At 67.1% G+C, this 229847-nt stretch carries 194 protein-coding genes, 12 tRNA genes, 1 other RNA gene and 3 pseudogenes (2 of these 210 running past the window's edge); 107 read left to right on the top strand and 103 right to left on the bottom strand.

What is annotated here, in order from left to right:
• From ABOD76_RS12950 to ABOD76_RS12930, 5 genes are all read left to right on the top strand, one after another.
• Positions 1-562, top strand: partial view of a fimbrial assembly protein gene (locus ABOD76_RS12950; RefSeq protein ID WP_350242378.1) — the 3' portion only. Its footprint begins 125 nt before the window's first position; the window shows 562 of its 687 coding nt (coding positions 126-687); its start codon lies beyond the left edge, outside the window; it ends in the stop codon at positions 560-562.
• On the top strand, positions 563-1207 hold the full coding sequence (locus tag ABOD76_RS12945) for a type 4a pilus biogenesis protein PilO (protein WP_350242377.1): 645 nt from the start codon (positions 563-565) through the stop codon (positions 1205-1207).
• A complete protein-coding gene (locus ABOD76_RS12940) occupies positions 1204-2448 on the top strand; it encodes a hypothetical protein (RefSeq protein ID WP_350242376.1) in 1245 nt (414 codons plus the stop codon). The genes ABOD76_RS12945 and ABOD76_RS12940 overlap by 4 nt, the downstream gene beginning before the upstream one ends.
• A gap of 3 nt (positions 2449-2451) precedes the next feature.
• On the top strand, positions 2452-4428 hold the full coding sequence (locus ABOD76_RS12935; protein ID WP_350242375.1) for a type II secretion system protein GspD: 1977 nt from the start codon (positions 2452-2454) through the stop codon (positions 4426-4428).
• Positions 4429-4539: 111 nt separating this feature from the next.
• Complete coding sequence (locus ABOD76_RS12930) at positions 4540-5811, top strand: S41 family peptidase (protein WP_350242374.1); 1272 nt, start codon at positions 4540-4542, stop codon at positions 5809-5811.
• A 223-nt stretch (positions 5812-6034) separates the two neighbouring features.
• On the opposite strand, the gene ABOD76_RS12925 is transcribed toward ABOD76_RS12930, so the two are convergent.
• The 3 genes from ABOD76_RS12925 to ABOD76_RS12915 all read right to left on the bottom strand — a co-directional run bounded on the left by ABOD76_RS12925 (position 6035) and on the right by ABOD76_RS12915 (position 9225).
• Complete coding sequence (locus ABOD76_RS12925; RefSeq protein WP_350242373.1) at positions 6035-7633, bottom strand: HRDC domain-containing protein; 1599 nt, start codon at positions 7631-7633, stop codon at positions 6035-6037.
• Positions 7634-7701: 68 nt separating this feature from the next.
• Positions 7702-8544, bottom strand: a complete 843-nt coding sequence (locus ABOD76_RS12920; RefSeq protein ID WP_350242372.1) for an isoprenyl transferase — start codon at positions 8542-8544, stop codon at positions 7702-7704.
• A gap of 90 nt (positions 8545-8634) precedes the next feature.
• Entirely contained in the window at positions 8635-9225 is a 591-nt protein-coding gene (locus tag ABOD76_RS12915) for a hypothetical protein (RefSeq protein ID WP_350242371.1), read from the bottom strand.
• A gap of 214 nt (positions 9226-9439) precedes the next feature.
• Here ABOD76_RS12915 and hemB point away from each other — a divergent pair, with 214 nt between their 5' ends.
• Both hemB and ABOD76_RS12905 read left to right on the top strand, forming a co-directional pair.
• Positions 9440-10426, top strand: coding sequence for a porphobilinogen synthase (gene hemB / locus ABOD76_RS12910; RefSeq protein WP_350242370.1), 987 nt, complete (start codon positions 9440-9442; stop codon positions 10424-10426).
• Between the two features lie 90 nt (positions 10427-10516).
• Positions 10517-10801, top strand: coding sequence for a helix-turn-helix transcriptional regulator (locus ABOD76_RS12905; RefSeq protein ID WP_350242369.1), 285 nt, complete (start codon positions 10517-10519; stop codon positions 10799-10801).
• 63 nt (positions 10802-10864) lie between these two features.
• On the opposite strand, the gene ABOD76_RS12900 is transcribed toward ABOD76_RS12905, so the two are convergent.
• Positions 10865-11920, bottom strand: a complete 1056-nt coding sequence (locus ABOD76_RS12900; protein ID WP_350242368.1) for a M42 family metallopeptidase — start codon at positions 11918-11920, stop codon at positions 10865-10867.
• Positions 11914-12885, bottom strand: coding sequence for an aldo/keto reductase (locus ABOD76_RS12895; RefSeq protein ID WP_350242367.1), 972 nt, complete (start codon positions 12883-12885; stop codon positions 11914-11916). The genes ABOD76_RS12900 and ABOD76_RS12895 overlap by 7 nt, the downstream gene beginning before the upstream one ends.
• A 631-nt stretch (positions 12886-13516) precedes the next feature.
• Here ABOD76_RS12895 and ABOD76_RS12890 point away from each other — a divergent pair.
• Positions 13517-15376 (top strand): NPCBM/NEW2 domain-containing protein, encoded by a 1860-nt coding sequence (locus ABOD76_RS12890; protein WP_350242366.1) that lies wholly within the window; start codon positions 13517-13519, stop codon positions 15374-15376.
• Positions 15377-15447: 71 nt separating this feature from the next.
• Here the strand turns inward: ABOD76_RS12890 and ABOD76_RS12885 are convergent, their stop codons facing one another.
• Positions 15448-17340, bottom strand: a complete 1893-nt coding sequence (locus ABOD76_RS12885) for a phosphodiester glycosidase family protein (RefSeq protein ID WP_350242365.1) — start codon at positions 17338-17340, stop codon at positions 15448-15450.
• Between the two features lie 240 nt (positions 17341-17580).
• Between ABOD76_RS12885 and ABOD76_RS12880 the strand changes: the two genes are divergently transcribed.
• From ABOD76_RS12880 to ABOD76_RS12870, 3 genes are all read left to right on the top strand, one after another.
• Positions 17581-18066: a roadblock/LC7 domain-containing protein gene (locus ABOD76_RS12880; protein ID WP_350242364.1), complete on the top strand. Its 486-nt coding sequence runs from the start codon at positions 17581-17583 to the stop codon at positions 18064-18066.
• A 13-nt stretch (positions 18067-18079) separates the two neighbouring features.
• Entirely contained in the window at positions 18080-18670 is a 591-nt protein-coding gene (locus ABOD76_RS12875; protein ID WP_350242363.1) for a GTP-binding protein, read from the top strand.
• 64 nt (positions 18671-18734) lie between these two features.
• A complete protein-coding gene (locus ABOD76_RS12870; RefSeq protein WP_350242362.1) occupies positions 18735-19112 on the top strand; it encodes an ACT domain-containing protein in 378 nt (125 codons plus the stop codon).
• 71 nt (positions 19113-19183) lie between these two features.
• On the opposite strand, the gene ABOD76_RS12865 is transcribed toward ABOD76_RS12870, so the two are convergent.
• The 4 genes from ABOD76_RS12865 to ABOD76_RS12850 are packed head-to-tail and all read right to left on the bottom strand — an operon-like array spanning position 19184 to position 23238.
• Entirely contained in the window at positions 19184-19894 is a 711-nt protein-coding gene (locus tag ABOD76_RS12865) for a GNAT family N-acetyltransferase (protein ID WP_350242361.1), read from the bottom strand.
• Positions 19895-19952: 58 nt separating this feature from the next.
• Positions 19953-20528 carry a response regulator gene (locus tag ABOD76_RS12860; RefSeq protein ID WP_433961778.1) on the bottom strand — a complete coding sequence of 192 codons (576 nt, stop codon included), beginning with the start codon at positions 20526-20528 and terminating at the stop codon, positions 19953-19955.
• A 59-nt stretch (positions 20529-20587) separates the two neighbouring features.
• A complete protein-coding gene (locus ABOD76_RS12855; protein WP_350242359.1) occupies positions 20588-21496 on the bottom strand; it encodes a hypothetical protein in 909 nt (302 codons plus the stop codon).
• On the bottom strand, positions 21493-23238 hold the full coding sequence (locus tag ABOD76_RS12850) for a sensor histidine kinase (protein ID WP_350242358.1): 1746 nt from the start codon (positions 23236-23238) through the stop codon (positions 21493-21495). Before ABOD76_RS12850 ends, ABOD76_RS12855 begins: the two co-directional genes overlap by 4 nt.
• Positions 23239-23322: 84 nt before the next feature.
• Between ABOD76_RS12850 and ABOD76_RS12845 the strand changes: the two genes are divergently transcribed.
• Positions 23323-24174, top strand: a complete 852-nt coding sequence (locus tag ABOD76_RS12845; protein WP_350242357.1) for a M55 family metallopeptidase — start codon at positions 23323-23325, stop codon at positions 24172-24174.
• Positions 24175-24226: 52 nt separating this feature from the next.
• On the opposite strand, the gene ABOD76_RS12840 is transcribed toward ABOD76_RS12845, so the two are convergent.
• The 3 genes from ABOD76_RS12840 to ABOD76_RS12830 all read right to left on the bottom strand — a co-directional run bounded on the left by ABOD76_RS12840 (position 24227) and on the right by ABOD76_RS12830 (position 26577).
• Entirely contained in the window at positions 24227-24631 is a 405-nt protein-coding gene (locus ABOD76_RS12840) for a hypothetical protein (protein ID WP_350242356.1), read from the bottom strand.
• A gap of 258 nt (positions 24632-24889) precedes the next feature.
• On the bottom strand, positions 24890-26116 hold the full coding sequence (locus ABOD76_RS12835) for a cytochrome P450 (protein WP_350242355.1): 1227 nt from the start codon (positions 26114-26116) through the stop codon (positions 24890-24892).
• Positions 26113-26577, bottom strand: a complete 465-nt coding sequence (locus tag ABOD76_RS12830) for a MarR family winged helix-turn-helix transcriptional regulator (protein ID WP_350242354.1) — start codon at positions 26575-26577, stop codon at positions 26113-26115. The genes ABOD76_RS12835 and ABOD76_RS12830 overlap by 4 nt, the downstream gene beginning before the upstream one ends.
• Before the next feature lie 75 nt (positions 26578-26652).
• Between ABOD76_RS12830 and pdxY the strand changes: the two genes are divergently transcribed.
• From pdxY to mltG, 3 genes are read left to right on the top strand one after another with little or no spacing between them, the layout of a single operon-like run.
• Positions 26653-27537, top strand: a complete 885-nt coding sequence (pdxY, locus tag ABOD76_RS12825) for a pyridoxal kinase PdxY (RefSeq protein ID WP_350242353.1) — start codon at positions 26653-26655, stop codon at positions 27535-27537.
• Positions 27538-27582: 45 nt separating this feature from the next.
• On the top strand, positions 27583-28548 hold the full coding sequence (locus ABOD76_RS12820; RefSeq protein WP_350242352.1) for a carbohydrate kinase family protein: 966 nt from the start codon (positions 27583-27585) through the stop codon (positions 28546-28548).
• Positions 28545-29570, top strand: coding sequence for an endolytic transglycosylase MltG (mltG, locus tag ABOD76_RS12815; protein ID WP_350242351.1), 1026 nt, complete (start codon positions 28545-28547; stop codon positions 29568-29570). Before ABOD76_RS12820 ends, mltG begins: the two co-directional genes overlap by 4 nt.
• On the opposite strand, the gene ABOD76_RS12810 is transcribed toward mltG, so the two are convergent.
• On the bottom strand, positions 29561-29881 hold the full coding sequence (locus tag ABOD76_RS12810; RefSeq protein WP_350242350.1) for a hypothetical protein: 321 nt from the start codon (positions 29879-29881) through the stop codon (positions 29561-29563). The genes mltG and ABOD76_RS12810 overlap by 10 nt on opposite strands.
• Before the next feature lie 116 nt (positions 29882-29997).
• On the opposite strand from ABOD76_RS12810, the gene ABOD76_RS12805 reads away from it, so the two are divergent.
• Positions 29998-30552, top strand: coding sequence for a YIP1 family protein (locus tag ABOD76_RS12805; protein WP_350242349.1), 555 nt, complete (start codon positions 29998-30000; stop codon positions 30550-30552).
• A 66-nt stretch (positions 30553-30618) separates the two neighbouring features.
• Here ABOD76_RS12805 and rny read toward each other — a convergent pair whose 3' ends face one another.
• Both rny and ddrC read right to left on the bottom strand, forming a co-directional pair.
• A complete protein-coding gene (gene rny / locus ABOD76_RS12800) occupies positions 30619-32274 on the bottom strand; it encodes a ribonuclease Y (protein WP_350242348.1) in 1656 nt (551 codons plus the stop codon).
• Between the two features lie 198 nt (positions 32275-32472).
• Positions 32473-33177, bottom strand: coding sequence for a DNA damage response protein DdrC (ddrC, locus tag ABOD76_RS12795; RefSeq protein WP_350242347.1), 705 nt, complete (start codon positions 33175-33177; stop codon positions 32473-32475).
• 110 nt (positions 33178-33287) lie between these two features.
• On the opposite strand from ddrC, the gene ABOD76_RS12790 reads away from it, so the two are divergent.
• A tRNA-Arg gene (locus ABOD76_RS12790) sits at positions 33288-33364 on the top strand.
• Positions 33365-33449: 85 nt separating this feature from the next.
• On the opposite strand, the gene ABOD76_RS12785 is transcribed toward ABOD76_RS12790, so the two are convergent.
• Positions 33450-33523, bottom strand: a tRNA-Gln gene (locus ABOD76_RS12785).
• A gap of 195 nt (positions 33524-33718) precedes the next feature.
• Between ABOD76_RS12785 and ABOD76_RS12780 the strand changes: the two are divergent.
• Positions 33719-35480 (top strand): annotated as a pseudogene (locus ABOD76_RS12780) (30S ribosomal protein S1).
• A gap of 403 nt (positions 35481-35883) precedes the next feature.
• Here the strand turns inward: ABOD76_RS12780 and ubiE are convergent.
• From ubiE to ABOD76_RS12765, 3 genes are all read right to left on the bottom strand, one after another.
• A complete protein-coding gene (gene ubiE, locus ABOD76_RS12775) occupies positions 35884-36600 on the bottom strand; it encodes a bifunctional demethylmenaquinone methyltransferase/2-methoxy-6-polyprenyl-1,4-benzoquinol methylase UbiE (RefSeq protein WP_350242346.1) in 717 nt (238 codons plus the stop codon).
• Between the two features lie 64 nt (positions 36601-36664).
• Entirely contained in the window at positions 36665-37345 is a 681-nt protein-coding gene (locus ABOD76_RS12770) for a hypothetical protein (RefSeq protein ID WP_350242345.1), read from the bottom strand.
• Between the two features lie 47 nt (positions 37346-37392).
• Positions 37393-38412, bottom strand: a complete 1020-nt coding sequence (locus ABOD76_RS12765) for a D-alanine--D-alanine ligase family protein (protein WP_350242344.1) — start codon at positions 38410-38412, stop codon at positions 37393-37395.
• Between the two features lie 275 nt (positions 38413-38687).
• On the opposite strand from ABOD76_RS12765, the gene ABOD76_RS12760 reads away from it, so the two are divergent.
• The 9 genes from ABOD76_RS12760 (at position 38688) to ABOD76_RS12720 (ending at position 48987) form a co-directional block, all read left to right on the top strand.
• Positions 38688-40415 carry an ABC transporter substrate-binding protein gene (locus tag ABOD76_RS12760; protein ID WP_350242343.1) on the top strand — a complete coding sequence of 576 codons (1728 nt, stop codon included), beginning with the start codon at positions 38688-38690 and terminating at the stop codon, positions 40413-40415.
• 149 nt (positions 40416-40564) lie between these two features.
• Positions 40565-41593, top strand: coding sequence for an ABC transporter permease (locus tag ABOD76_RS12755; protein ID WP_350242342.1), 1029 nt, complete (start codon positions 40565-40567; stop codon positions 41591-41593).
• Positions 41593-42588: an ABC transporter permease gene (locus ABOD76_RS12750; protein ID WP_350242341.1), complete on the top strand. Its 996-nt coding sequence runs from the start codon at positions 41593-41595 to the stop codon at positions 42586-42588. Before ABOD76_RS12755 ends, ABOD76_RS12750 begins: the two co-directional genes overlap by 1 nt.
• A gap of 102 nt (positions 42589-42690) precedes the next feature.
• Entirely contained in the window at positions 42691-43839 is a 1149-nt protein-coding gene (gene aroC / locus ABOD76_RS12745; protein ID WP_350242340.1) for a chorismate synthase, read from the top strand.
• A 115-nt stretch (positions 43840-43954) separates the two neighbouring features.
• Positions 43955-44539 (top strand): shikimate kinase, encoded by a 585-nt coding sequence (locus tag ABOD76_RS12740; protein WP_350242339.1) that lies wholly within the window; start codon positions 43955-43957, stop codon positions 44537-44539.
• Complete coding sequence (gene aroB / locus ABOD76_RS12735; protein WP_350242338.1) at positions 44526-45584, top strand: 3-dehydroquinate synthase; 1059 nt, start codon at positions 44526-44528, stop codon at positions 45582-45584. Before ABOD76_RS12740 ends, aroB begins: the two co-directional genes overlap by 14 nt.
• A gap of 8 nt (positions 45585-45592) precedes the next feature.
• Complete coding sequence (gene aroQ / locus ABOD76_RS12730) at positions 45593-46018, top strand: type II 3-dehydroquinate dehydratase (protein WP_350242337.1); 426 nt, start codon at positions 45593-45595, stop codon at positions 46016-46018.
• 114 nt (positions 46019-46132) lie between these two features.
• Positions 46133-47173: a hypothetical protein gene (locus tag ABOD76_RS12725; RefSeq protein WP_350242336.1), complete on the top strand. Its 1041-nt coding sequence runs from the start codon at positions 46133-46135 to the stop codon at positions 47171-47173.
• Positions 47174-47409: 236 nt separating this feature from the next.
• Positions 47410-48987: a GGDEF domain-containing protein gene (locus ABOD76_RS12720; protein WP_350242335.1), complete on the top strand. Its 1578-nt coding sequence runs from the start codon at positions 47410-47412 to the stop codon at positions 48985-48987.
• Positions 48988-48991: 4 nt separating this feature from the next.
• Here the strand turns inward: ABOD76_RS12720 and ABOD76_RS12715 are convergent, their stop codons facing one another.
• Complete coding sequence (locus tag ABOD76_RS12715; protein WP_350242334.1) at positions 48992-49714, bottom strand: hypothetical protein; 723 nt, start codon at positions 49712-49714, stop codon at positions 48992-48994.
• A gap of 124 nt (positions 49715-49838) precedes the next feature.
• Positions 49839-50756 carry a class II fructose-1,6-bisphosphate aldolase gene (fba, locus tag ABOD76_RS12710; protein ID WP_350242333.1) on the bottom strand — a complete coding sequence of 306 codons (918 nt, stop codon included), beginning with the start codon at positions 50754-50756 and terminating at the stop codon, positions 49839-49841.
• An 88-nt stretch (positions 50757-50844) separates the two neighbouring features.
• Between fba and ABOD76_RS12705 the strand changes: the two genes are divergently transcribed.
• A complete protein-coding gene (locus tag ABOD76_RS12705; protein WP_350242332.1) occupies positions 50845-52059 on the top strand; it encodes a PLP-dependent aminotransferase family protein in 1215 nt (404 codons plus the stop codon).
• A 22-nt stretch (positions 52060-52081) separates the two neighbouring features.
• Here the strand turns inward: ABOD76_RS12705 and ABOD76_RS12700 are convergent, their stop codons facing one another.
• Together ABOD76_RS12700 and gatB are read right to left on the bottom strand one after the other, a co-directional pair.
• Positions 52082-52726, bottom strand: coding sequence for a hypothetical protein (locus ABOD76_RS12700; protein WP_350242331.1), 645 nt, complete (start codon positions 52724-52726; stop codon positions 52082-52084).
• The gene (gene gatB, locus ABOD76_RS12695) at positions 52723-54165 is read right to left on the bottom strand and encodes an Asp-tRNA(Asn)/Glu-tRNA(Gln) amidotransferase subunit GatB (protein WP_350242330.1); all 1443 of its coding nucleotides are present in this window, start codon (positions 54163-54165) and stop codon (positions 52723-52725) included. The genes ABOD76_RS12700 and gatB overlap by 4 nt, the downstream gene beginning before the upstream one ends.
• Before the next feature lie 95 nt (positions 54166-54260).
• On the opposite strand from gatB, the gene ABOD76_RS12690 reads away from it, so the two are divergent.
• Positions 54261-54821, top strand: a complete 561-nt coding sequence (locus tag ABOD76_RS12690) for a 3'-5' exonuclease (protein ID WP_350242329.1) — start codon at positions 54261-54263, stop codon at positions 54819-54821.
• Positions 54822-54828: 7 nt separating this feature from the next.
• On the opposite strand, the gene ABOD76_RS12685 is transcribed toward ABOD76_RS12690, so the two are convergent.
• Together ABOD76_RS12685 and ABOD76_RS12680 are read right to left on the bottom strand one after the other, a co-directional pair.
• Positions 54829-56058, bottom strand: coding sequence for an MFS transporter (locus ABOD76_RS12685; RefSeq protein ID WP_350245225.1), 1230 nt, complete (start codon positions 56056-56058; stop codon positions 54829-54831).
• Positions 56059-56402: 344 nt separating this feature from the next.
• Positions 56403-56479, bottom strand: a tRNA-Met gene (locus ABOD76_RS12680).
• Positions 56480-56699: 220 nt separating this feature from the next.
• On the opposite strand from ABOD76_RS12680, the gene obgE reads away from it, so the two are divergent.
• From obgE to ABOD76_RS12655, 5 genes are all read left to right on the top strand, one after another.
• On the top strand, positions 56700-58010 hold the full coding sequence (gene obgE / locus ABOD76_RS12675; protein ID WP_350245266.1) for a GTPase ObgE: 1311 nt from the start codon (positions 56700-56702) through the stop codon (positions 58008-58010).
• 211 nt (positions 58011-58221) lie between these two features.
• The gene (yqeK, locus tag ABOD76_RS12670; RefSeq protein WP_350245265.1) at positions 58222-58722 is read left to right on the top strand and encodes a bis(5'-nucleosyl)-tetraphosphatase (symmetrical) YqeK; all 501 of its coding nucleotides are present in this window, start codon (positions 58222-58224) and stop codon (positions 58720-58722) included.
• Positions 58719-60113 carry an LCP family protein gene (locus ABOD76_RS12665; RefSeq protein ID WP_350245223.1) on the top strand — a complete coding sequence of 465 codons (1395 nt, stop codon included), beginning with the start codon at positions 58719-58721 and terminating at the stop codon, positions 60111-60113. The genes yqeK and ABOD76_RS12665 overlap by 4 nt, the downstream gene beginning before the upstream one ends.
• A gap of 109 nt (positions 60114-60222) precedes the next feature.
• The gene (gene rsfS, locus ABOD76_RS12660; RefSeq protein ID WP_350245222.1) at positions 60223-60591 is read left to right on the top strand and encodes a ribosome silencing factor; all 369 of its coding nucleotides are present in this window, start codon (positions 60223-60225) and stop codon (positions 60589-60591) included.
• A gap of 88 nt (positions 60592-60679) precedes the next feature.
• A complete protein-coding gene (locus ABOD76_RS12655; RefSeq protein WP_350245221.1) occupies positions 60680-62722 on the top strand; it encodes a prolyl oligopeptidase family serine peptidase in 2043 nt (680 codons plus the stop codon).
• Positions 62723-62794: 72 nt separating this feature from the next.
• On the opposite strand, the gene lon is transcribed toward ABOD76_RS12655, so the two are convergent.
• From lon to ffs, 4 genes are all read right to left on the bottom strand, one after another.
• Positions 62795-65215: an endopeptidase La gene (lon, locus tag ABOD76_RS12650; RefSeq protein ID WP_350245219.1), complete on the bottom strand. Its 2421-nt coding sequence runs from the start codon at positions 65213-65215 to the stop codon at positions 62795-62797.
• Positions 65216-65392: 177 nt separating this feature from the next.
• Positions 65393-66619: an ATP-dependent Clp protease ATP-binding subunit ClpX gene (gene clpX / locus ABOD76_RS12645; protein ID WP_350245217.1), complete on the bottom strand. Its 1227-nt coding sequence runs from the start codon at positions 66617-66619 to the stop codon at positions 65393-65395.
• 11 nt (positions 66620-66630) lie between these two features.
• Positions 66631-67236 (bottom strand): ATP-dependent Clp protease proteolytic subunit, encoded by a 606-nt coding sequence (gene clpP / locus ABOD76_RS12640; protein WP_350245216.1) that lies wholly within the window; start codon positions 67234-67236, stop codon positions 66631-66633.
• Between the two features lie 102 nt (positions 67237-67338).
• Positions 67339-67437: signal recognition particle sRNA small type (ffs, locus tag ABOD76_RS12635), an RNA gene on the bottom strand.
• A 292-nt stretch (positions 67438-67729) separates the two neighbouring features.
• Between ffs and ABOD76_RS12630 the strand changes: the two genes are divergently transcribed.
• The 4 genes from ABOD76_RS12630 to ABOD76_RS12615 all read left to right on the top strand — a co-directional run bounded on the left by ABOD76_RS12630 (position 67730) and on the right by ABOD76_RS12615 (position 70550).
• A complete protein-coding gene (locus tag ABOD76_RS12630) occupies positions 67730-68119 on the top strand; it encodes a type II secretion system protein (protein ID WP_350245214.1) in 390 nt (129 codons plus the stop codon).
• 70 nt (positions 68120-68189) lie between these two features.
• On the top strand, positions 68190-69539 hold the full coding sequence (locus ABOD76_RS12625) for an O-antigen ligase family protein (RefSeq protein WP_350245212.1): 1350 nt from the start codon (positions 68190-68192) through the stop codon (positions 69537-69539).
• 11 nt (positions 69540-69550) lie between these two features.
• A complete protein-coding gene (locus ABOD76_RS12620) occupies positions 69551-69946 on the top strand; it encodes a prepilin-type N-terminal cleavage/methylation domain-containing protein (RefSeq protein WP_350245211.1) in 396 nt (131 codons plus the stop codon).
• A gap of 28 nt (positions 69947-69974) precedes the next feature.
• Entirely contained in the window at positions 69975-70550 is a 576-nt protein-coding gene (locus ABOD76_RS12615) for a DUF1802 family protein (protein ID WP_350245210.1), read from the top strand.
• Between the two features lie 89 nt (positions 70551-70639).
• On the opposite strand, the gene ABOD76_RS12610 is transcribed toward ABOD76_RS12615, so the two are convergent.
• Together ABOD76_RS12610 and uvsE are read right to left on the bottom strand one after the other, a co-directional pair.
• Positions 70640-71197, bottom strand: a complete 558-nt coding sequence (locus tag ABOD76_RS12610; RefSeq protein WP_350245209.1) for a 3'-5' exonuclease — start codon at positions 71195-71197, stop codon at positions 70640-70642.
• A 3-nt stretch (positions 71198-71200) separates the two neighbouring features.
• On the bottom strand, positions 71201-72118 hold the full coding sequence (uvsE, locus tag ABOD76_RS12605) for a UV DNA damage repair endonuclease UvsE (RefSeq protein WP_350245207.1): 918 nt from the start codon (positions 72116-72118) through the stop codon (positions 71201-71203).
• A 146-nt stretch (positions 72119-72264) separates the two neighbouring features.
• Here uvsE and ABOD76_RS12600 point away from each other — a divergent pair, with 146 nt between their 5' ends.
• On the top strand, positions 72265-72453 hold the full coding sequence (locus ABOD76_RS12600; protein WP_350245263.1) for an urease subunit gamma: 189 nt from the start codon (positions 72265-72267) through the stop codon (positions 72451-72453).
• 171 nt (positions 72454-72624) lie between these two features.
• On the opposite strand, the gene ABOD76_RS12595 is transcribed toward ABOD76_RS12600, so the two are convergent.
• From ABOD76_RS12595 to ABOD76_RS12555, 9 genes are all read right to left on the bottom strand, one after another.
• Positions 72625-73683 (bottom strand): 3-deoxy-7-phosphoheptulonate synthase, encoded by a 1059-nt coding sequence (locus ABOD76_RS12595; RefSeq protein WP_350245206.1) that lies wholly within the window; start codon positions 73681-73683, stop codon positions 72625-72627.
• A gap of 278 nt (positions 73684-73961) precedes the next feature.
• Positions 73962-74666, bottom strand: a complete 705-nt coding sequence (locus ABOD76_RS12590) for a TVP38/TMEM64 family protein (protein WP_350245204.1) — start codon at positions 74664-74666, stop codon at positions 73962-73964.
• 36 nt (positions 74667-74702) lie between these two features.
• Positions 74703-75551: a VOC family protein gene (locus ABOD76_RS12585; protein ID WP_350245203.1), complete on the bottom strand. Its 849-nt coding sequence runs from the start codon at positions 75549-75551 to the stop codon at positions 74703-74705.
• Between the two features lie 102 nt (positions 75552-75653).
• A complete protein-coding gene (locus tag ABOD76_RS12580; RefSeq protein ID WP_350245202.1) occupies positions 75654-79040 on the bottom strand; it encodes an efflux RND transporter permease subunit in 3387 nt (1128 codons plus the stop codon).
• A complete protein-coding gene (locus ABOD76_RS12575) occupies positions 79037-80530 on the bottom strand; it encodes an efflux RND transporter periplasmic adaptor subunit (RefSeq protein ID WP_350245201.1) in 1494 nt (497 codons plus the stop codon). Before ABOD76_RS12575 ends, ABOD76_RS12580 begins: the two co-directional genes overlap by 4 nt.
• A gap of 208 nt (positions 80531-80738) precedes the next feature.
• On the bottom strand, positions 80739-82754 hold the full coding sequence (gene uvrB, locus ABOD76_RS12570) for an excinuclease ABC subunit UvrB (protein ID WP_350245200.1): 2016 nt from the start codon (positions 82752-82754) through the stop codon (positions 80739-80741).
• 76 nt (positions 82755-82830) lie between these two features.
• On the bottom strand, positions 82831-84087 hold the full coding sequence (locus tag ABOD76_RS12565) for a M16 family metallopeptidase (protein WP_350245199.1): 1257 nt from the start codon (positions 84085-84087) through the stop codon (positions 82831-82833).
• The gene (locus tag ABOD76_RS12560) at positions 84084-85349 is read right to left on the bottom strand and encodes a M16 family metallopeptidase (protein WP_350245197.1); all 1266 of its coding nucleotides are present in this window, start codon (positions 85347-85349) and stop codon (positions 84084-84086) included. Before ABOD76_RS12560 ends, ABOD76_RS12565 begins: the two co-directional genes overlap by 4 nt.
• 70 nt (positions 85350-85419) lie before the next feature.
• Complete coding sequence (locus ABOD76_RS12555; RefSeq protein WP_350245195.1) at positions 85420-87171, bottom strand: N-acetylmuramoyl-L-alanine amidase family protein; 1752 nt, start codon at positions 87169-87171, stop codon at positions 85420-85422.
• Between the two features lie 94 nt (positions 87172-87265).
• Here ABOD76_RS12555 and ABOD76_RS12550 point away from each other — a divergent pair, with 94 nt between their 5' ends.
• From ABOD76_RS12550 to dprA, 3 genes are read left to right on the top strand one after another with little or no spacing between them, the layout of a single operon-like run.
• Complete coding sequence (locus tag ABOD76_RS12550; protein ID WP_350245194.1) at positions 87266-87856, top strand: NUDIX hydrolase; 591 nt, start codon at positions 87266-87268, stop codon at positions 87854-87856.
• Positions 87853-88473 (top strand): IMPACT family protein, encoded by a 621-nt coding sequence (locus ABOD76_RS12545; protein ID WP_350245193.1) that lies wholly within the window; start codon positions 87853-87855, stop codon positions 88471-88473. The genes ABOD76_RS12550 and ABOD76_RS12545 overlap by 4 nt, the downstream gene beginning before the upstream one ends.
• 52 nt (positions 88474-88525) lie before the next feature.
• Positions 88526-89599 carry a DNA-processing protein DprA gene (gene dprA / locus ABOD76_RS12540; RefSeq protein WP_350245192.1) on the top strand — a complete coding sequence of 358 codons (1074 nt, stop codon included), beginning with the start codon at positions 88526-88528 and terminating at the stop codon, positions 89597-89599.
• 4 nt (positions 89600-89603) lie between these two features.
• Here the strand turns inward: dprA and ABOD76_RS12535 are convergent, their stop codons facing one another.
• Positions 89604-89897, bottom strand: a complete 294-nt coding sequence (locus tag ABOD76_RS12535; RefSeq protein ID WP_350245191.1) for a hypothetical protein — start codon at positions 89895-89897, stop codon at positions 89604-89606.
• 104 nt (positions 89898-90001) lie between these two features.
• Here ABOD76_RS12535 and ABOD76_RS12530 point away from each other — a divergent pair, with 104 nt between their 5' ends.
• Positions 90002-90460 (top strand): hypothetical protein, encoded by a 459-nt coding sequence (locus ABOD76_RS12530; RefSeq protein ID WP_350245190.1) that lies wholly within the window; start codon positions 90002-90004, stop codon positions 90458-90460.
• A gap of 51 nt (positions 90461-90511) precedes the next feature.
• On the opposite strand, the gene ABOD76_RS12525 is transcribed toward ABOD76_RS12530, so the two are convergent.
• From ABOD76_RS12525 to aceE, 4 genes are all read right to left on the bottom strand, one after another.
• On the bottom strand, positions 90512-91096 hold the full coding sequence (locus ABOD76_RS12525) for a response regulator transcription factor (RefSeq protein WP_350245189.1): 585 nt from the start codon (positions 91094-91096) through the stop codon (positions 90512-90514).
• Positions 91093-92169, bottom strand: coding sequence for a sensor histidine kinase (locus tag ABOD76_RS12520; RefSeq protein WP_350245188.1), 1077 nt, complete (start codon positions 92167-92169; stop codon positions 91093-91095). The genes ABOD76_RS12525 and ABOD76_RS12520 overlap by 4 nt, the downstream gene beginning before the upstream one ends.
• Positions 92170-92360: 191 nt before the next feature.
• A complete protein-coding gene (aceF, locus tag ABOD76_RS12515; RefSeq protein WP_350245187.1) occupies positions 92361-94187 on the bottom strand; it encodes a dihydrolipoyllysine-residue acetyltransferase in 1827 nt (608 codons plus the stop codon).
• Positions 94188-94309: 122 nt separating this feature from the next.
• On the bottom strand, positions 94310-97033 hold the full coding sequence (aceE, locus tag ABOD76_RS12510; RefSeq protein WP_350245186.1) for a pyruvate dehydrogenase (acetyl-transferring), homodimeric type: 2724 nt from the start codon (positions 97031-97033) through the stop codon (positions 94310-94312).
• Positions 97034-97267: 234 nt separating this feature from the next.
• Here aceE and ABOD76_RS12505 point away from each other — a divergent pair, with 234 nt between their 5' ends.
• Entirely contained in the window at positions 97268-98158 is an 891-nt protein-coding gene (locus ABOD76_RS12505; RefSeq protein ID WP_350245261.1) for a LysR family transcriptional regulator, read from the top strand.
• 85 nt (positions 98159-98243) lie between these two features.
• On the opposite strand, the gene ABOD76_RS12500 is transcribed toward ABOD76_RS12505, so the two are convergent.
• The 5 genes from ABOD76_RS12500 to ABOD76_RS12480 all read right to left on the bottom strand — a co-directional run bounded on the left by ABOD76_RS12500 (position 98244) and on the right by ABOD76_RS12480 (position 103933).
• Positions 98244-98328, bottom strand: a tRNA-Leu gene (locus ABOD76_RS12500).
• 119 nt (positions 98329-98447) lie between these two features.
• Positions 98448-100943 carry a S8 family peptidase gene (locus tag ABOD76_RS12495; protein ID WP_350245185.1) on the bottom strand — a complete coding sequence of 832 codons (2496 nt, stop codon included), beginning with the start codon at positions 100941-100943 and terminating at the stop codon, positions 98448-98450.
• A 101-nt stretch (positions 100944-101044) separates the two neighbouring features.
• Complete coding sequence (locus tag ABOD76_RS12490; RefSeq protein ID WP_350245184.1) at positions 101045-102229, bottom strand: L-dopachrome tautomerase-related protein; 1185 nt, start codon at positions 102227-102229, stop codon at positions 101045-101047.
• Positions 102230-102335: 106 nt separating this feature from the next.
• Complete coding sequence (locus ABOD76_RS12485; protein ID WP_350245183.1) at positions 102336-103109, bottom strand: APH(3') family aminoglycoside O-phosphotransferase; 774 nt, start codon at positions 103107-103109, stop codon at positions 102336-102338.
• A gap of 2 nt (positions 103110-103111) precedes the next feature.
• The gene (locus ABOD76_RS12480; RefSeq protein ID WP_350245182.1) at positions 103112-103933 is read right to left on the bottom strand and encodes a tetratricopeptide repeat protein; all 822 of its coding nucleotides are present in this window, start codon (positions 103931-103933) and stop codon (positions 103112-103114) included.
• 130 nt (positions 103934-104063) lie between these two features.
• On the opposite strand from ABOD76_RS12480, the gene rsmA reads away from it, so the two are divergent.
• From rsmA to ABOD76_RS12465, 3 genes are all read left to right on the top strand, one after another.
• Positions 104064-104906, top strand: a complete 843-nt coding sequence (gene rsmA / locus ABOD76_RS12475; protein WP_350245181.1) for a 16S rRNA (adenine(1518)-N(6)/adenine(1519)-N(6))-dimethyltransferase RsmA — start codon at positions 104064-104066, stop codon at positions 104904-104906.
• Between the two features lie 79 nt (positions 104907-104985).
• Positions 104986-105909: a carbohydrate kinase family protein gene (locus ABOD76_RS12470; RefSeq protein ID WP_350245180.1), complete on the top strand. Its 924-nt coding sequence runs from the start codon at positions 104986-104988 to the stop codon at positions 105907-105909.
• A gap of 130 nt (positions 105910-106039) precedes the next feature.
• Complete coding sequence (locus ABOD76_RS12465) at positions 106040-106738, top strand: 50S ribosomal protein L25/general stress protein Ctc (protein ID WP_350245179.1); 699 nt, start codon at positions 106040-106042, stop codon at positions 106736-106738.
• Positions 106739-106785: 47 nt separating this feature from the next.
• Here the strand turns inward: ABOD76_RS12465 and prmC are convergent, their stop codons facing one another.
• Together prmC and ABOD76_RS12455 are read right to left on the bottom strand one after the other, a co-directional pair.
• Positions 106786-107616: a peptide chain release factor N(5)-glutamine methyltransferase gene (prmC, locus tag ABOD76_RS12460; protein ID WP_350245177.1), complete on the bottom strand. Its 831-nt coding sequence runs from the start codon at positions 107614-107616 to the stop codon at positions 106786-106788.
• 8 nt (positions 107617-107624) lie between these two features.
• Positions 107625-108218, bottom strand: coding sequence for a protein jag (locus ABOD76_RS12455; RefSeq protein ID WP_350245175.1), 594 nt, complete (start codon positions 108216-108218; stop codon positions 107625-107627).
• Between the two features lie 89 nt (positions 108219-108307).
• On the opposite strand from ABOD76_RS12455, the gene ABOD76_RS12450 reads away from it, so the two are divergent.
• From ABOD76_RS12450 to pnp, 3 genes are read left to right on the top strand one after another with little or no spacing between them, the layout of a single operon-like run.
• The gene (locus ABOD76_RS12450; protein ID WP_350245174.1) at positions 108308-109036 is read left to right on the top strand and encodes a hypothetical protein; all 729 of its coding nucleotides are present in this window, start codon (positions 108308-108310) and stop codon (positions 109034-109036) included.
• 11 nt (positions 109037-109047) lie between these two features.
• Positions 109048-109524 (top strand): NUDIX hydrolase, encoded by a 477-nt coding sequence (locus tag ABOD76_RS12445; RefSeq protein WP_350245173.1) that lies wholly within the window; start codon positions 109048-109050, stop codon positions 109522-109524.
• 48 nt (positions 109525-109572) lie between these two features.
• The gene (gene pnp / locus ABOD76_RS12440; RefSeq protein WP_350245172.1) at positions 109573-111732 is read left to right on the top strand and encodes a polyribonucleotide nucleotidyltransferase; all 2160 of its coding nucleotides are present in this window, start codon (positions 109573-109575) and stop codon (positions 111730-111732) included.
• A gap of 192 nt (positions 111733-111924) precedes the next feature.
• On the opposite strand, the gene ABOD76_RS12435 is transcribed toward pnp, so the two are convergent.
• Positions 111925-112491 carry a DUF2231 domain-containing protein gene (locus tag ABOD76_RS12435; protein WP_350245171.1) on the bottom strand — a complete coding sequence of 189 codons (567 nt, stop codon included), beginning with the start codon at positions 112489-112491 and terminating at the stop codon, positions 111925-111927.
• A 120-nt stretch (positions 112492-112611) separates the two neighbouring features.
• Between ABOD76_RS12435 and ABOD76_RS12430 the strand changes: the two genes are divergently transcribed.
• The gene (locus tag ABOD76_RS12430) at positions 112612-112926 is read left to right on the top strand and encodes a hypothetical protein (protein ID WP_350245170.1); all 315 of its coding nucleotides are present in this window, start codon (positions 112612-112614) and stop codon (positions 112924-112926) included.
• A gap of 7 nt (positions 112927-112933) precedes the next feature.
• Here ABOD76_RS12430 and ABOD76_RS12425 read toward each other — a convergent pair whose 3' ends face one another.
• The 4 genes from ABOD76_RS12425 to ABOD76_RS12410 all read right to left on the bottom strand — a co-directional run bounded on the left by ABOD76_RS12425 (position 112934) and on the right by ABOD76_RS12410 (position 116101).
• Complete coding sequence (locus tag ABOD76_RS12425; protein ID WP_350245169.1) at positions 112934-113710, bottom strand: ABC transporter ATP-binding protein; 777 nt, start codon at positions 113708-113710, stop codon at positions 112934-112936.
• Complete coding sequence (locus ABOD76_RS12420) at positions 113707-114744, bottom strand: FecCD family ABC transporter permease (protein WP_350245168.1); 1038 nt, start codon at positions 114742-114744, stop codon at positions 113707-113709. The genes ABOD76_RS12425 and ABOD76_RS12420 overlap by 4 nt, the downstream gene beginning before the upstream one ends.
• A gap of 2 nt (positions 114745-114746) precedes the next feature.
• Positions 114747-115613: an ABC transporter substrate-binding protein gene (locus ABOD76_RS12415; RefSeq protein WP_350245167.1), complete on the bottom strand. Its 867-nt coding sequence runs from the start codon at positions 115611-115613 to the stop codon at positions 114747-114749.
• Positions 115614-115861: 248 nt separating this feature from the next.
• The gene (locus ABOD76_RS12410; RefSeq protein WP_350245166.1) at positions 115862-116101 is read right to left on the bottom strand and encodes a helix-turn-helix domain-containing protein; all 240 of its coding nucleotides are present in this window, start codon (positions 116099-116101) and stop codon (positions 115862-115864) included.
• Between the two features lie 93 nt (positions 116102-116194).
• Here ABOD76_RS12410 and pyrE point away from each other — a divergent pair, with 93 nt between their 5' ends.
• Positions 116195-116770 carry an orotate phosphoribosyltransferase gene (gene pyrE, locus ABOD76_RS12405; protein ID WP_350245164.1) on the top strand — a complete coding sequence of 192 codons (576 nt, stop codon included), beginning with the start codon at positions 116195-116197 and terminating at the stop codon, positions 116768-116770.
• A 33-nt stretch (positions 116771-116803) separates the two neighbouring features.
• On the opposite strand, the pseudogene aceB reads toward pyrE, so the two are convergent.
• A pseudogene (gene aceB / locus ABOD76_RS12400) lies at positions 116804-118367 on the bottom strand (malate synthase A).
• Between the two features lie 104 nt (positions 118368-118471).
• Between aceB and ABOD76_RS12395 the strand changes: the two are divergent.
• From ABOD76_RS12395 to allE, 3 genes are read left to right on the top strand one after another with little or no spacing between them, the layout of a single operon-like run.
• Positions 118472-119842: a malate synthase A gene (locus ABOD76_RS12395; RefSeq protein ID WP_350245163.1), complete on the top strand. Its 1371-nt coding sequence runs from the start codon at positions 118472-118474 to the stop codon at positions 119840-119842.
• 10 nt (positions 119843-119852) lie between these two features.
• On the top strand, positions 119853-121094 hold the full coding sequence (locus tag ABOD76_RS12390) for an allantoate amidohydrolase (RefSeq protein WP_350245162.1): 1242 nt from the start codon (positions 119853-119855) through the stop codon (positions 121092-121094).
• Positions 121091-121840, top strand: coding sequence for a (S)-ureidoglycine aminohydrolase (gene allE, locus ABOD76_RS12385; protein ID WP_350245161.1), 750 nt, complete (start codon positions 121091-121093; stop codon positions 121838-121840). Before ABOD76_RS12390 ends, allE begins: the two co-directional genes overlap by 4 nt.
• Before the next feature lie 319 nt (positions 121841-122159).
• On the opposite strand, the gene ABOD76_RS12380 is transcribed toward allE, so the two are convergent.
• Both ABOD76_RS12380 and ABOD76_RS12375 read right to left on the bottom strand, forming a co-directional pair.
• Positions 122160-123233, bottom strand: coding sequence for a M20/M25/M40 family metallo-hydrolase (locus ABOD76_RS12380; protein ID WP_350245160.1), 1074 nt, complete (start codon positions 123231-123233; stop codon positions 122160-122162).
• A gap of 106 nt (positions 123234-123339) precedes the next feature.
• A complete protein-coding gene (locus tag ABOD76_RS12375; protein ID WP_350245159.1) occupies positions 123340-123756 on the bottom strand; it encodes a hypothetical protein in 417 nt (138 codons plus the stop codon).
• 172 nt (positions 123757-123928) lie between these two features.
• Here ABOD76_RS12375 and ABOD76_RS12370 point away from each other — a divergent pair, with 172 nt between their 5' ends.
• From ABOD76_RS12370 to ABOD76_RS12350, 5 genes are read left to right on the top strand one after another with little or no spacing between them, the layout of a single operon-like run.
• Entirely contained in the window at positions 123929-125332 is a 1404-nt protein-coding gene (locus ABOD76_RS12370; protein ID WP_350245158.1) for a DR2241 family protein, read from the top strand.
• Between the two features lie 32 nt (positions 125333-125364).
• Positions 125365-125886 carry a 5-(carboxyamino)imidazole ribonucleotide mutase gene (gene purE / locus ABOD76_RS12365; RefSeq protein ID WP_350245157.1) on the top strand — a complete coding sequence of 174 codons (522 nt, stop codon included), beginning with the start codon at positions 125365-125367 and terminating at the stop codon, positions 125884-125886.
• Positions 125883-126995, top strand: a complete 1113-nt coding sequence (gene purK, locus ABOD76_RS12360; protein WP_350245156.1) for a 5-(carboxyamino)imidazole ribonucleotide synthase — start codon at positions 125883-125885, stop codon at positions 126993-126995. The genes purE and purK overlap by 4 nt, the downstream gene beginning before the upstream one ends.
• A 49-nt stretch (positions 126996-127044) precedes the next feature.
• Complete coding sequence (locus ABOD76_RS12355; RefSeq protein WP_350245155.1) at positions 127045-127815, top strand: peptidylprolyl isomerase; 771 nt, start codon at positions 127045-127047, stop codon at positions 127813-127815.
• Positions 127816-127866: 51 nt separating this feature from the next.
• Positions 127867-128439 carry a peptidylprolyl isomerase gene (locus tag ABOD76_RS12350; protein ID WP_350245154.1) on the top strand — a complete coding sequence of 191 codons (573 nt, stop codon included), beginning with the start codon at positions 127867-127869 and terminating at the stop codon, positions 128437-128439.
• Between the two features lie 72 nt (positions 128440-128511).
• Here ABOD76_RS12350 and ABOD76_RS12345 read toward each other — a convergent pair whose 3' ends face one another.
• The 3 genes from ABOD76_RS12345 to ABOD76_RS12335 all read right to left on the bottom strand — a co-directional run bounded on the left by ABOD76_RS12345 (position 128512) and on the right by ABOD76_RS12335 (position 130794).
• Positions 128512-129498, bottom strand: a complete 987-nt coding sequence (locus tag ABOD76_RS12345; protein WP_350245153.1) for a malate dehydrogenase — start codon at positions 129496-129498, stop codon at positions 128512-128514.
• A gap of 72 nt (positions 129499-129570) precedes the next feature.
• Positions 129571-130563 (bottom strand): alpha/beta hydrolase family protein, encoded by a 993-nt coding sequence (locus tag ABOD76_RS12340; protein ID WP_350245152.1) that lies wholly within the window; start codon positions 130561-130563, stop codon positions 129571-129573.
• Between the two features lie 146 nt (positions 130564-130709).
• Positions 130710-130794 (bottom strand) — tRNA-Leu (locus tag ABOD76_RS12335).
• A 173-nt stretch (positions 130795-130967) separates the two neighbouring features.
• Here ABOD76_RS12335 and rpsO point away from each other — a divergent pair.
• The 5 genes from rpsO (at position 130968) to ABOD76_RS12310 (ending at position 133000) form a co-directional block, all read left to right on the top strand.
• On the top strand, positions 130968-131252 hold the full coding sequence (rpsO, locus tag ABOD76_RS12330; protein ID WP_350245151.1) for a 30S ribosomal protein S15: 285 nt from the start codon (positions 130968-130970) through the stop codon (positions 131250-131252).
• 73 nt (positions 131253-131325) lie between these two features.
• Complete coding sequence (locus ABOD76_RS12325; RefSeq protein ID WP_350245150.1) at positions 131326-132612, top strand: nitrilase-related carbon-nitrogen hydrolase; 1287 nt, start codon at positions 131326-131328, stop codon at positions 132610-132612.
• A gap of 99 nt (positions 132613-132711) precedes the next feature.
• Positions 132712-132799, top strand: a tRNA-Ser gene (locus tag ABOD76_RS12320).
• 19 nt (positions 132800-132818) lie between these two features.
• Positions 132819-132907, top strand: a tRNA-Ser gene (locus ABOD76_RS12315).
• 16 nt (positions 132908-132923) lie between these two features.
• Positions 132924-133000, top strand: a tRNA-Arg gene (locus ABOD76_RS12310).
• A 1475-nt stretch (positions 133001-134475) separates the two neighbouring features.
• On the opposite strand, the gene ABOD76_RS12305 is transcribed toward ABOD76_RS12310, so the two are convergent.
• The 3 genes from ABOD76_RS12305 to ABOD76_RS12295 all read right to left on the bottom strand — a co-directional run bounded on the left by ABOD76_RS12305 (position 134476) and on the right by ABOD76_RS12295 (position 137479).
• Positions 134476-135660, bottom strand: coding sequence for a tyrosine-type recombinase/integrase (locus ABOD76_RS12305; protein ID WP_350245149.1), 1185 nt, complete (start codon positions 135658-135660; stop codon positions 134476-134478).
• A 463-nt stretch (positions 135661-136123) separates the two neighbouring features.
• A complete protein-coding gene (locus tag ABOD76_RS12300; protein ID WP_350245148.1) occupies positions 136124-136966 on the bottom strand; it encodes a hypothetical protein in 843 nt (280 codons plus the stop codon).
• 174 nt (positions 136967-137140) lie between these two features.
• Positions 137141-137479 (bottom strand): hypothetical protein, encoded by a 339-nt coding sequence (locus ABOD76_RS12295; RefSeq protein WP_350245259.1) that lies wholly within the window; start codon positions 137477-137479, stop codon positions 137141-137143.
• 311 nt (positions 137480-137790) lie between these two features.
• On the opposite strand from ABOD76_RS12295, the gene ABOD76_RS12290 reads away from it, so the two are divergent.
• Positions 137791-139341, top strand: coding sequence for an EVE domain-containing protein (locus ABOD76_RS12290; RefSeq protein WP_350245147.1), 1551 nt, complete (start codon positions 137791-137793; stop codon positions 139339-139341).
• A gap of 541 nt (positions 139342-139882) precedes the next feature.
• On the opposite strand, the gene ABOD76_RS12285 is transcribed toward ABOD76_RS12290, so the two are convergent.
• From ABOD76_RS12285 to ABOD76_RS12260, 6 genes are all read right to left on the bottom strand, one after another.
• The gene (locus ABOD76_RS12285) at positions 139883-140590 is read right to left on the bottom strand and encodes an HD domain-containing protein (protein ID WP_350245146.1); all 708 of its coding nucleotides are present in this window, start codon (positions 140588-140590) and stop codon (positions 139883-139885) included.
• An 882-nt stretch (positions 140591-141472) separates the two neighbouring features.
• Positions 141473-142033: a tRNA(His) guanylyltransferase Thg1 family protein gene (locus ABOD76_RS12280; RefSeq protein WP_350245145.1), complete on the bottom strand. Its 561-nt coding sequence runs from the start codon at positions 142031-142033 to the stop codon at positions 141473-141475.
• Entirely contained in the window at positions 142014-142463 is a 450-nt protein-coding gene (locus tag ABOD76_RS12275; RefSeq protein ID WP_350245257.1) for an AAA family ATPase, read from the bottom strand. The genes ABOD76_RS12280 and ABOD76_RS12275 overlap by 20 nt, the downstream gene beginning before the upstream one ends.
• Before the next feature lie 112 nt (positions 142464-142575).
• Positions 142576-144792 (bottom strand): DEAD/DEAH box helicase, encoded by a 2217-nt coding sequence (locus ABOD76_RS12270; protein WP_350245144.1) that lies wholly within the window; start codon positions 144790-144792, stop codon positions 142576-142578.
• Between the two features lie 65 nt (positions 144793-144857).
• Positions 144858-145829, bottom strand: a complete 972-nt coding sequence (locus tag ABOD76_RS12265) for a PD-(D/E)XK nuclease family protein (protein WP_350245143.1) — start codon at positions 145827-145829, stop codon at positions 144858-144860.
• A complete protein-coding gene (locus ABOD76_RS12260) occupies positions 145826-148090 on the bottom strand; it encodes an ATP-dependent helicase (RefSeq protein WP_350245142.1) in 2265 nt (754 codons plus the stop codon). Before ABOD76_RS12260 ends, ABOD76_RS12265 begins: the two co-directional genes overlap by 4 nt.
• Before the next feature lie 215 nt (positions 148091-148305).
• Here ABOD76_RS12260 and ABOD76_RS12255 point away from each other — a divergent pair, with 215 nt between their 5' ends.
• The gene (locus ABOD76_RS12255) at positions 148306-150339 is read left to right on the top strand and encodes a DUF6884 domain-containing protein (protein ID WP_350245141.1); all 2034 of its coding nucleotides are present in this window, start codon (positions 148306-148308) and stop codon (positions 150337-150339) included.
• Here the strand turns inward: ABOD76_RS12255 and ABOD76_RS12250 are convergent.
• Genes ABOD76_RS12250 through ABOD76_RS12230 form a run of 5 tightly spaced genes read right to left on the bottom strand, consistent with a single transcriptional unit; the run spans position 150307 to position 156721 of the window.
• Entirely contained in the window at positions 150307-152421 is a 2115-nt protein-coding gene (locus ABOD76_RS12250) for a hypothetical protein (protein ID WP_350245140.1), read from the bottom strand. The two genes, ABOD76_RS12255 and ABOD76_RS12250, sit on opposite strands and share 33 nt — an antisense overlap.
• Position 152422: 1 nt before the next feature.
• Complete coding sequence (locus ABOD76_RS12245) at positions 152423-154204, bottom strand: ATP-binding protein (protein ID WP_350245139.1); 1782 nt, start codon at positions 154202-154204, stop codon at positions 152423-152425.
• On the bottom strand, positions 154197-154949 hold the full coding sequence (locus tag ABOD76_RS12240) for a hypothetical protein (RefSeq protein WP_350245138.1): 753 nt from the start codon (positions 154947-154949) through the stop codon (positions 154197-154199). Before ABOD76_RS12240 ends, ABOD76_RS12245 begins: the two co-directional genes overlap by 8 nt.
• Positions 154950-154961: 12 nt before the next feature.
• On the bottom strand, positions 154962-156185 hold the full coding sequence (locus ABOD76_RS12235) for a hypothetical protein (protein ID WP_350245137.1): 1224 nt from the start codon (positions 156183-156185) through the stop codon (positions 154962-154964).
• Positions 156185-156721 carry a helix-turn-helix domain-containing protein gene (locus tag ABOD76_RS12230; protein WP_350245136.1) on the bottom strand — a complete coding sequence of 179 codons (537 nt, stop codon included), beginning with the start codon at positions 156719-156721 and terminating at the stop codon, positions 156185-156187. The genes ABOD76_RS12235 and ABOD76_RS12230 overlap by 1 nt, the downstream gene beginning before the upstream one ends.
• An 80-nt stretch (positions 156722-156801) precedes the next feature.
• Between ABOD76_RS12230 and ABOD76_RS12225 the strand changes: the two genes are divergently transcribed.
• The 3 genes from ABOD76_RS12225 (at position 156802) to ABOD76_RS12215 (ending at position 161138) form a co-directional block, all read left to right on the top strand.
• Positions 156802-159111, top strand: a complete 2310-nt coding sequence (locus ABOD76_RS12225) for a DEAD/DEAH box helicase (RefSeq protein WP_350245134.1) — start codon at positions 156802-156804, stop codon at positions 159109-159111.
• Positions 159108-160001: a tRNA-guanine transglycosylase gene (locus ABOD76_RS12220; protein WP_350245132.1), complete on the top strand. Its 894-nt coding sequence runs from the start codon at positions 159108-159110 to the stop codon at positions 159999-160001. Before ABOD76_RS12225 ends, ABOD76_RS12220 begins: the two co-directional genes overlap by 4 nt.
• Positions 160002-160499: 498 nt before the next feature.
• On the top strand, positions 160500-161138 hold the full coding sequence (locus ABOD76_RS12215) for a queuosine precursor transporter (RefSeq protein WP_350245131.1): 639 nt from the start codon (positions 160500-160502) through the stop codon (positions 161136-161138).
• 282 nt (positions 161139-161420) lie between these two features.
• Here ABOD76_RS12215 and ABOD76_RS12210 read toward each other — a convergent pair whose 3' ends face one another.
• Complete coding sequence (locus ABOD76_RS12210) at positions 161421-165971, bottom strand: sacsin N-terminal ATP-binding-like domain-containing protein (RefSeq protein WP_350245130.1); 4551 nt, start codon at positions 165969-165971, stop codon at positions 161421-161423.
• Positions 165972-166052: 81 nt separating this feature from the next.
• Between ABOD76_RS12210 and ABOD76_RS12205 the strand changes: the two genes are divergently transcribed.
• A complete protein-coding gene (locus tag ABOD76_RS12205) occupies positions 166053-166895 on the top strand; it encodes a site-specific integrase (protein ID WP_350245129.1) in 843 nt (280 codons plus the stop codon).
• A 91-nt stretch (positions 166896-166986) separates the two neighbouring features.
• Here the strand turns inward: ABOD76_RS12205 and ABOD76_RS12200 are convergent, their stop codons facing one another.
• On the bottom strand, positions 166987-167667 hold the full coding sequence (locus ABOD76_RS12200) for a uracil-DNA glycosylase (RefSeq protein WP_350245128.1): 681 nt from the start codon (positions 167665-167667) through the stop codon (positions 166987-166989).
• Between the two features lie 180 nt (positions 167668-167847).
• Here ABOD76_RS12200 and ABOD76_RS12195 point away from each other — a divergent pair, with 180 nt between their 5' ends.
• The 13 genes and pseudogenes from ABOD76_RS12195 (at position 167848) to ABOD76_RS12135 (ending at position 186536) form a co-directional block, all read left to right on the top strand.
• Positions 167848-169143 (top strand): DUF945 family protein, encoded by a 1296-nt coding sequence (locus tag ABOD76_RS12195; RefSeq protein WP_350245126.1) that lies wholly within the window; start codon positions 167848-167850, stop codon positions 169141-169143.
• A gap of 354 nt (positions 169144-169497) precedes the next feature.
• Positions 169498-170754, top strand: coding sequence for a hypothetical protein (locus ABOD76_RS12190; RefSeq protein ID WP_350245124.1), 1257 nt, complete (start codon positions 169498-169500; stop codon positions 170752-170754).
• The gene (locus ABOD76_RS12185; RefSeq protein ID WP_350245122.1) at positions 170755-171087 is read left to right on the top strand and encodes a hypothetical protein; all 333 of its coding nucleotides are present in this window, start codon (positions 170755-170757) and stop codon (positions 171085-171087) included. It abuts the gene before it with no gap.
• Between the two features lies 1 nt (position 171088).
• Positions 171089-174301 (top strand): tubulin-like doman-containing protein, encoded by a 3213-nt coding sequence (locus tag ABOD76_RS12180; RefSeq protein ID WP_350245121.1) that lies wholly within the window; start codon positions 171089-171091, stop codon positions 174299-174301.
• A gap of 3 nt (positions 174302-174304) precedes the next feature.
• Positions 174305-175540 carry a hypothetical protein gene (locus ABOD76_RS12175; protein WP_350245119.1) on the top strand — a complete coding sequence of 412 codons (1236 nt, stop codon included), beginning with the start codon at positions 174305-174307 and terminating at the stop codon, positions 175538-175540.
• A gap of 11 nt (positions 175541-175551) precedes the next feature.
• Positions 175552-176157, top strand: coding sequence for an OmpA/MotB family protein (locus tag ABOD76_RS12170; RefSeq protein ID WP_350245117.1), 606 nt, complete (start codon positions 175552-175554; stop codon positions 176155-176157).
• 1 nt (position 176158) lies between these two features.
• Positions 176159-178717, top strand: coding sequence for a hypothetical protein (locus tag ABOD76_RS12165; protein ID WP_350245115.1), 2559 nt, complete (start codon positions 176159-176161; stop codon positions 178715-178717).
• Complete coding sequence (locus ABOD76_RS12160) at positions 178710-181307, top strand: right-handed parallel beta-helix repeat-containing protein (protein ID WP_350245113.1); 2598 nt, start codon at positions 178710-178712, stop codon at positions 181305-181307. Before ABOD76_RS12165 ends, ABOD76_RS12160 begins: the two co-directional genes overlap by 8 nt.
• A 101-nt stretch (positions 181308-181408) precedes the next feature.
• Positions 181409-181831 (top strand): DUF6896 domain-containing protein, encoded by a 423-nt coding sequence (locus tag ABOD76_RS12155; RefSeq protein WP_350245111.1) that lies wholly within the window; start codon positions 181409-181411, stop codon positions 181829-181831.
• Positions 181832-182105: 274 nt separating this feature from the next.
• Positions 182106-182960 (top strand): TIGR02452 family protein, encoded by an 855-nt coding sequence (locus ABOD76_RS12150; RefSeq protein WP_350245110.1) that lies wholly within the window; start codon positions 182106-182108, stop codon positions 182958-182960.
• A 51-nt stretch (positions 182961-183011) separates the two neighbouring features.
• Positions 183012-183870: pseudogene (locus ABOD76_RS12145) on the top strand (IS5 family transposase).
• A 35-nt stretch (positions 183871-183905) separates the two neighbouring features.
• Positions 183906-184106: a hypothetical protein gene (locus ABOD76_RS12140; RefSeq protein WP_350245109.1), complete on the top strand. Its 201-nt coding sequence runs from the start codon at positions 183906-183908 to the stop codon at positions 184104-184106.
• A gap of 1839 nt (positions 184107-185945) precedes the next feature.
• A complete protein-coding gene (locus ABOD76_RS12135; RefSeq protein ID WP_350245108.1) occupies positions 185946-186536 on the top strand; it encodes a hypothetical protein in 591 nt (196 codons plus the stop codon).
• A 579-nt stretch (positions 186537-187115) separates the two neighbouring features.
• Here the strand turns inward: ABOD76_RS12135 and ABOD76_RS12130 are convergent.
• Both ABOD76_RS12130 and ABOD76_RS12125 read right to left on the bottom strand, forming a co-directional pair.
• A complete protein-coding gene (locus ABOD76_RS12130) occupies positions 187116-188036 on the bottom strand; it encodes a hypothetical protein (protein WP_350245107.1) in 921 nt (306 codons plus the stop codon).
• A gap of 106 nt (positions 188037-188142) precedes the next feature.
• Positions 188143-188358 (bottom strand): hypothetical protein, encoded by a 216-nt coding sequence (locus ABOD76_RS12125; protein ID WP_350245106.1) that lies wholly within the window; start codon positions 188356-188358, stop codon positions 188143-188145.
• Between the two features lie 260 nt (positions 188359-188618).
• Here ABOD76_RS12125 and ABOD76_RS12120 point away from each other — a divergent pair, with 260 nt between their 5' ends.
• Complete coding sequence (locus tag ABOD76_RS12120; protein WP_350245105.1) at positions 188619-189584, top strand: PH domain-containing protein; 966 nt, start codon at positions 188619-188621, stop codon at positions 189582-189584.
• A 191-nt stretch (positions 189585-189775) separates the two neighbouring features.
• Here ABOD76_RS12120 and ABOD76_RS12115 read toward each other — a convergent pair whose 3' ends face one another.
• From ABOD76_RS12115 to ABOD76_RS12100, 4 genes are all read right to left on the bottom strand, one after another.
• Positions 189776-190015 carry a hypothetical protein gene (locus ABOD76_RS12115; protein ID WP_350245104.1) on the bottom strand — a complete coding sequence of 80 codons (240 nt, stop codon included), beginning with the start codon at positions 190013-190015 and terminating at the stop codon, positions 189776-189778.
• Between the two features lie 123 nt (positions 190016-190138).
• Entirely contained in the window at positions 190139-190939 is an 801-nt protein-coding gene (locus ABOD76_RS12110) for a hypothetical protein (RefSeq protein ID WP_350245103.1), read from the bottom strand.
• A 221-nt stretch (positions 190940-191160) separates the two neighbouring features.
• Entirely contained in the window at positions 191161-191544 is a 384-nt protein-coding gene (locus tag ABOD76_RS12105) for a hypothetical protein (RefSeq protein WP_350245102.1), read from the bottom strand.
• 259 nt (positions 191545-191803) lie between these two features.
• The gene (locus ABOD76_RS12100) at positions 191804-192049 is read right to left on the bottom strand and encodes a hypothetical protein (RefSeq protein WP_350245101.1); all 246 of its coding nucleotides are present in this window, start codon (positions 192047-192049) and stop codon (positions 191804-191806) included.
• A gap of 1063 nt (positions 192050-193112) precedes the next feature.
• Between ABOD76_RS12100 and dinB the strand changes: the two genes are divergently transcribed.
• From dinB to ABOD76_RS12070, 6 genes are all read left to right on the top strand, one after another.
• Positions 193113-194171, top strand: a complete 1059-nt coding sequence (gene dinB / locus ABOD76_RS12095) for a DNA polymerase IV (RefSeq protein WP_350245100.1) — start codon at positions 193113-193115, stop codon at positions 194169-194171.
• Between the two features lie 135 nt (positions 194172-194306).
• Positions 194307-194810 (top strand): DUF7662 domain-containing protein, encoded by a 504-nt coding sequence (locus ABOD76_RS12090; protein ID WP_350245099.1) that lies wholly within the window; start codon positions 194307-194309, stop codon positions 194808-194810.
• A gap of 178 nt (positions 194811-194988) precedes the next feature.
• Positions 194989-195663 carry a vWA domain-containing protein gene (locus tag ABOD76_RS12085; protein WP_350245098.1) on the top strand — a complete coding sequence of 225 codons (675 nt, stop codon included), beginning with the start codon at positions 194989-194991 and terminating at the stop codon, positions 195661-195663.
• Positions 195660-196547, top strand: coding sequence for a PP2C family serine/threonine-protein phosphatase (locus tag ABOD76_RS12080; protein ID WP_350245097.1), 888 nt, complete (start codon positions 195660-195662; stop codon positions 196545-196547). Before ABOD76_RS12085 ends, ABOD76_RS12080 begins: the two co-directional genes overlap by 4 nt.
• Positions 196544-198580, top strand: coding sequence for a helix-hairpin-helix domain-containing protein (locus ABOD76_RS12075; RefSeq protein ID WP_350245096.1), 2037 nt, complete (start codon positions 196544-196546; stop codon positions 198578-198580). Before ABOD76_RS12080 ends, ABOD76_RS12075 begins: the two co-directional genes overlap by 4 nt.
• The gene (locus ABOD76_RS12070) at positions 198577-199089 is read left to right on the top strand and encodes a hypothetical protein (RefSeq protein WP_350245095.1); all 513 of its coding nucleotides are present in this window, start codon (positions 198577-198579) and stop codon (positions 199087-199089) included. The genes ABOD76_RS12075 and ABOD76_RS12070 overlap by 4 nt, the downstream gene beginning before the upstream one ends.
• Positions 199090-199303: 214 nt before the next feature.
• On the opposite strand, the gene ABOD76_RS12065 is transcribed toward ABOD76_RS12070, so the two are convergent.
• Positions 199304-199768 (bottom strand): hypothetical protein, encoded by a 465-nt coding sequence (locus ABOD76_RS12065; RefSeq protein WP_350245094.1) that lies wholly within the window; start codon positions 199766-199768, stop codon positions 199304-199306.
• A 338-nt stretch (positions 199769-200106) separates the two neighbouring features.
• Between ABOD76_RS12065 and ABOD76_RS12060 the strand changes: the two genes are divergently transcribed.
• The 5 genes from ABOD76_RS12060 to rsr all read left to right on the top strand — a co-directional run bounded on the left by ABOD76_RS12060 (position 200107) and on the right by rsr (position 202508).
• Positions 200107-200181 (top strand) — tRNA-His (locus tag ABOD76_RS12060).
• Positions 200182-200333: 152 nt separating this feature from the next.
• A tRNA-Gln gene (locus tag ABOD76_RS12055) sits at positions 200334-200409 on the top strand.
• 93 nt (positions 200410-200502) lie between these two features.
• Positions 200503-200576, top strand: a tRNA-Gly gene (locus tag ABOD76_RS12050).
• 74 nt (positions 200577-200650) lie between these two features.
• A tRNA-Asn gene (locus ABOD76_RS12045) sits at positions 200651-200771 on the top strand.
• Between the two features lie 90 nt (positions 200772-200861).
• On the top strand, positions 200862-202508 hold the full coding sequence (gene rsr, locus ABOD76_RS12040) for an RNA-binding protein Rsr (protein WP_350245093.1): 1647 nt from the start codon (positions 200862-200864) through the stop codon (positions 202506-202508).
• 71 nt (positions 202509-202579) lie between these two features.
• Here the strand turns inward: rsr and ABOD76_RS12035 are convergent, their stop codons facing one another.
• Positions 202580-203086: a hypothetical protein gene (locus ABOD76_RS12035; protein ID WP_350245092.1), complete on the bottom strand. Its 507-nt coding sequence runs from the start codon at positions 203084-203086 to the stop codon at positions 202580-202582.
• Positions 203087-203393: 307 nt separating this feature from the next.
• Here ABOD76_RS12035 and ABOD76_RS12030 point away from each other — a divergent pair, with 307 nt between their 5' ends.
• The 5 genes from ABOD76_RS12030 (at position 203394) to ilvD (ending at position 210535) form a co-directional block, all read left to right on the top strand.
• Positions 203394-204017, top strand: coding sequence for a MarR family transcriptional regulator (locus tag ABOD76_RS12030; RefSeq protein WP_350245091.1), 624 nt, complete (start codon positions 203394-203396; stop codon positions 204015-204017).
• Positions 204018-204224: 207 nt separating this feature from the next.
• Positions 204225-206483, top strand: coding sequence for an ATP-binding protein (locus ABOD76_RS12025; protein ID WP_350245090.1), 2259 nt, complete (start codon positions 204225-204227; stop codon positions 206481-206483).
• A gap of 46 nt (positions 206484-206529) precedes the next feature.
• Complete coding sequence (locus tag ABOD76_RS12020) at positions 206530-207735, top strand: hypothetical protein (RefSeq protein WP_350245089.1); 1206 nt, start codon at positions 206530-206532, stop codon at positions 207733-207735.
• A gap of 43 nt (positions 207736-207778) precedes the next feature.
• Positions 207779-208624: a 1,4-dihydroxy-6-naphthoate synthase gene (locus ABOD76_RS12015; RefSeq protein WP_350245088.1), complete on the top strand. Its 846-nt coding sequence runs from the start codon at positions 207779-207781 to the stop codon at positions 208622-208624.
• An 81-nt stretch (positions 208625-208705) separates the two neighbouring features.
• On the top strand, positions 208706-210535 hold the full coding sequence (gene ilvD / locus ABOD76_RS12010; RefSeq protein ID WP_350245087.1) for a dihydroxy-acid dehydratase: 1830 nt from the start codon (positions 208706-208708) through the stop codon (positions 210533-210535).
• 8 nt (positions 210536-210543) lie between these two features.
• On the opposite strand, the gene ABOD76_RS12005 is transcribed toward ilvD, so the two are convergent.
• The gene (locus ABOD76_RS12005) at positions 210544-211569 is read right to left on the bottom strand and encodes an SDR family oxidoreductase (RefSeq protein WP_350245086.1); all 1026 of its coding nucleotides are present in this window, start codon (positions 211567-211569) and stop codon (positions 210544-210546) included.
• 276 nt (positions 211570-211845) lie between these two features.
• On the opposite strand from ABOD76_RS12005, the gene ABOD76_RS12000 reads away from it, so the two are divergent.
• The gene (locus ABOD76_RS12000) at positions 211846-211989 is read left to right on the top strand and encodes a hypothetical protein (protein WP_350245085.1); all 144 of its coding nucleotides are present in this window, start codon (positions 211846-211848) and stop codon (positions 211987-211989) included.
• 126 nt (positions 211990-212115) lie between these two features.
• The gene (locus ABOD76_RS11995) at positions 212116-212397 is read left to right on the top strand and encodes a hypothetical protein (protein WP_350245084.1); all 282 of its coding nucleotides are present in this window, start codon (positions 212116-212118) and stop codon (positions 212395-212397) included.
• A 472-nt stretch (positions 212398-212869) separates the two neighbouring features.
• Here ABOD76_RS11995 and ABOD76_RS11990 read toward each other — a convergent pair whose 3' ends face one another.
• The 7 genes from ABOD76_RS11990 to ABOD76_RS11960 form a co-directional block, all read right to left on the bottom strand.
• Positions 212870-213352, bottom strand: a complete 483-nt coding sequence (locus ABOD76_RS11990; RefSeq protein WP_350245083.1) for a GreA/GreB family elongation factor — start codon at positions 213350-213352, stop codon at positions 212870-212872.
• A gap of 37 nt (positions 213353-213389) precedes the next feature.
• Positions 213390-214559 (bottom strand): zinc-dependent alcohol dehydrogenase, encoded by a 1170-nt coding sequence (locus ABOD76_RS11985; RefSeq protein ID WP_350245082.1) that lies wholly within the window; start codon positions 214557-214559, stop codon positions 213390-213392.
• Between the two features lie 301 nt (positions 214560-214860).
• Positions 214861-215082 (bottom strand): hypothetical protein, encoded by a 222-nt coding sequence (locus ABOD76_RS11980; protein WP_350245081.1) that lies wholly within the window; start codon positions 215080-215082, stop codon positions 214861-214863.
• A gap of 101 nt (positions 215083-215183) precedes the next feature.
• Positions 215184-216866, bottom strand: coding sequence for an FAD-dependent oxidoreductase (locus ABOD76_RS11975; protein WP_350245080.1), 1683 nt, complete (start codon positions 216864-216866; stop codon positions 215184-215186).
• Between the two features lie 41 nt (positions 216867-216907).
• On the bottom strand, positions 216908-218284 hold the full coding sequence (locus ABOD76_RS11970; RefSeq protein WP_350245079.1) for a sensor histidine kinase: 1377 nt from the start codon (positions 218282-218284) through the stop codon (positions 216908-216910).
• A complete protein-coding gene (locus tag ABOD76_RS11965; protein ID WP_350245078.1) occupies positions 218281-218547 on the bottom strand; it encodes a UBP-type zinc finger domain-containing protein in 267 nt (88 codons plus the stop codon). Before ABOD76_RS11965 ends, ABOD76_RS11970 begins: the two co-directional genes overlap by 4 nt.
• An 814-nt stretch (positions 218548-219361) precedes the next feature.
• Positions 219362-220051, bottom strand: a complete 690-nt coding sequence (locus tag ABOD76_RS11960) for an MBL fold metallo-hydrolase (RefSeq protein ID WP_350245077.1) — start codon at positions 220049-220051, stop codon at positions 219362-219364.
• Between the two features lie 90 nt (positions 220052-220141).
• Between ABOD76_RS11960 and ABOD76_RS11955 the strand changes: the two genes are divergently transcribed.
• A complete protein-coding gene (locus tag ABOD76_RS11955; protein ID WP_350245076.1) occupies positions 220142-220717 on the top strand; it encodes a TetR/AcrR family transcriptional regulator in 576 nt (191 codons plus the stop codon).
• A 75-nt stretch (positions 220718-220792) separates the two neighbouring features.
• Here ABOD76_RS11955 and ABOD76_RS11950 read toward each other — a convergent pair whose 3' ends face one another.
• On the bottom strand, positions 220793-222373 hold the full coding sequence (locus tag ABOD76_RS11950) for a malectin (protein ID WP_350245075.1): 1581 nt from the start codon (positions 222371-222373) through the stop codon (positions 220793-220795).
• 84 nt (positions 222374-222457) lie between these two features.
• Complete coding sequence (locus tag ABOD76_RS11945; RefSeq protein ID WP_350245074.1) at positions 222458-223162, bottom strand: DUF899 domain-containing protein; 705 nt, start codon at positions 223160-223162, stop codon at positions 222458-222460.
• A gap of 93 nt (positions 223163-223255) precedes the next feature.
• Here ABOD76_RS11945 and ABOD76_RS11940 point away from each other — a divergent pair, with 93 nt between their 5' ends.
• Together ABOD76_RS11940 and ABOD76_RS11935 are read left to right on the top strand one after the other, a co-directional pair.
• The gene (locus ABOD76_RS11940; RefSeq protein ID WP_350245073.1) at positions 223256-223489 is read left to right on the top strand and encodes a hypothetical protein; all 234 of its coding nucleotides are present in this window, start codon (positions 223256-223258) and stop codon (positions 223487-223489) included.
• A 267-nt stretch (positions 223490-223756) separates the two neighbouring features.
• Positions 223757-224449 carry a TetR/AcrR family transcriptional regulator gene (locus ABOD76_RS11935; RefSeq protein ID WP_350245072.1) on the top strand — a complete coding sequence of 231 codons (693 nt, stop codon included), beginning with the start codon at positions 223757-223759 and terminating at the stop codon, positions 224447-224449.
• Positions 224450-224466: 17 nt separating this feature from the next.
• On the opposite strand, the gene ABOD76_RS11930 is transcribed toward ABOD76_RS11935, so the two are convergent.
• The 4 genes from ABOD76_RS11930 to ABOD76_RS11915 all read right to left on the bottom strand — a co-directional run bounded on the left by ABOD76_RS11930 (position 224467) and on the right by ABOD76_RS11915 (position 228943).
• Positions 224467-224952 (bottom strand): GreA/GreB family elongation factor, encoded by a 486-nt coding sequence (locus ABOD76_RS11930; protein WP_350245071.1) that lies wholly within the window; start codon positions 224950-224952, stop codon positions 224467-224469.
• A gap of 61 nt (positions 224953-225013) precedes the next feature.
• Positions 225014-226729 carry a sensor histidine kinase gene (locus ABOD76_RS11925; RefSeq protein WP_350245070.1) on the bottom strand — a complete coding sequence of 572 codons (1716 nt, stop codon included), beginning with the start codon at positions 226727-226729 and terminating at the stop codon, positions 225014-225016.
• A complete protein-coding gene (locus ABOD76_RS11920) occupies positions 226698-227732 on the bottom strand; it encodes a GAF domain-containing protein (protein WP_350245068.1) in 1035 nt (344 codons plus the stop codon). The genes ABOD76_RS11925 and ABOD76_RS11920 overlap by 32 nt, the downstream gene beginning before the upstream one ends.
• Before the next feature lie 113 nt (positions 227733-227845).
• A complete protein-coding gene (locus ABOD76_RS11915) occupies positions 227846-228943 on the bottom strand; it encodes a Gfo/Idh/MocA family protein (protein WP_350245067.1) in 1098 nt (365 codons plus the stop codon).
• Positions 228944-229145: 202 nt separating this feature from the next.
• Between ABOD76_RS11915 and ABOD76_RS11910 the strand changes: the two genes are divergently transcribed.
• Positions 229146-229451, top strand: a complete 306-nt coding sequence (locus tag ABOD76_RS11910) for a LamG-like jellyroll fold domain-containing protein (RefSeq protein ID WP_350245065.1) — start codon at positions 229146-229148, stop codon at positions 229449-229451.
• Between the two features lie 76 nt (positions 229452-229527).
• Here ABOD76_RS11910 and ABOD76_RS11905 read toward each other — a convergent pair whose 3' ends face one another.
• Positions 229528-229847, bottom strand: partial view of an ATP-binding protein gene (locus tag ABOD76_RS11905; RefSeq protein ID WP_350245064.1) — the final stretch only. It continues 2578 nt past the right edge of the window; 320 of the gene's 2898 nt are visible here — the last part of the coding sequence; the start codon falls outside the window, past its right edge — the gene reads right to left on this strand; it ends in the stop codon at positions 229528-229530.

Below are 229847 nucleotides of genomic sequence, written 5' to 3'. Positions count from 1 at the left end.
CGGGACCATTCAGGGCAACGTGCAGCGTGAGCTGGACGCCACCAACGGCCAGCTCACGGCCCTGCAGCCGGCCAAGCGCGAATACGACGACCTGAACCGCCAGAAAACCGAACTGCAGCAGGTCACGGCAGTGGCCGATACCCTTCAGGCCAGCAAGACCTACTGGTCAAGCGACCTTGCCCGCATGATCAACGCGCTGCCCAGCACCAAGGGCGTGGCGCTCACCACCCTGACCATGCGCACGGTGGACAGCAACACCCAGACCAACCATCAGCAGCAGGGCCTCTACGACGGCAAGATGGTCAGCAAGGAGTTCGACCTGACCGGGCAGGCCAGCAGCACCCAGACGCTGGTGGAGTTCCTGAACGCCTTCGAGAACAATCCGAACTTCGGCGTGAACTTCCGCAGCGCCCAGCGTGGGGAGGCCGGAGCCAGCAGCACCGGCACCGAGCCGTACACCTTCAACGCCACGGTCGGCCTGGTCAGTCAGGCGGCCACCCCCAGCACCCCCAGCACGCCGGTTCAGTCCAGCACCGGTGCCGGAACCGGAGGGCAGAACTAGATGTCGAAGCTCAACGCCCGGAACACCTTCCTGCTCGTGCTGGCAGCGTGTGTGCTCATCGCGCTGGCGTGGTGGTCCCTGTACTTCCAGACCCGTCAGCAGCAGATCGCCGATCTGCACAGCCAGCTGGACTCGGCCAACCAGACGCTGGCCCTGTACCAGCAGGCCAGCGCCGGCCTGCCGGCCCTGCGGACCGAGGTGGCCGGCCTGCAAGTCAAGCGCGACGTGTTCCTGCAGGCGCTGCCGCCCCGCGCCAGCATCGGCACGGTGGTGTCGGCCATCCGCCAGAACGTGGCCTCCACCGGCGATGACCTGCAGAGCGTGGTGATCGGGAATGCAAGCCCCGACAGCAGCCTGCCGGCCGGCGTGCAGCCGATCACGCTCAACCTGCAGGTGAGTGGCCGCTTCCAGCCGACCTTCCAGCTGATCCGCGCCATGGAGACCATGGGCCGGTTCTCAAACCTCAGCTCGCTGAACCTCACCATGCCCACTGCCGACAGCCTGGATCCGAAGCTGACCAGCTCGATGGGCGTCACCATCTACACCTACGACGCGGCCAAGGCGCCGGCGACGGGCAGCGGCGCGGCCGGCCTGCCCCAGGCCCCCGCCGCACCCGCGACTGAGACCCCAGGAGGCATCCGGTGACGGCCGACAAGCCCTCGATTGATACGGCGGTGGATCCCGACGCCCCGCGTTTCCAGCTGTCGCGCCCGCTGGTGCTGACCCTGGTGGGTGTGGGCATCGTGGGGGCCGTGGCCGGCTGGTACGTGTGGGACACCAACCGCACCAACGCCGCCCTGACGGTGCCGCCGGCCCAGATCACGCCCAGCGCCCCGGCTGCTGTAACACCTGCGGCCGTGCCCTCCACGCCCGCCGTGGCCGGCACCACGCCCACCTCCACTCCCGAAGGCGTGCAGGACATTCCGTTCCTGACGCCCCAGGCCAGCCCCGGCATCACTGCCTCGGTCCCTGAGGAGCCGGACGGCATCAACCCGGCCGACCCGCTGGCTGCTGTGCCTAACAGCAACCCCTTCAGCCCATTGAGCGTCACGGCGCCGCCCAGCAGCGTGGCGACCACGCCGGCCGGCACCTCCAGCAGCGCGCCGGTGTCCAGTGGCGCCGTAACCAGCCTGCCGCAGACGCAGGCTCCGGCGCTCAGCAGCGGCGGCGTGATTCCGCTGCCGAGCGTGCCGGTGGCCGGCACCGGCAGCACAGGTACAGGCACCGGCAGCAGTGGCGGCGTGGTGCTCAGCGGCGGCAGCAAGACTGCGGCGCCCACCACCAGCGCCCCGGTGCTGTCACAGGGCGGCGTGGTGCCTCTGCCGAGCGTCCCGCTGGGCGGCAGCACCGCCACGGTGCCGGGCACCGCCGCCGTGCCGAGCGGCGCCGTTGTGCCCAGCACGGCTCCCGCCACCGCCCTGCCCGGCACGACTACGGCCGCAGCGGTCACCCCACCGCCGGTTCCGGCCGTGAAGCCGCCGACGCCGGGCATCGTGACCCCGCCAGTCAGCAGCCTGGGGCTCAGCACGCCCAGCCGCGCCACCCCGGCAGACACCACCCCAAGCACCCCGGCCACCGGCGAGGCCCTGCCGCTGCCCGACGCGGCGGTGCCCGGTCTCATTACCCAGCTGGGCAGCGCCAACACGCCGTCCACCCCGGCCCTCAGCCCGCTGGACCAGCTGGTCCAGAGCCGTGACCTCAGCTTCAACGCGGTGGTGCTGGGCCCGATCAATACGGCCATCTTCAAGACCTCCACCGGCTTTGTGGTGGTGCCCACCGGCCAGACCCTGCCGAACAGCTCGGTTCAGCTCAAAGACGTGACCGCCACCAGCGCCACCCTCAGCCTGGGCACCGACACCAAAACTCTCGAACTCGACAAAAGGTGAGCCATGAAGAACCGTACCCTGACCCTCGTGTTGACCGCCGCGCTCGGCCTGGCAAGCGCACAGACCTCCGGCTCCACTCCGGCGGCCAGCACGCCTGATACCCGGTTGGCTGCCGCGAATGTCAGCCTTGAGATCGGGACGTACAGCGGCCCGCTGTCCTCGATGCTGGCCGCGGTGGCCAAGGCCGCCGGCTACGACGTGATCTTTGACACCAACGTGGACGCGCTGGCCGGCGCCCAGGGCACCACCCCGAGCACCCCCGACGCCGGTGCCCGGCCGGTGGTCTATAACTTCCGCAACACGCCCTTCAATCAGGTGTGGCCACTGCTGATGGACGTATACGGCCTGAACTACCAGGTCACCACCCTGGGCCAGACCCGGGTGATCCGGGTGGGCACCCAGCCGGTGCAGCAGATCATCGCGCTCCCCCCCACGCTGGACTCCACCCTGGTGGCCAACCAGGTGAAGCGCGCCTTTGGTTCGGTGGTCCGCACCACCCAGACCACCGGCAGCAACGCCGCCCAGAACGGCGCCAGCACCACGGCCCAGAACACCGTGACCTCCGCCGAGGACGTGGTGCTGGACTCCCCCACCCTCAAGATCGTGCCGCTGACCTCACCCAACGGCCTGATCGTACGCGGCACCAGCAAAGAGGTGCTGCAGGTTGAGGCGCTGACCCAGACGATCATCAAGTCCCAGCCGGCCGCGCTGGCGCCGGTGGTCCCGAGTGCGCCGGCCCCGGTGGTGCAGCAGGTGTACACGGTCAAGGGGCAGCAGGCTGACGCCGTGTCGGTGCTGGCCGCCCAGTTCCCCACCCTGCGGGTGACGCCGGTGGGCCAGACCGGCCAGCTGATCCTCAACGGCACCCAGGCGCAGCTGACGGCCGCCCTGGGCCTGCTGGGCCAGGTGGACCGGGCGCCCGGCGCCGCCCCGACGACCGTGCAGCGGATCTTCCAGCTGGTCAATGCGCAGGCCGACGACGTGAAGAGCGTGCTGGAAGGCACCCTGCAGCGCGACCTGACCAGCACCGGCCTGGTGGGCAACGCTACGCCGGTGGTGCAGGCGGACGGCACCACGGTGATCCAGACGCCCAGCAGCGCCACTCCCAGCACGCCCGCCAGCAGCGCGAGCACCGCCGGGACCGCCTCTGCGGCGACCATCATCGCCGACAAGCGCACCAACACCCTGATCGTGCGCGGCAGCCAGCAGCAGGTGACGCAGATCGCGGAGATCATTCCGACGCTGGATGTGAAGGTGCCGCAGATCAACGTGCAGGTGCGCATCCAGGAGATCGGAGAGACCGCCTCGCGCTCGCTGGGCGTGGACTGGAAGGCCGGCTTCGGCAACTTCGTGGTGAGCCTGGCATCCGGCAAGCTCAGCGCCGTGTTCGACCCGACCCAGAGCCTGATGGGCTTCAACCTGGGCGCCACCCTGAACGCCCTGGAGGACCAGAGCCTGACCAAGCGCGTCTATGACGGCTCGGTGACGATGCAGAGCGGCCAGCGCTCGCTGGGCAGCAGCGGCGGCACCGAGAACGCCTCCAGCAGCGCGGCGGCGCACATCCAGTCGGGCGGACGGCTGGAGCTGAATATTCCCTCCAGCGCCGCCAACGTGCCGGCCATCAGCAAGCAGATCGACTACGGCGTGACGCTGGATTTCTTCAGCCCGCAGGTGGCGCCGGACGGCACCATCACGCTGCGGGTGCGCGGGGTGGTGAACAACCTCAACAGCGCCATCACGCCCAGCGAGGTGCCGAACATCCTGCAGTTCACCAACAGCGAGGCGCAGACCACCATCACCTTCAAGCCGGGCGAGACGGTGCTGCTGAGCGGACTGCTGGGCACCAACACCACCAGCACCAGCAGCGGTCTGCCGTTCCTGTCGAGCCTGCCGGTGGTGGGGCCGCTGTTTGGCCAGAAGAGCACCCGCACCGAGCGCACCCAGCTGCTGGTGGTCATCACCGGCGACGTGCTGAAGTAAGCGCGGGCGCTGCACAGCGGGCCGGTCCTGAGGCGGGGACCGGCCCGCTTTCTGTTCGCCACTGTGACCACATTCCCCCTCACCCGGCGGGCGCAGAATAGGTGGTACCTCATGCCTCGCCCACTGTTGACCCTGGCTGCGCTGGCGGCCCTGTCCGTTTCCACCACCCTGGCCTCGCCTGCCCAGGACCTGTTCAATCAGGTCAATACCCTGATTCAGGAGCAGTACGGTGGCCTGAGTCCGGTGGACCGCCCTGCCCTGACCCGTGAGTACCAGACCCGGTTGGACGCGGTGTGCCGCGCCACCGCACAGACCTGCAGCCGTGAGACCGCCTACCCGGTGCTGGAAGCCGAGGTCAACGCGCTGAATGACGAACACAGCAACTTCGAGCGGCCCGATGCGTTTCAGGACTTCGTGGCCAGTGCCACCGGGGGCAGCCGCCTGCAGTTCGGGGTGCGGCTGGCGAACCTGAACGGCGAGAACCGCGTGGTGCTGGACGTGGTGCCGGGCAGCACCGCCGACGAGGCCGGATTGCGGCGCGGCGACGTGTTCCAGAGCATCAACGGCCAGCCGTACACCTACGCCGGGCTCCGGGAGGCGCGAGAGAAGGGCCAGCCCACCACGCTGAGCGTGCAGCGCGGCACCCAGACGCTGAGCGTGACGCTGACCGCCCGCGAGACCAGCACCCGTGAACTGCCGACCCTCAGCATGCAGGGGACGGTGGCCGTCATCCGGATTCCGTCGTTCCTGGCAGGCGGCGGTGTGGCCAACCGGGTGCACGAACTGGTAGCGCAGGCGCAGACCAACCGGGCCAGCGGCATCGTGGTGGACCTGCGCGGCGATCCGGGCGGCGACCTCAGTGAGTGCGACGGCGCTGCCAGCGCGTTCGTGCCGACCTTCACCCGGCTCAGCCGCAGCCCAGACGGCGACGCCCGGACGGTGGTCAGCCGCGGCAGCCGGCTGGAGGACGGACGCATCCGCAGCAGCGTCAACCGTCCGTCCTTCTGGAGCGGCCCGCTCAGCGTGATTGTGGACCAGTCCAGTGCCTCGTGCAGCGAGTTCTTCGCCTATGAGATCCAGTACGCCGGGCGCGGCAAGATCGTGGGCGAACCGACCGCCGGCGTCGGCAACACCGCCACCCAGGTGTTCCAGCTGGACGACGCGGCGCTGCAACTCACGGTGCTGAACTACGCCAAGCCGGACGGCACCCCGTACCCGGAGCGCGTGACGCCCGACATCCCTGGCAAGGACGACATCCTGAAGCTCACCCAGGGCGAAGATGTGCTGCTGCAGGCGGGCATCGAGGCGCTCAGCACGCAGATGCAGCCGGCTGCACTGCCGACGGACCGCTCAGACCAGAACAGGCCGCACCAGGAAAACTGAGCGGGAAGGGCACCACGCCATGGGACGGAGAAGACTCCGTCCCATGCGTGCTTTTGTGGATTGACGCTGAAGGAAGCAGTGAGTGCCCCGCCAGGGCCGAGCTTCAAGCGGTGGAGCTCAGCCTGGTACACGCGCTTCCTGGCATTCCTGGCAGCGGCATTCAGCGCAGTCTGAGTGTGGATACACCTGTCGTCGCCCGCTTCGAGCTACGCTCGCGCTCAGTTCAGCCGCGCACCACTTCCAGCAGTTTTTCGCCGTAGCGCCGCAGCCGCTCCGGTCCCATGCCCTTCACGGCCTTCAGGTCGGCCTCGGTATACGGCACCTGACGCGCAATCTCGGCCAGGGTGGCGTTGGAGGCGATGATGAAGCGGCTGACCGCCTGCCGCTTGGCCTCGGCATTGCGCCACTCGCGCAGCCGGGCGAAGATGGCCTGCTGCTGCTCGGTGAGGTCGGCGGTGGGGTCGGCGCTGCCTTCCGGCGGCAGGTCCGGGGGCGGCATCGGCTCCGGGTCCGGGGCCACATCCGGGGTCGGCGGGCCGGTCAGCTCGGGCGTTGCGGCGCCGCCCTGCTCCTCCGGCCACTGATCGGCCGGCTGACTGTCAGAGATGACGATCTCCGGCTGCACGACCGGGGTCGGCGCGTCTGGCCGGACCACCCGGCCCCGGCGCCCGCGCCGGCCAGCCGGCTCCGGCGTGGGGGCTGCAGTGCTGGCCGCTGGCGCCGGCGCCGGCTCAGCGGCTGGGGCCACCACCGGCAGCGGACTGAAGACGAACTCACGGTCCGAGTAGTCCTGGCCGCTGGTCGGTGCGGAGGTGGGCGTGGCCTCTACCCGCTCCGCGGCAGCCGGGGCCACGACCGGCTCGGCCTCCGCCATGGGCGGCGTCTCCCGCTGAGGCAGCGGCGTGGGCTGCGGGTCAGGCCGCCGCTCCTCACGGGCTTCGCGTACCGGAGCTGGGGCCGCAGCGCTAGCGCTTTCCCTTTCCGGCTGCGGCCGGGCACGTTCCTGGGATGGTGCGGCGGGGGCTGGGGCCTCATCCGGCAGCGGCGCCATGCCGCCCAGATCGCCCAGCACCGCCCAGGCATCGTCCACCGACTCGATGCCCACCGTCACCAGCGTTCCGGCCGACACCACCCGCGCCGCCGAGAGGTTGCCGCCCAGCCGCGTGACCGTGCTGGCCGAAACGTGCTCCAGCAGCATGACACCGCCCGACACCGGCAGCGCCGCCCGGCCGAAGCGTTCCAGGATGCGCTCGCCGTTGCGCGAGCGGCGGTTCATCCGCAGCGCCAGAGTGGACAGGTCGCGCAGCGCCAGCGCCACCGCCAGGTCGGCGGGCGGGGCCGCCACCCGGCGCGGCACCGGCCCCAGGCCCAGCAGCACGCTCAGGCTCACGTCCCCAAAGCCGGTGAGTGTCACGGCGTCGCGGTACACCACCGCCTCGGCGCCCTGGTCCAGCCAGTGACCGCCCGGCGCCAGAGTGGCGTCCACGATCACCGGCAGGTCGGCGCGGCGGGCCCGGTTCAGGACGCGTTCATCCGGTTCCAGCAGCCACGCGGCACGCGCGCCGTGCCACTGGCCCTCGCTGCTGCTCAGCGCCAGGCCGAACTGGGCATACAGGTCGCGCGGCAGCGGCAGGCGCGGGTCGGTGCGGATCAGGCCGGGGCCGGTCAGGGCCGAGAGCTGGGCGGCCAGCGCTTCCTCGGAATCGAGCAGCATGGCCCAGCTGGCCCCTTCCAGGGCGCACAGCAGTTCCTCCAGACGGGCGTGCGGCTCTCCGGCCTGGGCGTGGGCCTGGGCGAGCCTGGTTTCGAGCGGGTTGGTCATGCGCTCTATCATGACAGCTGGATGCCGCCACGTGGATGGTGTGCCGGGGGCCGGGGCCGCCCTGTCTGTTACTTGCCGAAGCGGCGCTTGCGTCCCTGGTAGTCGCGCAGCGCCCGCAGGAAGTCCACCCACCGGAAGCCCGGCCAGTACACGTCACAGAAGTAGAACTCGGAATACACGCTCTGCCACAGCATGAAGCCGCTCATGCGGATCTCGCCGCTGGTGCGGATGATGAAGTCCACCTCCGGCAGCCCGGCGGTATAGGTGCGGGCGCTGATGTCGTCCGGCCCCAGCCCTTCGGCAGCCTGCTCCAGCGTGGCGCCCTGCTCCGCCTGATGCTGCAGGTACACCTTGACGGCGTCCACGATCTCCTCGCGCCCGCCGTAGCCCACCGCAATATTCAGCTGCATGCCCTGGTAGCTGGCGGTGGCCTGCTCCAGCTCCTTCAGCGCGTCCAGCACGTGGTCGGGGAAGCCGCCGTGCTGCCCGATGGCCCGCACCCGCACCCGGTTGCCGTGGATGCGCGGATCGCGCGCCAGGTTGCGCGCCTCACGGTCGAACAGCTTCATCAGGTGCGCCACCTCGGCCGGATCCCGCTTGACGTTGTCGGTGGACAGCACCCAGATGGTGACAGCCGGAATGCCCAGTTCCAGGCACCACTGCAGCACCTCGTGCGCCTTGTCAATGCCGAACTCGTAGCCGATCTCGCGCTGCACTCCCGCCGCCTTTGCAAAGCGCCGGTTGCCGTCCAGAATCAGCCCCAGGTGCTGCGGCAGCTTGCCCCCGGTCCGCACCTTGCGCCGCAACCGACGTTCATACCACCAGTACACCGGCTTGGCCACCAGATTGCGCAGCTGGTAGACCCCACGGGCCAGCTGGACCGGAGCGGAGGAAGGTCGAGGAGCAGCCATCGGGAGGTAGTGTAGCGCTTCAGAGGAACAGAAACGGGGCAACCTGTCCGCCGGAGGACGCCGGGCCGCCCGCTCCCTCTCCCCGGTGGCTCAGGCGCCCTTGCGCCAGCGGCCCTTGCTGCGGTGGCCCACCCGGTTGCCCGGCAGGGCGGTGCGCGCCTGCACCTGCTGGTCGTCCCAGCGCAGCATCACGGCCAGCCGCGCCCGGCTGATGATGTGGTGCGGGTGCTTGGGAATGAAGGCCGTCACCACGTCCAGGAAGCCCCGGCGCTGCGGTCCCTCCTCGTGCAGCTGCACCACCACATGCAGCGGCAGCCGGATGCCGCCCGACTCGAAGTAGCCGCACACCAGCCAGCGGCGCTCCTCCGGGTATACGGCCTTGACCCGCCCGGCCACCATCACTCCCACAATGTCGTGTTCCAGAAAGCCCTCCGCGCGGGCGTGACCCACCGCGTGCGGGCAGATGTGATACTGGCCGTCATACACCAGCTCGCGCAGCCGGGCATGCGCTCGGTGCAGCTGGAAATCGCTGGTCTCGATGCCCTCCAGCTCGGCCTCCCGCTGCGGCTTAACCGGACGCATCGGCAGCGGCGCGGGTGGCGGCGGGGGACTGCGGCGCGCCTCCTTCTCGGCACGGGCCAGCTGGGCACGGAGGTGGAGCAGCTCAGTGTGGTCACGCATAGCAGCCTCCCGGAACAAACCTCAACACCACAAAATGAAAACGCCCCCGTCAGAACACGCCATTCGTGTCTGGTGGGGGATGTCACGTCGTACCCAGTTCAGGGCATACACACAGTTTAGCAGCCGCTGGAGCCGCAAAGGTGTGCCGGGTTCCGGACCGTTTCTTTCACCCGGCCTTCCATTTGTCCTGGCCCGGCTGCTCTAGGCTACAGGCATGTTGACCGAGCGTCCCCGCCGTTCCCGCCGCACTGACGCGCTGCGCGCCCTGACGCGCGAGGTGCGCCTGTCCCCAGAGCAGTTCATTCACCCGATGTTCGTCCACGAGGGCGAAGGCGAGCAGCCGATCACCACCATGCCGGGCGTGTCGCGCCATGACCTGCCGGGCGCGGTGGCGCAGGCGCGCTTGGCCCAGTCGCTGGGCATCCGGAGCGTGATTCTGTTCGGGATTCCGGACCACAAAGACCCGGACGGCAGCCAGGCCTACGCTGAGCACGGCATCATCCAGCGCGCGGCGCGGGCCATCAAGGACGCCTGCCCGCAGCTGACCGTGATCGCCGACACCTGCCTGTGCGAGTACACCGACCACGGCCACTGCGGCCCGCTGTGCCAGACCGGCACAGGCGAGTGGACGGTGGACAACGACGCCGCGCTGACGCTGCTGGCCCAGACGGCCGTGTCGCAGGCCCGCGCGGGTGCGGACGTGATCGCGCCCAGCGCCGCCATGGACGGCATGGTGGAGGCCATCCGCACCGCACTGGACGACGCTGGCTTCAGCCACGTGCCGGTGATGAGCTACGCCGTGAAGTACGCCAGCGGCTACTACGGCCCCTTCCGTGAGGCGGCCGGCAGCACTCCCAGCCAGGGCGACCGGGCCAGCTACCAGATGGACCCGGCCGGCGGCTACCGGGAGGCGCTGCGTGAGGCGCGGCTGGACGTGGAGCAGGGTGCCGACTACCTGATGGTGAAGCCGGGCCTGCCCTACCTGGACGTGTTGCGGGTGGTGCGTGACAGTTTTGACCTGCCGCTGATCGCCTACAACGTGTCGGGCGAGTACGCGATGGTCAAGGCGGCGGTCCAGGCGGGCATGCTGGACGAGCGCCGCACCGTGCTGGAAACGCTGGTGGCCTTCCGGCGGGCCGGAGCGGACGCCATCATCACCTATCACGCGCTGGACGCCGCCCGCTGGCTGCGGGGGGAGTAAGGGCGAATACCCCCATCAACCGTGATGTTTTTCTCACTTTCTTCTCCACCTGAAAGAATCGAGAGAGAGGCCAGTCTTTAAGCTCTGTTCATGACCATGCATCACACTCCTACACCGCCACTGGCTGGTCTGATCGAAGCCCGGATGCGTCAGCTGAACTGCGCCACCGCCGAGGAATTTGCCCAGGAGGCGGACGTGAGCCGCTACGCCGTCGAGGCGCTGCTGCGCGGCCACGACGCGATGGGGATCGAGTACACGCCCAGCCTGCATGCGCTGGTCAACCTGTCGCACGCGCTGCGGACGCCTGCCCACGAACTGCTGTACATGCTGTGCCCGGACGCGCTGAGCGCCACCGTCTGGACCGCTGACGCCTGAATTGATCGGCAACCCAAGAGGGCACCGGAATTCCTCCGGTGCCCTCCGCCATTTCGGGGGCCGTCAGGCTCCCGGTTGCAGGTAGGCCAGCAGCAGCGCCAGCGTCGCGTCCAGGTCGCGCACGTGCACCGATTCCACCACACTGTGGATATAGCGGGTCGGCAGGCTGAGCGTCAGCGTGGGCACACCCTCGCGGCTGCGCTGGATGGCCGCGCCGTCGGTGCCGCCCTGCGACAGCACCTCCAGCTGATAGCGGATGCCCCGCTGCTCGGCCAGGTCCACGAACTGGTCCACCAGCCAGCCGGTGCTGATCATGGTGCTGTCGAAGACCTTGATGCCCACGCCCTCGCCCATCTTCGTCACGGCCTCGTCCGGACCGACACCGGGGGTATCCACCGCCAACGTCACGTCCAGGCCGATGCCTATGGTGGGCTGCACGGTATAGGCCGCCGTGACCGCCCCGCGCAGCCCCACCTCCTCCTGGGTGCTGAACACCGCGTACAGGTCGTGCTGCGGGCGGCCCTGCAGGTTGTGCAGCAGTTCCAGCAGCAGGTACACGCAGGCGCGGTCGTCCATCGCCTTGCCGACCATCAGGCTGCCCATCCGGCGGGCGGTCTGGTCCAGCGTCACCATGTCGCCCACCCGCACGCGCCGCCGCACCTCTTCCGCCTCCAGGCCGAAGTCGATGAAGAATTCGCGCAGCTCCGGCACCTTCTTGCGGTCCTCAGGGGTCGCGATGTGCACCGGGCGGCCCCCCGGCGTCAGGATGCCCGGCAGCGGTCCGCTGCGGGTGTGCACCGTGACGTTGCGGGCGAACAGGTTACGGGGATCGAAGCCGCCCAGCGGCTGCACCCGGCCATAGCCTTGATCGTCGAGGTAGCGCACCAGGAACCCGATCTCGTCCATGTGGGCGCTGATCATCACCCGCTCGCGCGGCTCCTCGCCCTGGCCAGCCCGGAACGCGAGCACGTTGCCCATCGGGTCCACGCGCACCTCGTCCACCAGCCCGTCCAGCTGCGAGAGCACGAAGTCGCGCACCGCGTCCTCGCGGCCCGGCACCCCGTTCAGGTCCGAGAGCTGCTGCAACAGGTCCAGCCTGAGTTCCGGTCCGTTCACCATGCGTATGCCTCCGGCGCCTGACCACCGGGGCCAGGCCAGATTTCGTCCAGTTTCTTGAGGGTGCTTTCGTCCAGCCGCAGCTCCACGGCCCGCAGCGCGCCGTCCAGCTGCTCGGCGGTGCGCGGTCCGATGATCGGGGCGGTCACCACCTCCTGATGCAGCAGCCAGGCGAGCGCCACATCGGCCGGCTCGGCGCCCAGGTCACGGCAGAGCTGCTCGTACTGTTCCAGCTGTGGCCGGTGCTGCTCGATGGCTTTCTGCACGCCCTCGCTGGCGCGGCGGCCACTCTCGGCCTTCTGCAGCGCGCCGCCCAGCAGCCCGCCGCCCAGCGGACTCCAGGGAATCAGGCCCAAGCCGAAGGCGCGGCAGGCGGGAATCACCTCCAGCTCGATCATGCGGGCGTTCAGGTGGTACAGACTCTGCTCCGACACCAGCCCCATGAAGTGCCGCTGGGCCGCCAGCGTGTTCGCCTGGGCGATGTTCCAGCCGGCGAAGTTGCTGCTGCCCACATACAGCACCTTGCCTTCCCGGACCAGCTGTTCCATCGCCTGCCAGATCTCCTCCCAGGGGGTGCGGCGGTCAATGTGATGCATCTGGTACAGGTCAATGTGGTCGGTCTTGAGCCGGCGCAGGCTGTCCTCACAGGCCTTGCGGATGTGGTACGCCGACAGCCGCTGGTCGTTCGGCCCCTCCCCCATCCGGCCGTAGACCTTGGTGGCCAGCACAATCTGGTCGCGCTTGCCGGGGTTCTGCTCCAGCCAGCGCCCGATGATCTGCTCGGTCACGCCTTCGCCCAGCTTCTGCCCGTACACGTTGGCGGTGTCGAAGAAGTTGATGCCCAGATCCAGCGCCCGGTCCATGATCTGCTGGCTGTCCTGCTCGCTGGTCTGCGGCCCGAAATTCATGGTGCCCAGACACAGCGGGCTGACCTGCAGGCCGGTGCGTCCCAACTGACGGTACTCCATAGCTTGATTCCTCCCTGTTGAACCTGTTGACCTTAAAACCCCTGACCCGGCGGGAATGGTAAGACGCCTGACGTTGGCCATCGCCGTTTCTTAACCGACCCCTTTACTTTTTTGCTAGGAGACAGAGCTCGTTCTCAGATGGCCGATCAGAGTGCATCGCAGCCTGCAACTCTTTATTTACCTTAATGAAGATTAGGGTCCGACTATAAAGCCTGAAATGAGATCACAACTCGGATGCGAGAGATTTTCACATGTCCTTAAGACCTGTTCTCACCTGCTTCAGATTTCAGTCAGATTCCTCCACTTCATGTGGAAGTAATTCATAGACCTCACTTGAGTAAAGGACTTTTCACATTGCAAATGGTGTAGGTTTAAGGCTTCCCCGGAAAATCTTAAATAATGCCCACATAATTTCCTAACTTCCTTTAGTTAAGTTCATCTTGCTTGCCGAGTTCACCGGCCCCGTCGAAAGAGACTTGGCAGCCCTGTTCCACCGCTGTGGCCTGAGGCCCAGCTGCCCGTTCCCAACCCCACTTCACATGTCTTGTCAGAAGCCTGACGGCGAGACTCCCCGCCCACCCCGGGCAGGACCAGCCAGCAGACCCACGCCAAGCGCGTGCAGGAGATTTCAATGACTCTGAACCCTACCCCCAATAAGCACACGGCGCCCCGTCCTTCCGTTCTCGGTCTGGTGACCCTGCTCACCCTGACCCTCGCAGCCTGTGGGCAGCGCGGCACGCCGGACGCCCCCACCGCCGACACGGCTGAGACGGAAGCGGCCATCACCGCTGCAGCGCCCGCCGCCTTTCCTGAGGACGGACAGGGGGAGGAGTGGACCGACACGCCGGACCCGGACACCGAGGGCGGCGACCTGACCATCGACACCCTCTCGATCGACAAGGGCAACAACACCCTGAGCAATGAGCGCTGGACCACCGCCAGCAACGGCTGGGGCCCGATCGAAAAGAACCGCAGTGTGGGCGGCAACAAGAGCGGCGACGGCAAGTCGCTGAAACTGAACGGCAGGACCTACACCAGCGGCTTCGGCACGCATGCCAACTCCTCGATGACCTTCAACATCGGCGGGAAGTGCGCGACCTTCACGTCGGACATCGGCCTGGACGACGAAGTGGGCAGCCTGGGCAGCGTGGTGTTCCAGGTCTGGGCGGACGGCACCAAGCTCTATGACAGCGGCCGCATGACCGGCAGCAGTGCGACCAAGGCCGTGAACGTCAATGTGGCCGGGAAAAAGTCCCTGAAGCTGGTGGTGACCAATGCCGGCGACAGCAACAACTTTGACCACGCCGACTGGGCGAACGCCATGCTGCACACCTGCACCACCTCCGGCACCTCCACACCCCCGGTGACGCCGCAGGGCTTCGGTGGTCCGATCACCATCACGAAGGGCGGAACGTACAGCGGCAACTGGGAGAGCAAGAATCCGAACGTCCCAGTCATCACGATCAAGACCAGTGAGCCCGTCACGATCCAGAACAGCACGCTGCGTGGCCGCGGTACGCTGGTGGCCGGCTTCTACAACCGCGTGACCCTACGCAACAACAAGGGCTACGTGCTCAACCCCAACGTGTACGGCAAGAACCTGGGGCGGTTTGCCAACCTGGAGCAGGCGTACAACATCACCATCGAGAACAACTACTTCGAGCACGGCACCGGCATCTACCTGCGCAGCTTCTACGGCAGCGCCAGCAAGGGTGAAGGCATCCGCATCCGCAACAACAAGATGCGTGACATTGACGGGCGCCAGAGCAACGGCAACAACGGGTATAACGGCAAACGGAACATCAGCCAGGCGGTGCTGTTCAACAGCATCCAGCGGGTGGCCAACGTGGACATCAGCTGGAACGAGATCATCAACACGCCCGGCAACAGCTACACCGAAGAGAACATCAACCTGTACATGAGCAGCGGCACCGCCAGCAGCCCGATGCGGGTGCATGACAACTACATCCAGGGCGCCTACAACGACAATCCGGCGTACAACGCGACCTACCCGGGCGGCGGGATTCTGCTGGGCGACGGGCAGGCGAGCGACCCGAGCCTGATGGGCCACGCCCGGGTGTACAACAACCAGATTGTCGGCACTTCCAACCACGGCCTGGGCATCGCGGGTGGGGTGGACAACCAGATCTACAACAACCGGGTGATCAGCAGCGGTCGCCTCCCGGATGGCCGCCCGATCGCGGCGCAGAACGTGGGCCTGTATGTGTGGGACCCGTACAAGCTGGGCCAGAAGCGTCCGGCGATGTTCGCGAACAACGTGATGCGGGACAACTTCGTGATGTGGACCAAGGTCAAGAGCAATGGCAGCACCACGACCAACCCCTGGTGGGTGCCGAACTGCGGCCTGAACAACACCGTCTGCAGCGGCAACGTGAATGGCGGCACCGCCACCCTCGACACCGAGAAGCAGGAGTACCAGCGCTGGCTCAATAAGCTCGCTTCCTCTGGCGTCAAGGTCGGCCCTCAGTAAGCCCCGACACTCAGCGCGGGCCAGCGGACATCCGCTGGCCCGCGCTTGTACGCTGCCCAGACCCGCAGCGCCTAGCGGCTGTCGGTGCTTTCCGCCCGCGCCGAGGTGCCTGCCTTCGGCACGAACACCAGGGCGTTGGGCACGGTCCGGCTCCAGACAGTGTTGAGGTAGCCGCCGGCATGCAGGTAGCCGCCCGTCACGAAAACGGTGGCGCTGCTGCCACTGTCGAGCCGCATGGCGCTGCTCACGCCGGCCCCGGCCAGCGCGCGGGCAAAAGCGTCCGGGGAGCCGTTGTCCAGGTAGGCGATGCCCGGCCGCCCGCCCATCTGAATGAACGCCACCTGACGGGTGGCCCGCCAGATGCTGCCGGAGGTGTCAAACCCTTCACGCGCCGCATCCAGCACCACCCGCCCGCCCGACACCAGCAGCGGCCCGGCTGCCAGCGCCTCGCGCACGTCGTCCCAGCCGCTGGCCTGCCAGTTGAGGGCCGCGTTCAGCGGGCTCCCCGGCAGCAGGTTCAGCTGCGGATAGCGCCCCGGATCGAAGGTCACGGCGAACTCGCCGGTGACCGGCACCACGCGTCCACTCTGCACTCGGCTGACCACGCCGCCGCTCAGGATCAGGGTGCTCAGGCCATCGGCACCGACCGCGGTGCGTCCGTCACCCACGAACGCTGTGACCCACAGCGGGTTGGCCCGGGCCCCCACGCTGTTGACCGTCAGGGCCAGGCCCGGCGCGCTGAGCAGGTAGCGCGGGCGAGGATAGCCGAGCCGCGCGGCTCCCTGCACGTCAAAGCCCACCGTGGCGCGCTTCTCCAGGCTGGGGCTCACCATCAGGCCGCCCAGCGCCACCAGATCCACCGGCAGGCTGCTGGCCGGATCGAAGTAGCCGCCGTTCACGCCCGCCACGCCGCCCACCGAGCGCACCAGATCGGCCACCCCGCTGGTGCGGCCCAGCGGCGCCGTCACCACCTTCGGCTGATAACGGTCGTCGAAGGTCAGCAGGGTCAGGCCGCCCTGCCGGCGCAGCGTCACGCCGACCGGCAGGGCGTCCTGCTGCACCGGCGGCGGCACCTGCGGGTTGAGGTTGGTGGTGGTGTCGATCACGATGCGGTAGGGGTCCGACAGCGTGAAGATCTCGCTCACGCCGCCGCCGGTGTCCAGCCGCACCGACCCGCCCTGCGCCCCCAGCGTGACGCCCAGGCTGTCGCCACTCGCCAGCGTCTGGGTCTGCGGGCTGACCGACACGCCCGGCAGCGTCAGGGTCAGGCCGCTGCGGTCACGCGTCACGGTGTAGGGGACCTGGGCGGTGAAGTCCAGCACCACCCGCTGCACCTCGATGTTGCGGTCGAGGCTACGGCTGCTGCGCACCGAACTCAGGCTGGCCAGCGGGGTGAATCCCGGCTGTGACGGCGGCGCGGCCACCGGCACCGAGGGAGTCACCGGCACTGAGGGGGTGACCGGAACCGGCACAACCACCGCTGGCGCTGGAATGACCGGCGCGGGCACCGAGGGCACCGAAGGAGTGGACACGGCGGGTGGAGGCGTGGAGGGCACCGTGGCCACCGGCGGCGTGCCGGCAAAGTCCAGCACGTCCGGGGTATCGGCCAGGGTGGGCAGGCCCAGCGCCCGCAGCACCTCCAGGCCCACGTGGACGCTGCTGTTGTAGACCTCCGGCGCCGGCAGTGGCCCGCTGAGTGTCAGGCCCTGGGCGCTCCAGCCGGTTGCCTGCACGTACGTCAGGCTCCGGTCGCCGTAGCTGAGCCGCAGGTCCAGCGGACTGCTGCTCACCTGCACGTTCAGACGCGACAGGAACCACAGCGGCAGCCCTTCGGCCGCGTGCTGCAGCGGCTTGGTCTCGATGCGCGGGCTGGTCACGACGCCGCCGATCGCCACGGGCCGGGCCTGGGCCAGCCCCAGCGCGGCGCTCAGCAGGAGGGCCAGACGCAGCACAGGCCGCTTCACGGCTGTCTCCTGTTCTGAAGGCACAGCGACGGACGACACAGCGGCACACCACAGCGGGGAGAACAGATCACGGGGGCAAGTGTAGCGGCGGCCTGCCAGACGCGTATGAGCGGACCGGTCAGAAACCGGACATTTGGACTGCCTCCCCCAGTTGGGGTCCTAAAAATGGCAACGCTAAAGGCGCGGGCGTGAAGTATCCGTCACGTGATGCACAGGGGGGGCACATATAATGAAGGTGTCATGATCGAACCCTCTCTAGCCCTTTACGGCGAAACCTTTGAACGCGTCGAGCAGCATCTGGAAGAGCTGCTCGAGGCGACGGGCGTCCGCTACTGCCTGCTGGTCGACCGCAAAGGCTTTGTGCTGTCGCACAAGGAAGCGCTCTGGGCCCCCCGCCCCCCCGCCCTCGACAGCATCGCCACCCTGGTGGCCGGCAACGCCGCCGCCACCGGCGCGCTCGCCAACATGCTCGGTGAAAGCACCTTCAGCGAACAGATTCATCAGGGTGAAAAGGGTGTGCTGTACGTGGAGTCGGTGGGCGAGAACGCGCTGCTGACGCTGATCTTCGATCAGAGCGTACCGCTGGGCCGCGTCAAGGTCTACACCCGCAAGACCATCGCCACGATTGCCGACCTGATCCGGATTCTCCAGGACGCCCCGGCAGTCAACTTCGACCAGGACTTCACGCAGAGCGCCAACGCCCTGCTCGATGACCTGCTGGGCTGAGGGAGGCCAACTCGTGAGCACCATCAACTTTGCCGCCCGCGAAATCAACTGCAAGATCGTGTACTACGGCCCGGGCATGTCCGGCAAGACCACCAACCTCAAGCACGTGTTCGGCAAGATTCCCGGCCACCTGCGCGGCGAGATGGTGTCCCTGGCGACCGAGGACGAGCGCACCCTCTTCTTCGACTTCCTGCCGCTGGACCTGGGCTCGGTGCAGGGCTTCAAGACGCGCTTTCACCTGTACACCGTGCCGGGCCAGGTGTTCTACAACGCCAGCCGCAAGCTGATCCTGCGCGGCGTGGACGGCATCGTGTTCGTGGCCGACAGCGCCCCCAACCGGCTGCGCGCCAACGCCGAGAGCATGCGCAACCTGCGCGAGAACCTGGTGGAGCACGGCCTGGACGTGCGCCAGATTCCGATGATCCTGCAGGTGAACAAGCGCGATCTGCCGGACGCCCTGCCGCTCGCCATGATCCGTGCCGTGGTGGATCCCAAAAATGAGCTGATGATTATCGAAGCCGCCGCCCACGAGGGCCGGGGCGTGTTCGAGACGCTCAAGAGCGTCAGCAAGCTGGTGCTGGAGCGCCTCTCGCAGCCCACCTGAGCGCTGCCGTTCCGGCGGGGACCCTGTGGCTGCGGCTCCAGGGTCCCCGCTCTACACTTTCAGCATGCTCACCCTGTCTGTCCTGAATGACGACTACAGCGTCTGCCAGCTGCCGCCGGACGCGCCCCTCCCCCACTGGGCCACCGCCGGCGACCTGTTCGCCGTGGTCCGCACGCCGCAGGAGTGGTCGGCGGTGTGCCGCTCGGCCCAGGTGCCGCCGGACGTGCGTCAGGACGCCGGCTGGGCGGCCCTGGTGCTGCACGGCCCCTTCGAGTTCACCCTGACCGGCATCCTGGCCAGCGTGCTGAACCCGCTGGCAGAGGCGGGCGTCGGCATCTTCGCGCTCAGCACCTTCGACACCGATTACGTGCTGATCAAGCGGGTAAACCTGGCCCGGACGGTGAGCGCGCTGCGGACCGCAGGCCATACGGTGCAGGAGTAAGGGTGAACGGTGCCCCGGCGCGGTCTGGAAGACCCGGCCGGGGCACCGCGTGGAGCCACCCTCATGGCACGTCATGCTTCCCGCTCCAGACTCCAGCGCTCACCCACCAGCTGAAAGCCGGCCCGCAGGATGTTGCGCTCGCTGGCGCTGCCCGGGGCGGTCAGCACGGCGGCGCTGCGGGCGCCCGCAGCGCGGGCGGCATGCAGCCGGGTCACCAGCAGGGCGGTCTGTGCGCCCCGCCCCCGGGCTTCCGGCCGGGTGGCCGCGCTGTAGAGCAACCCCACCCCACCCAGCACCGACAGGGCGCCCGCCGCCACCGGCTGGCCGTCCAGCTCACAGACGTACAGCTGGGTGTGGGCCCGCAGCGCGGTGCGCTGCATGATCGGCTCGCTGCCGGGGCCAAACCCGGCGATGACCGTGGCCAGGAACGCCTGCGGTGAGGCGAGGCGGACCGGCTGCGCCCGCAAGGGCGGCAGCGAGGTCAGCGGATGGTGGTAGACGTTCAGCGACCGGACCTGTCGGTAGCCGCGCGCCCCCAGCGCCTGCAGCACGTCCGGATGGGCATGCGAGTACACCACCAGCCGCGCCGGCTGCCCCCGTTCCGCATAGAAACGTTCCAGGACCGGAAGCTGGGCCAGGGCGTCGTGCCCGGTCCCGAACCCGATGGCCACGTTCACCGGCAACCCCTCACCGGCATACACCGCCCGCAACGGCGCCAGGTGCAGCGTTTCCCCGCCGTACAGCGTCATGTGTTCGGTCTCGGCCCGCTCGATCTGCAGCATGGCGCAGGATAGGCCGGATCCGCCCCGAACCGCCTCGGGCAGATGGCCTACCCCAACCCTACTCCAGCCGCGCCACGCCGTGCTTGAGGGCGTACAGGGCCGCCTGGGTCCGGCTGTCCACGCCCAGCTTGGACAGCAGCCGGCTGACATGCGTCTTGACCGTCACCTCGCTGATCTCCAGCTGCCGGGCGATGTCGCGGTTGCTGTGTCCCTGGGCGATCAACTGCAGGGTCAGCACCTCGCGCGGGGTGAGGTGCTCGCGCATGTCCGGTGACCGGAACTCCCGGACCAGGCGCCGGGCCGCTTCCGGATGCAGGCGCACCTCGCCGCGCGCCGCCGCGTGGATGGCCTCGCACAGCGTCTCGCTGCTGGCGTCCTTCAGCAGGTAGGAGATGGCTCCGGCCTCAATGGCGCCGTTGACCCGGTGTTCCTCCAGGGCGCTGGTGAGGGCCAGCACCTCGGTCTCGGGCACCGCCGAGCGGATGCGGCGGGTGGCGGCAATCCCGTCCAGCACCGGCATCATCAGGTCCATGATCACCACGTCCGGGCGCAGCAGCTGCGCCTGTTCCCAGGCCTCCTGCCCGTTGGCCGCCTCCCCCACCACCTCCAGGCCCGGGTCGAGGCTCAGGTACATGCGCAGGCCCTGCCGCACCACCGCGTGGTCATCGGCCAGCAGCACCCGGACGGGCGCGCTCACCGGACCACCTCCAGCTGCACCTCGTGCGTGTCGCCCTCCACCCGCAGGTCCAGGCGCGGCGTTCCGGTCAGCTGCGGGGTCTGGAACACCAACACATGACCGTCCTGCTGTACGCTCACCAGCACCATCCCGGCGGGCGGTTGCCTCCGCAGGGCTCTGGAAGCCTCGCTCAGCGGGCCCTCCGGGTACACGCGAGTAAGCCGGAGTGGCGTGGCAGGCGGCACGCGCAGCTGAAGCGGGGTACTGTCCAGCACCACCGTCCCGCTGATCCGGCTGGTCCCAGCGGGCACGGTCAGCTGAAGGTCGCTGCCATACCTGCGGGCCAGCTGGACGCGGGTCGTGCCGCTGGCCGGCAGGGTCAGCCGCACGTCTCCCCGCCGGCCGGTCAGCCGCAGCTGCCGGACGGTCAGCGCCGAGAGGTCCAGGGTCAGGCGGTGACGGCCCTCGCTCAGGTTCAGGTCCAGCGGCACCGTCGCCGGGAGGGTCAGTGCCAGGGCCGGCTGTTTCCAGGGGTCATCGTGGCTGAATGACATGATCGACATGATGGGCGGGTCCGGCTGGTGCGTATGGCTCAGCTCAGCGGTCAGCGTACCGTTTCGCCGGGCAGTCCGAACCGTCAGCCGGTCGGCCTGACTGCCCAGCAGGTGAGCGCTCAGCGCCGACCCGCTGCCGGCCGCGACCGTCAGCGGCGCGTCGGTGACCGCGTTCACGGTCAGCGCGGGGGCGCCCGCGAGCGGCACGGTCCGGACCACGTCCTGCGGCTGCAGGTGCGGGACCTGGGTCGGGGTCAGGGCAAGCCGGCTGCCCAGCAGCGCCAACCACATCAGGACGACGCTGCCCAGCAGGCGCACAACGATCTGGCCGGGACTCGGCTGCGGACGGGTAAAACGGAAGCTGCTGGTCATGCGGTCACTCCTTGATCGTGGTGGGGGCGGGCAGGAATCCGGGCGATGATGCGGGTGCCGAGTCCCGGCGCGCTCTCGATGTTCAACGTCCCGCCGGCCTCGCGGGCCCGCTCCGCCATACTGCGCAGCCCCAGCCGGCCACTCGCCGGCTGCTGCGGATCAAAGCCCTGGCCGTCGTCCTGCACGGTCAGCTCCCAGCCGTCGGCCTGCGGCTGCAGCGAGATGGTCAGCGAGGACATCTCCCCCGCGTGCTTCACGGCATTGTGGGTGGCTTCCTGGGCAATGCGATACAGCACGCCCTTGTCGGCCAGCGTCAGGTCCGGCTCACCCGACACCTGCGCCCGGGCGTTCCGCTGATAGCGCACCTGCAGCATCTCGGCCAGCCGGGTGAGCGCCACGGCCAGGCCCCCCTCATCCAGGGCGTCGGGGCGCAGGGCGAACAGCAGCGCGCGCATCTCGGCGGTGGCGGCGTCGGCCAGCTGCACCGTGTAGTCCAGGCTGGCGGCCGCCTGCTGCGGCTGACCCTCCAGCTGAGCGCGCGCGGTCCGGGCGCCCAGGGCGATGCCGAACAGCGCCTGCGCCACCGAGTCGTGCAGTTCCCGGGCTACCCGCGCCCGTTCCTGCTCGCCGCCCTGCACCTCGGCCCGCCGCAGCAGCGCCTCCGTGTCGAGGGCGCTGGCCGACTGGTCGGCCAGCGCGGCCCACAGCTCCAGTTCGCGGGTGCTGGGCACCTGTTGAGGGGTGTAGAGCACCTGGAGCGCGGCCGCCCCGGACGCCACCCGCAGCGGCACCCGCAGGCTGGCCAGCGTGCCGCCTTCCGGATCGCGGGCCAGGGTGGCGCTGCCGGGGGTGCCCGGCACCTGCGCCCGGCTCAGGAGGTCCGCCGCCACGAACCCGGACTCGGCCAGACGAGCACCGTCCTGGGTCAGCACGGCGCCGCTGGCCCGCGTGGCGCCCAGGCCCTGGGCCAGCAGCGCCATCAGGGTGGCCTTCAGGTCGCCGCCGTAGGCGACGGCCCGCGCCCCCTGGCTGAGCGCCTGCACCTCGCGCCGCGCCTGCGCCTCACCCAGATCGGTGAGCAGCAGCACCGACAGAAAAGCCCAGCCCCGCGCCAGCAGGTTCAGCAGCGCGACGCCCAGCACCAGCGCCGCCAGCCCGAACAGCACCAGACACAGCACCGACGGGGTGCTGAGCAGGTACGCGTGCTGCCCGATCACAACCGGTGTGGTCCGCGCCTCGGAGGAGGCCGGCTGCAGGAACCACAGCACCGGCAGCAGCACCACCGTCACCAGGCCACTCAGCAGCAGGGCCAGCATGGTGCTGCTCAGCACCGTGAACGGCCCCTTCAGCACGAAGTACAGCAGTTCCTTGTAGGTGCCCGGGTCGCTGAGCGTCTGGCCCACCCAGGGCCACAGGCCGCTCGGGCGCACCACCGGCCGGGCCCGCTCCAGGCGGACGCCCAGCAGCGCGGTGCCCAGCGCGCGCTCCACGTCGGCCAGCGGGCGGAGCAGCCAGACCACCCCCAGCAGGATGAACAGGCCCACGCCTATGATCAGCAGCCCCAGGCCCGCCGAGGCGCCGCCCAGCAGCAGTGCCCCGTAGATCGGGACCAGCAGCATGGCCAGCAGGTGGTAGGTGAGCTGGCGGTAGGTCTGCGGGTCCCGCAGTTCGCCGAAGTAGCCGCCGGGCGCGGGACGGAGGGGGGGGTCGGGCCGCAGCGGCGGGTCCATGGTGGTCATCATGCCTCAGACGGTAGCGGCGGACCCGGCACCGGGTCGTCCTCCGAAAGTCGCAGCCGGTGAGGCAAAGCTGTGTAGGCTGGGCCCATGAAAGTCGTGATCAGTGTGGACATGGAGGGCGTGTGCGGGGTCAGCTCGTGGGTGCAGGTCAGCCCACCCGAATTTGGCGGACTGGTCAGCGGCAGCGAGTACGAGCGGGCGCGGCGCCGCATGACCCTGGAAGCCAACGCCGCCGCGCTGGGCGCCTTCGAGGGTGGCGCCACCGACGTGCTGATCGCCGATTCGCACGACACCATGCGCAACCTGATTCCGGAGGACCTCACCCCCCAGGTGCGCTTCATCAGCGGCAATGACCGCCCCCTGAGCATGGTGCAGGGCGTGCAGGAGGAAGGGGTGGCGGCGCTGCTGCTGGTGGGCTACCACGCCCGCGCTGGCACCCCGGGCGCGCCGCTGGCCCACACCTGGAACGGCTTCATCCGCGACGTGCGCGTGAACGGGGTCAGCACCGGCGAGGCCGGACTGAACGCGCTGCTGGCCGGCCATTACGGAGTGCCGGTGGTATTCGTCAGCGGCGACGACGTGGCGGTGGCGCAGGTGCAGGCCGAACTGGGCGACGAGGTGGTGGGCGTGGCGGTCAAGCAGGGGCTGAGCATGTTCAGCGCGGTGCACCTGCACCCGGTCCGCGCCCAGGAACTGATCCGGGAGGGCAGCCGCGCCGCGATGGGGCTGGTGGGCCACGTCCAGCCGTACCGCACTCCGTTCCCGGCCACGGTGCAGCTGGACTTTGACCATCAGGCGCGCGCCGACCAGTGCGAGCGGGTGCCGGGCGTCACGCGGGTGAGCCCGGTGGGCGTGACGTACACCGCCGACAACGCGTTCCTGCTGTTCCAGACGTTCCGGATGCTGGCGAAAGTGGCCGAGGTCCGGCTCAACGGCTGAAGCGGACGGGCCACCCGGAAGCGTCCAGGTGGCCCGTCCGCTCGGCTCCGCTTCAGTCGGTGTAGGCCACGCCCACCACCGGCAGCTGGAAGGTGGTCAGGGCGGTGGTGCCGGAGCGGAGCGTCAGGGTCGCCATGCTGTTGACCGGCAGGGCCGTGTTGGCACGCTCGGTGTCCACCGTGAGCAGCAGCGAGCCGTTCATCACGCTGGTGCCGGTCAGCGTGACCGTTACGCCGTCCGGCAGCCCACTGGCCTGCAGGTTCAGGTTGGACGGCACCACGCCGCCGATGGCGCTGAGCGGCACCCAGATGGTCTGCCAGCTGGCCTCGGTGTACAGCTGCTGGTAGCCGCTGACGCCGTCGCTGCCGGCCGAGACGGCCACCTGGGTCTGGGTGCTGGCGAAGGCGCTGCCGGTCAGGATCAGGGCACTCAGGGCGGTCAGGATGTACTTGTTCATGGGGTCTCCTTGTGAGGCGCGCTGGCCTCGGGTGGTCTCAGGATGCGCTGGACCGGAAAAAGTGGCGTCCGTCTTTAGGTGGAGCTGGAGGGCGGTTCCTCGTGCCTTCAGCGTGCCGCTGCCCTGTTCAGGCTCGCCGCACGGTCGGCCCACGGTCCGCGAAGGAGCGTTCCAGGTTCTGTGAAGACGCCTGTGGCCGCGCCGGGAGCCCAGAACAAAGGCGGCGCCAATGGCGCCGCCTCTCCGCTGCCTGCGGGTTCAGGCCAGCCGCAGCCGGAAGTCGCGCAGCTCGTAGCCCTTGACCGTCTCGTTGCGGCTCACCTGGGGGGGCCGCACCAGCTGCACGTCCAGCATCAGCAGGCGCCGCAGGAACACGTCGCTCTCCCGGATCGCCAGATACGCGCCGGGGCAGCGGTGATGCCCATCTCCGAAGCTCATCACCGGCGGCTGCACCCCCCTGGGCAGCGGGCGCCCCGGGCAGATCTCCAGGGCCGTGTCACCCAGCTCCTGAGGGTCAGTATTGGCCGCCGTCACGTCCAGCTCGATCACGCTGCCCTGCGGAATCGGCACCCCGGCCACCGTCAGGTCGGTGACGGCGCGGCGGTACAGCTGCGCCACCACCGGCTCCAGCCGCAGCAGTTCGTGCAGGATGCGGTGCCGCTCCGCTTCCGGCGCGTGCAGGTACTCGTGCTTCAGTTCCGGGTTGTCCAGGAAGTGCCAGGCGGCCACCTGAATGAACTCGCGGGTGGTGACCATCCCGGCGGTGCCGTAGGTCAGGCACTCGGTCAGGATCTCCAGGTCGCTGTACTGCCGCTGAATCAGGTGGCTGATCAGGTCGTCGCGCGGGCGTCCGGCCGCCACCTCCCGCCGGCGCACCCGGATGGCCGGGGTCACGTCCAGCAGATAGAAGGCCAGCATCTGCCGCTGGCTGGCCAGCTGTCGCAGCGGGCTTTGCGGCTGTGCGGCGCCGGGGGCGCTGTCCATGCCGTTGGAGACAAAGCCCGTCACGCGCCGGGCCAGACCGGGCAGCAGGCTGTCGGTCAGGCCCACCACCCGGGCCGCCACCTCCACGGCCATCTGCAGGCTCAGGTCGTCCAGCCGCGCCTCGCCGCGCGCTGCAAAGTCCGCGATCAGCCGGTCGGCCAGCTGGCCCATCATCTGCTGGTAGCCGGCCACCGCCACCGGGGTGAAGTAGCGGGCGGTCTGGCGGCGCATCTCGTGGTGCTGCTCCCCCTCCATGTACAGCACCGGCATGTGGTGCAGCGCCTGAACCTGCCGCACCTGCTCGGCTCCCAGTCCAGCCTGCTGCACCGCCTCGCTGCGCAGCACCTGACGGGTGGCGTCCAGGCCGTGAATGCGGTAGTAGCCCTGGCTGCCGATCGTGACGGCCGCGTCCGGGCGTGGCGCGTCCGGCTGCACGGTCTTGCTGCCGGTGGAGGCGTGAAACGGGCAGCCAGGAGCGGCCGCGTCTGGAGTCTGGGTCATGGGTGTATCTCCTGGGGGGTGGGAAGCGGATGCTGGGCCACGCGGGCCAGCTGTTCGAGCTGCAACGTCAGCGGGGTCAGGCCGCCCTCCACCGAGGAGAGCGGCACCTCGCACACCTCCTCGACCGTCTGCAGCGCCTGCTGCCACAGCGCGCGCCCGGCCGCCGTCACGCCGAGCTGCTGCCGGCGACCGTCGGCGCGGTCGGTGGCCCGCTCCACGGCGTCCAGCCGGCTGAGGGCATCCAGCGTGCGGGTCACCACGTAGCGCGGCAGGCCCATCTGCAGGGCCAGCTCGCCGGGCGAGCGCACGCCGGACTGCAGGTAACTCAGGGCGATGAAGGCGCGCAGGTCCAGGCCGTGCTCCTGCGACAGCTGCAGTTCGGCGCGTGCGGCCAGCGCCTGCCAGACGTTCCAGTAGGCGGTCAGAAAACGCAGGGAAGGACTGTTCAGATCGGGCGGCACCGGTCCATGATGCCGGATCGGCATGAGGAATCATTGCGAAATGCAACAATCGGGCGGGGGGCTATCATGGGGGGCATGAGCACCGCGCTTCCCCTCAATATCCTGTCCATCCAGTCGTGGGTCAGCTATGGCCACGCCGGGAACGCCGCCGCCGTCTTTCCGCTGCAGCGGCTGGGCTTCGAGGTCTGGGCCATCCAGACGGTGCAGTTCTCGAACCACACCGGCTACGGGGCCTGGACCGGGCAGGTATTTCCGCCCGAGACGGTGGCCGAGCTGGTCAGCGGCATCGAGGCGCGCGGGGTGCTGGGCAGCTGCGCGGCCGTGCTGAGCGGCTACATGGGCAGTGAGGGCACGGTGGCGGCGGTGGTGAGTGCGGCGGCGCGGGTGCGGGCCGCCAACCCGCAGGCGCTGTACTGCTGCGACCCGGTGATGGGCGACGTGGGCCGCGGCATCTTCGTTCGCCCGGAACTGCCGGAGCTGATCCGGGCACAGGCGGTGCCGCAGGCGGACGTGCTGACCCCCAACCAGTTCGAGCTGGAGCTGCTGACCGGGCAGACGGTGCGCACGCTGGCCGACGCGCTGGACGCCGCCAGCATCCTGCGCGCCCGGATGCACAGCGGCGGCCCCCGGCTGGTGCTGGTCACCAGCCTGGTGCGCGAGGACGCCCCTCAGGGCACCATCGAGACGCTGGCCGTGAGTGATGACGGCGCGTGGCTGTGCCGCACCCCGCTGCTGCCGCTGGACCCGCCGCGCAACGGCACCGGCGACGCCATCGCCGCGCTGTTCTTCGGACATTATCTGCAGCGCCGGGACGTGGCGCAGGCGCTCAGCCTGTCCATGAGCGCGCTGTACGCCCTGCTGGAGCGCACCCACCACGCCGGCACCCGTGAGATCCAGCTGATTGCCGCCCAGGACGAGTACCGCGAGCCGAGCCACCTCTTTCCAGCTGAGCGGGTGTAAGCAGCCCCTCCCCACACCCGCCCCGGTCTGGTACGCTCACCTGACATGCGTGACCCTGCCCGTGACCCGCGCCCCCTCGTCTCGCTGGGCGACCTGGCCTGGGACGTGCTGGCCAAACCCGACACCCTGCTGCTGGCGGGCGGAGACACCACTGGCCGCCTGGAACTGTCGGGCGGCGGCAGCGCCGCCAATCTGGCGGTCTGGGCGCAGCGATGCGGCCTGAGCAGCCACTTCGTGGGCAAGATCGGCCGCGACCACTTCGGGGAACTGGCGGTGGCCGAGCTGCAGGACGAGGGCGTGCAGCCGCAGGTGCTGTGGTCCGGGGAGCACCGCACCGGGGTGGTGCTGGCGCTGATTGACCAGCGCGGCCAGCGGGCCATGCTGAGCGGCCAGGGCGCCGACTGGGAGCTGCTGCCCGAGGAGCTGCCGGTCTCTCTGCTGCAGTCGGCGCGGCACCTGCACCTGACCGCCTGGAGTCTGTTCCGCGACCCGCCGCGCGGTGCCGCCCTGGAGGCCGCCCGGCTGGCCCATCAGTCGGGCGCCACCCTGTCGCTGGACCCGGGCAGCTTCCAGATGATCCAGCAGGTGGGCCGCGAGGCGTTCCTGGCGGTGCTGGACCACATCCCCTTTGACGTCATCTTTCCCAACGCCGATGAGGCGGTGGCGATGAGCGGCCAGGCCGACCACCAGCGGGCGATGGACTGGTTCCGCGAGCGCTACCCGGCCGCACTGGTGGTGCTCAAAATGGACGAACAGGGCGCGCTGATCGACGGCCCCCAGACCATCCGCACGCACATTCCGGCCACCCGCGACACCCTGATGGACGCGACCGGCGCGGGCGACGCGTTCGGCGGGGCGTTCCTGGCCCACTACCTGCGCTCCCATGACCCGCTGGGGGCCGCCGAGTGCGCCACTCAGGTGGGCGGCTGGGTGATCTCGCGCTTCGGGGCGCGGCCCCCGGCCGACGCAGACCTGCAGGCCCGGCTGCAGCCGTATCTGGTGCAGGGATGACCACCCTGCGGCGGCGTCCCCGTATCTGGCTGCGCGTGCTGCTCACGCTGCTGCTGCTGATCGTGGCGGTGGTGGCCGGGGTGGGCTGGTACGGCTATCAGCTGACCCGGCCCGCCGCCGGCAGCCACGCGTACACCCTGGAAGTGAAGCCGGGCGACACCCTGCCGGCCGTGGCCCGCCACCTGCAGGACCAGCAGGTGGTGCAGTCCGCGGACGCGCTGCGGGCCATCATGCGCGTGCGCGGCACCGCCGGGCAGCTGCGTGAGGGCCTCTATACCCTGCCGGCCCGGCTGGACGCCTTCCAGGTGGCCGAGCGACTGGCCCAGCCGCCGCGCCCCCGGGTGGTGAGCGTGACCATCCCCGAGGGCAAGCGGCTCAAGGACCTGCCAGCCATCTTCAAGGCGGCGCGCCTGGGCGACCCCTCCACCCTGCCGCGCGCGCTACAGGACGCCCAGCGGAGCCGCTACGCGCGCGGCAACCTGGAGGGCTTCCTGTTCCCCGCCACCTACCCCTTCCGTCCGGAAGCCACCAACGCCGAGATCGTCCAGGCGCTGGTGGACCGGATGCAGCAGGAGTTCACGCCGGAGCGCGTGGCCGCCGCCCGCAAGCTGGGCCTGGACGTGCGCGGCTGGGTCACGCTGGCCAGCATGGTGCAGGCCGAGGCCGCCAACAGCGCCGAGATGCCGCTGATCGCGGGCATTTTTCTGAACCGGCTTCAGGACGGCATCGCGCTCGGCAGCGATCCCACCGTCGCCTACGGGCTGGGCAAGGAACTCAACGAGCTGGACCGCTCGGCCGGCGACTTCACCAAGGACACGCCCTACAGCACCTACACCCGCCAGGGCCTGCCCGCCGGCCCGATCAACAACCCCGGCGAGGCGGCGCTGCTGAGCGTGCTGAAGCCCACCCGCCTGCTGGCCAGCGGCAAGCCGGCGCTGTACTTCGTGCACGGCACCGACGGCCAGATTCATGCCAACGCCACCTACGCCGCCCACCTGCGCGACGTGGCCCGCTACCGCTGAGGCTCCGGCTCGTCAATCCGGGTCAGCCCCTCCACCCGCCCGGCCAGGTCCGGCTGGTCCAGACCGCGCAGCGCCCGCGCGGCCCGGGTCACGCCCGCCTCGTCAATGCGGCCCTCATTCCAGCCGGCGATCAGCATGGCGCAGCCCTGCAGCGCCTCACTCACCTGCTCCTTGTGGAACATGGCCGCCAGGTTGCCGGGCCGGACCGGTTGGCTCTGCTGCACCTCCTGCTGCACGCCCATCACCACCTGCATGAAGATCTGATCGTATTTCTGGCGGTCTTCCGGGGAAATCTGCTTGCCATTGGTCATGCCGGCAGTGTAGTTCAGGGCCGGCGCAACTCTGCGGGCAACCGGCACGTATTACGCACCGGGCATCACCATTCCGGTCACGGGGAGTTCCCGGCCCACAAGGAGCACAAGCAGCCATGACCCGTTCACAGACCGCCGCCAGTTTCCAGAACATGTTCAGCCAGAGCGCCGCCGTGCTGTCCAGACCCAGCGTCGCCACCTTCGAGCGCTTTGAGCGGGCCGGAACCACCCGCGACGCGTTCATGTACGTGGCGCTCGCCGCCCTGGTCTCGGCCGTCATCGCCGGCTTCTTCGGGATCTTCCACAGCGGCGTGAACCCGCTCAACCAGTTCGTGGTGCGGCTGATCGGCACGCTGATCGGCTTCGGCGCCTTCACCGGGCTGGTGTACGTGATCGGTCGCAACCTCTTCAAGGGCACCGGCACCTACCCGGAGGTGGCCTATACCTTCGCCCTGTTCTATGTGCCGATTGCCATCGCGGCCACCGTGATCGGCATCATCCCGATTCTCGGCTGGCTGGTGTCGTTCGTGCTGGGCCTGATCAACGTCTACTTCGGCTATCTGGCGGTGCAGAGCAGCATGAACATCCGCGATCAGGCGGGCGCCATCGTGACGCTGGTGCTGTCCGGGGTGGGTCTGGTCATCGTGAACGCGCTGGTGTACAGCCTGTAAGCGCGGGGCGGAACACAGCGCGGGCCGATGGAGAGTCTCCATCGGCCCGCCTTCTGCCGTGCTCCGCTACTTGGCGATCTCGACCGCCCGGCTCTCGCGCACCACCGTCACCTGCACCTGACCGGGGTACTCCATGTCCTGCTCCACCCGGCTGGCAATCTCGCGGGCCAGCAGGGTCGCCTGGGCGTCGCTGACCTTCTCCGGCTGCACCAGCACCCGCACCTCGCGGCCCGCCTGGACCGCGTAGGCCTGCTGCACGCCGGGAAAGCTGACCGCGATGTGCTCCAGCGCCTCCAGCCGCTTGATGTAGCTTTCCAGCTCCTCGCGCCGCGCGCCGGGCCGGGCCGCCGAGATGGCGTCGGCGGCGGCCACCAGCACGCTGTAGAGCGTCTCGCCGTTCTCCGGGTCGTGGTGGTGGGCAATGGCGTCCACCACCTCGGGGCTCTCCCCGAAGCGCCGCGCCAGACTCACGCCAATGTCCACGTGGGTGCCTTCAATCTCACGGTCGATGCTCTTGCCCACGTCGTGCATCAGGCCCGCACGGCGCGCCACCGACACGTCCAGCCCCAGCTCCGCGGCCATGATGCCGGTCAGGTGCGCCACCTGCACGCTGTGCTTCAGCACGTTCTGCCCGTAGCTGGTGCGGAAGTACATGCGGCCCAGCAGTTGCACCAGCCCCGGCTTGATGCCCACCACGCCCGCCTCGATGGCTGCCTCCTCGCCCTGGTTATGAATGAAGGCCTTCATGTCATCCTGGGCGCGGTGCACCATCTCCTCGATGCGGCTCGGATGGATGCGGCCGTCCTGCACCAGCGCTTCCAGCACGTGCCGGGCCACCTCGCGCCGCACCGGGTTGAAGCTGCTCAGGATCACCGCTTCCGGGGTGTCGTCAATGATCAGGTCCACGCCGGTCAGCGCCTCGAAGGCCCGGATGTTGCGGCCCTCGCGCCCGATGATGCGCCCCTTCATGCCGTCGCTGGGAATCGGCACCACCGAGACGGACAGCGCCGCCGAGGTCTCGGAGGCGCTGCGCTGGATGGCCTGGGCGATGATGTGGCGGGCCTGCCGCTTGGCGTCCGCCGTGGCGCGTTCCTGCATCGCCTTGACCCGGATGGCCTTCTCCTCTTCCAGCTCCGCGTCCAGCCGGCCCAGGATCTGCTCGCGCGCCTGTTCCTGGCTGAGCCCGGCCACCTCGTACAGCTTGAGCTCCACCGCACGGGTCCGCTCCTGCAGGCCCGCCTCCTGATCAGTCAGGCGCTTGTGTTCGCGCTCCAGCCGTTCTTCCAGCGTGTCGAGCTTCTCGCCGCGGGCATCCAGCTGCTCGGCCCGGCGGTTGAGCCGCTCGATCTCGCGCTTGAGTTCGTCGCGCTCACGCTTGGTGTCCTGGCGATCGGCCTGGAGTCCCTCGCGCTCGCGCTGGGCGTCGGCAATGGCCGCGTCGCGCTGCAGCATCGCCGCGTCGCGCTGGGCTGCCGCCTGCGCCTGCCTGTGTTCTGCCTCCTGATGCACCCTGCTGGCGTCTTCACGGAGCCGCGCCGCCTCGGCCCGGACCTGCTGGGCCTGCGTCTCCGCCTCTGTCCGGATCCGCTCGGCCTCAGCCCGCGCTTCCCGTTGCAGCTGGTCGTCGAGCACGGCGCGTTGGCCCCGTCCCCGTCCCCAGCCGTACCACATGCCGCCTGTCAGACCGATCAGAAGCGCCAGAATGACATAGAGATAAGTCATGTCGCTCCTTTGTCATGATGGCGTGCTTCCACCCGCCGCACAGTCCGGGAAGCACGCCGTGTAGATGGATGTTTCGAGTGTGAACACTCCCTGACAGTGTATACGCAAGCACGTGCGGGAACGTGCCGGAAGGTGGGAAGGCACAGGCGAAGGGCCGACCCGCATGGCGGGTCGGCCCTGGAAGACAGCGGTGGCGCTTCAGCCGGCCTGAGGCGCACTGCCGGCCACGCTGCCGCCCCAGGTCTGGCGCTCCCGCTCAGCCAGGTCGCGGTGCAGAGCCAGGATCGGCTCGTTGCCCTGGACGCCCCGCTCCTCGATGGCGCGCGCGGTGGCGCTCTCCAGGTAGCTGAGGCGCAGCAGCTCATCGGTCCGCAGGCCGTCGCGGGTGGCGCGCACGCCACGCTCCTGCCGCAGCGAGGCGCTGTTCATGCCCAGCACGCTGCGGTTGCTGATGCTGCCCAGCTGACCGTAGATGGGGCCGCTGCCGCCGTGACGGGCCACCGTGCTCATCAGGGTCTTGCGGGCTTCCTGGTTCTCCAGGCGGGCATGCAGCCAGCGCCGCGCCTCCGGCTCGGGGTTGCGCTCGGCGATCTCGGCGCTCAGGCGTACGTCGCCGCTGAGCATGCGGACCAGCCAGCCCTGCGCCTGACGCTGCCAGCGCCGGGCCTGGGTGGTCTGGGTATTGAAGGCGAGCCTCACCACTTCCGGCAGGCTGAGGGTCGGTTCCGGGCCGAACCCAAAGTCGCGCTTCGGGCTGGTGAAGTCATGGAGCTGAGCGTACGGTTCCCACGCCTCCGGGCGGGTCAGACCGAGCATCTCGAACACGGCGTCAGCCTGCACCAGACCGCCCTGAGCGGGCAGCGAGCGGGGGCCGACCTGGATCATCTGGGCAAGCAGTTTCATAGAAGTATTGTACCACAATTATGTTTATAACGAAACAGCTGGGCAGAGGTGGCTTGGCTCCGGCGATGCCCAGCGCTATACTTATTCGGCCCGGAATCTCCAGGCACACCGCACTCGTAGCTCAGTTGGATAGAGCGAGGGACTCCTAAGCCTTAGGCCACTGGTTCGATTCCAGTCGAGTGCACCACCTCAGGGACGCCGCCGGGCGTCCCGCTTTTTTGCTGGCCGCACACAAAGAACTGCGCCACCCCGGATGGAGTGGCGCAGCTTACTGGCTGGGGCACAAGGATTCGAACCTTGATCGACGCTTCCAGAGAGCGTTGTCCTGCCGTTAGACGATGCCCCAACACTGCATTCGCTCTGGACGGCTGCTCTCCACGGAAGCTCAGGAGGCAGCGAGAGGGAGTATAGCGAAGCAGCAGGGAGGCGTCAAGCGGCCAGCGGGCCGGAACGGCAGATTTTGCTTGCCCCCGCCCGCTGTGGGGTGGTACACTAGGGTGTTGCCGCGTATACGCGCAGGCTTACAGGAGGACAGGAGTTCATGGAAGACCAGGCGACCCACACCCCCGCAGAACAGAGCGGGGCCACTCAGCCCGAGCAGACGGGCACCGAAACCCAGGCCAGCACCCCCACCCCGCAGGCTGCTGCACCCACCCGCCAGGAGCAGGACGAGCGCGATTACCCAGCCATGACCATGGAGGACGTGCTGGCAAGCGAGAGCGCGCCGACCCTCCGTGAGGTCAGCCGTGGTGATGTGCTGACCGGCACCGTGGTGTTCATCAGCAATGACGGGCTGGCGGTGGACGTTGGGGCCAAGATCGAGGGGGTCATTCCCTTCAACCAGCTGGGCGACGAGCCGATCACCTACGAGCAGGCGCAGGCGACCTACAAGCCCGGCGACCAGATCGAGGCGTACGTGGTGCGCAGCGACATCGCCAACGGCCAGATCGTCCTGAGCAAGAAGCGGGCCGATCAGGACAAGGGCTGGCGCGTGCTCGCCGACATGCAGGAGCGCGACGAGAGCTTCCAGGTCGACATCATCGAGAAGGTGCGCGGCGGTCTGGTGGCCCAGATCGACGGCATCCGTGCCTTCCTGCCGGCCAGCCAGGTGGACACCCGCCGGGTCAATGACCTGGACCCCTACGTGGGGCACCCGCTGGAAGTCAAGCTGATCGAGCTCAACCGCAAGCGCAACCGCGTGATCATCAGCCACCGCGCCATCATGGAAGCTCAGAAGGCCCAGGCCCGCGAGACCACCATGGTGCAGCTGGAGCCGGGCGCCATCTTCGAGGGCGAAGTGGTCGAGATCACCGATTTCGGCGTGTTCGTCAACCTGGGCGGCATCGACGGGCTGGTGCACCGCAGTGAGCTGACCTTCGGCCGCTTCAACCACCCGCGTGAAGTGGTAAAGGTGGGCGACAAGGTCAAGGTGCAGGTCATTGACGTGGACCCGACCCGCGAGCGCATCAACCTCTCGATGAAGGCCCTGACCACCGATCCCTGGGAGAGCGCCATCGACAAGTACTCGGTGGGCCAGCGCATCAAGGGCAAGGTCACCAACCTGACCAACTTCGGCGCGTTCGTGGAGATCGAGCCGGGCCTGGAAGGGCTGGTGCACGTCTCGGAGATGAGCTGGACCAAGCGTGTGCGTCACCCGAACGAGGTGCTGAAGGAAGGCGACGAGGTCGAAGCGCTGATCCTGCGCATCGACCCGAAGGACCGGCGCATCAGCCTCGGTCTGCGTCAGACCACCGACGATCCGTGGGGCAGCCTGCCGGACCGTTACCCGCCCGGCACGCCGGTCAAGGGCAAGGTCACCGGGCTCACCGATTTCGGTGTGTTCATGGAGATCGAGGAAGGCATCGAGGGCCTGATTCACATCAGCGAGCTCGACCTGAACCGCGTCAACAACCCGGCCGACCTGTTCAAGAAGGGTGACGACATCGAAGCCGTAATCCTGAACATCGACCCGGTGGAGCAGCGCGCCAGTCTGTCGCGCCGTCGTGCGCTGGGCGGTGGCCCGGCCGTGGGCGGTGGCCAGGGACGTCGGCGGCGACTACGTCTCGCAGGGCGGCGGCGCCCGCAGCGACAGCCGGATGGGCGGTGGCCAGAGTGGCCCGCGCCGTGGCGGTCGTCGTGGCGGCGGCGTGGACTACGACTACAGCTACGCCGCCAAGGACGCCAGCGCCGGCAAGATCAGCACCAAGCTGGGCGACGTGTACGCCGACCTGTTCGCGCAGTTCGGTCTGGGCGGCAGCGACGAGAAGAAGGACGACACCAAGGGCGAGAACAAGAGCGAGTAAGCCTGTCGGTTCGGCAGAAGGGGGTGGCCTGCGGGTCACCCCCTTCTGTTTGGAAGGTCCCTCCTGCTGCGGGCAAGAGCGCGTTACCCACCCAGGCCCCTCAGCGTGGGCGGGGTTTGTGCCGGCAACTGGCTGTCCTGGGTACCGCAGACGACCCCTGTTGGCCCCGGCTGGCAGGGCCAGGTGTACGGCGCGGTGGGACTAGAACTGCTGACGTGGTGCAGCCACCATCACCGTCTGCTGCAGGTGCTGCCATACAGCAGGACCGCCCGTTGAACCGGGCTGGCCCCAGACACCCCCTACCTGATCCGACCAGAGGGGCATGCGGGGCTGGCGGCTCCGCGCCTCAAGCGGAGCGTGTTCGAGCCGTACTGTCGGCGCTGGTTGTCGTAAGGGGCGGGCCCTACAGTCGGTCGCCCACATGGACCGCCACAATGCCGAAGCTCAGCAGGCGGTACCGGGTGCGGAACCCGGTGGCCACCATCATGCCGGCCAGCCGCTCCGGTTCCGGGAAGGCCAGCACGCTCTCCGGCAGATAGGTGTACGCGCCGACATTGCCGCTGACCAGCGCCCCGATGCGCGGCAGGATGCGGCGGAAATAGAAGCGGAACACACTGCCGAACAGCCCTTGAGCCGGAGGCGGAAATTCCAGGATCACGCACCGGCCTCCCGGCCGCAGCACCCGCCAGAACTCCTCCAGGCCACGCTGGTAATTCGAGAAGTTGCGGAACCCGAAGGCGCAGGTCACGGTGTCAAAGCTGCCGTCCGGGTAAGGCAGCTGCAGCGCGTCGCCCTCCTCCAGCCGGATGTCGAGGTGCCGGGCCTGGGCCTTCTGCCGCCCAATGGCCAGCATCTGCGGCACGAAGTCGGAGCCGGTCACCTCCGAGTCGGGCGAGCGCTGCTTGAGTTCCAGCGCAAAGTCGGCGGTGCCGGTGGCCACGTCCAGCACGCGTTGCGGGCGCAGCAGCAGCGCCTCTTGGGCCGCCACCCGCCGCCAGCCACGGTCCACGCCCAGGCTCAGCACACGGTTCAGCAGATCGTAGCGGGGCGCGATGCTGGCGAACATGTCGCGCACATCGTCGGCCTTGTCCTGGTGGTCGCCCACGCGCGGGATGGTCATGTGCGGCAGCCTAGCGTGTCCGGGGCGGGGCGAGTGTACCAGGCCGTCCAGGTGAGCAGGGGCGTCAGCGTGGGGCCGCCTCCACGTTCACCGTGACCGAGCCGGCAGCGGTGCGTCCGCCCTCCTGCATGGCGGTGACGGTCAGGGTGTACTGCTGGGTCGGCCCATCCGGCGACGCGGTGAGCGTCAGCGGCACCTCCTGCCCCAGCCGCAGGCCCTCCTGGCGCTGAGGCTGCACCTGCACCGGCGCGGTTTTGCTCTGCGACGGATTGGTGGCCTCCAGCCGCAGACTGAAGCGGTCCGGGTGCGACTTGACCTCGAAGCCCCCGATGCGCACCTGCAGCTGCCGGCGCTCTCCAGCCTTCAGGGTCAGCTCCGAGAGGCCACGCCCCTGCCCTCCGGCGGGCGCCACCACCACATAGCCGCCCGCGCACCCGGCGGCCCGCAGGCCCCCGATCTGCAGGGTGCCGAAGAACAGCGCCGGGAACAGCGAGGCCACCACCAGCCCCAGCCCGAAAATCGCGCGTGGCGGCCGGTTCCACTGGCTCGCGGCCAGCCCCAGTCCACCCGGTCCCAACAGCAGCGGCACGATCAGGGCCACCAGCGTCTGACCGCGGCAGGGGTCCGGGTTCAGGCCGCTCAGCAAGCGCACGAGCACGTACAGCGCGGCGCCTGTCAGGTAGCCCAGCAGAAAGTGAACCGGCGTGGCGCGGCCCTGCGGCTCGGAAAGGGCGGGGACGGTCATGCGGGCAGGCTAGCGCGGAAGGGCCGGGGCAGGTGTACCGCCCAGTTTCAGCGCTCCTCCAGCCCCAGCTCCACCAGCCGCGTAACCAGCGCCGAGTAGCTCCAGCCGGCCGCCTCCCACAGCTTGGGATACATGCTGGTGGGCGTGAAGCCGGGCATGGTGTTGACCTCGTTGAGGTACAGCTCGCCGCTGTCTTCCAGGTAAAAAAAGTCCACCCGCGCCAGCCCGGCGCAGTCGAGCGCCCGGAAGGCCTGCAGCGCCAGGTCACGCACCTGCTCCGCGACCGCTTTCGGCAGGTCGGCCGGGATGTGCATGCTGGCGCGGCCCTCGGTGTACTTGGTCTGGTAGTCGTAGAAGTCCGCGTCGAAGCGCAGCTCACCCACCGGAGAGGCCAGCGGCGCGTCGTTGCCCAGGATGCCCACCTCCAGTTCGCGCGGCTTGCCGGCCGTCATGGCTTCCAGCACCACCCGGCGGTCCAGGCTGAAAGCCAGGTCCAGCGCCGCGTCCAGCTCCATCTCGCTGCGGACCTTGCTGATGCCCACGCTGCTGCCCATGTTGGCCGGCTTCACGAACAGCGGCAGGCCCAGATCGGCGGCCAGATCGCGCACGGCCTCCGGCTGCTCACGCCACTGTTTGCGGGTGGCCAGCCGAGACGGAACCTGCGGAATGCCGGCCGACTCCAGCACAGATTTGGTCATGGCCTTGTCCATGCTGACGGCGCTGCCCAGCACCCCGGAGCCCACGTACGGCAAGCCCGCCAGGGTCAGCAGGCCCTGCACCGTGCCGTCCTCCCCATTGGGGCCGTGCAGCAGCGGAAACACCAGATCGAAGCCGCTGACGCTGGCCACCCGCTTCAGCAGGCTCTCGCCGCCCCCCTCGGCGCGGCCCTGCTCCAGCGCCCGCACGGTGTCGGAGGGCGGCAGCCAGCGCCCCTGGCGGCTGATCACCAGCGGGGTCACCTCGAAGCGGTCGCGCGGCAGGGCCGCCAGCACCCCCCGGGCGCTCATCAGGCTGACCTCGTGCTCTCCGGACTGTCCACCGGCCAGCAGCAGAATGCGTTTCTTCATCAGGGGGCAGTATAGGGGGTGGGCTGGGTTCGGCCCGGTCACTGCGCTGGCCCGGCCAGCCGGGTGGGCTGCAGCCGCGCCTGCACACGCTACGGGTGCGCCGTGCTGGTGTCCATGTCCACCCGCCTGCTCACAGTGGCGTTAGAAGAATCTTCACCCTTCCCACCAGACACTCTCCTGACCGTCACGTACTCTGCAATATCTTGCTATATCATTCATACACCGATGACCTAGACAGCCGCCCGTTTGGGGCAGGGTCTATCAGGAGGAGATACATGAAGAAACTGGGCCTCATCACTTCTCTGTTGCTTATGGGCGGCGTTGCGTTTGCTGCCACCCCCAAAGACACCCTGGTCATCCAGGAATCGGCCGACATCCCCACCATGGACCCGGGCGTCACGTACGACACCGCCTCCGGCCAGTTCACCGAGAACATCTACGAGACGCTCTGGACCTACAAGGGCGCGAGCCTGCGTGAGTTCCAGCCGCTGCTCGCCACCGCCATCCCCAGCTACACCAACGGCGGCAAAACCCTGACCGTCAAGCTGCGTCAGGGCGTGAAGTTCCACAGCGGCAACAGCTTCACCTGCACGGACGCGGAGTACAGCTTCCGCCGCAACCTGGTGACCAACAGCGGCGAGAGCGGCAACTGGTTCCTGAGTGACTCGCTGCTCGGGACCCCCAGCAACGCCAACGACGACAAGAGCGTCACCTGGGCCAAGATCGCGGCGGCCGTGAAGTGCAGCAACCCCAGCACCCTGGTGTTCACGCTGCCCAAGCCGGACCCGGCCTTCCTCGCCAAGCTCGCCTTCACCGGCCAGAGCATCGTGGACATGAAGTGGGCCATCCAGCAGGGCGAGTGGAACGGCACCGAGGCGACTTGGCAGCAGTGGGTCGGCAAGGACCTGACCGGCGGCGGCCTGGACAAGAAGCCCAGCGGCACCGGTGCGTACCAGATGGTCAGCCGTGACGCCAACGCCATCCTGCTGAAGGCGTTCGCCGGCTACTGGGGCAAGAAGCCGAGCATCACCAACATCGTCTGGCAGAAGGTGCCGGAGCAGGCCGCCCGTTACCAGTCGTTCCTGCGCGGCGACGCCGACATCATCGAGACGGGCCCGCGCGCCAACGTGCAGGAGCAGCTGGTGGGCAAGCCGGGCGTCAAGTTCATTGACAACCTGCCGAACACCACCTCCACCGCGTTCTTCATGAACGAGAAGATCTCGGATCCAGCGGCGCTGGGCAGCGGGAAGCTGGACGGCAAGGGCATCCCCGCCAACTTCTTCAGCGACGTGAACGTGCGCCGCGCCTTCAGCTACAGCTTCGACTACGCCACCTACATCAAGGACGTGCAGCAGGGCAAGGGCATGCAGCGCACCATGCTGCTCCCCGACACCTTCCCCGGCTACACCGGCAAGGTCAAGAAGTACAGCTTCGACCCCAAGCAGGCCACCGCCTACTTCAAGCGCGCCTTCAGCGGCAACCTCTGGAAGAACGGCTTCGTGCTGAACATGGACTACCGTGCCGGCGCGTCGGCCAGCCAGACGGCCGCCGAGCTGCTCAAGAAGAACATCGAGTCGCTGAACCCCAAGTTCCGCGTGAACATCACCGCCAAGCAGTGGTCGCAGATGCTGACCGACAGCAAGAACGGCAAGGAGCCGTCGGTGATCCTGGCGTGGGCTCCGGACTACGCCGACCCGGATAACTTCCTGTACACCTTCTACAGCAGCAACGGCTACTACTACCCGCGCAACAACTGGAAGGACGCCAGCGTGGACAAGTGGCTCGACCAGGCCCGCGTGACCCTGGACCCGGCCGCCCGCAACAAGCTGTACGCCCAGGTGGCCCAGCGCGCCTACGAGCAGGCTCCCTACATCCTGATCCCGGCGGGCGTGAACTTCACGGTCGTGCGTGACAACCTGCAGGGCGTCAGCGCCGGCACCTACAACCCGATGCGTTCGGACGCCGTCACCGGCAACCTCTGGAAGGACCTCAGCAAGAACTGAGCGTCTGACGGTGCAGGCATGGGGCGGGCACGGTGGCGATGGCCGCCGTCCCGCCCCACCTGTGTGCCGGCCAAGCGTCAGGGCTTCTTAAGCACACCCTTATCCGCTCCGCGTGTATTTCTGCCTTCTCATCTCTACTCTGGAGTTCTATGTTCACGTTTATCGTTCGGCGTCTGATTCAGATTCCGGTGGTGATGTTCGTGCTGTCCCTGATGATCGTGGGGCTGTTGCAGCTGCTGACCCCCACCCAGCGGGCCGCCGGGTACATCCGCAGCGAGCAGCAGGCGGCTCAGCTGGACCGGATCATCAAGGAGCGCGGCTTTGATCAGCCGTTCCCGGTTCAGTACGGCCACTGGCTCAGCAGCACCCTGCACGGCGATCTTGGCTTCTCCAAGACCAGCAGTCAGCCGGTGCTGGACACCATCCGCACCCGCCTGCCCAACACGGTGGAGCTGGCCCTCTACACCCTGATCCCGATCGTGCTGCTGGGGGTGTGGCTCGGTACGCTCTCGGCGCTGAACAAGGACAAGTTCCTGGATCAGTTGCTGCGGGTGTTCACCATCGTGGGCTACAGCCTGCCGAGTTTTGTGCTGGGCATCCTGCTGCTCAAGTTCTTCTACGGCTCGCTCGGCTGGCTGCCGGGGCCAGGTCAGGTGGAGGTGCTCAACCAGTTCGCCATCCTGGACCCCAGCTTCCACCGCTACACCGGCATGCTCAGCATCGACGCGATGCTGAACGGCCGCTGGAACGTGGCCTGGGACGTGATCCGGCACCTGGTGATGCCGGTCCTGACCCTGCTGGTCATCAGCAGCGCCACCATGATCAAGGTGATGCGCGCGCAGATGCTGGAGGCGCTGAGCAGCGATTACGTCCGGACCGCCCGCAGCAAGGGGCTGTCGGACCGCATGGTCAACAGCAAGCACGCCCGCCGCAACGCCCTGCTGCCGATCGTGACGCTCACCGGCTTCCAGATCATCAGCCTGCTGGGTGGCGCCATCTTCACCGAAACCATCTTCGCGTACCCGGGCGTGGGCCAGTGGGTCGGGGCCGCCGCCCAGAACCTGGACGTGCCGGCCGTGCTGGGCTTCGCCCTGCTGTCGGCCATCATCGTGGTGGTGGTCAGCACCCTCACCGACCTGTTCTACGGGGTCGTGGACCCGCGCGTGAGGTTTGACTGATGACCACCACCGCTCCCGTTCCTGAAAGCAAAAAGCCGTCGCGGTTCTCGGAGTTCTGGCACTCGCGGCCGGTCGCCAAGCTGCGGCGCAACAAGCTGGCCCTGATCGGGCTGGCCATGACCATCATTTTCCTGCTGGTGGCGGTGTTCGCGCCGCTGATCGCGCGGCCCGGCGGCAACTGCCTGCGCGACCTGAACATGACCAGCCCCAACCAGATCTACAATCCGGCCGGCGCGCCGTTCTGGCAGGCCATCGTGGCGCCGCCGAACAGCTGCTACCAGACGCAGCGCGAGAGCTTCTCCCCCATCCCGACGCCGCCCAGCCGTCAGGCGTGGTTCGGCACCAGCCAGGGCTACGACATCTTCTACGGCCTGATCTGGGGCACCCGCATCATGATGAAGATGGGCCTGATCATCGTGGCGATCACGCTGCTGATCGGGGTGATCGTGGGCGCCGTCAGCGGCTTCTACGGCGGCTGGATCGACAACCTGATCCAGCGCTTCATTGACGTGCTGTTCGCCTTCCCGGGCCTGGTGCTCACCATCGTGCTGCTGACGATCCTGCCGCGCACGACCAGCAGCATCATCCTGGCCTTCTGCCTGACCGGCTGGGCCGGGTACGCCCGCGTGGTGCGCGGCGACGTGCTGCGCACCCGCAAGCTGGAGTTCGTGGACGGTGCGCGCAGCCTGGGCGCCAGCGACTGGCGCATGATCAGCAAGCACGTGATTCCCAACAGCGTGGCCTCGGTGCTGACGCTGGCAATCCTGGACCTGGGCACCATCCCGCTGAGCATCGCGGCGCTGTCGTTCCTGGGCATCGGCCTGCCGGTCGGCACCACCGACTGGGGCCAGTTCATCAGCTTCGCCCGCGCCTGGATGGACAACCAGTACTGGTACGTAACGGTGCTGCCGGCGGCGTTCATCATCCTGTTCTCGCTCAGCTGGAACCTGTTCGGGGACGCCGTGCGCGACGCCTTCGACCCCAGAACGCGCTAACCAGCTTCAACCGGCGGGGACGGCTCAGCACTGAGCCGTCCCCGCCGCTTTTGTTTACCCAAGCCCGGCGGCAGCCCAGGGCGCGGCTGCTAGCATCGGGGCATGAGGTTTCTGACCGCAGGCGAATCACACGGGCCACAGCTGACAGCCATCATCGAGGGGCTGCCGTCGCAGCTGCCGCTGGGCAAGGCCGACATCGACCCCTGGCTCAGAAAACGCCAGGGCGGCTATGGCCGTGGCCGGCGCATGGTGATCGAAACCGACGAGGCCCAGATCCTGAGCGGGGTGCGGGCGGGCCGCACCACCGGCGCCCCCATCACGCTGGCGATCGCCAACAAGGACCACCGCAACTGGACCGAGATCATGTCGCCGGAGCCGGGTGGCGAGCCGCGCAAGAAGGCCCTGACCGACGCCCGGCCCGGCCACGCCGACCTCGCGGGCGGCATCAAGTACCGCCACAAGGACCTGCGCGACGTGCTGGAGCGCGCCAGCGCTCGCGAGACGGCCGCGCGGGTGGCGGTGGGGAGCGTGGCCCTGAAACTGCTCTCGGAGCTGGGGGTGCAGGGGGCCAACCACGTGGTGAGCCTGGGCGGCATCGAGGCGCGGGAGGGGTTTGACTGGAACGCGTTGGACGCCATCGAGGACAGCGACCTGCGCACCGCTGACCAGGACGCCGCCGAGCAGATGCGTGAACGCATCGACCGGGCCAAGCGGGACGGCGACACGCTGGGCGGCATCCTGGAGGTGCGCTTCCGGGGGTTGCCGGTGGGGCTGGGCAGTTACGCGCACAGCGACCGCAAGCTGGACGGGCGCATCGCGGGGGCGGTCATGAGCGTGCAGGCCATGAAGGGCGTGGAGATCGGCCGGGCCTTCGATCAGGCGCGGCTGCCGGGCAGCGGCGTGCATGACGCCGTGTATTACGACCAGCCGGGCTACCGCCGCGACACCAACCGGGCCGGTGGGCTGGAGGCGGGCATGACCAACGGCGAGGAGCTGATCATCCGCGTGGCCATGAAGCCGATTGCCACGCTGATGAGCCCGCTGCCCACCGTGAACGTGCTGACCCACGAGGCCAGCGACGCGGCCCGCGAGCGCAGCGACACCACCGCCGTGCCGGCGGCCGGGGTGGTGCTGCAGACGGTGGTGGGCTGGGTGCTCGCCGACGCGATGCTGGAGAAGTTCGGCGGCGATACCCTGCCGGAACTGCAGGAGCGGGTGGCGGCGGCGCAGCAGTACGCGCTGCAGTACTGAAGGCATGCTGCCGCACGGAGCGCTGGAATGCGGCCTGGCCGAGCAGCTGGCCGCCAGCGGCACAGCGGTACAGACTTCGCATTCGTCTGGACAGGCATCCACTACACTACGGGGCATGGACAGCCCCGGCCTGATCGAACGCCCAGTCACCTGGGTGGCGCTGGCCGGCTTCATGGGCACCGGCAAAAGCCGGATCGGCTGGGAGCTGAGCCGTTCACTGGCGCTGCACTTCGTGGACACCGACAAGCTGATCACCCGGGTGGTGGGCAAGAGCATCCCGGAGGTGTTCGCCCACGAGGGCGAAGGCTTCTTCCGCGCCTGCGAGGGCGAGGTGGTCCGCCGGGTCACTCGGCTGGACTACGCGGTGGTGAGCCTGGGCGGCGGCACCTTCGTGCATGAGGAGAACCGGCGGGTGCTGCTGGAGCGCGGCCCGGTGGTGGTGCTGTGGGCCAGCCCGGAAACCATCCTGGCGCGCACCCGCCACTCAGACCGGCCGCTGCTGCACACCCCGGACCCGCTGGCCCGCATCGAGGCGCTGATGAGCGAGCGCGAGAATGCCTACCGCCAGGGCACCATCCACGTGCACAGCGACGGGCGGCCCTCCGAGGAAATCGTGGCCGAGATCATCGAGCGGCTGTGGACCTACGCCGACGTGCAGGCCTTTGCCGAGACGCTGGAGAGTGAACGTGCCTCGGATTGAGGTAGGCGGCCCCGCACCTTACCCCGTGACGGTGGAGCGCGGCACGCTAGAGCGAGTGCGGGTGCCGCACGCCCAGGTGGCCCTGATTCACGACGCCGGGGTGCCGGAGCGCTGGGTGCGGCAGGTGGAGCAGGCGCTCTCCCCCGCCCTCAGCGTCCAGGTGCCGGCCCGCGACGACAGCAAGACCGTGACCGTCTATGCAGACGTGCTCTCGCAGCTGGCGCAGGCAGGCCTGACCCGCAGCGGCGCGGTGGTGGGGCTGGGCGGCGGCGCCACCACCGATCTGGCCGGCTTCGTGGCGGCCACCTACCTGCGCGGCGTCGCCTTCTACAGCCTGCCCACCACCCTGCTGGGCATGGTGGACGCGGCGGTGGGCGGCAAGACCGGCATCAACCTGCCGGAGGGCAAGAACCTGGTGGGCGCGTTCTATCCGGCGCGGGCAGTGTGGTGCGACCCGCAGGTGCTGGAGACCCTGCCGCCGGCCGTGTTCCGCGAGGGCGCGGCCGAAGCCTACAAGCACGGCCTGATCGCCGACCCCAGCCTGCTGGAGCGGGTGCTGTCGCCCGACTTCCGGCCGGAGCATCCGGCCTTCGAAGACACCCTGGCCGACGCCATCCGGGTCAAGGCCGAGGTGGTCACCCGCGACCTGACCGAGCAGGGCGAGCGGGCCCACCTGAATTTTGGCCACACACTGGCGCACGCATTGGAGGCCGTCACGCACCACGGCATGTCACACGGCTTTGCCGTGGGCTACGGCATGCACTACGCCGCGCTGCTGTCGCGGGCGCTGGGAGGCACCGACCTGAGCAGCCACACCCGCCGCTTCCTGGCATGGCAACAGCCCAGCCCCCTGCCGGAGCTGAGCTTCGATGACCTGAGCCCCTACATGGCCCGCGACAAGAAAGCCGATGACCAGGGCGTGCGCTTCGTGCTGCTGCACGACCTGGCCCGGCCGTATCTGGCGCGGGTGCCGGACACCACGCTGCGCGAGGTCTACGCCACCTGGCAGCAGGACTGCACTGCCTTCGCCCTCTCTCCTTCCTGAGGTCTCCCTTGTTCCTGATTCTGAACGGCCCCAACCTGAACCTGCTGGGCACCCGCGAGCCGGGCGTGTACGGCGCCGGCACCCTGGAAGACCTGGAACGGCAGTGCGAGGAGTGGGGCACCGAACTGGGCGTGACGGTCACCTGTCACCAGAGCAATTTCGAGGGGCAGCTGCTGGAGTGGGTGCAGCAGGCGGGCGAGCAGGGCTTCCGCGGCATCGTGATCAACCCGGGCGCGCTGACCCACTACAGCTACGCGCTGCGCGACGCCATCGCCGGGCAGGCGCTGCCGGTGGTGGAGGTGCACCTCTCCAACGTGGACGCCCGCGAGGCGTTCCGGCATGTCAGCGTGACCGCGCCAGTGTGTCGCGGCAAGATCTCCGGGCTCGGCTGGGCCGGGTACCGCTTTGCGCTGGAGTACCTCAGCGAATTATGAGTGGTTCTTCATGGTGCGCCCGACCCTTGCCCCGGATACTGGCAGGAGCAGGGTAGGCCAGACCTATACAGGCAACCCACGCACGACGTGATCTGCGTCGGAAGGAGTGCAGAGGTGCCCAGCGAACGCGAGCCGTTGCCAAATCCGAATGCCGACCTCACCCGTGGCCTGGGCCGCACCCGCACCACCGGCGGTGAGGCCTGGCTGACCATAGCGGACACGGCGCCAGTGGAACCCCCGCTGATCGAGGGCGGCTTCACGCACGACGCGCTGCCGGACTTGTTCCGGTACCTGAGTGGGCGGGGCGAATCGCTGCTGTGGGAGCTGACCACCCTGGCCGGCAGCTTCATGCTGGTGCTGGACCACGGCGAGCCGGTGGACATCATGTTCCGCCCGGTGCGGCCGGTGGGCGCGCTGGTGGGCCTCAAGGCGCTGCAGATCCTGTTCCGGCAGGAGGGCGGACGCTTCTCGGTGCGGCGCGGGACGCCGGACCGCCCCCGCCGCTCGCTGAACGACCGCGCCGAGCAGCTGCTGATCCAGATGGCGACGCTGGACGACGAGGCGGTGGCGCCCTCGGTCCTGGCCGGCCGCACCGTGGACGTGGACGACGAGTTGCGGCTGGTGAGCGATGTGGCGCTCCCGGATCACCAGACCGCCTTCCGGACCCGCTCGCTGGACGTGCCGCTGACCGAGGTGCTGCAGCTGTTCTCGGTGAGCCGCCGGCCGTACTGGATTCAGCTGCTTGGACCAGCGGAGCAGCTGATCGGGCGGCTGCACCTCGACGGCGAGCATCTGGTGGTGAGCGCCGAGTATGGCACGCTGCGGGGCGGCGTGGCCTTCACGGCGCTGCTGACCAACCGCAAGCCGGTCACCATTGACGTGCGCCCGATCCGGTCCTCGGAGCAGCGCCAGCTGGACGCCGCCCGGGCCGCCTCCGGCAGCGCGCCCCTGGGCAAGCTGGACGCGCTGCTGATGCAGGAGTTCCTGTCGGGTCGGCTGGCCGGCAACCTCATGCCCGAGCCGGAACCTGAGGCGCCGGTGGCGCAGATTGCCCCTGAACAGCCGGCCTCTGCACAGGCCGCCCCCCAGGCCACTGCCGGGTCGCTGCTGTCGCGGGTGTTCGGCGGTTTCCGTCGGCGCGACGGGACAAAATAAAGCCTCGCTCCGGCCACTTTCTCGTGTGTAACTGCATATACAGCGCCGGCTGCGGGCGATAAGATGCAGTATGCATGCATCCGTGCATCTCTGGGGATGCCCGGCCGGTTCAGGTCGGGTCCGGCCGTTTCCGTGGCCGTGAGTCGGATCGCCCGGCCTGACCTGAACCGAAGCGGACCCGTCTGCCCCCTGTTCAGTGTTGCTGCCCCTCCCTTCTCCGCTGCGGTGGCTGGTTCATGACCAGTCCCGGGCTGATTCCCCCGTCCCTGACCGACCTGCGCGACGAACTGCAGGCGCTGCAGCAGCAGATTGACCAGGGACGCGACCGCTCCATCACCGACGTGGCGCTGCTGCACCGTGACGCGGTGTATCTGGCCCTGGATACCGGGGATCCGGCCATCGCCATGACGCACGCCCTGGCCTGCCTGGAACTGGCCCGGGTCAGCCGGGACCGCTCGCTGGAAGCCAAGGCGCACGTGGCCATCGCGCTGGTGCAGGCCGATACCTACGACGACCTGGGCGCCGACGCCCATTTTCAGCAGGCCGAGATGCTGGCGCGCGAGGCGGGCGACCAGCGCGGGGTGGCGCTGGTGGCGGTGAACCGGTCGCACCATGAGATGGACCGCGATCTGTATGCCGACGCCGCCACCCGGCTGCACGGCCTGCTGCATTCGCCCTTTGCGGAGGGCCTGCGGCTCGGAGAATCGGCCGAGCTGCTGCACACCTTCCACATCAACTACACCGTGAGTGCCTCGGAGGCGCTGATCCGGCGCCAGCTCCCGGAAGGGCTGCGCGACGAGGTGCAGGCCGAGCTGCAGCACTCGGTGGCGCTGCTCACCACCCTGAACGCCCAGCGCACGCTGCTGCGCTCGCCGCTGCGGGTGCTGGACGTGCTGGACGCCCTGTCGCGCCACGCCGTCTGGTCCGGCGCGCTGGACCAGGCCATCCAGATGGGCCACGAGAGCGTGCAGCTGGCCGCCAATACCCGCAGCACCACGCTCTACGGCCACGCCCTGCGCAACCGGGCCCGGGCGTTTTCCCGGTCCAGCCGCTGGGACGAGGCGGTCGCGGACCTGGAGCAGGCCATCGCCCAGTTCGAGCTGGGTCAGCAGGACCTGCTGGCGGCCCGCGCCCGTGAGGCGCTGGCCAACGCCTATGCCCGCTCCGGCCGCTTTCAGGAGGCGTTCGAGACGCAGCGGGAAGTGACCCGGCGGGTGCTGGCGCTGTACCGGGACGTGTACCAGCAGCGCGCGCTGCTCAAGCAGATCGAACAGCAGGCCCGCGACGCCGAGGTGCGGGCTGCCGCCTTCGCCGAGGCGGCGATGCAGGACCCGCTCACCGGCGCGCCCAACCGCGCCTTTGCCATGCAGCGGCTGGCCCGCCTGCGCGAGCAGGCCCGCCAGGGCCCGCCCAGCGTGGTGGTGCTGCTGGACCTGGACCACTTCAAGCGGGTCAATGACACCTACGGCCACGCGGTGGGCGACGCGGTGCTGATCCGGGTGGTGCGGGCGCTCAGCGCCGAGATCCGTGACCAGGACTGTCTGGCCCGGTTCGGCGGCGAGGAGTTCGTGGTGATCCTGCACGACCTGGGCCTGGAAGCCGCCCAGGAAGTGTGCCACCGGCTGCGCAGCGTCCTGGAGCGGCTGGTCTGGGATGACGTGGCCGCCGGCCTGCAGATGACCGCCAGCTTCGGGCTGGCCCGGCTGGACGGCCGCCGTGACCTGAAGGCCACCCTGCGGGCCGCCGACGAGGCGCTCTATGCGGCCAAGGCCGCCGGACGCAATGCCGTCAGCGTCAGCGAGCCGTGGGCCTGAGCCCTCAGCGCTTGTACAGGATGTTCACAGCGGCCTCGCTGACCCGGCCCTTCAGGATGCTGACCCGGCTGTAGCTGAGCAGCACCTGACCGCTGCGCAGCTGCAGCAGCGACAGGCGCCCGTCCATGGCGTTCATGGTGGTGGGATTGCTGCCCTTGAGCATCCAGGTGTAGCCGGAGCGCTGCCCCAGACCGGTCACGTCCTCGTTGGCCGCCACCAGCACCGTCGTGGGCCGCGCCCCAAACCCCTCGGGCGTTTTGAGCTCACCCGTGTTCAGATCAATAACCAGGCCCTTCAGGATGCTGGCTGCCTGCGCGCCCGCCCCCTGAGCGTCCCCGAACACCAGATGCAGGGCGTCCCGGCTGACACTGAGCCTGAAGGTGCGCCCACTCGGCTCCAGCGTCTTCTGGATCACCACGTAGCGCTGAAACTCGGCGCGGGTGATGCCCAGGCGCTCGTCGTAGGACGGCACCTTGCCCTGCTCGATCTGCTTGAGCTTGTCGGCCAGCACCACCGGGTCGCCGTTTTCCTCAAACACCCGCTGCTGCAATGTCACGAGGAGCCGCGAGCGGGTGTCCATGAACTGGGCCTGCTGGCCCGGCAGCGGCAGCAGCGCCGCCAGACGGGCTTTCAGATCCAGCCGGTCCGGCTGGGCAAGACTCACCTGCACCAGGCCAAACCCAGTCAGAAGCAGCAGATACGAAGCGCGGAAGTGGGCGGCCCTCATGCCGCCATGAAGCATATCGCCGGACGGTGAGAACTCCGATTGAGCCGTACCTGGACACGGTTCAACGTCAGCAGAAAGGGTGGGGACCGGCGAACCCGGCACCCACCCCTCTCCCATGCGGCGCTCAGGCCTTGCCGACGCTGCCCAGCACCCGCAGTTTGTGCTCCACGATCTGGGCCATCACGTCTCTGGCCGGGCCGAACACCTTGCGCGGATCGAATTCCTTGGGACTGGCCTTCAGCACTTCACGGATGCCCACCGTGCTGGCCAGCCGCAGGTCGGTGTCCACGTTCACCTTGGCGATGCCGTGCTGGGTGGCCTGTTCCAGGTCCTCGTCCGCGATGCCGGCCGCGTCCCCGATCTCGCCGCCCGACGCCCGGAAGCGTTCCACGATCTCCTTCGGCACGCCGCTGCTGCCGTGCGCCACCAACGGAATGCTCAGCAGGTTCCCGATCTGCTCGATGCGCGCCTGATCGATGAACGGGCGGCCCTTGCCCTTGTAGGCGCCGTGGCTGGTGCCGATGGCGATGGCCAGGTAGTCGGTCCCGGTCTGCTCCACGAACTGCACGGCCTCCTGGGGGTCGGTCAGGAAGGCGTCCTTCTCGTCCACCACCACGTGCTCCTCGATGCCGCCCAGCCGGCCCAGCTCGCTCTCCACGCTGATGCCCATGGCGTGCGCGGCCTCCACCACCCGGCGGGTCTCGGCGACGTTCTCCTCAAAGGGGTGGTGCGAGGCGTCGATCATCACGCTGGTGAAGCCCATCTTGATGGCCTTCAGGGCGTTGACGTAGCTGGAGCCGTGGTCCAGGTGCAGCGCCACCGGCACCGAGGCCCGGGTGGCGATGTCCTTGACGATGTTGGCGAGGTCCTGGCCGCCGTACTTGATGGCCCCCTCACTCATCTGCACGATCACCGGGCTGCGCAGCCGCTCCGCCGTGTGGATGATCGCCTGGGTGATCTCCATGTTGTTGGTGTTGAACGCCGCCACACCGTATTTGCCTGCGCGGGCAGGCACCAGAATGTCATTGCCGGTTACGAGCATATTGCCCTCCTCACCGGGCAGGATACCGCGCGCGGCAATGCCGCACGGGCCCCCCCGTGTAGATGATCCCCGGCGGTACACTGCGGCCATGACCCGCACCGATACGCCCCCCTTCGCCTGGGACCGTGTGGTTTCAGCGCGTGGCCAGCGGATGAACAGCAGCGTCATCCGCGAGATGCTCAAGATCACCCAGCGCCCGGATGTGATCTCGTTTGCGGGTGGGCTGCCCGCCCCCGAGCTGTTTCCGATCGAGGCGGTGCGGCAGGCCGCCAGCACGGTGCTGGACCGCTACGGCCCGGCCGCGCTGCAGTACAGCACCACCGAGGGGCATCTGCCGCTGCGTGAGTGGCTGGCCGCACGGGCCAGCATCACGCCGCAGCACGTGCAGATCATGACCGGCAGCCAGCAGAGCCTGGACCTGCTGGGCAAGATGCTGATCAACGAGGGGGACGTGGTGCTGGTGGAAGCGCCCACCTACCTGGGCGCGCTGCAGAGCTTCCAGCCGTACGGCCCGCAGTACGTGCAGGTGCCCACCGACGACCACGGCATCGACGTGGACGCCCTGGAGACGCTGCTGCACACCACCCGTGCCAAGCTGCTGTACGCGGTGCCGAACTTTCAGAACCCCACCGGCCGCACCCTCAGCCTGGAGCGCCGACAGCAGCTGGTGGAGCTGACCGCCCGCCACGGCATCGTGCTGGTGGAGGACGACCCCTACGGCGCGCTGCGCTTCACGGGTGAGGCGCTGCCCAGCCTGTACACGCTGGGGCTGGAGCGGGCCGGCCACCCGGATCACAACCATGTGGTGTACAGCAGCTCCTTTTCCAAGGTGCTGGTGCCGGGCCTGCGCGACGCGTGGGTGCAGGCGGCCCGACCCCTGATCCACAAGCTGGTGCAGGCCAAACAGGGCGCCGACCTGCACACGCCCACCTTCAACCAGATGATTGTGGCGGAACTGGTGGAGGACGTGATGCCAGCCCAGATCGAGCGGGTGCGGCAGGCCTACGGCGAGCGGGCCGGGCAGATGGTGCAGAGCATGCAGCGGCACTTTCCGGCGGGCGTGCAGTACACCACGCCGCAGGGCGGCATGTTCCTGTGGGTCACGCTGCCGGAGCAGATCGACACCGCACCACTGCTTCAACAGGCGGTGGCGCGCGGCGTGGCCTTCGTGCCGGGCGCGCCGTTCTTCGCGCTGGGCGGCGGGCACAACACCATGCGGCTGAGCTACAGCTCGGCCACCCCGGAGCAGATCGAGCGCGGCATTGCGGCGCTGGGCGAGACCATCCGCAGCGCGCTGGACTGAAGCGGGAGGAGGGGCACGCCCCTTAGCGCTGTTCCGGCGCAGGGCGCTGCAGGGCCAGCCGCAGCAGCAGCAGCGACGCCAGTTCCGCCACGCCGGCCAGCAGGTACGCCCACTGGTCGGCGTGGGTCGGTGCTGGCGCGCCGGCCAGCGGCACCACGTTGATGATGGTGCTGGCCAGACTCAGCGCCGCCGCGACGTTCAGCAGGTCGCTCAACTGGCGGCGGCCGGTCTGGTCGGCAGGGTTGGGAAACAGCCGCACGCTCAGCAGGAACAGCAGCAGATTGATCACGATGCCGCCCACCCACACGCTCAGCAGGATGAACACCGCCGCCGGGTTGGCTTCCGGATACATCCCGGTTCCGAACCCCAGCGCGGCCAGCACCCACAACGCCCCCTGGTAGGCGGCCAGCCAGGGATAGCTGACCCGCAGCACCGCCAGCCGGGTGCTGTTCAGTCGGGCGGCCCGGCCCGCGAACAGGTCGCGCAGCAGCAGGCCCCACAGCGTGAGCAGCGCCGCGCTGCCCAGCAGGTCCGGCAGGCTGTACCAACCACCCCCCTCGCGCCGCAGCAGCAGGTACAGCAGCAGCGCGGGCAGGCTCAGCACCCGTAGGGCCAGCGCCAGCAGCGCAGCCTGCTCCAGCGTGCGGGTGCTCAGCCGGGCGTTCAAAGGCCCAGTTTCTGGTTCAGCAGTTGCCGCACCAGTTCCGGTCCGGCCTGGCCGTTCATGGCCCGCATTACCGGCCCGAACAGCGCGTTGGCGGCCTTCAGGTTGCCGCCCCGGACCTGCTCCACCGCTTTCGGGTTGGCCTGCATGGCGGCGTCGATGGCCGCCTCGATGGCCGCCGTATCGGTCACGACGCTCAGGCCGCGCTGCTGCACCAGCGCCTGCGGGTCGGCACCGTCCAGCAGCTCCGGCAGCAGCTCCTTGGCCATCTTGCCGCTGATGGTCCCCTCCCCCACCAGCCGCACCAGCGCCGCCAGGTGCTCCGGCGTCAGGCCGCTGCGGTCCAGCGTCAGCTCGCGGGCGGCCAGCAGGCCCGCCACGTCGGTCAGCAGCCAGTTGGCCAGCCGCTGGATGTCGGCGCCCGGCTGCTGCAGCGCGGCGTCCAGAAAGCGGCTGAGCGGCACGTCCACGCTGATCAGGTCGGCGTCGGCGTCGCGCAGGCCCGCCTCCACATAGCGCGCGCGTTTGTGGGCCGGCAGTTCCGGCATGCTGGAGCGCACCCGCTCAATCCACTCGGGGGTGATGTTCAGCGGCGGCAGGTCCGGCTCGGGGAAGTAGCGGTAGTCGGCCTCGCCCTCCTTGGTGCGCATCACGAAAGTCTTCTGACCGCCCTCGTCCCAACCCATGGTGTCCTGGGTGATGCGCCCACCCGCCTGCAGCGTACGGGTCTGGCGCGCGATCTCGTACTCGAGGGCGCGCTGCACGCTGCGGAAGCTGTTGAGGTTCTTGACCTCCACCTTGGTGCCGAAGGGGGTGCCGGGGCGGTGCACGCTGACGTTCACGTCGCAGCGCATCTTGCCTTCCTCGGGGTTGGCGTCGCTGACGCCCAGCGACTGCGCGATGGCGCGCACCAGCGTCAGGAAGCGCCGGGCCTGCTCCGGGGTGCGGATGTCCGGCTCGGTCACCATCTCGATCAGCGGCATGCCGGCGCGGTTCAGGTCCAGCAGGCTGTACGGGGCGTAGGTGGGGTGCATCAGCTTGCCGGCGTCGTCTTCCAGGTGCGCGCGGGTGATGCCGATGCGCTCGCCGTCCACCTCCAGCCAGCCGCTACGCGCAATGGGCCGGTCGTACTGCGAGATCTGGTAGTTCTTGGGCGCGTCCGGGTAGTAGTAGTTCTTGCGGTGGAACTGCGTGAAGCCCTCCACGTCGCAGTGCAGCGCCAGCCCGAACATGATCGCCAGGTCCACCGCCTGCCGGTTGAGGCTGGGCATGGTGCCGGGCAGCCCCAGCGTCAGCGGGTCGGTGTAGGTGTTGGGCTCCGCGCCCACGTAATCGGCGCGGCAGGCACTGAACATCTTGGTGCGGGTGTTGAGGTGCAGGTGGACCTCCAGACCGATCACCGCCTGGTACTGCTGGGCCGTGGGAGACGCCGCCTGAGACATGCCGGAAGTATAGCGGCATGGCCGCGCGCCCACAGGGGCCAGCACATACAGAAGCAGACAAGGCGCCGGGGTGCGGCGGCGTGTCAGCATGCCGCATGGCCGCGCAACCGATCATCTTTCTGGACACCGAAACGGGAGGCACCGACCCGGCCCAGCACTCGCTGCTGACCATCGGGCTGGTGACCCTGAACGGCCCCGAGGTGGAGCGCCCGCTGCACCTGCAGCTGCGCCACCCGACCTACCACGTGGCGGCCTCCGCCATGGCGGTGAACGGCATTGACCTGCAGGTGCATCACCAGCAGGCGCAGGAGCCGGACGTGGTGGCCCAGGCGATCCGCGACTACGCCGCGCCGCTGGGCCGCTGCATTCTGGGCGGGCACAACTTCGGCTTCGACCTGGGGTTCCTGAAGCCGCTGCTGCCGGACCTGAACACGGTGTTCCGGCGCGGCCGGGTGGACACCAAGGTGGTGGCGCAGTTCCTGATTCATGCCGGGCTGCTGCCGCGCCGGGTCGGGACGGCCCTGAGCGATCTGGCGGCGCACTTCGAGCTGGAGTATCAGGCGCACGACGCGCTGGAGGACGCCCGCACTACCGCGCTCGTCTACCGGGCAATGCTGGGGCTGGTGTCGGCAGGCGGAGCGGAACCGCAGGCCTGAAGGCCGCTCAGGGAACGGTGGCCGACCGGCGCTGCGACCGGGCCACCTGCATGGCCAGCAGCAGCAGGCCCACGTTCAGCACCGCAATCATGACGAACAGCAGTCTCGGCTGGACGCTGTACAGGGCGCCGGCCAGCCCAGCCGCCGGGATGGAGCACAGCATCGTCAGGGTCTGGACCGCCGAGTAGAGGTCGGCGGTGCCGTGGGCCGGCAGGTGACTGAACAGCACCGTATCGCGGTAGGTCTGGGTCAGGAAGGTGACGGCGCCCAGCAGGCTTACCACCAGCAGCAGGGCGCTCAGGTTGCCGGCGGGAATGAACAGGATCAGGACCGCCCCGGCCAGGCCCAGCAGCCGGGTGAACACCAGCGTGCGCTCGGCCGGGACGTGGTCCAGCCGCCGCAGCACCAGGGCGTACATCAGGATGGTGACCACCGCGCCGGCCACCGGCACCAGCGACAGCGCCTGCGCTCCGAACCCGAGCGTCTCCTTGAACAGCAGAATCTGGAACAGGCCCATCTGCTCGGCGAACATGGTCAGCACATAGAAGGCGACGACGCCCGGCAGGCCGCCACGGGCCAGGGCCGGCACCAGCTGAAAGGTGTGGCGCATGCTCTCCCACGGCTTCAGGTCCCGGTGCTGCTGCATGGCGGCCTCGCCGCTGCGGGTTTCCTGGGTGACCGCGTTGCGCCAGTAGAACATCACGGTCATACCAACGGCGCCCAGCAGGTACACGCCGCGCAGCGCCGGGACCACCCCGAGGCGCGCGATCAGCAGGCCGACCAGCGGCGTGAGCAGGCCGCAGAAGGCATTGATCAGGTTCAGGATGCCGAAGACCCGCGCCCGTTTCGGCTGCGGCACGTCCTCAATGACCAGCAGGCTCCAGGACACCGCCACGATCCGGTTGCTGGCGCTCAGCGCCGCCGCGATCAGAAAGGCCACGAAGCTGTGCGCCAGCCCCCACACCACCATCGGCACGGTCCAGGACACCAGGTCCCACAGCAGGCTGGTGCGGCGGCGGCCCATTCGGTTGGTGATGGGGGCGGCCAGCGCCTGAAACACGAACGAGCAGGCCACCGTGATGGACCCCAGCAGGCCGATCTGGGTACTGCTCAGGCCCACACCGCGCATATAGAGCGGCGCGTAATAGATCACCACCACGCCAAACACCGCCCAAAGAGGCTCCAGCAGAATGCAGTTGCGGGCGTTGCGCGGCAGCCCGCTCAGGGAGGGCAGCACCCTCATGGACAGGCGGCGGACACAGGAACGAACGGGCAGAGCAGCATGGCTTCACCCTACAGGTCCGGGACGCCTCATTGGAGCAAGTGACTGGACCATGAAGGCGCTGCCAGCTCCCTATAACCGTGAGGTGTACTGATGGCTTGCCTTCCACCAGACGAACAAACGGTACTTACCGAGCGATGGGGCTTTCCTGATAGCGGGACGTCCGGCCCCGCCCCGCGCTCAGGGCTTGCGCGAACCGCAGAAACGGGTCCTCTCGAAGACCACACCATCACTGCCGGGCAAACCGGGTCCTTCTCTCTCAGTGGCAACAAAAAACCCCGTCCGTGACGGGGTTTTCTTGGTGGCGATGCCCGGACTTGAACCGGGGACCTAACGATTATGAGTCGTTCGCTCTAACCAGCTGAGCTACATCGCCATGGCAGGGCTCATGGGCTGCAACACTTTAGCGCTCACCGACCTCCTGCACAAGCCCCCTCCCGCGTGTCGTACACTGGGGAGGAATGCGCCCTGTTGTGGGCAAGTCCTGCAACACCGCTGAAGTGACCGCGCCATACGCCTGGCTGGAGTGCCGGGCGGCAGAACTCTCTGCCGGGACTGTGAACTTCAGCGACCGGGCAGCGGCGAAGGAGTACACAGTGGCGTTTCGTGACGTACTAGAAATTGAAGTGCAGGCAGGACACGGCGGCGACGGCAGCATGAGCTTCCACCGGGCCAAGTACATGCCCAAGGGCGGACCGGACGGCGGGCACGGCGGCAAGGGCGGCAGCATCCTGCTGCGGGCCGTAGAGGGCGTCGAGAGTCTGGAGCGGCTGCTGGGCCGGCGCAAGTTCAAGGCCGAGAGCGGCAATTATGGCGAGGGTCGGCTGCGGCAGGGCAAGGACGGCGAGGACTTGATCATCGACGTGCCGGTGGGCACCACCGCCTTCGACCTCGACACTGGACGGGTGGTGGCCGACCTGGTGCGCGCCGGTCAGATCAAGGTGGTGGCGCGCGGCGGTCAGGGTGGCCGCGGCAACAGCACCTTCGCGAGCGCCAGCCGTCAGGCGCCCCGTTTTGCGGAGCTGGGCACCCGTGGTCAGCGGCGCCGGGTGCGGCTGGAACTGCGCCTGATCGCGGACGTGGGGCTGGTCGGCTACCCGAACGCCGGCAAGAGCAGCCTGCTGGCGGCCCTGAGCAACGCCAACCCGGCCATCGCGGACTATCCCTTCACCACCCTCTCCCCCATCCTGGGTGTGGTGGACGACCCGGACCATGACCGCCGCTTCACCCTGGCGGACATCCCCGGCATCATCGAGGGGGCCAGCGAGGGGCGTGGCCTGGGGCTGGAGTTCCTGCGCCACATCAGCCGCACCCGGCTGCTGGTGTACGTGCTGGATGTGGCCCGTGACCCGGCCCAGGAGCTGGAGGCGCTGCAGGCGGAGCTGCAGAGCTACGACCCCAGCCTGCTGGAGCAGGTGGCGCTGGTGGCGCTCAACAAGGTGGACACGGTGGACCCGGACCTCGCCCAGCTGGCCGAGGATGAGCTGAGCCGCTTCGGGCTGCCGGTGCTGCAGGTGAGCGCGCGCGACGGCCTGCACCTGGAAGAGCTGAAGGCGACGCTGTTCTCGATGCTGCCTTCCCAGGAAGTGTGGGCTCAGACCCACGCGCTGGAGGAGGAGCCGGACGAGGTGCGGGTGGAGCCGTTGCACGTGGAGTTGCGCATCGACCCGCCCACCGTCAACCGCGGCGTGACCGGGGCGCCGGAACGGGTCTGGACCGTCACGGGCGGCGGGTTTCAGGAGAAGCTGGAGCGGTTCGCGCGCCACCTCGAGGACGCGGCGGAGTACCTGTCGGGCCTGTTCAAGCGCCAGGGGCTGACCAACGCGCTGCGGCGGGCCGGTGCCCAGGAAGGCGATACAGTCGAGATCGGCACCTTCCGGTTCGAGTACTTTGACGACGAGCAGTAACCACGCTGCCTCAAGGCCCGCTCAATCTGGCGGCCCCGCAGTCTGGTCATCACTCTACGGTTGCGTTCCGGCTGCGGGGTATAATCCTGGTTATGCTGTCGTTCATGGGCGCTCCGATTTCATGACACAGGCAACGGAGCCAGTCGTCCCCCAGGTGCCGAAGGCACCGGCCCTTCCAGACCTCGCTGAATGCCTGGAGCGGGTGCAGCTGATGGTCAAGCCCCGGCGGTTCGAGCACGTGCTGCGGGTGGCCGAACTGGCGCGAGACATCGCGCTGGCGGGCGGACTGGACGCGGAGCGGGCCTACCTTGCCGGCATCCTGCACGACGTGGCCCGCGACCTGCCGGACCATGAACTGCTGCGGCTGGCGCCGCCGGAATGCGACATTGACTCGGCGCATCCGCTGGCGCTGCATGGCCGCGCGGGCCGGACGCTGCTGGAGCACTGGGGCGTCACCGACCGGATCATCCTGGAGGCGGTGGAGGACCACACCACCGGGCCGCGGGCCGGCAATCCGGTGTCGGCGTGCGTATACATCGCGGACGTGTCGGAGCCGGGACGCGGCGTGAACGACGACATCCGCGCCCTGGCCCTCACGGACCTGAACGCCGCGCTGTCGCGGGCCATCACTTCCAAGGTCATCTACCTCCAGGGCCGCCACATTCAGGTGCATCCGCGCACCCTGCAGACGTACCGGACGTTGCAGCCGTGAGCTCGCGTCACGACGACCGGCCGCCGGGCCGTCACAGCCGGCCGGTGTACCGCCGCGCCAAGGTGGGGAGGCATCAGGTGTACAACCAGACCTACTACCATGACGCCACCGAACCGGCTGCGCCCGTCGTCGCCCACCCACCCCGCACCGTGGCTGGCTGGCGGGCCTGGCAGCTGTCCGGCCTGACGCTGGCCGCCCTCTCGCTGGGCGGCTACGCGGTGCTGACCGCGCCCGGCGGTGAAGCGCGGCAGGTGCTGAACAGTGCGCCCGGCACCGCGCCGCACTTCACGCTGCTGCTGGCCGGGCGTGACGTGGTGTACTGCGCGCCGTACAAACGCTGCGCCGACCAGGACACCCGCAACGTCTGGCAGCCGCCCAACACCGACTCGATCATGCTGATGAAGGTGGACGGCACGCGGGTCAGCGTCCTGTCTATTCCGCGCGACACCAACGTGGGACCGTTCGACCCGCGGCGCGGCGTGGCCGCCCAGAAGGTCAACAGCCAGTACTGGACCGGCGGCCTGGAGGGCCTGAGCCGGGCGGTGGAGCAGATCACCGGCGAGCGGGTGGACAACACCGTGGTGGTCCGCACCGATTACGTGGCGCGGGTGATCAACGCGTTGGGCGGCCTGGACGTCACGGTGCCGGACATCGCCAGCTACGAGGACCCCAAGAAACGTGGCATCCACTTCGACGACTTTGCAGCCAACCTGCATGTCCACCTGTCGCCCGGCCCGCATCATCTGGACGGCGACGCGGCGGTGGCCTACCTGCGAATGCGCAAGGGCTTCGGGGACGACTACGGCCGGATGGACCACCAGAAGCAGGCGATCAGCCAGCTGATCAGTCGGCTGCGCACCCCCCAGGGCATCGCGCGGGTGCTGCCTGTGCTCCTGAGCGGCCTGGGCAACGGGGTGCAGACCAACGCCGACCCGGCGCTGGTGCAGAACCTGACTCCGTACCTCTCCCAGCTGAAGCTGAACTTTGCCACCCTGCCCACCACCACCATCCCCGGCACCTTCAATCTGGCCGCCGATCCGGCTGCGCTGGCCCGCGTGTGGGGCAGCCAGGCCGACAGCGGGCAGAACGAGGCCACCCAGACCCCCATCCGCGTTCAGGACGCGAGCGGGCAGGGGCTGGGACAGAAGGTGGTGCGGGCGCTGCAGCAGGCCGGCTACACCCAGGTCAGCCTGGACACGGTGGCCGCCAGCCCGGAGCACACCCAGGTGTTCACTGGCACGGCGGTGGGCGCCGCCGAACAGCTGGCCGACCTGCTCAACGTCTCGCGCATCCAGGGCCTGCGCTTCCCGGTGCGCGACGGCGAGGTGGGCGTGCTGCTCGGCTCGGACGCGCCCAGCCTGTACGGCGCCCTGGCCCGCCAGCCGCAGTGAAGCCTGAAGACGCCCGCCGCTGCGCGCCCCTCCCCGGCCCGGTACACTGTGACCATCTGCGGCTGCCTCAGCCCCCGCCCCTATTCCTGACTGTACTGCCGGAGTTGCAATGACCCAGATTCCCACCGACCAGACCATCCTTCACCAGCTTCAGGCCATCGTGGACGCGGCCCGCGAGCGCCGCGCCGAGAACGTGGTGGTGCTGGACCTGAGCGAAGTTTCCACCACACTGGACTATTTCGTGATCGCCACCGCCACCGCCGGCCTGCAGCTGAACGCCGTCCAGGAGAACATCCGCCAGAAGGCGCTGGAGTCCGGCCTTCCCTACCCCACTGTAGAGGGACCGAGCGAGCGCTGGCTGCTGATGGCCTTCGGCGCCAGCATCGTGGTGCACCTGATGACCCGCGAGGCGCGCGAATACTACGACCTGGAAGGGCTGTGGAGCGACGCTCGCCCGCTGGACTTCCCCGAGGCCTGAACCGAGCCGCGCAGCGCCCGCCGCCAGAACCACTCTGGGGCGGGCGTTCTGCTGCCTTGTTCGGCTCGGCTGCACTAAGCTGGCCGGTATGGTGCGCCCCGAATATCCTGCTGCCCGCCTGAGCGATCATGTCGACACCTACCACGGCCAGGCCGTGCCGGATCCCTACCGCTGGCTGGAAGACCCGGACAGCCCCGAGTCGCGCGCCTGGATCGAGGCGCAGAACCGGCTGACCGAGGCGTACCTGTCGGGCCTTCCGGGCCGCGACCACTTCCGCACCCGCCTGACCCAGCTGTGGGACATGCCCCGGCGCGGCGCGCCCTGGAAACGGGGCGGGCGGTACTTCCAGTGGCAGAACACTGGCCTGCAGAACCAGGACGTGCTGCAGGTCGCCGATCAGCTGGACGGGCCCTGGCGACCGCTGCTGGACCCGAACACCCTGCGTGAGGACGGCACCGCCGCCATCAATAGCCACGCGGCCGGCCCTGGTGGACAGCGGCTGGCCTACGCGGTGAGCGACGGCGGCTCCGACTGGCAGACCTGGACCGTACGCGACGTCGTGAGCGGCCAGGACCTTCCAGACCGGCTGGAGTGGAGCAAGTTCAGCGGGGCCGCGTGGCTGCCGGACGGCAGCGGCTTCTACTATGGACGGTATCCGCAACCTGAGACGGGAGAGGCGCTCACCTCCGCCACCTACGGCCAGACCGTGTATCTGCACCGGCTGGGCACCGCTCAGAGCGAGGACCAGCTGATCTACGCGCGCCCGGACCAGCCGGAGTGGGGCTTCTACCCGCAGGTCAGCGACGACGGCACGCTGCTGGTGCTGTACGTCACCCACGGCACCCGCACTCAGAACATGCTGCTGGTCCGGCCCCTGGCCCAGGACGGCGACTTCACCACGCTGACGCCCCTCTTCGAGGCGGCCTATCAGTTTGTCGGCAACGATGGCCCGCTGGTTTACGCCCTGACGGATCAGGCGGCTCCTCAGGGCCGGCTGATGGTCGCGGACCTGCGGGCGCCGGAGGCCGGCTGGCAGGAGGTGGTGCCGGAAAGCAGCGACACGCTGGAGGCCGTGCAGATGGTGCCGGGTGGCTTCCTGCTGCTGTCACTGCATGACGCCAGCCACCGGCTGGCCCTGGTGGGCCGGGACGGTCAGGGGCGGCAGGACATTGCCCTGCCCACCCTGGGCACGGTCACGAGCCTCAACACCCACCCGGACGACCCGGAAGTGCTGCTGGGCTTCACCTCCTTTCTCTACCCGCAGACGGCCTACCGGCTGACCCTGCCGGACCTGACGCTGCAGCCGCTCTTTGCTCCGACACTGGACTTCAACGTCGACGCGTACGAGACCCGTCAGCTGTTCGCCACCAGCCGGGACGGCACCCGCGTGCCGATGTTCGTGGTGCACCGCAAGGGACTGGCGCTCACCGGCGACCACCCGACCCTGCTGTACGGCTACGGCGGGTTCAACGTCTCCCTGACGCCCAGTTTCTCGGTGTCGCGGCTGCCGTGGCTGGAGCAGGGCGGTGTGTACGTGGTGGCCAACCTGCGTGGCGGCGGCGAGTACGGGCTGGCGTGGCACGAGGCGGGCATGCTGGAGCGCAAGCAGAACGTCTTCGACGACTTCATCGCCTGCGCCGAGCACCTGATTCAGCAGGGCTACACCGCTCCGGCGCACCTGGGCATCCAGGGCGGCAGCAACGGCGGCCTGTTGGTGGGCGCCTGCCTGACCCAGCGGCCCGAACTGTTCGGAGCGGCTCTCCCGGCGGTGGGTGTGATGGACATGCTGCGCTTCCAGCGCTTCACCATCGGTTGGGCCTGGACTTCCGACTACGGGTCCAGCGACGATCCGGAGCAGTTCCAGACGCTGCTGGCCTACTCGCCGCTGCACAACTTGAAGGACGGCGTGGCCTACCCGCCCACCCTGATCACCACTGGCGACCACGACGACCGGGTGGTGCCGGCCCACTCGTTCAAGTTCGCGGCCCGGATGCAGGCGGCCCAGGCGGGTGACGCCCCGGTGCTGATCCGCATTCAGACGCGTGGCGGGCACGGCGCCGGCAAGCCCACCGCCCTGGTGATCGAGGAACAGGCCGACCTGCTGACGTTCCTGAGCGCGCAGCTGCAGTAAGCGGCAGCGACCAAAGAACACCGCCAGCTTCCTTTCGGAAGCTGGCGGTCGGGGTTATGGGACTCAGTCCGTTCAGGCGCCCGGCTGGGTGGCCTGCGGCCGGGTGCTCGGCGGCGGGGTGGGCTGCTCGGCGCGCGGCAGCAGCAGCAGGTCCAGCACCTCGCCCACGTGCTCGGCGGTGTGGATGGTCAGCTCGCTGCGGATGCTCTCCGGCAGGTCCTGCAGGTTCGGCTCGTTGTCCTTGGGGACAATCACCTCACGGATGCCGCCCTGGTGGGCTGCCAGCAGCTTCTCCTTGACGCCGCCGATCGGCAGGACCCGGCCGCGCAGGCTCACCTCGCCGGTCATGGCGATGTCCATGCGGGCGGGGCGGCCGGTGATGGCGCTGGCCACCGCCGTGGTGATGGTGATGCCGGCGCTGGGGCCGTCCTTGGGGGTGGCGCCGTCCGGGAAGTGGACGTGCAGGTCCATCTTCTTGTAGAACTCGGGGTCCGCGCCGTACTTCTCGGCGTGGGCGCGCAGGTAGGCCACGGCCGCCTGCACCGACTCCTTCATCACGTCCCCCAGGCTGCCGGTCATGTTGATCTTGCCGCTGCCGGGGGTGGCCAGCGCCTCCACGACCAGCATGGTGCCGCCCACCGAGGTCCAGGCCAGGCCTTGCGCCACGCCCACCTGCGCTTCGCGCTCCATCCGCTCGGGGCGGTGGATCGGGATGCCCAGGTAATGCGGCACGTCGTTCGCCTCCACGACCTTCACGCCCTCCCACGGCTGCTCCAGCAGCTCACGGGCGGCCTTGCGGGCCAGCTTGCTCACCTGGCGGTCCAGGTTGCGGACGCCCGCCTCCTGGGTGTACTCCTCAGCGATGCGCTGCAGGGCCTCGTCGGTCACTTCCAGGCGGCCTTCCAGCCCGTGCCCGCGCAGCTGACGCGGCAGGCGGTAGCGCTTGGCGATCTCCAGCTTCTCCGGCAGGGTGTAGCCGGGAATCTGGATCACTTCCATGCGGTCCAGCAGCGGGCGCGGAATGGTCTGCAGGCTGTTGGCGGTGGTGATGAACATCACCTGTGACAGGTCGTAGGCCACTTCCAGGTAGTGGTCCTGGAAGGTGTGGTTCTGCTCGGGGTCCAGCACTTCCAGCATGGCGCTGCTCGGGTCGCCGCGCCAGTCGCTGCTCATCTTGTCGATCTCGTCCAGCAGCACGATCGGGTTGACCACGGCCGCCTGCTTCATCCCCTGGATGATGCGTCCGGGCATGCTGCCGATGTAGGTGCGGCGGTGGCCACGGATCTCGGCCTCGTCCCGCACGCCGCCCAGCGCCATCCGCACGAACTTGCGGTTCAGGCTGCGGGCAATGCTCTTGCCGAGCGAAGTCTTGCCCACACCGGGGGGGCCCACCAGGCACAGGATCGGAGCGCGCAGCTCCAGGTCCTCGGGCCGGTCCTCGGCGCCCTTCTCGCTCTTGACCTGACGGCCCTGGGTCAGCTGGCGCACGGCCAGGAACTCCAGGATGCGCTCCTTGACGTCGTCGAGGGCGTAGTGGTCGTCGTCCAGGATGCCACGGGTGCGGCGGATATCCAGGATCTCCTCGTCGCGCTTGCTCCACGGCACGTCGATGAGCCAGTCGATGTAGTTGCGGACCACGGTGCCTTCGGGGCTGCCGCCGGGCGTGCGCTCCAGCCGCTGCAGTTCCTTGAGCGCCTTCTCCTTGACCTCGGTCGGCATGCCGGCCGCCTCGATCTTCTCGCGCAGCGCCTCGACCTCGGCGGGACCTTCCTCACCGCCGCCCAGCTCCTTACCGATGGCCTTCATCTGCTCGCGCAGGTAGTACTCGCGCTGGTTCTGGTCCATCTGCTCCTTGACCCGGCCAGCGATCTTCTTGTCCATATTGAAGCGCTCGAGGTCGCGGTTGAGCAGCTTGACCACCGTCTCCAGGCGGGCCTTAACGTCGGTGGTGACCAGCACGTCCTGCTTCTCTTCGTTGGTCCAGGTGGCGTGGTGGGTGATCTGATCGGCCAGCTGACCGCCGTCGGTCAGGGCCTTGATGGCGTCCAGCTGGTAATTGTCCAGCCGGAGGTTCTTGTTCTGACGCTGGTATTCCTCGAAGGCGTGGCGCGCCTCCTGCATGAACACCTGCGACTCGCGGTCGTCCGGGTTGAAGACGCTGCCCAGGGTCTCGACCCGCACCCGCAGATGCGGCGCCGGCACCTGATCCAGCACCTTGACGCGCTCCTGCGCCTCCACCAGCACCTGATAGGTGTTGTCCGGCAGACGCACCACCTGCTTCAGCACGGCCAGCACACCCACGTCGAACAGCTCGGCGGGGGTTGGATCATCGGTGCGGCTGTCGCGCTGGGTGACCAGCAGCACCCGGCGGTCGGCCGCCTGGGCGTCATCGACAGCACGCTTGCTCTTGGGGCGGCCGACATCCACTTGCATCGTGATTCCCGGCAGGATCACGAGGTTTCTCAAGGCAACAACGGGAAGTTCCCAGATCATGTGCACTCCTTCAGAGGTCGGCGGGCTCCTGGCGAATTGGACCACTCTAGCGCAGCCCGCCTGTCAAGATTCTGTCCTGCGTCAACATCAAGAAAGACGCCGCCCAACTTGACCCCTAGTGTAGGGTCTTCGTCAGGCAGCGGCTGTAATTTTGGTTGCTAAATTTTATAACAGGACTTACGCAGACTTCTTGAGTCCCTTAGACTCAAGGAGTCGCATCGGATGCTCAATGTGCTCAGCGTCAAAACGCATGGCCCGCAGCTTCTCGATCGGCAGTTCGAACAGCAGGTCTGTCATGGCCTTTTCCAGCACGGCACGGAGGCCGCGCGCCCCAGTGCCGCGTGCCTTGGCCTGCTTGGCCACCTCGCGCAGCGCAGCGTCTGTGAAGCTCAGGTCCACGCCCTGAAAGTCGAACAGCGTCTGGTACTGCCGAATGATCGCGCCGTTCGGCTCGGTCAGGATCCGCACCAGCGCGTCCTCGTCCAGATCCTGGAGCTGCACCACCAGCGGCAGCCGGCCCACGAACTCCGGAATCAGGCCGAACTTGACCAGATCCTCCGGCTGGAACCGCAACTCCTGGCTCTCGTCCCCCTTGGCCTCCGAGCCGAAGCCCAGGCTGCGGATGTTGGTGCGCGCACGGGTGATGTCCTGAATGCCGTCGAAGGCGCCGCCCACGATGAACAGAATGTTCTTCGTGTTCACCTGCACCAGTTCCTGCTGCGGGTGCTTGCGTCCGCCCTGCGGCGGCACCTGCGAGACGGTGCCCTCGATGATCTTCAGCAGCGCCTGCTGCACGCCCTCACCCGACACGTCGCGGGTGATGCTGGTGCCCTCCGATTTGCGGGCGATCTTGTCGATTTCGTCGATGTAGATGATGCCGCGCTCGGCCGCCGAGACGTCATAGTCGGCCGCCTGGAGCAGCCGCACGATCACGTTCTCCACGTCGTCGCCCACGTAACCGGCCTCGGTCAGGGTGGTGGCGTCCGCGATGGCGAATGGCACTTCCAGCATCTCGGCCAGCGACTGGGCCAGCAGCGTCTTGCCGGTGCCGGTGGGGCCGACCAGCAGAATGTTGCTCTTGCCCAGATTGGCCTCCGGGTGAGCCAGCCGCTGATAGTGGCTCACCACCGCCACCGCCAGTGCTTTCTTGGCCTCGTCCTGGCCGATCACGAACTCGTCCAGGTAGGCCTTGATCTCCTTGGGGGTCGGCAGCTGGTCCAGGCTGAACTCGCTGCCGGCCGGCCGGTTCTGGCGCACCAGTTCGCTGGCCCGCTCGGCACACTCGTTGCAGATGAAGGCGGCCCGTCCGGGCGCCTCGATCAGCTGGGCTATCTGCGGATGACTCCGCCCACAGAACGAACACTTATCGGCCACAACACCCCTCCCCCCACTCTTGCCGGTCATACCGTCTCCTGTCAGACACCTGCCGCCCTCGATTCGCGGGTGTTCTCGATCACCTGATCGATCAGGCCGTAGGTCATCGCCTCGCCCGGCGTCATGAAGTAGTCGCGTTCCATGTCGCGCATCAGCTTCTCGTGCGGCAGCTCAGTGTGCTTGTTGTAAATGTCCACCAGCCGGTCACGCAGGAACAGCGTTTCCTTGGCCTGCACCTCCACGTCGGGGGTGTTGCCACGGAAGCCGCTGGAGCCCTGGTGAATCATGATGCGCGAGTTGGGCAGCGCCAGACGCTTGCCCTTGTCACCGGCCATCAACAGCACGCTGCCCATGCTCATGGCGATACCCACGCAGATGGTGCTGACCGGCGCCTTGATGTAGCGCATGGTGTCGTAGATGGCCAGCCCGGCATAGACCTCGCCGCCGGGGCAGTTGATGTACATCTGGATTTCCTGCTCGGGGTTCTGGCTGTCGAGCAGCAGCAGCTGCGCCACGATGGTATTGGCAACCTGGCTGTCAATGGGCGTGCCCATAAAGATGATGCGGTCCTTGAGAAGCCGCGAGTAGATGTCGTACATCCGCTCGCCGCGTCCGGTCTGTTCGATCACGTAGGGAATCACGCTCATTGCGGCATTATCGCACGGCTTCAGGGGGCAAAGGTGCCACACCCGCCAGAATGCCACCCTGAACCGGATGCAGACTTCTGAGCTCTTCACGGCAACAAAAAAGCATTGCCGGTGAGCAACGGCACCCAGCGATCATCCCTTATGGCTGCTGCCTTCCGGCCCTGACCAGGTTCGGGCGTCGCCGCTGCGTTGCGCCAGCAATGCGGAGCAGAGTCTAGCATTCCCCCACGCTGGGGGCAATCGAGGTGTGCGGAGAGAACTTCTTCATAAAGTCAAACTCTGACAGAGTTACGGAAAGTAGCAGAGACCGTCTGGGACAGCCCCCACCCTACTAATTGCAACCTCTTGCCTTTCTGAGAAATCGTAAGAACCGTGTAAGAGCGTCCCAGTTACCTTGTACTCAGCAGCAGGGCAACCCCGAAGCTGCGGCACTCAAAAAAGGCTGGTCCGGCCCATCCAATCTCATATCCGGCCTGCCGCACAGGAGAACACCATGAAGAACGCCAAGCGTACCCAGGGCTTTACCCTCATCGAGCTGCTCATCGTGATCGCCATCATCGGCATTCTGGCCGCCGTGCTGATCCCGAACCTGCTGAACGCCCGCAAGTCGGCGAACAACACCGCTGCTCAGAGCTACCTGCGTAACGCTGTGACCGCCGCCGAGTCCGCCCGCTCCAACGGCATCTCGATCACCAGCTCCACCATCTGCACCAACCCGAGCCTGCTGGGAGGCAACTACCCCAGCAGCGTCACTGCCTGCTATATCAACCAGAGCGCCAACGGCACCGTCGGCTACGTGACCAGCAGCAACAGCCAGAGCTACCAGTTCGACGGCAGCACTGTGGTCTCCTCCAGCACCGCCGCTCTCCCCACCCTGCCCTGATCGAAAACCTTACTCGCTGGGCGTTCCGCACCTTCGCGGAACGCCCGTTTCCATACAGGGATAAAACGAAATGATTGCCATCAGAATATTAACCGTTGCGCTTCCTTTTGTTTTAAGTTTTTTTCTCTTGCCTACATCTACGAAGGATGTAGTATCCACGCTCTATACACCGCATACCGTTATTGTGATCGCTTTTGCACTTATTATTTCTGTGATGAGTTTTATTTATGAGGGACGTAACAGCAGTCTAGTCGACCTACTGATAAAGTTTAGGCCGAGCCCGATAATTCTGCTAGCCCTGGCTTACACTACTTGGATTCTGATCTGCTCTTACCTTTCACCAATGCCGGGATACGCTTTTCTAGGCTCACCTTTTTTTGAGTTTGGCTCAATTGCCATAATCAGCTGCCTATTTATAGTCCGCATTTATGCAAAATATGCGAACGTGCAAGCCATGATGAGAATGCTAGCTCTTATAACTATCATTATGGCGATGATTACTGTACTGGAAGCTATAGGCTTTCGGCCTCTAGCCTCTTTAGTTGGCTCTGAGAAAACAGCATATCCGGCCGCCTTGATTGGACACCGCCCACATCTGGGTGGTTGGTTTGCAGCTCTCGCCTTGGCTCCGATTTTCTTTTACCGCAAGCGAGTTCCAGATGGCTGGTTTTGGAGTTGGCTGACCGCAGGTCTGATAGGATTGGCTCTTACTACTACATCCACAGCGTTGATTGGCGCACTCGTTGGTCTACTGATGTGGGTGGGTAATGGTATCCGATCTAGAAAAGTGTTGCCACTTTTGGTTCTGCTGGTATTTCTAGGAAGCATCAAGGTGTTGCCAGTGGTATCTCAGACCATAGGCCATCAGATGGGCCATGGAACCACACAGTTTAAAAACTTGGCCTCAGCCAGTACCGTTGAGACCCGCTTGCTTCTCTGGCGTTCGGCCACGACAGCAACGTTGGAACGTCCACTTATAGGATGGGGGGATGAGACGTTTGCCTATCAAGTTTTTGAACACCTAAAACCAAGTGACGCCAAAACACTTTTTAGGGAAGAACTTGGGTTAAATCATGAATATAATGTGATTTATAAGGGTTTTACATATTACATCACTAATCCTAAAGCAGATTATCGGCGTACCGGGTCTTTAATGTATGTTCGAGCACATAATATAGTATTTGACGAACTGTATTCACATGGAGCCCTTGGTTTTTTACTTTTTATTTCACTTCTTATTACTGTTTTATGGTGGGTAATGCAACGAGGGAAAGGGAACGCCTTCTTCTTCCTCATTGCCACTTTGCCATTCTGTATATTTATGCTGGCTTGGTTCTACATTCCTACCGTTGCGCCTATCTTCTTCATTCTGATCGGTACTATGCTGGCCGATTTGAAGTCGTCGTCTCGCTTCACTTAAGGAGGCCTTATATGCGACGTGTACAGGGCTTTACTCTTATCGAACTCCTGATCGCTATTGCCATTATTGGTATCCTGGCTGCGGCACTAATTCCCAACTTGCTAAACGCCCGCAAAGTCGCCAACAACCGAGCGGCCCAGAGTTATCTCCACGTAGCGATCACCGGGGCAGAGGCCAGCCGCACCAGCGGGAGCCCTATCGCCAGCGCCAGTGCCGTGCCGTGCAACAGCTCCAACGTCCTAGGCACCACCGCACCCTTTCCAAGCAGCGTAGTCGACTGTCAGGTGTATCAGACGGCAAACGGAACCTACGGTTATGTTACGGCCTCGACCGGCACCACCTTCCAGTTCAACGGCATGAACATGCAGCTGTCGGCCACGGCTGGGCTACCTACAAGTATGCCCTGAGCAGCACTTCCCTTATGGTGGAGGTCTGATGGAACCGACCTCTGCACTAAAAGAATGGGACGCGCAGTGTCAGGCACTGGCCAACGGTAGCTCTGCTCTGCTGCTCCGTAAGGGCGGCATCATGGAAACGCACGAGGGCTTCGAGGTGGAGCACCGTGCGTTTCTGCTGTATCCCACCTTCCTGCACCAGAATCCGGCAGAACTGCGGCTGCCCTTCCAACCGCTGTTGCGCCCGGACCCCGCGCCGGGCCTCATCCACTTCGCCACCTCTGCCGAGGTTGTTCAGGTTTGGCGCATTGAGGACCTAGACGTCGCGCTGTCGCTCGAGCCGTTCCAGGCCCTCAATGTTCAGGCCATCGAGCGACGCTTCCATTACCGTAACCGCCCCTGGCTGCACGCGCTACTGTTGCGGACCTCACCCCTCGCCACCCCTGTGAGCGTGCCAGAGACGCCCGAAATGCTTGGCTGCGTCAGCTGGGTTCCTCTATTCCAGCCTGCCGGCCCCACGCTGGCCCCAGTGTGCAGCGAGGCTCAGTTGCAGGAACTTGAACTGCAGCTCCAGGCACGGCTGGGACCAGGATTGAATCGCCTGCCAACTACATGAGATGCCAGGAGACCGGGGAATCCCCTGCTTAACCCGATAGACAAGACAAGAAATCAAGAGGGTTAGGCAAAACAGCCTGGCCTGACTCTCTAGCGGCTGCGGGTCAGCTCCAGCCGCTGCATCAGCTGGACGAATGCCTCAGCCGTGACCCGCACGTCACCCAGGCTGCGGTGCCGTCCGCCCGCCTCGAATTCCAGGCCCAGGCGCTGGGCCAGCAGGTCAAGCTTGTGGCCCTTTTCCCGGGGAAAAGCTGCTCTCGAGAGCTGTACGGTACACAGCTCTCGAGCCGGTTGCCAGATCAGACCGTGCCGTCGTGCGGCCGTGCGGATAAACCCGCTGTCGAAGGCCACATTGTGCGCCACAACGGCTGCGTCGCCCACAAAGTCCAGGAAGTCAGGCAGCACCTGCTCCACAGTGGGGGCGTGCCGAACCATCTGGTCGCTGATGCCGTGGACGCGCTGGGTGTACCAGGGAATCGAGAGCGGCTGGCCCTGCGCGTCGGTGGGGCGCACCAGCGTCTGATAGATCTCGGTCGGCTGCACCTGCCCGTCCCGGATCCGCATGGCCCCGATCTCCACGATGCCGTCGCGCTCGGGGCTCAGGCCGGTGGTTTCCAGATCAAAGACGACGTATTCGGTGCTGCTCACGTTCTACAGGGTAGCGCGAACCGGCCCCTCGGCTGTTCCGGCGCGCAACGCCGCGATGGCCTCCTCCTTACCCTTGGCCTCCACCTCGATCCAGGGCACGTCCTGGTAGGCCTCCGGGAAGGTGCTGATCAGGTGGCTATGGCGGCGGTCCTGCGGTCCCTCGATGCCATTGCTCAGGTGCACCACCTGCCACTCCGGCGGGGTCCAGGTGGCTCGCGCCCTCAACACCCAGTCGCGCACCTCCGGGTCGTCGAGCGACGTCAGCCGGGCACGCACCACGTGGTGATGGGCGTCGAAGACCAGCGGCACGCCGGTCGCCTCGCACACCGGCAGCAGGTCTTCCGGGCCATAGGCCCGTTCGTCGTTCTCCAGCAGCAGCCGCGAGCGCACTTCTGGCGGCAGCGTCTGGATGGTGTGCGTAAGGGCTTCGGCACGGCCCCCTTTGCCGCCATGCAGGATCAGGCCATTCCAGCTGCTGCGCTCCAGGCCCAGCAGGTCCATCACCCGGCCGTGCACCTTCAACGCATACACGCCGCGCTCCACCACTTCGTCCCGCTCACTGCTCAGCACGATGAACTGGTCCGGGTGGATCAGCACCCGCACGCCCGCCTCATTGAACCGCTGTCCCGCGGCCAGCAGCTCCGGGGCCAGGGCCTCCAGCACCCGCAGGCCAGTGTCGTCGTCCGGCAGGTCGCTCATCGGGAACAGCGCCGCCGACATCCGGTACAGCCGGATGTCGTGCGCCGCACAGTAGTCGGCGGCAGCGGCCATCCGGGCAATGTTGTCGCGGTACAGCGCCTCCAGCACCGCTGCCCGCTCCGGTTCCGGGAACTGGCGATAGCGGGTGAGCGTGATGGTGCGGAAGCGCACCTCCGGCCCCACCGTGATGCACACCAGGCCGAGCTGAGGTGAAGTGGTCATAGCGGCAGGCTAGACAGTGGCCGTGGCCAATACTGTCGGATTGACTCAAGAGGACTTCAGGCACGCCATGCCTGGATCGCCTGCACTTCCCCGCTGTGACGAGAGGCTGCTGAACCCGTGGTACCGGTTCGGGAGGGCCTCCACTCCTGCAGCTGACCGAGCGCAAACATGACCAACTACTGATCTTCACCGCCACCGAGCTGGCCCGGCAACGGCGGACGCGGGGGCTGCACCCGAAATACCCGGAAGCGGCCACGACGACAGTGCGTCCGGCATGCTTGAGGGGACGGCGAGGTGAGCGCCTTCCCGGCTGTGCCGGGCCGGCCGGTCAATAGGCGGGCGGTGTCCGGGGTCGTGGTGTTGCGGGCGCTGGCCCCCAGCGGCCCGAAGCTGGATCAGGCGGTGCTGACGGCCAGGCACCAGCTGCGCGCCGAGCTGTTCGGGGCGGCCCCGCTGCAGATCCGGAGGGAGCTGGGACCGAACATAGAGGGCCTGCCCCAGCCCCCTTACTTCAGCTGCTCGTACGCCCAGCCGAGCATCGCCTCGGTGGTGTCCCAACCCACGCAGGCGTCCGTGACGCTCACGCCGTACTGGAGCTGCGACAGGTCGGTGGGAATGGCCTGCTTGCCCGAGTTCAGGTTGCTCTCGACCATCAGGCCGCGCAGGCTGGTATCGCCGGCCACCCGCTGCCGGATCACGTCGTGCCAGGCGTCCAGCTGCCGGTCGTGGACATAGCCGCTGTTGTGGTGGCTGCAGTCCACCACCAGCGCGCGGGTCAGCCCGGCCGCCTCCAGCATGTCGCCGGCCGCCTTGACATGCTCCTGGCCGTAGTTGGGGCCGCTGGTGCCGCCGCGCAGGATGATGTGGCCATCCGGGTTGCCACGGGTGCTGACCACGGCGGCCTGCCCGTCGTCGGTGATGCCCAGGAAGGTGTGCGGCTTGCGGGCCGAGAGGATCGCGTCCACGGCCAGCTTCACACTGCCGCCGGTGCCGTTCTTGAAGCCCACCGGGGCCGACACGCCGCTCACCATCGCGCGGTGCGTCTGCGACTCGGTGGTGCGCGCGCCGATGGCGCCCCAGCTCAGCTGATCGTCGATGTACTGCGGCACGAACGGGTCCAGCAGCTCGGTGCCCACCGGCATGCCCATTCTGTTGATGGCCAGCATCAGCTCGCGGGTCTTGCGCAGGCCGCGGTTGAAGTCGTTCTGCCCGTCCATGTCCGGGTCGTTGAGGTAGCCGCGCCAGCCTACCGTGGTGCGCGGCTTGTCCGGGTACACCCGCATCACCAGTTCCATCCGGTCGCGGTAGCGCTCGCGCAGGGTCAGCAGCCGGCCCGCATACTCAATCGCCTGCTCCTCGTCGTGGATGCTGCACGGCCCGATGATCACCAGCAGGCGCGGGTCAGTGCCGCGCAGGATGCCCTGCACCGCCTGCCGGGAGGCCTGCACGGTGCGCTGCGCCGGCTCACAGGTGGGCAATTCCGCCTTGAGGGTGCGCGGCGTGACCAGCGGCTGAAAGCCAGTGACGTTGAGGTTCTCGGTGTGGGGCAGGGTGGTGGATGTCATGCGCGTCTCCAGGGAAAACAGAAAACCGCCCGGTGGTGGTCCGGGCGGGATGCGACTGAGGGTGGTGCAGCGCGCTTCAGGCCCGGAGTGGTCCGAACCAATAAAAAAAGAAGGCGCCCGCGTACATGAGTCAGAGTGTACTGCCTGCCAGTGGCGGAAAGGTGACGCAGGCTAGACGGGCAGAGGGCGGGAGGGAGCGGCACGGCGCAGGAGAGGAAGAACAACAGTGTGTGGACCGGAACAGGGACCACCCGGGTCGCACCGTCAGGATGCGCCGCTCAGGTGACGTCAGCCTGACGGGCCGCACGCCGCCCGAGCCACCAGCGCACCAACGCCACCAGCAGCGTGCCGAGGCTGAACAGCAGGACCCCCCACAGCAGCCGCTTCGGGGTGGCGGCCAGCCACACCACCAGCGCGGTGGCCGGCAACGCCCCCAGCGCCGAGGCCAGCAGGAAGGGCCAGAACGGCACGCTCACCGCGCCCGCCACCAGGTTCATCACCTCGGCCTTCAGCGCCGGCATCAGGCGCACCAGCAGCACCGCCTGCCAGCCGCGCTCGCGGGCGAACCGCTCGGCCTGCTGTGCCAGCCGCTGCCCGGTCAGCCGCCGCACCAGCCGGCTACCGGCCCAGCGGCCCACCGCGTAGCCGAGCACCGCGCCCAGCAGCGTGCCGGTGTATACGATGGCAAAACCTATGTACGGCCCGTAGGCCAGCGAGGCGATCATCACGTCGGCGGTGGCGGGCAGCAGCGGAATCACCGCCTGGACCAGCATGCCCAGGATCAGCGCGGCCGGACCCCAGGCCCCGAACTGCTGCACCCAGGCGCGCCGCACCAGCGGGTCGTCGCTGCTCAGCGCCGAGAAGCCGTCGGCCGCGAACTGCCGCACGCCCGGCAGGGCCGCCAGCACGGCCAGCAGCACCAGCAACGCCACCCAGACCCACACGGTGGGCGAGGGCCTTGCGCGGCGGGCGTGCGCGGTCATCCGGCTCAGGCTACGGCATCGGCTGCTGCCGGACCGTCACGCCGGATGAGAGGGCGCGGCCAGGAATTCGAAGACATGGCCTTCCGGATCGCGGACCGCCAGCCCCTGGGCGTCGCGCAGGCAGGGCAGCCCGGCGGCCCGTACCCGTTCCTCCACCCGGTCCACGTCGGCGTAGAAGCTGACGAGGGCGTGGTCGCCGCCCAGCATGTCGGCCAGCCCCACCTGTGGATCCCAGGCGTACAGCCAGCGCTGCGGGGTGCCCTGACCGTCCGGCTGGGGCTGCGGCGCCAGCGTGAACTGCGCGAAGTTGCGGTCCGGCTGCTCCTTGAGGAAGGCAAAGCCGTAGGCGCGCGGCAGGCGCTCCTTCATGGCCGCGTAGTCCCCGAAGGCCAGCGCCGCCTCACGCAGCCCCACGATCGGCAGCCCTGCCAATCCTGGCTCCGCTGGCCGCAGCAACGGCTGGCGCTGGTCGTCCGGGCGCACCCCGCGCAGTTCCAGTCCATGCCCGAACGGGTCGAAGAAGTACAGCGCGGGGTCTGCAGGCTCCCCTTCGGCGCTCATCTCCACCTCGCTCCACTCCAGGCCCAGCCGGTCAAGCTGTTCGCGGCAGCGCGGGAGCTGCTCCATCGGTACCTGGAAGGCGTAATGCAGGTGCGAGGCCCCACGGGCCAGCAACGGGGCCAGCCGGGGCGCGTTCTGCTGCCGGGTGATCGGCTGCCACAACCGCAGCTTCTGCGGTCCCACCTGCAGGGTGGCCACGCCCCGCTGGTCGTCGCGGTGCTGCAGCGGCAGCCCCAGCCTTCCGGCATAGAAGTGCACGGCGCGCTCCAGGTGGTTGACCTCCAGCGTGATGGCGGCCAGATCGAGAATCGGGGAGGAGTCCATGGCTGACGATAGACAACCGGGTGGCCCGCGCGCCTTGAGCAGCGCTTGAGGCAGCAGCGCGGGGTGGCCAGTCTGTCTGGCCACCCCGCACTCCGCCCGCCCTCAGGGGTGTGGCTGCATGCCCCCGAAGCCGTCCGGCTGCGGCCTCGGCGCTCCGGCCCGCTCCGCCTCTACCCGCCCGGCCCGCCGGCGCTCGAAGAGGTAGAAGGCGGCCGGGACCACATAGAAGGTCATCAGCGCCGACACCGAGATGCCGCCCATGATCACGATGGAGAGGCTGCGGCCGAACTCCGAGCCGCTGCCGGTGTTGAGCAGCAGCGGCAGGCTGATCACCAGCACCGTCAGGGTGGTCATGATGATCGGGCGGAAGCGCAGCCGGCTCGCCTCGATCAGCGCGTCGCGGAACGGCAGTTCCTGCATCTTCTCCACCACGAACTCCAGGTACAGGATGGCGTTCTTGGCCGACAGCCCGATCAACAGCAGGAAGCCCAGCACCCCGAAGATGTCCAGGCTGCTGCCCGACAGGTACTCGAACCAGGTGGCGCCTGCCACGGCGAACGGCACCGGCAGCAGCAGGTACAGCGGGTAGCGGAAGCTGTTGAACTGCGCGCCCATCACCAGGTACACCAGCAGCAGCGACAGCCCGAACGACTGCAGCCCGATGGTGCCCAGCTGGTTGCCCAGCGCGAAGGCGCTGTTGCGGTCGGCGCTGCCTACCGTGACCAGGCTGTCCAGCACGCCCGCCCGGGTGAGGGCCGTGACCAGCTGCGCCTGCAGCGCCGTGCTGGTCAGGGTGGTGTCGGTGGTCGGCTGGTAGGTGAGGTTCAGGCTGTACACCCGGTTGTCCCGCGAGATGCTGGTGGGGGTGCTCGCCTGGGTGATGCTGCCCAGCTGGCCCACCGTCAGGGTGCTGCCCAGCGTGCTGGAGTGGACCGGCAGGGACAGCAGCGCCGACTCGCTCGACAGCGAGCGCGGGTCCAGCTGCACCTGAATCGGGTAGGTGACGCCGCCCAGCTCGATATCGCCGGCGTTGCTGCCGGTGGCGTAGCTGTTCAGGAGGCTGGCCACACTGCTGCTGGTCAAGCCGGTGCCGGCCAGCAGGTTCGGGTTCGGCACGAAGCGGTTCTCGGTGGTGCTGTTGTCCAGGCCGCTGCTGGCGCTCAGCACGTTGCTGTTGGCTTCCAGCACCGTCACCGCCTGATCCGAGCGGGTCTTGAGCAGGTCGAAGTTGGTGGAAATGAGCGTCAGGGTCTGCTGGGTGCCCTGGCCCCGGAAGCCGCCGCCGCTGAAGATGTTGGCCCGCACGTTGTCCTGGTCGGTGAAGAGGGTCCGCAGGGCCGCCTGATAGCGCGGGGTCAGCTCGTTGATGCTGGGCCGCTCCGAAAGCGGCTTGAGCGTGACGTTCAGGTTGCTGTTGCTGCCGCTGCTGCCGGTGCGAACGGTGGCCTGCACCGTCTGCACGTCCGGCTGGTTCAGGAAATAGTTCTCCATGCGCGCCACCAGCTGATTGGTGGTGGCCAGCGACAGGCCGCTGGGCAGGCGCAGGCTGGCGCGCAACGTGCCGGCGTCGGTGCTGGGCGTGAAGGTGAAGCTGATGCGCGGCACCACCACCACCACGGTGGCCACCAGGAAGGCGGCGGCCCCCACCAGGATCAGCGGGCTGTACTGCAGCGCCCGGTCCAGGCTGCGGGCGTAGGCGTCGCGTACCACCGTCACCACGCGGGCCGTCAGGCCGCTGAGGGTGGTGGTCAGGGCCTCCAGCACGCTCAGCACCGCGCCCCACAGGTACGCGAGCACCCCCAGCGCCAGCGGCAGCAGCAGCAGGCCCAGCAGCAGCACCGGCCGGTGGGTGGTCAGCCACACGGCCGCGCCCGCCACCAGCGCCAGCACCCAGAACCACCACTGCCGCACCGACCGTAGCCCCCAGCCGATCAGCTGCGGCGCGCGGGTCAGGGCACCCGGCACGTCGCGCCAGCTGAGCTGCCGGGTGTCGGGGGTGTAGGCCATGCGGACCGTGAGAAACAGCAGCGCCTCCAGCCAGCTGAGCAGCACCGCCGCCGACAGGCCCAGCGCGAACTGGCGCACGTACTCGCCCACGATGCCGCTCAGGAAGCTGACCGGAATCAGCACCGCCAGCAGCGACAGGCTGGCCGCCGCCACCGCGCTGAACACCTCCGACGCCCCGCGCAGCACCGCTTCCACGCGCTCGTAGCCGAGCTGACGGTAGCGTTCCACGTTTTCGGCCACCACGATGCTGTCGTCCACCACGATGCCGATGGCCACGATCAGGGCCAGCAGCGACACCTGATTGAAGGTGAAGCCCATCAGGTTGTAGAGGATCGGGGCGGCGGCCAGGGAGATGGGGATCGCCAGGATCACGGTGAAGGCAGTGTTCAGCCGGCCCAGAAACAGCAGCGTCACCACGGCCACCACCAGCGCCGTGACCCACAGCTCATGGGTGGTGGCGGCAATGGCGTCGCGGATCGGGGTGGTGGTGTCGTTGCTGAAGGTCACCGTGTAGCCGCTGGGCAGCCGGGTCGCCTTGATCAGCTGCTTGACGTTGTCCACCACCGCCACAGCGTTGCTGCCGTTCGATTGCTGAATCGACACCAGCACCACCGAGCGGCCGTTCACCCGGGTGTAGCTGTCGGTGGTGCTGCTGTCCTGCACGGTGCCCAGGTCCGAGACGTGCACGCCACGGGCGGCGTCCACCACCACGTTCTGGATGTCCTGGATGCTGGTGAGCTGGCTGTTGGTGGTGTAGGTCAGTGAGGTGTTGTCGGTGGTGATGGTGCCGAGTGCCGAATTGACGTTGCTGCTGTTGATGACGTTGCTGACGTCCGAGGGGCTCAGGCCGTAGACGCTCAGCTGGTTGGGGTTCAGCAGCACCTGCACCTGCCGCTGCGACCCGCCGCTGAGCGTCACATTGGCCACCCCGTCCACCCGCTGCAGCGCCGGGGTCAGCACATTCTCGGCATAGTCGTAGACGTCGTTCAGGCTGGCCGCGCCGCCCGAGACGCCGAACTCCAGAATGGCGCTGGCGTTGGGGTTGAAGCTCTGCACGCTGGGGGTGCCGGCCCCGTCCGGAAGTCGGCGGGCCGCGCTGGCGACCAGCGAGGCGACCTGATTGACTGCCGAGTTCTGGTCCACGCCAGTCTCGAAATTCAGCGTCACCCGGCTGCTCCCGGTGCTGCTGGTGCTGCTGATGCCGCTCACGCCGGTCACCTGCGACAGGGCGCTCTCGATCACCTGCGTGACCTGCTTGTCCACCGAGGCCGGGCTGGCGCCGCTGTAGCTGGTGTTCACGCTCACCACCGGAATGGTGATGCCGGGCAGCAGATCCACGCCCAGCGAACGGGTGGACAGCAGCCCGAAGATCACCACGCCCACGAAGAGGCCGATGGCCAGCACGTACCTGGACACCGAGAAGCCGACCACCGGATTGATCCGGCCGAACAGCTCACGCTGCAACTCCCGGACGGTCTTCACGGCGCGCCTCCGGGCCCGCCTGCCGGTGGCCCGCCCGCACTGCGCTGCGCACTGGGAGCGGTGGTGACGGCCGCGCCGTCCAGCAGGCCGGCGGGCGGCTCGGTGATCACCTGACTGCCGGCGGTCAGGCCGCTCACCACCGACTGCCCGCCGCTCTGGCCGATAACCGTGACCGGCCTGGAGACGGCCTTGCCGCCCTGCACCACGAAGACGCTGGAGTCGTTGTTGTCGGTCTGAAGGGCGGTGCTGGGCACGATGATGCCCTTCCCGACCGCGCTGGCGTACTGCACCGCCCCCACCGTGCCGAGGGCCGGGGCCGGGCTGTTCACGAAGCGCCCCACCAGCTGCACCGTGTTGTTGGTGGGCGCGCCGGGATTCTGCACCACCTTGAGCGTGTAGGTCTTCTGCCCGCTCACGAACGAAACCTGCCGGCCCACCGGAAACGTGGCGATCTCGCTGGGCGGCACGCTGAAGCTGACCTGCCGCTGGCTGCTCACGATGCTGAAGGCCGGGCTGCCGGCACTGAGGTACTCGCCGCCCGCCACGTTCAGCGCGGTGATCTGGCCGTCGAAGGGAGCCGTCACCCGCGCCGCCGCCGCGTTCTGCTGCGCCTGACTCAGTGAGATCTGTGCCTGCTGCACCGCCAGCTGCAGCGTTCTGAGCGATTCGCTGCCGGCCCGCCCGTTCTGGGCCAGGTTGTTCTGGGCGGTGCTGAGGGCGGCGCGGGCCGAGGCCACCTGGCTGCTGGAGGTGTCCAGGTCGGTGCGCGAGATGGCCCCGATGTCATACAGGCGCTGGTTGGCCGCGTAGCTGGTCTGGGCGCTCTGCAGCGCTGCCTGCGCAGAAATGACCTGCTGCTGCAGCTGACCCCGGTTGGCGCTGGTCTGGTTGGTCTGGGTGGCGAGGTTGACCTGGGCGCTTGCCAGCGCAGTACGCGCGCTCTGCACGCTCAGGTCCAGGTCGCTGTTGCTCTGCTGGATGACCGTCTGACCGGCCCTGACGGTGTCGCCCACCTTCACCGGCACCGCCGACACGGCGCCGGAGGCGCGCGCCGTCACGCTGCTGGTCTGCGCGCTGCTGACGGTGCCGGTGGCGCTGCGCTGGGTGGTGAGCGTGCCGGCCTTGACGGTGGTGGCCGTGACCGGCGTGACGGTCCTGGAGGTGGTGTCGGCCGCGCCGCTCTGACCGCTTCCGCTGCGGGTGTCGGCGCCGGCTGCTCCGGTGCGGCTTCTGGTCCCGCTGTAGCCGCTTCCAGCACCGCCGCTGCCAAATCCGCTCGGGGCCGCGCCGCTCTGGCCCTGCGAGAATCCACCCGCGCCGCCCGCCCCCCCCGCCGGACGGCCGATCAGGTAGCCGGTGTAGCCGGCCGCCAGCAGCAGTGGAATGCCGAGCAGCCACCATCGCCGGCTGGCCGGGCCGCTGCCGCCAGTCGGCGGAGGAGGGGTGGGCGCGGAAATCCCCGGATCTCTGGAGGGTGAGGTCTGCTGCATGGCCTCAGAGAACCACCGGAAATCGAAGATCCTGCAAAGGTTTGGCCCTGATTGCTCCAAGCAGGAAGGCGGGCGCACATTCATGAGCCCGGCGCTTCTTTCTCCGACGGTTCGGCCTGCCCTTCATGTGAGCGAGCAAAGAGAAAGCCCACGGGTTGCTCAACCGGTGGGCCTGGGTGCGGCGCGCCAAAGCACGCCGGCCTGTCGTTTAACGCCGGCCGCGCTTGCGGACCTTCTGGCCGGGGATGGTGGGCTGGGCAAACTCCTTGCCCTGCAGCTTGGCCTCGATGGCGCGGATCTGATCGCGCAGACTGGCGGCCCGCTCGAAGTCCAGGTCCTCGCTGGCCTGCCACATGTCCAGCTCCAGGTCGGTGAGCTGCGCCGAGAGGGCGTCGCGGTCGTTCCCGAGTTCCGCCTGGGCCGGCAGTTCGTCTGCCTCCTCGCCACGGATCACGTCGCGCACCCCCTTGCGGATGGTGGTGGGCGTGATCCCGTGCTCCTCGTTGTAGGCCATCTGCTTCTCGCGGCGGCGGCGGGTCTCCTCCATCGCGAACTCCATGGCGGGCGTCACGGTGTCGCCGTACAGGATCACCTCGCCGTTGAGGTTGCGCGCTGCCCGGCCGATGGTCTGGATCAGGGCGCGTTCGCTTCTCAGGAAGCCCGGCTTGTCGGCGTCCAGAATCGCCACCAGCGACACCTCCGGCAGGTCCAGGCCCTCCCGCAGCAGGTTGATGCCGATCAGGACGTCGTAGTGACCGAGCCGCAGGTCGCGGATGATCACCTGACGCTCCACCGCGTCGATGTCGCTGTGCATGTAACGCGCCCGCACGCCCTTCTCCAGCAGGTACTCGGTCAGGTCCTCGCTCATGCGCTTGGTCAGGGTGGTGACCAGCACCCGCTCGCCCGCCGCCGCCCGCTCGCGGATGCGGCCCAGCAGGTCCTCCACCTGACCCTGAATCGGGCGCACCGTCACCGGCGGGTCGATCAGGCCGGTGGGCCGGATGATCTGGTCGGCCACGCTGTCGCTCACCTCGCGCTCGTAGGGACCGGGGGTGGCCGACACGAACACCGTCTGGCCGGTCTTCTCCAGGAACTCCTGGAAGTTCAGCGGGCGGTTGTCGAGCGCCGAGGGCAGCCGGAAGCCGTAGTCCACCAGCGTCTGCTTGCGGGCGCGGTCGCCGTTGGCCATGCCGCCGATCTGCGGCACCGTCACGTGTGACTCGTCGATGAAGGTCACGAAGTTGTCGGGAAAGTAATCGAGCATGGTGTACGGGGTGGCGCCGGGGGCGCGCCCGTCAATGTGCCGCGAGTAGTTCTCAATGCCGCTGCAGTAGCCGAGCACCTTGAGCATCTCCAGGTCGTAGAGGGTGCGCTCCTTGATGCGCTGCGCCTCCAGCAGCTTGCCCTGCGAGCGGAAGTACTCAAGCCGCTCGTCCAGCTCCTGCTGGATGGTCACGATGGCCCGCTCCACGTTGCCGGCCGAGGAGACGTAGTGCTTGGCCGGATACACCACCGTGGCGTCCAGCTCGGCCAGCTTGTCGCCGGTGGTGGGGTGCACCACCTGGATGCGGTCCAGGTCGTCGCCCCACAGCTCCAGCCGCAGCGGCTGCTCGTCGTAGCTGGGCCAGATCTCCAGGGTGTCGCCCTTGGCCCGGAAGCGGCCCGGCGCCAGCTCGATGTCGTTGCGCTCGTACTGCATGGTGATCAGCCGCTCCAGAATCTGGTCGCGGCCAATCGGGGTGCCGGTCTTGAGCACCAGGTTCAGCGCCCGGTATTCCTCCGGGTCGCCCAGGCCGTAGATGCAGCTCACCGAGGCCACCACGATGGTGTCGGGCCGGGTCAGCAGCGAGCGGGTGGCGCTGTGCCGCAGCCGCTCGATCTCGTGGTTGATGTTCGCGTCCTTCTCGATGAACAGGTCCTTGCCCGGCACGTAGGCTTCCGGCTGGTAGTAGTCGTAGTAGCTGATGAAGAACTCGACGGCGCTGCCGGGAAAGAACTCGCGGAACTCGCTGGCCAGCTGCGCGGTCAGGATCTTGTTCGGCGCCATGATCAGCGCCGGACGCTGCGTCTCCTCGATCACCTTGGCCATGCTGTAGGTCTTGCCGGTGCCGGTGGCCCCCAGCAGGGTCTGGTACTTCAGCCCGGACTCCAGGCCGTCCACGAGGCTGCGAATGGCGGTCGGCTGGTCTCCGGACGGCTTGAACTCTGACTCGACCCTGAGCATCCCTCTATATTACGCCCTCAGCATAAGATGTGTGAAGGGTTCGGCACCATTCTTCAGGGGAGCATGAGTGGGCGGCTCATGCCGGGGTACGGCGGGCCACGTCCTCCAGCTGCTGCACCTGCCCCAGCGCCACGACTGTCAGTGCATCGAACGGGCGGGCCGCGAGCAGCTGTTGCACCTGGGCCAGGGTGACCGCTTCGTAGCGCTGCACCGCCGCCTGCGGGTCCAGCGCTTCGCCCAGATACAGCAGGTCCATGCCCAGCGTGTGGAGCCGGCCCTGCGGGGTCTCGGCGCGCAGCAGCGTCGCCACCGCCAGCTTGCGCCGGGCCCGCCGCACCTCGGCCTCGCTGACGCCCTCGTCCTGCAGCGTGTTCAGCACCCCGGTGTAGGCGTCCAGCACCTCGCCCAGCCGCTCCGGGTCGCAGGAGAACCCGCCCTCGAACACGCCGGTTTCGGTGTACTCGGCGTGGCCCAGGTCGGCGCTGTCCGAGAGGCCGCTGTCGAGCAGCGCCCAGTACAGCCGGCCGTTCTCGCCGCCCAGCACCTCCGACAGCACCGTGGCCGCCTCGCGCAGCGGGTCGGTGGCCGACACCCCCGGCGCGCACACGGCCACCTGCACCCGGCTGAGCCGCTCGTCGGGCATCAGGGTCAGGCCCAGGCTGCGGTCCGGCCGGTGCGGCTGCACCTCACGCTCGAAGCGGGTGGCGGGCCAGCCAGCGGTCAGCCGCTCCACCTGGGCGATCACCGCCGCCTCGTCCAGCTGACCGCACACCACCAGCGTGACCTGCGCCGCCCCGTAGCGCGCCTCGAAGTTGCGACGCAGCTGCTCCGGAGTCAGCGCGGCCACCGTCTGGGCGGTCCCCAGCACCAGATGGCCCAGCGGATGCCCGGCCCAGTAGCGCTGCCGCAGCCGGTCGAAGACCCGCGAGCCCGGCTGGTCGTCGTACATGGCGATCTCCTCCAGGATCACGCCGCGCTCCACCTCCACGTCCTCCGGGCGCAGGGCGGGCCGCATCAACTCGGTCAGGGTGTCGAGCAGGTCCGGCAGCCGCTCCGGCAGGCAGGCCGCGTGGTACACCGTCACCTCGTCGCTGGTGTAGGCGTTGGCGTTGCCGCCCAGCGTGTCCAGCCGAGCATTCAGGTCCGCGCCGCCCAGCCGCTCGGAGCCCTTGAACATCAGGTGTTCCAGAAAGTGTGACGCGCCCATCTCAGATGGAAGCTCGTCGCGGGCGCCGGTCCGCACGAAGTAGCCGGCGGCGGCCGTCTGCGCCTGCGGGTCCGTCTCCAGCAGCAGCGTCACGCCGCTCTTCAGCCGGTGCAGTCGGGGCGTCATGGCCGCCCCCCGCTCTGCTCCAGGCCCAGCGTCACCAGATTCGGCTCGCCCGGCTCCCAGCCGTCCAGGAAGCGGTTCACCGACTCCAGCGTGATCCGCTCGATCTGGGCGCGCAGCTCCGGCACGCTGCGCACGCGCCCAAACAGCGTCAGGTCGCGGGTCAGGGCGGCCACCCGGCCCCGGATGCTCTCGGCACCGAACACGGCGCCCGCCACCAGCCCCTCGCGGGCGCGCACGAACTCGTCCTCCTCCACCCCCCGCCGCAGCCGCTCCAACTCCGAAAGGAGCACCTCCAGCGTTTCTGCCGCCCGCTCCGGCGTGCTGCCCGCGTACGCCGACACGAAGCCCTGGCCCGCCAGGATCTGTGCCCCAGCGCCCACGCTGTAGGCCAGCCCGCGTTCCTCGCGCACCGACTGGAAGAGGCGGCTGGCGCTGCCGCCGGCCAGCACGCCCAGTGCCAGGTGCCACGCGAGCCAGTCGGGGCTGTCCGGGTCCACGCCGCGCCAGTACAGCGACAGGTGCGCCTGCGCGCTCTGCTCCGCGATATGTGTGACCTGCCCGGCCCGGAAGGTCAGCGGCACCGGCTCGGCCTCGCCCGGCTGCCAGTCGCCGAAGTGCCGCTGGGCCAGCTCCAGCACCTGCTGCGGCTCGTGGTCCGAGACCACGCTCATGATGCTGCCGCGCGCTCCGAAGCGGCTCCACCACGCCCGCGCCGACTCGGGCGTGATGGCTTCCAGCCCCGGGAGCGTCCCGCTGGCCGGGTGGGCGTAGCCGGCGTACGGGCCGTGCTCCGGCGGCGGAAAGGCCAGCCGGCGCGCCTCCAGGCTCAGCCGGTCGGCCGGGCTGTCGTGCAGGCCCTCCAGATCCTGACGCGCGAGGTCCAGCAGCACCTCCACCTCGTCCGGTGGCAGGTGCGGGCGGCGCAGCAGATCGGCGTGCAGCTGCATCGCCGTGTTCAGGTCCGCCGTCAGGCCGCTGGCCGTGAAGCGGCTGCCCTCCGCACCCACCCCGCCGCCGCGCCGCAGGCCCAGGTCGTCCAGCGCGTCCTGGAAGGCGTGCGCGTCGCGCCCGGCGGCACCCTTGCTCAGCCACTCCTCCACCATGCTGGCGGTGCCCTGCTGCCCGTGCGGATCGTGGGCGCTGCCCAGCGGCACCCGCAGGTCAAAAGCAAAGCCGGGCCCGCGGCGCTGCTCGCAGGCCACGGTCAGGCCATTGGGGAGGGTCTGCACGACGGTGGACGGGGGGGCGGTGAGCGGGGCCATTGATGCGGAGTGTAGCGCGGGGCCGCCCCAGGCCAGCGTGCCCTGGGTCAGGGTTGGCGGACGCGCGTCCTCAGCGCCAGTCGGCGCCCAGCCCGTCCTGCAGCGCGTCGCGGATGCCGCTGGCGATGCCGAAGGCCACCCGGTCCAGGTAGTTGGTGTCCTGCAGGTTCTGGCCATCGATCGGGTGGCTGGCGTACCCGATCTCGACCAGCGCCGCCGGAATGTGCGACAGGCGCAGCACCGCCAGCGACTTGTTGTTCTTGAGTCCGCGTGAGTAGGCGGCGGTGCTGTCGATCACGTCGCGCTGCAGGTCGCCGGCCAGCGCCTGCGAGCTGGGATTGTTGCGGTTCCACCACGTCTCGACACCGTAGCCGAGCAGCGCGGAGCGGGACTCGGTGCTGTTGACGTGGATGCTCACGAACAGCTGCGCCCGGCCGGTACCGAGCGCGGCCCGCAGGCCCAGGTCGGTGGCCTTGTCGGCATTGAGCGCCACGTCCCCGTCGCGGGTCATCAGCACGTCCACGCCGGCCGGCTGCAACATGCTGCGGACACGCCGGGCCACATCCAACGTGACCTGCTTCTCCACCACGCTGCCGATGGCGCCAGGATCGTTGCCGCCGTGGCCGGGGTCCAGCACCACCCGCGGCAGGTTGGGCGTCCCGCTGAAGGCCAGCAGGCCACTGCGCGAGCTGACCAGCCGGGCCACCGCCTTGCCGCCCAGCGGCGACAGGTCGGCCAGGGCCGGCGAGAAGTCCAGCGCCAGCCGCGACAGGGTGCTGCCCTCGGTGGGCGGCAGCAGCACCATCCGCCAGCCGTTGCGCTGCGACAGCGGGGTGGCGGTGGTGAGCGTGACGGCCACCCCAGTCAGCCCGGCCGTGTAGCTCCAGCCGCGCAGCTCCGGCGAGATGGCTTGGGCGCTCTGCACGGGCGCCGAGACGCCGGTCAGGTCCAGCCGCAGCCCCAGCGGCAGCAGCGTGACCCGGTAGCCGGTACCGGGCGGCAGGTCCAGCACCACCCGGGTCAGCCCCGGATTCTTGCCGATGCGCGGCGCGGCCACGCTGGCCTGGGGCGGCAGCGTGCCGGGCACCACGCCGGCCGTCTGACGCACGGCGGGACTCGGGGCAAGGGGCGGCGTGGCCTCCGGCAGCGCCGCCGGCTGCGGCGTCACGGCGTCACCCGGCGGCAGCTGGTCCGCGGTGGGTGTGGGCAGCACCGTGCGCCCGGGTGGCGGGTCGGTGGGCGCCGCCGAGGGACTCGCCACCGCCTGCACCGCGCCGCGCACGGAAGCGCCCGCGCCGCCCGCCACGGTGCTGCCCAGCTGCAGGATCAGCACCCGGCCCCCGGTGGCGATGGTGGCCTCGGTAGCGCTCCAGCCGGTCTGCAGCCCCAGTGGGAACGGCGTGCTCAGCAGCGCCTGGGCACCGCCCTCCACCGGGGTCAGCTGGTAGCCGCTGACCATGGCGCCCAGGCTGCCCTGCTGCAGCGGCTGGGCCACCACGCCGCGCACATCCAGGCGCAGGCCGCTGAAGGTGGGGGTCAGGGTGTAGCTGAGCCCGGCCGGCAGGTCAAAGACCACCCGCGTCACGCTGCCGCTGGTGCTGGCGCGCGGCGGCCCGAAGGCCGGGAGACGACTGCTGGCCACCGGCGTGGAGACGGCCGGGCCGGACGGCGCCAGGCTGGGGATCACCACACTCGGCGCCGAACGCAGGAAGGGGTCGGTGGCCTGGGCAGACGCGGCGCCGCCCGCCACCGAGAGCGTCACCAGCAGGGTCAGCCGCTGGAGCCGGCCCCAGCGCGTTTGCGAATCAGCGAAGGAGATCATGAACTGAAGCCCACTGTAGCGAGGCCAGCCGTGAGAAGCGCGTCTGGGCGCTCATTAATCAGCTCTGACGTCCCGGATGGGCCACAATACGGGCATGGACCCGACCCACCCCAACTGGACCCGCCTGCAGCCGGACGCCGAGCAGCCCTGGACCGTCACCGAGCACGCACAGCTGCTCGGCCCGCCGCGCATCATGGTGCGCGACCGGGTGCGGACTCCGGCCGGCGCCGAGTTCGATTACGTGTACCGCCCGCGCGGCCCCCAGGCCGTGTTCGTGCTGCCGGTCACGGCCGAGGGCGAGGCGGTGCTGATCCGGCAGTACCGCCATCCGCTGCAGGCGCAGATCCATGAGGTGGTGGCCGGCGGGGTGGAGGCGGGCGAGACGCTGGCGCAGGCGGCGGCCCGCGAACTGCAGGAGGAGGTGGGCGGCACGGCCAGCGGGTGGCTGGCCCTGCCCGCCTTCTATCCGCAGCCGAGCATCAGCGGCGTGGTGTTCTATCCGCTGCTGGCGCTAGACGTGACGCTGGGGCCGCCCACCCCCGAGGACAGCGAGCTGATTGAACGGCAGCTGCTGCCGCTGCCGGAGGTGTACCGCCGCCTGCTGGCCGGCGAGATTCAGGATGGCCCCAGCAGCCTGGTGCTGTTCCACGCCCGCCCGCACCTGGAGGCGCGGGGCCTGCTGTGAGCGCCCAGCCGTACCGGACGCTGGCCGGGCCGCACCGCCACGACGCCCTGATCCAGCAGAGCGAGTTCCTGGCCTTCGCGGATCGGGCCGACACCCCGGAAGACGCGCACGCCTGGGTGCAGCGGCTGCGCCAGCAGCGTCCGGACGCCACCCACGTCTGCTGGGCCTATCAGATCGGGCCGGCCTACCGCTTCCACGACGACGGCGAGCCGGGTGGCACCGCCGGAGCCCCGATGCTGCGGGCCATCCAGGGCCAGGGGCTGGACCATGTGGTGGTGGCGGTGGTGCGCTACTACGGCGGGGTCAAGCTCGGCACCGGCGGGCTGGCCCGCGCCTACGGAGGCACGGCAGCCGAATGTCTGCGCACCGCGCCCCAGCTGGAGGTGCGTCCCCGCCTGCCGGTAACGCTGGAGGTCCCCTTTGATCAGGTCAGCGCGGCCTACCACCTGCTGGGGCAGCTGGACGCGGTGCGCGGCGAGGAGCAGTACGGCCCGGCGGGCCTGCGGATGGCGCTGCAGCTGGAGCCCGAGCAGATCGCCCCGTTCCGGAAGGCGCTACAGGACGCGACCCGGGGACAGGCCCAGCTGCTGGAAGGCACCCCTCCCCCACCCGGCTGAGCCCCGCCAGACAGGGGGAGCCTTCATTCCATCTTCACGCTAAGCTCAGCCCATGACCGCCTACGACCCGGAACTGCTGGCGCTGCTGACCCTGCGCTTCACGCCGGGCCTGGGGCCACGGCGCACCGAAGCGCTGCGGCGTGCCTGCGGGTCGGCCCAGGCGGTGCTGCGCGCCCGGCCGGAGCAGCTGCGCGCGGTGCCGGGGCTGGATGCCCGCTCGCTGGCCGCGCTGAGCACCCCGGATGCAGCCAGCGAGCGGGCCCGCCGCGAGCTGGACAACGCGGCCACCTTCGGGGCCACGCTGCTGGGACGGGGCCTGCCCGGGTATCCGGAAGCGCTGGAGGCGCTGGGCGATCCGCCGGCGGTGCTGTGGCTGCGCGGCACGCTGCCGGAGCTGGCCACCGTGCCGCGCGCCATCGGGGTGGTGGGCACCCGCAAGGCCAGCAGTTCCGCACTGCAGCTCAGCGCGCGGATCAGCGCCGAACTGGCCCGTGCCAGCGTGGTGGTGGTGTCGGGGCTGGCGCGCGGCATCGACACCGCGGCGCACACGGCGGCGGTGCAGGCGGGCGGCGAGAGCATCGGCATTCTGGGCAGCGGCCTGGACCAGCTGTACCCGCCGGAGAACCGGGCGCTGGCGGCGCAGCTGACCGTGCTGAGCGAGTATCCGCTCGGCACCCGGCCGGCGGCCCACAACTTTCCGGGGCGCAACCGCCTGATTGCGGCGCTGTCGGCCGGCAGCCTGGTGGTGGAGGGGGAGCGGACCAGCGGCGCCATGATCACGGCCACCCACGCGCTGGAGTGTGGCCGCACCGTGTTCGCGGTGCCGGGCCGGGCCGGCGACCCGCTGGCGCAGGGACCGCATCAGCTGCTGCGCGAGGGCGCAGTGCTGACCGAGCACGCCCAGGACATCCTGGACGAGCTGGGCTGGAGCGGCCCTGGAGCGTTGCCCGCGCCCGAGCTGCCGGCCGATCAGGCGCGGGTCTGGGGCGAGCTGGCGCAGCCGGCCACTTTGGACGACCTGCTGTCGCGCACCGGCCTGCCCCACCCGGAACTGCAGATGGCCCTGATGATGCTGCAGCTTGGCGGTCACCTGGACGAGCAGGCGGGCCGTTACCTGCGCCGCTGAGCCCTCAGGCGAGGTGCTGCGGCCCGAAGTCTTTCTCGATGCGCACCTCCACGGCGCCCGGCACGCTGACGCCCTCGTTCAGCGGGTTCAGCAGGTCCTCCAGCTGAGCGGCGAGGCCGACGGTCAGCGCGCCGCCATGGGCGTGGACCCCTCCGTCCTGCAGCGGGTCCAATCGCACCGACCAGCCGCCGCCCGCCCAGCCGAGCCGCAGTTCCAGCGGCTGGCGGCGCAGCAACATGTCCACCTCCAGGTCGTCCAGCCGCACCCGCACCCCGCGCCCGGTCCAGCGCACCTTCATGCCCGACGCTCCTGTGTGGCTCTGGTCATGGCGGCAGTGTAGCGGTCGGGCCGGCGCGCCCTTGCGTGTTACCATTTCTGCGGTTCACACCCAGGAGGCGGCACATGCAGAAACTGTTGATGGTCGGTGCGCTGGGGGTGCTGGCGCTCGCTTCGTGCAACCGGGCGGCGGTGGTGGGCAGCGCCAAGACCTACGCCTTTGCCAACATGGGGCTGGCCAGCTACTCCAAGGCGGCCGGGACTGCCACCGTGACCCAGTTCAGCACCAACGACACCGGCACGGTGCTGATTGCCAGCGGCCTGCTGCCCAGTACCGCCTATGTGGCGCACTACCACGCGGTGGGCACCGCCAGCACCGACCCCTGCAGATCTGCCGGTCCTATCGTGGACGGCATGATCGGTGGCGAAGCGGTGCAGTCGGACGCGGGCGGCACCCTGACCCTCAAGGGCCTGGACACCACCTCGGCCCTGAGCAGCGCCAAGTACATCAACATCCACGAGGCGGCCAGCCTGGCCACCGTGCCGCTGTGCGCCGACCTGAGCAAGAGCCCGGTCAAGCAGTAACCAAAAAGGCCGCCCGGCAGATGCGGGCGGCCGAAACACTGGTCCTGCGCTTCAGGCGATCAGGCCGAGGGTGCGGGCGCGGCTGACCGCCTGGGTGCGGTCGCCGGCGTCCAGCTTGGTGTACAGCCGGGCCAGGTGGTCCTTGATGGTGTCGGGGCTGACGCCCAGGCTGCGGGCGATCTCTTTGTTGCTGTACCCCTGCGCCAGCAGCGGCAGCACGTCCGACTCGCGGGGCGTCAGGCGCGGCACGCTCACCTGCGGCAGCCGGTTGATGTCCGGGCGCGCCACGATGTCGCGCAGCTGACGGGCCAGCTCCTCCGGCGGCGTCTCCTTGCTGACGTAGCCGCGCGCACCAGCGTCGCGCGCCGCCTGCACGATGGCCGGCTCCGCGAAGGTGGTGATCAGCACGCACACGATGCCGGGCGCCTCCTGCTTGAGGCGGGCGCACACCTCGATGCCGGTCAGACCCGGCATCTTGATGTCCAGCAGCGCGGCATCCGGGCGGTGACGCAGGCAGGCTTCCAGCGCCTGGGTGCCGTCGCTGGCCTGAGCCACGACCTCGAAGCCCTGATCGCGCAGCGCGTACCCCAGGCCCATCAGGAAGAGCGGATGATCATCGGCAATGACTAGTTTCACGGGTGTACCTCCGGAGGAATGTGCTCGGACGGCGAGGGGGTGTGAGGGGCAGCGGACGGTACAGCACTTGGAAGATGAAGCGTCATCACGGTCTGATCGGCTTCACGGGTATAGAGCAGACTTCCTCCGTGCGCCTCGGCCACACGGCGCACGATGTACAGGCCCAGACCGGCGGTTCCGGCGGTGTAATGCTGACCGGCAATCTCCACCGGTTGGGCGTTGAACGGCTGGGCCAGCGACTCGATGCTGGAGGCCAGCCCCGGTCCGTCATCCAGCACCGACAGGCCCGCCGGTCCGGCCCGCAGCGTCACCTGCCGGCGGGCGTAGCGCAGGGCGTTGTCGGTCAGGTTGGCCAGGGCACGTTCCAGCACGGCGGCGTCCACCTCCGCGTCCCAGTGGCCCTGCGGCGCCACCGTCAGCCGGATACCGCGCAGTTCCGCCTGACTCTGCAGCCGGGCCGCCACCCGCTCCATCAGGGCGTTCAGGTCGGTGGGCGCCCGGTTCAGGTGCACGTCCTCGCGCTCGTAGCGGTGGGCGTCGGCCATCTGCTGCACCAGCCCCAGCAACCGCTGGTTCTCGGTGAGCAGGTGGTCGCCCAGCGCGTGCCGCTCCAGCTCCGGCAGCGGCCGGTGTGCCAGCGTGCGGATCAGGTGGCCGGTGGCGATCAGCGGGGTCTTGAGGTCATGGACCAGGGTGGCCATGAAGGCTCCGCGCCGCTGCTGCTCGGTGTGCAGCCCCCGCAGCAGCTGCGAGAACGCCTGCCGCAGCGCCACGATCTCGCTGGGATCGTCCGAATGGGCGCCGGCCGGCGCCTGCGCGTCGAAGGTCGCACTTTCCAGCTCGCTCTCCAGCCGCAGCAGTGGGCGCAGCATGGTGGCCGACAGGATCCAGCCCACCGCAGCGCTCAGCACGGCCACCAGCAGCAGCCACAACGCCAGCGGCACGGCGCCGCCGAACAGCCCCAGGCTCCGGCCCGCGCTGAGGGTCAGCGCGGCGTTGGGGATGAAGGCGAGCAGAAAGACCACCAGCGTGAACTGCGCACGCAAGGTATTCCACCGCCGTCTCACCGTCATCCTGCGGCAAGTGTACGGACCCCCCTCTGACAAAACCCACACAGCTCTCAGACTTCGGGGGTGGGGGGAGGGTGGCTCCGAAACAAATCCGAAAAACCAGCGCCCAGTGCAGATCCGGCAAAATGCATGATGAGGCAAAGAGCTGCGGCCCGTCTGTTGAACCAGACGGGCCGCAGCTGCAGTCAGGACACTTACAGGCTGATCAGGAAGGGATCTTCCAGCGCCTCACAGATGAAGCGCACGAAGCGGGCGGCGTCGGCCCCGTCAATCAGCCGGTGGTCGTAGGTCAGGCTGAGCGGCAGCATGTTGCGCGGCTCGAAGCTGCCCGTCTCGCGGTTCCAGACCGGCTCGAAGCCGCCCCGGCTGACGCCCAGGATCGCCACTTCCGGCGGGTTCACGATCGGGGTGAAGGCGTGGCCGCCGATGCCGCCCAGGTTGCTGATGCTGAAGGTGGCGCCCTGCATCTCGTCGGGCTTCAGCTTGCGGTCACGCGCCTTGCCGGCGATCTCGCCGATCTCGACGGCCAGCTCGGTGATGCTCTTGCGGTCCACGTCGCGCATCACCGGCACCAGCAGGCCGTTGGGCGTGTCCACCGCCACGCCGATGTGCACGTAGTCCTTGTAGATCACCTGATTGTTGGTGAGGTCCAGGCTGGCCCCGAACTTGGGGAACTTCCGCAGCGCGTTGGCCACCACCTTCATCAGGATGACGGTCATGGTGAGCTTGCCACCCGCCTTCTCGACCCGCGCCCCGAAGGCCTTGCGGACCTCCTCCATGCGGGTCACGTCGGCCTTGTCGAAGTGGGTGACCATCGGGATGGTGGTCCAGGCCTGGGTCATGCTGCGGACCGTCGCCTTGCGGATGCCGCTCATGTCCTCGGCGCGGATGGTGCCCCACTTGGCGAAATCGGGGAGCTTGGCCGCCTGGGGAGCGGCAACCGGAGCGGCTGCGGGCTGGGCCGCCGGGGCCTGAGCCGCTGGAGTCGGAGCCGGCTGGGCCTGCGGCTGGGGCACCTGACCGCCGCCCCGCACGTCCGCCTCACTGATGCGTCCGGCGATGCCGCTGCCGTGAACGTTCAGCAGGTCCACGCCCAGCTCACGCGCCAGCCGCCGCACGCTGGGCGCGGCATGCACGACCACCCGTCCGTCATAGGTCTGGGTGTTGTAGGTGCCGGGTGCCTTCGGGAACTGCGCGGCTGGCTGCTCGCCACCCACCTGGGCGCCGCTCGGCAGCGGCGCGCTCCCCACCTCGGTGGGTGAGGGGGCGGGCGTGGCCGGCTGGGCCGGAGCCGGGCCGGTGGGGGTCGCCGGAGCGGTGGCCGGGCTGGACGCGGGCGTGGCCGCCCCCCCCTGCAGCGTCAGGATGACGCCGCCCACCTTGACGGTGTCGCCCTCCTTGACCCGCACCTCCGCCACCGTCCCGGCGCCGCTGCTCGGCACCTCAACAACGGCCTTGTCGGTCTCGATCTCAATGATGGCCTGGCCCTCGGTGATGCTGTCGCCCGGCTTGACCAGCACCGTTACCACCGTGCCCTGCTCCACGTTGTCGCCTACTTCAGGCAGCGTCACCTCGGCTCCGGCGCTGGCGGTCGGTGCAGGAGCAGCGGGTGTGCTGGCCGCCGGCTCGGCCTGCTCCTTCTGGCTCTGCTGCTGTGCCTGGGCCACCCGGCCTGCGGTGCCGGTATCGGCAGTGGTGCTGCTGTCCGGTTCGGCCAGGTTGCTGTCCGGCTCGGTCTGCCGCATCGGCACCGCAGTGTCGCCCGCCGGGGCTGCTGCACCGCCGCCCTCGCCCAGCGTCAGGATCACGCCGCCCACCGGCACCGTGTCGCCCTCCTTGACGCGCACTTCCGCCACGGTCCCGGCGCTGCTGCTCGGCACCTCAACGACGGCCTTGTCGGTCTCGATCTCGATGATGGCCTGGCCCTCGGTGATGCTGTCGCCGGGCTTCACCAGCACCGTCACCACCGTGCCCTGTTCGATGTTGTCGCCCACTTCGGGGAGCTTGACGTCCTGTGCCATGCGGTACTCCTTTGAAAACGTCCGGCTGTCGTCCGGTCAGCGACCGGGGAGCAGCGGGGACTTCGGATGAAATGACGTGTCAACCGGGCCGAGGGGCGGGCAGGCCAGAGGCCGCCCTCCCGTCAGCGCTGGACCGGGCTCAGACGCTCCGGATCGATCCCGAAGTCGGTCAGGGCCTTCTGGACCACGTCCGGCTTGATCTTCTTGTCGCGCAGCAGGGCGTAGAGCGTCATGACCACGATGTGCTTGGCGTCCACCTCGAAGAAGTCGCGCAGCTCCTCACGCGCCTCGCTGCGGCCGAAGCCGTCGGTGCCGAGGGTCCAGAGCTTGCGGTCCAGGTGACCGTTCAGGCCGTCGGCCCCCAGCTTGACGTAGTCCGAGACGCTGATCAGCACGCCGGGCGCGTTCTCCCGGCTCAGCTGCTGCGCCACGTAGCTGGTCTTGGGCTCCGCCAGCGGGTGCAGCATGTTCTCGCGCTGCACCTCCAGCGCGTCCTGGTGCAGCGCCTTGTAGCTGGTCACGCTCCACAGGTCGGCGGCCACCCCGTAGCCTTCCAGCAGCGTCACCGCTTCCTGGGCCGCCACCATGCTGGGACCGCTGGCCAGGATCTGCGCCTGCAGCTTGCCGCCCTTCTCGCTGCGCTTCAGGCGGTACAGGCCCTTCAGGATGCCCTGCACCACCGCCTCGCGGTTCTCCTGCGGCATCGGCAGCTGCACGTAGTTCTCGTTCTCGACGGTGATGTAGTAGAAGACGTCCTTGCCGTCCACGTACATCTCGCGGATGCCCTCCTCCACGATCACCGCGATCTCGTAGGCGAAGGCCGGGTCATAGACGCGCAGGTTCGGGACCACGTACGCCTGCAGCATCGAGTTGCCGTCCTGGTGCTGCAGCCCCTCGCCCGCCAGGGTGGTGCGGCCGGCGGTGGCCCCCACCAGGAAGCCCTTGGTGCGCTGATCGGCGGCGGCCCACACCAGGTCCCCGATGCGCTGCATGCCGAACATGCTGTAGTACACGTAGAAGGGAATGGTGGGCACGCCGTGGACCGCGTAGGCGGTGCCGGCCGCGATGAAGCTGGCCATCGCGCCGTCCTCGGTGATGCCTTCCTCCAGCATCTGGCCGTCCTTGGCTTCCTTGTAGGCCATCAGCGAGCCGCTGTCCACCGGGGTGTAGGTCTGGCCGCGCGGGCTGTAGATGCCGATGCGCGGCACCAGCGCGTCCATGCCGAAGGTCCGGGCCTCGTCCGGCACGATCGGCACCACGTACTTGCCGATGTTCTTGTCGCGCAGCAGCTTGCTCAGCACCTGCACCATCGCCATGGTGGTGCTGACCTGCCGCTCGCCGCTGCCGCGGGCGTACTCCTCGTAGAACTCCGCGCCCGGCACCTCCGGCACCGGGTAGTTCACGACCCGCGCGGGCACGAAGCCGCCCAGGGCTTCCCGCCGCTCCAGCGCGTACTTCACTTCCGGGCTGTCGGCGCCGGGGTGGTAGTACTCCAGGTGCTCCACCTGATCGTCGGTCAGCGGCAGCTCCAAGAAGGTGCGCAGGTCCTTAAGGGCGTGGAAGTCCAGCTTCTTGACCTGGTGGGCCACGTTGCGGCCCTGAGCGCTCTCGCCCAGCGCGTAGCCCTTGACGGTCCGAGCGATGATCACGGTGGGGCTGCCCTGGTGCCGCGTGGCGCTCTCGTAGGCGGCGTACACCTTGTGCACGTCGTGGCCGCCGCGGTTCAGCAGCTCCAGATCGGCGTCGGACCAGCCCTCAATCAGCGCCTGCAGTTCCGGCGTGTTGAAGAACTTCTCGCGCAGCTCCTTGCCGCCGAAGGCCGCGTAGCGCTGCGACTCCCCGTCCACCAGCAGCTCGAAGCGCTTGACGATGGCGCCGTTGTAGTCCTTGCTGAGCAGCTCGTCCCACTTGGTGTCCCACACCACCTTGATGACGTTCCAGCCGGCGCCTCGGAACAGCGCCTCGAACTCCTGGATCACCTTGCTGTTCGCACGCACCGGCCCGTCCAGGCGCTGCAGGTTGGCGTTCAGCACGAACACGATGTTGTCGAGGTTCTCGTAGGCGGCAAACCGCAGCGCCCCGATGCTCTGCGGCTCGTCCATCTCACCGTCACCCAGGAAGGCCCAGACCTTGCTGTCGCCCTTCGGCTTGAGGCCCCGGTTCTCCAGGTACTTGATAAAACGCGCCTGATAGATCGCCTGGATCGGGCCCAGGCCCATGCTGACGGTGGGGAACTCCCAGTAGTCGGGCATCAGCCAGGGGTGCGGGTAGCTGGACAGGCCCGGACCCTCCGGGCTCAGCTCGCGGCGGAAGCGGTCCAGGGTGGCGGCGTCGAAGCGGCCCTCCAGGAAGCTGCGCGAGTACACGCCGGGGCTGGCGTGGCCCTGGAAGAACACCAGGTCGCGGCTCTCGCCCGCGCCGTGTCCCCGGAAGAAGTGGTTGAAGCCCACTTCCAGCAGCTCGGCGCTGGAGGCGTAGGTGGCGAGGTGGCCGCCGATGCCGTCGCTGGCCTTGTTGGCCTTGACCACCATCGCCACGGCGTTCCAGCGCACGATGTTGCGGATCTTGCGCTCCAGCTCCACGTCGCCGGGGTACTCGGGCTGCGCCTCCACATCAATGGTGTTGATGTAGGGGGTGTTCTGCTTGAACTGAATCGGCGCGCCGTGGAAGTAGGCGTAGTGATCCAGGTCCTCCAGCAGCCGCGCAGCCCGCTCGTCGCCGGCGTCGGCCATCACGAAGGCCAGCGAGTCCAACCATTCCTGCGTTTCCAGCTCGTTCAGCTTCTGGCGCTCCTGGATCGGCAGCCTCGTTCTGGGTGTGCTGGGTTTTTCCGGTGTTTTGGTCATGGCCTTCCCCCTTGTGCTGCAATCTGTTCCATCTTGACCCCACTCCTTCGGCGTGCCGTCCGCATCGGCTCAAGACGGTTTTAGGCAGTTTGCCTGTAGTCTAGGCCGCAGATTGGCCGGCGCCAACAAGGAAAAGCTGTCCGATTCACCGCTGCCGGTGGTCAATGCGGCAGACTGAGGGCATGACTCCACGTTCAGACGGCATCCGGTTCGACCGCCGCCCGCATCATGAGCATTGAACTCCGGCACCTGCGGCACTTCGTGGCGCTCGCGGAGGAGGGCCACTTCGGGCGGGCTGCCGAGCGGGTGTACGTGGTGCAGCAGGCCATGAGCAGCAGCATCCGCAGCCTGGAGGAGGAGGTGGGCGTGCCGCTGGTGCGACGGACCACCCGGCGCGTGCAGCTGACCCCGGCCGGCGAGGCGTTTCTGGAAGTGGCCCGGGCCACGCTCTCGGAGCTGGGGCGCGGCGTGGAGCGGGCACGGCAGGCGGCGCGCGGCGAGGTGGGCCGCCTGGGCATCGGCTTCGTCAGCGGGCTGGCGTTTGGAGGCCTGCCGGACATCGTGCGGCGCTACCGCGAACTGTACCCGCACGTGGCGGTGGACCTGCAGGAACTGACCGCCCAGGAGCAGGAGGCGGCGCTGCGGGCCGGCAGCATTGACGTGGGGCTGATGCTGCTGCCGGTCCGCGACCCGGGCCTGCAGACCGAGGCGCTGTGGCGCCAGGAGCTGGTGGTGGCGCTGCCGAGCTCGCATCCGCTGACCCGCCGGCGCCGCCTGCACATCGCGGACCTCAAGGACGAGCCGTTCGTGTTCTTCCCACGGGCGGTGCGGGCCACCTACTTCGATCAGGTGATGCGCTGGTGCGCGGCCTCCGGATTTACGCCCCGCATCGTGCAGGAGGCCATCGAGGTGCCTACCCTGCTGAGTCTGGTGGCGGCCGGGCTGGGCGTCTTCCTGCCGATCCGCTTCTTTGAGCGGGTCAGCCTGCCGGGCGTCAGCTACCGGCCGCTGCAGGACGCCCCAACCGTGGACATCGTGGCTGTCTGGCCACGCGAAGGCCACAGCCCGGTGGTCACGGCCTTTCTGGAGGTGGCCCGGGAAGTGCTGGCCGCCGGGCCAACCTAGCGAGCGGGGCCACCGGGAACACAGCTCCCCGGTGGCCCCGCTCGCCAGACAACAAAAAAGCCCAGCCGGAGCTGGACTTTTTGTGTGGTGCCGAAGATGGGACTTGAACCCACACGCCTCGCGGCGCTAGTCCCTGAAACTAGTGCGTCTACCAATTCCGCCACCTCGGCGCCCAGGGCTCCGCTAGATTATACGAGGGTCCCCAGGTTGTCAAGCGCTGTGGTGCAAACCAGTCCACCGCACAGCAGGACGGCCCGAGGGTGCTCCCCGGGCCGTCCTGCTGTGCGGTTCAGCGCGTCAGCCAGTCGAGGCTGCTCTTGAGCAGCGACGCCCTGGAAGTGGGCGTCAGGCCCTCCAGGCCGAAGCCCATGGTGATGGTGCGGTACTTGCCGGCGTCGTTCAGCACGATCGCTCCGGCCTCCTCGCTGGCAAACTGCGCCTTGACCTTCGGCTGCTGGGTCTTCTGGCCGCCCAGCGCCTGGGTCAGGATGCTGCCGATCACGTTCTGGGCGAAGTCCGTGACCAGGCCGCGCACGTCGGTGACCTTCTGGCGGGTACGGGTGTCGTTCTGGTCCACCCGAATCGACTGGGCGGTGATGGTGCCGGCGGTGGCGCCCGCCGAGCCCCAGGTGCCGGCCACCACGCTGCTGCCGATGTTGCTGATCACGTCCGGGTAGTACTGGTTCATGGCGCTGCCCTGGGCGTTGAGGGTGTAGGCCACGTTGCCGAGCGCCCCGCTGGTCACGAACTTGCTGGTGCCGGAGGAGTCGGCCACCAGCCGGGTCTTGAGGGTGCCCTGGTAGAAGCTGCTGTCCCCGATGTCGTAGCCGATGTCCTGACCGGTCACGATCAGGCGGCCACCTGCCGCCAGGTACTGCTGCAGCACCGCCTGGTCGGCCGGCTCGATGGTGTTCTCGTACTGCTCGCCGCTGGCCCAGATCACCACGTCGTAACGCTGCAGTTCCGAGAGTGGCAGCACGCCCCGGGCGCCCCGGTCCCACACGAAGGCCCCGCCGGGCGCTGCGTTGCTCTTGACCGCGTCACGCAGGGCGGCCGTCACATCGGCCCCCTGCCCCTTGTCGTCGTCCACCAGCAGGATGGTCGGCTTGCTGCCGTTGCCGGCGGCGGGCGGCGCGGGGGTGGGAGCGGGCGCTGGCTGCTGGGCCGGCGGGTCCTTGATGAAGCAGGCCTTGGGGGTGCCCACGATCGGGTCGCCCAGGGTCGCGTTGTTGCAGTTCACGCCATTCGTGCGGGTGCTGTAGTTGTACTTGCCGTTGGCCCCGTACGCCAGCAGTTTGGTGCCGGAGAAGTCGCACTTGCCGCCGCCCACCGCGCAGAAGTCGTATCCGCTGGGGCCGGTCGGCCGGGTGGCCGGCTGCGGCGCTGGAGCGGGGGCCGGCTGGGGCTGGGGTTGGGGCGCGGGCTGAGGCTGCGGTGCAGGCGTCGGGGCGGGCGGGGTGCTGCCGGTGCTGGTGCTCACGCCCAGCTTGGCCAGCGCTCCGGGCAGGCTGATCAGGCCGTAGCCGCTGGTGTTGTTCTTCTGGCCGCCGTTGGAGGCGCTCTGGTACAGCGCGTTCTTGATGCTGTCCAGGCTGCTGCCCGGCTTGGCGCTGAGCATCACGGCCACCGCGCCCGCCGCGATCGGCGCGGCCTGCGAGGTGCCGCTGCGCGAGCCGTAGCCGCCGCCCGGGTAGCTGCTGGTGATGTCCACGCCAGGGGCCACCACGTCCGGCTTCACGAAGGTGCCGCTGTAGGCGCCGGTCCAGTTGACCGGCCCGCGCGAGCTGAAGCTGGCCACGCTGCCGCCCTGGTCCACCGCGCCCACGCCGATCACGTCCGGAATGTTGCCGGGGCTGCCGGTGCTGCCGGGGTTCGGCCCGAAGTTGCCGATGGCGAACACCGGCACCACGCCGGCCTTGATCATGTTCTGCACCGGGGTCACGAACTCCTGGTAGGTGCCCTGCAGGCCCAGCGACATGCTGACCACGTTGGCCCCGTCGTTGGTGTCGGCGTTGTTGTCCGGGTCCAGCACCCACTGCATGCCGGCGATCACCTGGGCGAAGGTGCCTTCCGAGTTCGGCAGCACCAGCGCGCTGATCACCTTGGCGTCCGGCGCCACGCCCACCGTCTTGCCCACCAGCAGCCCGGCGGTGTGGGTGCCGTGCTGCTCGGTGTCGTGCGGGCTGCTGCCCTGCACCCGGTCGCCGTCGGCGTTGAACTCGGCGTAGGCGGCGATCTTGCCGGCCAGCTCCGGGCTGTTCGCGTCAATGCCGGTGTCCAGGTGCCCGATACGGACCCCCTGGCCCCGGAACCCGGCGGCCCAGGCCTGCGGCGCGCCCACCTTCTGCAGGTGCCAGGGCGTGCCGGCCGGCGCCGAGGACGCGCTGAGCGCGGCGGCGCGCGGCACCTGCACCCGGAAGTTCTCGAAGATCTCGTCCACGATCGGCAGGGTGGCGAGCAGCCGCGCCTGGCCGGGCGTCATCTTCAGGAACACCGACTGGTCCAGCCACAGCTCCGCGCCCGACTGCTGAATGGCGCTGCGCACGAAGCCGGCGGACGGCCCCAGCTTGTCGATGGCGCCCTGCAGCTGCTGGCGCAGGTTCTTGAAGGCGGTGCGGCCCCGGGCATCGTTGGCCAGCTTGAAGCGCACGATCACCCCGACCGGGGCGGTGGAGCCGCTCTGGGCTTTCTTCAGAATGCTGGGGTCCAGGCGGCCTGCATCGGCGGCGCCCAGACCGGCCACTGAGAGGGCCAGCCCCAGCATCACAATCGCTCTGTTTCTCATGCGGGCAGCGTAGCGCCCACCCCATGACCGGCCCTGAAGGAAGCCTGAGGAACGCTTAAGAAGGCGTCAGCTGGGCATCAGGACCTGGGGCGGCCCGGCCCTCACTTCAGCAGCACCGGACTGGCCTGCACCCGCACCCGGTAGAGGGCGTAGGGTTTCACGCGCTGATCTCTTCCCCAGTGGTACCCCCCCTGACGGTTCAATTGATCCGAAAGGATGTACAGGTACCCGCCGTGGAGGGCCAGCGTGTCGGGCCAGATCAGGCGCGGGTCGCGCACCACCGTGTCGAAGGTGCCGTCCGGCGCGCGGCGGAAGATGGCGTTCTGTTCGAAGTTGGTGGTGTAGATGCGCCCCAGGGTGTCCTCGCCCAGCCCGTCCGACACGCCCTTCTCGCCCAGGTCCTTCACCTGCGCGCTCAACTGCGCGTCGGTGACGCTGCGGTCGCGCAGGGCCACCGTGGGCACCGCGTACAGCCGGCGTGAGGCCAGCGGCGTGTAGTACAGCGTGGCCCCGTCCGGGCTGATGGCGATGCCGTCACTGTTGAGCGCCACGTACTTGGCCGGCCCGCCTTTGGGCCGCTGGAACAGCGCGGCCCCGTCAGTGAACGGCACGAACTGCGGGGTGGCCTTCACGCTGCGGTCGCCGGTCAGCCGCCGCACGCTCTGCCCGCTGGCCAGGTCCACCACGATGATGCCGCCGCCCGATTTCGCGCCCGAGTCGGTGATGTAGGCCACCCCGTCCTGGCCCTGCCCCAGGTCAATGCGCAGGTCGTTGAGGTAGGTGCTGGGCAGCACCACGTTGGCCGGGAAGCGGATGGTGCGCACCACTCGGTTGGTGCGGGTGTCGATGCCCACCAGCTTCGGCGCCTGCTGCCCCAGGATCGGGCCGAGGTTGACGGTGCCGGTGTCCAGCACCCATAGCCGGTCGCGGGCGTCCACCACCAGCCCCTGCACGCCGACGAAGCGGTCCACGTTCAGCGGCACCGTCTGGCTGTTCATGACCCCGCTGGGGTACGGCACCTCGCGCCCGTCCTTCAGCTCCGCGATGCTGAACGGCACCGGGTCCTCCCAGCGCGGATACGAGATGAAGATGCGGCCCTGGCTGTTGACCGCCACGCCCACCGGCATGTGGCCGTAGAAGGCGTGCACCAGCTCCAGTGGCGCGCCCACCTGCACCTTGGCGGCCGGCAGCGAGCGGGGCGCGGGAGCGGCAGACAGCGCCGGGGCCGTCATCAGGGCGAGGGTGGCGAGGGTCAGGCGGAGTGGGACGGGCAGGCGGCTTGGCATGTCTCACCCTTTCCCGCTCAGGTGAGCCTGCACCTCCAGCCCACTTCAGGCCAGTTGAGCCGGACGTTAGCGGAACCGGAGCCGACCTGAAGGAAGAGTCCACCTTTCAGAACAGCTCGTCCAGCAGGCGGTAATACGTCAGCCGCGCCGGGTCGACGAAGGAGCGGCCGTAGGTGTCCAGAAACAGCGCGGCCGCCTCCGGGCCGATGTTGTGGCGCAGGCTGCGCTCGGCCAGCGCCAGATCGGCGTGGCGGTCGGCCAGTCCGGCGCGGCCCACGTCCACGAAGCCTTCCACATACTCGCCGGCCATCAGCACGTTGGGCAGACACGCGTCACCGTGCGTGACCACGAGGTCCTCGTGCGGGGGGCGGGTGCGGCGCAGTTCCTCCAGCACCCAGGCCGCCCCTCTCCCCTGCCGCTCCGGGTCGAAGTCGGTCACGTCCACCAGCCCCGCCTCCACCCGCTCCCGGGCCAGCCGCAGCATGACGGCCAGCGTCATGGTGAAGGGACAGTCGCGCACCGGCAGGGCGTGCAGTTCCCGCAGGGCGCGGGCCAGCAGGGTCGCCACCCGCTCCGGGTGCAGCAGCGCGTCGGGGTGGTGCATCGGCACGCCCGGCAGCCGGGTCATGGCCAGGAATTCGCGGTCGGGGGTCAGCTCGTATCCCACCACCTGCGGCACCGGCACCCGCCCGGCCAGCCAGCGCAGCCGGGCCTGCTCCTCCTGAAGTGGCCGCTGCAGCGCCCGCCGGGGCATCACCTTCAGCACGTAGCGCTGTGAGCGCCACACCCCCGCCCCCGACATCCCGTCGGTGACCGGCTCCCAGCGGGCGGCCGGCACCACCCGGCGCAGCGTGTCCGGCAGCTCCGGCAGGCGGTCCACCGCTACAGCCCGCCCCGCACCACCCACAGCAGCACCAGCACCGCCAGCACCACCAGGGCCAGCCGCACCAGCTGCACCGTGCGCTGGGTGCCGGGGTTGGAGCGCAGTTCGTCGTCGTCGCGCTGGCGATGGTGGCGCATGCTCAGCCGCTGCCCGGCCCGGATGGCGCGCACCGACTCGTGCATGCGGTTCTGGCGGCGCAGCGCGACGCCCAGGTTGTGGTGCGCCCCGGCATACTCGGCGTTCAGCAGGATGGCCTCGCGGTACAGCCGCTCCGCTTCCACCGCGTTGCCCTGTTCCAGCGCCAGGTTGCCCCGGTTGGTCAGCGCCCGGTAGTGGCCGGGGTCGTGTGCCAGCGCCTGCATGAACCACGCCTCGGCCTGCTCGTTGTGGTCCAGCAGCGCGTGCAGCACCCCCAGGGCGTTCATGGCCTCGGCCCGGGTGAACGCCTCCTCCAGGGCCGGCTGCAGCTGGGTTTCCAGAACTGCCGGGTCGCTGATCTGCTGGCGGTCGGTGGCGTCCAGCGCCTGCCAGCCGGCCTCCAGCGGCGCCAGCGGCACGGTGGCGGCAAAGGGGGTGCGGTCGGCGGGCTCCAGCCCCTCCACGGCGGTCCGGTAGCCGCTCAGCGCGCGGTGGGCTGCGGCCAGCCGCCGGGCGCGCAGTGCCTCCTGCAGGGTGTAGAGCTCGTCCAGCGCCGTCTGCACCGGGGCGGGCGCGTGGCCCAGCCGGGCGGCGGCCAGGGCGCGCCGGTACTCACGCTGCCGCAGGTACTGCCCCCAGTCGAGGTTCAGGGCGGCGTCTGGGGAAGGCGGAGAGGCGGTCATGCCGCGAGTATAAAGTCGTGCGGGCGCGGCACCGTCCCTGCGGCACCATTCAGGCAGACGCGGGCCATTTGGTGCCGTGGCCCCGAGACGCTAGGGTAGGAGGCGGCTGGCCTGCGCCGGCCCTCCTCCTATGGACGCTCCCCTGTACTCCCCCCGCACGGTCCGCGAACTGCTGGACCGCCATCAGCTGCGCCCCACCAAGAGCCTGGGGCAGAACTTTCTGATCGACGGCAACATTCTGCGTCTGATCGCCGAGGCCGGCGGCGCGGAGGCCGGCGTGAACGTGCTGGAGGTGGGGCCGGGCCTGGGCGTGCTGACCCGCGAGATGGCCCAGCGCGGCGCGCACGTCACGGCTTTGGAAAAAGACGAGCGGCTGCGCCCGGTGCTGGAGGAAACGCTGGCCGGGCTGGACGTGACGGTGGTGTGGGGCGACGCCCTGAATTACGACTACAGCGCGCTCCCGCCCGGCACCCGGGTGGTGGCCAACCTGCCGTACTACATCAGCACCGCGCTGCTGACCCGTTTCATGCGCGCGCCGGGCATCGTCTCGGCCACCGTGCTGGTGCAGCGTGAGGTGGCCGAGCGGCTCTCGGCGCAGCCGGGGCAGGACGGCTACGGCTACCTGTCGGCGCTGGTGAGCCTGCACGGCTCGGCCCGGCTGGTGCGCGACGTGCCGAAAGGCGCCTTCATTCCGGCCCCCGACGTGACCAGCAGCGTGGTGCGGCTGGACTTCAGCGGAGCGGTGCCGGAGCCGGGGCTGGTACAGCTGCTGGAGCAGGCGCTGCATCACCGCCGCAAAACGCTGCGCAACAACCTGCGGATGGCCGGGCTGGACCCCGAGCGGCTCGACCCCGCGCTGCAGGCGGCGGGTCTGAACGGCCAGGAGCGGGCCGAGGACGTGCCGCTGGCGCAGATGACCGCGCTCTACATGGCGCTCTCGGCTGGCCGTGTTAGCATGGAGCCCAAGCGATGAGCGCTCGGCAGCGTCGCCCGGCCCAGTCGGCCGGGGCCGGACAGTGGTTCCGGGACGCGCCGGACCCGGAGGGAAGACCTTGAAGTTTTTTGTGATCGGTGACGTGACCGTCGACCACCTGTACCATCTGGACCAGCTCCCCGCCCCTGGCGAGGAGGTGACGCCCATCAGCGCCAGCATGCAACCGGGCGGCGCGGGCGGCACCATCAGCGTGGCGCTGAGCCGCCTGGGCCATACGGTGCTGCTGGGCGCGCGGGTCGGCAACGATCCCTTTGCCGAGTACGCCCTGAGCAACGTGCGCGCCAGCGGCGTCAGCGAGAGCGCCGTGCAGCGTGACGACACGCTGCTGACCAGCACCATCACCCTGATGCAGACGCCCGACGGCAAGCGGGCCATGATCGGCTACGGCGCCGCCAATCGGCAGCTGGACCCGGCCAAGCTGAAGAAGAAGGACATCGACAGCTCCGACGCGCTGATCGTGAGCGCCTACAGCCTGATCTCCGGGCCGCAGCGCGAGTACACCCTCAAGGCGATGCAGCTGGCGCGCAAGGCCGGGGTGCCGATCTTCATGGACCTGGGTACCGGCGCGGTCAACTCGGCCGGCACCGGCCTGATGGACAGCGTGGTGGACGCTGACTACCTGCTGCTGAACCAGCACGAACTGCTGGCCCTGACCGGCACCAGCAGCATCAGCACCGCACTGGCCACCCTGGGCAGCCGGGGCGCGCGCCGGGTCGTGGTGAAGGTGGGGGCCATGGGCAGCATCGTCTGGACCCCGGAAGAGACCGACCTGATCGACTCGGTGCGGCTGGGCGACGAGGTGGTGGACAGCACCGGGGCCGGCGACATCTTCGTGGCGGTGCTGGCACACGCGGCGCTCAGCGGGGCCACGCTGGCCCAGGCGGCGCGCGCCGCCAACGCCGCCGGGGCGCTGTCGGCCACCAGCGTGGGCGCCCAGACCCGCCCCATCACCACCGCCGACCTGGACGCCGCGCTGCAGTAGCCCCTGCGGGAAGGCCTTGCCCGCGTGCCGCCTTCTTTTGCTACAATGCCGAGGTTGCATGGTTTCCGCCCCGCCTGGACGCAACATCGCCGGGCGCTGAGCGCAGGAAATCCGCATAAGGAGTGAGCACATGGAACTGAAGGCGACCCAGCGCAAGACCCAGGAGAAGCTGCAGGACGGGCTGATGCCCGCCGTGGCCTACAACAGCGAAGAGAACGTGTCGTTCGCCATCGAGCGCAAGGCCTTTGACCGCGCCTTCCGTCAGGCGGGCCGCACCGGCCTCTTCGACATCACCATCGAGGGCGGCAAGAGCTTCCCGGCGCTGGTCAAGAGCGTGCAGATGGACAAGCGCAAGCGCGAGGCCATCCACGTGGACTTCACCATCGTCCACTACGGCGAGCCGATTGAGGTGGCGGTGCCGATCCACACCACCGGCAAGGCCCAGGGCGAAGTGATGGGCGGCCTGGTGGACGTGGTGGTGCACAACCTGCAGATCATCGCCCCCGGCCCGCGCCGCATTCCGCAGGAGCTGACCGTGGACGTGACCCGCCTGAACATCGGCGACCACGTGACCGCCGGTCAGGTGCGGCTGCCGGAAGGCGTGAAGCTGGCCGCTGACCCGGAGCTGGTGCTGGTCAGCGTGCTGGCCCCGCGCCTCAGCGAGGACGAGGCTGCCGCCGAGACCCAGGCCGCCCAGGTGGCCGGCATGGTCGCCAGCGGCGAGCTGTCCGAGGACGCCGCCGAGGCGGTGCTGGAAGGCAGCGCCAGCCTGGAGCAGGTCCGCGAGGACGCCAACGCCGACGAGGCTGCGGAACCGACCCAGGAGTAAGCCAGACCAGAGCGGGGGCACCGGACATCCGGTGCCCCCGCTTTCGTTTAGCGGCCGCCCGCCTCCAGAAAGCGCTCCCGCCCGGTCAGGTCCGGATGCACGGTCACGCGCCAGCCCTGGGTGTCCAGCTCGGCGGCCAGCTGCTGCACGTTGCGCGGATCGAGTTCCAGCAGCAGCGTTCCGCCCGGCCGCAGGGCCGGGCGCGCCTGAAGGGCCAGCCGGCGGGCCAGCCCCAGCCCGTCCGGCCCGCTGTAGAGCGCCAACGCCGGGTCGTGGCCCACCTCCGGGTCAGCTGTCTGGCGGTCGGCCTCCGGCAGATACGGCGGGTTGCTGACGATCAGCTGGAACGGCCCCTGCAGGCCCTCCAGCAGGTCCGCCTGCACGAACGGCACCGCCAGTCCGGTCCGCTGGGCGTTCTCGCGGGCCAGCGCCAGCGCTTCCGGGCTCACGTCGCTGCCCAGCACCTGCAGGTCGGGACGCGCCTGCCGCAGCGCCAGGGCCAGCGCGCCGGTACCAGTGCCCACGTCCAGCACGCGGGCTGCCGGCCAGCCGGCCAGCCGGGCGAGCGCCAGCTGCAACAGCACCTCCGTTTCCGGGCGGGGAATCAACGCCGCCGGCGACACCTGCAGGGTCAGCCCGCCCCACTCCACCGTGCCGAGCAGGTGCTGCAACGGCTCGCGGGCCAGCCGGCGAACAGCCAGCCGCTCCACCTGCTGCTCCTCCTGCGGGGTCAGGTCCCGGCTCCCCTGCAGCACCAGAGCGCTCCAGTCCAGCTGCAACGCGTGCATCAGCAGGGCGCGGGCGTCGTGCTGCGGCGACGCGACGCCCGCCGCATCCAGCCGGCGGGCGAGGTCACGTTGCAGCTGCAGCAGCTGCACGGCCGCCGTCAGCCGCCCACCAGATCGGTGCGTGGCCGGATGATCAGGCGCCGGGCGCTGCCCTCCCCCACCGACTCGGTGCTGACCATCGGGTGTTCCTGCAGCGCCAGGTGAATCACCCGGCGGTCCGAGGGCGGCATCGGCTGCATCTCGTGCGACTCGCCGCTCTTGGCCACCTGCACCGCCAGCCGCTCGGCCAGCCGGGTCAGATTTTCTGCGTGGCGGTGCCGGAAGCCGCCGGCATCCACCCGCACCCGCAGCTCACTGTGGCCCTGACGGCTCAGCACCGCGTAGCACAGCACCTCGATGGCGCCCAGCGTGCGCCCGTCGCGGCCCGCCAGCCGGCTGGCCCGTTCGCCCTGAATCTCCGCCTGCACCACCATGCCGTCCTGGCTGACGTTCACCTGCAGCTCCGGGTCGATCCGCCCGACCAGCCCCTTCAGAAATCCGTCCAGCAGCGCCGCCGGGTCGGCGTCCGGCTCGCCCGCCACCAGCGGGACCGGCGACGCCGCCGGGTCCAGCAGGGGCGGCGGCGCGTCGTCATCGGCCTCGCTGATCCCCAGCCCGGCCAGGTAATCGTCCAGATTCTTCGGGTTGTCCATGTAAGACAGTTTACAGAAAAGCACCTGACAATCCTGTGTTGAGCCGCTCAACACGCGTCCATGACGGCCCGGACCGTATGCTGGGGCGCATGACTGCCGCCGTTCAGTTCGCCGTGTACCTCTGCCCGCCCGCCGATGACCCGTACTACCGGGCGGGCAGCGACCTGCTCGGCTATGACGTGCGGGCCCAGCAGGTCACCGCGCTGCCGGGCTTCCTGCGCCCGGAGTGGCAGCGCCAGGCGCGGCCCTACGGCCTGCACCTCACGCTGGTGGAAGCCTACAGCTGTGACGCCTCGGCCCTGGCGCAGATCGAGGCGGAGGTGCAGCTGATCATGGCCAGCCTGTCGCCCGGCGCCCGGCTGAGCCTGCACCGGGGCCGGGTGGAAGCCTGGGAGGACGGCGAGGTGCTGGTTCACCGCTACGACCCCTCGCCACACCTGCTGATGCTGCAGGCGGTGCTGACCGCCCGGCTGAGCCGGCACGCCACCCACTCGCCGTTTCAGGACGAGCTGGCCGAGCATCCGGACCGCTACCCGGCCCGCTGGGAACGGGCGCGGATGCAGCTGCTGCTGACCCCGCGCGGGCTAGACGACTGGCAGCCGCACTACACGCTGGTGCAGCCGTACGAGGGACCGGACGCGGCCGGGCTGGTGGAGCACCTGCGCGGGCTGATGGACGGCTTCGGGGAGCAGACGCACGACTCGGTGGCGCTGTTCGTCCGCCCGGATGCTGGGAGTGCGTGGCACATCCAGGCCGAGTACCGGATCGGGGGCGAGCGTGTGGGCGAAGCGGCCCGCGCTCAGGGGCCGATGCTCTAGACTGTGGGCCGATGAGCCACCTGTCAAGGACTTTGCCCCTCAAGCGTGCCGCGCACGTGTATCTCGTTCAGGACCAGCGGCTGCTGCTCGTGGCGGAGCGGATGGACGACGGCAGCATCTTCTACGGTCTGCCCGGCGGCAAGGCGGGCCCCGGCGAGAGCCTCGCCGACGCCGCGGTGCGGCAGGTGCAGGTGGAGACCGGCCTGACCGTGACCGACCTGAATTTCGTGTCGCTGCTGGAGGGCGAGATGCTGACCGGCACCCGCAACGAGTGCTACGCGATCTTCGGCCGCTTCACCGCCCACTTCCGGGGCGAGTTGAACCCCACCGACCCCGAGGTGGTGGGCACCCGCTGGGTGCCCTTCGACGAGGTGATGGCGCTGGTGCGCTACGGCCCGCCGCCGGAGGTGGAGGAGCGCAACCCGCTGATCTGGGTGCCGACCCGCGACTTTCTGAAGGGCGAGTCGCGCAGCTATTACCCGATCTGAAGCATCACACCACGGAAGCGTGGCACGCGCCGGCATAGAATGACCGACGTGATTGGAAAAACGTACACGACCATGCTCGGGGACCGCGAACTGACCCTCGAGACGGGCAAACTGGCCAAGCTGGTCAGCGGCTCGGTGACCCTGCGCTACGGCGACACGCTGCTGCTGGTGACGGCCCAGGCGCGCGAGGAGCTCAGCACCCTGGACTTCCTGCCGCTGACGGTGGAGTTCGAGGAGCGCCACTACGCGGTGGGCCGCATTCCCGGCAGCTTCCCCCGCCGGGAGGGCCGCCCCGGCGAGCGCGCCATTCTGTCGGCGCGCATCACCGACCGTCAGATCCGCCCGCTGTTTCCCAAGGGCTACCGGCACGAGACCCAGGTGATCATTACGGTGCTCAGCGCGGACGGCCAGAACCTGCCGGACGTGCTCGGCCCGATCGGCGCCAGCGCCGCGCTGAGCATCTCGGACATTCCCTGGAACGGCCCCACCGCCTGCGTGCGGGTGGGCCAGATCGGGGGCCAGTACGTGCTGAACCCCACCACCGAGCAGCTGGGCCAGAGCACCATGGACCTGGTGGTGGCCGGCACCCGCGACGCGATCCTGATGGTGGAGGCCGGCGCCCAGACCGTCTCGGAGGAGGCGCTGGTGGGCGCCATCGAGTTCGCGCACGCCGGGATGCAGGGCGTGCTGAGCCTGATCGAGACGATGCGGGCCGAGCTGGGCCACGACAAGTTCAACTTCCAGCAGGACAGCGACCTGTCGCTGGACCACGTGCCGGCCCTGACCGAGGCGGCCCGGGCCAGCGGCCTGCGCGACGCGCTGCTGACGCCCGGCAAGAAGGACCGGGGCGCGCGGCTCAAGGCGCTGCGTGAATCGCTGATCTCGGCGCAGGTGCCGAACCCCGAGGCGGACGGCGCCGCTGCGCTGACCGCGCAGCTCAAGGCGGCCTTTGGCAAGGTGGAGAAGGCCGAGCTGCGCCGCCTGATTCTGGAGGAGGACCTGCGCGCCGACGGCCGCAACACCCGCACGGTGCGGCCCATCTGGATCGAGGCCCGACCGCTGCCGCGCGCCCACGGCAGCGCCATCTTCACGCGCGGCGAGACGCAGGTGCTGGGCGTGGCCACGCTGGGCACCGAACGCGACGCCATCCTGATCGACGACCTGTCGGCGGACAAGGAAGACAAGTTCCTGCTGCACTACAACTTTCCGCCCTACAGCACCGGCGAGGTCAAGCGGGTGGGCGGGCAGTCGCGGCGCGAGATCGGGCACGGCAACCTCGCCAAGCGGGCCATCCGGACGGTGCTGCCCAGCTTCGAGGAGTTTCCCTACACCATCCGGCTGGTGGGTGAGGTGCTGGAGAGCAACGGCTCGTCCAGCATGGCCACCGTGTGTGCCGGCACCCTGGCACTGATGGACGCGGGCGTGCCGATCAAGGCGCCGGTGGCGGGCGTGGCGATGGGTCTGGTGATGGAAGAGGGACGCTACCGCATCCTGACCGACATCCTGGGGTCCGAGGACGCGCTGGGCGACATGGACTTCAAGGTCTGCGGCACGGCGGAAGGGGTGACGGCCCTGCAAATGGACATCAAGATCGGGGGCATCACGCCCGCCATCATGCGCGAGGCGCTGGCCCAGGCCAGAGACGCCCGGCTGCACATCCTGGGCAAGATGGCCGAGGTGCTGAGCGCGCCGAGGGCCGAGCTGGCTGCCACCGCGCCGCGCATCATCACGGTGAAGATCAACCCGGAGCTGATCGGGAAGGTGATCGGGCCGGGCGGCAAGCAGATCCGCGAGCTGGAAGCGATGGGCGCCAGCATCAACATCGACGAGGACGGCACGGTGCGGGTGTTCAGCGCCGACGGTGCGGCCGCCGAGGCGGTCCGGGCGCGCATCGAGTCGCTGACGCGCACGGCGGTGGCCGGCGAGGAGTTTGACGGCACGGTGGTCAAGACCACCCCCTTCGGGGCTTTCATCAACCTGTTCCCCGGGCAGGACGGCATGCTGCACATCTCGCAGATGAGCGAGGAGCGTGTGAACACCGTCGAGGACGTGATGAACGTGGGCGACAAGCTGCGCGTGAAGATCGCCGGCATCGACGACCGCGGCAAGATCGATCTGGTGCGGCCGGAGCTGGAAGGCAAGATCGCGCCGCGCGAGCCGAGGGCGCCCAGAGAGGGCGGCGAGCGGCGGGGTCCGCCGAGAAGGTAAGCGAGCAGGGAACCGGGCGGGAAAGGCTGAGAGGCTTTTCCCGCCTGTTGCGTAGATGGCGCCGGCGACATCTGGATGAGGGGTCCGCTGCTGAGGCACCGAGCAATCTGCTGCCCCGCGCTGGAAAGCTGTGCCGGTTGAGGGACGGGATATTACGCCCCTCGTCAGGCGGCCTGTGCGGCCCGCTCCCGCTCAGCCCTGCCGGACATCCATGGTGTGGCCCACGCCCAGCCCGTGCCGGTACACCAGCTGCCCGCCCATGAACGCGCCGGCAATGCTCAGCAGCAGCGCCGTGCCGGACAGCAGGCGGCCCAGCTTGCGGTGATGCTTGCGCCGGGCCAGCAGCGAGCCGATGTTCAGCAGAAAGGCGGTCTCGTTGGTGAGACCGTGCACCAGACCGTCGCGGCGGGCCGCGCCCCGGGTGTTACTCCAGTCGGTCCAGCCAGTCACGATGGTGGCGGTGGCGCCTACCGTGCCGAGCAGCAGCACCGTGTCGGCGGCCCGGTCGGCCTCGGCGTTGCCGAAGACGCCCATCAGGTCCAGCATGCCGGCGGTCATCCAGCCGCCCAGCGGCAGATGCACCAGCGCCGGATGCAGCGGGTGGCCGATCGGCACACCGTGCAGCAGGTCCAGCACGCGGTCCGGCAGCCGACCCTCCACCTGACGGAGCAACGGCTGAATCGTATCGGCGGCGGTCTCGATCCAGTCCTGATCCAGCGTGGCTTCCAGGGCGTCGGCGGCGGTTTCGGACTTGGACATGGGTCTCCCTTTGGCAGCAGCGGCTGCGTACCACTCACGCTACCCAGCCGCGCCGCTGTGGGGCATGAGCCGAGCCGGAACGCGCCTTTACCTGGGCGGCATCCACGCTACTCTGGGGCCATGCGCCCCACCTACCTCACTGTGGCCCGTCACCTGCAGAAGGGACGGGAGGCCGCCGTGCTGGGCGACCCGCGCCACGCGGTCGAGGAGTACGCCCAGGCGCTGGAGCTGCTGCGCGGCCTGCCCCCGGAACGGCCCCGGGACGTGCTGCTGGCCCACACCCACCTGGCGTACTACCAGACGCTGGCGCCGCACGGTGGCGATATCGCCCAGGAACACCTGCACCTGGGCATCAGCTACGCGCGCAGCACCCGCGACCCGCTGGCCCGCGCCATCGCCGAGGAGTGCCTGACCGGCCTGGACGTGGTGATGTAACACCCGCTCAGCCGGGCAGCACCACCAGCCGGCCCCGGTGCTGCAGCACCTCCACCTGCACCCCGTAGGCCGCGTGCAGGTGCTCCGGGGTCAGCACCTGCTCCGGCGGGCCGCTGGCCAGCACCTCGCCGTGGTGCAGCAGGTACAGCCGGTCGGCACGGGCCGCCAGCGAGAGGTCGTGCAGCACCGCCACCACGCCCAGCCCGCGCTCCACCTCCTGCCGCAGCGTGTGCAGCAGCTCCAGCCCGTAACTCAGGTCCAGGTGGTTGGTCGGCTCGTCCAGCAGCAGCAGCCGGGGCTCGGCGCACAGCGCGCGGGCCAGCGCCACACGCTGCCGCTCGCCGCCCGACAGCTGCCGCACCTCGCGCTCGGCGAACTGCAGCGTGTCGGTGCGGCGCAGCGCCTCCAGCACCGCCTGCTCGTCCTGCGGGGTGTCGGCGGCCAGTGGAACCAGCCCCCACAGCCACCCGCCGGCCCCGCGCCCCAGCGCCACCACGTCGCGCACCCGCGCCTGCTCCGGCAGCGGCTCGCCCTGCGCCAGATACGCCAGCTGCCGCGCCCGTTCCCGGCGCGGCGTGCGGGCCAGCGGGCGGCCGTCCAGCCACACCTCGCCGCGCTCCGTGAGTTCCAGGCCCAGCAGGGCGCGCATCAGGGTGCTCTTGCCGGCTCCGTTCGGCCCGATGATGGCGGTCAGCTGCCCCGCCTCGAAGCGGGCGTCCACACCCCGCACCGCCGGCCAGCTGCCGGCCCGCACGTGGAGCGCCCGCGCCTCCAGCACACTCATTCGATCTGCCCCTGGCGGCGCAGCAGGTACAGGAAGAAGGGACCGCCCAGCAGGGTGGTCACCACCCCCACCGGCAGCTCGGTGGGGCGGGTCAGGGTGCGGGCCAGCAGGTCGCTCAGCACCAGCAGGCCACCGCCGGCCAGCGCGCTGATCGGCAGCAGCACCCGGTAGTCGCTGCCCCACAGCCGGCGCACCAGATGCGGCGTCACCAGCCCCACGAACCCGATGATGCCCGCGTAGCTCACCGCGGCGGCAGTGGCGAGGCTGGCCGCCACGATCACCAGCAGCCGCAGCCGCTCCACCGGCAGGCCCAGGCTGCGGGCGGTCAGGTCACCCAGGCTCAGCACGTTCAGGGCGCGGCCCAGCAGCACCAGCAGGCCGCCGCCCAGCACGGCATACGGCAGCACCACCCGCACCTGCGCCCAGCCGCCGAACGCCAGGTTGCCCAGCGTGAAGGAATACACCTGCCGTAGCCGGTCCTCGCCGTGCAGCATCAGGTAGGTGCCGATGGCGGTCATGATGCTGCCCACCACCACCCCGCTCAGGATCAGCCGGGCCGGTGGAAAGCGGCGCCCCGAACGGGCCAGCGCCAGCGCCAGCGCCACGCTCAGCATCGCGCCCACCAGGGCGGCCACCGGGGTTACGGCCGCCGGCCAGTCGAGCACCAGGCTCACGGTGGCGCCCAGCGCGGCGCCGCTCGCCACCCCCATCAGGTACGGGTCGGCCAGCGGGTTGCGGAACACGCCCTGGAACGCCCCGCCGCACACCGACAGGCAGGCACCCACCAGCAGCCCCAGCGCCACGCGCGGCAGCCGCAGTTGCCACACGATCACCTCGCTGCCGCTGAGCGCCTGCCCGCTCAGGCCGTGCCCGAAGGCCCGCAGCGTCTCGGGCAGGGAAATGCTGACGCTGCCCAGCCCCACCGCCAGCAGCACCGAACACACCACCGCCAGCAGCAGCAGCGCGGTCCGCCCTGGTCGCCAGCGCACCGGCCGGCTCAGCGCCGCCTGCCCGGACCGTTCCAGGGCCGACATGCTTACCGGAACAGTTCCGGGTGCACCAGCCGCGCCAGACCCGCCAGCGCCTGCGGCAACCGGGGCCCGGGGCGGCCCAGAATGGTTTCCAGCTCGGCCGGCAGCTTCAGCACCCGCCCGGACTTCACGGCGGCGATGCCGGCCCAGCCGGGGCGGGCCTTGGCGGTGGCGAGGTCCAGGCCCAGGATCAGCTGCGGGCTCTTCTGCACCACCAGCTCCGGGCTGATCTTGGGAAAGTCGCCCAGGCTGGCCGGAATGATGTTCACGGCCCCGGCCTTGCTGAGCAGCACCCCAATAAAGCTGTTCGGCCCCACCGTGTAGGGCGTCGGGTCAACTTCGTAGTAGGCGGTGGGCTTGCGAACGGCGGCGCGGGTCAGCACCTCGGTGCGGGCGATGTCGCGGCGCATCTGGATCACCAGGTTCTTGGCCTGCGTCTCGCGGTTCACGATGCGGCCCAGCAGCTGCGTCTTGCTGAACACGTCGTCGAACGTCTCGGGGTTGACCGCCACCACCGTGATGCCGGCGGCCGTGAGCGGCTCCGCCAGCTTGCCGTACTTGCTCACCACCACCAGGTCCGGCTTCTGGGCCACCATCGCCTCGATGTTCGGGTTGTACAGGCCGCCCACCTTGGGCAGCTTGGTGACCTGGGCCGGGAAATCCGAGTAGTCGTCCACGCCCACTAGCCGGTCGCAGACACCCAGGGCGCAGAGCGTTTCGGTGTTGCTGGGCAGCACCGAGATCAGGCGCTTCGGTTCTGATTGGATGGTGACCTTGCGGCCCAGGTCGTCGGTGAGGGTCAGCGGGTAGGTGGTGGCCAGCGCGCTGGAGGCGCCGAGCAGGGCAGGCAGCAGGAACGGCAGCAATTTCATGGAAGTCTCCTTCCCCAGCGCAAAAAAATCGCCCGCATGGGGGCGAAAGTGAACACCAGCAGGGCGCTGGGCGTTCCCCTTTTCGCGAGGGGTGTAGCCGGGCGCGGCACTCTGCAGCGGCCCAACGGAGGAGAGTCTTCGGACTGGCAGCCTGAGGGCCGCTTCACCGTTGCGCGACAGTGCCGGATTCTCACCGGTCTTTCCTCTCGCTCCGTCAGGGGGATGATGGCACGTTTGGAGGGTGGTTGTCAGCGGGCGGTGCTGGAGCGTTCCTGAAGGGGTTCCAGCGGGATGTTCAGGTGGTGACTGAGCATCTGCCGCGCCACCGTGTGCAGGCTGCGCGGGTCGTAGTCGCCGCGTTCCAGTGCGTCCAGCACCGCCGGGCTCACCTGCATGTGCCGGGCCAGTTCCGCCGGGTGGATGCCCAGCAGGCGGCGGCGCTCCCGGACCGTCCGGGCGGCCCGCGCAAACGGATGCTCAGGGTTCATGCCCCATCTTGGCGGCTGGCGCAGCGCCACACTGGGCCGCGTCTCGCGTTTGCCGTCCGGGAAGGCCCGGGACCGGGACCGTATACTCGCCGCATGGACGTGCTGTCACTCTACAAGCAGGCCGGAGCCTTCCACGAGGGCCATTTTCTGCTGGCCTCCGGCCGCCACTCGCCGATGTTCCTGCAGTCCACCACGCTGCTGCAGCACCCTACCCTGATGCAGCAGATCGGGGCGGCGCTGGCCGAGCGGGTGCAGGCGGCGGGCCTGACCCCGGATTTCATCATCGGGCCGGCGATGGGCGGCGTCGTGCTGGCCTACGAGGTGGCGCGCAACCTGACCTCCACCCTGCCGGACATCCGGGCCATCTTTGCCGAGAAGGACGGGCAGGGCGGCATGAAGATCCGCGAGGCCTTCACGGTGCAGCCGGGCCAGACGTTCGTGGCGGTCGAGGACGTGCTGACCACCGGCGGCAGCGTGCTGAAGGCGGTGCGGGCCACCGAGGCGCACGGCGCCCGCTGCCTGGGCATCGCCGTCATCATTGACCGGCGGGCCGACACGGGGCCGCTGCAGGGCTACCCGCTGCTCAGCCTGGAGCAGCTGTATTTCGAGACGTACCCACCGGACGAGGTGCCGGAGTGGCTGGCGGCCCGCCCGCTGCAGGAGATCTGAGCAGCCGGAGGAACCGGCAGATAGACGCTGCCTTTACGCCAGCGCCCGGTACCCGGCCAGCGTCAGGAAGTCGGCCAGCGGCTCCTGGGTGGCCACCTCCCGGAACAGCTCGGCGGCGCGGGCGTGCGCGTCCCGGCCCAGCTGTTCCAGTTCCTCGTCCAGCAGGCGGTCCACCAGCGCGCGGTCCACGGTGCGGCCGTCGTCCAGCTGGACGTGGTGGTGCAGCCACTGCCACACCTGCGCCCGCGAGATCTCGGCGGTGGCGGCGTCCTCCATCAGGTTGTGGATCGGGACCGCGCCGCGCCCCTCCAGCCACGCCTTGAGGTACTGCAGCGCCACGTTGATGTTCAGGCGCAGACCCGCCTCGGTGATCTCGCCCTGCGGCACGCCCAGCAGGTCGGCGGCGGTGACGTGCAGGTCCGCCTGCTTGCCGGACTGAATCTGATTCGGCTCGGGCATCAGCCGGTCGAACACCTCCAGCGCCACCGGCACCAGCGCCGGGTGCGCCACCCAGGTGCCGTCGTGCCCGTTCCCGGCCTCGCGCTCCTTGTCGCGCCGCACCGCCTCGAAGGCCCGCTCGTTGGCCGCCTCGTCGTTCTTGACCGGAATGAAGGCGCTCATGCCCCCGATGGCGTGCGCGCCGCGCCGGTGGCAGGTCTGCACTGCCAGCCGGCTGTAGCTGTCCATCATGTGGGTGCTCATGGTCACCAGCGCCCGGTTCGGCAGCACGAAGGCCGGGTCGGCGCGGAACTTCTTGATGACGCTGAAGATGTAATCCCAGCGTCCGCAGTTCAGGCCCGCCGAGTGCTCGCGCAGCTCGTACAGGATCTCGTCCATCTCGAAGGCCGCCAGGATCGTCTCGATCAGGACGGTGGCGCGCAGGGTGCCGCGCGGCACCCCCAGGTGGTCCTCGGTGAACGAGAACACGTCGTTCCACAGCCGCGCCTCCAGGTGCGACTCCAGCTTCGGCAGGTAGAAGTAGGTGCCCTTGCCCTGCTGCAGCCGCTCGTGGACGTTGTGGAAGGCGTACAGCCCGAAGTCGAAGAGGCTGCCGCTCATCGGCTCGCCGTCCACCGTGACGTGCTTCTCCGGGAGGTGCCAGCCACGGGGCCGCACCAGCAGGGTCGCCACCTCGCTGTTCAGGCGGTAGCTCTTGCCGCCCTGCTCCAGCGCCACGGTGCCCAGGTTGGCGTCTCTCAGGTTCAGCTGACCGTCCAGGTTGTTCTCCCAGGTGGGCGTGCTGGCGTCCTCAAAGTCCGCCATGAACACCTTCGCGCCGCTGTTGAGGGCATTGATGACCATCTTGCGGTCCACCGGCCCGGTGATCTCCACCCGGCGGTCGGTCAGGTCCGGCATCGGCGGGGCCACCTGCCACTCGGCGGCGCGGATGTGGGCCGTCTCCGGCAGAAAGTCCGGCCGCTCCCCCGACGTCCAGCCGGGCCTGCCGCTCGTCACGCGCCCGCAGCAGCTCCTGCCGGCGGGCATCGAAGCGGCGGTGCAGCTCGGCCAGGAAACTGACGGCCTCCACCGTCAGCACCTCGGCGTGTTGCGGCTGAACGGGCGACGGGTGCCGGAGGCCAGCGGGCGCGGTGGTCATGCGGCCAGGGTACGGGGCAGTTGACGGGTTTGTCAATTTGCAGCAATAATTTTTTATATAATGGAAATTCCAGATCCGGCGGCAGATGATACGCTCCAGGCACCTTGAGCAGCTCACCCCCGATTGATCCGCAGATCCTGGCGCTTGCCACCCACCTGCACCGCGAGCTGAGGCCCGCCTGGACGCAGCTTCAGCGGCCCCAGCCGTGGCCGCTGGAGGAAGCGGCCACCCCGCCCGCAGACGGCTGGACCGCGGCGAGCTGGCCCGCCTCGCTGCAGGGCCGCCGCTGCGAGCTGATCGTGGAGGCCAGCGACGGGGCCGCCATCGAGGCCGGGCTACACAGCGGCGCCGACGCGGTGGTGCTGGACCTGGACGACGTGTTCTCGCCGCGGCACGGCAACCTGGAGCGGGCCTACCGGCACTTCCAGCAGGTCGCCGCCCGGCCGTTTCCACTCCTGACCCGGGTGCGCCCGCTGGCCCACCAGGAGCGCCGGGTGCTGCTGGACGGCGCACCTGCCATTGCCGGCCTGCTGGACCTGGCCGCCTGGGCGTGGTGTTTCCGCGAGCGCGAGACGGTGCTGTACCTGCCGAAGCTGGACACGCTGCCGGAAGCGGCGCTGTGGCGGGACGCGCTGCAGCTCACCGAGCGCTGGCTGGGCCGGCCGGCCCACAGCTTGCGGGTCTGCCTGCAGATCGAGACGCTGCCGGGGCTGCTGCAGGCGGGCGCGCTGCTGCACACGCTGCGCGACTACGCTTACGGCCTGAATGCCGGCCGCTGGGACTACGTGTTCAGCTGCGTCAAGCACCGCCCTGAGTGGCCGTTCCCGGAGCGGGCCCGGCTGGGCATGGACCAGCCATCCATGCAGGCCTATGCCCGCCAGATCGTGGCGGTCTGCCGCCAGTATGGAGCCGAGCCGGTGGGCGGCACGGCGGCGGTGGCCCCCGACCCGCACGACCCAGGCCCGGCCCTGGCCGCCGTGCTGGCCGACAAGCAGCGCGAGGCGCGTCAGGGCTACACCTCGGCCTGGGCGGGTCTGCCGGAGCTGGTGGGGAGCGTGCAGGCCGGCTTTCAGGGGGTCCAGGTCCATCCGGAGCTGTCCTCACCCACCCGGGACGAACTGCTGGACATTCCCGCCGCCACCTCCCTCCCTGACGAGGCCGCCCAGGACGCCATCGGCGTGGCGCTGGCAGTGTTCGCGGCGTGGCTGGACGGGCGCGGGTACGTGGCGCGGCTGGGCCGGATTGAGGACACCGCCACCGCCGAGCTGAGCCGCGCCCTGCTGTGGAACTGGGTGCGGCACGGGCTGCTGACGGAGGCACGCTACCTGCAGCTGCGCCGCACCCAGGCCGACGACGAGATGCCGGCTGCCCGCCTGCTGGACCGGCTGGTGCTGAACGAGGCGTGTGCCCCCTACTTTCCGGAAGTGGCCGAGGCGATGGTTCCGGAGGCACCGGACGGGACCTCGCCGCTCTAGGATGACCGGCATGGCCCCACCCGACTTTGACCGGCTCACCCAGGACCTGCTGCGCCGCATCGATGAGCTGTGCCTGCTCACCGAGGTCCCCGGCACCATCACGCGCACCTTTCTGAGCGAGACCGCCCGCCAGATGCACGCGGCCCTGAGCGGCTGGGCCGCCGACCTGGGCCTGAGCGCTCAGGTGGACGAGGCCGGCAACTGGCGCGCGCGGCTGCCGGCCGCCGGGCCGGACGCCCCCACCTTCTACATCGGCTCACACCTGGACACCGTTCCGGACGGCGGAAAGTACGACGGTCTGCTGGGCGTGGCGCTGGGGCTGGCGCTGGCCGGGGCAGTGCGGGCGTCGGGTCAGGCGCTCCCCTATCACCTGGAGGTGCTGGGCTTCAGCGAGGAGGAGGGCGTGCGCTTCGCGGTGCCGTTCATCGGCAGCCTGAGCTTCATCGGGGAGGTGGAGCCGCTGCTCGCCCGCACCGACGCGCAGGGCGTGACGGTGAGCGAAGCGATGCAGCACTTCGGCCTGGACCCCGAGCAGCTGGCGCAGGCCGCGCCACAGACCCCGGCCCTGGGCTACCTGGAGTTCCACATCGAACAGGGACCGGTGCTGGAGGCCGCCGGGCAGCCGCTCGGCATCGTGAGCGCGCTGGTGGGCCAGCATCGGCTGGGCCTCACGCTGACCGGGCGGGCCAACCACGCCGGCACCACCCCGATGCACCTGCGCCATGACGCGATGAGCGCCGCCGCCGAGTTCATCCTGGCGGCCGAACAGCTGGCGCTCGCCACCCCCGGGCTGGTGGCGACGGTCGGCCGCCTGACTGCCCAGCCGGGCGCGGTGAACGTGATCGCCGGGCAGGTGGAGCTGACCCTGGACCTGCGCCACGCCGACGACCGGCTGCGGGCCGAACGCCTGGAGTCCCTGCTGGAACAGCTGCAGCAGCTCGCGCAGAGACGCGGCGTGCAGGCCCAGGTGCAGGTGCTGGCCGAGATTGAGGCGGTTCCGCTGGACGAGCGGCTGCGCCACACCCTCCAGGCGGCCGCCCGGACGCTGGGCCTGGACGCGCCGGAGCTGGTCAGCGGCGCGGGCCACGACGCGATGATTCTGAGCCGCCGGATGCCCAGCAGCATGGTCTTTCTGCGGACGCCCGGCGGCGTCAGCCATCACCCGGCCGAGGCGGTGGCGCCCGCCGACGTGACGGCCGCCCTGCAGCTCGGCTGGCACGCCCTTCATACCCTCACCCAGGAGCACCCATGAAACACCTCGGCGTCACCCGCAGCCGGCATCAGCCGGACCACGCGCTCTTTACCCCCGACACCTTCGTCCGCACGCGCCTGCCCGGCTGGGGCGAGGCGGCCATCATTCTGCACATCTCGCCGGTGATCGGGCACGGGGCACGCTTTACTCAGTTCTCGGCCGAACTGCCGGCCGGCGCGGCCGTGCAGCCACCGCCCGCGGGCCTGCAGCGCTTCGTGTTCGTGCTGGAGGGTCAGCTGGAAGTGGCGGCCGGCGACGAGCGCCGCACCCTGAGCGAGTACGACTACGTGTTCCTGCCGGCCGGCCAGGCGCACACCTTGATAGCGCAGGGGGCGGTCCGGATCAGCGTCTTTGAGAAGCGCTACGAGTCGCAGCCGGGCCAGGACGCGCCGCCCGTGGTGTGGGGCAACGAGCGCACGGCCCCGGGGACGCCGTTCGAGGGCGACGACCACCTGATTGCGCGCAAGCTGCTGCCGGACGAGCTGGGCTTCGACTTCATGGTCTCCACCATGAGCTTCGCGCCAGGGGCCAGCCTGCCCTACACCGAGATTCATTACATGGAACACGGCCTGCTGCTGCTGGAAGGCGAGGGGCTCTACAAACTGAACGAGAGCTACTACCCGATCACGGCCGGCGACGTGATCTGGATGGGCGCCCACTGCCCGCAGTGGTACGCCGCCCTGGGCCGCACCTGGAGCAAGTACCTGCTCTACAAGGACATGAACCGCCACCCAGATCAGCCGTAAGCACGTGGGAGAGCTGGCCATCCTGCAGCTGCTGGCCGTGTCGGTCCACCCGAACCCGGAGCGGGAGCGGCGACGCAGCAGCTGTACCGGACAGTCCACGGCCTGGTTGATCGGTCAGAGCAGGCAGGAAATTATCCCGGAGCCCGGTTAAGCTGAACCGCAGCGTCAGCGGAGCACGGGCCTTACGGGTCTGAAGGTCTACACAGATTGCAGGGCTGGAGGTGCGTACTGCCGCTGCAACCTGCGTGCCGTGGAGGACAGGAACCCAGCGCCAGACACCTCCGCCGGTTCAGGCGCAAACAGGTCCGGCAGCCCTGCGTCAGCCCAGCGGCTCCCGCTGGTACGCCTCCACGAAGCGCCGTAGCACGCCCAGGCCCACCTGCAGGCTATCCCCCTGCACCCATTCGTCCTCCCGGTGGGCGTTGCCACCTCGGTACACACCCAACGCCAGCGCCGGCAGCCCGTGTGGCACGGCGGCGTTGGCGTCGGTGCTGCTGGCGGCGGTCCGCAGCTCCACCCCGGACGGCTGGGCTGCCTGCCGGGCCAGCGCCAGCAGCGGACCGGAGTTCAGGTCGCCGCCAGGCCGGTCGCCCACCGGGATCAGCGTCACCATCACGCCGGCCTGCCGCGCCGCGCCCTCGATGGCGTGGCGGGCACGGGTGTCCAGGGTGCTCAGGTGCTGGGCGTCTAGCGAGCGCAGGTCAAGCAGCAGTTCGGCGCTCGACGCGATGCTGTTGACACTGGTGCCGCCCGACGCCAGCCCCACGTTCAGGGTGGTGCGCGGGCTGTGCGGCAACGTCAGGCTGTAGAGCGCCGTGATGGCCAGGCCCAGCGCGTGCAGGGCACTCGGCCCCTGGTCGCCCCAGGAGTGACCGCCCGGCCCATTGAAGCTGACCCGGTAGCGCCGCACGCCGACTGCGCGCGTGACGGCCACCCCCAGGTAGCCGTCCACCGCCACGAAGGCGGCCAGATCCTGGGCATGCTGCTGGAGCAGGTACTTGGCCCCGCGCAGGTCGCCCAAGCCCTCCTCACCCACGTTGGCGGCCACCCACAGCGGTCGGCGCAGCGTGCTGACGTCGAGTCCCGCCAGCAGCTCGGTCACGATGGCGAGGCTGGCGCTGTTGTCGCCCACCCCCGGCCCCACCAGCCGCCCGCCGCGCTCGCTGCGGACGCTGACGTCGGTGCCGGTAGCGAACACGGTGTCCAGGTGCGCTGCCAGCAGCAGGGCCTTGCCGTGCGTCGGCCCCAGCCGGGCCAGCACGTTGCCCGCTCCGTCCAGCTCCACTCGGTGACCGAACCCGCGCCACAGATCGGCGACCAGCAGCGCCCGCTCCCCCTCCTGGAAGGTGGGAGCGGGCGTCTGGGCAATGCGGGTCAGGTAATCGAGCGGCACGGGAGCCAGTCTAGCGCCGGAAATCTCGAGGGGTCCACGGACGCGGGAGCGGAAGTGTGGCCGGACCGGGCCACCGGGGCGAACGTTCCGGAAGGAATGGCCGAACTCAGCGGCGCAGCAGCTGGCTGCCGATCATGCCAGCCAGGCCCACCAGGCCAGCCTTCACCAGCGGGCTGCTGAGCGCCCCGCCCTGCGAGAACACGGCTTCCAGTGGGCTGCGGCCGTCCTGGGCCGGCGCCTGGGCGCTGCGGGTGTACGCGTCGGCCAGCGAGGCCGGATCGTTGTGGTTCACCTGATTCACCGGGCTGTAGGGGCTGTTGACCATCGCGCTGCCCACCTGCTCACGCTGATCCGGGCTCATCTGCGAGAAGTAGCCGTGCATCAGCTGCTCGCGCTCCTGCGGCGAGGCGTTCTGCAGGTACTGCTGCACGTACGCGGCGGCCTCCTGCGGGCTGACCTGTCCGTCGCCGTCGAGATCGCGGGCATCGGCCATACGCTGGTGCAGATCGTTGCTTCCAAACATGTCAAACCTCCTGGAGTGAACTGGGACTTGTTGAACGGGTCCATCATGGCAGGGGTGCCTTCAGAGCCTGATGAGGGCATGGCCTGAAGGTCTTCAGCTCCGTGCGCTGCGCTGCACAATGGGCCATTTGCCTACAGCGCGGCCGGCCTCAGGCGACTACGATGGAGGCACGATGCGTTCTCTGGTGCTGATAGGTCATGGGTCCCACCTCAATCCCGAGTCGGCGGCGGCCGTGTACCGCTACGCCGAGCTCCTCCGTTCCCGGCACCTGTTCGATGAGGTGGTGGAAGGCTACTGGAAGGAGGAGCCCAGCCTGCGTCAGGTGCTGAGGACCTGCGCCTACACCGACGTGACGGTGATTCCGATGTTCATTTCGGAGGGCTACTTCACTGAAACGGTGATTCCGCGCGAGCTGGGCCTGGGCCACCAGGGGCCGGTGCCGCGCGAGGGCGTGGCGCGCACCATCGGCGGGCGTACCCTGCGCTACACGCTGCCGTACGGGGTGCATCCGCGCATGAGCGAGGTCATCCTGGAGCGCGCCCGCGAGGTGCTGCCGGACGCGAGCGGCGAGGACACCGCGCTGGTGGTGATCGGGCACGGCACCACCCGCAACGAGAACAGCAACAAGGTGGTGTACCAGAACGCCGAGCTGATCCGGCAGCAGGGCCTGTTTGCGGAGGTGCATGCCCTCTTCCTGGACGAGGAACCGAAGGCGGCCGACTGGCGCGAGCGGGTGCAGGCGCGCCGGGTGGTGATGGTGCCGTTCTTCGCCTCGGAGGGCTGGCACACCCTGGAGACCATCCCCGAGGACCTGGAGCTGCGCGGCGAGGTCACACACTTCAGCGATCCTGCCCAGACCGTCTACTACGCCCGCCCGGTCGGCACCCACCCGGCGGTGGCCGACGTGATTGTGCAGCTGGCCGAGGAGGCCCGGGGCGCCAGCGAGCGCGGCGGCGACCGCGACCCGGAACACCGCGCCGCCTGGGAGGCGTTCCTGCGCCGCGCCGACCTGGGGCTGCGGATGGGCGAGATCCTGATTGCGCCGCACGGCAGCCTCTTTGAGGTGAGGCACGCCCTGGACGAGGGCCGGGCCAGCGAGACGCTCACCACGCTCGTAACGCCGGAAGGCCTGCGCGAACACACCCGCCTCTCGGAAACCGGGGAGCACCGGCCGGTCCATACCCTGCGCAACCTGCGGCGCGGCTGGCGGGCCGTGCTGAACCGCACTGACCTGATCCGCGCGGTCCACATCCTGTACCCGGCGGTGGTGGAGGAAAGCCACGCCTGCAGCGGCCACACCCTGCGTTCCACCCCTTGGGCCACCACGGCCCGTCGCCAGACCGGCATCTACGCGAAGGTGCAGCGCGCCACGCCGGCCCAGGTGGAGACGGTGGCCAGGGACGTGTGCGGCGCGTGCCTCAAGACCCGGGTGTGGGCCGGGCACCGGCTGAACCAGACCTTCATGGACGGCGTGCCGGGCGCCATCCCGTGCGCCGAGGCCTGCACTTTCCTGATCGCGGAGGTGCGCGAGGAGGTCAGCGGCAAGCGGGGCCAGAAGGCGGCGGCCCACGACTGAGCCGGCCCGGCGCTCCACTATGCTGAGCCGTGATGACTGAGACGACGCCGCCCCTGGTCGGGGTGCTGATGGGCAGCCGCAGCGATTTCGAGACGATGCAGGGGGCACTCACCCTGCTGGCCGAACTGGAGGTGCCCTACGAGGTGCGGGTGCTGTCAGCGCACCGCACGCCGCAGCTGCTGAGCCAGTACGGGGCGCGGGCCGAGCGGCTGGGCCTGCGGGCCATCATTGCCGGGGCGGGCGGGGCCGCCCACCTGCCGGGCATGCTGGCGGCCTTCACGCGGGTGCCGGTGCTGGGCGTGCCGGTGCAGAGCCGCGCGCTGAGCGGCCAGGACAGCCTGCTGAGCATGGTGCAGATGCCGGCCGGGGTGCCGGTGGCCACCTTTGCCATCGGGGTGGCCGGCGCGAAGAACGCGGCACTGTTCGCCGCCTCGCTGCTGGCCACCACCGACGCGGCGGCCCGTGAGCGGTACGAGCGCTTCCGGGCCCGCCAGACCCAGGCGGTGCTGGACGACCCGCACTTCGAGGGGCATCCGGCGGCGGGGACCGAATGAAGGCCCGGACGCTGGGCATCCTGGGCGGCGGGCAGCTGGCGCAGATGATCGCGGCGGCGGCGCTGCCGCTGGGCATCCGCACGGTGGTGCTGGAACCGGACCCGCAGGCGCCCGCCCGCTGGAACGCCGAACAGCTGCCCCTCCCCTACACCGACCCTGCCGGCCTGGAGCGTCTGGCCGCCTGCGACGCGGTCACGCTGGAGTTCGAGAACGTGCCGACCGAGGCCACCGAAGCGCTGGAGGGCCGCGTGCCGCTGCGCCCCTCACCGGCGGTGCTGCACCGCAGCAAGCACCGCGCCCGTGAGAAGGCGGCGCTGGTGCAGGCCGGCGCCTCGGTGGCGCCCTACCGGGTGATTGAGCAGGCCGAGGACCTGCCCGGCGCGCTCTCGGCGGTGGGCGGGCAGGGCCTCCTCAAGACCTCGGAACTCGGGTACGACGGCAAGGGCCAGCAGACCGTCACGGACGAGGCGGGCCTGCGGGCCGCGTGGGAGCGGCTGGAGCGGGTCCCGTGCGTGCTGGAGGGCCTGGTGCCGTTCGTGCGCGAGGTCAGCCTGGGGGTGGCGCGCGGACCGGGCGGTGAACTGGCGTACGGGCCGCTGGTCGAGAACCTGCACCGGGGCGGCATCCTGCGCCGCAGCGTGTATCCGGCGGCCAGCCCGGACGCCACCGCCCAGGCGGCCCGCCGCATCGCCCGGCAGGTGGTGGAGGGCTGGGACGTGACGGGCCTGATCACGCTGGAGTTCTTTGAGCTGGAAAGTGGTGAACTGCTGGTCAACGAGGTGGCGCCGCGCGTCCACAACAGCGGCCACCTGACCCAGGACGGCGGCGGCCTGACCCAGTTCGAGGTGGCCGCCCGCGCCGCGCTGGGCCTGCCGCTGCGCGACTTTGAGCCGCTGCTGCCCTGCGCCATGGTGAACCTGCTCGGCTGGCCGGACGGCGAGGAACCGGACCTGGAAGCGCTGCTGCACCTGCCGGGCGTGCATCTGCACCTGTACCACAAGCAGAACCGGGTGGGCCGCAAGCTCGGCCACGTGAACGTGGTGGGCCACAGCCGGGAGGAAGTGCTGGCCCGCGCCGCCGAGGTGGAACAGCTGATCGGGCGGCCGTAGGGCCCCTCCGTCTCTCTTCGGGTTCATCTGCACTCGCTAGACTGGCCGGGTGAAACGACCTGCCCTGTTGCTCCTGCTGACCCTCTCGCTGGCCGCCTGCAAGAAGGACACGGCCGCGACCACCACCGACACCACCGAGGCGGCCGCCAGCACGCCCGCAGCGGCGAGCACCCCGGCCGCCACCGCCAGCACGCCCGCCGTGACCACCGCCGGGGCCATTCCCAGCGGCTACACGCTGGTGCCGTTCCTGAGCAGCACGCCGGTCCACACCTTCAAGAGCGAGCCGGCCAACACCCTCAAGGACGGCACCGACTACTACGCGCTGATCGACACCAACCGGGGCCAGATCCTGGCCGACCTGTACGAGGACCAGACGCCCGTCACGGTCAACAACTTCGTGACGCTGGCGCGCAACCACTACTTCGACGGCATCCTGTTCCACCGGGTCATCGAGGGCTTCATGGCCCAGACCGGCGACCCCAAGACGCTGGACGCCAGCCAGAAGGCCAGCTGGGGCACCGGCGGGCCTGGCTACAGCTTTCCGGACGAGATCCGCCAGAGTTTGACCTTCGACCAGTCGGGCGACCTGGCGATGGCCAACAGCGGCCCCGACACCAACGGCTCGCAGTTCTTCATCACCATGGCGCCCGCCACCTTCCTGAACGGCAAGTACAACCTGTTCGGCAAGGTGGTGCAGGGTGACGACGTGCTGGGCAAGCTGACCCGCACCGCCGACGCCAGCAGCGGCGCCGAGACGCCCATCGAGGGCGCGGTGCCGGACAAGATCATCAGCGTCCGGATCCTGACCAAGAACAAGTAGCGCCGGGGCTTGCCCCGCAGCACACGCCTCTCACCCGCAACATCCTTCAGAATGGAGCCTATGGATACCTACATCCCCGACGGCTACACCCTGACCCCCGACCTGAGCGCCGAGCGCAAGACCAGCTTCAGCGCCGCCCCCGAACTCGGCGACGGTATCGAGCCGGGCAAGCAGTACCGGGCGATCTTCGAGACCAGCAAAGGCCGCCTGGTGATGGACCTGGACGCCGAAGAGGTGCCCACCACCGTCAACAGCTTCGTGTACCTGCTGCGCCACCACTACTACGACGGTATCGTGTTCCACCGCGTGATTGACGGCTTTATGGCCCAGACCGGCGACCCCACCGGCACCGGCACCGGCGGCCCCGGCTACAAGTTCGGTGACGAGCAGACCACCCAGCGCCACAAGGGCAAGGGCGTGCTGAGCATGGCCAACGCCGGCCCCAACACCAACGGCTCGCAGATCTTCATCACCTTCACCGACACGCCGCACCTGGACGGCCGTCACACCGTCTTCGGGCGCGTGGTGGAGGGCCTGGACGTGCTGGACCGCATCACCCGCATCCAGCCGGGTTATCCCGGCACCCCGGACCGCATTGAGCGGGCCTACGTGGTCGAGAAGTAAGTCAACACTCCAGGCACAGACAGGCGGGGCCGCTCAAGGTGAGCGGCCCCGCCTGTGTGCTGCCCGGTGCTCTTACTTCACCAGGCCCAGCTCACGCACCGCGTCGCGCTCCTCGGTGAGTTCCTGGGCAGTGGCGTCCATGCGGCTGCGGCTGAAGTCGCTGATCTCCAGCCCCTGCACGATGCGGTACTGGCCGCCCTCCACCGTGACCGGGAAGCCGTAGATCAGGCCCTCCGGCACGCCGTAGCTGCCGTCCGAGGGAATGCCCATGCTGACCCAGCTGCCCTCCGGCGTGCCGAGCGCCCAGTCGCGCATGTGGTCAATGGCCGCACTCGCGGCACTCGCGGCGCTGCTGGCCCCGCGCGCCTCGATGATGGCCGCGCCGCGCTTGGCCACGGTCGGGATGAACTCCTGCTCGTACCAGCTCTGGTCCACCAGCGACAGGGCCGGCTGGCCGTCCACCGTGGTCTGCGACAGGTCCGGGTACTGGGTGGACGAGTGGTTGCCCCAGATGGTCATGCGCTGGATGCTGCTGACCGGCTTGCCGGTCTTGGCGCTCAGCTGCGACAGGGCGCGGTTGTGATCCAGACGCACCATCGCGGTGAACTGCTCCGGGCGCAGGTCCGGGGCGTTCTGCTGGGCGATCAGGGCGTTGGTGTTGGCCGGGTTGCCCACCACCAGCACTTTCACGTCACGGCTGGCCACGGCGTTGATCGCCTCGCCCTGCGGCTTGAAGATGCCGCCGTTGGCGGAGAGCAGGTCGCCGCGCTCCATGCCGGCCTTGCGCGGCATGGCGCCCACCAGCAGCGCGTAGTCGGCGTCCTTGAAGGCCACCATCGGATCGTCGGTGGTCACGATGCCGGCCAGCAGCGGGAAGGCGCAGTCCTGCAGCTCCATCACCACGCCGTTCAGCGCCTTGAGGGCGGGCGTGACTTCCAGCAGCTGCAGAATCACCGGCTGGTCCGGGCCGAGCATCGCGCCCGAGGCGATGCGGAAGAGCAGGCTGTAACCGATCTGGCCGGCAGCGCCGGTCACGGCGACACGTACGGGGTTGTTCATGGGAGCCTCCTTTTTTTCGCCCCATGCTACCCCAGCGCCGCACGGACGCCAGCGTTACCGGAACGGGGACGGCTACAGGTGACCTTTAAAGAACGTGACCGAGCGCTGCAGCGCGGTGCTCAGGTTGCGGCTGAGGTTGTGATTGTCGCCCGGGTAGACGTAGGCGGTGTAGGGCTTGCCGGCGGCCTTCAGCCCCCGTTCCAGCGCTTGGTGGAAGGTGGGCGGCACCTCCACGTCGGCGGTGCCCTGGTGCAGCTGCAGGGGGGCTTTCAGGTCCTTCAGGTAGCTGTTGGGACTGACCGCCTGCCAGAAGGTGGGGTTCTGGGCGGCGGTCCCGTACTTCTCGATCAGCTGCGCCCCCCTCCGCTTGGCATTGGGCGGAATGTACTCGGCGCCGGGGCCGCGCTTCCAGGCGGTCTGCAGCAGGTTGTAGGGGGCCACCACACCGGCCCAGATCACCCCGGCCTTGAACCAGTCCGGTTCCACCACCATGGCCCGCAACGACAGCGAGCCACCCATGCTGTGGCCCCAGAGGCCCAGCCGACTCGCGTTCACGCGCTGATCCTTGCGCAGGCTGGCCGCCGCGTTCAGCACGTCCACCGTGTACCCGGGGTCGTAGTAGCCGCCCACCGCCTCGCCCTGGCTGCTGCCGTGGCCCCGGTAGTCGCTCTTCAGCGTCACATAGCCGGCTCGGGCAAAGGCGTCCTGATAGGCCACATAGCGTTCGGTGGTGCGGTACTCCTCCGGCGGAATGTACCCGTGGTTGAACACGATGGCCGGCCAGCCGCCCTTCGGTGGCGTGCCGTTCGGCACGGTCAGCAGCGCGTTGATCCGCAGCCCGTCCGAGAGGTACGACACCACGTAGCGCTTGTAATTGCTGCCGGCCTTCAGCGTCTGACGCACCGTCAGGGCGCTGCCCGGGTAGCTGCGCTTGCGCATGTTCACGATGCTCAGCGGGCTGGCGCTGGCATCCGGGAACTGGCGGGACGCCGGGGCTGCAGCCTGCACCGGACCCAGAAGAGACGACACGAGCAGTGCAGCCGGCAGCACAGGGTGGAAACGCATACGTCCAGCGTGGCGGCTCTCCATGAGGAGGACCGGGCGGGTCGGCTGAATGTCGTGAGGACAACGGCGCCAGCACGCCGGCAAGCGTAAGCGGGCCAACAGTCAAGGCAACAAATCGGGACCGCCCCGAAGAGCGGTCCCGAGTCTGGTGCTGGAGATGGGACTTGAACCCACACGCCTCGCGGCGCTAGCACCTCAAGCTAGTGCGTCTACCAATTCCGCCACCCCAGCACGTGGTAGAAATGCCGTTCCGAAGGGAGGGCTTCAAAAGTGTAGGGTGAGGGCGGGGCTTTGTCAATTGCGCCCGGCCGGCCCGGGGTGCTACACTCCCCGGTGCCGCTGTATGGGGTGGAGGTCTTCTCCGGCTCCGACACGCGGGACTTCAAACATCAGAGGTAACAAGCATGGCGACAGCAGAAGTGAAAGCCCAGATCATCAAGGACAACCAGAAGAGCGACGGCGACACCGGCAGCACCAGCGTGCAGATCGCGCTGCTGACCGAGCGCATCCAGAACCTCGCCCGCCACCTGGGCGAGAACAAGAAGGACAAGCACGGCCAGCGCGGCCTGCAGCTGCTCAACGGCCAGCGCCGCCGCCTGCTGAAGTACCTGGAGCGCACCAGCTACGACGAGTATATCGCCCTCACCAACAAGCTGAGCATCCGCCGCGGCCAGCGCATCGTCAAGTAAGCGACCTGCGGTTTCAGAAGCGCCCTCCGGGGCGCTTTTTTTGGTGGGTCCGGCGGATGCTCTACTCTGCAGCATGCCTGCTCCGTCCGAACCGCGCCGCTTCCGTGCCGTCGCCGTGCAGCCGCAGTGGGGTGCCTCCGACTTCCTGACCTCTGCCCGGTTCCAGCGCTGGATGCGGGCCCAGCTGGAGGCGGCCCGGCCCCACCTGCACCCGCAGCAGCCCAACCTGGTGGTGCTGACCGAACTCAATGGCCTGCCGCTGGTGCTGCGCGGCGGCTGGCTGGCAGCGGCGACCCGGCGCTTTGAGTGGGCGGCGGGCCTGCTGCTGCTCCAGCATCTGCCGCTGGCCCTGCCAATCCTGTGGTGGGAGCGGGTCTCGCCCGTCCGCGCGCTCCAGCTGGCCCGCATCGACGAGCACACGGCGCTGTACCTGCAGACCTGCCGTGCGCTGGCCCGCGAGTACGGCGTGTGGCTGGTGTGCGGCAGCACCCCGATGCCGCACTACCGGCGGGAGGGTCGTCGGCTGCGGCGCGAGGACGCCTCGCTCTACAACCAGACGGTCATCCTCGCCCCGGACGGCACGCTGGTCGGCTGCACTGACAAGGTCCACCTGACGCCGGACGAAGGGCCAGCAGGTGTGGACCTGACGCCGGGGCAACTGGAGTGGCTGCGGGTCTTCCCTACCCCAGTGGGCGACCTGGGAGTGGCCATCAGCCTCGACGCCTTCCGGCCGGACGTGGTGACACGGCTGGAACAGCTGGGCTGCACGGTCCTGCTGCAACCGGACGCCAACGGCAGCCCCTGGACCGCGCTGGAAGGCCTCTATCCGGAGGGCCAGACGCCGCGCGATCAGCCGCTGGCGTGGCTGGAGAGCAGCTGGCAGGTGACAGCTCATTCCAGCACCATCCGCTACGCCATCAATCCGATGGTGGTCGGCAACCTGCTGGACCTCAGCTTCGACGGGCAGAGCGCCATCACCGGCCCGGCAGCCGAGGCTCCACACCCGCGCAGCTATGTGATGACGTCACCGCGTCCCGGTTTTCTGGCGCTCCTGCCGTGGGTGCAAGAGCGCGGTACCCCGGAGCAGCTGCGCGCGGTCGGGCAACAGCTGGCCGCCCACAGTGGCCACCCGCGCGAGAACCGCTACCGCAGCGGGGTCCTGCACGCCGATCTGAGCCTGCCGCCCAGCACCCGGCACCCGACACCCGCAGGCGCCCACGAGCAGGCCATAAGTGCGCTTCTGAACGGTGAGGCGGATATGGCACCTCCATCGGTTCTCCAGCACTGGCTGTGGCTGGTCGCTGGCCTGTTACTTGGTCTGGTCTTGAGTCCGCGTGCGGGGCATGGCCAGCGGCGCTGATTGCCCGCCGTGTTGACACCTTCGGCCTTTGCACCTATACTCCTCTTCGCGTCGATGGCAGACCGCCGGACACGTCCCACCCAGGCAGATCGCGTGAATGGGGGGTTGGCCGAGTGGTTGAAGGCAGCAGTCTTGAAAACTGCAGTAGGGCAACCTACCGGGGGTTCGAATCCCTCACCCTCCGCCAGACAACGCGCCGCACGGATGGAGAGGTGGGTGAGCGGCTTAAACCACAGTCCTGCTAAGACTGCGTACTCAAAAGGTACCGAGGGTTCAAATCCCTCCCTCTCCGCCAAACAACTCACCCGCATGTGCCCGTAGCTCAGCTGGATAGAGCGTCTGACTACGGATCAGAAGGCCAGGGGTTCGAATCCCTTCGGGCACACCACAGAAACCTCGTCTTAGACGAGGTTTTTTTGTTTCATCCACGCGCAATAGTCCCGCTTGTCGAGAGCTTCACTGCCTCTCGCTGGCATCCCAGGACCGTACCAACTCGCACGCAAAAACCCTAGTTTTGGGGAAAGTGGGCCAAGAACTCACCCATTCTCAGGGTTTTTGCAGCCTTTCCGCGAAGAATTGGCTGAGTTTTGCACATAACTGTGTAGCGGAATTTTTTACTCTGTTCTCCGGGATAGCGTTGTACACGCGTTTTTGAGAAGACGGAAAACGGTGGTTACACGTTTACGGAGTTTTTTGACGTTTTTTGGAGCTGGTGGCACCCTCAGAGAAAAGGTGGGATGACACGGCAAGCCGCCGAAGGCTTCGCAGGGACCGCTGAATACCACCGTGAAGTGCCGCGGTTTGAAATGATGGGGCACTAGAGACTCATTCGAATCTAATAAAAAGAAGCTGACTTTCAATAACAGCTTAAATGCAGCACTTTTCAGAACAGAGATCTTCATTTCCACATTTGGGATGTTGGTGTGCCAGGATAAAGCATGACCAGACGTCAGTTGTTTCAACCGCGATCTGTGAGCGTTTTACGGGAAGACGGCTTCGTTTCCTGCACGCGATGTAAACGGGTTGTCATGTTTGACAGACACACACGCCGCTTAAAACGAATGACGACCAGTGAAGCCGTCGCCTCCGTCACCATCGATGAGCTAGCTGACATGCTCCCCTGCCCGCTTGAGCGGGCTGTGAAGGTCCCCTGGTGGTTCGATCCCGTCGAAGGGTACCTGATGCCGCAACGTTTCGAGGGGCGCCCGGAGGTCCGGGTGACCTTTACATGTCAGCAACAGTCCCGTGGCACCCGTTGGCTGTTTGACTGCCCATCCTGTGAACGGCCAGTGAGACAACTATTTGGGGTGGCGACCCTGGACGCCGATGAGTGGGGCTGCCGGACGTGTCTTGGCTTGACGTATCCCAGCCAGAGCCGGCACAAGACCGTGGAAGGAGATGCGGCCCTGCTCAAATCCCGCCCCTCTGTGAGAACCCGCGACGCGGTCGTGAGGGCAGAAGCGCGAGATGAACGACGCTTCCGCAAGGAGTACAGGAGGTTCGCCGTTTTCCTGGGGCATCCTCTTGAGTTCTTTTATGACAGGGCGGCTGTCGAGCGACAGCTCGGAACTGGAGAAATTGTGCCTCTGGTGAGCCTGGAAGCTCACCGGCTCCAGCCAGACCTGACGTTCCCATCCGTTGAAAGTGAGAGGGCGAGAGCCTGCCTGGTGGCTGAGGAGCACATATCCGACGTTCACAGCCATTGTCAGACAGGCACACAGCCTGGCCACGAACGTGTTCAAGACGAACCCTCAGGACTTTATACAAAGAGGTCCGATCAAATTGACCGGACCTCCTCTCAGTTGTGCGTTGCCCCAATAGCATCCTCTCCCCGCAATCGAAGCAGCCCTTGGGTCTCAGGCGTTACGCTACCCGTTCGTTCTCCTCCTGGTGATCGGCACGCCGGGCAGCACTTCTGATCCGGAGCGGCTTGGGCGTCAACAGGTCGCCAAGGGCGAACGTGTGCCGCTCGTGCTCCTCTACGAAGACATGCCGGTAGATATCTGCCGTCGTGCTCGGGCGAGAGTGCCCGAGTTTCTCGCTGATCACCTCCATCGGCACGCCCATGCTGAGCATCAGGGAGGCGTAGGTGTGCCGCAGGTCGTGGAAGCGGACGTCTCCCAGCCGGGCCTGCTCCGCGATTTTTCCCGCAAGCTTGGTTAGAGAGTCCGGGTAAAGACGCTGACCCTTGATGTTCGTAAACACGTGGCTGGCACCTCTCAGGCCCTCTGCCTGCTGGGCCAGGAGTTGTCGGCGCAATAGAGACACCGTCTCTGGGGCGAGGTGCAGGTCCCGGATCCCCGACTCGGTCTTCGGCGTGCCCAGCGTAGCCTTGCCATTCACAACCGTGATGTTCTCGCGGACCCGCAGTTGCCCCATGTCCAGGTCCAAATGCGTCCATCTTAATGCACAGACCTCGCCCCGTCTCAGCCCACTCGCGATGACGAACTCGAAGAGCAGGCCCAGCCGGTGGTTGTGCGCCGCTTCCAGGAAGGCCCTGACCTCCTTCGCATTGAGGGCCCGGGCAGTCTTGCCCCGTCTGAAACTGGGCAGTCGGGCCACCTCGGCAGCATTCCGGAGCACGATTTCATCGAATACGGCTTCCTGGAGCGCTTGCCGAAGTATGACCCGCACCTGGTGCAGGAGCGACTTCGAGAACCCCTGATTGGCCAGTTCCACGTAGGCGGCGCGTACCTCACTGGCCTTAAGGTCCTGCAGCCTGTGGTGCCCAAGCAGGGGACTTAAGTGCCTGTCGATGACATACGCGTAGTTCGCCAGGGTCTTCGGCGCGAGAATCGGCCGCTTGAGGTCCAGCCAGAGCGGTAGCCAGTCCGCCAGCCGGATATGGCTCGGGATAGGCAGCCGTTCCGGTTGATGATCGGCCACTGGCAGCTCGTCAGGGCAAGGCGTGCTCATCGTCATCTTTCCTGCCCTATTTCCTCGGAGCGGCCTGGCCCGCTCATCCAATCCCAGGGTCACCTGCCAGCGGTCACTCCCACTCGACAGCTTCTTGCCACGGCCCTCGTCATTCATCCGTCGCTTCATCATGTTTTCTCCCTCCCAGAGAACGTGCTGCTCTTCCGGGAGTTGGATGTTCGCTCTAACCGGGAGATACATCCAGGGCAGCTCAAAACTCTAGACGGGGTCTATCGCCGTGTCTCTAAAGTCGCCTCTCCCCTGCCGCCTTCGCTTGCACGGGCAGAGGGAAGGCAGCAGGAATCACGAGGGTGGAGCACTACGGTCCTGAAGGCACTGAGGTAAGGGTCCAAGTACAACACTTGCCTTATGTCGTAGTCACCCACAACGCCTCGAGGCGCATATCAGGACGCCCAGCAGGATCGCTGCCTGCCGTGGACACCCTGGCGCTGGTCAGCAGGAGCCACTTCCGGCCGGAAAGGCCGCCAGAATCGGATAAGGGGTATTCCACCAAGCTCGACGAAAACGGCTGACCTGCAAGACCCGGAGGGTGGGGCCGGCACCTATCGTACCTGCCCCACCCTCCGGTCAACCGCTACTTCTCGGCGCGCGCCTCAATGAGTCGATCAATGAGGGCGCGCACCTCCGGGGCGACGAGGTACAGCGCGACCAAGTCAATGTGCAGATACGCCAGCGTGCGCGCCTCGCTCGGCAGACTGCTGTTCAAGGCATCGTTCATCGCCAGGGTCGTGCGGTAACTCAGCTGCACGACGTCATCCCTCAGCGTCGGAGCACCGCGGGACGGCAGACCACAGGATTCAAGCAGAGCCGCGACCGGTTCGAAGTCCGCCGCCGAGGGCTCGTGAATGTTGATGGTGTACCTGGCGTCCTGGAGCGCCCGAACACGCCTCCTGAAGTCGGGCAGGCTAAGGTACGCGAGGGCAAGCGTCACCTGTAGGGCGTTGCGTGTCCCACCTTTCGGCGCGGCTTTCTTCCACGCCCCGCCGAGTTGGCGAATGAAAGCTCCGGTGACGCGGTAGCTGACTTGCGTCTTGTCCTTTTCAATGGGGTGGCGGGTCAGCCAGGGAACGCCGAGCTGCTGGGCCTGCTGGCGCAACCGCTGCAGGGCATCTTGGCTCTGCTGGTCCGACAGCAGGCGCGGCGGGGTCATCGTCTCCGTTTTGGTGGGGCGCCGCAGATGCTGCGCTTCGAGGCGGTCCAGGTCGCTCTCCGCCCCCCGCACGAGGCGCAGGTGGCTCAGGAGCTGGCCGGTGAGGTCGTGCTGGGGCGGCCGGGTCTGCACGAACAGGGACCACAGTCCGGCCTTGAGGGTGAGGCTCTGCACCTCCTCGGCCGAGAAGGGCGCGAGGTTCGGCAGGAGCCGGGTAAGATAGGCGCGGGCCGCCTGTAAGTTGAGCTGGTCTTCGGGCTGAGTCATGTGCTCCTCCTGCCTGCACGTTCTGGCGAGGCAGCACACACTGGATCAGACGCCCTCACATAGTCAAGCCCGTCCAGCACAGCGTTTTCACAGGTTTTCCACTGCGCGATTCGCTGCCCAGACGGCGAGTGCGGTTCGGGTGGGCCGCGATCCCCGTCAACCCGGCGGTCGCCTTCAGCCCTTCTCCTTGACTGCCTGGAGCTGAACCTGGCTGAGACGTGTCCGGAGAAAGGCGCTGTAGTCGTCCTTCATTGGAAGGTCGCGGTCGACCTTCACCCGTCGGCGTTCTGCCATGACACGCTGTCCAGTGAGGGGGTTCATGCCTTCCTTGCTGTAGGTCTCCCAGTACAGGCCCACGCCCCGCCGCTGCCAGGCGGGCAGGCCGTTGAAGTTCACGCCCCGCTGGTACAGCAGCTCGTTCTTGAAGGCCGTGGTCTGGCCCTCGAGCGCGCGAGTGGCCTGAGCGACGCTGGCCCCCTCCTGCCGGAGCGTCCAGTACGCCCAGCCGTTCAGGGCACAGCGGGCCGCGTCCGACGGTCGGCGCCAGAGCGATCAACCAAGCGCTGAAGACGATGGTCAACCAGCATCGGGCGACCATTGAGAAACAATCGTTGTGTGGGCGTCTCCCAGAGGAACAGGGCGGAAGGATCACGCATATCACCGAATACGGTGTAGCCGGGGAGCGTGAGGCCATTTGGCAGGGTAACTGCAATGGCCACGAGCAGGGCGTTTCCCGGTGAATCAAGCCATGCCGGGTCCATGCCCTAGACCGGATGAGGTTGTCGACGACTTCGACGTCGCTATGGATCGCCTATTGTGAGTGTATGTCCACAGTCCGGCACTGGATCTTTCAAGCGAACCCCAAGTGGTACGACCTCGCGAAAGTGGTTCAGACAAAAAAGATGGGAAATGTGGATGATTGGGCGGCTATTCAGTACATCCATCAGATGCAGGCGGGTGACAAAGTTGCTCTCTGGCAGAGTGGTAAACACGCTGGTGTCTATGCTGTCGGTGAGCTCCTCGATGCACCACGCCAAAGAGAAGGCCACGCTGAGTGGCAGGTCGCCGCGGGTCGTGTCGAAGAAGATCCAGGCTTCGCAGTCAAATTCCGTTTGACAGCCCTATACCCGTTGGGCATTCCTCGTAGTGTGATTATGACGGACATACGTCTTAGAGAACTCAGCATTCTGAAAATGGCCTCTGGGACTAATTTTAAGGTTACTCCACAGGAATGGGACGCCCTCGAAGACATCATTCAGAAGTACCAGTCGGAGGGCACTAGAAGCAATATGTCGTCAAGCTCGTCCTACAAGCTCACTGACAGTGATGGCCAACTGCTGGATGCAGCCTTCGATATCGAGGATTCAATGCTGATCCTTCATAGCCGGGGTGGAACCAAGGGCAAGAACGCACAGAACCCGGACTATGCTAAAGCGCTTAACCTGCTGCTGAGCAGGCTGGACTCAGCTGGTCTGCGGATCAGTCGGGCATGGGTTGATAGCAGTAGAGGTCAAGCACTCCCGATTAACGACCGGTTGATCCTCTCTGATGCCGATACGGGCCTGTCTCTACAGGAAACATTTACGCGCATGTCCCTGGCGATGGAACGGATTGGCCGCGCGCCAGACGCGCGTGGCCATGGAAATCGGACCAAACGGATTCGCATCCAGATTGAAAGTCCACCACCACTCTACGAACTTGTATCGATCCTGGGAGCTGTTTCCATTTCTGGAAATGCCGATTCAGGACAACGCCTGCCGGCTTCCGTGCTGGAACAGGTGACGCCAGTACACATCTGGAACGCTGTACAGAGACTTCGTGCAGGCTACACCGATCATGGCTTCGGGCCATCCACCGACTATGACATCCTCCTCGAGGATGGCGAACGTTTCCCCCCAAAGGCTGTATTTGGGGTAGCCGCTTCAGAAGCTCTAGGGTTCAAGGTGCTCCCGATACATTTCTCTGGTGGAGAGAGCTCAACAAGTTTTCGCCTCTTGAAGCAGGCGGGATTCATCCCGGTGCCAAAAGCGGGAACCATAGAGATCCTTCCGCTCCTGCCGTCACCCGAGGATCTTGAATGGACGGAAGGGGGCAAGGTGCTGGTGACACACCTGAGGTCTGAACGCTCTTCCGGCCTTGCGCAAGCCAAAAAGGCCGCTTTCAAGCTTCAGCATGGCAGACTGTTCTGCGAGAAGTGCAGGATAGATCCTGTAACTGCATACGGAGAGCATGGGGAAGCCTGTATCGAGGTTCACCACAGCAGGATTCAGGTCAAAGATATGGCCGGAAAACATGTCACTGTGCTCGATGATCTCCAGTGTCTCTGTGCCAATTGCCATCGAGTGGAGCACAGGCGTCTGAGGACAGAAGCGTAACGGGCTGTTTTATTGTCCACACGCTAGATCGAGATCAGCTTCCGGACTGTGCTGTTTATACACCCTGGGTGTGTGATCTCCTCGCCAGCCTGGTCTGATGGTCCATGACAGCACGTTAACTGCCTACAACCTCGATGCGCCGATCTTCCTGCACCTCAGTCCAGGCGACATCCCGAACCAAGAAACTCTACGCCGTGTCGGTCAAGGGAAGTGGACTCGGTCATCCGGCATGATGGAATATGACTGCCGCCCCGGCACCGGTGATGAACCGCGAACCCACCCCAGATGACTTCCTGGCGCTTGTGACCATCATCAACCCCAACGTCGTTATGCCCCACACCCCTGAAGCTTTCGCCGATCGGACACAGGAGATCCAGCAGCAGTCCGGCTTCTTTCAGTACAGCGAAGCGCTCCTCAGCCAAGAGGGTTGGACCTATTCGCGGTGCACCTCGAAGATCAGGATAGAGATCTTAGACCACACAGATATGCGCCGACCTCCTGAGCTCGCCAGCCCTTATAGTCACACCGTTTACCCCTGTGCTCACGAGGCCGCAGCAGGGCTCAGCAGGGGCCAGGGCCGCACTTCATCCGCCGTGACTCCACAGGCGGACTCGAGAGCCGTTACGGTCCGTTCCAACTCTACGAAGAGGGCATGCAATCGGGGCCTTGAGCGCACGTCGGCCGTATCGACCTTCAGATAGGTATCGGCCAGAAGGCGGTAGTACTGCAGGGTCCCGTCCCGACCCTGGTTGAAGCGGGTGAACACCACAGGTCCCGACGCCAGCAGGTCACTCAGGATGGCGCGCGCATTGTGCAGCTTGTCCGAGGCGCTCACCAGCAGCGCGCTTGCCTCTTCTCCCGGCAGCCTGGCGAGGTATTCCAGCTTGCGCTCTCGCCAGGGGCGCTTTTCCATGCTGGCCTTCGGCGCGTCATCGGTCGCCCCATCCACCAGGTGGGCAATCAGGACACCTTCGTGGAACGTTTCGACAATCTCCTGCCGCAGCTCGTCGGCGTCACGCCCAGTGTTGTTCGGTCCGTCCTCCAGGGCATCGTGGAGCAGGGCCGCGATCGCTTCCGGTTCGGTCGCCCCATATTCCAGGGCGATGCTAGCGACACCAAGCAGATGCGAGATGTAGGGAATGCCGGGCTCCTTACCCTTGTCGGTGCCCTTGCGGTACTGACCGAGGTGGTAGCCGTGAGCGAGCTCGAGGGCCTTCAGGAAATCGTCGGTGAGGGGGAAGGTCGACATGTCCCTACCCTATCGAATCCCTGGGAAGCGCCGGAACACATTGGCTTCTCTTCTGGCATTAAAGCAACTTGCAAGGAGTTCCACGCTAGCAACGGCAGCCGACCCTCCGCCTGCAACCGGGATGAGGCAGATACGCGTTTCGGTCGATGCACGCCGCCATCGTGATGAGCTAGCGTTGGGCATGCGTACAACCGGGGGTCCAGCTTCGTTACCGCTCTGAGGAGGGCGGTAACCATGGCCAAGGACAATTGGAAGCGGGACCGGCACGAGCGACTCGAAGCCCGGCGGCGTTGGCGGATGCACGCTTGGTTCTTTCATGAATGGCGCAATCACTGGTGGACGCGTGGACCTCAACGGACTCACCCAGCGCCCTGGGGAGGGGGCGAGGTGTGCAGTTGGGCACGGCAGCAGGACGAGCGGGAACATGAGCTCATGTGGCTGCAACGGCAGCTGAGCGTAGCGGTGCACCTCGGGCAAGGCCGATACACCCGCAGATATCGGCGGCAGTGGCGCCAAGCTGGGCGAGCGATGTGCCGGTTGCACGTGCTGGGTGAGCATGACCGGGCCGAGGACCTCGACCCTCAGCCACATCGCCTGGGGGTGCGCTGGGAGATTTATTGAGGGTCCAGGTAGGCTGGGCTCGCGCGTGACATCGTCCCCACTGGCACGCACGAGCCTGGTGAAGCGTTTTGCAAGACCGGGGCCATCCACGCGTAAGTAAGGCGCTGTACTTGTCCTTCATCGGGAGGTCTCTGTCGGTCTTTACCCATCGGCGTTCCGCTACGACACCCTGTCCGGTGAGGGGGTTCACGCCATCCTTGCTATAGATCTCCCAGTACAGGCCCACGCCCCGCCGCTGCTAGGCGGGCAGGCCGTTGAAGTTCACACCCCACTGGTACAGCAGCTCGTTCTTGAAGGCCGTGGTCTGGCCTTCGAGCGCGCGAGTGGCCTCGGCCACGCTGGCCCCTCCTGCCGGAGCGTCCAGCACGCCCAGCCGTTCAGGGCGCAGCGGGCCGCGTCCGACTGTCGCCAGCGGAAGTAGTCCACGACGTCCTGAGCGGTCACGCCGATCCAGGCGCGGCTGTCAAAGGTGACGCGTTCCCCGCAGGCCAGCGTGAAGGTCGCGCTGGCCATCCCAGCACTGAGACTGACCAGCTTCTCCAGCTCCCGGTCGAACATGGTCCAGGTGGGCGGGAAGAGTACGCTGATCTCGTCGCTCTCCGTGTGGGCATAGACCCCCTGGAACTCCTCCAGCAGTGCTTGGGCGGTGGCGACCATCAGGGTGTGAAACCGGTCGTCAAACGGTTTGCTGAAGCGCTCCTGGGTGAACCGGGAAAAGCCGCGCCTGCCGACCCGCAGGACCACCCAGGCGCCGGAAACAATCTTCAGGCTGTGATAGTACTCGAGGGCACGCAGGCGTCCCTCAAAGGCGTCGGTGTTCATCCGGACGGAAGGCTCTCCGAAGGCTCCTTCGGGGGTGAGGTGGACGGCGTAGAGAGCCTCGAAGCCCTCGTCGGGAGGGGCGTCTGCTAGCGGCCGGCGGTGGCGGAGATGGCGACGTCCGGCACGCGGGCCTGGCCCAAGCGGAGGGCGTTCTGTGCTCTGGCCGCCGCGACATCCAGGGAAACACATAGCCGGAGACCACCGCCCCGAACGCATGCGCCAGGGCAATTGCTCCGGCCCGGTCGTCCACCGTGGGATTGGTGTTGTCCAGCACCACCGACGTTCCGCTGGACAGCGCCTCCTCAAGCAGGTACTGCTGCCGACGGGTCTTATTCCGGTTGTTCGGGAACAGGTCCTTGCTCACGTGCGCGTGCGTCCCCGCGAAGTGATTCCGGTAGAAGGTGGTCTTGCCGCCTCCAGGTAACCCCATTAGGATCACCAGTTCGAGCGAGTGGGCGGCCGAGGTCACAGGAGGCTGGTCATCGGGGATACCGTGACCCGAACTGGCGCAGCAGCCGCATGCCTTCGCAAACCACTGGCGCTTAAGCCGCCCGGCGGCGCTGAAGGAAACGCACCACCTGCTGAGCAAAATCACGGCGCAACCCGAGGGCGTGCAAATCGGCAGCAGTGAGTCCCATCAGGACATTCAGATCAGTTACGCCCGCGTCTTCGAGTTTGCGCAGACTGGTCAGACCGATCTTCGGTTTGCGTCCGAGTTGTTGTTTGCGGATCAAGTCGAGCAGACCTCCCAGCGGCGAGCAGCGCTTCAGACCCTCGATCAGCCCGTAAGTCTGCCGTCTCTGACGCTTCAGGGCCACCTTCACGCGGCGTACGCGTGCGTCGTTGGCCGCACAGTGTTCCCGTAGATAGAAGTAGAAGCAGTGAACATCCAGCAGGTGGCCCAGACCACCAAGCAGCCACAACAGGTCGTCGCGCCAGCGTTCCTCCAGGCCCGCCAGGTTCTTGATGCTCCAGCGGAGCTCAACATCTCCAACCGCCCGGCCCCGGGAGCGTTCGAACAAGACCGCCGCGCGGGCCAGACCGAGATATGCGAGTTTTCTGGCCTCGGCTTTTCCCTTCCTGCCTGCAGGGGCGATTCCCAAAGAACCGAGGAGTTCATCGGCCCGACTGGTTTCAGGTGCGCCACGCATGTAGCGGGCAAGCAGGGGGGCGTCGGCCCCGAATTCCTCACACCAGCTGTCCACCTTCTGAACCAGTGCCTCACTGAAGCGCCAGCCGAGATTGGGTGGACGCTCATGCAGCAGATTGAGTAGCAGAAGCGTGTCCATCGGACGCCAGTGCTCGAGCAGGTCGTCGGACGCTTCGGTCAACATCAGGTCCCGGAGCAGCTGGGCGTACCCCGCCGCAAACGGGAGGGGCACCACGGCCCGTACGGTCCGTCTGCCGAGCAGTGTCAGGGCGAAGCGAACCGGACCACCAACGGCACCTGGCATTGGAGATTCACGGTAGGCGAGCTTCTGGCGTTCCAGCCAAGCGAGCGCGCCGCGCACCTGCCCGGCCAAGCGGGGGCCACCCAACGAGTGCCGCAGCAGATCTTCCAAGTTGGCGGCCGGCACTGGATTGACCTGGGCCGCCAGCAAGGTGGCGACCACCTGCTCTGCGGGTCCGCGTTCGGAGTTATCCAGTCGGTCGAACGCAGACGTCAAGTCGGCGAACTGCGGATGGTGCAGCGCGTGCCGAAGCTCTTCAGCCTCCCAGCCGTCGGTAGACTTCACCACCACTGCACCAGTTCCAGGCGTCTGGCCACGTCCGGCCCGGCCGAGCATCTGAAGCAAGGTATCCACCTCCACGCGTCCGACCCCAGGAAACGCAGCATCACGGACCAGAACATGGGTGCACGGCAGGTTCAACCCCATGGCGAGGGCAGTGGTGCTGACCACCACCCGGGTCTCGCCGCTCAGAAAAGCCGCCCGAACCGCGTCTCTCTGGACCTTCGGCAGCCGGGCATGGTAGGCCGAGGCCACTTCTGTTCCCAGGGCTGTGCACAGGTGCCGCGCCAGTTTCTCGGCCGAGGCGGTCTGGTACACAAAGACGAGCGCCCGGTGCGCCGGGTCCAGCAGTTGCGTTTGGAGCCATTCGGTGGCGACGTCATCTGCTTTCCCTTCGGGCAGTGGCGGAACGGGTAGCACGCTGAGGGAGAGCGGTGACGTCCGTTGCGTGACGCGCACCACTTCGCAGGGAGCCAGCCAAGCCTGCGCCGCATCGGTGTTGCCAACCGTTCCAGACAGCAGCACGAACCGTGGCGGCGAGGGCATGGCCTTCAGGCGGCTGAGCAGCAGTTCCAGTGTCGGGCCGCGCCGGGGGTTGGAAATCAGGTGCGCCTCGTCCACCACCACCACGCCGATGCCCTCAAACCACGCCTGATGCTCCGGACGGCGCAGTAAGGCCTCCAGTTTCTCAGGGGTGGCGACGATGAGTTCGCCGGTCGCTGGCAGGTCGGTGAAGTGCTCATCTTCCAGGCGGTAATCGCCGGTCGACAGCGTGACACGGATGTCCCGTCCGAGCAGGGTGCGGAGCTGGGTGATACGGGCCACCCACTCCTCGTGCTTCTCCTGCGCCAGGGCACGCAGCGGCTCGAGCAGCACCGCCCGTTGTCCCTGCCTTAGGGCGTCCAGGCAGGCGAGGTCACCCACCAGGGTTTTCCCGGCATTGGTCGGTGCGGACACGATAAAATTGCGCCGTTGCGCAGATCCGATCAACCCCGCTTCGAGGGCAGCTTGCTGCACTGGCTGGAGCACACCTCCGGGAACCAGTACTGTTAGCGCCTCCTCCCAAAAGGAGGGCAGCGGTGCCGGGACAGTGGTCACAACGCCTCGGCCCGCAGTTTCGCACCCTTGGGGTAGCTGGCGCAGTTGGGGCGCAAGTCGCAGGCCTCGCAGGTCTGTTCATCGACTGGAGTCGTCGGTGCGGTCCACTGCGCGCTGTAGGCCAGTGCCCGCTCCACCTCGATGGCATCTACGGTGTCATGAAAGTCGGTCTCAACCTCGTGCACGCGCGCCGGGTCCGGATGGACCGGATAGAACAATTCGGGGAACCGGTAGGCCTTCCCCTTGGCTGCCTTGTAGCTGTCATCGTCGGCCAGTTCGCCCAGGAAGACCAGCACGCAACGGGCCGGGGGGCGACCCGTACGCAGTTCATAGATCCGAGCGTACATCCGCATTTGAAACTCGTAGTCGCGCAGGGCGGGGTCCCCTTTCTTCGGCCGCCGCCCGGACTTGTAATCCCAGATCTCGACATCATCGTGGTGGGTAGGAAACGGCAACTCCAAGTCCTCACACACGGCACCTGCGAGCACATCCACCACCCCGCTGAGCACATACGGCTGACCGTTGGGGGTCGTCATGGCCCGTTCCAGCTGGTACTCAGTCTCCTGGACATGCTTAAAAAAAGAGTGCCCGGCGAGTTCCACGAAGCGGGAGATGAGCAGTGCCACCCGTTCCCGTTGCCATGAGGCGTTGTACGGTCGCACTCCGGAACGCCATAGACGGTCATGCGCCTGATCGACCAGCACCTGAATATCTGCCTCGGCGGGAATTTTCCCCGTGACCTTATACTCGCGGTTGATGGCGTCGAGCACGTCGTGTGTCAGCGTGCCGAAGTAGGCCTGCGTGTCGCTGCTGGGCGCGAAGCCACGCACCCCGAATATGCCGTACTGACGCTTGCAGCGCTTGTAAGCCAGGATGTCACCGGTAGTGCTGTACTTGCGGATGTGCTCCTCCGAACGCAGGGGCGGGATGCTCCACCCGCCGGCCTTAAGAGTGTCAGTAAAACTCATAGCAGGTGCGCTCCTAGGCCGGCGAGGTCGGCCCTTTTGCTGATCTTGCCGCTGCCGAAGGCAGCGCCCATCACCCGGTCCCAACTTGGGGCACACTTGGGGTGTAGTTGTCCGGCCACCACCAGGAGGCGCTTGGCCCGCGAGTACGCCACGAAGAACAGGCGGATGGCGTCCTCGGCGGCGCGTTCCTCCTGTGAGCGTCGGTGGGTGGGCTTGGTCGGATGTGCCGAGAAGGTATGGAACTGGTCTTCGAGTTCGTGTGTGTCGGAAACAAACGGCTGCTTATCCGGGCGCAACACAATCACTACCTCGAACTCCAGCCCCTTGGATTGATGGATGGTCATCACGTTCACCGCACCCGGCTGGAGGGTCATTTCAGAGTCTTCTGGATCGTTCAAGCCATCGTGGATGCCCTCGACGAATACCGAGTAGAAGTTGTAGACGGTCCAGCCGTCGACCCGGCTGCCGCCGCCGGGGTCGCTCGCCAGCTTGATGCGGCCGTCGCTGAACAGCGCCTCGTACTCGGCCATGATCAGGTTCAGCGCCTTGATGCGCTCACCCCCCTCAGCGTCGCGCAGGTCACTGGCGAAGGGCTCCTGGCTAAGCAGCTTGAAGAGCAGCATCGACAGAATCACCTGCTGCCCTCCCTTCCGCTTCAGGAAAGGATTCGCGGGGTCGATGGTGGCGGCCGCGATGGCGCTGCGCGAGTCGATGACATAGGATTCCAGCTCTGGATACAGTCCGCCGTCGATCAGCTGCACGAAAGCGGCCCGTGCGTCCTGGATGTATTTCGGCACTCCCCTCGGTAAACCCGCCACCAGGTTCGCCTCGGCGTAGTCGGGGTCGAGAATCAGACTGAACGCCCCGACTAGCGCGAGCAGGCGCGCGTCGACGTGTGCCCGGCGGCTGCGCGGGTTGTAGACAGACAGACCCTGGGCCCGGATGGCATCGACGTACGGGCCGACCCCGTGAGTGGTCTCGCGGGTGCTAAAGGTCAGAAGGGCAATCTGGCTGGGGTCGGACACCAGCCCGTCCTGTATCAAACCGGCGACCAGTGCCGCGACCTTCTGGGCCGCCTGTGGGTTGGCGCCTTCGGCGATGGCCGCGACCGCCGGGTAGGTTCCGGTCATGCCCGACTTCGCTACCAGCAGGGGCTTTCCGGGCGCCCGGACGCGCACCACTGGGTCAACCATCTCCGGGTGGCCGCCGATGTAAGCGTTGACCCAGTCAACGATTTGAGGGTGGCTGCGGCGGTTCTCAGTCAGGTAGAGCGGCACCGGCTGACGGCCCAGGAAGTGCCGGCAGGCCAGGTCGAAACTCGTCAGGGCCTCAACGGTCGCTCCGCGGAAGCGGTACAGGCTCTGGTCATCGTCGCCCACCACCGTCAGGTCTCCCCGGGTGCCTGCAAGGTGGAAGTAAATCTCCTCCTGGATAGGGTTGGTGTCCTGGTACTCGTCCACCAGCAGCGTGAGGCCCTGATCGACCCACCCTTGTCCGGCCGGCGACTTCAGGTAGTCCAGGAAGTGGCGTTGAAGCAGCCCTTGGTCTGAGCGGTGCCCTTTGTGTAAATTAGTCAGGTAGGCGTCGTAGGCGTCGGCCAGCACCACAAGATGCGGCTCGCCCGATGAGCGCAGCAGGGAAAGGTCGACGCTATTTTCCGTCATACGGTTGAACAGCTTGCATGCATACTCGGCCCGCTTGGCCTTGTTGGGCGGGAAGACGTCCGCGCCCTTGATGAACTTGAAGCGCTGCCAGAAGGTTAGGTCGTCGCAGTCCATCAGGGGATTTCGTGAGCGGCGCACGAAGAACTGCTGGGTCAACTCGTCGCCCAGCAGGCGCACCCGCAGCGTCTCGTGGTAGCGCTCGCGCTGCAGCACCTCGCTCGCCAGTTCATGCAGGGTGCCGAGCATCAGTTGCGACAGGTCGATACCTTCCGCCGCCTTTAGGCCTGCATCGACCATCGCCTGCCGGGCCTGAATCAATCGCGTACGCAGTTCGGTGGCGGCCTTACGAGTAAAGGTCGTGAGCATCAAGCGCTGTGGCGGGACACCGTCGACCAACAACCGCTTAAGGACTAACCACACCAGGGTGTGCGTCTTACCGGTACCCGGCCCGGCGATCACCCAGAGTGGCAGCGCGAAGTCATGCTCCAAGGCCTGCTGCTGGTCGGAACTGAGCGAGAGAGAGCCGTCAGGGAGCCTGGGCATAAAAGCGTAGAAGTCGGTTAGGGAAAGGGTTCCTGGCAGGGCTGGCGAGGTCAACGTTTGGACTCCTTTGCGTTTGGGCAACCATACGGGGCACTCTATCTATGCTAGTCCTCCCGGCCCCACGGCAGTACCGGATATTTCCGGTTCAGTGGGGGTGCGTTCTGTTTCAGGATCTCAGGAAATAACAGGGACGGCGACGGTATAAACTGATCAGCCTGCCCGCCATGTCTGGGCACCCCAAGCACACCCCAGAGAGGCCAACGCACCCTATGACGAACCAACTTCCCAGCATCATCGTGATCAGCTCCTGTACTGGGGCCAAGCTTTCCAAACCCGAGGGTCAGTTGACGCTGGACGATTTCCGCCAGGGAAGTGAACACGTCAAGGAGCGCGAAGGGGCCCTGAAGCCTTACCTGACCTCGGCCAAGCGTATGTACACTGGCCAGCAGCATGTGCAGGTGAGTCAGGCCTTCGACCTACTAAGCGCCAACAAGGACCTAACGAGCACCCTAAAGATCATCAGCGCTGGGTACGGGTTGATTGACGACAATACGTTGATCGCGCCGTATGAGACGACCTTTAACGACCTGAGCAGCAGGGAAGTGCTGGCTTGGAGTCGGCAACTAAAGATACATGACGACTTGAATGTGGCCATCCGCGACTACGACATAGTGGTGTTCCTGCTCGGCGAAAATTACTTAAAGTCGGCGCAGTTGCCGCTGGTAAATCGGTCCGAGCAGAGCTTCATCTTCCTTGCGAGCGGCGGCAGTGCTCGCAGCATTCCCAAGCACAGCGTTAGGCAGGCAATCATGACGCTGGCCAACAAAGATGCAAAGCGGTTCGGTTATGGCTTGGTGGGTCTAAAGGGCTTCCTGTTCTACCAACTGGCCCGGATGGTGGCCGAGAACCCCGAGGTGCTGCGGCTTTGGCACGCTGACCCCCAAGCTGCCATCAACGCGCTGGAAAGCTGGCAGGAAAACCGCACCGCCACCCCCTTACTCAGCCTGCCGGAATCCGAACCGTTACTTGCTGCGCGCGTCGACAACACGGCCACCCCTACTGACGGCCCACGGCTGGTGCCCGGCATTCACCGCAGCAACCTGGGATTCAACCCCCTAGGCCTGAGCAGTGAGGAGTTCTACCCCAGGCCCCAGCACCGACTTACCGAGAGACCGAGAACGCGCTTTACGGTGGTCATCAACAATCGTGACAAGCTAAAGATCACAAAAGACGAGCACGGCAATCCACTGCCTGCCCCCCGAGTAGATCGCATCTGGAAGTACATCGAGGGCTACGGTACCCCTGACGGCCCGCGCGGCTACTTGACCAGCTTGGCGTACCATAACCCCTCCAACGAGCCGTTGCCAGAGACCGAGGAAGGCAACATCTACGATTGCGGGGCCTGGAGTTACAAAAACGAGCCGTACCCCATTCTGAAAAAAAAGGACGGCCCTTTGACGCCTGAGAGAGCCATGCGGTTGTATGAGGCAGCAGGCGCACGCAAGGGCATCGACATCATCGTATCGCCAGATATGATGATTCTGGACAGTGACACCTTGAAAAGGGCGGCGGAGAAAATCGAGGTGTCACTGCAATTTGCGCAGGAAATGATGCCGCTTGCACAGGGACACCGGCTGATGGCAGTCACGCATGGCACTTTTGAGCAACGGCATTATATGATGGAAAAGTACTTAGAGATGGGTTATACACACATAGCTTTGGGTAGCTTGGCGATGAAATCTAGTCGCGATCCACAGTTTGTTTATAAATGTGTGAGCGATGCGGTTAAATATCGAGAGAATTTTAAGGGTATATACATACACGTTCTAGGTGTTTCCAGCATACGATGGGCGGCTACGTTAACTCACCTCGGAGTAGACTCTTTCGACGGCTCCAGCATGTATATGGAAGCCTTCACAGGGGGCAAATACTTACAATATTTGCCAAGCTCGGCACGTCTCATAAAAAATCACAAAATTGTTACAAACGCTCCATGGAGCAACGAACTGCCCGTTTGCAAATGCCCAGCCTGTCACGCTATGCGAGCTGAAGGATGGGACACACGAGCTCAAGGAGGCAGTAGGAAAGATTTCCAAGATAGACCATATAATGGAGGTAACGAGGCGAACATGGGCAGGGCTGTACATAACATAAATATGTACCTAAGAGCACTCAACGAATCTCAATATAGAATTTATAATGGTGATGATTCACTTATAATAAAATCAGATTTTAGCAGCCAAGCTTTTGGCTCAACTCTCACCAAACCCTTACTTTTTGAAGCTACTAGAGAGCTCAATTAATTCGCTTACATCATATATTCCATCGAATCCGGCTTCATAAAGATTAATCTTGCTTTCAAGAGGCCAATCGCCGTCTATTACTAGATAGTGTTTACCAGGATTGGGCTCTGGCTCAAACAAACCATCGTCATTGCACTTTATGTGGATCGATCGCAAACGACAAGCAATTTCTTTTGTTTTATCGGCGATGTGTTTTGCTCCATAAACCGCCTGTGTTTGTATTATAATACCTGATGTTGCTTCACGGCCACTTACCTCTGTTGTCAATGCCGAATTACTCCATTCGCGCAGAGTACTTAGTTTATTGAACGATCCTCTTAGAGGAGGGGCATTCTCATCAAGTCCTGGAATAGCATTATGAAGCAGCTTCCGCATTGGCTCGAGATCAGGCGATGAGATAATTCTCATCGCCTTTTTATAGCGATAATTCTCGATCACCGTTTCCTTGTCACTATGAGGAATTCCGCTTATAGATTCCCAGGTAATCATTGCAATTAGGGGCCAAATCACTTCGTAAAACTCTTCTCGCGACATCGTCGCTTGCGGTCGGATATCTGGCCCGATGTCTCGTCCTGCTAACAATCGAGCAACCACATTTTCTGGTCCGCCTTGATATGAATATGGATTGATCTCTTCACCCACATGCTTAAAGAACAAAGCAGGAAGACGCGACGTAATGGTTTGCACACTACCTAAATTATGAGCCGATAGAAGTACATCTAGGACCCAATTATGCGAATCTAACACTATTTGCTGATGAGGTGCATTCTGTCCAGGAGTGAGCATATCTGCGGATAGCTTGTTTACAAAGCTTTGCTTTTCGCCTACCCCGATATAGTTATCAAAAACATATTGAATTTTTCGGGAAATTCTTTTTGGCTCAGCGAGATCTGCCAGCACACTTGTCATTCCACGAGCTGATCTGTAGTCTTCAAACAGATCTAACATAGCTTTAAAAAGTGCTTTAGCTTCATCTTCAGGTAAGACGGCAACATCGCTAATAAAAATTTGAAAATCTTCATTCCATTCGAATATTTCTATACCACCAATTTTCAGTAGAAAAATTGGGCGCCTATCTGCCATCTGAATGGGTATTGATTGTAATGCATCTAAAACACTTTGAGATTGAGATACGGAAACACTCAGGCCTAGATATTTCAACCAATCACTATCTCGAAATCTAGCATTTCCTCGAATGATGTTCCAAGTCGCCGCATCTGCATCAGTTTCAACGAGCCGAGAAATCATTTCACGCACAATAAATGCATGCTGAATGCCTTTCCTATATCTCGTACGCGTACTACGCACCTTAGCTAATACCGCACGCTCGCGACCCCTTCTGGTAATAGATTGTAAGTGATTAATTACATTTGAGCTATAACGTGGATGTGGATCACTATTCATACCGTTCCTAAGGAGATTTAATACTAAATCAATCTCTGCTCGTGCGTTTCCATCTGCGTTGAAGTATTTAGTCCAGGAATCGACCAAAGCTTGACGGCGGAGAAGTGGAGACTGGGGAAGCTTCTCGGGTAGATACGACTCATATTCCTTAATAAGCCAGTAATGCAGAGGGAAAAGTAAGGTTGCATCGAAACACCCTACAAGAATAGAGCCAATAGAAGGATCCCAACCATGTAAGAAGATCTTCTTTTGGGTATCGGTAATAAGCTCCGCCTCATTGCCCGGAATTGCCTCAAATACTAAGTTGATAGAAAGAAATTTGTGTCCAAATGCAATCTTATATTGCAGATGTTCTTCCTGAGTTCGCCAAAACTTGTACTTAGAACTGCGAGGATTACTCCAATGCGTAACATGTAAGCATGCAGCGGGTAATCCGTTCTCTAATACAAAAAAATCTGGATTGTACCATGGACCATGAGGAAGCCCATCCGTGGAGTGAAAGGCAATACCTGACTCCGAGTATTTATCCAGTAAATCAGCCCCCATTTCACCTTTTAAACGATGCGTTCCAAACAAGTACTGGCGATCTACTTTTGCTGACGCCTCGTTTGCGTAACCTAGACGCATCAATAGATATTCGACAAAAGCCTCGTATGATTTTCCCGATTTATCTGCCATGTCAGAATCCGTCCCGTTTGACAAAACTGGTATACGTAGGAATTTGGACCGGCAATGGCAAGTCCTTGTAACTCGCCGCTACTAGTACCTGACCCTTTCCCATCACTTGTAGTTCCCGTTCAAATCCTGAAAGGTCTGCACTAGCGTTACGTATCGCTTCTTTCCGCTCGGTCTCGTTTCCCAGCGCCATGATTAACTCAGTATTGATCTGCGTTAGCACGCCTTTATCTATCTCGCTCACCTGCTGGCTTACCACAGTCAACCCAATTCCGAATTTACGCCCCTGGCGGCTGATGTCTCGGAATACGCTACCAAAGCGCATGCGGTCGGGATTGAGAATGCTTGGCGCTTCCTCAATCACCACATTAACGAACGGCAACGTGTCCGTGCTGCGCACCTGTCCATCAAGCAAGTAGGGTAAGCGCTCGTCATCAAGGCGGCGCACAAGCTCGTCAGCCAGGGTACGCTGCCCCACCGTACCGTGCGAGTCGTCGTTACCCAGCGTCTTGCGCAGGTTGCGCTCCAAGTCTTCACCATGCTCGGTGCTCCTTAAAGCGCGGCGCAGCGCGAATAGCGCGCGTGCGATGACGGTGGTCAGCAGAAACTGTTCTAATTCGGTCATTAGGGTGGTATCGATAATCAGTACCCGCCCGGCTTCCAGCGAGCATAGGATGTCGGGTAGTAAGCTGTCGTACTGGTCACCGAAATCAAGATTGAATGGCGTGATTATTCGGGTCTGGCCACGCCGTAGAAATCCTAGACGGCGCTGAACGGCGCTCACGGTGCCCGCTAGGTAGCCGGTGTCCTGATCCTCAGGGTTGGTCATGAGGGTCTCTTCGATCCAGCGTTCACCGTGCCGCGCGTACTGCGCTCCAGCGTAGGCGGTCTGCTGCTCGGTGTACTCGCTGATAGTGACTAGATCTTCGGGCGTGATGTCGGCGCGGCTGAGCTTCAGGGTGCGCTCCATACCACCCCCTGGCAGCTCCTTCGCGGTCAGGTAATAGAAAGGGCTAGCGTGCTCGTCGCATTCCTGGGGTGTTAGGCTGGCAATCAAACCCCGGTAGCCATCGGCCCCACCGGTGCTGGCGTGCCAGGTCCGGAACTCGTCGTGCGGATCGACCGCGAGTAGGCTGGCCCGCTGCACCGGGCAGGTGCGGTTGTAGTTCAGCACGCTGGAGAGGAGCACCATCATAAGGTTGCTCTTGCCGCTGCCAGTGCGCCCAAATACCCCAATGTGGTGGCTCAGGGCGTAAGCAGGCAGATAAACCGGTACTGGGATGGCTGCCTCTCCAGCCAGCAGGTGCCCCATGAACAGCCCGTTCTGCCCGAGTTGCTCCCCCAGCAGCGTCTTCATGACGGCTGGCATAGCGGGGTTCTCCGCGTCGACCCGGAATACCTCGGTAAAATGCTCGGGCAGTCGGCGCGGTCGATGAAAGCTCCAGCTATCCTGACCCTGCTGCTTCTGTTCAGCGTAGCCCAGCACACTACCTTTCAGTTCCAGCAGCAGTGCCTCTGCTAAGCTCTCGCTAAAGTAGCTGTCGGGCATAGTTAGCTTGTTGCGAGCGATGTCACTGGGGTCCAGTTCACGCGACAGCACGTTAGCGTACTCGGTGGCTCGGAAAATATAGATGCGCGCTGCCCCACGTGTGCTAGGCAGTAGGAACAGGTCGCCGACCGCGACGTCGGTGTTGCTCGCGATGACTTTCAGTTCGCTTGTACTGGCGGTCGCCAGAATACCAAAGCGGGGGCCGATTTGTAAAAGCAAAGCTTTTAAGTTAATCATTTGTCGAACTCCCATCTGTATCGCTGCCCTGCAGAGGGTGATTTTCTCCATGCGAGTTTATTACTTTGCAAATAAATATTCTTCTACCATCTTTCGGATCGGAAGCACAAATTGTTCTAATCAACACGATTTCTAAATTTCTCGGCAACAGTAATTCTTTCTCAGAAGTATTATTTATGTGCAAAGCGGGTAATCCTCTAGGCAGATAGATAGCCATAAGAAATCGATTATCATCTGGCCAGGAATATAATTCATAGCCGTTGCTAGAAAGTGTAAATCCTAAAGCGACTGCTCTTGATAAAGACACAGCAATAAAATTATTATTTTTTAAAATAGGAGTTTTCACTCCTTTGATACCACGGTAGACCAGAACTTCGTTCTGCAGAAGAGTCCTCTGCATCGCATTTGAAAGGTTGTCAATTGATCGAAGTGAATCTTCAGAGGTGGGGTCAAGTCTAATTCTGCTTGCGTAGTTTCCATCTCTCCACTTCTGGGCCACGATCAACTCTTCGCCACTGAGGGATGAAGACCTGCCTTTTTCATGTTCGGACAACCATTTATCAAAGCTTGCGTGAAGAATATCGACTTCACTTTTTCTTATTCTGTCCCATGGCACTCCAAATGATCCACTTTGAGATATTTTTGCAAATTCATCAAGCAATACCTTCATTTCTGCTGCGAGATCATTTATTGAAGGGGGGGTGCCCGAAAATTGTTCCATCATTAAAGAATCGAAATTATCCACATCTTCTCCCATCTACCTATGCCCTTTTAATATATTGTCGTCGCGAAAAAGCTTACGATTCATCCCAGCCGTGACTGCCGCATCAATCAGTTGAGTGCGCAGTGTGTACCGCTCGTTGGCAGACAGGCTGGCGTGGTCGTGAGCGGCTTTCATCGGGTACGGGTAACCGTAGGACCGCTGGTCATGCCCGGCATAGTCCAGATGCTGAAAGAGCGTGCGCTCGCGTTCCCTGGTTTCGGCCTCAGTCTCGGCCTTAAGGTGCGAGTCCCAGTAGCCCCAATCGAGGTCTACCCGCAAGACGGTGGCGTTGCGGTGAAAGCGAACGAGGTACGATACTGCCCCAGGCGGCGGCACGGCGCGCCCGTCAGCTGGTGGGAAAACCCAGTCATCCTCACCGGGAATAGGCAGGCGCAGGTACCAGTGCTCAACGCTGCTGGCGTCCGGTTGCCCCTCGTCACGCGCTTGCCCAAGAGCCAAGCGCTCGACGTCGTCCACGCCCGGCAGGCCGGGCGCTTTGCTGACCGCCACGAAGGCCGTGCCCTTCTCGCGGGCTACCACGCACACCCGCCGCTTCAGGTGCTCGAAGAAAAGGCTATTGGCCCCACTGGTGCTCATCGGAAGTGCGAGGGTGCTGTCGTACAGCAGGTAGTCGGGGGCTGCGGTTCGCAGCATCCTCAGCGCCGCACCCAATTCGCCCACCGTCTGCAATTGAATGGCGTGATTGCCACTCTCGGACGCCTGAGGAATTACCAGCCGGTCGATGATCTCCTGAGTCGGCATCCGAGCGTACATGGACTTCAGGCTGCGGTAGTCGGAGCCCTCGATGGTCGCTTGAATGCTCTCGCCGGTCATCGCCTCGAAGGCCGCCAGCGTTTCCTGTCGGGTCACTTCATAGGCGCCGGGTAGCCAGGCGATGTTCACCAGTGCCGCCCATGCCCGCTGTTCCTTCAGCCCCTGCCCGGGAGTGGGATGAGTCATATAGGTGGTGGCGTGGGCGGTGGTCAAGTATACGAACACGTCGGCGTAGGTGAGCATCGGGTAGTCGCCGGACCCGTCGATGCCCGCGAAGGTCAGAGGCCCGGTCGCGGGTGTGTGCTCAAAGAACTGGAGGCGGCCGGCAATGCTCCGGGCGGCATCCTCACCGATCAGCGCCTGCGTTTCCCACGCCTGCATCTTCCGGGCCACATCCTGCAGCTGGGTCTGAAAGGCTGGGCTGTGTGACAGACCGGAGCGCATCAGTGCTCCTTCAGCAGCCGCTCGAGGGCCGGGTAGAGCACCTGTAAGGCGGCGGGGTCCAGGCCGTTTACCCAGCCTTTCACCTGCTCCAGGCGGGCCGAATGAGTGCTGGGCGCGTCGGTCAAAAACAACGGCGTGGCGTACAGGTCGAGATTGGGCGGCAGGTACAGCAGCGCGCACAGGGTCCGCAGGTGTTCCGGGCGCGGCCGATTTTCGCCGCTGGCCCAGCGGGACACAGTATTGAGCGAGACACCTATCTGCCGTGCCAATGTGCCGTGGGTGCCATAGGGAGCCTGACCGAGCAAATGACGGAGGTTCTCTCGCAGGAAATCGAGGTCCTCTTCGGCCAGCACGTTGATGTGCTCCAGATACTCGACCTCGAATCGTCCCTCAATCTCGGCCACGAGTTTTGCTGCCGGCGGGTTGGCCGTCAGGTCGCGTAAGGGTTTCCCCAGACGGGCGAGCCGCTGCGACCAAGTCAGGTCTGGCCAGCGTCGCCAAGCTAAATACCGCCAGTTGAGTTCGAACTGCGTCATCTCACGCACGTCACTCTGATCCTCCAAATTCCACGTTTGTCTCTTGCTTTCGTGAAGCTTGCTCCTTCATTGTGACATCTATGACCTGGTTTGCCTCACCCGCACAGGAAGAGATCGCCGCGAGCGCCCTTCTGACCTCCGGGTATTCCTGCGTCCTGCAACTGCCGACCGGGGCCGGCAAGACGCATTTGGCATGGCAGGCCATGCAGGAGGAGGTCACTTCGGGCGGCCGGGCCGTGTTCGTCGTGCCGCTGCGGGCGCTGGCCGATCAGGTTCACGTCCGGTGGAGTGCCGAGCGCCCCGACCTGAAGCTCGGGGTGTACACCGGCGACCATTCCGGGGGCGTCCCGCTGGCCGAGGCGCAGGTGCTGATCATGACCCCGGAACGGCTGGACGCCTGCACCCGCAGCTGGTCGAGCCACTGGACCTGGATCCCGCACGTGAGCCTGTTGGTGGTGGATGAATTTCACCTGCTGGGCGAGGGCCGACGCGGCGCGCGGCTGGAAGGGACGCTGCTCCGCTTCGAGCGTCTCAACCCCCTGTGCCGCTGGGTGACGCTGTCCGCGACTCTTGGGAACCGCGCGGAGCTCGCGGACTGGCTAGGGGCACTGGAGTACGGCAGTCCATGGCGTCCCGTTCCGCTGACCTGGCGGGAAGTCACGTACCCGAACCCGGAAGCGAAACGGGGCGTCCTGCTGCAGCTGCTCCGCGAGGCACAGGGAGGCAACACCCTGGTGTTCGTGCAGTCCCGGCGGCGGGCCGAGGGACTTGCCGTTGCTCTGCGCGAGGCAGGATTCGCGGCGGACCATCATCATGCGGGGCTCGCGCCAGAAGCCCGGCGCGCCGCGGAGGCAGCGTTCACGTCCGGAAGCACGCCGGTGCTGGTCTGCACCTCCACGCTGGAACTCGGCCTGAACCTGCCGTGCCGGCGGGTGGTGCTGTACGACCTCAACAGCTGGGACGGTAAGACCTTCGCGCCCCTCCCGGTCCGCAATGCCTGGCAGCGTGCCGGGCGCGCCGGACGGTACAATCTGGACGACGCGGGCGAGGTAATCACCGTGCGCGCCGCTTGGGACCGACATACCCCCGCGTACGCTGCCGGCATGTTCGAACCAGTCCGGTCCGCCCTGTCCCGCGAGTCGTTCCTCCTCGAGCAACTCGTGGCAGACATCAGCAGTGGCCTCCTGCGCTCCCGCGAGGGCCTCGGCCGCTACTACGCCCGTACCCTGGCGGCCAAGCAGAGAATTCTTCCGCCACTGAAACCTCTGCTGGACCGGGCCTTGCAAGCCGGGCTGCTCACCGAGCAAAGCGATGAGCGCCGCCGCCTGAACGTCACGCCGGCCGGCCGGGTCGCGGCGCGCCACCTGCTCGCCCCGGAAACGGTGCTGCGCTGGGCGCACCTCGCGGGCTTCATCACTCCTTTCGATCTGCTGTTGTTTACTCTGACACTCCCCGACATGGAAGTGCGCCTCCCCGTCGATTTCGAGGACCTCCCGGCCTTGCGCGCCGACCTGGCCCGCGTGCCGTCCATTCTGCTGCGCTCATCCCCCGCCGAGGTCACCCGGAAGCTCGGCGTGACCGGCCGGGGTCTGTTGCATGCGCTGCACACCGCGTGTGCCGTCTGGGCCGTGCTGCACGGAGAGGAGGAGGATATCGTCGCCGCCCGCGCGTCCGCATACCCGTTCGAGTTGCGGCGCCTGCGTGAAGAAGGCGTACGGATCCTCGCCGCCGCCGGACAGTGGCTCGCCAGCACTGCACCCGATCCGGCCGATCCCACCCGTGATGGCCGCGCGCACACCACCCTCGTCCGGCGCGTCACCCTACTACGCACGATGCTGAGCGGCCCCATGGGTCTGGACGCCGCCACGCTCACGCGTGTACCCGGTATCGGCGTCGGGTGGGCCAAGGCCCTCTGTGCTCACGGGATCCTCGATCTCGAGGCTCTCGCCGCCTCTCTCCCCGGGGACCTGCGCGACGTTCCCCGCCTCGGCACCAGCCGGGCCGCGCAGTGGATCGCTGCCGCGGAGGAACTTGTGAAGGACTGGGCCGAGCTCGACATCTGGGCCGACGCTGCACCTCCGGCCCTTCCTGTTACATCCACGGCGCTGAATACCCCGGTCGACCCGTACCGTCTGAAACGCGCCTCTGACCTGACCGTGCAGGTTCTCGACCACGGCTTCCGGGTCACTGGCGGGCAGGAACCCCACCTGATCACCCGGCGCAGCGACACCCTGCGCTGCGACTGCGCGGACCATGCCACCGGCCACACCTGCAAACACCTGCTCGCTGTCCGACTGCGCCGCGAACCGGACTTGCGTGCCGCCCTCACTGCCCTCCAGCACGACCAAGCGCCCGACTGGTCCTTCGAGCACCTCTGGATGAACGCATGACCCGTACCCTGACTACCCGCAAGGGTCCCCTGCACTTCCCGGCGTTCGTGCCGGTCACGACCTTCGGAGAGAAGTACCCCCTCGACGACCTGATCCGCCCGTACCTCCCGCGCCTCGCCCCGGCCGTCATGGTAAGCGCGTACTTCCTGAGGGACGCGCGAGACGCCCCGGACCTGGGCATTCCGCTCTTCGTGGACTCCGGCGGGTTCGCCAGCGTGTTCACGAACGCCACGGTGACCCGCACGCGCGCGGGACTCGGCGTCATCGACTTCCAGGGGAGGCGCATCAGCCCGCTGGACGTGTTGGAGTTGCAGGAACGCGTCGCAGACGTAGCCTTCACCTTAGACCTGCTGATCCCCCCGAGCCTTTCCGCCCGAGACGCCCGGCGCTACCATGCCCTCACCCGCGCAAACGCTCTGTGGGCCCTCAACAACCGCCGCCGCACGGACCTCCCTCTGTACGGCGTCGTTCAGGGCTGGAATGTCCAGGCCGCCGCGGAACTCGCGCAGGAGTACCGCGAGGCCGGCTTCGAAGGGATCGCCATCGGGGGCCTGGTGCCCCGCCTGTCGCAACTGGACACAGTAGACGCGGTCATTCAGGCGGTCCGCACAGGGGCAGGAGCCTTGCCGGTGCATGCCTTCGGCATCGGGCATCCGGATCACGTGGCGCGCGTATCGAAGTTGGGCGTCGACAGTGTGGACTCCAGTTCGTACGTGAAGTACGCCGCCGCCGGACGGCTCTACACTGCTCCGCAGACCCGGCACGCAAACCTCACTCCGCACGAGCGGTTACACCTGGCGCTGTGCAACCTCGCGGCCGCCACCGGTTCAAGCCTCCCGCTGCCCACGACGCGCTTCCGCACGCTGACCACCCGCACCCTGGAGCACTGACGTCTCCCCGCAGGCGATCCGCCGAGAACGCGCCGGGGAGGAATGTGCGAAACTCTGGTGAGCGCAGACCGCGCTCACCCCTGGGTATGTAAGGCCGCACATGCCCCAAGGAGCTCCCATGACCAAGCACTCCGGCATACCCTGTACCTCACCCCCTGCCAGGTGGGACGCGCCAAGCGCCCCGCCTGACGTTCCTGAAGGGCCTCGCCCAGACTCAAAACCTCCAATAGGTTTCGAGCCTGGGCGCTGCACGTCCCAGGATATGGTCGGCTGAAGGCTGACCCCGGCACAGCGCGGTCCTTGCGGGACCCTATCGCCGCACGCACTCCTGAACTCCCAATGTCGCCCTGACACATGACCGCGGTGGACCTGTGCCGTCTACCTGCCTCCGGACGGCCCACGCTTCGCCCGCGTGCTCGCCATCCGCGCTGAACGCGCGGTAATGGTATTGAAAAAGGCCGCCCGTTCCTGGAATGAATGCGGCCTGAAAGGTTTTCCATGACTCACCGCACCACCCTACTGATCATCCTCATTTCCGTGTACGTCGGCGCGGAGCTCGTTAGCAACGTCACCGCCGGCCGCTTGGTGCAACTTGGAAGCCTGGTGTTTCCCGGCGCGATCTTCCTCTACTCCCTGACCTTCACCCTGCGGGACGCCATTCATACCGCCGGCGGCTGGTCTGCCGCCAAGGCTCTGCTGTGGGGAGGCCTCGCCGCGAACGCCCTGCTTGCCGGATACGGCCTGCTGGTCAATGCCTTACCGAAACCGGGGTTCTTCCACGACGACGCGTATCAGGTGGTATTCGGCTCGACCGTCCGGGTAGTCCTCGCCAGTCTCGCTGCGTACCTGGTTAGCACCGCGCTGGACGCCCTGATCTTCGAGCGGCTCAAGGCCCGCGGCGTGACCACGCAGGTGATCGCCTCGAACGCCGTCAGCACGACCCTCGATACGGTCATCTTCATCACGCTAGCCTTTGCCGGCACTGGCGCGCCGCTGCTGAATCTGATGATCGGTCAGGTCATCCTAAAGATGCTGATCAGCCTGCTGTTGATCCCGCTGGTCCGCTGGGTGCGCACGCAAGTCAGTCAGTCTCAAGCCACTGAGACCGCTGCCCCTCCTATCGAAGTCACCGCATGATGCCGTGGACGCTGAGCACCGAGTTCACCTTCGACTCGGCGCATACCTTCATCGGCTACGACGGCCCCTGCGGTCAGCCGCACCGCCACACCACACCTACCAAAGCAGATGCGGCTGCAGCCCACGACGCAGTCGACTACCACCGTCGCTGTGTATGGCGTCCCTGAGGGGCGCGTGCACGGAGAGTGATTCAAGTCGTCGTCCCTTCGTCAGAGGATGGCCGTATAGCATTCAAATAAGGGGCACGTTCAAACCTGCCGAGCGTGCCTCACCGTCAAACAATCACAGTACGATCTCATATTCCTCGCTGGCGTTCCCACGCCACCCGTCGTTGAACACGTAGTACGACGCTTGACCCTCAGGATGCTGGATGGCATGCAGCACCGGCTCTCCGTCCAAATTCTCGATCACGTACAGCCAGAACCGCTCGCCGTACTTCCGCGCTGCTGCGAGTTGGTTGCGGCTCAGCGTCACCCCACGCTCGCCCCACGGTCCACTAACCGTCTTGAGCTCGATGTACCGTACCGTTCCGTCTTCTGCACGGGCGAAGATGTCATACCCTGCACCGGTATCACCCGAACAGTCCTCCGGGGTGCGATCATGGCGCCGCTCGTACTCCATCGCGTACTGCATGCCGCGCCGATCCACCTTCTGCGCGTGTGCTTCCGCCATGACGTCCTCACGCGACCCCGAATACGCGTACACGTAGTTCCTGAACTGCTGCTGAGGCGCGCGACCACCAGACGAGCCATCTGATGTTCGAGGCGCGCCGCCTGAGGCGGAACGATGTCCTTCTCGACGCTCGGACGGTGGCTCGCCGGCGAAGGGAGTCGGTCCATGCGGCCGCGAGGACGACCCGCCTTGGGCGTGCGGTGTGCGGTTGACGCGCTCACCCCCTGTCCCGGTTCCCTGCGGTCGAGATGAGCCTCCGGACGTGGTTTGGACCGCGCCTGCGCTTTGCGGTGACGATTCTCCGCGAGCGCCAGAAGGCGACGATGAAGAAGGAGGTGTTTGTCGCTTGTCTGCTCCAGATGCCGTCCCGTCTGCGGTTCCACCCGATGTTGTTGCATTGTTCGTGGGTCGCTGCCCGTCCGTTAGGGGCACGTCGTCCTGCTCGGCCCGGTCACGGTGTGGAGCAGAACGGTTCGTGGAGACCGCGCCAGGCACGTACCGGGGTTTAAACTCCACCGGCAAGTCTGGGTACTTTCCGAAATCCAGCAGCTTCTCTGCTTCCCCAGGGGAGGCACTCGACCACACAGAGAACAGCGTGGTCAGCGCCGGACCTGCCGGGAGTTGAAAAGCATCGGCCAGCGCGCTGCTAGCGAGTTCGGGACGGAGGTCAGCAACCAGCAACCGCTCTTCTCGCGCGTCAAACGCAGCTTCGAGCATGCACGAAGAAACGATCTGAAAGCCTGTACCCTTCGCGACAACAGTTGCGTCAATCTTGCCGGCCTGCATGAACCGCACTCGTCCAAGAAGGGCTTGGTGCTTTTCGAGCACCGTCGACCCAAACTCCTTGAACAACAACCGCAGCAGCACCGCCGTGTACCGGACGAGGCGGTCGTCCTGACCTGGCAGCGGATGCAGCGCTGCTCCCGCCTGCGGGCGGTACCGTACCTCGTGACTCGCGCTGAGTGTCGCGATCCCAAGCGCTTCAAGAAACGCCCTGTCCGTGTGCCCTTCGCGAAGATACACGTCGTGCCTGCGAGGGAAGCCGAACTGGTCGTGCCACGCGCCCGGCATGTCTCGATGCAACGCGTTGTGCGGGTACGTCAACGATCCGTGCCCGGTTTCTGGTCCCATCACGGGGACGAGACGCTTGCCGCGCAGCACTTGCACGAGCTGCTGCTGTTCCTCGGCCTTCAGAACGCCGTATGCGCGGCCCAAAGCGTGAAAACACCGTTCCGCCACATCGAAATCGTCCGCGTTAGGCGTATGGCCGTCTGGGTACGCCGCAGCGATTGTGAGCAGCACGTCCCGGTATGTGTTCGTGTCGGGGGCGTCGGGCAGACCAAGTCGCTTGACGAGCTGTTTGAACCCGCTGCCCTTGAAGGTGTGCCGCCACCGTCCCAACCCAGGGTCCCTAAGGAAGAACGCCTTCGGACAATCGAACTGTGGCTTGCCAGAACGGTCGCGGTACGAGAATAGCTTCAGCCGCTGCAACACTGCGACCTCCACGTCCTTAAGCCGCTCGGCCTTCCGTTCAAGCCAATTGAGCGCACTCCCCGATGGGCCCTGCCCTTCCTCGTTAAGCGCCTTGATGTGCGCTGTGACCTGTGTGAAGTTCGGGTACGCGAACTGCAACGCTTTGAGATTTTCCAGGGCAAACTTCTTCGGCAGGGGCACCGCACAGTACTCCACACCAGCGGGTGTGCCGATCAAGTCTTTTCGGTTGAGGGTGTACAACTGCCTTGGCAGCCTCCAGTGAGTCCGCTGCTCATTCGGGAGCCACGGCACCACCGCGAGGAACTGCGCCAGGACCGACGAGGGTCGGTTCAAGGCGTAGTCCAGCACCTTGGCTCGCAGCGCCACAGCGGCGTCCGTGATGGACTCGTTCTGCCTAAGCTTGAGCTGATTCGCGACGTCTGTGTCCCCGACGCTGGTGCGCACTCCCAACTCGACCATCAGACCGCGCGCTCCGGATGAGGGATAGGCATCCTGGTTGAACGACGGGTAGGTATTGCCGAACAGTAGGTCCATCACGTCGTTCGCAAAGTAGACCGCGCTGGGGTGGTGCCACGAGCCGTCGCTACACTCCACGCACGCCCTCGCCTTCCAGGGCGTCAGGTCTACACCCTGATAATGTCCGGCGAGATGAGTCAAGACCGACCGGCGAGCTTCGGGGTGCACGTCAAAGAACTGTGGCAGCAATACGCCAAAGTAAGTAGCGGCGTCCAGCGCCTCGAGATTCAGCCGCTCCAGCAGGTCCGGGAAGCGCTGCAGGGAAGCCACATTGAGCACCTCGCGCACCCCGAACGGGTCTTGGACACCTTTCGGAAGCACGAGGTGCTTGCCGTGCGCGAAGGAGCCGCGCTGTGTCTGATAGATCGGCAGGGAACGCAGGTCCCTCCCCCCCATTTTTGTGTCCTGCTGCAGGAACCGGTACGCGCCGTTGACATCCCAGCCGCTCTGCACGTGAGTCTCGACCGACTCAGGCGTTTCCTGCGACAGGGCGGCACACAGGTTCTCGGGGCGATAGTCAGGCACGCGTTCACGCAACCAGGGCGGCGCGATCTCCAGCCATGCGTCGGAGATGCGCTCCGCATCGGTAAGCCATGGACGGACGGTCCTGAGGAACAGTGGCGGGCAAATCCAGGCATCCTGCAAAGGACGAGCCCGGCCATCCACGGTGAGGGCGAGGTAGGACGCGTCGAGTTTGGCGAGGCACTTGTCGACCTCGCTGCGTTCGCGTGTGTAAAGCGTATCGAGGTAGGCGAGGAAGACGCTAAGGACCTCGACCGCTGAGTGCTCCTCCTCGTCGAGCCAGTCGGGAGACGAGCCGAAGAGAAGTTCGAGCGCTATGAACAAGATTTTCGTGTTCAGCTCATCGGCCTGCAGCTTGCTGAACAGCTTTGCATACCGAGTGTGTCGTTCCGGCGGCAGGACCCATTCGAGGTGTCTCGCCAGCACATCCGTCAACAGCGCGTCATGCGCGTACTTCACGATTAGAAAGTCATTGTGCGACACCCATGAGCCATCCCGTCCCTCGTACAGCTCGTGCTGTCGGAACGCCTCGTAACAGGCGCCCCACGCGAGCTCCACGAAGCCCGCAAGTGGTGAACCCGTGCCTTGCAGAGCACGTGCGCCCCGCTCAACACCCACCGTGAAGTCGTACACCGCTTCCGCGCCGCTCGACTTGAGATCCAGAAGGACGTGCGGCATCGCGGAGGCCGCCTGCTGCAGCAGGCGGTCATTCCATTCGCGTTTGTCGGCCTCGTCCCACAGGAGGCTTTTGCGGTCCGTGTTGGGGTAAAAGTCCGCGTTGATGTGGAGAGGTAGGTGCGACGCTTCCCGGGTGGGCAGGTAGGCATACAGACGCCCCTGAAAGTCCGATGTGGGACTTAGGGGGTAGGCGAGCGTCAGGTCCGTCTTGCGTCCGCGGCTCCGGGCCGCCTCACGCAGCTCGGGGGTGAGGTCGACGTCGAGGCGTCGGTACGTCGTAGTCACTCCGCTGCTCGCGACAAGACGGATGGTGCGGACGTCTGGTCGTTCGATCTCAAGAGTGAAAGTCGGCTGTCCGCCTTGCAGGAGTGTGAGGGTGGTAAGACGACGCAGGAACACGGCGCATTCCACGAAGGCGATCTGGGCATCCTCAACGAAGCCGGGCAGGTCGTCTCGCGAGAGGGGTTGCGCCTCAAGACCGGTGCGTACCGCAGAGGGCGCATCAGCCCAGGGGAGGCGGAATGTGGACGGCCATGGATGTTGAACATTTTTACGCCGATACGTTCGGGCGTCGAGCGGGGAGAGGACACGCTGCTCACCGCAGGAGTACACCTCGGGTCGGTCAGTGATCTGGTAGACGCTGACGAAGCCCACGCCGAACGAGCCGATGGTGTCCTCGTCGTAACGTTTGGAGCCCGCGCCAATGCTCGAGATCGCGGCGAAGTTGTCCTCAGTAAACTCACCATCGTTGCCGACCCACAGGGCGTCATCGCGGAAGTCGAGCCAGAAGCGGGTGGCAGGACGGCCTTGGAGGTCGCGGGCGTCCTCGGCATTTTGCAAGAGTTCCTGCACGACCGTGCGGAAGCCTTGCAGAGTCTTAAGGTCCTTGCGGAGGCCACCAAGAAGATCGTAGCCGTAGGAGAGAACCTCGTCGGGCATGTCGGTAGTCATACTGCCTATCGTACGGACGACTAAAGCGCGGACGGGCCGAATATACGTGTAGTGACTGCCTCAGGTTTGAGGATCCTGCGGATGGCGTTAAAGCAGGCGGTGCTGTGGGGCGTATTGCCCAGCAATCCCGCCAGCCTGGTCCGGGCTCCGCGGACCCGGCCCAGGGAAATGCAGGTCTGGACACCTGAGGAAGCCCGGCACTTCCTGGAGGTGGCGCGCAGCGATCGGCTGTACCCGTTGTTCTGCTTGGCGCTCAGCACCGGAATGCGCAAGGGCGAGTTGCTGGCGCTGGCCTGGGAGGACGTGGATCTGGACCGGGCCCGGCTGACGGTCCGGCACACCTTCATCCGCAACATCGATGGAGAGTGGGTGCTTGGCGCGCCCAAGACCAGGGCCGGGCACCGCACGATTCCGCTGGGCGAAGATGTGGTGCAGGTACTGCGAAACCATCTCGGGGAGGAAGAACGGTGGTTCGGGCCCAGGGGCAAGGGTCAGCCAGTCTTCACCCGCTCGAGCGGCTCACGGCTGGATCCGTCGAACGTGGCGAGGATTTTTCATCGGCTGAGCCGGGAAGCCGGGCTTCCCCGGATCCGGGTGCACGACCTGCGGCACACGGCCGCCAGCCTGCTGATTCGCCAGGGCGTGTCGCCTAAGGTGGTGAGCGACCGGCTGGGCCATGCGGACGTGTCCTTCACCCTAAGCGTCTACACCCATCTGTACGACGACCAGCGGCAGCAGGCAGCCCTGCCGCTCAGCCAGCTGCTGGGCAGCGACCTCGGCCAGGCCGGACGAACGTCGTCACCGAGCTGCAACGGCTGCTCACCCTTCTGCCCCGCAGTGGAGGATGACCTCCCTGAAATTCAGACGGAGTTCTGTCCCAGTCTGGTCTGCCTTTGCGTTCCACCTGGTCCTGGATCGACCTGAACATACAGCCCTGTGACGTCTTCCGGAGTGGCCTGTTTCCCAGACAGGGCGCTTCCTCGGCAGCAAGCAGGCCGTGAGGCCTTCCAACCCTTTACTTTGGGCCGTTGGGATCGAAGCGGTACGCTGCCAGCTCACCTGCTAAACGCAAGGTGTCGCGCACGTGTGTGCGCTTGCTCTTTGAGGGGTTGAGCGACTGTCCGCTGGGATGCCAGGTCGTCAGCGTGGTGATCTGAGGAAACAACCCGGCCAGTGGCGTCCAGCCTTTCCTGGCCGGCATCCCCATCGTCACCACCACTCGCAGGTCAGGCAGCAGGGAGATCAGCTCCCTCAGGTGCTGTTGCCCCTCGATCACCTCGCCCAGCTTGACCGGGCGGATTTTGTCCCCTGTCCCGACGTACCAGGGCACGATGTTCCATGCCAGCACCCAGCGGCGATCCAGGCCAGCCTCCTGGGTCAGGGTGAAGACGTTTTTGGCCGTCGGATCGTTGTTGTCCATGCTGATAAAGCCGCTGCCACCATGCTGCCGCGCAGCTTTCGGACCAGGAGCTTCCAGAAGGTACAGCACCCTCGCCCGCACACCCCCTCCGATGGGGTCAAAGTGAGGAATGTCGAGACCTTGTTCGTGGACGCTCTCCTGCAACTGTTCGATCCACTGCCTGAGCGGAACGTGGTCCGGGTGAGTCAGCAGCTGGGAGCGAATGGCGATGGCCTCAGGGGTACGGAGTGAGCACGGTGCTGTGGGCAAACCGCCAGAAGCATCAATGTTGGTCAAGGTAACGAGAGTCTAGCCGGTCACCCGGCCTGGGGTTCCAGGCTGTTGGTGGAAGGTCGGGCATGGAGGCGGAAAGACTCAGAGCCTGGTGACGACCTGATACCGCTCCCCTGGCTCTTCCTGCGCAGGGCCGGTCATGTTTGGCCGGATGACCTACCTTCGACCTGTAAGGTGTGAATTATGAAAAGAGCCAGGATCCTGATATTTTCCGGCGTGCTGCTTGTCGGAAGCGCTGCTGCCGTCACAGGGACCACGGTCATCCAGACCCAGAAGGCGGTCCAGGCTCAGCTCGACGCCTTGAACGACCAGCTCCAGGCGTACGGGGGACGGGCCACCGTCACCAGCGCGCACCACACGCTCCTCGGCGGGGATCAGACCACGACGCTCACTTTCAAGGACACGCCGGAAGCGACCATCACGTTGCACAGCACCTACCGCAACGGTCCCTGGCTGCCTGGAGGCCAGTTCGGGGCGTCCCTGGCCACGACCGACGTGACCTTCAGCAAGGCTGTTCAGGCGGTCGTGGACCGCGCCACACACGGGCAGCCGGTTCGCCTGCAGACCCTGGTTCACTTCGGCGGCCGCAACACCACGACCGTCAACATTCCAGCAGGAGACCTGGAAGACGGAGGAACACGCCTCACCTGGACGCCCCTGGTCGCCACCCTGGAATCGAGTGGAGACCGCGTCCAGACCAGCAGCAGCCCGCTCGATCTGCAATGGACAGCGGACGGGGCCTCTGGGCACATCACCGGTGTCCGTCACCAGGGCGACTCGCGCCTGAGGTCGGACGGACTCACCCTCGGCGACAGCACGCTCAGCGTCGATCGCGTGGACGTCACAGCGCAGGGCGAAACAGCCACCGCCCGCGGCCTGCGCGGCACCTTCCGCAGCGCCCTCGAAGGTGCCACGGTCAAGGCCAGCGTCGGCTACACCCTGGACGCCCTGAGCGTGCCGCAGCTGCCGGATGTCCGGAACGTCAAGCTGATCTGGAGCCTCGGGCATCTGGATCCCTCCGCCATGAAAACACTGACCCAGCTGCTGCAGAAGGTGAACGATAAGACCACCCTGGAGGCACAGCCGGAAGCGTTGCTGGAGCCGGCCGCCCAGTTGCTGCACGCCGGTCCGGTGCTCAGCCTGGATGAGCTGTCGCTCGATGCCGGCGGTGGCCATGTGGGCCTCCATGCCTCCCTGTCCTTCGATGACCCCACCACCATCGACCTGCGTCATCTCGATCAGGACCCGATGGCGCTGCTGGGCCATCTGCGCCTGAATGGCCGCTTTGACGCGGACGAGGTGGCGCTACGGACCCTCGGGAACGCGACAGGGCAGGACATCGTGGCCGTCCTGAAAGACGGCGATCTGGTTACGCAGGCGGGCGGGAAGCTCAGCAGTGTCCTGACGTTCAACCAGCAGGGGTTGCTGGTCAACGGTCGGCTCGTCCCTGGAACCAACCTTAACGCGGCGATGCAGTAACAGCTTCCTGGAACGACAAGTCAGCCAGGTGGGATGAGCCCCGCACTTGGAAAACTCAGCCGCATCAACTGCCGGCGACCGGCCGAGGTCGCCTCCAATTGAATAGGGGTGTCCAGGCAAAATCGCTCGACCATAACCAGACCATCACAACAAGCTCAGAGGAGAACAAACATAAATCGTTCTCCAGCGAGATGATGCCCCCCAAGTGGTGGCAGCTCCCGACCACACATTTGGCATTTGCTTAAGTTCTTCAAATATATACTTCAGCGGATGCCCGCTGCCCAGAACAGTTTCCTTGCTTTGACGAACGGTGGATCGTCACTCCTCCAGTCCACTCCACGGCGAACTCCAGCCATGCTGCTCCTGCTCTCGATGGGGCTCGCCAGCGCCCAGTCGACCCAGGGCAAACCCGAGCTGGACCGCGCCAGTCTGCAGGCCGGCACCGCACAGCTCGTTCAGACCATCGAACGCGCCGTAGCCGAGAATGGCGGTGACCTGAACCGTCAGAACGTCCATCTGGTGATCGCCTTCAGCACCGGACACTACAAGACCGACCCGCTCGGTGCGCAGGCGGCGCGCGAAGTCGCCACCCGCCTCGTCTCCTCCTTCACTGTGCCCGGCGACCGGGTGAGTTCGCGGGCGTGGGAGCTCGATACCTGGTCAACCCGTGACCCTGCGTCCCTGAGCATTCCGATCACCCAGGACCGGGCCGCAGATCAGGCACGGGCGGCCAGCCTCTGGCCGACCACCCTGGCCGTCGGCAGCCTCGGCGGCCACGATACCGAGCGCGCCGCGACCAGCCTGGCCAAGGAATTCGCCAACGACGCAGGAACCGTCCTGGTGCTGTTGACCAACACCGCGGCCAGCGTCGGGGCCAGTGGCGCCAACGCCAAGCTGATGGGGGCGAACGCACCCGAGTACCTGGACATGCTGAAGCACTGGACCCGTGTTCAGGGCACCCAGGACGGCGCGACCATGAACCTGCCGTATCTGGTGCACGTCCCTGCCCGCGACATTCAGGGCCAGATGCAGGCGGTGGTGTTCGTGCCCAAGACGTTCACGTCCGCGAGCCTGACCAGCCCTCGCCCGGACCTGCTGAAGTCGGTCAGTGCCGCACCCGCCAAACCCAGTTCATCGTCCTCCGGAAAAGGAGCGGTGGGTGTTGTCCTCGGACTGATCGTGCTGGCCGGTGCAGGGTTTGCAGCCTACCGAATGCTGGGCAGCGGTGGAAAGCGGCGGGGCAGCGTCCGGGTGGGCGACCAGGAGTTTGCCCTGCAGGACCTGCCGAAAAACCGGCCGTTCTGTGTGCTGGCCGGTGCCGGGTACAGCGCCGATACCGACATCGCCGTCGTCCCGCTCCAGGGCGTTCCCCCGGAACCGCTGGCCGAACTGACCCTGGTGGGGCAGGAGCTGAAGATCCGGACCACCGGAGAGGTGTTCACGCTCGACACGGTCGGCGGTCAGGTGCCGACCAGCAGCACCTCCACCCTGCGCCTACGTCCCGAGGCGCCCGACACGCAGCTCGAATTCAGCGGCGAGGTCAAGGGCCCCGGTGGCGTCCCCCGCACCGTCCAGCGCAACCTCACCATCTCGTACCTCCAGGGAGTCTGAATGAACGACATCACGACCTTTATCAACGCGGCATGGCCACACTTCGTTCAGCTCGACTTCTGGATCACGGTGGCCATCACCATCCTGGTGTGGTACGGCCTGGCTGTGGGGCTGGCCCACCTGTTGGCCGGGGCCGGTGGCCGTGAGGCACTGCAGGCCGCCCGGCAGTCGATGCCGCTCGCCCTGCTGCTGGTGATGGTGGGCCTGCTGATCAGCGAGTACTTCCTCTTCAACCCCAACAACTTTCCCTACCTGGTGGCCGTCGCGGTGGCCACCCTGCTGCTCACCCTGCTGGTGCTGACGGTCTTCGGCCGCCTCGGAAAGGACAATTGATATGGCTCAGGACATGCGGGTCTTCAAAACGTTGGTGATCGGCCTGGGCAGCACCGGCACCGAGATTCTCGAAGCGCTGGCCGACCGGGTCGACTGGGAGGTCGGGGGGCTACGCCGCGCGCCGTGGATCGAGTTCCTGGCCATCGAGACGGACGTTGCCAAACCCAACCGTTTCAACGGCACTGATGACTTCAAGACGTTGGGCATTCCCGCAACCGCCTGGCGAGACTTGGTGCACCGGCCGGAAATCTACGAGCAGAGCATCGCACTTAGCCAGTGGGCTGATGCAGAGACGCTGCAGCAGCTACCGGCCCAGAGCATCGACTCAGGGGCCGGACATATCCGGATGGTCGGACGGCTGGCCCTGCTTTATCCGCCAAACTACGCGGAGATCAAGAATGCGATCTCGCAGCGCCTGGCCCGGCTGCGCAACCTCACGGACGCGCAGGCGAAAGCGGCTTTGAACGCCAATAATGCTGGCCTCGAAATGAACGTTCAGTTTGCGGTGAACGAGGCGAGCGGCCAGACCGGGGTGCGGGTGATCGTGGTCGGAACCCTCTGCGGCGGGACGTGCAGCGGCACGGCCAGCGACGTGGGAATCCTGCTGCGCACCATCCTGAACGATGAGGAAAAGACGCTCGGCATGTTCACGTTGCCGCACCCTCAGCTGGGCATCGCCCAGAAGTCGGATGCCGAGATCTGGAAGACCAACGCCTATCACGCCCTGGCCGAACTGAACCAGTACCACCTGCACACCGACACCGAACGCTACAAGACGGTGAAGTTCCCGGACAAGCACGACGGCACGCCGGTCGTCCCGAACGACACCATGCCGTATGACCTGGTGTACCTGCTGCGGCCCACCAGCACCGCAAGTATTGATCTGGCCCGACTGACTCAGGCCATCGCAGACCGGATGTTCCTGAACGTCTTCGTGCCCAAAACGGACCCGATGGCGTTCATGGTGAACGCTGGGCCCGTCGCCGTCAGTCAGGGCCGCGCCTTCGCCTTCTCGACCTTCGGGCTGTCCACCATCGAGTATCCGATGCGGCGCATTCTGGAGGCCCTGAAGTACCGGACCCTGGTCCACGCGGTGGACCGCTGGAAGGACCGCAAGACCGAAGGCAACCTCGACCTCGCGCTGGATGACCTGGGCCTGACCATCCCGGCCCTGACCGAAACCCTGCTGCTGGACGACGGGGGCGCGTCGGTCCGCTCGGTGCTGGACGCCAAGCGCGGGGAGATCATGCGCGCCGCCCGGAATGGCAAGCCGGAGGCGGCCCGCAAGGCGCTGCAGGAATGGCGCGCCGCCTTCGAAACCCGCGCGGGTGACGGCCTGGCCGGACTGGTGCACCGGACGGTGCACGCCAACCGCCGCCGGGCAGCGGACAGCGTCCTGCAGAAGATCCAGGGTCGCGTGTCCAGCGCGCTGCTGGATTACGACCAGGGGCCGAACCAGCTGCTGGACGTGATGCAGGCGGTTCAGCCCCGCCTGGGCGCCCTGCGCGGATGGGAGCCGGGCGAAAGCAAAGCCGGCGGCGCATCGGGCGTGCTCGACCAGATGGAAGCGATCCGCACGAACACGCTGCTGGGCCTGTTCTTCCTGAAAAAGAAGGCATCGGCCCCGCTGTACGGCGCCCTGACCCGCGCCCTGGACGACGAACTGAAGGCACGCATCAACGCCAAGATCCGCGAGGCGCTGCAGGACACCGGCAGTGGACAGCGCGCTGAAGCGGGCACCCTGACCGTCATCGACGAGGAGACCCAACGCATCGTCCGCCGGCTCACCAACCTGCGCAAGCGGCTGACCAATCAAACGGACCTGTGGCGTGAGAAGCGCAGCAAGCTGGAGAACGACAACGCGACCGTCAACGGCGTCTCGCTGTTTGAGCCTTCACCGAACGGCACGGTCGATAAGGAAGAGGAACTGGCCATCGACGACCGGCAGAAGGAAGCCCACGCGGCGCGCCTGATCCGCTCGTGGGACGCGCTGGTAAAGGGCGTGCTGCCCGGTATCAACGACCCAGACTGGCTCCTCGGTCCCTGGTCACCTGGCCAGGACAACTTTGAACGTCACCAGCTCAATGAGCTGGAGCGCATCGCGGTCGAGCCGTTTGAAGGCACACTCCGCAGCGGTGGGAAGGACGTGGTGCGGCGCCTCTACGACCGTCGCAGTCCCAGCTTCAACCCGGACAGCCAAGCGATGCATGCCGCAACCAGCGCCCAGCTATTCCTGCAGCTGAATGCGCCGCTTGGACAACTTGATCCAATGACTCCGCTTCCCAGTCGCAAGCTTCTGATTGGGACTGGCCTGACCGATGATTTCACCAGAGCGGTACAGCCCTGGATCAGTAAATATCCCCAAGCAGATGTCGTCCCTGGAATCGATCTGTATCGCGTGGTGATGCTGGAGGAGTGGTACCGCTTCGCCCTGCGGGGCGCCGACGACGTGCGCGAGCTGTCCTACAGCCAGCCGACCCGCTTCAACACCTACTTCACCCGCAAGCGCAGCGACATCGACTGGACGCCCATCAACGACCACGAGATCCGCAAGCTGCAGGAGGCGGAACAGCTGGTGTTCCTCTCGACCCTGCACGGGGTGACACGCCTGGACGGGGGCCATCTGGTGATGGACTGGCCCCAGCAGCCCGGAGAGGCGCCGGAGCCGGAGAAGCGCCGCCGCAAGCTCCCGCCGCGCTTCGGGAAGGCGGCCCGGAAACTGGCCTTCGAGCCGCGCGACACCTTCGGACGCAGCCTGACCAATGCCGCGACCTACCTCAAGAGCGACATCGAATCCAGGACCCGCAACGTCATCGCTCAGTCCACCACACCGCACGAGGGGCGCAAGCAGTACGTCACCTGGCTGCACGACCAGCTGCGCAACAGCAGCGCCCGCGCGGTCGGCGACTGGAACGACAAGGCGGCCCAGTCGGTGGTCCTGCAGCACCTCACGGCCGACGACGACCTGAGGCAGGCCCTGCTGGAGACCTTCCCACCAGACGAGAACCTGATTCAGAGCCTGTACAAGGCGCAGGGCGAACGCCTGCCCAAGAGCCTGACGGCCCGCCAGGACGGCTTCTACTGCCGCGTTTGTGGGGGCGAAGTCGGCGCCACCGAGGAGGACGTGATTCGCAACGGGCTGCGCTGCAGCTACCACCCGGACGAACCCAACCACCCCTTCGGCATGCCGTACAGCCCGTTTCCGGGGGCCTGAGCCGTGAACGACTTCTTTTCGGCGTTCCTGAACCTGCGGCTCGAAGGCTGGCTCGCCCTGCTGCTGTGCATGCTGCCGCTGAGCCTCGTGTTCATCCGGGCCCTGCTGGCTGCCGCCCAGCTGCGCCGGCAGGAGCGCGATCACCTGAAGCTGGTCCGCGAAAAGCTTCAGCCGGCCCTCGACACCGACGACCCGCCCGAGTCCGACGAGACGGCGGAGGACGTGCGCGCCGCCGTGGAAACCTTCCCGAAAGGCAGCGCCGTGCGCCGCGCCGTCGTGGCCGTCACCCGCGCCCGCACCCTGGCCACCCCGGACGTGCAGGCGGCCACGCAGGCGATCACGGCGGCCAGTGAGTCGCCGCTCGCGGCCGCCCGCAACATCCCGAACCTGCTGATGCTGTCGGGCCTGCTCGGTACCGTGATGGGCCTGGCCGGCTCGATCGGCAGCCTGGTCGAACCGATCCGCAATGCCGCGTCCGCGGCGGATCCCGGCGACCTGGCCCGCGCGCTGGGCAGCACCATGAACGTCATGCGCGGCGCCTTCGGGGCCAGCCTGTGGGGCATCCTGCTCTCGCTGAGCAGCGGCGTGCTGTACAGCCTGGCGGTACGCCAGCAGGAGGCGCTGCAGGACGAGCTCTCGATGTTCGTCCACGCCGAGCTGGTGCCGGCGGTGTTTCCGCGCGCGATCAGCGGGCAGATGGAACGCATGGGCCGCTACCTGCGCGACGCGGGCAACAGCTTCCAGGACATCCACAAGCGGCTGCAGGAGGTGGCCGGGCAGCTCGAGAGCGTGCTGGGCCGGGCCGGCGAAACCCTGGACCACAGCCTGAGCAACTTGGCGAACACCAGCCAGCAGATCTCCCAGGTGTTCACCAGCATGGACCAGTCGGTCGCGGCCCTGACCGAGGGGCTGAGCACCGGCGTCAATGACCTCGTGCAGGCCCAGGAGGCAGCCGCGACCTCGCTGCGGGTCAACAGCCGGGAGCTGGGCGACCGCCTCACCCAGCAGGCGACCACCATCGAACGGCTGCAGGACACGCTCACCACCAACACCGACCGCCTGCTGGAACGCGTCCAGACGGTGGGGGACGGCCTGAGCCGCGCCAGCAAGTCGTTCGAGGAGGCCGGCGACGTGTTCCGGACCGAGCAGAGCAATTACGGAGCCCGGCTGGACCGCAACTTCGAGACGCTCACCCGGACCCTGGCACGCGGCGAATCCGTGCCGGCCGGCAACGACTGAAGCGCCATTCCATGAGCCTTTCCCGACTTCAGTCCGACAGCAATCCCTACATCGCGTTCAGCGATCTGGCCCTCAACATGGTGTTCGTGCTGGTGTTCTTCGTCGGCGGCATCCTGGCGGTCGGCCAGGCCGGCTGGGAGCAGGTGAAGTACCGCAAGGCTCAGGACCGGGTCGTCGCCGCGGTGCGGGCCGCCCCGTTGCCGGCCAGGCCCCTCCTGCTCTCCCCTGCCCAGCGCAACGACCCGCCCGGCGCTCAGCGCTGGGTGTTTCCGGCCCAGCAGATGTTCCTGGGGGACACGGACCAGCTGAGCCCCACCGGCCAGCAGGTCCTGGTGGCCTTCGCACGCGTACTGCGCGCCGAGCGTGCCGAATGGAAGCGGGTCCGGATCGAGGGGCACACCCAGACGTCCCAGCCGAACACGCCCGAGCGCTGGTCGCTGTCGGCCGGGCGGGCCAGCGCGGTGGCAGAGGCGTTCTACGTCAAGGGCGGCATCAGCCCCAACCGCCTGGCGGTGGCGGCGCGCGGCGGACAGACGCCGTTCGACGGGGTGAAGTTCGATCCGCGCAACGAGCGGGTGGAGATCGTCGTGGAGTACGCCCAGAAGCTCACCAACTGATATGGCCAGCCTGACTCCCCTGCAGGAACTGGCGCAGGCCAACCCTCCGAGCCCGGCAAGGCTGGTGGCCCTGGCGACCTGTCCGGACGCCAGGATCCGCGAGGCGGCCCGGACGCACTCCACCATGCCGCCCCTCCTCAAGCACCTGCTGGAAAGCGCGGAAGGGCGGCCCTCCAGCCTGACCCCCGAGCAGCTCGACTGGCTGTCCCAGCAGGGGCCCTGGGCGGCTGACGTCGCAGCCCGGAACATCCACACCACCGACCGGGCGCTGCGGTACCTGGTGATGACCGGCCACAGCCGGAGCGTCCTGCGGCACCAACGCACCAGGGGCACCGAGTGGCTTCTGGCCCTGGCCCGCAGCGACCTCTCGTTGGCGCAATATCTCAGCCAGGACAGCAGCGTGCCGCGGATGCTGCGCTGGCGGGCGACCGGGGTGCTGGCCAGCCACGCACCCAGCGCTCCGCCGACCACTCCAAGCGAGCCCGACCCCTCCCCGACCGTCGAGAGTGTCCGCCGGAAACTCCGCAGCCGGGAGCCCGACGTGACCTACACCGACGAGGAATGGCAGCTCGTCCAGGAGCATGTCGCCCTCCAGAGAACCGCGGCGCACGCCCGGCAGGTGCCGCTCCACTGGCTCACCTGGCTCGATGAGCAGCACCCGTACGGTCAGGCACGGGAAACCCTGCTGGAGCGGCTGGAACGCTGCCCGGCGTCGGACTCGACCTTCCGGCAGCTGATCGACTCGCCCGACTGGGTGATCCGCGCGGCCATCGCCCGCAATCCGGGGCTGCACCCGGAACGAAGGCGACAGCTGAGCCAGGACCCCGACTGGTGGGTGCGGGCCTGCGTGGCGGAGAACCCGAACGCGACTCCGGGCGACCTGCAACGCCTGATGGAGCACGAGGATCAAGAGGTGATCCGCGAGCTGGTGGCAGCCCATCCGCACGCCCCCACCGAGCTGCTGGTTACGCTGGCGCACGACGGCGAGCCAAGCGTGCGTCTGCAGGTGGCGCGCAACCCCGGTACGCCCCCGGAGGCGCTCGAGCAGCTGGCCACCGACCCGCGCGTCTCGGTGCGGGCCGCGGTGGCCGCCCATCCCCTGACCAGCGAGCACACCTGGCCCAGGTTGATCGCGGACGAGCAGCCGCGGGTCTCGACCGTGGCGCGCCTGCGTCGCCCGCTCAGCAAGCCCGAGCTGCTCGCCGCCGTGGCCAGCCGCAAACGCCTGATGAAACTCGCGGTGCTCAGCCATCCGACACTACCGCCAGAAGTGCTCGAGGCGCTGGCGACGGACCGCCACCCGCAAATCCGCGCACAAGCGGCCCTGCATCACGACCTGCCGGCCGAGGCCCGGCAGGCGCTGGCTTCGGACCCGGCCCCGGATGTCCGCCGGCTGGCACTGATCGCCGATCCCGAGGCGGCCGCGGCGACGCTGGCCCAGGTCTCTCGTCACGACGTCCGCGTCCGCCAGGCGCTCAGCCGACACCCCCGCACGCCCGCCGACCTGCTGGAGCAGCTCAGCGACGACACCTTCGAGGACGTGCGCCTGTCGGTGATCCTGAACCCCAGCGCGCCGAAAGGTGCGCTCCAGCGGCGACTGCCGGAACAGCCGTTGCGCCCGGTCATCCGGCGCCACCCCCTTTACGGAGAAGTTCGCGCGGCGCTGCACGACATGGAGTATCACGAGGCCAAGCACCCCGAAACCTCCCCCGAAGCCCTAAGCGCGCTGGCGGGCAGCGACTCGCTGGGCGTGCGCCGCCAGGTGGCCCGGCACCGCGCCACCGCTGAGGACACCCTGATGGCCCTGAGTGGCGACGTGGAAGTGGAGGTCCGGCAGGCCCTGGTCAAGCGCAGGCAGCTGTCTGAGCGTCTGCAGCGCCAGCTGGCGCTGGACAGTGATCCCACGATCCGTCTGGCGCTGACCAAACGGGAGGACCTGGAGGTCGAGGCCATCACCGTGATGCTCCGCTTGCCGGACCAGCCGGAGGACATCCTGATCAGCCTGCTGCGTCATCCGGCCATCCAGGCCGGGCAGGTGTCGAGTCTGGCACAGCACCGCGAGGTGGTCGTGCGGGGCAATGCCGCCGCCCATCCGTTGCTGCCGGTCGAAGCCCAGCACCACCTGGCGAACGACACCAACGACTTTGTGCTGGGCAAGTTGCTGAGCAACCCAAACTTGAATTCCACGACGCTGCAGCGGCTGGCCGATCGGGGACACGCGCCGCTGGCAATCATCAAGCACCCCCAGGTCACCACCTCCATGCTGGAGACGCTGGCCTACGACGAGGGGTACGCCCGGCTGCTGCGCACCCGGCAGTTTGTCAACCGACTCCCGCCACGAGTGCGCGATTGGGGCCCACTCCAGGGCTGGCTGCGCCGGCAGGGTGAGCGGGCCTCACAACGCGCCTTCGGCAAGATGAACGTGCTGGTGGCCATCATCCAGCATGAGCGCAGCAGCGAGCAGGCCGTGCGCTTCGCCCGCCGGCTCCGTCATCCGGAAATCCAGAAGGCCCTGCACGAACGCAAGCTTCGCCTCAAGACAGAAGGTGCCCATGCATGACCTCCCCAGCCCCGGCGATCAGGTCGCCGGGAATTACACCGTGACGGCTGTGCTGCACGCTGCTCCTCATGTGGCCTGGCTGCAGGCCACGACCAGCTGGGGGGGCCGGGTGCTGATCGAGCGCTTCAGCCCTCCCGAACCGGACACGCCGACCGGGCAGCGGGCGCGACAGGCCTTTCTGCGGGCGGCCCGCGCGCTGGCGCAGGTCGGTCACCCAGCCGTTGCCCGCGTGACCGACCTGGTCGACCAGCATCAGGAGGTCTATGCGGTCGTCGAAGACCATCCCCACCAATCCCTCGGAGAGCGGCTGAAAGCAGGTCCGCTCTCCCCCACCGACCTGACCGTCTGCGTACAGCAGCTGTTCGCCGGCCTGGGCGCGACCCATGCCCAGGCGGCCCTACATACGGCCATCACCCCGGAAGCGATCGCGTTCGGTGAGGACGGTCAGGTCCGGCTGCAGCGCTTCGGGCTGAGCAAGCGGGCGCTGCAGGACATCGGACAGAAGACTGACGACGACCCTCGCTACCAGGCGCCGGAACGGCTGGGTGGGGGCGGCTTCACGCCGCAGACGGACCTATACGCGCTGGGCGCCGTCCTCTTCGAGGCAGCCAGCGGGCACGTGCCGACCACCGCGCGCGCCAGGGCACAAGGGGTGCCGCTGCCCCCGTACCCGGAAGGCGTCCCAGAGGCCGTCCGAACGGCGCTGAACGCCGCCGTGGCCCTGGATCCGGCCCAGCGCGCGATCAGTGCCAGTGAAGTGCTGGAACGGGTGGCCCGTTCTAGCACACCGCCGAGAGTGCCGGACGCCCCTCCGGCGGAACCGGAACCCGTCGCCGAGCCGGTCCCGCCGAGCCCACCCACCCCGCCCCCACCTCCAGTTCCTCCACCGCCTGCCCCAGGATGGCGGAAGGTGGCCGTAATCGCCGGAGTCAGTGTGGCGCTGTTGCTGGGCCTGACTGCCCTCTGGCCCCGGACCTCGGCATCGACCGCCGAGGCCGCAACAGCTCCTGCATCGGCCCTGGAAGGGTCTACTGCAGTGGCCGACGGGTCGTCGGCCACCACGGCCGATCCGACCCCGGCGACCCTTGTGCCCGTGGCCCTGCCGATCACCGTCGTGACCGCCCAGTCGCTTAACGTCCGCACCCAACCCGACGAGACGAGTGCCGTCAGTACCGTCGTGCGGTTTGGAACGAACCTGGAGGTGCTCGAGGAGCAAGCCGACTGGCTGCACGTCCGCGCGGACAGCGTGGACGGGTGGGTGAGCCGGGCACACACCTCCCTCCTGCACACCCCGGAAGAAACTGCGGCCCTGCTCACCCACCTAGCGGCGGGCGGGAACGTCACGCTGGCCGCCGGGGTGTATTGGCTGGATCAGCCGCTGACCCTGACCAGCGACGTCAACCTCGTCGGTGCGGGACAGGGGGCGTCCTATCTGCTGGGCCGCTCCGCTGAGGACACGCTGGTGCTCGAACGGGCCAACGTCCAGCTCGGCCACCTGACGGTCGGTCATGTGGGAGACGCTTTCGCCCGGACCGTATACCAGGTCGGGGGCAATCTGGAGGCCAGCAACGTCGTCCTGACCGGTGGACGGCGGGATTCGGAGGAGGGCGCTTACGGCAGTGGGTTGTGGGTGGCCGAGGGCGGCCATGCTGAACTGACTGACGATCTGCTGACCGCCAATGCCTTTGGCCTGTACGTCAGCGACGACAGCACGGTCACAGCCAAAGGGGTCAGCTTCAACGGCAACAGTGACGGTGGAGCGCTGTTCAAGGACAAGAGCGGCGGGCAGATCTCCGACAGCCGCTTCAATGCCAATCAGGCGCACGGACTGCACGTGTTCGGCGCGGCCCACCCGATCATCACCGACAGTGTCTTCCGTCAGAACCGGGGCCGCGGCATCACCGTCTACGGGGCGGCGACGCCGACCATCGCGCACAACACGGTCGAGGACAACCGGCTTCAGGGCGTCGGCGTCCAGGAAGGCGCGCAGCCGACCATCACCGAGAACACCATCCAGGGCAACCGGCAGAGTGGCCTGACCTACTTCGACAACAGTGGGGGCGAGGCCCAGAACAACACCATTCAGGCCAACCGCGTCGCCGGCATCAGCGTGACGGAGTATGCGGCGCCCACGCTGTCCGGCAACACGGTCGAGCGCAATGGGGCGAACGGCATCGCCTTCTCGGATGCCACCACCGGCACGGCGGAGGACAACACGGTCCGGCTGAACGACAATCCCGGTATTTCCGTCTGGGGCGACGCGCAGCCGCAGCTGAGGGGCAACATGGTCACCGATAACCGTCAGAGCGGCATCGTGATCGCCGAGCAGGCCCGGCCCGAGGTCGTCGGCAACACCATCAGCAACAATGCCCTGTACGGCCTGATTCTCACGGGGAAGGCCCAACCCACCGTCAACGAGAACACGCTCGAGGGCAACGGGAAGGGCGGCATTTTCTACAAGCAGATGGCCGGCGGAAGCGGGTACGGCAACACCTGCAGCGACAACGGCGGGGCGAACCTCTCCGCCCAGCTGGACGACGGGAATCCAGGCCCCAGCTTCTCCACGGACGGCTGCTCGCCATCGTATTGAACTCAGGCCGTCAGCTGACTCTGGAAAGACTCAGGGCACCAGGGAGCAACCTCATGGAGAGCCGAACCCGTCCGTTCAGACCACGGCGCGACACTGAGGGAATGCCCTCTCCCCTTCCTTCTCCCGACCTTGAGGCGTTCCGCGCACTGGTGCGGCGCTACCACACCCTGGTCCATGAGGTGATTCGGCGGATAGAGGCGCAGTACGGAGCTGCCCACATCGAAGACGTCCTGGAGGACCGGGTGCCCTGGGTCGGGGAGCTGCCCGGCCTGACGTTCCACTTCCACGGACTCGGTTTCACGGCCGTCCTGGACGGATACACCGTCAAGTGGGACTGGCTGGGCGACAGCATGAACGACATCAACATCTGGGCGCTCGCGCAGCTCACCCAGGACCATGAGGCCGAGTTTGGCGTGTGGGCCAGCTATCCGGTGCTTCTGGCGTACGCGCGCCGATGGGCGGAAGAGGGCGTGTTGGAAGCGGTGGAGGCAGGGCACACCTACCGCTTCACGGATGACGGTTGAGCTTCAGGAGGTGAGGAGACCGGTCGAACCCTTTCAGGAGAGAAGTCACCTGGGAACCGTGGCCGACAGTCCATGCAGCACCGACTGGGTGCCTCCTCTGCTCCACCATTCGTGTTCGTTCTGCTGAGCCGCTTGTGCGCCAGAGCAGTTCACCGGGAAGGAGGGCAACCAGCCAGTTCCACAGAATTTGAAACGCAGAACAGAGAACAGAGTCCGGCGCACGTATTCACGTCCACACCTCTCCCATCTTCAGCACCCTACAAAGGAAGCGCTAATGACCCAGTTTCCCCCCATCAATCGTCAGGCCCTGATCGCAGAGGCGCACACCATCGTCGACATCCTCAACCAGGGCGGTTATGAAGGACCCGCCGGGTACGTCTGGCTGCAGCCGGATCTGGATCGGCTCGCTGCGGGAACACGCCATTACAGTGCTGCTGAAACGCAGGCGCTGAGCAAACTGCCCCCTACGCAACACGCTACCGGCCACACCCGCATCTCCGTCACGCGCGAAACCACTCTGGCGGCCGCCCACAGGATGCTGACGGAGAGCCGGGTGCCGGTTGCGGCCCTGAACTTCGCTTCGGCGACCAACCCAGGAGGTGGGTTCCTCACCGGTTCCGCGGCGCAGGAGGAAAGTCTCGCCCGTGCAAGTGGTCTGTACTCTGCCCTGCTGCAGTACCCCGCGTATTACGCGTCTCATCAGCAGGCGGGAAACCGACTGTACAGCGACCAGTTGATCTTCTCTCGGGACGTGCCGATCCTCCGGGATGCCGCTGGAGCCTGGCTGGCTTCCCCCGCGCATTTTGATGTCCTGACGGCAGCGGCCCCCAACCTCCGCAACCTCAGCGAACAGGAGTTGGCGCAGCTTCGTCCTGCTGCAGAGGCGGCGCTCGCACAGCGCGCAGCGCTGGTGCTGGCCCTTTTCGCCCATCATCGCTGCAGCCGACTGATCCTGGGAGCATGGGGCTGCGGGGCCTTCCGAAATGATCCGGAGCATGTCGCTGGAGTGTTTGCGCAATTGCTTCAGGGGCCGTATGACAACGTGTTTGACGAGGTGGTGTTTGCTGTCTTCGCGACCCCCGCAGAGGAGCGCAATTTGCGTGCCTTTGAGCGGCACCTGTTGCGCTGAACCCACTTGGGTCTGTCTGACGGAACTCATCTGAAGTGCGTAGATTCGGGGATGCACCGCACGGATCTAACGGCGCAGCAGTGCGTTGCGTTGCAACCCAGGCTGCCGAAGAACCCGAGGCGCGGCCAACCCTACACGCCACACCCGAAGGTACTGAACGGCATCCTGTGGCGAATCAAGACGGGCGCTCCCTGGCGGGATGTGCCGCGTCGGTATGGGCCTTGGCAGACCTGTTACGACCGGTTCGTCCGCTGGTCGAGAGACGGCACGTGGTTACGCCTGCTCCAGATGCTCCAGGCGACGGCAGATCAGCACGGCGAGATCGACTGGGACAAGGCCGCTGTGGACCGTGCCCATATCCGGGAACAGCGGAGCGCGACTGGGGCCAGGAAGATCGTTCCTACAGCAGAAAAAAGGGGAGCTGCGCTGACGAATGGCTCAGGATCAGCCGAGGTGGACGCACTAGTAAAATCCACGTCTGAGTGAGGGTCGTGGACGACCCTTGGCCGTCCTGGTGGCTGCCGGGCAAGCCTCGGATCCAACCTTTCTCGTGCCGCTCCTGGACGCGGTCCGGGCTCCACGGGTGGTGAAAGGTCGTCCCAGAAAGCGTCCGACCAGTCTACGAATGGACCGGGCATATGGAGCCGGCGTGTATCGACGGGCCCTTCGGGCCCGTGGAATTCGATGTATCTGTCCGGAGCGCGAAAACGCTCGGAAGGCTCGCCTGAAAAGGGGACAGCGGGGCGGACCTCCGCCTCGCCATGACCTGGAAGCCTACAAGAAACGAAATCTCGTCGAGCGCTGCATCAATTGACTGAAGGACTTTAGAGCAGTCGCTACCCGGTATGACAAGCGCGGCTGGCATTTCCTTGCGGTCGTACACATCGCCTGCATCATGCTCTGGCTCTAATTCGTCAGGCAGACCCTAGCCAGAGGAGCCTTACTGTGACCAACGACGATCTGCCAGAACAGCTCGTTGACCTTGACTCCGCGCCCACGACCACCTGGAGTGGTGTGGAAGCCCTATTCAATCAGAACATTCGGTTGCTGTTGCGCGCCGACCTGGATAACACCCTGGCCCTGAGGGTCATCCGCAGGCACGGCTTGAGTGACTGGAGCTGGAAGGTTGGATGGACGACAGTCTAGCTGACTTCATCACTAACGAGCTAGAGGTCGCAGACTTGTGAGCGCTCGCTGTGTCCCTCCAAGCTACCCTGGAGGTCACCTTCCGTTTCTCCCAAGGGGATCCGCTGAATATTTCGCTGTAAGTCCTGACGACATTTGTACTGGGCTGTCTGCAGTTGTGCGGCCGTATGGAGCGCTAGATCTCCGATAGCCAGCGTCAGCGTTCGTCTGGCGGTGCTGGGATTGGTTCCGGGTGAGCAGGATCCGTCAACTCACCATCAAGAAAGAAAAGGTAGATGCGGTCGAGAGGCTCACCCAGGAGTCCATAGGCCAAGACGTGGCGTGTCGGGTGATTTTGACTGGTGAAAATCACCCAGCGTCCACTACCTCCACTCAGACGACCCTGTACATCGGGCTGATAGTCGATTCTGTCGAAAGCATTTTGGAGGAGGCTTAATCCGTCCCGGTAATCTGCTACTCGGTAAGCCTCCGCGTCGGTCACAGGGGTCAGCTGCGGGTAAGTTCGGTGGATTTCCTTAGCTATCTCTGCCAGTGTCTGCGTAGTTTTCGGCGTACATTCAATGGAAATGCTCTTAGGCTGCCGTGCTGTCGATCCCAGCAAGAAGCCAGGGGTCAACTGACAAGATGCCGCAGAACTCGTGCTTATACCGAGCAGCGTCACCAACATCGCACCAAGGTGGCCACCACGACCAAGAGCCGTACTCAACCTCTGCACGGGGTTAATACGTTGCGGAGGCACGAGCTACATCCGGCCCCACTTTCGAGTCAGATGCTACCAACGTGCCATTGCGGTATATGCGCACGGTCGCCGAGCCGCTCGCACCGCAGGTACTCTGGGCCGCTAACGAAACAATCTGCCCGGACGCTGTCGGAAACGTTTTGTCGAATGATGTCGCCTGTAAGGACGATGCACCACTGGGTGTGGAGTAACCGATGGTGGCAGGACAATTGATGGTCTCGACGGTGAGACGCATGCCGGATGTCACGGGCGTGGGGGAAGAACAGACTGTGCCTGGTGGGTATGCAAAATCCGGATTGCATGACCCAACCGTCGTATCAAAGTTTGCTGGTGGCGTGAATGATGCCGAATCGCTCTTGCGCTCTCCACAGGCGGCGAGTCCTACACAGAGTGCCATCACGGCTATGACTTGAGTTTTCACCCTTAAACCATATGTAGATACGATGCACCAGCCAGACGCATGTGTGTATTGTTAAGTTTTCAACAAAGTTTGATGCTGGAATTGCGAGGGGGTGAGTTTCCTACGGATTGATCACTTCCTGTAACTATTGATGTCGGCGTAGGTTGGCACAGACAGGACGCGGGACGTTATGATGACAATCAACATCAGTGCGCAGGTGGAAGAACGGCGACTTACTGCGGTGGAGTGCCTGGAGCGCGATACCCACCCAAATCCATTCGGAGGATCGAGAGCGGAACCGGGTGGAACGGTTCATGCTCCAGATGAAACGGTGTCGCCGAATCACCACTTAGGACGGCCGGCGTCGCGTGCGCCTTGAAGTGTGTATACCTGGGTGCGGCGCGATCCTAAATGCCACGTCCAAGCTGTCGATCATCAGGTCTATGGATCTTCGTCCATCCAGTTGGACGTTCGGTAGCGGCGGCCAAGGTTGACTGTGCTGGAACTCGTCCTGCGAGAGTTCCGCAACGATGCCCAGGAGGCGGGCGTGGTCAATGGCCAGGACGCACATCGGCGGATCAGGACTGTACATCCGTGCGTAGACGCTGGATGTTGTGATCGGCGTAGAAGATCTAGGCTACCCGTCACATCTGCATCACTATCGTCTACTGGAATGACATGCTGTCTCTTGGAGGCAAGCATGAAACGAACCCTATTGGCGGTCGGACTCCTTCTGTGCGGCTCGGCACTCGCTGTAAACAGCACCACTGCAAAGCCGAGCTTTGCGGATACTGTCTGGTACAGCAATTTCGCAGCCGTGAAAGCCAACATGGCGAAGCATGGCTACGTCTACGACTCCGCTCTGCCGCAGAAGGGAACCAACGACCGGCTATTCACCGGGGTCATTGACAACGTGCCAGTGCGAATCACGATGTGGTTCAACAACAAAGACCAGATCGTTGGGACCAGCGTCATCTTCAGGCCTCCCAGCTACCCATCCAAGCAGATCACCATCTACAACACATATTCGACCTTCCTCGACTCTAAGTACGGACGAGGCAAAGAGACAGACACCCGCCAGTGGAAAGACGAGTTCCTTGACCTCAGAGACATTGCAGACGGCAAGGCCGAACTCTCCAAAGGATGGTTCTTTGTGGATTCGGGTTATCTGATCAATCTGCAAGTGTCCACCCCATACGTCAACAACAAGGACGTGTATGCGAGTATTGAATACGTCTCTCCTCTCTACGATGTCGAAGTCGACAGAAGGTCAAAAGCCAGCGATTTCTAAACCACCTAAGCGCAGGCTCGGATTGGTCTGTTATCGAAAGGTCAAAGGACTGTAGTCGGCGGTCACGCTGCTGGATGGCCCGCTGGTGGAGCGCTACATAAATCGAGGTCACCCGGACCCGGCGCGAACGAGCCGCTGGCCGGGATCATCACGAAACTAGGCGCGGGGGAGCTGAAGCCGGCCAATAAGCTGACGGTGGCGGGTGATGCACCAGTACCTGCAGCGGGCACCTGTAAGGAGGCGTTTATGAGTGTGCGGGGCCAGAAATAAACCACCGAGCGCGTCACGGCTAAACTGGCAGCGTCACCGTGCACTTACAGCTCTGAACTTTATCAGTGTAAAAAACGACGTGAGGGTCATCAGGACCTATAACTCAACGCATCTCCTGGAATGGTCAAGGATTAGCTGTAGCCGACCATCCCTTGCCAATGCCCTGAGCATCTCCCTTCCTTAAAATCGTTGGTGCCCTGCTGGCGTCGGTGGTGATGTCCAGGTAGCGTTGTCGGCGCTGGTGCTCATAACCATTCTCAGGGCAAGAAAAAACCGCCCCGGTGGGGGCGGTGTGTCGGATGGCTGGTATCAGCAGCTCTTGTTATAGGTTGCGCGGTCCATGGCATCGATCTCGCCACCAAAGATTTCCTTGATTCGGATGTGGGCAGTGGCCATGGACGGGTTTCCAGTTGTGATGCCTTCAAACGGTGACGTCTGGTTCGGCAGCACCGGATCGTACTTCAGGAAGGCATCGTCGCTTTTCACAAAGGTCCCGTCAGCCGTGTAGAACGAAATCTCCGCTTCCAGGCTGTCCATGCTTTCTCCGCTGACGTTTGTGACTTGCCCATTAGTGTGCACGAAGTCATCGTCCATACTCCAGTTGAAGGCGTCAATAACGACCTTTACGTTGTTGCAGGTTTCTCGAATCTGGTCTGCAACCATCTGGCGGTTTGCGGCAGCTTGTGCATCAGCAGCCTGCTGCTGCATCGCTGCCTCATGCTGAGCCTCGATTTTTTTGCCTTGCGCTGAATCTGAAAACTGCAGGGCGACATCCTGGCTTCTCAAACTGAGCGAGCAGGTAAACTTTACGTTCTTGGCCTTCACCTGCATGACCACCTTGTCACCTCGTATGGTTGCAGGTACGACGACGAATACATTTTCTGGGTTGGCAGCCAAGTAATCGTATCTTTCAGATACATCATGCTTACAGCTGTCCGGAAGTAGCTTCTGAAGCGTTTTGAGCTTATCTGCGTTAGGATCTTGTTTCGGTGCCACGGTAGTCTTCGCGTTACTCGCGTTTTTAGCAGCTGCGGATGGAGTGGCTGGTTTGCTGGCCGCCTCGCTGGCAACTGGCGGATCGACCATTGTCGAGATGATCAACGCCGCAAAACCGCCGATGAACCAGTACGCTACCACACGCTTTTTGCCTTTTTTCCTAAACGCTCGGACAAGCGCAACAACGAACATGATGCTGCAGGCCAGCCAGATGAAGGCTAGTAGGATCGTCATGGCTTAGCCTACCCGGTGTACCGTCCTCACACGGACGCATATGTTGGCAGGGCGCGAGGATGAAGATCAGCCGATCAACTCTGAGCCGGCGGTTTCTTATCCAAAGTCACAAACGCTCGGTCCATCGCCTCTTGATCGGATGTTGTTCTTCAAAAGCCTCTCGAATGTGGCTGATCCCGAAGATGTCGAGGTAGAAACTGCCTTCGTCCCCACTGGGCGGGAAAAACAGGCCTCCCGACATGGACTTCTCTTCAACCATCACATGCGTGAGCACGTATTCAGCGCTGTTACGGACGCCACTTGCAACCAGTCGAGTGGCCATGAGCGCGTTTTATTGGCTGGGCACAGCGTTTGCGTTCAGAGAATAGGATCAACCAGAGCTCAGTCAATAAATGTCTGGATGAGTCAAGAGCTAAAAAAGGAATTGTCAGATACCCGCTGTGTTGTCTTTTGTAGCACGGATGTGCCGAGCAGGATGCCCTGACGAGAACCACTGAGCAAAAGCGACGGACAAACGCGACATGGCCTTCAGAGCCAACACTTGTTTGCTACTTGTAAGAACGGGCGTGTTGGAATGGGACCATGACCGACTTCCTTGATATCAGCCCCTCGTTCAAGCGGCACACGGAACTCCAGGGTGGATTGGGAGACAACGTCACCGCCGCCCTGCAGGCAGGCGAACCCATCCTCGCCGAGGTGAAGACCAACATGGGTGAAGCGGCCATCCTGACCGAGCACCGACTGCTGCTCATCCGGGCTGGCATGATGACGGCCGCTGTAGGCAAGGTTTTCTCGTTTCCGCTGACCGACATCATCGATACTGTGCTTGATGAAACCGGCTTGGTGAAGAAGTTTCGGGTGAAGAGCACCCAGACGTTCCTGCCTGGACACGAACTCACCGTGCAGAACGACGCCGCCAACCTGAAGCGGGTCAAGGAGTTCCATGCGATCCTCTCCAGGCGACTGGATGTATTCGGCCGGGCGCCGGCCCCGGTGCAGACCCTCTCCGGCCACACCACGATGGCGGGGAAGCTTGGAGACGCGGTTCGCGCCACGCTTCGTCCAGGTGAGGCCGTGATGCGTGAGATTCAAGTGATTGGTGAGGGTCTAGTGGTGACGGATCAGCGGGTACTGATCGTCAAGGGCGGCCACGCCGCTCAGGCGATGTTCGGCCAGAAGGTCAAGAGCTATCCCTTCGACGCGATCACCAGTGTCGAAGTCAGCTGCGGCGCGCTGATCGGCCGCATCCAGATCACCGTACCAGGGTCCACCGAGGGTGCGGGACGGTCGTCCGGGCCTGGGGCCACTGGGCAGATGGAGAATGTCGTTCAGATCAATCGTAGCCTGCTACCGCAGGCCCGCGAAATCGCCAACTTCATTGAGGAGCGGATGCATGAGGCGCGGCAACCGAAAGTGCTGGCCGTTCCCGTCAACGTGCCGCAGGTCTCCGTGGCTGACGAACTACAGAAGCTCGCAAGCCTGCGGGATAGCGGAATCTTGACTCAAACTGAGTTCGACGCGGCTAAGGCCCGGCTCCTCGGTCTCTAAGGGCATCAGACTTGCTCTGCAGCACGCCTCCGACGCGACCATTGAAGGACAGGGCCGGCGAGCTGAGGCGACACTCCGTGTCGTCGAACCGGAAGCCTTCCTGGTGTTCAAAGGGCTCGCCCTGATGGGCCGACGAGAATTGGAAGACGCCTATGACGTGGTCGTGCTCGGTGGGCCCTGCACGATGCAGTTCAGGATGTTGCCGTGCTGCGTGCTCGCCGGGGCCAGCACGCAGCCCCCGGGCAGAAGCGTTTCTCGGCCATCAGGTTGGAGGAGCGCTGCAGCCACGGCTCGCGGCCCTTGGAGATCCAGCGGGCGACGCGCAGGAACACCTGGCTGGCGGCCTGCTCGTGCGCCTGCGCGTACTGATTCATCAGGATGAACTGGCCGTGCTCGTCGATGGTGACGGGCGGTGCGGATTCGAGGGTCATGCGTGGGCCTCCTGGGGGCACAGTACGGGGGAGGTGGGTGACCGCGCGGGGCGGCTGGCACACACAAACGAGACCCGCCCAGCCTGGAAGCTGGGCGGGTCGGGTGAGGGTGGTGGAGGGGCATCAGCGCAGTGGCGTGAAGTCGCACAGCGCCGCGCTGCGCCGGAGGGTATACGCGACGTGCCCAATGCCCCCGACACTATTGAACGTGACGTACATGGCCCCCTGCGTGCCGGCCGTGTTGAGGATCTGAGTGACGTACAGGCCGTCGAGCGTCTGGTTGTGGCACTGGTCTGTCACCTTGTTGTTCGCGACGCGCACCAGCTGAACAAAGAGTTTATTGCCCTTGATTTTGACGCCATACACGCCGTTCCCAACCGCCCAGAGCGGCATGCCGGGCGCGGCCTTCTGGGCCACCTGCAGCGTCTTCGCTGCGTCGGCATCGGCCGCCTGATCCACCTGCGCCTGCTTTGCCGCTGCTGCTGCCGCGCGTTGTTGCGCAGCCTGCTGCTGAATCCGCGCCTGCCGGGCCGCCTCGGCCGCCAGCGCCTGCTGCTTGCGTTGCGCTTCGGCCAACTGCTGCGCCTTGAGCTGCGCGGCCGCTTTCTGCTGCTGGTCCTTCAGCAGCAGGTCCTTCACGGTGCGGGTGGAGAGGGCGAGCGTGCGGACGTTCACGCTGGTGGTGATGGTGGCGCTGTGCGGGACGCTGAGGTCGCCCGTGGCGGCGACATACGTGACGCTCCCGATCATCGTGACCGGCACGTACACGGTGTCCCCATCACGCACGACGGGTGGGGTGGCGGCCGGGTTGTGGAGCGTTGCAACTGGCTGATCGTCCAGCAGCAGGTGGGCGCTGGAGAGCTTCAGGTAATAGGTGTCCGCAATGTCGTTCAGGCGAACGGCCGGCAGCCCATCGAGCAGCACGCCGTGCTTGAGCCAGGCGGTCCAGCGCTCGCGGGCTCGCGGGTGGGCGCTGCCAGCACCTGCTCCCAGCTGGATCGAAGCGCGGTCACAGTGAGGCCTTTGTCTGCAGGCGGATTGTCTGTGCTCGTTGACCTCGGGTTTGTATTACAAAAATATGCACGGCATCGTGTGCTTGATTTAGTTGCTGGGATTGTAGCAGGAGCGTTGGGTTTCAAGAAGAATTAGATTTGAGCGCCTCGCTGAAAACTTCTTGTTAGAACGTATTGTCCCTTGCTATAAACCTCAATTATAGCTTCCTGGGAGGATACTTCTAGAAATACACCACACTTATACTTATGTGTCTGCTCTGAATCTGTAAACGCTTTAATTTTAGCTCTATCATATTCTCTGCCCTCATCCCCTCTTTCATCATCTTTATACTTTACTTCGATTATTACCGCGTTCTCGTCGTTTCTGTTACGTTTATGTATGACTATATCAGGATACGGACTGATACGGAAATGCATTATAGCCTCTGCAATTTGCCTCTCCATCTTCTCTGCTTTAATTATCCTATCCACTAATTCTTTAAGTTTCTTTTTTGGGAGGTGTTCTGCATAAACCATGACTGTTTTTGGCTTTTTGTGATTCCTATTATACTCACAATTTATATCGAAACCTTGATAGAATTTTCCAGGTGGACAGCAAGCCGATGCGCAACACTACGCTCGCTAACTCTGCGATCAATCAGGTTTCCATACTCATTCCAGACCAGCCGCATGGACGCTTGAACCGCCGCAACCGCACTTTCTATACATTTCTGAGATTTCATAATTAAATTTCATCCTATATAAGATATTCAGTTTTCAGCACATTAACCTCCAGCTAAAAAACGTAAGTAACGCAAAGCTCAGTGTTATTTTTGTCGATTTCGTTGGTGTATACAAACATCTTGATACTACCATTAAAATCTTTCAAGTGATACAGATTATATCCTTGACCAAGTGGCTTTATATCATCACCTGAGACACCCTTCAACAAAGTGTTTGCTTTGACCCAAGCAAAGTACGAAGGTAAGGGAATTTTATAATCACCAAGAATTTTTAGAGCGGGGTTAGCAAAGCTAATCATATTACAAAGGGTGTTGTCGCTACTGGCAAACGATTGTAGCTCCGATATAGATGCCCTCAACTGTTCTGCGCTCTGTGATCCTGCGAAAGAGAAGGACGCGAGTCCAAGCGAAACCAAGAGTGTTTTTCTCACCCACTTAGACTATCCCCGAACGGCCATAGATTACTCTACAAACAACTCAACTGGCGCTACGAGATCAAATGATCAGCGAACGTGTCCAGGAAGGCAGGATCGTAGGCTGCCGGGAGAAAGGTGTCAGGCCGCGCCGGGTGAGGCGTTCAGCAGCTTCTTGAATCACCTGCCAGTTGGGGGGTGGTTCATCGGTTCTCCTTGGCTTTCAAGGTAGGGCGCCTCTAGCGTATTCGTTCAACCTCGACTCGTCATGGAAGTGTTAATGGACCGCCTTCAGTCGTACTCCAGGCGGCCGACCAACTTTCAGCCAGCCTGTTGCAGTCCAGCGCCGCCTCTGATCGCTCGAATCCCCGTCTCCGGAAGTGCAACTGCTGGATGCCGTGCCTTGTGCGTGCCTTATTGGCGCAGAAATCAGGAGCACCCAAACGCCAACAACGGAGACGACCAGGACAGGGCACTTGCGATCAACACGGTCTCCAGGCCGCTGATCGGCATCAACGGATATCAACGGCGTCGCAACAGCTTCCATCTACGGATCAGAAGGCCAAGAGTTCAACTCCTTTCGGGCACACCATGGAAACCTCGTCCAGAACGCGTTATTGATCATAGGCCGGGAGCAAACCTCGGGAGCAGATCAGGGAAAAGACACACCGCTTCTGTCGTGTGACCACTTTTCGCAAACACAAAAGTGCAGGCTTCTGAAGCTGAGCTCGAAAACTGGCGCATTAGCTCCCGTTCCTGGAGGACGGGCTGACTCAGTAAGGCACTGGAACAGCGTGAGCTCGTTCCGATGACCGATATGGATCACGATGGCGGCCGTCTCCGGGCTGGGTACAGTGGAACGATCGGCTGGTATTCCCCATCAGAATCCTTAACACACAGACCGTCTCCTCCGCCTACCCGACAGCATCGCTTCAGTGACAATAGGCCTATGACCCGTCTCGTGGTGCACGTGGATATGGACGCCTTCTACGCCTCGATCGAGATCCGCGATCAGCCGGACCTGGCAGAAAAACCCGTCGCCGTCATCGTGCCGGGCCGACGGGGCGTGGTCATGACAGCGAACTATGTCGCCCGTGGCTTTGGTGTCCACAGCGCCCTGCCCGTCCACCTGGCCCGACAACGCTGCCCCGGCATCGTCCTGATTCCTCAACGCATGGACGTGTACCGCGCCGTCTCGGCCCAGATTCACGGCATCTTTGCGCAATACACCGAGGAGATCGAGCCGCTCGCGCTCGACGAGGCATATCTCGATATGACGAAGGAAGGGCGGGCACTGGCGCAGGGCGAGGCGCTGGCCCGGAGCATTCAGGCGGACATCCTGGCCGAAACACGACTAACCTGCTCGGCCGGCGTGTCGGTGAACAAGTTTCTCGCCAAGTACGGCAGCGGCATGCATAAACCCGGCGGGCTGACGGTCATCCACCCTGAGGAGGTCGACGCCCTGCTCGCCGCCCTGCCAGTGGAGGAGTTCTTCGGCGTCGGCCCGGTGATTGCAGGAAAACTCCAAGCGCAGGGGATCCACACCGGCGCGGACCTGCGTGCGAGGTCGCTGCCTGAACTTCAGGCCATCCTAGGCGCCGGAAAATTCGCCCCCCGGTTGTACGACCTGGCGAGAGGAGTGGACGAGCGCCCTGTGGAAGCTCACCGGGAGCCGAAGTCCATCGGCGTGGAGCAGACCTTTGAGCGTGATGTTCAGACCCGTGAGGCGCTGCTGGCGGAACTGCCGGGAATCACGGCCCAGGTGGCGGCGCGGCTCTCGAAGCGGGGGTATGTCGGGCGGACGGTGGTCCTGAAACTGCGATACGAGGACGGGACGACCGTGACTCGCCACCGCACGCGAGATGAACCCCTGGCAACCGCCGCTGAGCTGGCCCAGGGCGCCGCCGAGGTGTTGACGCCGGAACTCCTCGAGGGGCACCGGGTGCGGCTTCTTGGCGTGAGCGTGGTCAACCTCAGTTCCAGGGAAGAAGCCCAGAGCCCAACTTGAAAGGGAGTCCCTTTTCCTGGGGAGCATGCAGACCCAGATAAATCCCTCTTTCGCAGGCCATGCGCCAAACCGGACTCCTATTGTCCCCCTTTATCCCTATTGACTTTAGGGTCTATCTAGGGACATAGTGTCTGCATGAACACACTGACTGTGCAACTGAAGGACGGCGAAACGCTACTGCTTAACCTTGAAACCACGACCCCTGCCCAGCCTCAGGAGGTGCTCCAGGCTTTTATGCACCTGCTTAACGCTGCAGACTCCACCAGCCCGCTTCCCGTTTCCGTAGCACCGATTAAGGGCAAATACGGACCGCTGGCTGACCATCTGAACGCCCAGGATCGACCCTCGCTCCACCTGACGTTCACTCAGATCGAACAGCTGCTGGGCTTCCCGCTCCCCGACTCTGCCCAGGAACACCGCGCCTGGTGGGCCAATGACGTTACTCATTCACAGGCCCGGGCCTGGACGGCCGTCGGCTGGCAGAGCAGCGACGTCGATCTCGCCGCCAGGACTGTCAACTTCATCCGGACGCCCCAGACGCGTGCGGACGATTCCAAGACCCGGCGGTCCACCAAGGGCGTGAATCTCGTCGTCGGGGGGATCCGGGTACCGCTGACGCGCGGTCGGCAATCCGACTGAGCGGTGGTCCTGAAGCACTTGACCGAGATCGGCATCTCAGCTTGGAATGCCGATCTTTCTGTGGCCGTCGTGCCCAAACACCCTTGACCCCGCTGCCGGAAGTCTCGGTCAGGGCAGAGCCGTTCTGGCCTCCTGTCCCCGCCGGAACTACACAGACTCCAGTGTCATAGTGAGGGGCATGACGGACTCCGAGTATGCCCAGCTGTCGTTCGGTCTGGCCGAATTCGCCGACAACCCGGAACCGCGCTGTCCGGTGCTGCTGCTGCTCGACAACAGCGGCAGCATGTCCGGCGAGAAGATCCGGCAGCTGAACGAAGGGCTGCGTGACTTCCAGCGCGACCTGGCGAGTGACAGCCTGGCCGCCAAACGCTGCGAGATCGCCATCGTCAGTTTCGGTCCTGTGCGCGAGGTGCTGGGCTTTACCTCCGCCGAGCACTTCCAGGCGCCGCAGCTGAAGGCCGAGGGCTCCACCCCGCTGGGCGAGGCGGTGAAGCGCGGCCTGGAGCTGCTGCGGCAGCGCAAGGAGACCATCCGGCAGAACGGCATCGGACTCTACCGGCCGTGGGTGTTCCTGATCACCGACGGCGCGCCCACCGACGCATGGCAGAGCGCCGCCGCCGAGGTGCAGCGGGGCGAGGCGGCCAAATCGTTCGCCTTCTTCTCGGTGGGCGTGGCCGGCGCGGACATGAAGATGCTGGAGCAGCTGAATCCGGCGCGCGCGCCGCTGGCCCTGTCCGGCGTGCGGTTCCGCGAGCTGTTCCAGTGGCTGTCGGCCAGCCTGAAGAGCGTGTCGCAGAGCACCCCCGGCGACGCCGTCGCCCTGGCGAGCCCCAAAGGCTGGGCGGAGATATGACCGCCTCCGCGTGGCGGTACGTTTCCAGTTCCGTCCGCGGCACCGCCCACGTCGAACACGGTCTCCCCTGCCAGGACGCCCATCAGGTGCGCGAGGCCGTCAACACCCAGGACGAAGCGCTGCTGCTGCTGGCTGCCAGCGACGGCGCCGGGAGCGCCCGGCACGCCGAGCGGGGCAGCCGGCTGGTCTGCGAGGAGGCGCTCAAGCTGCTGGAACTGCGCTTCGCGGACGCGGACGTCCGCCCGGACCAGCACTTCGGGGAGGAGGTGGTGCAGCAGCTCCGGCAGCTGCTGACCACCCACGCCGAGGAGCAGGGCTGCGGCCTGCGCGACCTGGCATGTACGCTGCTGCTGGCCGCCGTCTTGCCCGGCTGGGCCTGGTTCCTGCAGGTGGGCGACGGGGCGATCGTCACCCAGGCATTGCCGGCCCCGGACACCGAACCGTTGCCCTTCGAGGTGGTGTTCTGGCCCGACAACGGGGAGTACGCCAACCAGACGTACTTCGTCACCGACGTGCCGGAGCCGCACATTCACACCCGGCTGGTCGAGGGCGAGGTGCAGCGGGTCAGCCTGATCACCGACGGCCTGCAGCCGCTGGCGCTGGCCTTCAGCGAGCGGCAGGCGCACTCGCCGTTTTTCGCGCCGCTGTTCGGCACCCTGGAGGCGGCGCCCGACGCTGGCGAGACGGGGCAGCGGGCGCTGCAGCCGGCCCTGAACCAGTTCCTGAACTCGCCGGCCCTGAATGCCCGCACCAACGACGACAAGACCCTGGTGCTGGCCAGCCGGCGGGTGGCCCGGCCGATGGCCCCTGAGCCCGAGCCGACCCAACCAGACGACGACACCGCCGACCTGCTGTTGACCGGACCGGGAGCGGCCCCGGCATGACCCAGCTGGCCCTGCTGGATGGCCAGGGCCGGCCGGTGGCCCTGGACCAGCCGCTCGGCGTGGGCGGACAGGGCACCGTCTACCGGGTGCGGGGGCAGCCGCAGCTGGTGGCCAAGGTGTACCTGAACGCGCCCAGCCGCCGCGACGTGCAGAAGCTGGAAGCGCAGGTGCAGGCGTGCCGGCCGGACGTGCTGAGCATCAGCGCCTGGCCCAGCGCCCTGCTCCGCGACCGCAGCGGCAGCATTCAGGGCCTGCTGATGCCGCTGGTGAGCCCCGACGAGTACCGCGAGATCCACGACCTGTTCGGCCCCGCCTCGCGGCGCAAGTACTTTCCCGGCACCGACTGGAGTTTCCTGGTGCACGTGGCGCGCAATGTGGCCCGCGCCTTCGCGGTGATGCACCTGAGCGGCCACGTGGTCGGCGACGTGAGCAGCCGCAACCTGATGGTCTCGCCGCAGGGCACCGTGCGGCTGATCGACACCGACTCGTTCCAGATCCGCTGGGGGCAGCAGGTGTTTCCCTGCCCGGTCGGCACCGCCGATACCACCCCGCCGGAGTTGCAGGGCCAGCGGTTCGGGACCTTCGTGCGCGACGCCAACCACGACCTGTTCGGCCTGGCGGTGATGATTTTTCAGCTGCTGTTCCAGGGCCGCCATCCGTATTCCGGGGTGCATGCCAGCGGCGCCACCCCCACCCCTGCCGAGGCAATCCGGGCCCACCAGTTCGCGTACGCCCGACAGCCACGCGGCGTCCAACCCCCGCCGCAGACGCTGACCCTCTCGGACCTGACGCCAGAGGTGGCCCGTCTGTTCGAGCGGGCCTTCGCGCCGGAGGTCCGGGGCCGCCCGTCGGCCGGCGAGTGGGACCGGGCGCTGGCGAAGCTGGCCCGCAGCCTCACCGGCTGCCCGCAGGACATCAGCCACCGCCACGTGCGCGGCCAACGCTGCCCGTGGTGCGCCACCACCCAGGCGGCCACCACCAAGAGCCGGGTGTCGGCCGGCGCCAAGCGGCTGGATGTCGTGCGCGAACTGAACCGGGTCTGGCAGGGCCTGCAGGCGCTGGGAATGCCGGCCGCGCCTGCCCCGGTCACCGCACCGCTGCTGCTGCCGGTGCTGCCGCTCAGCGTGCCGGCCGCGCCGGTCCTGCAGCTCTCGCCGCCACCGCCGCAGCGCCTGCAGGCGGCCCGCACCCGCCGCTTCACCGCCGTCCTGCTGCTCGGCGGGGCCAGCGCGCTGCTGTGGTACAGCGCGCCGCTCTGGATGGCGCTGGGGCTGGCCCTGCTGGCCTGGCTGCTGTTCAGCACCAACGGGCCGAGGCAGGTGAAGGCCGCGCACGAACGCGCGCTGCGGGCCCAGCATCGGCAGGCCCTGAACACGCATCGCCACGAGCACCGCGCCCTGGTGCGGCAGCTGCAGGCGGACATCACGTCGCTGGAGGCCCGGCTCGAGACCCTGCAGGGGCTGCTGCAGACCGACAGCGCCGTGGCGAAGTACCGCGCCGCCCTGCCGCCGCTCGAGGCGCAGCGGGCCAGGATCCTGGCGCTGGCCGCCGAGGAGCAGCCGGCGCTGGACCGGCTGGTCGAGCAGCACCGCGAGGCGGCTCTGGCCCAGTACCTGAAGCGGCAGCCGCTGACGGCAGGACTGGTCAACGGCATCGGCCCTTCCTCCATCACGGCGCTGCACCGGGCGGGCGTGCGCACCGCGTATGACATCGGCCCGCAGGTGCGCTACGTTCCCGGCATCGGCCAGCGCCGGGCGCGTGACCTGCTGGAGTGGCGACGCGCCCAGACACAGTTCTTCCAGTTCAATCCGGCCCAGGTGCCGCCGGCAGACGTGGCGCAGCTGCAGCAGACCCTCGACCATCAGGCAGGGACGCTGCTGCAGCAGCTCAGCACCGACATCGCACGCGTCGCGGCCGACCTGCACATCTGGCGTCAGGTCGAGGCGGCGACCGCCCAGCAGGCCCGGCAGGTTCTGGGCGACATCGAACAGCGCCGCCATGCCATCGCGCGGCTGGAAGGCGCCACTCCGTGACCGGCGACCAGACCCTCCGACTCCAGCGGGTGCTGCATCTGGCCCTGTCGAGCCCGTATCCGGGGGAGCGCGACAAGGCTGTGACGCTGCTGGCCCAGCTGCTGGCCAAGGCGGGCATCGGCCTGCATCAGCTGGACGGCAGCTTCACGCCGGGCGCCTCACTGGACGACCTGAGGCGTCGGGCCGGGCTGCCGTGTCCGCACACGGTCCTGATCAGAAGCCGCGAAGAGCTGACCCTCTACCACCACCTGATCCGGCAGCTGGCGCCGCATGCCTGGCCCCCGGCGGCGCTGGCGGAGGACACCCAGGGCTACCGGCTGACCTACGTCGTGGAAGCTGCGCTGCACCTGGAGCTCGACCGGCGCTATCAGCAGGCCCGGACTGCGCTCCCAGCCCGGCTGGCGGCTGCCCAGCAGCAGGCCCAGCGGGAGTATCAGGCCCGCCGACAGGTCCTGTTCGACGAGGCGATTCAGGCCCTGGCGCAGGGCACGGGCGGCGCTCAACCTTAACGAGACTGGCGTGGAGAGGGACCCACACACCGAGAATGCCCTTTCCTGAACCTTCTGGCCACCTGATCGTCCATTGGCGATGCCTCGAAGTCTGCCATAGCCGCCACGGCCGGGACTCCGCAGGGCGAGGGGAGGGCGCCCGTTCGCCGACACATGGCTGCGCGGGAAATCTCGGCCGTAGTGCTGAGCCACCGGCCGCCGATGTTCTCCCTCGTTATTCGGTGCGGTGAAGCTGAACCGAGATGCTGCCCGTCAGCAGCCGGAGCTTGCCGCTGAACTCCACGCCGCGCAGCATGCCCGTCAGCTCACCTGCCTGCTTCGCCTCCGCCCCAAGCCGGAAGTCCCTCACCACGGCCGACGCCGAAATGGAGCCGCCGACATCCGTGTACAGCTTCAGCGCCATATCCGCGCCACCGGCTGTGGGGACGTACGCTCCCTGGACGGCATAGTTGTTCCCTGAAGTGAGGTTGTAGAACACGCCATTGGCACTTCCGCCAGCGGCATCGACGTTCAGGGCCATACGGTACCGGGCACTGGACAGCACGCCCGTTCCAGCCCCCTCGTACACCTGCGTCTGCAGCCGGGGCTTCGACACCTGATCGCTCGACGTGACAGTGATGGACGGAGCGCACGCGGCAAGAACGACACTCAAACCAATGATTGGCAGGGGGATTCGCATAAGGAAGCTGACCTCGATCAGTCAGGGCTTCAGGCTAGCACCTGAGTGGGGACCAGGCGCTGCTCCGCCCGGCACAGGTCCCCGTCCACACGGCGTATGACACGCTAGGCCGATGGGCGCATGTGGTGCGACTTCGTGCCGACTAGACTCCTCGAGAGGTGATTCCCATGACGAACGCAACCCGACATCCTGACCGCGAGGCGAGCCGCACCCGGCATGCCCGCTTGAATCAGGGCGGTCGTCAAGGCCACGCTCCATGCTTCTCCCTCAAGACACAACCTTCCTGACGGTTCTGCCCGCGTTCCTCGGCCAGCCGTCGCGCTGGCCGAGTTGTTGTGGTGATTGTCGTCCAAGGGCAGGACGCCGCGTTGTGGGCGCGGAGATCTCGGGTTCAACTCCCAGCAGTCACCCCACGGACAGGTGAACAAGCAGCGGAAGCAGTGAACGGTTCATCTCGCGGAGGTGCAAGTCCTCCCCTGTCCCTCCTCGGCTCCGGGCCGAAGACCGATGGTTCTCCCTCGAACGGATCAACTCCGTCGGTCATCCCTTGTCCGGAGCCTTTCTCTGGTCCTTAGCTCAAGTGGGAGAGCACCTCGCTCTGAACGAGAAGGTTCCAGGTTCGAGCCCTGGAGGGCCATCCAATATCGGGTGTGGTGAACGGTCAGGACCGGCAGCGCTGTGGGGGCACCCTCGCATCCGCTGCGGCCTGACCACGCCCAGCCCCACCCTTCCTCGCAGGTTTCGTCCAACAGCAGGACGTCCGTGTGCCACACGGGAAATGGGGGTGCAAGTCCTTCAACCTGCTCCAGCGCTTCGCCCGTCCGGCGGGCCGGGGCGCGCAGCATGACGGGAGTCCGGCCCTTTCCGGACACATCAATGTGTGGGGCGGTAGCTCAGTGGTAGAGCAGGACATCCTCGGCACTCCTTGCCCGACGGGCCGACGTTCGAGGGTTATCGACTGTTAATCGCCAGGTCGCCGGTTCGAATCCGGCCCGCTCCACCAGCGCCGCACTGCGGCACATCACAAGACATGGAGGGGAAGCGGCTCACCCGCTTCTTCCCCCAGCTTTGCCCTGGACAGGAGGGCCACATCATGAAGAACTATCTGAAGGCCATTGCTCCGCAGCGGGTGAACCAGCGCGAGCCGCTCCCCGGACGCTTCGACCAGGTGCGCAACAACGCGGGCGGCTTCGTGTTCGAAGTCAGTGACGAGGCGCGCTTCCTGCGGTTCCTGATCCTGGGGACGGAGGGCGGCACCTACTACGTGAACGAGCGGGCGCAGACGCGGCTGGAAACGGACTTCGTGACGCGCTTCGTGCGCGAGCACGGGATGAAGGCGGTGCAGCTGATCCTCGACGTGGCGCAGCGCAACCGCGCTCCCAAGGCCGACCCGGCGCTGCTGGCGCTGGCCGCCGTGGCCAAGCTCGGCGACCTCCCGGCCCGCAAGGCTGCCTGGAACGCGCTGCCGCAGGTGGCCCGGACCGGCACCCACCTGTTTCACTTTCTGGCCTTCCTGCAGGAGTTCGGGGGCTGGGGCCGCCTGACCCGCCAGGGCATCTCGGACCTGTACCTGAACACCGCCCTCGACCGGCTGGCCCTGTGGGCGGTGAAGTATAAGGCCCGCGACGGCTGGTCGCACGCGGACGTCCTGCGGCTCGCGCACCCGAAGGCCGAGGACCCGGCCCGCAACGCGGTGCTGCGCTTCATGGTGAGGGGCGTGCTGGACGACGGCGAAGTGACGGACGAGGCGCTGCGCGTCATTCGGGGACACCTGCTGGCCCAGGGGGCGGGCAGTGACGCGGACGCCGCCCAGCTGATGCGCGAGTACCGCCTGCCGATCGAGGCGGTCCCGACGCACGTGCGTGGCGCGGGTGTGTACCGGGCGGCGCTGGAGACGAACGGCCTGACCTGGACGCTGCGCAACCTCGGCAACCTCGCCCGTGTGGGCCTGCTGGTTCCCGGGAACTGGAACGTGATTCAGCAGGTGGTGGAGCGCCTCACGGACCCCCAGGCGCTGCGCCGGGGCCATGTCCACCCGATCGACGTGCTGAAGGCCCTGCTGGTCTACCGCGCGGGCCGCGGGGTGAAAGGCAGTGGCACGTGGACCGTGGTGCCGCAGATCGTGAACGCATTGGACCAGGCGTTCATGCTGGCCTTCGCGGCGGTGGAGCCGGCGAACCAGCGGTTCGTGCTGGGGCTCGACGTGTCCGGCTCGATGGACAGCGGCATGATCGCGGGCGTGCCGGGCCTGACCCCCCGGCTGGGCACCGCCGCGATGGCGATGGTGACCACCCGGACCGAGGCCCGGTCCACGGCGCTGGCCTTCTCGGCGGTTCAGGGCCGGACGGGGGGCAAGTGGGGCGGCGGAGAGCCGGGCCTGACCCCGCTGAAGTTTTCTGCCCGCACGCGGCTGGACGACGCGGTGGCGTCGATGCAGAAGATCCCGATGGGCGGCACCGACTGCGCGCTGCCGATGCTGTGGGCCGCCCGCAACCGGATCGAGGCGGACGTGTTCGTGGTGTACACCGACAACGAGACCTGGGCGGGAGCGGTGCACCCGGCGGTGGCGCTGCAGCAGTACCGCGAGCGGATGGGAATTCCCGCGCGGCTGATCGTGGTCGGGATGACCGCCACACGGTTCAGTATCGCCGACCCGGCGGACGCCGGAATGCTGGACCTGGTGGGCTTCGACAGCGCCGCGCCGCAGCTCATGACAGAATTCGCCACCGGGCGCTTCTGAACTTCAGAGGGAGGCTGGGATGCAGAGCATCCCAGCCTCTCGTTGTGCCGCCGCGGCAGCAGGGTTCAGGATCAGAGGGGCACGTTGCAGGTCGAGGACACCGAGCCTCCCCCATTGAGATGCTTCATGGCCTCAATCTCCAGCTTCGGCGCGGCGATGTTGGCACCCCAGCGGGCCTCGAAGTTCAGCTCCTTGGGTTCATTGGCGGTCATGGGATCGTTGATCAGCCAGATCACCTGATGACTCCCCTCGATGCTGTTGTGCCCAAACACGCGGGTGGCCTGGGCCGTCGCGGTGAAGGTATAGGTCAGGGTGGGGCTGACGTAGTCGTAGCCGCCGTCGGCCCGGACCGTCAGACTGCACTCGGCGCCAGACAGCGTTTTGCCGGTGTAGGCTCCGGTCAGGCAGCTGCTGGCGGCCGGGTCGGCGCTCTGGTTGACCACCGCGCAGGCACCGAGTCGGGTGGTCAGGGCCGAGCCCTGCCCGGTCCCGGGCGGGGGGGTCGTGGGGCTTCCGCCGCCGCCACAGGCGGCGAGCAGGACGGGGAGCAGGGCGGCAGGCAGCAGTGAATGGCGCATAGGGTCTCCTGAAATGGGCTGGAACGGCACAGTGAACCGTCGCCGCCACAGGGCGGACGGCGACGGTGACGGTGGGGTGGGCGTCAGGCCTGCTGCGAAAAGGGACTGCAGGAAGGAGGTCTGCAGGTGGGGCCCAGGGCGGTGGGTGTGGCAGCCGCATGCAGCTGGCCACACACGTTGCCCAGGGCCAGCAGCAGGCACAGGACAGAGCGTCGGAGCGTTGAATTCATGGTCACCTCCAGGCAAAACGTATATATAGGCCCAGAATAGGGTGGGGCTCCCAAAAAATAACGGGTAGACTTTTTGAGTGACCCATGTTACCGTCACGTCTTCCGAGGCCATGGATCTGTTTCTGGATCTGGCGAAACTGCGGTTGTTCGCGCCGTTCATGAGCGGCCCCATCACGGTGGCCGAGGTGGCCCGGATGACCGACGTGAGCCCCAGCGCCCTGAACTACTGGGTCAAGCGCGCATTGGCCTGGGGGCTGCTCGAGCGGGTGGGCGAGGACCGTCCGGCCCGGTACCGGGCGGTCGCCACCCGGTTCCGGATGGACCCCACCTCCGTCATGCCGTTTGAAGACATGCTCGACCGCCGTGACCATTCCGCCTGGGAGCGCATGCTGCGCGGATTTGCGCGCGAATACCGCCGGGTCGCCGACGACTGGACCTTCCACGTGTATCTGAACAACGGCGACCTGCTGCACCGGGATCTGGTACCGGCGTGGGCGATGGACGCGTCGCCGGCGGCCATGCCCACCCTCCCGCTCAACGAGTGGGGGGTGATGCGGCTGAGCCGGGCCCAGGCCCAGGCGCTCAAGGAACAGCTCGAACAGACCATCACGACCTTTTTTGCCGAGTCGTCCGACGACCCGCATGACGAAAAATACCTGTTCCATGTGGCGCTGGTCCGGGACGCCCCCCCCACATCCTGACGCGCAGAAAGGACGGCTTCAGGGCCAGCTCCAACGAGCCTTCATGGAAACGAGCAGGGCCGGTCCTCGTCCTCCACAGCCCGTCCGGCCCGGCTCCCGGGTTCCCCCCCGCCGCTGGCTTCACCAAACGTAAGCACTGCCACTTCAGCGGGCGAATTCCGTGGCACGGCCCACCCAAAGCGGTGGATGAGCAGGTATCGTGCAGCCATGGCCGAGCCCCAGTCGCTCCCGGGACGTCCTGACGCTCAGGTCGACGACCATGCCTACGCCCTGGACGCCTTCGTCGAATACACCGAGGCCGTCGGCGCCATCACCGATGTGCGTGAGCTGGCCCGGCAGGCCATTGCGGTGCTGGATGCCCGGTTTCCGGGGAGCAGCACCCTTTATTCCGAGCCGGAGGGCGAGCGCTGGAAAGCGCGTGCCTGGAGCCCGAACCTGAGCCCGGAGCTGCTGCAGCTGGTCACCCAGGGTGTGCCCGCCACCCCGCTGGTGAACGAGCTGTTGCGGGTTCGGGAGGTGGTGGTCCGCGAGGCGCCCGGCCCTGACGGTCACCTGGACCACACCGAGCAGTACGGGACGGTGGTCGGATTTCCGGTGCAGCTGAACGGTGAGGTGCGGGGTGTCCTGGCGCTCGCCGTTCCGGAGCGCGGCTGGACCGGGCGGGCCCGGGCGCTGGTGGAGGCGGTGGGGCGCAGCCTGAACCTGGCGCTGGGGCGGGCGGAGGTGGCCCGGGAGCGCGATGAGGAACGCAACGCGCTGAGCACCTTCGCCGCATTCACCGAGGCGGTCAGCGCCGCGACGGACCTGCCGACCCTGGTGCAGCTGGCGTTCTCGATTCTGCCGACCCGCTTTCCTCACGCGGTGGTGGGGTACTACGAGCCGCGGGGCGACGTGTGGACCCTGCAGGCCTACACCGGGACCGTCAACCCGGAGCTGATCGGGAACGCGACCACCGGGCAGATCCCCTCGCATCCGGCGGCCCAGCACGCGATCCGCAGCGGCGAGGTGGTGTTCGTGGACCACTGGGACCAGAACTCGGGCACCCTGCTCGGCAACGCCACCTTCGGCAAGGTGGCGTTCTATCCGCTGACCGTGCACGGGGAGGTGCAGGCCGGCCTAGTGTTCGGGGTACAGACGCTGCGGGTCTGGGGAGAGCGTGATAAGGCGCTGGTGCGCGCCATCGGGCGCAGTTTCAGTCTGGCCTTCGAGCGCACGGCGACCGCCACCACCCTGCAGCGGCAGAAGGCCGAACTGGAAGCGCGCACCCGCGCGATGAACGCCTTCGTCGACCTGACGCGGGACCTCACGCTCCAGACCGACCGCATTCCGCTGGTCCGGCGGGCGCAGGAGGTGGTGATGTCGCTGCTGCCGGACGGCTACGCGGTCTACTACGAACCGGAGAACAATTTCTGGCAGGCCCGCTCGCAGCACGGCGCGATCAACAATCCGGCCCTGCAGGCGCTGGTGAACCGGGGCATCCCGGTCGAGGACACCCGGGAGCTGGTCCAGCCCTGGACCACCCGGCAGCCGGTGTACCAGGGGGCCTTCGAGCGGGGCGGAGAAGCGCTGGACGAGGCGCAGCGCGAGGCCATCGGGTCCACCGCCACGGTGCCGGTCCTGGTGCATGACGCGCCGGTCGGCCTGTTCGTGGTGGTGCTGTTCGAGCGGCGCCCCTGGACGTCGGTGGACAAGGCCACCCTGGAGACGGTGGTGCAGAGCCTGGGGCTCGCCCTGGAGCGGGCGCACAGCGTGGCCCAGCTGGCGGAGGAACGGCGCAAGCTGCAGGCGGCCAATGAGGAGCTGGAGGCGTTTGCCTACAGCCTCAGCCACGACCTGCGCGCCCCGGTCCGCCACGTGCTGGCGTTCAACCGGCTGCTGGGTCAGGCGCTGGGCGACGATCTGGCCCCGCAACCGGCCCGCTACCTGCAGGTGGTGAGGGAAGCGGCCCTGCGGATGGACACGCTGATTGACGCGATGCTGGACCTCGCGCGCACGGCCAGCCTGCCCCTGCGGCTCGGGCCGGTGGACCTAGGTGCCCTGCTGGACGAGGTCCGGTCGGCCCTGGAAGCGGAGGCCCTGGACCGGCCGGTTCGCTGGGTGATCCGTCCGCTGCCGGTGGTGATGGCGGACCGCGACACGCTGCGGCAGGTGCTGACCAACCTGCTCTCGAACGCCCTGAAGTACAGCCGCACGCGGGAAGAGACGCAGGTGACCGTCTGGGCGGAGGATCAGCCGGACGCGTGGTCGGTGTCGGTGCAGGACAACGGGGTGGGGTTCGATCCGCGGTATCAGGACCGGCTGTTCGGGGTGTTCCAGCGGCTGCACAGCGCCGAGGACTTCGAGGGCACCGGCGTGGGGTTGGCCAACGTCCGGCGGATCGTGGCGCGGCACGGCGGCCAGGTGTTCGCCCGCAGCACGCCGGGCGAGGGCGCGGTGTTCGGCTTTACCCTGCCCAGGCGCCCCTGAGGTGTCCGTAGAGCCTTCTCCCGGAGCGCTGCCGTATGCTGCCCGCATGACTGCGCCGTCCACAGATCCGCTCGCCGCCACCTACGTCCGCCTCGCGCATGGCCTCGACGCCCACGTCAAGCAGCAGGGCGGCTATTTCATCGACGGCTACGGCGGCCCGGCCGAGTGGGCCGACCACAGCCTGCGCCGCCTCGAAACGCTCCAGCAGGAAGCGCAGCAGCTGGACGCCCTGATCGCCGCCGAGCCGGACCCGCAGCGCCGTCCGTTTCTGGAGGCGCAGGCGCGCGCCATGCACACCACCCTTCAGCTGCTGGCCGGGGAGCGGCTGCCCTACAGCGAGGAGGTGCGCCGCCTGTTTGACATTGAGCCGCTGCGGGTGCCGGAAGCCACCTTTGAAGCGGCGCTGGCCCAGCTGGACGCCGCTCTGCCCGGCAGCGGCGCACTGACCGGTCGCAGCGAGCAGCTACGCCAGCGGGTGGCGCTGCCGCACGGAGACATCCTGCGGATGAGCGCCCCGATTCTGGAGACGCTGCGCCGCCGCACCCGCCAGCTGCTGCCGCTGCCGGACGACGAGGACTTCAGCATCGGCCTGGTCAGCAACCAGCCGTGGAGCGGCTACAACTGGCCGCTCGGTAACTTCCGCAGCCGCATCGACATCAACACCGACCTGCCGGTGCTGCTGCCGAGCCTGCCGGACCTGCTGGCCCACGAGGGCTACCCCGGCCACCACACCGAACACGCCCTCAAGGAGCTGCATCTGGCCCGGGAGCGCGGCTGGGCCGAGCACACCCTGCAGCTGATCAGCGCGCCGGAATGTGTCGTGAGCGAGGGCATCGCGGTGAACGCGCTGCACGCCGTGATGCCGGAGCAGGAAGTGGAAGGCTGGCTGACCGGCGAGCTGAGCCGTGAAGCCGGCCTGGACCCCAGCGACGTGGCCGCCTGGCTGCACAGCGCGCGCGCCAGCGAGCAGCTGAGCGGGGTGGGCGGCAACGCGGCGTGGCTGCTGCATCAGGAGGGCCGCCCCGAAGCGGAGGTGCTGGAGTACCTGATGACCTACAGCGCCAGCACCGAGGAACGTGCCCGGCAGACGCTGCGCTTCATCAGCAGCCCGGCGGGCCGCGCCTACGTCTACACCTACTCGGTGGGCGGCCGGCTGGTCCGGGAGGCGATGCAGGCGGGCGACCCGCAGGCGGTGTTCCGGCAGCTGCTGACCCGCCCGGTCACGCCGGGGCAGCTGGCGGCCGGATTGTAGCGCCCCGCCCCCCGGGCGGCCGGGAGGGCGCTAGGCTCGGGCCATGACTGCGTCCCCTGCCCTGCCCGCCAGCCTGCAGCTGGGCTACTCCTTCTGCCCGAACGACACCTTCATCTTCTACGCCCTGGCGCACGGCCGGGTGCCGACCCCGCTGCCGGTCCGCGAGGTGCTGGAGGACGTGCAGACGCTGAACGAGTGGGCGGCGCAGGGCCAGCTGCCGATCACCAAGATCAGCTACCGCGCGTACCTGTCGGTGATGGACCGCTACGTGGCGCTGCGCAGCGGCGGCGCGCTGGGTCGCGGCGTGGGGCCGCTGGTGGTGGCGCGCGCGCCGCTGGACGACCTGAACGGCCGGGTGGTGGCCTCGCCCGGCCACCTCACCACGGCCGAGCTGCTGCTGCGGATGGTGTACCCGGAGGCGCAGCTGCGCCGGATGCGCTACGACGAGGTGATGCCGGCGGTGGAGCGCGGCGAGGCCGACGCGGGGCTGATCATCCACGAGTCGCGCTTCACCTACCCGCAGCACGGGCTGGTGAAGCTGCTGGACCTGGGCGCGTGGTGGGAGCAGGACACCGGCCTGCCGCTGCCGCTGGGCGCCATTCTGGTGCGCCGAGACCTGCCGCATGAAACCCAGCTGGCCCTGCAGGATGCGGTGCGGGCCAGCCTGGACTACGCCTGGGCCCACCCGCAGGAACCGAAGGCCTACATCCGTCAGCACGCGCTGGAGATGAGCGACGAGGTGATGCAGGCGCACATCGATCTGTATGTGAATCCGTATTCCCGCGACGTGGGCGAGGAGGGCGAGCGGGCGGTGCAGGAGCTGTACCGGCGGGCCGTGCAGCTGGGCGCGGCCCCCCAGAGCGACCTGCCGCTGTTCCTGGAAGGCTGAAGGCAGAGCTGGGCAGAGCCCGGCGTCGTCTACCCCGCCCCTGCACCCGGGCCGCTGCCTTGACGCAGAATCGGATGCATTATGCCGACTTACCGCTCAAGAACGACCACCGAAGGCCGCAACATGGCGGGGGCCCGCGCCCTGTGGCGGGCCACCGGCATGCAGGACAGCGATTTCCAGAAGCCGATCATCGCGGTGGTGAACTCCTTTACCCAGTTCGTGCCGGGGCACGTGCACCTCAAGGACCTGGGCCAGCTGGTGGCGCGCGAGATCGAGGCGGCGGGCGGCGTGGCGAAGGAATTCAACACCATCGCCGTGGACGACGGCATTGCCATGGGGCACGACGGCATGCTGTACTCGCTGCCCAGCCGTGAACTGATCGCGGACAGCGTCGAGTACATGGTGAACGCGCACTGCGCGGACGCGATGGTGTGCATCTCCAACTGCGACAAGATCACGCCGGGCATGCTGATGGCGGCGCTGCGGCTGAACATTCCGGTAGTGTTCGTGTCGGGCGGGCCGATGGAGGCGGGCAAAATCCTGCTGAAAGACACCCAGCATTCCCTCGATCTGGTGGACGCCATGGTGATGGCCGCCGACGACGCCGTGAGCGACGACGAGCTGCAGGCGGTGGAGAGGAGCGCCTGCCCCACCTGCGGGTCCTGCTCGGGGATGTTCACCGCCAACTCCATGAACTGCCTGACCGAGGCGCTGGGCCTGTCGCTGCCGGGGAACGGCTCGGTACTGGCCACGCACGCTGACCGGCAGCGGCTGTTCCGGCAGGCGGGCCACCTGATCGTGGACCTGGCCAAGCGCTACTACGAAGCAGACGACGAGCGCGTCCTGCCGCGCAGCATCGCCACCTTCGCCGCCTTCGAGAACGCCATGACGCTGGACATCGCCATGGGCGGCAGCACCAACACGGTGCTGCACCTGCTGGCCGCCGCGCATGAGGCGGGCGTGGACTTCAGCATGGCCGACATCGACCGCCTGTCGCGCCGGGTGCCGGTGCTGTGCAAGGTGGCGCCCGCCAAAAACGACGTGCATATGGAGGACGTGCACCGCGCCGGGGGCATCATGGCGATTCTGGGGCAGCTGGAGCAGGCGGGCCTGCTGAACCGGGACGTGCATACGGTGCACGCGGACAGCCTCACCGACGCGCTGAACCGCTGGGACGTGTCGCGCACCCAGGACGAAGCGACGCACACGTTCTACCGGGCCGCACCCGGCGGGATTCCCACGCAGCTCGCCTTCTCGCAGTCGCGGCGCTACACGGCCCTGGACACCGACCGCGTACAGGGCGTGATCCGCAGCGCCGCGCACGCCTTCTCCCAGGACGGCGGGCTGGCGGTGCTGTACGGCAACCTCGCGGAGGACGGCTGCATCGTCAAGACCGCCGGGGTGGACGAGAGCATCCTGCGGTTCACGGGCACCGCCCGCGTCTTCGAGTCGCAGGACGCCGCCGTGGACGGCATCCTGAACGGAGCGGTGCAGGCAGGCGAGGTCGTGCTGATCCGCTACGAGGGCCCGCGTGGCGGCCCCGGCATGCAGGAGATGCTGTACCCCACCAGCTACCTGAAGTCCAAGGGGCTTGGCAAGGCCTGCGCGCTCGTCACCGACGGGCGCTTCAGCGGCGGGTCGTCGGGCCTGTCTATCGGGCACGTGTCGCCCGAGGCGGCTGAGGGCGGCACGATCGGTCTGGTGGAAACCGGCGACCCCATCGAGATCGACATTCCGGGGCGCCGCATTCACCTCGCGGTGGATGACGCCACCCTGGCCGCCCGGCGCCAGCAGCAGGACGCCGCCGGCTGGCACCCCGCCCAACCGCGCCCGCGCAAGATCACCGCCGCCCTGCGCGCCTACGCCAGCATGACCACCAGCGCGGCGCGCGGGGCGGTGCGGGACATCTGAAGCACCGCTCAGCGCAGGGCAGACCGCTGGTGACGGCGACGCCACAGCGCCAGGGACAGGAGACCCAGCCCCGAGCCCACCAGCCCCGCCGTCCGGATGAGGCCAGCCTGCGCCGCCTCGGTGTAGCGGCTCCTGGCATGCACCAGCCCCGGGTAGTCGCCGCGCTCGGCTAAGCGCTCGGAGGGCCGGTCCAGCGCGTTCTGCTCGCGCGGCAGCGGAGGCTTGTCGCTGTGGGTCCGGGGAATCACGAAGCGTTCCATGGCCCGATCGGTGGCGCCGGGCACCAGCTGCCCAAAGGCCGCGATGCCTTTCCCGCCGCTGCCCACGAACACGTCCCGCGCCGGGTGCTCGGCGGCCTGCAGCACGGCCCGCGCCACCGTTTCCGGCGCGTACACCGGCGGGACATGCTGCGGCTCCACGTCCAGATAATTCCTGGCGTTCAGAGGAAACGGCGTGTCGATGGGCCCCGGTTTGATCAGGGTGACCGAAACCGGAAGCCCGGCGTCCTGCACCTCCATGCGCAACGCGTCCGTGAACCCCTTGACGGCATGTTTGCTGGCACTGTAGATGCCCTGCAGGGGAATGGCCCGCTCCGAGGCGGTGCTGCCCATGTTGATCAGCGCGCCACCCTGCTCGCGCAGCAAGCCCAGCGCAGTCCTTGAGCCGTACACCACGCTCCAGAAGTTGACGTCGAACAGCCGCCGCATGTCGTCCGTGCCGATCTCTTCCAGGGCACCGTACAGGCCCACCCCGGCATTGTTCACCCAGGTGTCCACCTGGCCATAAGCGTCCAGGGCGCGGGCCGCGATCTGCTGAACCTCCGCTTCCTGGCTCACGTCGGCGACGACGTAGATGGCCTGGCCGCCCGCCTGCGTGATTTCCTGCGTCAACTGCTGCAGCGGGCCTTCACTGCGCGCCGCCAGCACCAGCCGCGCGCCACCCTGGGCCGCCAGGCGGGCGGTGCTCAGCCCGATGCCGCTCGACGCCCCGGTGATCACCATCACCTGCTGATGCAACGGTTTCAATCGGATCATCTGGAACCTCCAGGAGGTGCGCCACTGGAGCGTGCGTCACCCGGAGCCCATTGTGCGGCGCCTGCCGGCCCCCAGTGTGGGCTTTCCGTGTCAGGGGGCTCTGGATCGCCTTCATCCAGACTGGCGCGGTCTGGGGCTGGCCTTCCTTCCGCTGCCCTGGCCGATCCTCAGCCGACCGCCCTACCCCCATCCCAACCTGACGCGAGTCTTTCCCCGCCTGAAGTTCGCCTCACCGGAGATACACCGGCATTAAAGACGAATACTTCACACTGAGGTATGGCCTTCCTGAACCGACTGATTGACCGCCTGCTGGCCAAGCCGGTGGCGGCGCATCAGCCGACAACGGTCCCTGCCTCTCCCCACACCTCCTCCGCCGTGAATTTCGATGACTTTCTCCGTGCCCTGGGCGCCGACTTGTAAGGCCTGATCTCACCCCTGACAGCCCGCCACCCGGCGGGCTTTCTGCTGCCTGCGGCCGGGCGATCCCCCCAGTAGAGGGGGCTCCGCCGTCAGAGCCGTGCAACACCCGCGCGCGTTTACTAAGGCATGAGTGACTGGGAAGAAGTCCTGGAAGAACGCAACCGCGTCCGCGTGGCGGAGTTGCGCGAGCAGAATGTTGAACTGGTGTGGCGCAAGAAGGCTCTGGAACACGACGACGGGCACGTCTCGCATCACCTGTTTCTGGAAGCGCGGACCCTCAGGGGCGGTCAGAAGCTGGGGGCCACCGGGCCCATGAGTTACCAGGAGCAGGAGCGCATCCGCCTGATCAACCGGATGGTCAGCAGTGTGACCGGCCAGGCGATGCACAGCCTCCACCACCAGTACTGAACCGGAGCTGTCAAGTTTTCAAGTAGAGTGGCGCTCGCCAGTTCCGTTTAAAGCAGGCGCCCGTCTCCATGCGCTGAACCGTGGGATACCCGGTTCAGCGCATTTCTGTGCGCTGTGCTTCCTCAGCCGCGACGAAGCCCTCACAAGCCCGAGTGATTCGTGGACGCCGCCGGCCATCTACACGGGCGGATGGACCTTCATGCCCTTCAACTTCTCTGCCGGGCCAAGCAGCAAAACGAAGCCCCCTCGCGAGAGCGACGTGATGCGTGTTGGTGGAGGGGGTAAAAACAGCGTACTCGACAGCTTCTTCCTGAATTCTGACGGACGCGGAACATCCCCTTCAATGAAGCTGACCTGAGCCGCATGGCGACGGGAAAAGCCGCAGGACCCGTGGGCTGGCAGCCGGGCAGGTGGCCCTTCGGGTGTCCAGCACGTGCGCTGTCCCCGGGCCACCCTCCCTCTCCCTGTGCTTCTACTGCACGGCCTGGATGGTGTAGCGCATCTCCCGGTCCCGCAGATTCACGGTGACGGTTTCGCCCACCCGCCGGCCCATCACCATCTGGCCCACAGGGCTGTCATCGGTGAGCTGGGTGATCCGGTCGTCGCGCACGGTCACCTCCACACTGCTGACCAGCTGCACGCGCATGTCCTGGCCCTGGGTTTCCTCGTGCAGCAGCACCACCGAACCGAGCATCACGGTGCCGTCCTGGGTGTTGCTATCGTCCACCACCACGGCGCGGGCCAGGGCGTCCTCCAGCTCGAAGATGCGCGCGTCCAGCCCGGTCAGGTCGGTCTGGGCGCTCTGCAGGTTGCGGTCTTCCAGGTCAATCGCGTCGTCGCGCAGGTCCGACAGCATCTTGGCCGCCTCGTCGCGGCGCTGCTGCGCCTGCTCCAGCGCCTGCTGCAGCCGCTCGTGTCCTGCACGGGTCATGTGGATGGGTCCGGTTGCGGTCATGAATACCTCCTGGGAAAAAGAACGGTGCTGGTGAACGTCACGGGACGAACACCGCCCGCACACAGCCGTCCTGCTTGGTCTTGAACATCTCGTAGCCGCGCGGCGCCTCTTCCAGCGAAAAGCGGTGGGTCGCCAGATAGGAGGGGTCCAGCTCTCCCCTCTCGGCGTGCTCCAGCAGCCGGGGGAGATATTTCTGGCCGTGCTGCTGGGCGGTCCGGACCGTCAGGCCCTTGTTCATCACCACGCCCAGCGGGAATTTGTCCATCACCCCGTACACGCCCAGAATCGACAGGACCCCTCCCTTGCGGCAGGCGATGATGGCCTCGCGCAGTGCCTGACCCCGGTCGGACTGCAGCCGCAGCGCCTGCTTCACGTGGTCGTAGGCGGCCCCGATGCCGGTGCCATGCGCCTCCATGCCCACCGCGTCGATACACGCGTCCGGACCACGCCCGCCGGTCATGGCATTCAGCGTCTCCGGCACACTGTCCACCTCCATGTAGTTGATGGTCTCGGCCCCGGCCCGCTCACGGGCCAGCTGCAGCCGCTCCGGGAAGCGGTCAATGGCGATCACCCGTTCGGCGCCCAGCAGGTAGGCGCTCTGAATCGCCATCAGGCCCACGCCGCCGCAGCCCCAGACCGCCACCACGTCCCCCGGCTGGATGTTGCAGAAATCCGCGCCCATGAAGCCGGTGGGCGCCGCATCCGAGAGAAACAGCGCCTGCTCGTCGCTGAGGCCGTCCGGGACCCGGAAACAGTCCTGATCGGCGAACGGCACCCGCACGTACTGCGCGTGCGACCCGGCGTACCCCCCGAAGGCGTGGCTGTAGCCGTAGATACCGGCCGTATGGTGCCCCAGCACCGGCTCCTGCATCCGGGCATTCGGGTTGGTGTTGTCGCACAGCGAGTACAGGTCGTGCTGACAGTACCAGCACTGGCCGCACACCACGAAGGACGGCACCACCACCCGCTCACCCTTGCGCACGTTGCGGACCCCCGGTCCCACCTCCACCACCTCGCCCATGAACTCGTGGCCGATGATGTCGCCCGGCTCCATGGTCGGGATCAGGCCATCGATCAGGTGCAGGTCCGACCCGCAGGTGGTGGACATCGTGACCCGCAGGATCACATCACCGGGCGTCAGGATCTCCGGGTCCGGCACCGTCTCGACCCGCAGGTCATTGATTCCGTTCCAGCACAGTGCACGCACGTCTGCCCTCCTCCCTCGGCAGCCTGGACCGCTGCTCGCCGGCCCGGCCTCAGCCCAGCATGCGGGCCATTCGGGAAGAAGATGTTCCGGATATGCCCCTGAACAGCTTCATCTGAAGCCGCGGCCAGCAGAGAACACGCTCAAGTGAGGCTAAAGTGAAGAGGGGCCGCCCGGCGCGGGGCGGGCCATTCGGTCAGCAGATGCACCGCCAGATGTCCCAGCAGCAACCCCGTCAAGGACCGCCGTTCCTGGATGCTCCATCCACCCAGCCACATGGGCAGCGCCACGTACAGCGGAAAACTCAGCCACTCGCTGCGGGCATGTCACAGGGCGAGAGCAGCCGGGGACCCCGCACCGGATACGGATAGTCGGTGCCGCCGCCGGTCACCACGCCCAGCAGGGCCAGCAGCCAGGACGCCCGGCTTGCCCTGCTACCCAGCCGCAGCAGCCGGGGCAACTCCAGCATCAGCAGCACCGAGGTCGCGTCCAGCCGGGCATGGGTGGTCATGGAGAGCCGGAGCATGCCGTTATGGTGCGCCCCGGGCAGGTGAGGATGGGGCCGGACGGAGTGCTGGAGCCGTGACTGGCCGCCTGTCGCTCCGGCCGCAGGTTCTGCCCCTCGGCCTAGAGGGTGGCGAGGTGCTGATGCACGAAGCTGACCGTCACGCTGCCCTCCCCCACCGCGCTGGCGACCCGCTTGATGCTGGACGCCCGCAGGTCACCCACCGCGAAGATGCCCGGCACGCTGGTTTCGAGCGGATAGGGACGGCGCTTGAGTGGCCAGCCCTGCAGGGCGTCGTCCGGCAGGCTGTCGCCCACCAGCACGAAGCCGTGGGCATCCCGGGCCACCACCCCGTCGAGCCAGTCGGTCTGCGGCGCGGCCCCGATGAAACAGAACAGGAAGTTGGCCGCCACCTCCTGGGTCTCGCCGGATTTGCGGTCCTGGAGGGTCAGGCGCTCTAGGTGCTGGTCACCGTGACACGCGATCACCTCGGTGCTGAGCCGCAGTTCGATGTTGGGGGTCCGGCGCAGCTGCTCCACGAGGTATTGCGACATCTTGGCCTCCACACTGGCGCCGCGGATCAGCATCACCACCCGGGTGGCGTAGGTGGAGAAGTACATCGCCGCCTGACCGGCCGAGTTTCCGGCGCCGACGATGTAGACGTCCTCGTCTCCGCAGTTCACCGCCTCGCTGCGGGCCGCGCCGTAGTACACCCCCCGGCCGCCCAGCCGCTCGGCCCCCTCGGCCGGCAGCGTCTGCCAGCTCACCCCGGTCGCCAGCACCAGCGCGTGGCACCCGATCTCAGTACCCTGGGCCAGCTGCAGGTACTTGTACTGCCCGTCCAGCCGCACACCGGTGACCATCTGCGGCGACAGCAGCTCCACCCCGAACTTCTGCGCCTGCGCCACCCCGCGCCGCGCCAGGTCGCCGCCGGACAGACCGGCCGGAAAGCCCAGGTAGTTCTCGATGCGGCTGCTGGTCCCGGCCTGTCCACCAGGAGCTTCGCGCTCAATCAGCACCGTCTGCAACCCCTCCGAGGCGCCGTATACGGCGGCGGCCAGCCCGGCCGGCCCCGCGCCGACGATGGCCAGGTCGTAGAACGGCCGGCTGGCCGACAGCCCCAGACCCAGCTGCGCTGCCAGCGTCTGGATGGATGGCGCGCCCAGGCGCTCCCCGTCCGGAAAGATCACCAGCGGCAGCGGTTCGTCGCCGTGCAGGCTGGCCGCGTCCGGCTGCGTTTCCAGGTCGTAGAAGGTGTATGGCACGCCGTTGCGCGCCAGAAAGTCACGCAGCTCATGCGCCTCGGGTGACCAGCGGTCGCCGATCACCTTCAGGCCGCCGTAGCCGGGCTTGTACTCGCCCTGCCAGTCGCCCAGCAGGTCGTCGATGACCGGGTACAGCTCCTCCTGAGGCGGGTCCCAGGGTTTGGTCAGGTAGTAGTGCACCCGTGATTCGTTGATGGCCCGGATGGCCGCGTCGGTGTCGGCATAGGCCGTCAGCAGGGCGCGTTTGGCGTCCGGGTAGAGCCGGGACGCCTGCGCCAAGAATTCCACCCCGTTCAGCTGCGGCATGCGCTGGTCACTCAGCAGCAGCGCCACCGTGTCGCCGCGCCGCTTCAGCTCGGCCAGCGCGCTGAGCGCCTCCTCGCCCGACTGGGCGCGCACGATCCGGTACGTCTCGGCGTAGCGGTGACGCAGGTCGCGCGACACGGCGCGCAGCACCTCGGCGTCGTCGTCCACCACCATCAGGACCGGTTTTGAGAGGGGGGTGGCAAGGGCAGGACCAGCACTTGTGGGTGATGACATGAACTCTCCAGATGAATGCGGGAACAGCACCGGCCTGAAGCTCAGCCGGAGCGGACGGGAAGCCGGATCTCGAAGGTGGTGTGCCCCGGCTCGCTGCGGACACGCACATCGCCGCCGTGCTGGCGGACCACGACGCGCCGCACCAGATCCAGGCCCAGGCCGCTGCCCTGCCCCACGCCCTTGGTGGTGAAGAACGGCTCGAAGATGCGGTGCTGAAGGTCCGGCGGAATGCCGGGGCCGGTGTCGGTGATGCAGACCCGGACCTGCTGACCGTCCGCGTCGGCCTGCACGGTCAGCTGGCCGCCGACCGGCAGGGCATCCACCGCGTTGTCGATCAGGTTGGTCCAGACCTGGTTGAGGTCGCCCTCGTTCGCCATGACGCTGGGCAGCGACTCCTGATAGTGGCGCTCCACCCGCACCTCCTTGCCGCGCAGCTTGTGACCCAGCATGGTCAGGGTGCTGTCCAGACCCACCCGCACATCGGCCGGCTGACGGTCCCCACCGCGGTCCATGTGCGAGTAGCGTTTGATGGACGTGACCAGGTCGCTGATGCGGCCGGCGGCCCCCGCGATGTCCTGCACCGTCAGCAGGCTGCCGAGCCGGAAGTCCAGGTACGCTACCAGGGCCGGCGCGTGCGGCGGATCGTCCTGCAGCCAGCCGAGGTGTTCGGGGCGCAGGCCCGCCTCCACGAAGGTCGCGGCCAGCTCGCTCGCCCGGGGCAGCCGGAGGGCGCCGAGCAGGTCCATCAGGTCGTCCTCCGCGTCGGCCTGCGCCAGGGTGCCGAGCGCCACGGTGGAGCGGGCTGCCACGGCCTCCTCGGCGCGGGCCAGCAGCTCCGGGCGCAATCCGGACGCCAGCAGCCGGGTGAGCAGCTCCGGCAGGCCGGACAGACGCGTCCCCAGCTCATCGGCCCCCCGGCGCACGGCGGCCGCCGGATTGTTCAGTTCGTGGGCCAGCCCCGCCGAGAGCTTGCCCAGGGCGCTCATGCGTTCGCGCTGCTCCTCGGCGTGCGCGGCGTCCCGGATGCGCCGGGTCATCACCGCCAGCAGCTGGGCTTCCAGGCTCGGCACGGCGGCGGCAAGCTCCGGGAACAGCGAGCGGTGCAGAAACGCGACCCGGGTCTCGCCCACCGCCTTGCCCGTCGAGGCGAAATGGGTCATGCGCGACCTGGGCAGCATGCCGGCCACCTCCCCCTGCCGGGTCACGTAATGCAGCGCCTGCCCGCCCTGCTCGCCCGAGTACTCGATCTGGCCGTCCAGCACCAGAAACATGTGGTCGGCGGGGTCGCCGGCCCGCACGATCGTCTCGCCGTCCGCGTAGCTGTGCAGTTCCGAGTGCTCGGCCAGCCAGGTCAGCTCGGGCACCGACAGCCCGGCCAGCGCCTCCACCCGGTGCAGGTCGTCCGGCTGGGGGTTCAAGGCAGGACCAGCTGATCGACGTAGCACCAGACCCAGGCCTCCCCCGGCTCGACCGAGCGGACCAGCGGGTGCTGCAACGCGTGGAAATGGCGGGTGGCGTGCCGGTTCTTACTGGAATCGCAGCAGCCGATGTGCCCGCAGGTGGTGCACATCCGCAGGTGCACCCAGCTGTCGCCGGTCCGGATGCAGTCCTCGCAGACGTAGGGGCCGGGGCCAGACGGGGCGGTGATCAGCAGGCTCGAAGTGTGGGTACAGGCAGGCATGGGGTCTCCCTTGGGTCAGGCGTAGCTTGATCTTGCCATGAAGGCGGCAACCGGGCATGACCGGACGTGGGAAATCAGGTGCTGCCGAAGGTCTATAAGGTCTATGCAGGAGGGCCGGTGCACTCCCGGCCCCAGTCTGACGTCAACTCCCGTGTCATGGCCCCGGGCGTTCGGAGGGGGCCGGGCCTGACCGGACGGAGAGGCGCTGGACGCTGAGGTTCATTTCCACTTGCAGGGCTGCTGCCGGAACCAGAAGGTTCTGGCAGCAGGTGGTCTGGTGATTCGGCTTGCAGGCGCGTTCCCGAGCAGTAGACCGCAGCATGGTGTTCAGGTTGCCAGGCCTGAGCGGAACCCAGCCGAGGTGTTCGGCCATGCCCGGGCCGTCCCGGACCGTGAGCCAGTGCCGGTCTTTGCCCGAGGGCCGGAACACCGTCCATGACCTGACCCCCGGGCGCGTCGTAGTGGCCTTAAACCGCCCGTGCTGAGGCCTGGAGAACCGCACCGGATGGTCCCGCCCGACCTCTCAGTGCCTGGCCGGGCGGTGGAAGTTGCCCAGCGTGACGGGGGTGGCCGCCTCGCTCTCTCTTCCGGCGCGCTGCCTTATCCACGTCATGTGCCGCCGGTGCCCACGCTCCATCCCCAGACGTCCGCCTGGTCCGGGGGAAGCGTCTGAGCTCCGGGGAACCCACAGGACAGCTGAAGCGCAAGGCTCAGGCGCCGGAGGCGGGGTCAGCCGGAGCGCTGAACCGCGCCGGATTGACCGCCCGTAGGACGTTCTCTGAGGAGCGCCAGCCCCAGGGTTGCTCCGCCGTCTTCAGCCCGAAATCCGCGCCAGCGCCTGCTGCATGGCCGCGGCCGGGCGCTCCACCACCGGTCCGTGCCCCGCCGCGAGTCGGGTCGGGTTCAGGCCCACCAGGGTCCGCGCACTGGTCAGGGCGGTCGGGGCATGCCAGGTGGCCATCGCCGGCAGCGGAAACCGCAGGCGCCGCTCACTGGCCACCGCCACCCCACCCACGGTATAGAAGGCGTCTCCAGCGATCAGCGTGCCGTCCCGGGTGTCCAGCAGGGCCACGTGGCCGGGGGTGTGACCGGGCGTTCCCACCACCTGCAGCGAGCCCACCCGGTCATCCGGCTGCAGCAGGCGGTCCGGCACCGTCTGCACCCCGGGATAGCCGCCGCGCAGCGGGGTCTGCGGCTCGTGCGGGTCGAGGGTGTGGTCGCCGCGCAGCAGGCGGGCGTCACGGGCCGAGATCAGCACCTCGGCGTCCGGCAGCGCGGCGTGCAGCGCGTCCAGGCTTCCGACATGGTCGCTGTGCGCGTGCGTCAGCACCACCCGGCGGATCGGCAGCTCCAGCCGCTGCGCCGCCTGCAGGATGCCCGGCGCGCTGCCGGGCATGCCCGTGTCGACGAGCGTCAGGCCGTCCGGTTCGCGCACCAGATAGGCGTTCATCAGACCGAGGCGGGTGAGCTGGACCAGAAACGTTCCATGGGTGGTGATGCGCATAGGGGGCTCCTTTTAAGACGAACGCCGTTCGCCTTCTTGATGTCACCTTACCCCTGGCAGCGGAACCTGTCAAGACGTACAGTGTTCGTGATGCCCTATCCTGCCAAACTGCACCCCGGAACGATCCTGAGCGCCGCACGTCAGCTGCTGGAGGACGGTGGCCCTGAGGCCCTCAGCATGCGCCCGCTGGCCGAGCGGCTGGGCGTGCAGCCGAGCAGCCTGTACCGACACTACGCTGACCGCGCCGCCCTGCTGAGCGCCCTGGAAACGGAGGCGACCCTGGAACTGCTGGCCACGGTGCAGGCCCACGCCGCCCAGGCGACCCCAGCCGCCTCGCTGCACGCGGTGGGCCTGGCCTATCTGGCGTATGCCCGGCAGCATCCGCACCTCTACGGCCTGCTGCTGGCCCCCAAAGAGCCGTACATGGCCACGCCCGGCCCCGGCAAGGACCTGTGGAACGCCGTGCTGGCGCTGGTAGACGCGGTGACGGGCCAGCCGGACGACACGGCGGCCACGGTGGCCGTCTGGGCCTACCTGCACGGCTTCGTGGTGCTGGAACGCAGCGGCCAGTTCGGGCTGAGCGGGCCACGCGGCGGGTTCGAGCGGGGGCTCCAGGCGCTGATCGAGGGCCTAGGCCGCAAAGGTGGAGATGCCGGTCCAGGGTGAGCCACCCGGCCCGGCAGGGGTCAGGAACAGCTCAGGCCAGAGGAGAGCGGCCCTCGCACCGGGCGACCCTGACCTTCAGCGCTCCACCTCGATGCCGGAGAGGTCAGGGAAATCCACCGTGGCCTTCAGCTGCACCGTGAGCTGACCGCCCGTCACCTTGACCGCGTCCAGCGGCACCACCAGGGCCGTGTTCTGGCCCCCGGCCTCCTTCCAGATGTCGAAGTTGTTCAGCACCGGCACGCCCTCCACGTTCACGTTGAACAGGCGCTTGCCGGGCGCGTTCCAGTTCAGTTCCGCAAAGTGCAGCCGGACCCGGTAGATGCCGTCGTTAAGCGGCACGGTGTAGGTCATGACGCGCGACTCCAGCGGAGTATCGAGCGTGTTGTGGCGGTAGGTGCGATAAAGCTGCTGGTTATCTGTTTTCAGGATCGTGGCGGTGCTTGGCGTTTTCGGCCACGACGGCGCGTCGGCAGGCGTATAGAAGGTCGCCGTGCGGGCCGCGCCGCTCTGGTCGGTGGTGAGGTAGCTGTCCCCGGTCCAGACGCGGCCGTCGGGCGCCGTGAAGGTCGGGCCTCCCACGTTCAGCAGCACCGGGGCCGGCTTCAGGTTGCCGATCAGGTAGACGCTGTCATTGTAGTCATAGCTGCCAGCCTGGGTACTCGCCGCCAGGACATAGCTGCCGGCGATCAGCTTCCCGGCCGCGTCCCGGAGTGGCCAGAAGCGCAGGTGCTGGCCGCACGGTTCGCTGCACCCGGCCTGCAGGTCAGTGGCGTGCGCGTTGAGGGTGGGGTCACTCCACTCGCCGTCGTTCACGCGAAACCCGAAGGTTTCACCCGGCGTGAAGCTGGCCCCGGCGGCCGGCAGCAGCGTCTGGCTGGCGGGAGCCGCCTGGGTCAGCGCCAGCTGGACCGCCGCACTGCCCTTGCTGTACCACGACAGGGTGACCGGCTGGCCCGGGGTGTGATACGCGGCGAGCGGCGTGACCGTGACCGGCTTCGAGCTGTCGAGCCGCTGCCAGTACGGCGAGATCACCTCGTCTCCGTCCGGAATCACCGCGCCGTGATGGTTCAGCGCCGGAATGCCCTGGGCGTCCCCCACCGGGGTGCCGGGGTTCACCACATTGAAGCGGTACCCGAAGGCCCGCCGGATCAGGTCAAGGTTCGGCTCCTGGCCGTGTTCCGGCTGCGCCTGCCACAGCCCGGCCAGCTGCACGGTCGTCCGGCTGCTGTCGTCGCCCACCACGGTGAGCGACCCCTCATGGAGGGGGCCGTCGGCCGGGCCGGGGCCTTCCGCCACGAAGCGGACCGTGAGGTCCAGCTGGCCGCCGGCCGCGACGGTGAGCGGGGCGCCGGTGGCCGGCGCAGGACTCACGGTCCACGGACCGCTGACGCTCAGCCCGGTCAGGTGCACGGCCTGCGGCCCGGTGTTCTGCACCCGCAGCACCACGCGGTCGTGCACCTGACCGGCGGGCGGGCTGGCCAGCCCGCCGATGCGGCTGAAGACCAGTCGCCCATTGTCCGGCACGGCGTCGGTGTTCAGCAGCCTGAGGCTGCCGGGAACGACGGTGCCGGGCGTGGTGCCGCCGGAACATGCCGCGAGCGTCAGCGTGAGGCCGAGCAGCATGGACAGGCCCGGCCAGTGAATCCTCGTGTGCATTCGTTTCTCCTGGGTGAGCGGAAGTCGGCCGCACCCACCATGCGGCACTGACCTCAGCATGCACGCGCAGGCGTTAAGCGTACGTTACCCGGCGTCCTTGTCTGCCCGCCCGTACTCGTCGTGGCGGCGGATTCTGGTGAAGGGGGGCGTCTGCGGCCAGCCGGGCGGCGCGTCCTCCCAGGTCTCCTGCCGTCCGTAAGGGGTCAGGTCCAGGTGCCCCGCCAGGCTCGACAGCAGTTCCACGCCGCGCGCCTGGGTGTGGTACGTGAGGTAAGGCCGGCCCTCCAGCTGCAGATAGACACTGAACCCGGAGACCTCACCGCCGCCCGGCCGGGTCCACCCCCAGTCCTGGTTGAAGGTGCAGCCGTACGCGGAAACCCACGGCACGGTCCAGCCCATCCGCGCCGAATAGGCGAGCAGCTTCTCGATCGGTGCGCGCGAAACGCGGACCAGGCTGACGTCATACGGACCCAAGTGCGCGAGGTGCGGCATGCAGTTGTCGGCGTCCTCCGAGCAGAAGGTGCAGCCCTGCGTCCAGGCCGGGTCGAACATGAAGTGGTGCACGATCAGTTGCGAGTGGCCGGCGAACAGCTCCAGCAGACGGACCGGCCCGCCCTCACCCTCAAAGGTGTAGTTGGAGACCTCCGTCATGGGCAGCCGCCGGCGCTGGGCGGCCACTGCGTCGCGCAGGCGGGTCTCTGCCTTCTCCAGCGGGAGCAGGGCGTCGCGGGCCTGGGTCCAGCGCTCGCGGTCCACGATGGGCGGGTGGGCGGCAGTGGTATCGATCATGGATGATCCTCCGGGCAAAGGTGGGGATGGGACCGGGTGATGGGCCAGGCCTGGCCCGGAGGGCGGCCCGACGGCTCCGGCAGGACCGACAGCATGGTGCTTGCCGTGTTCCTGAACCATGCGATGGCCGGTCCGCGCGCCCCGCTGTATGTCGCGCTCGTCCATAGCGGTCAGGCCATCGTGCTCGAACACGGCCTTCGGGATGGTCAGCTCCGCATCCACGGTGACCGGGAAATTGAGGCTGGTGAATGTGGCCGGCGTGTGCCCAACTCGGGAGAGATCAGAACTGGCGGGCCGCCGGGAGATCGTTCACAGCACATCTGCTGAAGGCCGAGCCGTGGTCAGACAGGGCTTCTCCGGGTGGTGCGGAGTGGGTCTGCAGCGGCGGCGCGTGCCCTTTGAGGAGGCCCGCGGATCTGAAGCGTCTGCGCCCACGGCCGCAAACCGGGTCGCAGGCGGGCCTGGAATAGGGTATGAAGACCATGGACATGCCCAGATGTCAGCGTCATACATCTCTCTCCTGCCGGCGGGGTGCTGGATGTGTACGCCGTCCACATTACTACGTTTGGGGCGAATTTTCAAGATGGTCTACGCATGTCTCGTAACAGCGGCGGCAGTGCGGGCCGGGTCACGTACCGGCACGGCGATCTGCGCCAGGCGCTGATTCAGGCGGGTCTTGACCTGGCGAGGCAGGGAGGGCCGGAAGCGGTCGTGCTGCGGGAAGCCACCCGGCGTGCGGGCGTCGTGCCCAACGCGGCCTACCGGCATTTCGCGGACCTGGACGCCCTGCTGGCGGCGGTCTGCTCGGCGGCCCAGGCGGAGTTTGCGCGGGCCATCGAGGCGCAGCTGACCCAGGTGGACGCTTCGCTGGCGCCGGCGGCCCGCGCCAGGGCGCGGTTCCATGCGGTCGGGCTCGGGTACCTGCGCTTTGCCCAGGCGGAGCCCGGCCTGTTCCGCACCGCCTTCTGGCTGTCCAGGACCCTGCAGCAGTCGGCTCACCCGGAGCGCCGGGGCGACAGTGGGCTCACCCCGTTTCAGCTGCTCGGCACCACCCTGGACGGCCTGGTCGAGACCGGCCTGCTCGCCGCCGGGCGGCGGCCAGGCGCCGAGTTTCTGGCCTGGTCGGCGGTTCACGGCCTGGCCACCCTGCTCATCGACGGTCCGCTGCGGGGGCTGGATGACGCCCAGACCCGCCAGCTGGAACTGCGGCTGGTCGAGATGGTGGAACGTGGCCTGGACGCCCCGGCGCAGGCGGGGACCCCGCCTGCCCAATCACACGAACCGTAAAGGTCGCCCTTCTCAGCTCAGCGGGTATCGGGTTCGAGCGAGGTCACGGTGTACTGCACGTCGCGGGAGCCGAGGCGCACCTGAAAGCTCTCCCCCACCCGCCGGCCTTCCAGCTGCGCGCCCACCGGGCTCGCGCTGCTCACCAGGGTCACCCCGTCCACCACGCCGGCCCCTTCCACCGGCGACACCAGACGCACCCGGATGCTGCGGCCGGACGCCACGTCGGTCAGCAGCGCCACGCTGCCCAGCACCACCTGATCCTTCGGCACGTCGGCCGGGTCCAGCACCTGCGCCTCGTCCAGCAGCAGCTCCAGCTGGGCCGCCTGCGCCTCCAGGGCTGCCAGGCGCTCCTGCGCCTCCACCAGCCCCAGACTCTCGGCCTCGTTGGCCTCCATCTGCTCGCGGACGGTGGCCCGCGCCTCCTCGATCTGCTCGCACACATGCTGGTGATCCTGCTGCAACCGCTGGTAGCCACGGGGGGTCAATCGGAGAGGCCGGGTCATGATGCCCCGGAGCATAGCGTGTGCGGCCCCGCCTGGCACCCGCACATTCCGCAGCGGCCCGTCAGCCGGGCGTTTCTGAGCCGTTCCGCCGGGGCAGGGTGAACACGAACCTCGCCCCCTGACCCGGCCGACCCTCGGCCCAGACCCGCCCGCCGTGGCGCGCCACGATACGCCGCACCGTCGCCAGCCCGATGCCGGTCCCCTCGAACTCGTCGTCCCGGTGCAGCCGCTGGAACACCCCGAACAGCCGGTCAGCGTGCTGCGGATCAAAGCCCACCCCGTTGTCGCTCACGATGATCAGGTGCTCGCCCGGCTGTTCCTGGCTGGTGACCGTGACCTGCGGGTCGGGCCGGGTGGCGCTGTATTTCACGGCGTTTCCCAGCAGGTTGGCCAGCACCTGGCGCAGCAGCGGCGCGTCGGCGTACACCGCCGGCAGCGGTCCGACGGACCACTGGACCGCCGGGCCGGTGGTCCCCAGATTCAGGTCCTCGATGACGTCCTGCACCAGCGCCTGCACGCTGACGTCCGTGCAGCGCAGCGCCTGACGTGAGGTGTGCGCCAACCCCAGCAGCGCGTCGATCAGCAGCATCATCCGGGCGGCCGACAGCTCGATCATCCCCAGCGGCTTCGCGGCGCGTTCCGGCACCTGCTCGCCCAGCACCCGCCGCAGCAGCGACGCCAGCCCGGTGATCTGGCGGACCGGAGCGCGCAGGTCGTGCGAGATGGTGTATGAAAACGCTTCCAGTTCCGCGTTCAGCTCCTGAAGTTCGGCGGTCCGCTCGGCCAGGGTGGCGTTCCGCTCGCTCAGTTCGCGCAGGACCCGCGAGCGGTGCAGCGCCAGCCCCAGGTGACGCACCCCGGTCTCCAGCATCTCGCGTTGCGCCTGGGGCCAGGCATGCTGATCGAAGGACCCGACCACCAGCACGCCCGCGACGTCGGCTCCCATCAGGACCGGAAATGCGGCGGTGGCGCGCAGGTGCTGCGTAAGCGCGGTGCCGGCGTCCCAGGGGCCCGCCCGGTACGCCGACTGGTACAGCGGCTGCCGGGTGTCGAACGGACGATCCAGGTTCGGCACCTGCCCCCGGGGCAGGCCGGCCCGCAGCGCCTGCTCCAGCGCCGGACTGTGCAGGTCGCCGGCGACGGCGCACAACCGCCAGATCCCGGCCTCCAGCTCGTAGTAGGTGCTGGCGCTGTTGGGCAGCAGGGTCAGCAGCGTGTGCTGGGCGCCCTGAATCAGGTCGAGCGGTTCAGCGTCCTCCGCGAGTCCCTGGGCGAGGGTCGCGAACGCCTCCAGCGCCAGGGTCCGGCTGTGCAGCGCCTCCGTGGCGTCCTGCAGCTCGGCGGTGCGGGCCTGCACCTGCTCCTCGAGCTGCTGCCCCCAGGTCTGCGACGCGCGGTAGAGCCGGGCGTTGCTGAGGGCCAGCGCGGCCCGGCGTGCAAAATCGACGGCGACCGGAATGTCGTCTGCGGTGAAGCGCCGCCCGGACTCGGCCTGCACCAGCTGCACCGCCCCGATCACCTGCCCGTTGGCGATCATCGGCACGCCCAGCGCGGACCGCAGGCCGATGGACCGCACCCACTCCAGCTGTTCCGGGTCCCGTTCCATCGCCGCGAGCATCTCGTCCGTCACCTCCGGCAGAAAATTGACCTGCCCGGTCCGGATGATCTGCGGGGCGCCGCCCGCGTCGCTGGCGTGCATCGGCACGCGCCGCACCAGCTGCCGCAGGCTCTCCACCTTGCTGGGGTCACTGTGCGTGACGGCGGTCGCCTCGATCATCTCGCCCCTGGGCAGGTACACCCCGCACCAGTCCGCGAGGCGAGGAACGGCCAGCCAGCGTCAGCTGTTCGAGGGTGGCCTGCTCGTCCAGCGACCCGCTCAGCAGCTCGCTGGCCTCCGCCAGAAAGGCGGAGGTGCTGGCCTGCCGCGCGGTGTACCGGGCCAGCCGGACCCGGTCGAACGCCAGCCCGAACTGGGCGGCCAGCGAGGTCAGAAACTGCTGCGTGGTCGGCGCGAACCGCTGGTCATGCTCGAAGCTGAGCGCCAGGCAGCCGTACACGGCGTCGCCGGCCCAGAGCGGCAGCGCCGCGACCGAGCGGGTCTGGGCGGCATGGTCGCGCAGCAGCGCCGGATAGGTGCCGAACTGCGCCTCCCTCACGAACACCGGCCGGCGCAACCGCACCGCGTCGGTGATCGGCAGGTGGGTCGAGAGTGCGTAGGACCGCCATTGCTCAGTGATGCTCGGGTCGTAGCCGTGGGTGTAGCGGGCGCCCAGTTCGGTGCCGTCCTCGCTGACCAGCAGCACCAGACCCGCATACGCGCCCGCCGCCGGCAGCCCGATGTCCAGGGCGGCGCGGATCACGTCCTCCTCGGTCTGCGCGCTCACCAGCGCGCGCGTCAGGTTCAGCAGGTGTTCCGGCTGCTGCTCGGCAGCTTTGCGCTCGCTGATGTCGCGCAGGTGCAGCGTCACTCCGCCCTCGTGCGGCAGCGCCAACAACTCCAGCCAGACGTCCCAGGGCGCGCAGTACAGCTCCCGCCCCTGCGCTTCCCCGCCCTGCGCCACCGCTTCAAGCAGCGCTTTCAGCGGCTGATCCAGCGGCGCCGGAACCGCTTCCCACACCGGCAGGCCCTGAAGGCTGCCGGGCGCGCGCCTCAGCAGCAGGGCCGCCGAAGCGCTGGCCGACCGGCACTGCCCCAGCGGGTCCACCACGATCAGGGCGGTGGCCAGCGGGTCAGGCAGCGAGGTCGGCGGGGCCGGGCTTGGCGAGGGGTCCAGAGTCATGAGTGTTGCCCCGCATCATAATGGACGTCCAGCCCGGTGGCCCAGGGAGGACCGGCGGCATGGCGCGGCCCCGCCCGTGGGAGGCCCTGGGACACCCGCACTGTCCGTTGCGCTCAGGCCCCGCCCTGGCCGGGGCGCTCCACCACTTCGGAAAGCGCCACCGTGCGCCCTTCCTGAGCGGACTGAACCGCCGCCAGCGCCAGTGCCAGGCTCAGCAGGTTCTCCTGGCCGGAGCTGGCCGGCTCCCGCCCCGCGCGCACGGCCGAGACGAACTCCGCCAGCGAGCCGGCGCGGTCCAGGTGCGCCACGGCCGGCAACGTCAGGTCCGCCGCCGGCTCACCCAGCCGGCGCGCCGTCACGCGGTCCGGCGGCGGGTCGTCCCGGCTGGTCCAGCGGATCTCGCCCTCGGCGGCGTCCATGCGCCACTCGCCGGCCCAGGGCGTGACCACGCCGGAACTGGCCCAGCTGCCCCGGTAGCTCACCACCAGACCACCCTCAAACTCGATGGTCGCCGCCGCGCTCGCCGGGTCACGGAAGGGACTCCAGGGCGGATTGAAGGCGTGGCAGGTGATGGCCAGCGGTTCGCGGCCCAGCACGAAGCGCATCAGGTCGAAGTGGTGGATGGCCATGTCCATCAGCAGCGGCTGGGGCAGCTGATGGTGGCCGGTGGCGGGCGGGCGCGACCGGGCACTGTCGCGCCGGAAGTCCACCTCCGCGAAGCCCAGCTCACCGAAACGGCGCTCCCGGACCAGCTGCGCGGCCAGCTGCGGGGCCGGGAAGAAGCGGTAGTTCTGGCTGATCATCACGCTGCGGTCCGCCTGCCGGCCCGCCTCCACCACCTGCCGCGCCTCCTGCAGGGTGGGCGCGAACGGCTTCTCGATCAGCACCGGCAGCCCGGCGGCCAGCGCCTCCAGCGCCAGCGGGGTATGGCCCGGCGCGCTGGCGGTGATCAGGGCGACGTCCGCCTGCACCGCCTGCAGCGCCTCCGTGAGCGAGCTGAAACACAGCGCGGGGTCGGCGCCTTGCTGCGCGGCCAGCTGCAGCGCCTGCGGGCTGCTGTCCACGAACGCGGCGGTCTGCACGTCCCCGTTGGCGCGCACCACCTTCATCCAGTCGCGGCCCCAGCCGCCCAGACCGAGGTGAATCAGCCGCAGGGGCGGACCGGGGGGCGGCGGCTCTGAACGTGGGGTCGTCGGGTCGGGTTGCGGCATCGGTGATTCCTCCTGGGCAGGGTGATTCGGCGCAGGCAGCATACCCGTTCTCGGCGGCCCGGCCCACCGGCAGGTTCTCCACGGCCCGCTCATGTGGCCCGCCTGCTCGGTCAGCTAACGCCCCCCTCCTAGGCTCAGGGCAAGCTCCACCTTTGGCACCAACACCATCGCCGCGCCCAATGACCTGCGTTCGGGCCGCTGGGTGTTCGTGGCCGCGGTGCTGGACTTCGCGAACAGCAGCTACACCACCCGGCTGTACGTGGACGGTGCCAATGTCAGGACGGTGACCTACTCATCGGGCAGTGCGCCGTACAGCGGCCGCGCCTGCCACAACCTGTTCATCGGGGCCACGCCGGGCGGCGACAGCCTCACCTGCGCCACCACCGCCTCGGTCACCCCCTACGAGCCGGGCCTGCGGAGCGGCATCGACGACGTCCGCGTCTACGACCGCGCGCTCAGCGACGCCGAGATCGCGGTGCTGTACAGCGAAAACCGCTGGCCGCGCTGAAGGCGGGACGACGGAGGGGCCGGTCATCTGACCGGCCCCTCCATTCCTCTGTCCAGCGCAGTGCGTTCTGGCCGCTTCAGGAGGGGGACGGGTCCGGAGCGGCCTGCTCCGAGGTGACCTCCAGCGCCAGCCGAACCGCTGCCTCCAGCGGCAGGGCCGCGCCGCGCCGGTAATGGTCGGCCCAGCCGTCCCCGGCGAGCGTCCGGGCCTGTTCCAGCAGGCCGCCCACCGCAAAGCCCTGGGCCGGCACCCCCACCGCCTCCAGCAGCGCGTCGGCCGCGCCGGCCAGCTGCAGGCACAGCAGCGGCAGGCTGCTGGAGGCGGCCAGCTTGGCCGCTTCGGTGAGCGCCGCGGCAACGCCGCGCTGCCGGCCCAGCTGCCAGTACAGCTCCAGCG

Source organism: Deinococcus sonorensis KR-87, assembly GCF_040256395.1.
In the GTDB taxonomy this organism is placed as follows: Bacteria; Deinococcota; Deinococci; order Deinococcales; family Deinococcaceae; genus Deinococcus; species Deinococcus sonorensis.
Note: the sequence above shows the minus strand (reverse complement) of the source record. Positions and strands in the feature narration are given on the sequence as shown.

Coding starts and splice junctions, on each gene's coding strand:
- ABOD76_RS12195 (WP_350245126.1), top strand. CDS start 167,848: ATGAAAAGAGCCAGGATCCTGATATTTTCCGGCGTGCTGCTTGTCGGA.
- ABOD76_RS12420 (WP_350245168.1), bottom strand. CDS start 114,744: ATGTCGGCCCTGGAACGGTCCGGGCAGGCGGCGCTGAGCCGGCCGGTG.
- ABOD76_RS12375 (WP_350245159.1), bottom strand. CDS start 123,756: ATGTTTGGAAGCAACGATCTGCACCAGCGTATGGCCGATGCCCGCGAT.
- ABOD76_RS12125 (WP_350245106.1), bottom strand. CDS start 188,358: ATGGCCACTCGACTGGTTGCAAGTGGCGTCCGTAACAGCGCTGAATAC.
- yqeK (WP_350245265.1), top strand. CDS start 58,222: ATGGTCAAGCCCCGGCGGTTCGAGCACGTGCTGCGGGTGGCCGAACTG.
- ubiE (WP_350242346.1), bottom strand. CDS start 36,600: ATGACCATCCCGCGCGTGGGCGACCACCAGGACAAGGCCGACGATGTG.
- purK (WP_350245156.1), top strand. CDS start 125,883: ATGAAGGCCCGGACGCTGGGCATCCTGGGCGGCGGGCAGCTGGCGCAG.
- ABOD76_RS11960 (WP_350245077.1), bottom strand. CDS start 220,051: ATGCGCATCACCACCCATGGAACGTTTCTGGTCCAGCTCACCCGCCTC.
- ABOD76_RS12860 (WP_433961778.1), bottom strand. CDS start 20,528: ATGTACCTGAGCCTCGACCCGGGCCTGGAGGTGGTGGGGGAGGCGGCC.
- ABOD76_RS12135 (WP_350245108.1), top strand. CDS start 185,946: ATGAAACGAACCCTATTGGCGGTCGGACTCCTTCTGTGCGGCTCGGCA.
- ABOD76_RS12005 (WP_350245086.1), bottom strand. CDS start 211,569: ATGATCCGATTGAAACCGTTGCATCAGCAGGTGATGGTGATCACCGGG.
- ABOD76_RS12615 (WP_350245210.1), top strand. CDS start 69,975: ATGGAACCGACCTCTGCACTAAAAGAATGGGACGCGCAGTGTCAGGCA.
- ABOD76_RS11930 (WP_350245071.1), bottom strand. CDS start 224,952: ATGACCCGGCCTCTCCGATTGACCCCCCGTGGCTACCAGCGGTTGCAG.
- ABOD76_RS12150 (WP_350245110.1), top strand. CDS start 182,106: ATGACCCAGTTTCCCCCCATCAATCGTCAGGCCCTGATCGCAGAGGCG.
- ABOD76_RS12285 (WP_350245146.1), bottom strand. CDS start 140,590: ATGTCGACCTTCCCCCTCACCGACGATTTCCTGAAGGCCCTCGAGCTC.
- ABOD76_RS12835 (WP_350242355.1), bottom strand. CDS start 26,116: ATGACCCAGACTCCAGACGCGGCCGCTCCTGGCTGCCCGTTTCACGCC.
- ABOD76_RS12715 (WP_350242334.1), bottom strand. CDS start 49,714: ATGAGGGCCGCCCACTTCCGCGCTTCGTATCTGCTGCTTCTGACTGGG.
- pyrE (WP_350245164.1), top strand. CDS start 116,195: ATGGACGTGCTGTCACTCTACAAGCAGGCCGGAGCCTTCCACGAGGGC.
- hemB (WP_350242370.1), top strand. CDS start 9,440: ATGTTGACCGAGCGTCCCCGCCGTTCCCGCCGCACTGACGCGCTGCGC.
- ABOD76_RS12805 (WP_350242349.1), top strand. CDS start 29,998: ATGACCCGTTCACAGACCGCCGCCAGTTTCCAGAACATGTTCAGCCAG.
- ABOD76_RS12920 (WP_350242372.1), bottom strand. CDS start 8,544: ATGGCTGCTCCTCGACCTTCCTCCGCTCCGGTCCAGCTGGCCCGTGGG.
- ABOD76_RS12760 (WP_350242343.1), top strand. CDS start 38,688: ATGAAGAAACTGGGCCTCATCACTTCTCTGTTGCTTATGGGCGGCGTT.
- ABOD76_RS12280 (WP_350245145.1), bottom strand. CDS start 142,033: ATGAACACCGACGCCTTTGAGGGACGCCTGCGTGCCCTCGAGTACTAT.
- dprA (WP_350245192.1), top strand. CDS start 88,526: ATGACCGCCTACGACCCGGAACTGCTGGCGCTGCTGACCCTGCGCTTC.
- ABOD76_RS12290 (WP_350245147.1), top strand. CDS start 137,791: ATGTCCACAGTCCGGCACTGGATCTTTCAAGCGAACCCCAAGTGGTAC.
- ABOD76_RS12915 (WP_350242371.1), bottom strand. CDS start 9,225: ATGCGTGACCACACTGAGCTGCTCCACCTCCGTGCCCAGCTGGCCCGT.
- ABOD76_RS12625 (WP_350245212.1), top strand. CDS start 68,190: ATGATTGCCATCAGAATATTAACCGTTGCGCTTCCTTTTGTTTTAAGT.
- ABOD76_RS12305 (WP_350245149.1), bottom strand. CDS start 135,660: ATGATGAAGCGACGGATGAATGACGAGGGCCGTGGCAAGAAGCTGTCG.
- ABOD76_RS12655 (WP_350245221.1), top strand. CDS start 60,680: ATGGTGCGCCCCGAATATCCTGCTGCCCGCCTGAGCGATCATGTCGAC.
- ABOD76_RS12810 (WP_350242350.1), bottom strand. CDS start 29,881: ATGACCAATGGCAAGCAGATTTCCCCGGAAGACCGCCAGAAATACGAT.
- ABOD76_RS12595 (WP_350245206.1), bottom strand. CDS start 73,683: ATGACATCCACCACCCTGCCCCACACCGAGAACCTCAACGTCACTGGC.
- ABOD76_RS11925 (WP_350245070.1), bottom strand. CDS start 226,729: ATGATCGAGGCGACCGCCGTCACGCACAGTGACCCCAGCAAGGTGGAG.
- ABOD76_RS12755 (WP_350242342.1), top strand. CDS start 40,565: ATGTTCACGTTTATCGTTCGGCGTCTGATTCAGATTCCGGTGGTGATG.
- ABOD76_RS12130 (WP_350245107.1), bottom strand. CDS start 188,036: ATGACGATCCTACTAGCCTTCATCTGGCTGGCCTGCAGCATCATGTTC.
- ABOD76_RS12000 (WP_350245085.1), top strand. CDS start 211,846: ATGGCCTTCCTGAACCGACTGATTGACCGCCTGCTGGCCAAGCCGGTG.
- ABOD76_RS12180 (WP_350245121.1), top strand. CDS start 171,089: ATGGCTCAGGACATGCGGGTCTTCAAAACGTTGGTGATCGGCCTGGGC.
- ABOD76_RS12895 (WP_350242367.1), bottom strand. CDS start 12,885: ATGGAGTACCGTCAGTTGGGACGCACCGGCCTGCAGGTCAGCCCGCTG.
- ABOD76_RS12170 (WP_350245117.1), top strand. CDS start 175,552: ATGAGCCTTTCCCGACTTCAGTCCGACAGCAATCCCTACATCGCGTTC.
- ABOD76_RS12945 (WP_350242377.1), top strand. CDS start 563: ATGTCGAAGCTCAACGCCCGGAACACCTTCCTGCTCGTGCTGGCAGCG.
- ABOD76_RS12220 (WP_350245132.1), top strand. CDS start 159,108: ATGACCCGTACCCTGACTACCCGCAAGGGTCCCCTGCACTTCCCGGCG.
- ABOD76_RS11935 (WP_350245072.1), top strand. CDS start 223,757: ATGTCTCGTAACAGCGGCGGCAGTGCGGGCCGGGTCACGTACCGGCAC.
- aceE (WP_350245186.1), bottom strand. CDS start 97,033: ATGACCAAAACACCGGAAAAACCCAGCACACCCAGAACGAGGCTGCCG.
- ABOD76_RS12345 (WP_350245153.1), bottom strand. CDS start 129,498: ATGAACAACCCCGTACGTGTCGCCGTGACCGGCGCTGCCGGCCAGATC.
- ABOD76_RS12350 (WP_350245154.1), top strand. CDS start 127,867: ATGGAGCCTATGGATACCTACATCCCCGACGGCTACACCCTGACCCCC.
- uvrB (WP_350245200.1), bottom strand. CDS start 82,754: ATGCTCAGGGTCGAGTCAGAGTTCAAGCCGTCCGGAGACCAGCCGACC.
- ABOD76_RS11995 (WP_350245084.1), top strand. CDS start 212,116: ATGAGTGACTGGGAAGAAGTCCTGGAAGAACGCAACCGCGTCCGCGTG.
- ABOD76_RS12450 (WP_350245174.1), top strand. CDS start 108,308: ATGACTGCCGCCGTTCAGTTCGCCGTGTACCTCTGCCCGCCCGCCGAT.
- ABOD76_RS12190 (WP_350245124.1), top strand. CDS start 169,498: ATGCTGCTCCTGCTCTCGATGGGGCTCGCCAGCGCCCAGTCGACCCAG.
- ABOD76_RS12865 (WP_350242361.1), bottom strand. CDS start 19,894: ATGCTGCAGATCGAGCGGGCCGAGACCGAACACATGACGCTGTACGGC.
- ABOD76_RS12705 (WP_350242332.1), top strand. CDS start 50,845: ATGACCCGCACCGATACGCCCCCCTTCGCCTGGGACCGTGTGGTTTCA.
- ABOD76_RS12905 (WP_350242369.1), top strand. CDS start 10,517: ATGACCATGCATCACACTCCTACACCGCCACTGGCTGGTCTGATCGAA.
- ABOD76_RS12465 (WP_350245179.1), top strand. CDS start 106,040: ATGGAACTGAAGGCGACCCAGCGCAAGACCCAGGAGAAGCTGCAGGAC.
- ABOD76_RS12160 (WP_350245113.1), top strand. CDS start 178,710: ATGCATGACCTCCCCAGCCCCGGCGATCAGGTCGCCGGGAATTACACC.
- ABOD76_RS12080 (WP_350245097.1), top strand. CDS start 195,660: ATGACCGCCTCCGCGTGGCGGTACGTTTCCAGTTCCGTCCGCGGCACC.
- ABOD76_RS12445 (WP_350245173.1), top strand. CDS start 109,048: ATGAGCCACCTGTCAAGGACTTTGCCCCTCAAGCGTGCCGCGCACGTG.
- ABOD76_RS12325 (WP_350245150.1), top strand. CDS start 131,326: ATGCCTGCTCCGTCCGAACCGCGCCGCTTCCGTGCCGTCGCCGTGCAG.
- ABOD76_RS11965 (WP_350245078.1), bottom strand. CDS start 218,547: ATGCCTGCCTGTACCCACACTTCGAGCCTGCTGATCACCGCCCCGTCT.
- ABOD76_RS12415 (WP_350245167.1), bottom strand. CDS start 115,613: ATGAAATTGCTGCCGTTCCTGCTGCCTGCCCTGCTCGGCGCCTCCAGC.
- ABOD76_RS12565 (WP_350245199.1), bottom strand. CDS start 84,087: ATGACGCCCCGACTGCACCGGCTGAAGAGCGGCGTGACGCTGCTGCTG.
- ABOD76_RS12035 (WP_350245092.1), bottom strand. CDS start 203,086: ATGCGCCATTCACTGCTGCCTGCCGCCCTGCTCCCCGTCCTGCTCGCC.
- allE (WP_350245161.1), top strand. CDS start 121,091: ATGAAACACCTCGGCGTCACCCGCAGCCGGCATCAGCCGGACCACGCG.
- clpX (WP_350245217.1), bottom strand. CDS start 66,619: ATGACCGGCAAGAGTGGGGGGAGGGGTGTTGTGGCCGATAAGTGTTCG.
- ABOD76_RS12575 (WP_350245201.1), bottom strand. CDS start 80,530: ATGCAGCAGACCTCACCCTCCAGAGATCCGGGGATTTCCGCGCCCACC.
- ABOD76_RS12210 (WP_350245130.1), bottom strand. CDS start 165,971: ATGACTACCGACATGCCCGACGAGGTTCTCTCCTACGGCTACGATCTT.
- ABOD76_RS12215 (WP_350245131.1), top strand. CDS start 160,500: ATGACTCACCGCACCACCCTACTGATCATCCTCATTTCCGTGTACGTC.
- rsr (WP_350245093.1), top strand. CDS start 200,862: ATGAAGAACTATCTGAAGGCCATTGCTCCGCAGCGGGTGAACCAGCGC.
- ABOD76_RS12275 (WP_350245257.1), bottom strand. CDS start 142,463: ATGGGGTTACCTGGAGGCGGCAAGACCACCTTCTACCGGAATCACTTC.
- ABOD76_RS11950 (WP_350245075.1), bottom strand. CDS start 222,373: ATGCACACGAGGATTCACTGGCCGGGCCTGTCCATGCTGCTCGGCCTC.
- ABOD76_RS12535 (WP_350245191.1), bottom strand. CDS start 89,897: ATGAAGGTGCGCTGGACCGGGCGCGGGGTGCGGGTGCGGCTGGACGAC.
- ABOD76_RS12530 (WP_350245190.1), top strand. CDS start 90,002: ATGCAGAAACTGTTGATGGTCGGTGCGCTGGGGGTGCTGGCGCTCGCT.
- aroC (WP_350242340.1), top strand. CDS start 42,691: ATGAGGTTTCTGACCGCAGGCGAATCACACGGGCCACAGCTGACAGCC.
- ilvD (WP_350245087.1), top strand. CDS start 208,706: ATGCCGACTTACCGCTCAAGAACGACCACCGAAGGCCGCAACATGGCG.
- ABOD76_RS12890 (WP_350242366.1), top strand. CDS start 13,517: ATGACTCTGAACCCTACCCCCAATAAGCACACGGCGCCCCGTCCTTCC.
- ABOD76_RS12390 (WP_350245162.1), top strand. CDS start 119,853: ATGGCCCCACCCGACTTTGACCGGCTCACCCAGGACCTGCTGCGCCGC.
- ABOD76_RS12115 (WP_350245104.1), bottom strand. CDS start 190,015: ATGACCCTCGAATCCGCACCGCCCGTCACCATCGACGAGCACGGCCAG.
- ABOD76_RS12065 (WP_350245094.1), bottom strand. CDS start 199,768: ATGCGAATCCCCCTGCCAATCATTGGTTTGAGTGTCGTTCTTGCCGCG.
- ABOD76_RS12025 (WP_350245090.1), top strand. CDS start 204,225: ATGGCCGAGCCCCAGTCGCTCCCGGGACGTCCTGACGCTCAGGTCGAC.
- ABOD76_RS12880 (WP_350242364.1), top strand. CDS start 17,581: ATGATCGAACCCTCTCTAGCCCTTTACGGCGAAACCTTTGAACGCGTC.
- ABOD76_RS12585 (WP_350245203.1), bottom strand. CDS start 75,551: ATGGACTCCTCCCCGATTCTCGATCTGGCCGCCATCACGCTGGAGGTC.
- ABOD76_RS12105 (WP_350245102.1), bottom strand. CDS start 191,544: ATGGTTTATGCAGAACACCTCCCAAAAAAGAAACTTAAAGAATTAGTG.
- ABOD76_RS12455 (WP_350245175.1), bottom strand. CDS start 108,218: ATGGACAACCCGAAGAATCTGGACGATTACCTGGCCGGGCTGGGGATC.
- ABOD76_RS12090 (WP_350245099.1), top strand. CDS start 194,307: ATGAACACACTGACTGTGCAACTGAAGGACGGCGAAACGCTACTGCTT.
- clpP (WP_350245216.1), bottom strand. CDS start 67,236: ATGAGCGTGATTCCCTACGTGATCGAACAGACCGGACGCGGCGAGCGG.
- ABOD76_RS12870 (WP_350242362.1), top strand. CDS start 18,735: ATGCTCACCCTGTCTGTCCTGAATGACGACTACAGCGTCTGCCAGCTG.
- ABOD76_RS12340 (WP_350245152.1), bottom strand. CDS start 130,563: ATGCGTTTCCACCCTGTGCTGCCGGCTGCACTGCTCGTGTCGTCTCTT.
- ABOD76_RS11945 (WP_350245074.1), bottom strand. CDS start 223,162: ATGATCGATACCACTGCCGCCCACCCGCCCATCGTGGACCGCGAGCGC.
- pdxY (WP_350242353.1), top strand. CDS start 26,653: ATGAGCACCGCGCTTCCCCTCAATATCCTGTCCATCCAGTCGTGGGTC.
- ABOD76_RS12935 (WP_350242375.1), top strand. CDS start 2,452: ATGAAGAACCGTACCCTGACCCTCGTGTTGACCGCCGCGCTCGGCCTG.
- ABOD76_RS12075 (WP_350245096.1), top strand. CDS start 196,544: ATGACCCAGCTGGCCCTGCTGGATGGCCAGGGCCGGCCGGTGGCCCTG.
- ABOD76_RS12205 (WP_350245129.1), top strand. CDS start 166,053: ATGGCGTTAAAGCAGGCGGTGCTGTGGGGCGTATTGCCCAGCAATCCC.
- ABOD76_RS12550 (WP_350245194.1), top strand. CDS start 87,266: ATGGACCCGACCCACCCCAACTGGACCCGCCTGCAGCCGGACGCCGAG.
- ABOD76_RS12560 (WP_350245197.1), bottom strand. CDS start 85,349: ATGGCCCCGCTCACCGCCCCCCCGTCCACCGTCGTGCAGACCCTCCCC.
- ABOD76_RS11940 (WP_350245073.1), top strand. CDS start 223,256: ATGGTGCTTGCCGTGTTCCTGAACCATGCGATGGCCGGTCCGCGCGCC.
- ABOD76_RS12620 (WP_350245211.1), top strand. CDS start 69,551: ATGCGACGTGTACAGGGCTTTACTCTTATCGAACTCCTGATCGCTATT.
- aceF (WP_350245187.1), bottom strand. CDS start 94,187: ATGGCACAGGACGTCAAGCTCCCCGAAGTGGGCGACAACATCGAACAG.
- ABOD76_RS12690 (WP_350242329.1), top strand. CDS start 54,261: ATGGCCGCGCAACCGATCATCTTTCTGGACACCGAAACGGGAGGCACC.
- ABOD76_RS12900 (WP_350242368.1), bottom strand. CDS start 11,920: ATGGTGAACGGACCGGAACTCAGGCTGGACCTGTTGCAGCAGCTCTCG.
- ABOD76_RS12015 (WP_350245088.1), top strand. CDS start 207,779: ATGACTGCGTCCCCTGCCCTGCCCGCCAGCCTGCAGCTGGGCTACTCC.
- purE (WP_350245157.1), top strand. CDS start 125,365: ATGACTGAGACGACGCCGCCCCTGGTCGGGGTGCTGATGGGCAGCCGC.
- ABOD76_RS12520 (WP_350245188.1), bottom strand. CDS start 92,169: ATGACGGTGAGACGGCGGTGGAATACCTTGCGTGCGCAGTTCACGCTG.
- ABOD76_RS12480 (WP_350245182.1), bottom strand. CDS start 103,933: ATGACCGCCTCTCCGCCTTCCCCAGACGCCGCCCTGAACCTCGACTGG.
- ABOD76_RS11990 (WP_350245083.1), bottom strand. CDS start 213,352: ATGACCGCAACCGGACCCATCCACATGACCCGTGCAGGACACGAGCGG.
- fba (WP_350242333.1), bottom strand. CDS start 50,756: ATGCTCGTAACCGGCAATGACATTCTGGTGCCTGCCCGCGCAGGCAAA.
- ABOD76_RS12020 (WP_350245089.1), top strand. CDS start 206,530: ATGACTGCGCCGTCCACAGATCCGCTCGCCGCCACCTACGTCCGCCTC.
- ABOD76_RS12765 (WP_350242344.1), bottom strand. CDS start 38,412: ATGAAGAAACGCATTCTGCTGCTGGCCGGTGGACAGTCCGGAGAGCAC.
- ABOD76_RS12845 (WP_350242357.1), top strand. CDS start 23,323: ATGAAAGTCGTGATCAGTGTGGACATGGAGGGCGTGTGCGGGGTCAGC.
- ABOD76_RS12590 (WP_350245204.1), bottom strand. CDS start 74,666: ATGACCGCGCACGCCCGCCGCGCAAGGCCCTCGCCCACCGTGTGGGTC.
- ABOD76_RS12855 (WP_350242359.1), bottom strand. CDS start 21,496: ATGACCAGCAGCTTCCGTTTTACCCGTCCGCAGCCGAGTCCCGGCCAG.
- ABOD76_RS12245 (WP_350245139.1), bottom strand. CDS start 154,204: ATGATTAACTTAAAAGCTTTGCTTTTACAAATCGGCCCCCGCTTTGGT.
- uvsE (WP_350245207.1), bottom strand. CDS start 72,118: ATGACCACTTCACCTCAGCTCGGCCTGGTGTGCATCACGGTGGGGCCG.
- rsfS (WP_350245222.1), top strand. CDS start 60,223: ATGACCCAGATTCCCACCGACCAGACCATCCTTCACCAGCTTCAGGCC.
- ABOD76_RS11955 (WP_350245076.1), top strand. CDS start 220,142: ATGCCCTATCCTGCCAAACTGCACCCCGGAACGATCCTGAGCGCCGCA.
- ABOD76_RS12100 (WP_350245101.1), bottom strand. CDS start 192,049: ATGATTAGCTTTGCTAACCCCGCTCTAAAAATTCTTGGTGATTATAAA.
- lon (WP_350245219.1), bottom strand. CDS start 65,215: ATGATCTGGGAACTTCCCGTTGTTGCCTTGAGAAACCTCGTGATCCTG.
- dinB (WP_350245100.1), top strand. CDS start 193,113: ATGACCCGTCTCGTGGTGCACGTGGATATGGACGCCTTCTACGCCTCG.
- rny (WP_350242348.1), bottom strand. CDS start 32,274: ATGACTTATCTCTATGTCATTCTGGCGCTTCTGATCGGTCTGACAGGC.
- ABOD76_RS12250 (WP_350245140.1), bottom strand. CDS start 152,421: ATGGCAGATAAATCGGGAAAATCATACGAGGCTTTTGTCGAATATCTA.
- mltG (WP_350242351.1), top strand. CDS start 28,545: ATGACCACCCTGCGGCGGCGTCCCCGTATCTGGCTGCGCGTGCTGCTC.
- ABOD76_RS12230 (WP_350245136.1), bottom strand. CDS start 156,721: ATGACGCAGTTCGAACTCAACTGGCGGTATTTAGCTTGGCGACGCTGG.
- ABOD76_RS12155 (WP_350245111.1), top strand. CDS start 181,409: ATGCCCTCTCCCCTTCCTTCTCCCGACCTTGAGGCGTTCCGCGCACTG.
- ABOD76_RS12235 (WP_350245137.1), bottom strand. CDS start 156,185: ATGCGCTCCGGTCTGTCACACAGCCCAGCCTTTCAGACCCAGCTGCAG.
- ABOD76_RS12370 (WP_350245158.1), top strand. CDS start 123,929: ATGCGTTCTCTGGTGCTGATAGGTCATGGGTCCCACCTCAATCCCGAG.
- ABOD76_RS12300 (WP_350245148.1), bottom strand. CDS start 136,966: ATGACTCAGCCCGAAGACCAGCTCAACTTACAGGCGGCCCGCGCCTAT.
- ABOD76_RS11920 (WP_350245068.1), bottom strand. CDS start 227,732: ATGACTCTGGACCCCTCGCCAAGCCCGGCCCCGCCGACCTCGCTGCCT.
- ABOD76_RS12720 (WP_350242335.1), top strand. CDS start 47,410: ATGACCAGTCCCGGGCTGATTCCCCCGTCCCTGACCGACCTGCGCGAC.
- ABOD76_RS12435 (WP_350245171.1), bottom strand. CDS start 112,491: ATGTCCAAGTCCGAAACCGCCGCCGACGCCCTGGAAGCCACGCTGGAT.
- rpsO (WP_350245151.1), top strand. CDS start 130,968: ATGGCGACAGCAGAAGTGAAAGCCCAGATCATCAAGGACAACCAGAAG.
- rsmA (WP_350245181.1), top strand. CDS start 104,064: ATGGACGCTCCCCTGTACTCCCCCCGCACGGTCCGCGAACTGCTGGAC.
- ABOD76_RS12840 (WP_350242356.1), bottom strand. CDS start 24,631: ATGAACAAGTACATCCTGACCGCCCTGAGTGCCCTGATCCTGACCGGC.
- ABOD76_RS12185 (WP_350245122.1), top strand. CDS start 170,755: ATGAACGACATCACGACCTTTATCAACGCGGCATGGCCACACTTCGTT.
- ABOD76_RS12630 (WP_350245214.1), top strand. CDS start 67,730: ATGAAGAACGCCAAGCGTACCCAGGGCTTTACCCTCATCGAGCTGCTC.
- ABOD76_RS12850 (WP_350242358.1), bottom strand. CDS start 23,238: ATGATGACCACCATGGACCCGCCGCTGCGGCCCGACCCCCCCCTCCGT.
- ABOD76_RS12820 (WP_350242352.1), top strand. CDS start 27,583: ATGCGTGACCCTGCCCGTGACCCGCGCCCCCTCGTCTCGCTGGGCGAC.
- ABOD76_RS12085 (WP_350245098.1), top strand. CDS start 194,989: ATGACGGACTCCGAGTATGCCCAGCTGTCGTTCGGTCTGGCCGAATTC.
- gatB (WP_350242330.1), bottom strand. CDS start 54,165: ATGTCTCAGGCGGCGTCTCCCACGGCCCAGCAGTACCAGGCGGTGATC.
- ABOD76_RS12770 (WP_350242345.1), bottom strand. CDS start 37,345: ATGACCGTCCCCGCCCTTTCCGAGCCGCAGGGCCGCGCCACGCCGGTT.
- ABOD76_RS11975 (WP_350245080.1), bottom strand. CDS start 216,866: ATGTCATCACCCACAAGTGCTGGTCCTGCCCTTGCCACCCCCCTCTCA.
- ABOD76_RS12430 (WP_350245170.1), top strand. CDS start 112,612: ATGCGCCCCACCTACCTCACTGTGGCCCGTCACCTGCAGAAGGGACGG.
- ABOD76_RS12255 (WP_350245141.1), top strand. CDS start 148,306: ATGACGAACCAACTTCCCAGCATCATCGTGATCAGCTCCTGTACTGGG.
- ABOD76_RS12165 (WP_350245115.1), top strand. CDS start 176,159: ATGGCCAGCCTGACTCCCCTGCAGGAACTGGCGCAGGCCAACCCTCCG.
- ABOD76_RS11980 (WP_350245081.1), bottom strand. CDS start 215,082: ATGCTCCGGCTCTCCATGACCACCCATGCCCGGCTGGACGCGACCTCG.
- ABOD76_RS12495 (WP_350245185.1), bottom strand. CDS start 100,943: ATGAGAAACAGAGCGATTGTGATGCTGGGGCTGGCCCTCTCAGTGGCC.
- ABOD76_RS11915 (WP_350245067.1), bottom strand. CDS start 228,943: ATGCCGCAACCCGACCCGACGACCCCACGTTCAGAGCCGCCGCCCCCC.
- ABOD76_RS12265 (WP_350245143.1), bottom strand. CDS start 145,829: ATGAGTTTTACTGACACTCTTAAGGCCGGCGGGTGGAGCATCCCGCCC.
- ABOD76_RS12225 (WP_350245134.1), top strand. CDS start 156,802: ATGACCTGGTTTGCCTCACCCGCACAGGAAGAGATCGCCGCGAGCGCC.
- ABOD76_RS12120 (WP_350245105.1), top strand. CDS start 188,619: ATGACCGACTTCCTTGATATCAGCCCCTCGTTCAAGCGGCACACGGAA.
- ABOD76_RS12410 (WP_350245166.1), bottom strand. CDS start 116,101: ATGAACCCTGAGCATCCGTTTGCGCGGGCCGCCCGGACGGTCCGGGAG.
- ABOD76_RS12740 (WP_350242339.1), top strand. CDS start 43,955: ATGGACAGCCCCGGCCTGATCGAACGCCCAGTCACCTGGGTGGCGCTG.
- ABOD76_RS12425 (WP_350245169.1), bottom strand. CDS start 113,710: ATGAGTGTGCTGGAGGCGCGGGCGCTCCACGTGCGGGCCGGCAGCTGG.
- ABOD76_RS12925 (WP_350242373.1), bottom strand. CDS start 7,633: ATGACCAACCCGCTCGAAACCAGGCTCGCCCAGGCCCACGCCCAGGCC.
- ABOD76_RS12750 (WP_350242341.1), top strand. CDS start 41,593: ATGACCACCACCGCTCCCGTTCCTGAAAGCAAAAAGCCGTCGCGGTTC.
- ddrC (WP_350242347.1), bottom strand. CDS start 33,177: ATGAAACTGCTTGCCCAGATGATCCAGGTCGGCCCCCGCTCGCTGCCC.
- ABOD76_RS12930 (WP_350242374.1), top strand. CDS start 4,540: ATGCCTCGCCCACTGTTGACCCTGGCTGCGCTGGCGGCCCTGTCCGTT.
- ABOD76_RS12490 (WP_350245184.1), bottom strand. CDS start 102,229: ATGCCAAGCCGCCTGCCCGTCCCACTCCGCCTGACCCTCGCCACCCTC.
- ABOD76_RS12555 (WP_350245195.1), bottom strand. CDS start 87,171: ATGATCTCCTTCGCTGATTCGCAAACGCGCTGGGGCCGGCTCCAGCGG.